Below are 228,040 nucleotides of genomic sequence, written 5' to 3'. Positions count from 1 at the left end.
CGCCCTGCTGCACGGGGGCGCGAAACGTTCCTCCCACCAGGACGGACAGACCCGCCCCGACCAGGAACGCGCCTACGCGCGCGTGCCCGGCGCGACCGCGCCACAGGAGGCCGCCGTCGCCGCGCGGCCGGACCGGCCCGCCCTGGCGGCCACGACTCCCGGCGCCCACGGCACCGCGCAGCCCCCGGTGTCCCATGGGCCCCGGCCGGTTCCTGAACCGGAGGACACCGACCAGGCTCCCGGCCCCCACGGCGCCGGCCCGCAACGCCCCGCCCCCGAACCCCCGCCCCCCGGAGTCACCACCTTGAGGCTGCACCGTCCGCCGGACGACTCCGAGCCCTCCGAGGACCTCCCGCGCCGAGTGCGCCAGGCGAGCCTCGCCCCGCAACTGCGCCACCAGCGCACCGAGGAACCGGCCGCGCAGCCCGCCCGGCACGGCGACGACCGGCGCACCCCCGAACTCGTACGGGACCGCATGGCGGCCTACCGCGACGGCTGGACGCGCGGCGGTGGCAGGCCGCCCGGCCGCGGCCCCGCCCCGCAACCCGGAACGGGCAGTCACAGCAGCGAAGGAGACCCGGCATGATCCAGGACCCGACCCCGAGAACCGGCCACCGATCCGGCGAACTGGACTGGCTGCTCGACGACCTGGTGATGCGCGTGACCGAGGTACGGCACGCCGTCGTGCTCTCCAACGACGGACTGGCGGTCGGCGCCTCCTCCGGCCTCGCCCGGGAGGACGCCGAGCACCTCGCCGCCGTGGCCTCCGGCTTCAACAGCCTCGCCAAGGGCGCCGGACGGCACTTCGCAGCGGGCGGAGTCCGCCAGACCATGGTCGAGATGGACGACGCGTTCCTCTTCGTCGCCGCCGCCGGCGACGGTTCCTGCCTCGCCCTGCTCACCGCGGTCACGGCCGACATCGGACTCGTCGCCTACGAGATGGCCCGCCTCGTCAAACGCGTCGGTGAGCACCTCCACACGGCGCCACGCGTCGCGGCCCGGCCGCCCGCCGCCGGATGATCCGGAAAGGCCGCACCGATGACCGACGACCCGACCGGCGGCCCCCGGGAGCCGGGCAGCCAGTGGTACGACGGCGAGGCAGGGCCCCTGGTCCGCCCGTACGCCATGACAGGCGGCCGTACCCAGCCCGGACCCACCGGCGTACGCTTCGACCTGATCGCGCTCGTCACACTCGACCCGGCCGCACCGGCACTCGACGACGACACCGCGCTCGGTCCCGAGCACCGGAGCCTGATCGACCTGTGCCGCGCGGAGACACAGTCGGTGGCCGAACTCGCCGCGGACGCGGACCTTCCGGTCGGCGTGATCAGGGTGCTCATCGGGGATCTCCTGGAACGGGGCTGCGTGACCATCAGCCGCCCCGTCCCCCCGGCGCACCTCCCCGACGAACGGATCCTGCGCGAGGTCATCGAGGGACTGCGAGCGCTGTAGATGAGCGATCGGAAACCGTCGTACCCCTCGCCGCTTCCGCATCTGTACGCCCGGCCGTGTCCCGGCCCGTCCGTTCCGGGCGCATTGCGGCGGCGAACGGGCGCAAGCCGGTCATGTCAGGGCCACTTCGGTCCCCTCGCCCCGGCGGACAACCCCCTTGTCATGATGCTGACTTCACCCCCGGAGCACGCGGACGCCGGCCGCAACCGGCCCTCCCGAGAGAAGTGATCATGGTCTCCGAGCATTCCGACGCCACCGGCGACACCACTGCCCTGGCGCTGAAGATACTGGTCGCCGGTGGCTTCGGCGTCGGCAAGACGACCCTGGTCGGGGCCGTCAGCGAGATCCGGCCGCTGCGCACCGAGGAACTGCTCAGCGAAGCCGGCCAACTGGTGGACGACACCGACGGCGTGGACCACAAGGTCACCACGACCGTGGCCATGGACTTCGGCCGCATCACCATCCGCTCCGGTCTGTCGCTCTACCTCTTCGGCACACCGGGGCAGGACCGCTTCTGGTTCCTGTGGGACGAGCTGGCCCAGGGCGCCCTCGGTGCCGTGGTCCTCGCGGACACCCGGCGCCTGGAGGACTGCTTCCCCGCCGTCGACTACTTCGAGCACCGGAGGATCCCGTTCGTGGTCGCCGTCAACTGCTTCACCGGAGCCCGCGGCTACGGCGCCCACGACGTCTCCCGTGCGCTCGACCTCGACCGCGGTACGCCCGTGGTGCTGTGCGACGCGCGGGATCGCGACTCCGGCAAGGAGGTGCTCATCCGGCTCGTCGAGTACGCCGGGCGGATGCACACCGCCCGGCTCCTGGACTCGGTCGGCTGAGACCGCCGCTCAGGCCGCGACGTCCCGCATGGCCAGCACGGTGCCGATCGCGACGCGGACGAGGAGCTCTCCCGGTACGCCGTTGCGGGCGCCGTACTCCTCGGCGCGCTCCTCGCCCATGTACCGGGCGGCGATCCGGGTGGCCCAGTGACGCACCTCGTCCAGATCCTCCGACAGTTGGGCACGGCCGTTCAGCACCACGAAATGGAACGGCGGACGGTCGTCGTCCACACACAGGGCAACCCGTCCGTCCCGGGCCAGGTTGCGCCCCTTCACCGTGTCCTTGCCGGTGTTGAACACCACCTCGTCCCCGTCCAGGAGAAACCAGATCGGAGCCACGTGCGGGCTCCCGTCGGCGCGGACGGTGGACAGCTTGCCGGTGCGGGTGCCGTCCGAGACGAACGCCCGCCATTCCTCATCGGTCATCTTCTCTGCCATGGGCCCATCCTGCTTGCCCGTACGCCGGTCGTGGGGAAGGCTGGCGGGAGTTCCTCCAGCCAGGGGGAGACATCACACGGGGAGACGGACATGGCGCAGAACCAGGGTCTCGGATGGCTCCTGGACGATCTGACCGAGCGGGTGGACCATGTGCGTCACGCACTGGTCCTGTCGAACGACGGGTTGGTCACCGCGGCGAGCACGGGCCTGCGTCGCGAGGACGCCGAGCACCTCGCCGCCGTGGCGTCCGGGCTGCACAGCCTGGCCAAGGGCTCGGGACGCCACTTCGGCGCGGGCCGGGTGCGACAGACGATGATCGAGTACGACGACGCCGTGCTGTTCGTGACCGCGGCCGGCACCGGTAGCTGTCTGTGTCTGCTCAGCGGGGCCGAGGCCGACATCGGTCAGATCGCCTACGAGATGACCCTGCTCGTCAACCGGGTGGGCGAACACCTCGGAGTCGACGCAAGGCAACCCGAGCGAACCCGCATAGCAGACGCCTGACCAGCGTTTTCGCTGACAGCCGCGGAGTTTTCCACAGGCTCGCCACGGGGGGCGACGGTCCGGCTACGGTGGGTGCACGGCGAACGCGCAGGGCGTGAGCCACGGACTCCACGGGGGAGCGCGACATGTCGGCAAGCACCTTCGGCCCACCCGGCTCCAGTAGCTGTACGCCGAGCCGGGCGGCTCGTGAACTGGGTCTCAAACGAAGCGAGTTCGACCTGGCCGTGCGGCTCGGTCGCATCCGGACCGTGCCCCACGAGGGCAGGGGAGGGGACCGGCGGGTGGAACATGCGGAGATCGACCGTCTCCGCGCACAGAGCGGCTTCCCGGACTCCGTCCGCGAGCGTGTCCGGACCGTGGGCACGGCCGAGGGAGCGGCTCTCATGGAGATCCCGGCCGGCCGGTTCACCCGGCTCGCCCGCCTGGGCCTGCTCGTGCCGGTCACGTACTACCTGAACCGCTACCGGACCGTGATCTGGCTCTATCTGGCCGAGGAACTGCGTCAGTTCGCGGCGGGCGCCGAGAACGCGCACCTGCTCAAGGGGCGTACGCCCGAGACCTTGCGGAGCCAGCTGGCGGCGGGAGTGGATCTGCGGGCCCGGAACTGGCGGGGGCGTCATCTGGGGTTCCTGCTGCGGCAGGCCGACGACCCGTGGGCCCGTGCCGGTGCGGTGGCCGCGTTCCTCGCGCCCGTCGAGGTCGCCGATGTCGTCAGGGACCCTTACGAGCGTGCCTTTCTCCACCGGTTCCGGCCCGCGCCACCAGGACACGGCGTGCCCGGGTCGCCCTCCGCCCACCTCGCCGAGCGGATCATGACGGCGCAGGACGCGGACGAGGTCGCCTGGCTGCGCAGCGACCTGGCGCGCTCGATGGGGGAGGCGCGTGAAGTCTCGCCCGCGCCGCGGCCGACGGCCCGCCGCGTCCCCTCGACGGGCCGAGCCGTGGCCCGGCCCATCCCGCCGATGGCACGGACGGTCACCCGGCCGACGGAAGAGACGACGACGCTCCTGGGGGCCGAGGCCGCGGGACGCTCACCGGAGCCGGCGGTGCGGACGGCGGCGTCGCTCGCCCTCCGGCGCCACGAACCGGAACGGCCCGCCAGGTCACGGTCCTCTCGGGGTCTTCGAGCCTGGCTACGGCGGAGAAGCACACGGCCCGCCCGGCCCGCCGGTCCCGCGCGGGTCTGAAGCACCCGGCCAGCAGTCCTGCCGGCGGGCTACAGGGCCCGGAACAGGCCTTCCTGGACGACCGAGACGAGCAGTCGTCCCTCCAGGTCGTAGATGCGCCCGCGGGCCAGCCCGCGCCCGCCGACGGCGATCGGCGACTCCTGGTCGTACAGGAACCACTCGTCCGCACGGAACGGCCGGTGGAACCACATGGCGTGGTCCAGCGAGGCCAGATCGAAGTTCCGCGGGCCCCACAGGGGTTCGACAGGGATGCGGACCGCGTCCAGCAGCGTCATGTCGCTGGCGTAGGTCAGCGCGCACGTGTGGACCAACGGGTCGTCACCGAGAGGTCCGACGGCGCGCATCCAGACGGCACTGCGCGGCTCGGCGCCGTCGATCTCCTCGGCGTTCCAGCGCAGCCGGTCGACGTACCGGATGTCGAACGGCTGGCGGCGCGCCATCCGCTCCAACTGCTCCGGCAGCACGCCGAGCTGCTTGCGGATCTCCTCGGCCACCGTCGGCAGGGAGTCCGGGTGCGGCACCTCGCGGGCCGGCGGCAGCTGGTGCTCGAACGGTCCTTCCTCCGGCTTGTGAAAGGAGGCGGTCAGATTGAAGATCGTGCGGCCCTGCTGCACGGCCGTGACCCGCCGTGTTGTGAAGGAGCGTCCGTCGCGGACCCGCTCCACCTGGTACACGATCGGCACACCCGGCCGGCCAGGGCGCAGGAAGTACGCGTGGAGCGAGTGCACCGGGCGATCACCGTCCGTGGTGCGGCCGGCCGCGACCAGCGCCTGGCCCGCCACCTGGCCGCCGAAGACCCGCTGCAGGGACTCCTGGGGGCTGCGGCCACGGAAGATGTTGACCTCGATCTGCTCCAGGTCGAGCAGGTCGACCAGTCTCTCGGCCGGATTCGTCATCGGTGGGCTTCTCCTTGGCTTGCCACGGGGCGCGAGCGGGTCACAGCTGGCCGACGTCGGTGACGCGGACGACCGCCCGGCCCTCGGCGTCGGAGGCCACGAGGTCGATCTCCGCGCTGATGCCCCAGTCGTGGTCGCCGTTCGGATCGTCGAAGATCTGGCGGACGCGCCAGAGGCTGTTCTCCGGCTCCTCCTTGATCACGAGCAGCTTGGGACCGCGTGCGTCGGGGCCGGTGCCGAGGTCCTCGTACTCGTCCCAGTACTTGTCCATCGCCTCGCCCCACGCGTCGGCGTTCCAGCCGGACTCGGCGTCCATCTCGCCGAGTTCCTCGACCTGGTCCAGGGCGGCCAGCTCCACGCGCCGGAACATGGCGTTGCGGACCAGGACGCGGAAGGCACGGGCGTTGGCGGTGACCGGCTTGACCTCGTCGGCCTTCTCCTGGGCCTCCTCGGCGGTCATCTCCTCCGGGTTGGCGAGCTGCTCCCACTCGTCCAGCAGGCTGGAGTCCACCTGGCGCACCATCTCGCCCAGCCACTCGATCAGGTCCTGCAGGTCCTCGGACTTCAGGTCGTCCGGGATGGTGTGGTCCAGGGTCTTGTAGGCGCCGGCGAGGTAGCGCAGCACGATGCCCTCGGTGCGGGCCAGCTCGTAGAAGGACACCAGCTCCGTGAAGGACATCGCCCTCTCGTACATGTCCCGGATCACCGACTTCGGCGACAGCGGGTGGTCACCGACCCACGGGTGGCTCTTGCGGTAGGTGTTGTACGCGTGGAAGAGCAGCTCTTCCAGCGGCTTCGGGTACGTGACGTCCTGGAGGCGCTCCATGCGCTCCTCGTACTCGACGCCGTCCGCCTTCATCGCGGCCACGGCCTCCCCGCGCGCCTTGTTCTGCTGGGCGACGAGGATCTGCCGCGGGTCGTCCAGAGTGGACTCGACGACGGACACCATGTCGAGCGCGTAGGACGGCGACTCGGGGTCGAGGAGTTCGAAGGAGGCGAGCGCGAACGTGGACAGCGGCTGGTTCAGCGCGAAGTCCTGCTGGAGATCGACCGTGAGCCGGACGATGCGGCCCTCGGCGTCCGGCTTGTCGAGCTTCTCCACGATTCCGCCGTCCAGCAGGGAACGGTAGATCGCGATCGCCCGGCGGATGTGGCGGAGCTGCTGCCTGCGCGGCTCATGGTTGTCCTCCAGGAGGTGGCGCATCGCCTCGAAGGCGTTGCCCGGACGGGCGATCACCGACAGCAGCATCGTGTGCGTCACCCGGAATCGCGAGGTCAGCGGCTCCGGCTCCGACTCGATCAGCTTCTGGAAGGTGTTCTCCGTCCAGCCGACAAAACCCTCCGGTGCCTTCTTGCGCACCACCTTGCGCCGCTTCTTCGGGTCGTCGCCCGCCTTCGCCAGCGCCTTCTCGTTCTCGATGACGTGCTCCGGCGCCTGCGCGACCACGAGCCCCGCGGTGTCGAAACCGGCCCGGCCGGCCCGGCCCGCGATCTGGTGGAACTCGCGGGCCCGCAGAGTCCGCACCCGGCTGCCGTCGTACTTGGTCAGCGCCGTGAACAGCACCGTGCGGATCGGCACGTTGACGCCCACGCCGAGCGTGTCCGTGCCGCAGATGACCTTCAGCAGACCGGCCTGGGCGAGCTTCTCCACCAGGCGCCGGTACTTGGGCAGCATGCCGGCGTGGTGCACACCGATGCCGTGCCGTACGTAACGGGAAAGGTTGCGGCCGAACTTGGTGGTGAAACGGAAGTTGCCGATCAGCTCGGCGATCTGGTCCTTCTCCTCGCGCGAGCACATGTTGATGCTCATCAGCGCCTGCGCCCGCTCCACGGCCTGCGCCTGGGTGAAGTGCACGATGTACACCGGTGCCTGCTTGCTCTCCAGCAGGTCCGTGAGCGTCTCGGTGAGGGGGGTGAGCTTGTACTCGTAGGAGAGGGGCACCGGGCGGGTCGCCGAGCGGACCACCGACGTGGGGCGGCCGGTGCGGCGGGCGAGGTCCTTCTCGAAGAAGGACACATCACCCAAAGTGGCCGACATCAGGATGAACTGCGCCTGAGGCAGTTCCAGCAGCGGGATCTGCCAGGCCCAGCCGCGGTCACCCTCGGCGTAGAAATGGAACTCGTCCATGACGACCTGGCCGACGTCGGCGTTCTTGCCGTCGCGCAGTGCGATCGACGCCAGCACCTCGGCGGTGCAGCAGATCACCGGCGCGTCGGCGTTCACGGAGGCGTCACCGGTGAGCATGCCGACGTTCTCGGTGCCGAAGAGCTTGCACAGCTCGAAGAACTTCTCCGACACCAGAGCCTTGATCGGTGCCGTGTAGAAGGTGACCTCGTCCCGGGCCAGCGCGGCGAAGTGCGCCCCCGCGGCGATCATGCTCTTGCCGGAGCCGGTGGGCGTCGAGACGATCACGTTCGCCCCGGAGACCACCTCGATCAGCGCCTCCTCCTGGTGGGGGTAGAGGGTGAGGCCGCGCTCCTGCGCCCACGACTCGAAGGCTTCGTACAGGGCGTCGGGGTCGGCGGTCGGCGGCAGCTGATCGATGAGGGTCACGCCCCCATCTTGCCTGGCCCACCGCCCGAGCGGGGAATCGGCTGCGGATGCGAAGATCACGGCGGCTACGCTGTGTCGCCGACGCAGCGTCAGCGCACCGGGTCAACTGGACAGCGGCACACGAGGAATGGGGCGGGAAGCGGCCATGATGGGACCAGCACACTCACTGTCGGGGGCCGCGGCCTGGCTGGGCGTCGGGGCGGCCGCCGCGGCGGCCGGACACGCGATGCCCTGGCCGGTCCTCCTGGTGGGCGCCCTGATCTGCGCCGGCGCCGCGCTCGCCCCGGACCTCGATCACAAGGCCGCCACCATCTCCCGGGCCTTCGGGCCGATCTCCCGCTGGATCTGCGAGATCGTGGACAAGCTGTCGTACGCCGTCTACAAGGCGACCAGGAAGCAGGGCGACCCGCGGCGCTCCGGCGGTCACCGTACGCTGACGCACACCTGGGTATGGGCGGTCCTGATCGGCGCCGGCTGCTCCGCCGCGGCGATCACGGGAGGCCGCTGGGCGGTGCTGGCGATCCTGTTCGTGCACATGGTGCTCGCGATCGAGGGTCTGCTGTGGCGGGCGGCGCGCGGTTCCAGCAGCGACGTCCTGGTCTGGCTGCTGGCGGCGACCAGCGCGTGGATCCTCGCGGGAGTGCTGGACAAGCCGGGCAACGGCTCCGACTGGCTGTTCACCGCACCCGGGCAGGAGTACCTGTGGCTGGGGCTCCCGATCGTGCTGGGTGCGCTGGTGCACGACATCGGGGACGCGCTGACCGTGTCCGGCTGCCCGATCCTGTGGCCGATCCCGGTGGGGCGCAAGCGCTGGTACCCGCTGGGGCCGCCGAAGGCGATGCGGTTCCGGGCGGGCAGCTGGGTCGAGCTGAAGGTGCTGATGCCGGTGTTCATGCTGCTCGGGGGAGTGGGCTGCGCCGCGGCCCTCAATGTGATCTGAGGGAGCCCTCGCCGTCAGGACTCGGTCCGGCGAAGCTCCGGGAATCAGGTCGTCTCGCCCGCGTCCGCCCCGCCGTACCGGCGCTCGAAGCGTGCGATCCGGCCCTCGGCGTCGACCGTGCGGGCCGTGCCCGTGGAGAAGGGGTGGCTCTCCGAGGAGATCTCCACGTCGACCACCGGATAGGTCCGGCCGTCGTCCCACTCGATGGTCTGGTCGCTCCGCGCGGTGGACCGGGTCAGGAACGCGTAGCCGGCGGCGCGGTCGCGGAAGACCACGGGACGGTAGTCGGGGTGCTTGTCCTGCTGCATGGCGGCTCCTCGTGCGGGACGGCCGGGACGGCGCCGTCCGGACGGTCCTGCTCAGCCGGGGAGGGAGTCCTCGTCGACGATGTGCATCGCGGCCTCCTCGGCGGAGGCGGCGGCCCCGTCGATGCCGACGTCGGTGGCCACGAGCGCGGCCTCCTCGTCCTCGTGCGCGCCCTCGTCGGGTGCCACCAGCCGGCCCGAGCGGAAGTTGCCGACCTCGTTGTCCAGCAGCTCTCCGTCCGTGCCCGCACAGTCGCCGATGCCGTCGCCGTCGGGCGTGGTGGGGTCGGGCAGCTCCTCGGCCAGCCGCTGGTCGAGCGTCTCGCCCGCCTGGCGTTCGGCCGCCGTGACGCCGATGTGTTCGACCGCCCACGGCCGCTCGGGAGGGGACCAGCCGCGGTCGAGAGGTTCGGCGACGCCGTCGAAGTCAAGTGTGTCCTCGACGTCGAGCACCCCCGTATCCTCCGGGATCTCCGAGGAATCGGGCTGGTAGACGTCGTCCCCCCAGCCGTCGGCGCTGTCCACGACTACCTCCAGATGGTGAGGACGGCCGGGTGCCGCCCCAGCGGGCGGCGGGCCGTCGGGACACACGGCACGGGAGTCGCACGCCGTGAACCGCGCGGTTCCCGGGCGCGCCCGAGCCGGTGCCGCCGCTCTCCAGCCTTCCACCCCTGCTCGGCACCGCGCAACGCCACGCGCCCCGGCGGGTGCGCACGGCCCTGCGCGGAAGCAGGACGACGCGGACGCACCCGCCCCCCCGCAGGCGCGGTCACTCCCGGCAGCGCTCACCCGTGCCAGGACCGCCACAGCGCCGCGTACGCTCCCTCCGCCGCGACCAGCTCGTCATGGCTGCCCAGCTCGCTGATGCGGCCGTTCTCCACGACGGCGATCACGTCGGCGTCATGGGCGGTGTGCAGACGGTGAGCGATGGCCACCACGGTGCGCCCGTCGAGCACACGCGCCAGGGAGCGTTCCAGGTGGCGGGCCGCCCGCGGATCGAGGAGCGAGGTCGCCTCGTCCAGGACCAGCGTGTGCGGGTCGGCCAGCACCAACCGGGCCAGCGCGATCTGCTGCGCCTGCGCCGGAGTGAGGGAGAGGCTGCCGGATCCCACCTCGGTGTCCAGGCCGTCGTCCAGCGCCCGCGCCCACTCGTCCGCGTCGACCGCGCCCAGGGCGGCCCACAGCTCGGCGTCGTGGCTGCCGACGGGACTGTCCCCGCTCGGGTCGTGCCGGGAGTGGGGGAGGGCCAGCAGCAGGTTGTCGCGCAGGGAGCCCACGAAGACATGGTGCTCCTGGTTGACGAGGGCGACGTGCGAGCGGACGCGTTCCGCGGGCATCCGGGACAGCTCCGCCCCGCCCAGGGTGACCCTGCCGTCCCGGGGCGCGTAGATCCCGGCGAGGAGCCGGCCCAGGGTGGACTTGCCGGCGCCGGAGGGGCCGACCAGGGCGAGCCGGGTGCCCGGCGCCACCTCCAGGGAGACCTTGCGCAGCACGTCGACGCCCTCGCGGTAGCCGAAGTGCACCCGGTCGGCCTGCACGGCCCGTCCGTCGGGGGCCAGCGAGGCGTCCCCGGCGTCCGGCTCGATGTCCCGCACACCGACCAGGCGGGCCAGCGACACCTGGGCGACCTGCACCTCGTCGTACCAGCGCAGGATCAGGTTCACCGGATCGACGAGCATCTGCGCGATCAGCGCGCCGGTGGTCAGCCGGCCCACGCTGATCCACCCCTGCAGGACGAACACACCGCCGACCATCAGGACCGAGCCGAGCACGAGGAGGTGGACGGTGTTGATGACCGGGAAGAGCACGGAGCGGAGCCAGAGCGTGTAGCGCTCCCAGGCCGTCCATTCCTTGATGCGCCGCTCCGACAGGGCCACACGGCGGGCGCCGAGACGGTGTGCCTCGATGGTGTGGCCCGCGTCCACGGTCTCGGCGAGCGCGGCGGCGACGGCGGCGTACCCGGCGGACTCCGAGCGGTAGCCGGCCGGCGCCCGCTTGAAGTACCAGCGGCAGCCGATCACCAGGACAGGGACGGCGAGCAGTACCGCGGCGGCCAGCGGCGGAGCGGTCACGACCAGCCCGCCGAGCAGCAGCAGGGCCCACACGACACCGATGGCCAGCTGGGGCACGGCCTCACGCATGGCGTTGGCCAGGCGGTCGATGTCGGTGGTGATGCGCGAGAGCAGGTCGCCGGTGCCCGCCCGTTCCAGCACGCCCGGCGGCAGTCCGACGGACCGGACGAGGAAGTCCTCGCGCAGATCGGCCAGCATCCGCTCGCCCAGCATCGCGCCCCGCAGCCGTACCTGGCGGACGAACACGGCCTGCACGGCCAGCGCGAGCACGAACAGTCCGGCGGTCAGACCCAGATGCAGTTCCTCGGTCCGGTCCGTCACCCGCTCGACCAGGCCGCCGAGCAGGTACGGGCCCACCATGGAGGCGATCACGGCCACCGTGTTGACGACGATGAGCAGCAGGAAGGCCCGGCGGTGCCGGCGGAACAGTTCGGTGACGTAGGCGCGCACGGTCGCGGCGGCGCCGACGGGCAGAGTGGTGGCGGTCGTCGGGGCCGCCGGGTCGTACGCCGGTGGCGCAACGCCGATCATGCGCTCTCCTCGATCTCTTCCAGCTCCTGGAGCGCGTCCAGCAGCATGCCTTCACCGGCCACGGCCAGTTCCTCGTCGGTCTCCCGGGTCACCACGGCCCGGTATCGCGGCTCGCCGTCGACCAGCTCGTGGTGCACGCCGACCGCCACGACCTCGCCGTCGTGCACCAGGGCGACCCGGTCCGCGCGGTCGAGAAGCAGCGGTGAGGAGGTGAACACCACGGTCGTGCGCCCCGACCGCAGCCGGCGCAGCCCGTCCGCGATCCGGGCCTCGGTGTGGGAGTCGACCGCGGAGGTCGGCTCGTCCAGCACCAGCACCTCCGGGTCGGTGATCAGCGACCTGGCGAGGGCGAGCCGCTGGCGCTGGCCGCCGGACAGCGACCGTCCGCGCTCGGTGATGCGGGCGTCCATCGGGTCGCCCGCGTCCAGCGAGCCCTGCACGAGCGCGTCCAGCACGTCCTCGCACTGCGCGGCCGTCAGCGCGTCCGCCGCCCGTACGGCGCCGGAGGCGGGTACGTCGAACAGCTCGCGCAGCGTGCCGGACAGCAGCACCGGGTCCTTGTCCTGGACCAGGACGGCGGTCCGGGCGCTGTCGAGCGGAAGCTCGTCCAGGGGCACCCCGCCCAGCAGCACCGACCGGCCCGGCTCCGCGGGATGGCCGCCCAGCCGCTCGGCGAGCCTGCCCGCCGCGTCCGGGTCACCGCACACCACGGCGGTGAACCGGCCGGCGGGAGCGAGGAGACCGGTCGCCGGGTCGTACAGATCGCCGGCCGGTACCTCGGCCTCGCGCGTGCCGTCGGTGGCCGTGAGCCGCTCCAACGACAGCACCCGCGCCGCGCGCTTGGCCGAGGGCCGGGAGAAGGAGTACGCCATCGCGATCTCCTCGAAGTGCCGCAGGGGGTAATTGAGGACCATGACGGCGCTGTAGACGGTGACGAGTTCGCCGACCGTGATCCGGCCCTGGCGGGCCAGGCCGACGCCGTGCCAGACGACGGCGATCAGCAGCAGTCCGGGCAGGAGCACCTGGACGGCGGAGATCAGCGACCACATCCGGGCGCTGCGCACGGCGGCGTGCCGTACCTCCTGCGAGGCCCGGCGGTAGCGGTCGAGAAACAGCTCCTCGCCGCCGATGCCGCGCAGCACCCGCAGCCCGGCGACGGTGTCCGAGGCCAGCTCGGTGGCCCGGCCCGCCTTCTCGCGCTGCACGTCGGCGCGGCGCGTCGCCCGAGGCAGCAGCGGCAGCACCGCCAGCGCCACCACGGGCAGCCCCACGGCCACGACGACACCGAGGGCGGGCTGGTACACGACCAGGCCGACGCAGACGACCACGACCGTCAGCGCGGCGGCGGTGAACCGGGAGACGGCCTCGACGAACCAGCCGATCTTCTCCACGTCACCGGTGGAGACGGACACCACCTCACCGGCGGCCACCCGCCGGGTCAGGGCGGAGCCGAGCTGGGCCGCCTTGCGGGCCAGCAGCTGCTGGACGCGGGCGGCGGCGGTGATCCAGTTGGTGACGGCGGTGCGGTGCAGGAAGGTGTCACCGAGGGCGATGGCGATTCCGCACAGCAGCATCAGACCACCCGTCAGGGCGAGCCGGGAGCCGGAGCGGTCGACGGCCGCCTGTACGGCGAGACCGACGCAGAAGGGCAGGGCGGAGACGCCCACGAAGTGGAGCAGGCCCCAGGCGAGCGACTTCAGCTGCCCGCCCAGCTGGTTGCGCCAGAGCCACCACAGGAATCGGGGACCCGAGCGTGCGTCGGGCACGCCCGGATCGGGATACGGAAGGTCTTGAATCTGCATGACGTCCCAGTGGCTCGTGTCAGAGGGAGGGATAGGAGCGGAGCGCCACGGTGAGCGGCGACAAGCCGTGAAAGGTTCGCGTCGCAGAGTGGTGAATTTCAAACAGTTTTTCTTGACGGCCCGCGAAATCCACCGACTTCCGGCCAAGCCCCCTCGTTCCGCCCGTCAAGCATCGGGGAGGCACGGTCACCCGGCACGGTGACGATCCGGCAGACCGCCCCATCGGCCGGTTCGCGATGACAGCCTGGACGAATGCGGATCGACAGCGCGCGGCGCAGGACGATCGCGACGGCGGCCCTCGGTGTCCTCCTCGCGACGCTCGCCGCATGCGCCACCGCATCCCCCGGTCCGGCCCGCACCCCGGGCGCGCGCGGCGCTCACGGCCGCTCCGCACCGGCATCCACCGTGGCATCCGCCCCCACGGCCGACCCGACCCGCATCCCGGGCGTGGGCGACCGCCTGTACCGACGGATCCCCGCCGGCTCCCGACAGGTCGTGGCCGTGTACGGCGAGGACGAGGACTCGGCCGACTCCAGGGTCGTGCTGTACATCCGGCGGGGAGCGGAGTGGCGGGCGGTGGGCGGCTGGCCCGCGCACAACGGGCGCCGCGGCTGGACCACGGACCATCACGAGGGCGACCAACGCACCCCGGTCGGCGTGTTCACCCTCACGCAGGCGGGCGGTGTGCTCGCCGATCCGGGCACCAGGCTGCCCTACGACCAGGACGCGGACGCCTACGCACCCCCGCGAGGGTGGGACGCGGCCCATCAGCACGACTTCGACTACGTCATCGCCATCGACTACAACCGGCTCGACGGCACGCCACCGCGCGACGCGAGCCGCCCCTGGGGCGCGGACAGGGGCGGCGGCATCTGGTTGCACATGGACCACGGCAGTGGCACGTCGGCCTGCGTCAGCGTCTCCGGGCAGGCCATGGAGTTCCTGCTGCGCACGCTGGACCCGGCGCGCCGGCCGGTCGTGGTGATGGGGGACAGGGCGACGCTGACGGCGTAGCGGAGGATGCGTGCCGCGGCCTCCCTCTCGTGTCCCGTCCAGCGTCCCGTGTCAGGTTCCCGGCTTCCCGGCGTCACCGCCCTGCCGAGGGAGCGATCTATCCCTGCGGTTCCTCCTGGATTTCTTCCTGTGCCTCGTCCTGTGGTTCATCCTGCGGCTCGTCCTGTGGTTCGTCCTGCGGTTGATCCCGTCGTTCTCCCTGTGGTTCTCCCTGCGGTTCATCCTGGGGTTCTGCCAGGGGCCCTCCCAGAGGCTCCCCTTGCGGCACTCCCGCAGGCGCTCCCTGCGGTGCCCCCTGAAGCGATGCCTGTGGTTGTCCCTGAGGTGCCCCCTGAAGCGCTCCTTGCGGTTGTCCCTGAGCCGCTCCCGCAGGTGCTCCCTGCGGTTGTCCCTGTGGCTGTCCCTGTGGCCCCGCCGTCGCGGCGGACGAGTCCACCAGGTCCACGTCGCTGGCCCGGACGTAGGCCAGCCGGTGGCCGAACTGGATCTCGTAGTACCGCTCCTGGCCCCACACCACCGGGTTGGGCGTCTCGCTGAACGTCTTGGAGGTGTAGGAACTGCCGACGCCGGACTGCGTCACATAGCGCTGGCCCGCCAGGAAGCTGTAGGGGAGCGGGGAGTCGGTCGGCTCTTCCACGTCCTCCGGGTAGGCGTCCTCCTCCGGGAGGGCGCGTCCGTACACCGGGATCTCGTCCAGGCCGTCCTTCGGCGTGACCATGCGCCCGGACGCACCGACGGCGGTCGGGTTCTCCTTGGGGTTCTTGAACCACGCCTTCCGGCCCTGGTACCAGATCGCCGTCCAGTCGCCGTTGCGGTCGGCGACGGCGAAGGTCTGACCGGTCGAGACGCGTGATCCCAGGTCGTTGATGTCCTCCGTGGAGTTGTCGCCCTCCGGTCTGCGGCCCGGGTCCTGGATCAGTTGGGCATGCTCGTTCGGCTCGGTGTACAGGCGGACCGCGCTGGAACCATGCGGCCGACAGAGTGCACCACTGCCGGTGCACCCCGTGAATCGCGGCTTGTTCTTGCCGTAGTCCGGCAGGATGGTCACGACGTCGCTGTCCGGTCCTGCGGTCGCCCGCAGCGGTGCGCCGAGGAGGTCGAAGTAGTGCCGCCAGTCCCAGAAGGGGCCCGGGTCGTCGTGCATGTCGGGAATGGAGTCCGCGGTCGGGGCCGGCACGTTGTCGTGGCCGAAGATGTGCTGCCGGTCCAGCGGAATGCCGTACTTCTTCGTGAGGTACCGCACCAGGTGCGCCGAGGCCTGGTACATCCGCTCCGTGTACCAGGTTCCGGGCTGCGTGAGGAAGCCCTCGTGCTCGATGCCGATCGAGCGGGCGTTCACGAACTGGCTGCCGGAGTGCCAGGCCTCGTCCTTGGTCTTGACGTGCTGCGTGACGTGGCCGTCGCTGGAGCGGATCGAGTAGTGCCACGAGGACTCCGTCGGAGTCTGCACCGTCTGGAACATGCTCGGCAGCTCCGCCTCGGTGTCGTGGATGACGATGTACTCGATCGGCTGGTCCCTGGGGCGGTCGCCCAGGTCGTGGTTGCCGTAGTCGGTGTCGCTGTCCTCGGTCTCGATCTCCACGTACGGCGCGCCGAGCCAGTCGCAGGCCAGCTCGGCGGGGCACTCGACCTCCTTCGACCGCTGCGGGCCCTGCAGGCGCGGGGTGCGGTGGTGCTGCTGCACTCCGGGGGTGGCGGGGAGGGTGACCTCCTGCCCTTCGGCGGTGGTGCGGTGCGCGCCCTTGCGGATCAGGGCGAAGACGTCGTCGGCGTACGCCGCCGCTGACGTGACGTCACGTGTGCCCGGGTAGCGCGCCACCGTCTCCCACCAGTCCGCGGGGTTGGCGCTGAGAGGTTTGCCGAGCTGTCGCTGAGTGGCCGCCAGCAGGGCGGCGCCGCCGCGCACGTTGGCGACGGCGTCCGTCCGCAGACGCTCGGTGGGGGCCTGGATGAGCCGTGCCGCGTGCTGGAGGTCCGCCGGCTGCACGGCGTGCCGGGCCGAGGGACCCGTCTGCTCCGCGGTGAGCGACCCCGCCGCCCCCGTCTGCGGCCGGGCGCCGCCCTTGTCCGGCGGCTGCGTGCCGGTCGCGGGGGCCCTGGCCGGGACGCGCTCGGTGTCCACCAGGTGCATCGGTCCGAAGCCGCCCGCGACGCTGGGTGCGCCCGGATGGGAGTCCCAGCGTGTCTGCATGTAGGACACGCTCATGAGCACACTGCGCGGTACCTGGAACTCGCGCGCGGCGTCCGTGAAGGCGTCCTGCAGACGCCGGTCCGCCACGTCGTCGGCGCCGGACGTCGGGAGGATCAGCAGAGGCGGCAGCAGCGCCGCCCCCGCGATCACACAGGCCGTGAGGCGGCACCTCCGGATGGCCCCGGGGGCATGTGCAGAAACAATTCTTCTCATCGCAGAGGCTCTCCCAACCACGCTCGTTCGCAACCAGGACAAAGGAGTTGCCCGTCACGCCACCCCTTGTACGTTTCCGTGCCCGGCGCGCCGTGTCGTGGCGAGCGTCACCGGGGTGGACCAGCGGTCCGGCAGAGGCCACCCGGTCGGCGGCAAGGACTCGGCTGCCTGGGGCAACCACGCGGGACCGCGGGCGGGCTCAGTCCTCGACCGGGTCCACCTGCCAGTCGGGGTGGCCCGGCATGGGTGGGGTGTGCGCGCCGTACAGCCACGGGGTCAGGAACGGTTCCAGGTCCTCGCCCGCGACCCGGGACGCGAGCGCGACGAAGTCCCGGGTGCCGGCCGTGCGTCCCCGATAGGTGGTCACCCAGGCTCGCTCGATGCGGTCGAACGCCTCCTCGCCGACCTTCTCCCGCAGCGCGAACAGCACCAGGGCCGAGCCGTCGTAGCGCATCACCTTGAACAGCGTCGCCTCGGTCGGCTCGGCGGGCGCCCCGTCGTCGTGCCGCCACTGGTCGTGCTGCTCGTACGCCGCCCGCATCGCGGACCGGAGGCTCACACCGCCGTGCTCGTCGGAGTACAGGCGTTCGTAGAAACGGGCGTGACCCTCGCTCAGCCAGAGGTCGGACCAGCGCCGGATGGCGACGCTGTCCCCCGTCCAATGGTGTGTCAGCTCGTGGACGAGATTGCGTTCCGCGTCGACGCGGTCGCCCAGCAGGTCGTCCCGCGGAACGACGGAGAGGGACTGGGTCTCCAGGGCCACCGGCAGGTCGGTGTCGCCGACCAGCACACCGTAGCGGCGGAACGGGTACGGGCCGAGCCGCCGCTCCAGCCAGGCGAGGTGCTGGGGGGTCAGGGAGCGGTACGTCTCGGTGTCCGTGACCAGGTCGTCCGGGACGACGTCCCGCACGGGCAGCCCGCGCGGGCCCCGGCTGTCGACGAACGTGAACCTCCCGATCGCCAGCTGGACCAGTTGGGCCGCGATCGGCTGCTCCGAGTCGTACGTCCACCGGACGCGGCCGTCCGGCTGCCGGTGGCTGCCGACGAGCCGGCCGTTGGCCACCGCGCTGAGCCCCGCGGGGGTGGTGATCCGGAACGTGATCGGCGCCCGCAGGCTCGGGTGGTCGTTCGCCGGGAAGATCATTTTGGCGCCGTCCGGCTGGGCGCAGATCACGGTGCCGTCGGCGGTGGGCACCCACCCGTAATCCTGGATCGCGTCGTCGCGGTGACGTCCCTGCGTGGGGTCGGCGGTGTAGGCGACGCGGACGGTGAACGCGCTGCCGCGGGGGATCGGCTTGGCGGGGGTGACGACGAGTTCGTCGCCGTCGCGCCGGGCGGCGGCCGGAGTGCCGTCGACGGTGACGTGGTGCAGCGCGTTGCCCGCGAAGTCGAGGTCGAAGCGGGACAGGGGCTGCGTGGCGGTGGCGCTGATGGTGGCGCCGGCCTCGAAGGGCGTGCGTGGTGCACGCCAGTCGAAGTCGAGCGTGTACCGGCGGACGGTGTAGCCGCCGTTGCCGGCGAGCGGCATGAGCGGGTCGCCGATGCCCCGCGCGCCGGGGGACGGGGCCGGGTCGGCGGGGGCGGCCGAGGCGCCGGGGGAGCCGTGGTCCGCGGGCGGGACGCCGCCGGTGAACAGGACGGTGAACGTGACGGCTCCCGCGAGGGCGACGGTTCCGGTGGCGGCGAGGACGAGGGTCGCGCGACGCGGCCGGAGGGCGGGGCCGTGACGCCGGGGCGGGGACTCCGGGCGCATGGACGGAACCCTCACCGGACGGATCCGGGGGTGTCGCGGGGGAGGGGAGCCGGGCTCGCGGCCGTGCGTCTCGCCGGACCGCCGGCGGTCGTGATCTCCATGATCGCACTATGCCAGCAAGGTGTGCTTATATCACTAAATGTCCGTCCGGTGGGTGCTCGCGCGTGGTGCGTGACGACCGTCCTCATCGCGCCGATCTGCCCCAGGCGTCATTGCGGGGCGATCCGTCTCCCCGTAGAACACCGGGCATGAGAAGACGGATAGTCATGTCCATGCTCGCCGGGGCGACCCTCCTGGCGGGCACGCTCTTCGGCGCCGGAACCTCGACCGCCCAAGCAGCCGACGTGCCCGCCGAGTTCGGCACCGACTGGCACGACCCGGTGACCGCGGCCCCACCCGTCGACCGGCCGCACACCCGCTCCTGCCAGGTCACCCTCGCCGACGCCCGGTTCCGCGACTTCACCCCCTACCGTGGCACGTACGCCCCTCCCCAGGGGTGCGGTGACCGCTGGAGCAAGGTCGTCCTGCGTCTCGACGGCAAGGTGAAGGGCCGTCAGTACGACCGGCTCGGCTATCTGCGCGTCGGCGGGGTCGAGATCCTGCGGACCTCCACCCCCGAGCCCTCGCCCGACGGCGTCGAGTGGCACGTCGAGAAGGACGTCACCCGCTACGGCGACACCCTCCGCGGCGCCCGGGACGTCGAGATGCTGATCGGCAACGTGGTCGACGACACCTACACCGGTGTCATCGACGTGCACGTCACCCTGACCTTCTACACGGGGCGTCCCGCGACGGCCGCCCCCGACCGGGTCCTCACCCTCGCCGACACGTCCGCCGGCACGACCCTCACCACCCCGCGCAACAGCGAACGGATCGTCGCCGAGGTCTACGCGACCGGTTCGGGCGGCGGCTGCGAGGAGTTCTGGTACCTGACCGTGGCCGACCCGGCGTCGTACTCGTGCAAGGCCGACCGCGGCCCGTACCGCGAGGTGCAGATCAGCGTCGACGGCCGGCTCGCCGGTATCGCGGCGCCGTTCCCGAACGTGTGGACGGGCGGCTGGTCCAACCCCTTCCTCTGGTACGTCCTCCCGGCCCCGCGCGCCTTCGACGTCCGGCCCGTCGAGTACGACCTCACGCCCTTCGCCGGTCTCCTCAACGACGGCCGTCCGCACCGCGTCGAGGTGTCCGTCGCCGGTGTGCCCGCGGGGCAGTCGGGCTGGAGCACCCCGGTGAACGTCCTGGTCTGGCAGGACGAGCACCGCGCCCACGTCCCGGGCGCCCTCGTCGAGGACAAGGCCACCGACCTCGCCAACTCCTCCGTCTACACGCCCGGTGCGGTGAACCGGGTGGACACCCAGGCCGGACACCGGCTCACCGTCTCCGGCTACCTGGACACCTCGCACGGGCGCGTGACCACCACCGTCACCCGGACGCTCGCCAACACCTCCGCCCACCACTGGACCGACGGCGAGAACACGGACGGACTCGACGCGACCTGGACCGACGACGAGACGGTGCGTGTCGCCGGCCACGGCCCCGCGCGGACGACGCGCACGCACCGCACGTACACCGCGAACGGTGCCACCACGGTCGCCCCGGACGATCGGCTGCGGACCGTGCTGACCCTCGGCGACCGGGCGTCCGTGGTGACACGGGAAGGCGGCCGGCGCACCACGTGGTCGCGGCTGGACGACACCTACAGCGGCGACGCCGCCTACACGCTCGGCGTCCCCCGTGAGCAGCGGCACGCGGTCGGCACGTCGACCGAGCGCTACCGCCTGCGCGGTTCGGACGGCTGCTACGACCGTTCCCTGACCACGGCCCAGGGGGTGCTGACGGAGGACCGCAGCCGATGCTGAGACCGGCGGCAGGGCCGGTGCAGGCCGCGGTGTGACGCGGCCGGTCCGTGATCCGGATTCCTACGAGGGGTCGGCGAGGCCTCGGGGGTGAGCGCCGGGTCCCGGTCGCGCGAGGCCCCTGCTCCTCCGTTCGGGGGCGGGGGCCTCGGCCGTTCTCGGTCAGCAGCGCTGGGCGGCGTCGCCGTCGATCAGGGTGTCCAGCAGGACGCCGAGGACCTGGCGCTCCTTCTCCGTCAGCGGCGCCAGTATCTCCTCGGCCGCCGAGTGGCGGGCGCCGCGCAGTTCGCGCAGGGTCGCGCGGCCCTCGTCCGTCAGCTCGATCCGGGTCACGCGCCGGTTCGCCGGGTCCGGCGCCCGCCGTACCTTGCCGCTCGCCTCCAGCCCGTCGACCAGCGTCGTCACGGCGCGCGGCACGACCTCCAGGCGCTCGGCGAGGTCGGCCATGCGCGGCGGCGAGGCGTAGTGCGCGAGGGTGCGCAGCAGTCGGGACTGGGCGGGTGTGACCCCCAGCTCGCGCAGCTCCAGATGGCGTTTCTGGATGCGGTGCACCCGGCGGGTGAGCCGTAGCAACTGCTCGGCGAGCAGGCCGTCGGGATCTGGGGTGGTCATGCGGGAACAATATCAGGATGCCGTTCATTGTGAGTATAGGTAACAATGAGCTACGATCCGTAAGGCATCGTCGGCCGCTTGCCGGCCGGCGCCCGTTCACCTCCGTAGGAGCCCATGCATCCCGACCGTGAACCATCCTGGACCCCGCCTGCCGACGCGGGCGAGCAGCCCCGGCAGGTGCGCCGCATCCTGCGGCTCTTCCATCCCTACCGCGGGCGGCTCGCCGTCGTCGGCGTGCTCGTCGGCGCCTCCTCGCTGGTCTCGGTGGCCACGCCGTTCCTGCTGAAGGAGACGCTCGACGTCGCGATCCCGCAGGGCCGCACCGGCCTGCTGAGCCTGCTCGCGCTCGGCATGATCCTCAGCGCCGTCCTGTCCAGCGTCTTCGGCGTGCTGCAGACGCTGATCTCCACCACCGTCGGCCAGCGGGTCATGCACGACCTGCGCACCGCGGTCTACGGCCGCCTGCAGCGCATGTCGCTCGCCTTCTTCACCCGCACCCGCACCGGCGAGGTCCAGTCCCGCATCGCCAACGACATCGGCGGTATGCAGGCCACCGTCACCTCCACGGCCACCTCCCTGGTGTCCAACGCCACCAGCGTGGTCGCCACGATCGTCGCGATGATCGCCCTGGACTGGCGGCTGACGATCGTCTCGCTGCTCCTGCTGCCGGTGTTCGTGTGGATCAGCCGCCGCGTGGGCAACGAACGCAAGAAGATCACCACGCAGCGGCAGAAACAGATGGCCGCGATGGCGGCCACGGTCACCGAGTCGCTCTCGGTCAGCGGCATCCTGCTCGGCCGCACCATGGGCCGCTCCGACTCCCTGACCGCCTCCTTCGCCGCGGAGTCCGAGCGCCTGGTCGACCTGGAGGTCAGGTCGAACATGGCCGGACGCTGGCGCATGGCCGTGATCACCATCGTCATGGCCGCGATGCCCGCCGTCATCTACTGGACCGCCGGCCTCGCCCTCCGGTCCGGCGGCCCCGAGGTCTCCCTCGGCACCATCGTCGCCTTCGTCTCCCTCCAGCAGGGCCTGTTCCGCCCGGCCGTGAGCCTGCTCGCGACCGGCGTCCAGATCCAGACCTCGCTGGCGCTCTTCCAGCGCATCTTCGAATATCTGGACCTGCCGATCGACATCACCGAGCGAGAGCGGCCGGTCCGCCTCGACCAGATCAAGGGCGAAGTCCGCTTCGAAGAGGTCGAGTTCCGCTACGACGGCAAGGGTGGCCCCGTCCTCGACGGCGTCGACGTCACCGTCCCGGCCGGCGGCAGCCTCGCCGTCGTCGGCCCGACCGGCGCCGGCAAGTCCACGCTCGGCTATCTGGTGCCCCGCCTGTACGACGTCACCGGCGGCCGCGTCACGCTGGACGGGGTGGACGTCCGCGACCTCGACTTCGACACCCTCGCCCGCGCGGTCGGCGTCGTCTCGCAGGAGACGTACCTCTTCCACGCCTCGGTCGCCGACAACCTGCGCTTCGCCAAGCCGGACGCCACCGACGAGGAACTGCACGCGGCGGCCGAGGCGGCGCAGATACACGACCACATCGCGGCGCTGCCCGACGGCTACGACACGGTCGTCGGTGAACGCGGCCACCGCTTCTCCGGCGGTGAGAAGCAGCGTCTGGCGATAGCCCGCACCATCCTGCGCGACCCACCGGTCCTCATCCTGGACGAGGCCACCAGCGCGCTCGACACCCGCACGGAGGCCGCCGTCCAGCGGGCCATCGACGCGCTGTCGGCCGACCGTACGACGATCACCATCGCCCACCGCCTGTCCACGGTCCGCGGTGCCGATCAGATCGTGGTGCTGGACTCCGGCCGGGTCGCCGAACGCGGCACCCACGAGGAACTGCTGGAGCGGGACGGCCGGTACGCGGCGCTGGTGCGCCGGGACGCGCAACTGCAGCCGACAAGCTGAACATATGCCGGGTTTGTGACGATATGCGTATTACCGTGCCCGCATGCAGACGAACACTCCGTCACGGAGAACGACCCGACTGACACGCCGGGGCAGACTCATCGTCCTCGTGGCCGGCGCCGTCATGGCCGGCACCGCCGTGGCGGTGCCGCTGCTGATGCTGGAGAGCAGCCGCGAGCAGGCGCAGACCGCCACGCTGGTCATCCCGGAGGGCTGGCGCGCCGGCCAGGTGTACGACGCGATCGACAAGGCCCTGAAACTGCCCCCGGGCAGCACCCGCAAGTCCCTCGACAAGACCACCCTGAAGCTGCCGGGCGAGGCCGCGGGCAACCCCGAGGGCTATCTCTTCCCGGCGACGTATCCCCTCCAGAAAGGGGCGACCCCCGAGTCGCTGCTCCAGTTCATGGTCGACACGGCCAACAAGAAGTACACCGCCGCACCGGTCGCGGCCGGGGCGCAGCGCAGCGCGATGAACACCTACCAGGCCGTCACCATCGCCAGCATCGTCCAGGCCGAGGCCGCCACGAAGGCGGACATGGGCAAGGTCGCCCGGGTCGTCTTCAACCGGCTGGAGCGCGGGATGCCGCTGCAGATGGACTCGACCATCCATTACGCACTGAACCGCAACACCCTCCGCACCAGCCAGAGCGACACGCAGATCGAGAGCCCGTACAACTCCTACCAGCGCGTGGGGCTGCCGCCGACGCCGATCGACAGCCCCGGCGAGGACGCGATGCACGCGGCCCTCAACCCGACGCCGGGCGACTGGCTGTACTTCGTCACGGTCAAGCCCGGGGACACCCGCTTCACCGCGGACTACAACACGCACCTGCAGAACGTGGCCGACTTCAACGCCCTCCACCAGGCCACGGCGCCGTCCACGAGCGGCAGCCCGTCGGGGTCCCCGGCCGTCCCGTCCTCCGCGTCCCCTCCGGTCACCTGACCGGGCGGGACGTCACGCGGCGACCGCCTGTTCGGCCGACAGCCGCCTGATGTCCCGGACGGCGGCGCGCCCGGCCCGGTTGGCCCCGACGGTGCTGGCCGAGGGGCCGTAACCGACGAGGTGGATCCGTGGATCGGCGACCGCGCGGGTGCCCTCCACACGGATGCCGCCGCCCGGCTCGCGCAGCCGCAGCGGCGCGAGATGGTCCAGTGCGGCCCGGAAGCCGGTCGCCCACAGGATCACGTCGGCGGCCACCTGCCGGCCGTCCCGCCACTCCACGCCGTCCGGGACGATCCGGTCGAACATCGGCTGCCGGTCCAGGACCCCGTCCGCGAGGCCCTGCCGGACGGCGTCGTTCAGGGGCAGTCCGGTGACCGAGACCACACTGCGCGGCGGCAGGCCCTGACGCACCCGCTCGTCCACCAGCGCGACGGCCGCGCGGCCCGCCTCCTGGTCGAAGGGCCCCTCGCGGAAGACCGGGGGCCGCCGGGTGACCCAGGTGGTCGCGGCGGCGTACGGGGCGAGTTCCAGCAGGTGCTGGGTGCCGGAGGCGCCACCGCCCACGACCACGACCCGCCGCCCGGCGAACTCTTCGGGCCCGGTGTACTGCGCGGTGTGCAACTGCCGCCCGCGGAAGGTCTCCTGGCCGGGGTAGCGCGGCCAGAACGGCCGGTCCCAGGTGCCGGTCGCGTTGATCAGTGCCCGTGTCGACCAGCTGCCGTCGGAGGTCTCCACGAGCAGCCGCCCGCCGATGCCCTCGCGCACCGCGCGCACGTCCACGGGCCGCCGTACCCGCAGGTCGAAGGTGCGCTCGTACTGGTCGAAGTACTCCGCGACGACCTCCGCCGAGGGGCGAGCCGGGTCGGCGTCCGTCAGCTCCATGCCGGGCAGCGCGTGCATTCCGTGCACCTTGCCGAACGTCAGCGAAGGCCACCGGAACTGCCAGGCACCGCCCGGCCCGGGGGAGTGGTCGAGGACCACGAAGTCGCGGTCCGGCTCGAAGCCGGTGCGCCGCAGATGATAGGCGGCGGCCAGACCGGCCTGACCCGCGCCGATGACGACGACCTCGACCTCGCGTGCTGCGTTCACGCCTCTCCCAACAGGGACCCGTCCGCAGATCTTCCCGGCTTACCGGCTGCCCCGCTGCCTCGCTGCCTCGCTGTCCGGCTGCCCGGCGACCGCTCGCCGCGAGCGGCGGCGCTCGTAGGGGCGTCCGACGGGGTGCGGCCCGTCGCCGCCGCTCGGCAGGGACCGGCGCGGTCGTACGGCCGTGTCGGCGTCTCCCTTCGTCAGCCCTTGGCCGGGGTCGTCGACGGCGGCAGGTCGCCGTTGTACCGCGGGTCCACGAAGTCGGCGAAGCGCACCTTCCGCGGGATGAGCTTCAACGCGGTGAACGCGTCGGCGATCTGCTGCTCGGAGGCGACGAGCGGCTTGTCGACGGCGACCGAGATGCGGGTGGAGTTCGTGCGCCGCACGGATGCCAGCGCCACCTCGTACGGCAATCCGGTGTCCTTCGACCACACCTTGGCCCACTCCTCCTGGTGGTCGCGCACCCAGGCCGTGGCCCGCCGCAGCCGAGCGAGATAGTCCTTGATGGCGGCGGCCTTCTTCGGGTCCCGCAGTGCGGCGGGCGCGGCGACCTGGAAGGTGAGGCCGTTGGTGATGCCGTCGCCGGTGGTGAGCACCCGGCCCTGCTCGGCCTGGAGGATCTGCGAGGTGTACGGGTCCCAGACGGCCCATGCGTCGACCTTGCCGGAGGTGAACGCGGCGAGCGCGTCGGCCGGCTGCAGGTACTTGACCTCGACGTCGGACAGGCTGAGCCCGGCCGCCTTGAGCGAGGCGACCAGCTGGTAGTGCGCGGAGGAACCCTGCGCGACGGCGACGGACCTGCCCTTGAGCTGCTGAGGCCGGGTCAGCTTCGAGCCGTTCGGCACGAGGATGGTGTCGCCCTTGGAGGTGCCGTGCCAGGCGGCCACGACGGAGATCTTCGAGCCGGCGCCGGCCGCGAAGACGGGTGGGGTGTTACCGACACCGCCGATGTCGACGGCCTTCGCGTTCACGGCCTCCAGCAGCGGCGGGCCGGAGGTGAAGGTCGACCACTTGATCTTGTAGTGCAGGTTCTTCAGCTCTCCGGCGGCGCGCAGGATGGCCTCCGAACCGCCCTTCTGGTCACCCACGTCGAGAGTGACGGAGCCCTTCCCGTCGATGGAGCCGCCGGTGTCGGCGGACGAGTTCCCGCCGCAGGCGGTGAGCAGGAGGGCGAAGGGGAGGAGTGCGGCGGGGAGGTGTCGTCGTCGCATGACGGTTCCGTTCGTGTGCGGGAGCTTCGGGGTTCTACGGGGTGTTCAGGCGGCTTCGGCGGCGGTGTCCACGCCGAGCCGTTCGAGCAGCCGGGCGCGGAGCGCGGCGAACCGGGGGTCGGTGATCTCGCGCGGCCGGTCCAGGTCGATGCGCTGCTCGTGGGCGATCCGGCCGCCGTCCATCACCAGGACGCGGTCGGCGAGCAGCACCGCTTCCTCCACGTCGTGCGTCACCAGCAGCACCGCACAGCCCCGGCGCTGCCACAGCTCCGCGACCAGGCGCTGGGCCTTGATACGGGTGAGGGCGTCGAGGGCACCGAACGGCTCGTCGAGCAGCAGCAGATCGGGCTCGCGGACCAGGGCGCGGGCCAGGGAGGCGCGCTGGGCCTCGCCGCCGGAGAGGGTCTTGGGCCAGGCACCGACGCGATGAGCGAGGCCCACCTCGTCCAGTGCCCGCTCGGCGACGGCGCGTTCGGGCCTGCCGGGCAGCCCGAGCAGCACGTTGCGCCACACCTTCTTCCACGGCATCAGCCGGGGTGCCTGGAAGGCGACGGCCCGGCGGCGCGGGACCAGGGCCGTGCCCTCGATGTCCCGGTCCAGGCCCGCCAGGATCCGCAGCAGAGTCGACTTGCCGCAGCCGCTGCGGCCGAGCAGGGCGACGAACTCGCCGGGCGCGATGTCGAGTCGGAGATCGTCGATGACCGCGCGGCCGTCGAAGGAGCGGGTCAGCCCCTCGACATGCACCGCTTGTCCGGTCACCGTCCGGTGAACGTCGGTCGCCATTGCAGCAGCAGCCTTTCGAGAGAGCGGACGACGAAGTCGGCGAGCAGGCCGAGGAAGGCGTAGACGATCAGGCAGACCACGATCACGTCGGTCCGCAGGAAGTCCCGTGCCTGCACCATCAGGAAGCCGATGCCGGCGTCGGCGTTGACCTGCTCGGCGAAGACGAGCGCGAGCCAGGCGATGCCGAGCGAGTAGCGCAGTCCGGTCAGCGCCCCGGGCAGCGCGCCCGGCAGCACCACATGCCGTACCAGCCCCCAGCGGGACAGTCCCAACGATTCACCGGCCTCGATGAGTTGGGCGTCCACACCGCGGATGCCGGCGTAGACGTTGAGGTAGAGCGGGAAGGTCACGCCGAGTGTGATGATCGCGATCTTCGGGACCTCGCCGATCCCGAACCAGATGATGAACAGCGGGATGAGACCGACGAACGGCACCGTCCGCAGCATCTGCACCGGCGCGTCCACCAGGTCCTCGCCGATCCGGAACAGCCCGGAGACCAGGGCGAGTCCGGTGCCGATCACCGTGCCGAACACCAGCCCGAACGCGACGCGCTGAAGGGAGGTCGTCATGGCCGACGGCAGCGAGCCGTCGTCGACCAGATCCCAGCCGACCTGTGCGATCCGGCCGGGCGAGGCGAGGACGTCGGACGCCAGCGCACCGGTTCCGCTGAGGAGTTGCCACAGGGCCAGCAGCAGGAGCGGGCCGGCGGTGCGGCGCAGCCAGCGGGGGATCCGGGTGCGGCGGGCGGAGACGGGGACGACGGGTTGGAGGTCCGGGGACGTGTGTCGGGGGGAAGGGTTTCCGGAAGCGCCGGCGCCGGGGGCCTCCCGCTTGGATATGCCGGAAATATCGGGTTCCGGAGAGTTGGGTGGGGCATGACTGATGCTCATGGGTGCTCCGCGGGAAGGAGAGCCGGGGTGGGGGAGTGCGGCTCGGCGCCGCCGCGTCATGTCCCGGTCAGTGACGGATCGGGGACGGCGCGCGGGTGGGGCGGCGGCGGGAACCGGCGGCGACGCGGGGGAAGACTTCGAGAAAAAAGGGCGTCAGCAGCCGCGGCGACAGGCGGCGGAGGCCACCCGCAGCAGGTCGATGTGACCGCGCGTGGTGAGCAGTGCTGAACGCAACATGCGGCTGAACGTAGTCAGATGGCTGCGCGCAGGTCAACGGTGTCTCGTCTGATGGACCTCGCGTATCAGAATTCGGTGATGCGGTGGGGCGTGAAAACCGGCGTATGGGTCAGGATGGGGGCATGTCCGATGCCTTCACCACGCGCATGCTGCACGTCTCCACCGGGACCCGGGAGCGAGTCGTCGACCTCACCGCCGACTGCGAGGAATTCCTCCGGGAGGCGGCGGCCGGCCGGGACGGCCTGCTCAACATCTTCGTCCCGCACGCCACCGCCGGGATCGCCGTCATCGAAACGGGCGCCGGCAGCGACGACGACCTCCTCACGGCCCTGCACACCCTGCTGCCCGCCGACGACCGCTGGCAGCACCGCCACGGCAGCCCGGGCCACGGCCGCGACCACGTCCTGCCCGCCATCGTCCCGCCCCACGCGACCCTCCCGGTGATCGGCGGTCGCCTGGAACTGGGCACCTGGCAGTCGGTGTGCCTGGTGGACACCAACAAGGACAACCCTGACCGCCGGGTACGGCTGAGCTTCCTCGGCTGAGCTTCTCCGGCCGAGCCGCACGGGCCGCGCCTTCTCGGCCGGGCTGCCGCTGCCGAGTCCACCCAGTCCACCCAGTCCACCGAGTCCACCGAGTCCCGAAGTCCTCTGATCTCCCCGAGTCCGTCGGTCGGTTCCTCGGCCGGGCCGGTCAGGCGCCGGTCCGGCCGGGCGTCGGTATCAGGCCGAGGTGCTGGGCGCGCAGAACCGTGGTGACGCGGTCGCGGGTGCCCAGCTTGCGGTAGATGTTCTCGACGTGCTTGTGCACCGTACGGACCGAGATGCCGAGGCGGCGGCCGATGGCGTCGGCGGTGAGCGCCTCGGTGAGCAGGAGGAGCACCGCGGTCTCGCGCGGGGTCAGCGCGGAGTCCGCCGCCCGCTGGTCCGGCGCGCCGACCGGGCCGAGTGCCCGCCGCCACTCGGCCAGCAGCTGCCGTTGCCGTTCGACCGCCGCCAGCAGCGGCTGGGCGCGCTCGGCCATGGCCAGGTGGTCGTCGGTGAAGTCCGTACCGGCGCGGTACACGAGGCACCCGGTGATCGGCACCCTGCTCCCGGGAAGCGGCACGCCCAGCACGTGGTCGGCGTCCAGGACCTCGCCGAGCAGGCGTGCCGTCGGGCTGCCCGGCCAGGTGCGCCCCGCCGCCCGCAGCGCGGAGACCGGCGTCCGGTCCGGGCCGGCGGCGTAGTGGCCGGCGAAGGGGTAGCCCGCCCGCAGCAGGCTCAGATCGGCGTCCCCGAGCCGGGCCAGTTCCGCGGCGGCAGCGTCGGGCACCGTGCCGATCGTGCCCTTGTTCTCGCTCCAGTCGTCCAGCTTGTGGATGACCGTCTCACCGCCGCACATCTCCGCCAGCGTGCCGGCCAGCATCGGCCACAGCCGCTCGGGCTCCCGTTCGTGCAACGCCGCCACGGCGACGGCCGTCATGCGCTCGTAGGACCTGTCCAGCCGCACGGGTTCCTCTCCGGTTGCCTTGCGTACCCCTCCCCCTCGTCGGCGTACGTACTTGTACGCATACCCCTGCGGTCCCCGGCTGTCGCACACTTCATCCCGGCGACACCGGCTGCTCGGACGTCATGTCCGAGGGGCCGCCGGCACGGGGGAACGGCGGCCCGTCCGGTGTCGCCGGTCCGCGTGCCCCGAGCCCTCTTGCCGACCGGATGGCCGGTGCCGCGGGGCGGAGAACCGACGACGCCCCCCGGCGGAGCCGGAGGGCGTCGGGACGGGCGGGAGGATCAGCCGCGCTCGGCGCCGCTCTCCTTCTCCTTCTTCAGGTTCTTGATCCGCACGGCTTCCTTGCGGACGTCGGCCTGGGTGGCGCGCTCCTTCTGCAGCCACTCGGGCTGTTCCTGCTTGAGCGCCTCGATCTGCTCGGTGGTCAGCGGCTCGGTGACCCCGCCCCGGGCGAGGCCCGCGATGGAGACGCCCAGCTTGGCAGCCACCACCGGACGCGGGTGGGGGCCGTTGAGCCGCAGCTCGCGCAGCCACTCCGGCGGGTTGGCCTGCAGCTCGTTCAGCTCGGCACGCGAAACCGCACCCTCCTGGAACGAGGCGGGGGTGGCGGGGAGGTACACACCCAGCTTCTTCGCCGCGGTCGCGGGCTTCATCGTCTGGGTGTTCTGCTGCGACTTCATGGTGTCAAGGGTATCGGCCGTGTGCGAGAGGACCGACCACGGCCGGTGAAGGGGCCGGGCACGAGCGGCGCGGGAACCGAGCCGGGCGCAGTGAGGACCGGTCACGGACGGTGCGGCACGGCGACCACCGGCAGTGAGCGGGGCCGGTGACGGCCGGTGTCGGAGGCGACCGGAGGGCGACCGGTGTCGGCCCGTGGCGGCCCGTGGCGGAGGGGACCGGCGGCGGCCGGTAATCTGGCCTGGTGACAGGCTCGGAGGAATCACCGTCGTTCCGGCTCGCGTACGTTCCCGGAGTGACGCCCGCCAAGTGGGTGAAGGTCTGGAACGAACGCCTGCCCGGCGTCCCGCTCACCCTCGTCCAGGTCCCGGCCGCCGAGGCGCCCGAGGTGCTGCGCGGGGGCGAGGCCGACGCGGGCCTGGTCCGGCTGCCGGTCGACCGTACGTTCTTCAGCGCGATCCCGCTCTACACCGAGACCACGGTGGTCATCGTCCCGAAGGACCACCTGCTCACGGCCGCGGACGAGGTGACCCTGGCCGATCTTGCCGACGAGGTGCTCTTCCACCCCCTGGACGACGTCTTCGACTGGGACGCCCCGCCGGGTGAACCGGCCTTCGAGCGGCCCGCCACGACCCCGGACGCCATCGAGCTGGTGGCGGCCAACGTCGGCCTTCTGCTCGTCCCGCAGTCCCTGGCCCGCCTGTACCACCGCCGCGATCTCACCTACCGTCCGGTCGTCGACGCGCCCCAGTCGAGCGTCGCCCTCTCCTGGCCGGAGGAGGTCACCACCGACCTGGTGGAGGACTTCATCGGCATCGTCCGCGGGCGCACGGTCAACAGCACGCGCGGCCGGACGGCGGCGAAGGCGGCCACCGGCGAGCAGGGCCGGCGCTCCGATCAGAGCGGCGGCACCCGGCCGGCGCAGGGGGCGAAGTCCCAGGCCAAGTCGTCGGCGAAGGCCTCGGGCAAGTCGTCGGGCAAGTCGTCGGCGAACCCTTCGGGCCGTACGGCGCGCGCCCGCACCGGTGGTGGCAAGCCGGCGGCCAAGCGAGGCAGGCCGCGCAAGCGGTCGTGAGCGGCCCCGGGCAGCACGCCTCGTCGGGCCGGTGTAGCGGTATGTCGCATCCCCTCGTCGGGCCGGTGTAGCGGTATGTCGCATCCCCTCGTCGGGCCGGTGTAGCGGTATGTCGCATCCCCTCGTCGGGCCGCTGTCGCGGTACGTCGCATCCCCCCGTCGGGCCGCTGTAGCGGTACGTCGTCTCCCCCTCGGCGGTCGCCGAACCGCTATGACCCTTGCTGCGCCGTCGCTTCCTCCTCCAGCCGCTCCACCTCCGGACCGATCTGCCGTTCCCGCAGGTCCGCACAGGCCAGGAGCAGGGCCAGCAGGACGATCCCGACGGAGCTGAGCAGGGCGAGCTGGAGGGCCGCGCGGGGGCTGCCGCGGTTGGCGAGGTGGGCGAAGAACACCGAGCCGACCGCCGCGATACCGGCCGCCGAGCCGATGCGCTGAGCCGTCTGGAGCACCCCGCTGGCCGCCCCGGCGCGCTGCACCGGGACGAGGGAGAGGGCCAGCGTCGTGTTCGGTGAGACGATCAGGCCCGAGCCGATGCCGGCGACGAGCAGCGGGAGCGCGGCGGCCCAGCCGATGGCCGGTCCCGGTACCCACTGAACGATCAGGACGACGCCGAGCAGGCCCGCCGACACCCCGCACAGCCCGGTGATGACCAGCCGGCGGCCGTGCCGCACGACCAGTCGGCCGCTGGCGGTCGCCATCGCGGCCGACCCCACGGCGAAAGGCATCGACGCCACCCCCGCCGCGAGCGCGCTGTAGCCCATGTTGTTCTGGAGGAACAGGGTGTAGACGAAGAACAGTGTGGTGAAGCCCCCGAAATAGACCAGGCTCAGCAGGGTGCCCAGCGAGTAGGAGCGCAGCGAGAACAGTCGCAGGTCGATCAGGGGAGCGCGACCGCGCCGGGTCTGCCGCCGCTCCCACGCCCAGAAGGCGGCCAGCAGCAGGGCGGCGAGCGGCAGCAGCGCCCATTTCCGCCGTCCGGGCCACTGTTGCTCCTGTACGAACGGCAGCATGACGGCGAGCACGCTCGCCCCGAGCAGGAGGACGCCCGGCAGATCGAGGCCCTCGTGCCGGTCCGCCGTCGCCGGGTGCCGGGGGAAGAGCCGCAGCGCCGCGGCGAACGCGGCCACGCCGATCGGCACGTTGACGTAGAACACCCATCGCCAGCCGTCCTCGGCGCCGGCGGCATGGAGCAGCAGGCCGCCGGTGAGCGGGCCGACCGCCGTGGAGGTCGCGATGACGCTGGCCATCATGCCGAACGCCCGGGCCCGCTCCTCGCCCTTGAACAGCTGCTGGATCAGCCCCGAGGTCTGCGGTGCGACCATGCCGCCCGCCGCGCCCTGGAGCAGCCGGAACAGCACCAGATAGGCCCCGTTCGGAGCCAGCCCGCACGCGGCCGAGGTGAGAGTGAACAGGGCGAGTCCCAGCAGGAAGACCTCGCGCCGGCCACGCACGTCGCCGAGTCGGCCGGCCGGCACGAGCGCCAGCCCGAAGGTGAGGGCGTAGCCGGACACCACCCAGGACAGCTCGGCCTCGTCGGCGTGCAGCCCGTGTTCCATCGAGGGCAGCGCCACGTTCACGATCGAGGTGTCCAGAAGTGTCATGAAGCCCGCGGTCAACGACACCGCGAGCGCCCTCCACCGCCGGTCGTCGGGGGCCGGACCGGCCTGCTCTGTGGTCATGGGGTCACGCTAAGCAACCGCGGGCCGACGCGCCCGGAAGGCGCCCGCGCGCGTCGGCCGCGCCGCCCCGCCGAGAAGCGGGTCTCTCCCACGCGGGGCCGGCCCCTGCCGCGCTCGTCACCGGGCGTGGGACGCCTTCCGGGCCGTACGCCCGGTCGCGTTCGTGACGGGACGTAGGACGCCTTGCGGGCCGTACGCCCGGTCGCGTTCGTCACGGGACGTAGGAGGCCTTGCGGGCCGTACGCACCACCGCTTCCCCGTCCGCCCGCCCGAGCAGCCCCTCGGCCACCCAGTCGGACACGATCTCCCGCACCCGTGCCACCAGCGCGCTCTTGTTCCGGAAGGGCGCCCCGGCCCACACCGCGTCGAGCAGGGTGGTCCCGTCGGGGCGGACGGGGCCGGCGACGCCGGAGTCGAGGCCGCCGAACACGATGCGGGGTTCGGCGCGGCGGACGTAGGCGTGTGTCGGGTCCTCGGTCCCTTCCGAGAAGGGGGCGAACTCCATGCCGGCCTGGGTGAAGTGGAGCGGGACGCCGGGGACCGGGGTCAGGGACGGCAGCAGATCGCCGGAGAGGGCCGCGCCGCCGTACAGGCTCACGTCCGGGTAGGTGGTGGCGGGGCCGCGGCCGACCAGGTTGACCGGCCCGTAGAACAGGGCTTGCAAGGACGGGTCGTCCGGGGTCGGCTCGGCCCGCAGCCGGAACGGCATGGTCACCCGGACCGTGTCCCCGGGGCGCCAGGTCCGGGACAGGGTGAAGTAGCTGCCGGGCACCGGTGTGCCACGGACGGGACGCCCGTTGACGGTCACATGGAACCCCGCGGTCGCCCACGCGGGCACCCGCAGTCGCAGCGCGAAGGAGCCCGCGCCCCCGTCGATGGTGAGCGTGCTGCCCTGTTCCTCGGGGAAGGCGGTGTGCTGGGCGACGGTGACGCCCCGCTCGGCCCAGGTCACGGTGGAGGGGCTGTACAGGTTCACGTACAGCGCGCTGCCGTCGGCCGCCGCGAAGTACACCGAGTCCTGGTACTTCGTGGCGCTCTCCATGCCGGTGCCCTCGCAGCAGGTCGTGCCCTGCTTGGGCGTGTAGTCCCGCACATGGCCGGGCGTCAGTCCGATGAAGTAGGTGACCAGCGGCTTCTCCGCGTCCGGCTTGTCCTGCTTGCTGCCGAGCACCTGGTTGTACAGGGTCCGCTCGTAGTAGTCCATGTAGGCCGGATCCCGCTCGTGCAGGAACAGCGCCCGGCTCAGCTTCAGCATGTTGTAGGCGCAGCAGGTCTCCGCGGTCGTCGCGCCGATCGTCCCCGCGACGACGTCCCGGGCCCGCCAGAACTCGCCGGTGCTGGTGCCGCCGATGCCGTACATGCGGTGCGGTACGACCATCCGCCAGAAGTTCTTCGCGGCGGTCAGGTAGCGCTGCTCGCCGGTCGCGTCGTACAGCCGGACCAGACCGGTGAAGATCGGGATGTGCTGGTTGGCGTGCAGCCCGTCGAGGACGTCGGTGTCCGCGGCACACGCGTCGATCAGCCGGTCCAGGTCGAAGAGCCGGGCGAGGGCGAGGTGCTCGGACTTGCCGCCGCGGTCGTGCAGATCGCAGATCGCCTCGACGATCCCGCCGTACTCGCCGCTGGAGAAGATCCCCCACATGCGCTGCAAGGTGGCCGCGGGCAGCCGGGACAGCCGTGCGTACATCCAGTCGCCCATGCCCGAGGCGAGGTCCAGCGCCCGCGTGTCACCCGTGGCGAGGTGGGCGTCCAGCAGCCCGCGGAGGATCTTGTGCGCGGTGTAGTACGGCGCCCAGACCTTGGTGTAGTCACTGCTGGTCATCGACTCCAGCAGGATGAACTGCGTCTCCGGGCAGGCGGCGAGGAAACCGGGATGGCTGGGGCCGCCCCAGGTGCGGCGCAGGGTGGCGTCCCGGCCGCGGCCGGAGGAGTCGGCGAGGCGCGAGCCGGTCGTCTCGTCGAGCCGGTACGACGCCAGGTCGCCGGGGCCGGCGGAGGTGTCGGCCGCGCGGGAGTTCCGGAGTGCGGCGATCTCCTCGGCGCTCAGCGCCCGCGACCAGATCTGGACCTCCGCCAGTCCGCCCGCGAAGAGCGGGTCGGCGGGGTAGTGCGAGCGGCCCAGCCAGTGGTCGGCGAGGCTGCCGAGTGCCGCCGGGGTGAGCGTCATGGCGGTGTCGCGGGCCACGGCGGTGCCGTCGACGTAGAGGGTGCCGGTGCCGTCGCCGATCGTCACGGCCAGGTGGCTCCACCGGCCGAGGGGCAGCGGGGCCGTCCCGTTCAGCCCCTGCTCGCCGCCCGCGCCGGAGGCGGTGACGGCGAACCTCGGCACTCCGGCGGCATTGCGCACGGCGAGATAGAGATACCGGGTGGTGTCGTCGCCGAAGTCCAGCACGCGCGCCCAGTTCGCGTCGTGCTCGGGCCTCACCCAGGCGGACAGTGTGACCGCCGGCGCGGTACCCAGCACCCCCGCGGGCAGGTCGGCGTACCGGTAGGAGCCGCGCACCTGCTCGACGGCCGGGCCGAACGGGCCGTCCGCCGGCAGGACGACCGGGTCCCGGCGCAGTGCCTCCCGCACCTCGGTCAGCGCACCGAGCACGGCCCGGATACGGTCGCCGAACAGCTTCTCGCCCGTGCTCGCGTACGCCTGCGCCAGCATGGTGAGGAAGTGCCCGGTGTAATGCCCGCGCAGATTCCCGTTGGCCTCTCCGTCCAGTCCCTCCCAGCCGCCGGGCGCGACCGCTCCGCCCGTGTCCAGCCCCGCGTTGGCCCGGAAGACCTGAAGCAGTCGGTTCACGTCGTAGCCGCGGGCGTGATCGAGCATGAGGTCCCGCTTGTCGGCGAAGAGGCCCGGAGCGAGGCTGACGTCTCCCAGGGCGAACGGCCGCAGGACGCCGGCCGGCTCGGCCGCGCCGCCGACGGCAGCGAGGGCGAGGGTGAAGGGAGGAGCGGGGGCGCCGGTGGAGGCGGTGAGGGCCGGGCCGGCCGACGCGGCGGTCAGGGCGGTCGCTCGGAGGAGGGTGCGTCGCGACAGGGGCGGGGCCATGTGCTCCTCGTTTCCGGTGCGCTGCGGGGTGCGATGCGGGGTTCGATTCAGATTCGATCTTGAGTCGATCTCGGTTCGATATATCGAACTCTGTTCGGGAAGTCGTCCAGAAGATAGGAAAGGGGCGAAGGGGCGTCAACGGTACTGACGGGTAGCGGAGTCGTTCAGCGCGCCGCGTCCCGCAGCCATGCGTACGCCGCCCGCGCCGTGAACTCCGGCTGGCCGCCCCGCACCAGCAGGGCCGCCGTGGCGAACTCGGGGGCGTCCGCCTGTGCGGGGACGTACGGGACGGCGACGCAGCGCATGCCGGCCGCGTGGGCGGCGGCCGCGCCGGGAGCCGCGTCCTCCAGGACCACGCAGTCGGCGGGGTTCGCGCCGAGCCGGCGGGCGGCCTCCAGGAAGACGTCGGGGGCGGGCTTGCCGTGGGGTACGTCGTCGGACGAGACGACCGTGGGCAGCAGGGCGGCCAGGCCGGTGCCCGCCAGGATCGCCTCGATGGCCTGCGGAGAGGATCCCGAGGCCACCGCCATCGGTATGTGCTCGGCGGCCAGCAGCTCCACGAACGTGCGCATCTCCGGGTACGCGCGCGTGCGGGCGCGGGCCAGCTCCAGATACCGGCGGTTCATCGCGGCCAGCAGCTGAGCGGCCGAGGCCCGCAGGCCGTAGCGCTCCCGCCAGATCGCCACCGTCTCCTGGGTGCTGATCCCGACGTAGCTCTCGTGCTCCGCCCAGGTGAAGCCGGGGACGCCGTGCTCGGCCAGAACGTGCCGGCTCGCCTCGAAGTAGTTCGGCTCGCTGTCCACCAGCGTTCCGTCGAGATCGAAGATGACCGCGAGAGTACCGAGATCGCTCATGACGTCCAGGATGCCAAGCGTCGGACGGGCGTCGAGGGTGCCGAGCGTCGGGTGGTGCGGGCGGTCCAGGGCGCCGAGAGGGTACGGGGTCCAGGGTGCCGGGCGTCAGGCGCGGGCCGCCCGGCCGACCGACTCCACCAGCGGCAGCAGCCGGTGCGGGACCCGCTCGCGCAGCGCCACCTCGGTACGGGTGCGCACCACTCCCGGGAGGCTGATCAGCTTCTGGATCACGTCCTCCAGGTGCGCGTTGTCCCGGCCCACCACCCGGGCGAGCAGATCCCCGCCACCGGTGATCGAGAACGCCTCCACGATCTCCGGTACGGCCGCCAGCGCGTCCCCCACGTCGTCCAGATGACCCTGGGTGACCTCGATGTGCACGAACGCCAGGACCGGGTGTCCCAGGGCGGCGGGGGAGAGGGAGGGGCCCGTGCCGGTGATCACCCCCTCCCGTTCCATCCGGTCCAGCCGGGCCTGGAGCGTGCCGCGCGCCACGCCGAGAATGCGGGCGTACTCGCGCACGCTGGTGCGCGGCTGCTCCAGGAGCAGCCGCAGGATGCGGGTGTCGAGTTCGTCCACGGCCATGATGTCCGACTGTACCAATGGCTCAGGCCCCCCGCCGCCCCGTGTACCGTCCGACCTGGGCCGTTGGCTTTTCGGTGGACTGGGAGGTCCGGCCGGGGCTGGGCCGATGGTCCAGTGATTCGGGCAACACTTGAGCCAGTGACCACAGTGATGCTCTCATGGACGTGTCGATGGCGCTGCGGATCCCCGCGGCGCCTTTTCTGTGCCGGCGTTCCCAGGGGAGGGCAGCAGTGCTGAAGAGGGTGTTCGTGGCTCCGGATCCGGGCCGGGGGCGGTTGCGCTTCGCCGCGCGGGCCGTCCTGGGCATCGGGCTGGCGGTCGCGGTCTGCGGACTGGCCGGGCACTCCCTCGCCGGTGCGGTCACCGGCGGTCTCGCCGCGCTGCTCGCCCTGTTCACCGTCGCCGACCCGACCGTGCGTGGGCAGGCGGTCACCACCGCGCTGCTGCCCGCCGTGGGCGTGCCGGTGCTCGCCGCCGCGGCCGAGCTGCACGACTTCCCCGTCGCCCGCGACCTCGCCTTCCTGGCCGTGGTCGGCGCGGGCGTGTACGCCCGACGGTGGGGCCCGCGCGGGCACAGCCTCGGCGTGTTCGCCTTCATGACCTTCTTCGTCGCCCAGTTCCTGCACGCCACCCCGGACCGGCTGCCCGAGCTGTACGCCGCCGTCCTGCTCTCCGTGCTCACCGCCGCCGTCGTACGGTTCGGCGCGTGGTGCTACGAGCGCCGGCTCCCCCCGGCCGCCGTACCCGCCCCGCCCGCCGGGACCGGACTGGCCCGGGTGACCACTCGGCAGGCCGTCCAGGCGACCGCGGGCGCCGGATTCGCGCTCCTCGTGGGCCAGCTGGTGTCGGGAGAGCGCTGGTACTGGGCCGTCGGCGCCACCTGGTGGATCTTCGTCAACACCGCCTCGCGCGGCGAGACGCTGGTCCGCGGCTTCCGCCGGGTCCTCGGCACGGTGATCGGCATCTGCCTGGGCTTCCTCGTCGCCGTCCCCGTGCACGGGGCACCCGTCCCGACGGCCGTCCTCGTCGCGATCGCCGTCTTCGGCATCTTCTACACGGCCGCCGTCTCCTACACCTGGATGATGCTCTGGGTGACCCTCCTCGCCGAGCTGCTCTACGGCCTGCTGGGCGTCCTCAGCCCCCACCTGCTCGCGCTGCGGCTCACCGAGACCGGGGTCGGCGCGCTCGGTGCCGCGCTCGCGGTCCTGCTCGTCCTGCCGGTCACCACGCACGCCACCACCGACGCCTGGATCCAGCGGGCCCTGCGCTGCGTGCACACCTGCACCGAAGAGGCCGCGGCCCGGCTGGCCGGCTCCGCCACGGCCGACCCCGCGCCGCGCGTGGCCGAACTGGAGCAGCTGCTCGGCCGGGTCCGGCTCTCGGTGGCCCCGCTGGTGCACCCGCTGAACCCGATGCCGGCGCGCAAGGCGCGGGCCCGCCGCGTCCTGACGCTGCTCGACGACTGCGCCCGCGAGATCCGCGGCCTGGTCGCGGTCGCCGCGGACCCCGAGGCCTCCCACGACGCCCGCCTCGCCGCCGCCTGCTGGCGGGTGGAGGCCGCCGTCGAGGCGCTCACCGCGGGCCGCGCCGAACCGGTCCCGCACCCCGCCGAAGCGCCCGCCGAACCCGCCCTGGCCCACCTGCACGGCCTGGAGCGCGCCCTCTCCGAGCTGGCCGAGCCCTTGCGGACGCCGTCGGGCTCCCGGCTGGTCGGGGCCTGAACGGCCGCCGGGAGCCGACGGCCACCCACGGCCGCGGCCGGGATCTCCGGCCCTCGGCCATCCTGCGGAAACGGGGAGGGCTCCGCGAGGAACCGCCCGGCCACCCCGCCCCCTTGGTCTAGACCGCGAGGGATCGACTGCTACCGTCGGCCCCGGACCGGCTCTACGGGCTCGACCGAGAGGGGACAGCGGTGGCACAGGACGGCAGGGCGGGCAGGCGCCGGGCGTTCATCGGATCGTTCACGGCGGCCGGCGGTCCCGGCCTGGTGACCGCGGAGGTCACGCCGCGCAACGGGGCCCTCACCCTCGTCTCCGCCGTGCGGGACCTCCCCGACCCCTCCTACCTGGCCCTGTCCCCGGACAGGGCCACGCTCTACGCGGTCAGTGAGACGGCCGAGGGCGCCGTCGCCGCCTACCACGTCACCGGAGACCGGCCCCGGCCCGCCGGAGTGCCGGTACGCGTGGACGGCAGCGGCCCCACCCATCTCAGCCTGTACGCCGGGCACGTGCTGACCGCCAACTACGGTTGCGGCAGCGTCACCGCCGTGCCTGTGCGATCGGACGGCACGCTCGCCGGCGCGCCTTCGGGACGGCTTCAGCACACCGGCTCCGGCCCGCACGACCGACGTCAGCGCGGCCCGCACGCCCACCAGGTGCAGCCCGATCCCAGCGGCCGGTGGGCCGTCACCGTCGATCTGGGGACGGATTCGGTCCGGGTGTGCACCCTCGCGGACGGCAGCCTCACCGTGCACCGCGAGTTCGCCCTGCGCCCGGGCTCCGGCCCGCGCCATCTGGCCTTCCATCCGGACGGCGAGCACGCCTACGTGGTCAACGAGCTGACTCCCACGGTCACCGTGTGCCGCTGGGACGCCGCGGACGGCTCGCTGAAGCCGCTGACGGAGGTCCCCGTGCTGCGGGACGCACCGGCCGGCGACGCCTACCCCTCGGGCATCGTCGTCTCGCCCGACGGCCGCTTCGTGTGGACCGCGACCCGCGGCGAGGACGTCCTGTCGGTCCTGGCCGTCCAGGCGGACGGGCTCCGGCTGACCGGCACGGTGCCCTGCGGCGGGCGCTGGCCCCGCGCGCTGGCGGAACTCGACGGCTTCCTCTACTCGGCCAACGAACGCTCCGGCGACGTCACCTGGTTCGCCGTGGACGAGGCGACGGGCATGCCCCGCTACGACGGCTCCGTACGGGTCGACGCGGCCTCCTGCGTCGTCTTCGGCTGAACCCTGCCGGAGGACGGCAGGGGAGCCCGGGGCAGGGCAGGGCGAAGGGCCCGCCCCTGGCCGGGAGCGGGCCCTCGTGTCGTGCGGAATGCCTGGTGGCAGCGGCCGGACGCGTCAGCGCACCGGTGCGCTCTGCGCCTGCTGCGGGGAGATGCCCAGCGCCGTCGTGTACTTGGCGAGCGCGAGCTTGCCGATCGCCGGGTACGCGCCGAGCGCCTCGGCCGTGGCACAGCCCACCTCCGCCGCGGCGGCGGCCAGCAGCCCCGGGTCGATCTCCGGGCCGACCAGGTACGGCGCCAGCGCCAGCTGCTGCGAGCCGGAGGAACGCAGCTGCTCGGCCACGGAGGAGATGGAGCCCTCCTGGTCCAGGGCCGCCGCCATCACCGGCACGGCCAGGCGCGCGGCGAGCAGCATGCCGGTGATCCCGGCCGCCTGTACGGCCTCCTCGCCGCCCACGGAGGCCAGGATGATGCCGTCCGCGGCGGTGGCCACGGTGAACAGCCGGGCGCGGTCGGCACGGGCCAGGCCCGCCTCCGACAGCCGCACGTGCAGCGCCTCGGCGAGCAGCGGGTGCGGACCGAGGACGTCGGTCAGGTCGGCGGCGACCCGGCTGTCCATCACGGACTGCCGGATCTGACGCAGCAGCGAGCTGTCCGGACCGGCCAGCAGCGGGACGACGACGGCGACCGGGCCGTCGGGCTCCCTGATTCCCTCGACTCCGGCGGCGACGGCCTGCTCGTAGCGGGCAGTGCGCTCCTCGGCGGTGCGGGCCAGCACGGAACGAAGCGTGGGGAAATCGGTGTCGTCCCCGTCCAGGTACCCGATCCGGGCGTCCAGGCCGGGCAGCTCGGAGCGGGCGATGCTCACGACCTCCTCGGCGAGGCTGCGCGTGGCGGCGCTGGGCGCGCCGGGCACCGCGAGGACGAGCGCGGGCGCGCCCTCGGGAGCCACCAGCGGCTCCGGACGGCGGTGCCGTCCGGGCTGGCGGGGTCGCGGCATTCGTACGGGCAGGCCGGACGCGGGTCCAGTGGGGGAACTCATGGCGCCGCATGTTACTGGCTTACTGGGCTCCTCCGTTCAGGGAGGGTGCAGGTGAGCGGTATCCGTCCTGTTTTGTCTGATGAGTTACGCGTGGAGGACATACGTTTAAGGCACATGCCGGACGCATGAGCCGACATCGGGGCAGAACTGCCCTTGCCGGGCCCTCAATCGGCCGCGCCGTGGATGACGTACAGCATCGACGGCTCACCCGGCAGCGTCAGCCGGCCCGTGGCCAGATCCGTCGCGATCCGTACCGAGCCGTGCAGCGGATCCCCCTCGGCCGGCACCTGCCGGGCATGCGGCAGCCTGCGCGCCAGCTCCTCGCGCAGCGGGACGAGAAGTGGGGCGCCCATCTTCAACAGGCCCCCGGTGAGAGCCACTTCCGATGCGTCGTCCGCCGGGCACACGGCCGCCGCCGAGTCGGCGATGTGCCGGGCCGCGGTGCGCAGGATGTCCGCGGCGACCGGGTCGTGCGCGGCGCACGCGGCCACGCGCGGTGCGAAGGAGGCCAGGACGGCGGCCCGGTCGGGGCGCGGGTACAGCAGGCCGGGAAGGCCCCGCACGGGCCCGAACTGCTCCTCGGCGCAGGTCAGAAGCGGTGCCGATGCCCCGTCGCGGCCGTCGTGGGCGCGCAGCGCCGCCTCCAGACCGGCCCGGCCGATCCACGCACCGCTCCCGCAGTCGCCCAGCAGATGGCCCCAGCCGTCGGCCCGCCGCCAGGCCGCCAGGTCCGTGCCGATCGCGATCAGGCCGGTGCCCGCGGCGACGACAGCGCCCGGACGGGGCCCGAGCGCGCCGACGTACGCGGTGACGGCGTCGGCGGCGAGCGCCACGGTCCGTACGCCCAGCTCCCGGGTGAGCGCGCCGGGCAGTTCGGCGCGCAGGGCATCGCCCAGGGTGGCGAAGCCGGCGGCGCCGACGACGGCCGTGCCCAGCTCGTCCACCCCCGCCCGGTCGGCCAGGGCGCGGGCCGCCGGGACGAGATGGGACATCAGGTGGCCGGGGTCGATGCCCCGCGCACCCGTGCGGACCGGTTCCCGGGTCTCCCGCCGGGCCGTGGGCTCCCGCCCGGGGACGCCGACGGCGATCCGGAGGCCGGAACCGCCGGAGTCCACGGCGAGATACCCGGAAACGGTCACGGCAGACGCCAGTCCACCGGCTGCCCGCCCTGTTGGATCAGCAGGTCGTTGGCCCGGCTGAACGGGCGCGAGCCGAAGAAGCCGCGGTCGGCCGACATGGGCGAGGGGTGCGCGGACTCGACCGCAGGCAGAGTGCCCAGCAGCGGACGGAGATTGCGGGCGTCACGGCCCCACAGGATCGACACCAGCGGCTTGCCGCGGGCGGCCAGCGACCGTATCGCCTGCTCGGTGACCTCCTCCCAGCCCTTGCCGCGGTGTGCGCCCGGGCTGCGCGGCGCGGTGGTGAGCGCCCTGTTGAGCAGCAGCACGCCCTGCTGCGTCCACGGCGTGAGGTCGCCGGTGGACGGCTGGGGCAGCCCGAGGTCGGTGTTCAGCTCGCGGAAGATGTTGATCAGGCTGGGCGGCAGCGGGCGTACCTCCGGGGCCACGGAGAACGACAGGCCCACCGCGTGCCCCGGGGTCGGGTACGGGTCCTGACCGACGATCAGAACCCTTACCTCGTCGAAGGGTTGCTGGAAGGCCCGCAGGACGTTCGATCCGGCCGGGAGGTAGGTGCGTCCCGCGGCGATCTCCGTGCGCAGGAAGTCGCCCATCTCGGCGATCCGTCCGGCGACGGGTTCCAGGGCCTTCGCCCAGCCCGGTTCGACGATTTCATGCAAGGGTCGTGGTGCCACGGGCGTCACCCTACTGCCGTGCACCCGTCGGCGATCAACCGATGGCCGAAGCGCGACCTCGGACGCCGCGCACCTGCTTCCGCGCGGGAGCGTGCTGCTCTCTTGTGCGCACTGCACGCCGGTGCGCGCCGGCCACCCGAGCGTGCTGCCGCCTGCCGCCTGCCGCCTGCCGCCTGCCGCCTGCCGCCCGCCTGTGCCTGTCGCTCGCCCGTGTGCCGTCAGCCGACCACCGCCGCCCGCACGCACAGCACGTCCGGCAGGTGCGAGGCCAGCATCCGCCAGCTGTCCCCGTCGTCGGCGGAGGCGAACACCTCGCCGTTGCGGTTGCCGAAGTACACCCCGGCCGGGTCGGCGTCGTCCGTGCACAGCGCGTCCCGCAGGACCGTGCCGTAGTGGTCCTCCTGCGGCAGCCCCGCGGCCAGCGGCTCCCAGGTCAACCCCGCGTCCTCGGTACGGAAGACCCGGCAGCGGCGTTCGGCGGGCACCCGGTCGGCGTCGGCGTTGATCGGGAAGACGTACGCCGTGCCGCCCCGGTGCGGATGCGCGGCCATCGCGAAGCCGAACGTGGTCGGCAGATCCGCGCCGATGTCGGTCCACCGCCCGCCCGCGTCGTCGCTGCGGTACACCCCCCAGTGGTTCTGCAGATACAGCCGGTCCGGGTCGCCCGCGTCCCTGGCGACCTTGTGCACGCACTGGCCGAACTCCGGGTTCGGATCGGGCAGGAACACCGCGGACACACCCGAGTTGGACGGCGCCCAGCTGGCCCCGCCGTCGGTCGTGCGGAACACGCCCGCCGCGGAGACGGCCACTGTCACCGCGGCCGGATCGCGTGCGTCGGTGAGCACGGTGTGCAGGCCCTCACCGCCGCCGCCCGGCACCCACCGCGCACGGGTCGGGTGCTCCCACAGCGGCCGGATCATGGTGAAGCTCTCGCCGCGGTCCTCCGAGCGGTACAGCGCGGCCGGTTCCGTGCCCGCGTACACCACGTCCTGTTCGGCGGCGGCCGGGTGCAGCTGCCAGACCCGCTCCAGCGAAGCACCGGTGTCCTGGGGGAACTTCACGGCGGGCCGGGCCGGTTCGGCCCAGGTGCGCCCGAGGTCGTCGGAGTGGAACACCGACGGGCCCCAGTGCGCGCTGTCGCCGCCCGCCAGCAGCCGAGGACGGGTGCCCCGGGTGTCGATCGCGACCGAGTAGATCGCCTGCGCGTTGAAATACGGACTCTCGTCGAACTCCCAGGGGCCGCCGCCCCTTCGCCGCCCGATGAACAGGCCTTTACGGGTGCCTACCGCGAGCAGTACCTCGGTCATGCCGATCACCTCCGGGACGCCGTTGTCCAGGTAGTCGTCGTCAGATATCGGCCAGTCTGCACCCCACCACTGACACTCTCCCCCAGAGCGCGCATCCGCCCAGGTCAGACCCTGTGTCGTGGGGGCTGTGGCGAAGATCGACCAGAGCCGTTCCGGCATGCGCCTGCGCGAGAGGGGTGTCTCGTGCGACCGTCGGGGTGACGGCTCGTCGTGAGCAACGGAGCGATCTCTCCCGTATGGGAGGGCGTCCCGGCCGGTCGGTGCGCTCGTGAGGAGGATGCCCTTGAAGGCGTTCCGTGGTCCGAAGGTGTGGCTGTGGCGCTGGCGGCGCAACCCGCTCAAACGCCGGGCCGACGTGGTGGAGGCCTGGGTCGTGCTCGGCGCCTGTCTGCTGACGGTCCTGGCCGGAGTGCTGGCCGGCGTCGCCGCGGCCGACTCGGTGGAAGACGGGCTCGCCCGTGAGCGGGCCGTCTGGCGCCCCGCCGTGGCCCGGGTCGTCACCCAGGTCCCGGGGTCGTCCCCCGCGAGCAGCAGCCACGCCTCCCCCGGGGAACGGGTCTGGGCCAAGGTCCGCTGGACGGCGGCCGACGGCTCCGCCCACACCGGTCAGATCCGGGTGGAGCCCGGCAGCAGGCCCGACACGCCGGTGACGGTCTGGACCGACCCGCAGGGCCACCTGGTCACCCGCCCCACCACCGCCTCCGAGGCAGCTTTCCGCTCCACCCTCATCGGCCTCCTCGTCGGCCTGAGCGCCGCCGCCGTCCCCTTCGTCGGCGGCCTGGCCGTACGGGGCCGTCTGGAACGCCACCGGATGGACGTCTGGGACACGGAGTGGGCCCGCCTGGGCCCGCAGTGGGGGCGGACGGTCTGACCACCGGCGTCCTGCCGGCCGCGCGACCGGCGGTGCCCGGCTCACCGGCCGGCCCGGCGCGGCCCCGGCCGTCCGCATGGCCGTCAGACCCCTTGCCCGCGGCCCCCATGGGCACGCCGCCTCACCTTTCGGCGCGGCCCCCAACGTCGCGACGCCGTCCGGCCTTTCGGCCGCAATCCCCATTGTCACGATCGAATGACGGTCTCCGGGCCGAGGCAACCTCCCGGATCCTTCACCGGTCACACACGCGCCAGACACAGGGGTGCGGCCGGTGAGCCCGCCGGCCACCCCTGCCCGTTCGTCCGAAGGAAACGGAAGACTGCGTGAGCACTGCCGGCTCTCCGGAACGCGTCCAGCCGCCCCGTCCCGGTGACCCTTCCCGTATCGGCCCGTACCGGATCGTCGGCCGTCTCGGGGCCGGCGGCATGGGGACCGTGTACGCCGGTCTCACCGCCGAGGACCTGCGGGTAGCGGTCAAGGTGATCCACCCCGCACAGGCCGAGGACCCGGAGTTCCGTGCCCGGTTCCGGCGCGAGGTACAGCTGTCCGCGCGGGTGCAGGGCCCCTGCCTCGTGCCCCTGCTGGCGGCCGATCCGGAAGCCGCCTCGCCCTGGCTGGCCACCGCCTACGCCCCGGGACTCACCCTCAACCAGCACCTGGCCGAGCACGGGCGCCTCACCGGTGGCACCCTGTACGCCTTCGCCACCGGCACCGCACAGGCACTGGCCGCCATCCACGCGGCCGGTGTCGTGCACCGTGACGTGAAACCGCAGAACGTCATCCTCACCCCGGCCGGCCCGCACGTCCTGGACTTCGGTATCGCCCGGGCCGCGGACGGCACCAGCGTGACCCGCACCGGCGTACTGACCGGCACCCCGGGCTGGATCAGCCCCGAGTACTACCGCACCAGCACGGCCGGCCCCCAGGGCGACGTCTTCGCCTGGGGCGCGTTGGTCGCCTACGCGGCCACCGGGCGCCTCCCCTTCGGCGGCGGCGCCCCGGACGCCGTCGCGTTCCGCGTCATGTCCGGCGAACCCGACCTGGACGGTGTCCCCGAGACGCTGCTGGACACCGTCGTGCAGGCCCTCGCCAAGGACCCCGCGGAGCGCCCGGCCGCGGCCACCGTGGCGGAGCGGTGCTCCCGGCTCCTCGCCGCCCAGGCGACCCAGGTCCTCGGCGCCGACGCCGTACGGGAACCCACGCGGGTCGGCGCACTCGTCACCTCCGAGTGGCACATACCCACTGCGGACGATCCCGCCTGGCACGCCCCGGCGCCCGCCTCCCGTGGGCGCACCCTGCTCGCCGTCCTCGTCGCAGCCGCCGTCCTCGGCGCGGCCACGGGCGGTGTCCTGGCCTTCCGCGGCGGCGGTCACGACACTCAGTCCGGCCGCCGCGGCGGCGCGGCGCACGCCACCGGGGACACGGTCGGCGCCTCCGCCGCTCCGCGCGCCGACCGCACCGCACCCGGCACGTCCCCCGCCGCGACACCGGTCGGTGAGGTGCCGTCACCCTCCGACCCGCGCCGGATCACGGTGCCGGTCGATCCGCTGGCCGGAGTGTCCGACCCGGCCTTCACCCGCGCCGGTGACGAGTCCGAACCGACGTCCGACGAATGGCGGACCAGTGTCAGCGCGAGCACGGCCGAGGAGACGGCCGTCGGCCGGGCGGTCCGCGCCGACGTGACGTCCATGCTCGCGACCAAGGACCTGGACTTCATGACGCCGACCGTCACCTTCGGCAAGCGGGCGCAGACGGTGTTCGTGACCGGCGGCCCCGTCTCCCAACTTCCCGACGAGGACCGGGAGATCTTCGTCCGAGCCGGCAAGATGGCAGCCTGCACGGCTCTCGCCCACAGACTCCAGGAGGACCCGACCGCCTGGTCCTACGGCCGTTACGCCGTCGTCTGGAAGGGCTACGAGGGTGACACCGAGGCCGGCGTGCTCGGCTTCGGCGAGGCCACCGACGGATGCCTCACCCGGGTCGCCGGACAGTGGCAGGGCGACCAGGAGGGTCTCGCGACCGCCGGGACACCGAGCAGCGACAAGGCCGAGATCCGCGTCGCCGACACCACGGACAAGGCCGTCACCGCCGAGTGGAACGCACGGATCGCCCAGGGCGACGGTCTGGCGCCGTTCGGCGGCGACGACCCCATCAGCCTCGGCTTCGACCCGGCCGAGAAGGCCGCCTACATATGGGCTCGGGACACGAACGAGGTACTCGTGGGCCGCGCGCAGCGGGCGAACTTCCAGGACGCGGTGTCCACGACCGTCTGCTCGAAGCTGACGGCCGAGTACCGCGCCGACAAGACCTGGAACTACACCCGCTGGAGCGTGGCCGTCATGGAGGCGAACAGCCGCATTCCCGAGATCATCGCTTCCGGTGAATGCCCCGTGTGAATGCCCCGGGTGACCTCGTGGCGCCCACGCCCTCACCCCCCTCGCAGTCCAGCCAGCACCTTCCCGCACAGCCTCAGCAGCTGCTCGTCGTCCGGGATGTCGCGGTGTCCGTACGCGCCCACGCGGGATCTGTGGCGGCGGGGGCGGGTCAGTTCCGTCGCGAGCAGGTCGCGCAGGGGCGCGGCGGCGGGGCCCATCGTGGTCAGGCAGCGGGCGATGGGGACACGGGTGCGCGGGTCCGCGGTCCAGGCGGCCCGGAAGACGGGCCGGGCCGGCTCGGGATCCCCGGCGATGCGCCAGAGCGCGCACGCGGCCGGTATCCGCTCCCGCACCGGCCCCGACCGGACGAGCCGGTGCAGCTCGGGCAGCGCGGCGCGCGCGGCCGGGCCCAGCCTGCCGAGTTGCCGGGCGGCGTCGCGCCGGACCGCCGGCTCGGGCCGGGCCAACTCGCGCAGCAGGACGGGGAGTACGGCGGAGGCGTCGCCGTCCGCCGCCCACAGCGCGCCCGCCGCGGCGGACGCGTGCCGGGTGCACAGCAGTGCGTGCAGAAGGGGGGCCGCCCGCGCGGCGGCGCCCAGGTCGGTCAACGTCCCGATCACCTGGCCGGCTATCGCGTCCCGCGCACCCAGGCCGTCGGGGGAGCCCGAGAGCAGCCGGAGCAGTTCCGGGACCGCGTCGCGGTCGCCGACGGCACCGACCGCCGTCACCAGCGGGGCGGCGAGCCGGGCCGCTGCGGGGGAGGCCAGCGCGACGCGGCCGAGCCGGTCACGCAGGGCGGGGGCCAGCGGGGCCGCGGCCCGGCCGAGGTGGGCGAGTTCGCAGCCCAGTCCGGCGGGTGCCGACGGGCCGGCCAGCAACTGGGCCAGGGCCGGGACCGCGCGGGGGTCACCGCTCCTGGCCAGCGCCTTGAGCGGGCCGCCCAGCGTGGGCGGACATCGCTCCCAGCGGTGCGTCCACAGGTCGGGCCGGGCCGTCACCAGTGCGTGCAGTTCGTCCGCCGCGGGCGCGGCCAGGGCGTACAGCTCCGCCAGCACCGAGACGGCCGCGTCCCGTAACCGGTCCTGCTCGGTGCCCAGCTGGGCACCGAGCAGCCGTACGGGCTCGTCGTACGCGCCGCGCCAGCCGCGGAACAGCCCCGCCGACATCCATGCGGCATTGCACCGGTCCACCGGGTCCGGACTGGCCAACTGGCCCGTGAGCAGGGCGATCCGGTCGGCCACGCGGTCACCGAGCGCGCCGTGCAGGGTACGCAGCAGCACGGCGCCCTGCTCGTCCGAGGGCCGCAGCCGCCGTATCCGGCGCACCAGGGTGTCCGTGCCGGAGTGCTCCTCGAACGGGCGGCGCTGCGCGGACCGCTCCTGCAGCAGCCGGACCGCCGCAGGCACGGTGTCGGCGGGGAGCCGGGCCGGTGCGCGCAGCGCCAGCTGGCCGAGCGCCGCCAGCCGCAGCCCCGGCGGATGGGGCGGCGCGCTCTGTTCGGCCAGGAGGTCCACCGCGCCGCCGGCGAGCGCGGGGTACCGGTGCGCGAACAGGCCGAGCGCCTCCGTGAGCGCGAGGAGCACGCAGTCGTCCCGCTCGGCCCGCAGCCGCCGCCGCAGCAGCTCCAGGACCCGCGGCGGATCATGCAGGAAGCGCACCAGGGCCCCGGCCGCCGTGCGGCGCACCGCGGGGTCCGGGTCCCCGGCGAGCGCGGTGAAGACCTCGGCGCCCGCGCACACCGCCTCCCGCGCCCTGCGGTCCCGCTCCGCGCCCTCGGCACTCTCGGCACCGATGCTGATCAGCAGCTCCACGATGCAGCCCCGGTCCGGCACCTCCTCGCGGGCCGCGAGCGCGAACAGGAACGGGACGCAGGCGAGCGTCGAGTCGTACACCCTTCCCCGGTGGTGCACCGCGCCGTACATCCGGTCGAGCGCGGTCGCCCGCTCGGCGGCGTCCGCGGACGCCAGCGCCCGTAACCATCCGGGCACGTCCTCCGCGCTGCCGTGCCCGTGCCGCAGCGAGGTCCAGTCGACCTCGTCGATCCCCGTGACCACGTTGTCCTCCCCAGGCGAATGCCACCTGATCGCGAGTGTGCACCACGGCACTGACAACGGCCCGGAGTCACCTGCTGACTGTGTGCGATCCGTCGGCGGTCACCGGCCACCGAACGACTCCGCGCGTCCCCGCGCGTGGAGGGGTCAGTTCAGGCCGGGCAGGGCGCGTTCCAGGATGGCGCCGAGGTCGGTTCCGGCGGACAGGGTGCCGAACGCGTGGCCCCAGTCGCCGCCCAGCCGGCTCGCGCAGAACGCGTCCGCGACCGGGTGCGGGGCGTACCTGACGAGCAGGGAGGCCTGGAGCGCGAGCGCCATCCGCTCGACCAGCCGGCGGGCACCCACCTGATCGGTTTCGGCCAATTGGGCCTTGAGTGCGGCCACGGCCGTGTCGAGGCGGGCATCCGCCCCGCGCGCGAGGTCGATCTCGGCGAACAGCGCCTGCGCGGTGTCCGTCTCACGGCCGAGGGCGCGCAGCACGTCGAGCGCGTTGACGTTCCCGGAGCCCTCCCAGATCGACAGCAGGGGAGCCTCCCGGTAGTGCCGGGGCATGCCGGAGTCCTCGACGTACCCGTTGCCGCCCAGGCATTCCAGGGCCTCGGCGGTGAAGGCCGGGCCCCGCTTGGTGACCCAGTACTTGCCGACGGCGGTGGCGATGCGCCGGAAGGCCCGCTCCCCGGCGTCCCCGCGCACCGCGCGGTCCGCCGCGCCGGCCAGTCGCAGCGTGAGCGTCGTCGCCGCCTCCGACTCCAGCGCGAGATCGGCCAGGACGTTGCGCATCAACGGCTGGTCGACGAGCCGCGCGCCGAACGCGCTGCGGTGCCGGGCGTGGTGCCCCGCCTCGACCAGCGTCTTGCGCATCAGGGTCGCCGAGGACATCACGCAGTCCAGCCGAGTGCAGTTGACCATCTCGATGATGGTCTTCACCCCTCGGCCCTCCGGCCCCACCAGCCAGGCCACGGTCCGGTCGAACTCCGGTTCCGAGGACGCGTTGGACCGGTTGCCCAGCTTGTCCTTGAGCCGCTGGATGCGGAAGGTGTTGCGGCTGCCGTCCGGCAGGATCCGCGGCACCAGGAAGCACGACAGTCCGCCCGGGGCCTGGGCGAGCACGAGGAAGACGTCACACATCGGCGCCGAGGTGAACCACTTGTGGCCGCGCAGCGTGTACACGCCCGCCTCGCCGGTCGGCGTGGCCGTGGTGGTGTTCGTCCGGACGTCGGAACCGCCCTGCTTCTCGGTCATGCCCATGCCGGCGAGCAGCCCCGGCTTCTCGGTGGGGACGCGCAGTCCGGGTGCGTACTCCCGGCTGGTGAGCAGCGGCTCGTACATCTTGGCGAGATCCGGCTGGGCGCGCAGTGCGGGCACCGCGGCGTAGGTCATCGACGTCGGGCAGCCGTGTCCCGCCTCCGTGTGCCCCCACACCAGTCCGCCCGCGGTCCGGGCCACGTGCGCGCCCGGCCGGTCGTCGGCCCAGGGGGCACCGGCCAGGCCCTCGGCGACCGCCGTCCGCATCAGATGGTGCCAGCTGGGGTGGAACTCCACCTCGTCGACGCGGTGGCCGTAGCGGTCGTGGGTGCGCAGCACCGGCTCGTGCCGGTTCGCCTCCTCGCCCCACTCCTGGGCCTCCGCGCTGCCGGCGCGCGCCCCCAGCCGCCGGATCCCGTCCTCGGCCCACTCCGCGCCCTCCCGGCGCAGCCCCTCCAGCAGGGCCGGATCGGCGGAGGCGTCGTACGGGGCCAGTGGCGGGGGCTGGTTGGTGACGTCGTGCGTGGCGTACTGCTGCCGGGACTGTGCCGGCACCTGCGACTGCTCCGGAATCGAGACCATGGGCAGCATGTTGCACTCTTCCTGCGGCTGTAGCAATGATGCAACAAGGAGCCGCACGTACAGTACGTGTCCATGCGCGTGAACGTCTCAGCGGAGCCGGACGCGGCCGGCCTGCGACCGCTGTCCGCCCGGTCGGTCGTGCTGAGCCTGCTCCTCGGTGTGCATCCGCCGGAGCTGCCGGTGAAGGACCTCGTCCGGCTCGTCGAGCCGTTCGGCGTCGGCGGCTCCACGCTGCGGGCGGCGCTGAGCCGGATGGTGGCCGCCGGGGACCTGCGGCGCGCGGACGCCGTCTACCGGCTCAGTGACCGGCTGCTGGCCCGGCAGCGCCGCCAGGACGACGCCGTGCGCCCGCGCACGCGCTCGTGGGACGGCGACTGGGAGATGGTGGTGATCACGGCGACCGGCCGCGGCCCCGCCGAACGCGCCGATCTACGTACCCGGTTGACCGCCCTGCGCCTGGCCGAACTCCGCGAGGGCGTGTGGCTGCGCCCGGCCAATCTCGACCGCCCCCTGCCGACGGGGCTGCGCCGGCTCGCCCTGACCTCGATCGCCCGCCCCGACGAGCCCGCGCGCGACCTGGCCGGCCGGCTCTGGCCGCTGGACGGGTGGGCCGCCGCCGCCCGCTCCCTGCTCGCCCACGCGACCCGGGCCGACCACCCGGCCGACCGGCTCACCGCGTACGCGGCGGCGGTCCGTCATCTGCTGACCGACCCGGTCCTGCCGTCCGGACTGCTGCCCGCCGACTGGCCGGGAGAGGACCTGCGGACGGCCTACGCCGGCTACCGGACCGAACTGGCCGCGGCACTGGGTGCGCAGGAAAGACGGTCTTGACCGCCCCGTGAGCCCGGCCCGGACACCAACACCGCGGGGCGAAACGGCCCTTGGCAAGAATTTGCTTGTCATGGAAGTCGCGTCATGTCAGAGTGGCGTCATCGCGACGAATGACTGGGGGATACAGCGATACACGGGGGACGGGGGAAAGAAGTCCCTTCTGCGTAGCGTGCGCTGAATGTTGCGCACCGGCCGACAAGCCCGATGGGTACCAGCTGCTACGGCGTTGACCACGCCGCGCGTGCCCAGTTCTACGGTTTGGATTCTGGTGATAGCGGAAGAAGTGTACGACCTTGTGCTGGACGACTTGTTCATCCAGCTCCATCAACTGGTTCCGGGAAGTTCCGTCTTCCTGAAGATCGAGGGGCTCAATCCCGCGGGCTCGGTGAAGCTCAAGACCGCGGTGGCCCTTGTCGAAGAAGCCGAGGCATCGGGACACCGCTTTCCGCGGACCCGGCTCATCGAATCGACCTCGGGAAACCTGGGCGTCGCCCTGGCGATGGTCTGCGCCGCCAAGGGCTACTCCCTCACCTGTGTCACCGACCCCAACGCCAACCCGCAGACGGTCCGCCTGATGGAGACCCTCGGCGCCGAGGTCGTGGTGGTGACCGTCCGGGACGGCAACGGCGGTTATCTGCAGTCCCGCATCGACTACATCCAGGAGCGCCTGCGCCGGGAGCCCGACCTGCACTGGCTCAACCAGTACGCCAACCCCGCAGGTCCGCAGGCCCACCGGCAGCGGACGGGCCGGTCCATCTCCGAGGCGCTGGGCCGGGTGGACTACGTCTTCGTCGGCGCCGGCACCACGGGGACGCTGATGGGGTGCGCGGAGTTCTTCCGTCGCCACAGCCCCGCGACCCGGATCATCGCCGTCGACAGCCTGGGGTCGGTGACTTTCGGGGGACCGGCCGCCCGCCGTCACATTCCCGGTCTCGGCACCAGCAGGCGGCCGGAAATCCTCACCGAGGCCCTGGTCGACGAAGTGGTGCTGGTATCCGAGGCGGAAGCCGTGGACATGTGCCGCGCCCTCGCCAGGGAACGCGGACTGCTGCTCGGCGGATCGACGGGAACGGTACTCAGCGCGGTGCAGAGCACGGCCAAGAAGATTCCGGACGGCAGTGTCGTCGTGGCGATCTCGCCGGACTTCGGCGACCGGTACCTCGACACCGTCTACAACGATTCCTGGGTGGCCGAGCGCTGGCCCGGACACCTCTGAAAGACCGTCACCGAACCAAAATGCTCGGGCGGCGTCCCGAGCCGGGGGAAAAGAAAAGTGTTCAATTTTGAAATAGTCGCCGGCGGCACCGTACGCACCGTGCTCCAGACCAGGCGGCGCGAAGTCCTGGACCTGGTGAGCCGCACCTACCGCATTCACGAGGCCGGCCAGACCGTCAATCCCGACAGCTACTTCCTGCGCTTCCCCGAGAAGCCGGATTCCCGCATCATCGCCCTGCCCGCCTTCCTCGGCCCCGAGGCCGGCGTCGCCGGCATCAAGTGGATCGCGAGCTTCCCCAAGAACACGGAGTCGGGCGCACCCCGCGCCTCCGCGGTGCTCGTCCTCAACGACTACGCGACGGGCTATCCCGTGGCCTGCCTGGAAGCCGCCTCGATCAGCTCCGCCCGCACCGCCGCCTCCGCGGCCGTCGCCGCCGCCGCGCTGCGCCCCGAGGGACACCAGGGCAAGACGATCGCGGTCGTGGGAGCCGGGGTCATCGCCCGCAACATCTGCGACTATCTGCACGCCGCGGACTGCGTCCCCGACTCCTACCTCGTCCATGACCTGCACGAGCCCTCCGGCCAGGCGCTGGTCGAGCACCTGCGCGGCACCCAGGACGTGCCCGCCGCCTTCACCACGGACCTCGACGAAGCCCTCGCGGCCGACACCGTCGTGTTCGCGACCACGGCTCTCAAGCCCTACGTCACCACGCCGTTCAAGCCCGGCCAGCTCGTCCTGCACATCTCGCTGCGCGACCTGGCTCCCGAAGTGATCCTGCAGGCCCAGAACGTACTGGACGACGTCGACCACTGCCTGAAGGCCGACACCTCGCCGCACCTCGCCGAACAGGCCACCGGATCCCGCGACTTCGTCACCGGCACCCTCGCCGGCGTACTGAACGGCGACGTGACACTCGACGACGGACGACCGGTGGTCTTCTCGCCCTTCGGCCTCGGTGTGCTGGACCTCGCGGTCGGCGCCTTCGTCCTCGAAGAGGCCCGCCGCGACGGCACGGCCGTCGAGATACCCGACTTCTTCGGGGAGACGCGCCGGTGGTGACCCCGATACGACCTTCCGCGGCGACCGTGGCGATCGTCGGCATGGGCTCCCGGGGCCTCGGGCTCCTGGAGCGCCTGGTCGCCCACTGCCTCACCCGCCCCGCGCCGGTGACCGTACATCTGGTGGACCCGCAGCCCGCCGGACCCGGCTTCCACCTGGCAGGCCAGCCCGACCACCTGCTGCTCAACACCGTCTGCTCCCAGCTGACGGCGTTCGCCGACGAGCAGATGGTCGAGGGCCCCGCACCGCTGCCCGGCCCCTCGCTCGCCGAGTGGTGCCAGGAGCGGGACCTGCGCCTCGCGGACGACGGGTACACCGTCCGCACGGGCGAGGGCCGCCCGATCCGGCCGAACGACTTCCTGCCCCGCAGGCTGCTCAGCGAGTACCTCGCCTGGGCCGCCGCCGAGATCGTCGCGGCCGCACCCGACTGCCTGACGGTCGTCCACCACCGCTGCGAGGCGGTCGACGTACGGCCCGGCCCCGACGGCCGTGAGGCGGTGGAACTCGCCGACGGCACCCTGCTCGACGCCGACGCCGTGTTCGTCACCGTCGGCCACCACTCCCTGTACCGACCGGCCGCACCGGCCACCGAACCGCGCCTGGTCACCCGCCCGTACCCGCTGCCCGAGGCGCTCGACGGCATCGCACCGGGCGACCGCGTGGCCGTGCTCGGCATGGGCCTCACCGCCATGGACGTCCTCGCGACCCTGACCCTGGGACGCGGCGGCCGGCACGAGGCGCACGCGTCCGGGCTGCGCTACGTACCGAGCGGGCGCGAGCCCGCCATCGTCCTCGCCAACCGCTCCGGCCTGCCCTCGCGCAGCCGGCCGTACCTCGCCCCCGACCGGGTGCGGAACGCACCGCTCGCCCTGACGGCGGACCGCGTCGCAGAGCTGCGCCGGCAGCGCCCCGACGGCCGCCTGTACTTCGGCGCGGACGTCCTGCCGCTGATCGAGGCGGAGATGGAACTCGCCTACTACCGCACCCTGCGGGCCCGCGAACGCGGGGACGCGGCGGCCGCGGGACGCGAGTTCGCCGACCGCGACCGGCAGGCCGGGTACCGGACGCTGCTCCAGGAGTGCCGTGAACGCTGGGGGCCGAGCCCGCTGAGCGGCGTCCTCGCCCCGGCCGGCGGGCACCAGTGGGCCGACCACGAGGCGTACACCCGCTGGTTCACCGGCGAGGTGGCGGCGGACCTGGCGGAGGCCCGCGCCGGACTCGGCGTCAGCCCCCTGAAGGAGGCGCTGGAAGTCCTGCGCGACCACCGGGACGTGCTGCGGACGGCCGTCGACGCGCCCGGCCTGGACGACGCGTCCCTGGCCGAGTTCTTCGGCGAGTTCAACGCCACCGTCAACCGGCTGGTCATCGGACCGCAGCTGGACCGCTCGGCCGAACTGCTGGCCCTCGTCGAGGCGGGCGTCGTCCGGCTCGGCCCCGGCCCGCGGCCCAAGGTCATCGCCCCGGCGGGGCAGGGCCCCTGGATCCTCGAATCCACCGCCCTGCGGCGGCCCGTGTCCTGCGAGGTCGACCACGTGGTGCACGCGCACGTCCGCGAGCCCGCCCCCGACCGCGTGCCCGGGTCCCTGCTCGGCACGCTCGTCGGCGCCGGCCGGGTCCGCACACTCGGTCCCCGCGGCGGCCCCGCGCACGGCCTGGAGGTCACCCGCGAGGGCCGGGGCGTCGGCACCGCCGGGGACGTCCAGCCCCGCCTGTTCTTCCTGGGCCCGCACACCGAGGGCTCCAGCTACTACAACCACTACGTCCCCTCTCCGGGCATGCCGTCCCGCGCACTGATGGACGCGGAACTCGCCCTGAGCACCTCCCTGCCGTCAGTGATCACGAGGAAGCGATGACCAACAGCGAGAAGTTCACGCCCTGGACGACGGAGTACCGGGCCGAGACACGGGCCGCGCAGGGCGACGGCTGGCGCGGCCCGGCCACGGGTGCCGTACCGCCGCCCGTCAGCCTCGCAGCGACCTTCGCCCGGGACGCCGAGTACCAGCTGCCCGGCGGGCTCGCGTATCTGCGGGACCAGGGCAGCCCCGGCTACGAGCAGGTCGAGAACGTGGTCGCGGGCCTGGAGGGCGGCTCCGAGGCCCTGGTGTTCTCCTCCGGCATGGCGGCGGCCACCGCGGTGTTCCAGGTGCTGCCCGGCGGCTCCCGGGTCGTCGTGCCCAGGACGATGTACTTCGGTCTGACCAAGTGGCTGACGGAGTTCGGGCCGCAGCGCGGCCTGGAGGTCGTCCAGGTGCCCATGGACGACCTGGACGCCGTGTCCGCGGCCGTCGCCGCCGCCCCCACCGCCCTGGTGTGGGTGGAGAGCCCGGCCAATCCCACCTGGACGGTCACCGACGTGGCGGCCGTCGGCGAGATCGCCCACCGCGCCGGCGCGCTCTTCGGCGTCGACAACACCGTGCCCACCCCCGTGCACAGCCGCCCGTTCGACCTCGGCGCCGACCTGATCATGCACTCGGGCACCAAGTACCTCAACGGGCACACCGATGTCGTCGCGGGCTTCCTCGTGCTGGCACCGGAGCGGACCGAGGCCCGCGAGACCGTCTGGGAGCGGCTGCGCCTCCACCGCAGGCTGACCGGCCCGCTCCTCGGCCCGCTGGAGACGTACCTGCTGATGCGCGGCATACGCACGCTGTTCCCGCGTATGCGGCAGATATCGGCCACCGCGCTCGCGCTCGCCGAGCACTTCGCCGAGCACCCGCTGGTCGGCCGGGTCGCCTATCCCGGCCTGCCCACGGACCCCGGGCACGAGATCGCCGCCCGCCAGATGACCGGCGGATTCAGCGGCATGCTCTCCCTGCACGTCGCCGGGGACTGGCAGCGCTCGCTGCGCGTCGCCCAGAACTGCCAACTCTTCATCCGGGCAACTTCCTTGGGCGGCGTGGAAAGTCTCATCGAACACCGCTATACCTTCGAGGGGCCGGGCAGCACCGCACCGAAGGACATGATCCGCCTCTCCATCGGCCTGGAGAGCCCGGCCGATCTCGTCGCCGATCTGGAACAGGCCCTGGAAAGGGCTGCGAAGGAAGACAGTTGAGCCCCGAGTCCCCCGACACAGACACCACCCCAGGCGCGGCGCACACCGCCGCGCCGGCCTCACCTCCCGGCCGCTCCGCACCGGAGCGGCCCGGGGGGCCGGAGCCGGCCGGCGAACCGGGGCCGGCGGGCCGGCCCCGGCTGCTGCGCGACGCGTCGCTGTCCGCCGTGCTGGCGGGCTTCGTGGCCGTCGTCGTGTCCTACTCCGGACCGCTGGTCATCGTGCTGTCGGCGGCCTCGGCCGGACACCTCGACACCGCGCAGACCAGTTCCTGGGTATGGGCCATCTCCATCGGCAGCGGCCTGACCTGCATCGCGCTGAGCCTGCGCACCCGGATGCCCGTCATCACGGCCTGGTCGACGCCGGGAGCGGCGCTCCTGGTCACGAGCCTCGGCGCGTACTCCTACGCCGAGGCCATCGGCGCGTTCCTCATCACGGGCGCCGTCATCACACTGGTCGGGCTGACCGGGGTGTTCGGATGGCTGATGCGGCAGGTGCCGACGGCGGTCGTCTCGGCGATGCTGGCGGGCATCCTGTTCAGCTTCGGCACCCACGTCTTCACCTCGCTGAAGACGGCACCGGTGATCGCCGGAGCCGTGCTGGTGGCCTACCTCGTGGGCAAGCGGCTGCTGCCCCGGTACGCGGTGCTGATCGCGCTGGCCGTGGGGGTCGTGGGCAGCGCGGCCACCTCGAAGCTGCACGTCCACGTGGACAAGATCGAGCTGGCCCGGCCGGTGCTCACCACCCCGGCGTTCTCCGTCGCGTCGCTCGTCGGTATCGCGGTGCCGATGATCCTGGCCACCCTCGCCTCGCAGAACGCCCCCGGCATGGCGGTGCTCTCCGCCTCCGGCTACGAGGCCGAGGACCGTCTGCTCATCGGCAGCACCGGACTGGTGTCCACCGCGCTCGCCCCCTTCGGCTCGCACGCGATCAACCTGGCCGCGATCACCGCCGCGATCTGCACCGGCCCGGAGTCGCACCCGGATCCGCGCCGCCGCTATGTGGCCGGTGTGTCGTGCGGCGCGTTCTACCTGCTGATCGGGGCCTTCGGATCCACGCTGGTGGCCTTCTTCGCCGGGCTGCCCAAGGAGCTGGTCGCCGCCATCGCGGGGGTCGCCCTGCTCGGGGCGCTCGCCGGTGGCATCACCGGAGCGGTCAAGGAGGAGAAGGACCGTGAGGCCGCGCTGATCACGTTCCTGGCCACCGCGTCCGGCGTCACCCTCTTCGGCATCGGCTCCGCCTTCTGGGGCCTGGTCTTCGGCGTCGCCGCCCATCTCGTGCTGTCCGGGCGGTGGCGCGGCAGGACCGCCGCCGCGTGACCACGGCCGGGCCGCCGCGGCGGCCCGGCCGAGGTGACCCGGCCCGCACGCCGGGCCGGGGTCACTTGTAGGTGATGTCCGAGGCGGCGTACTTGCAGTACGTCCCGTCCGGGCCCGAGCCGTTCGTGGTCGGTTCCTTGCCCGTGTTGTTGCCGAGGTACTTCTGGCACGGAACGATCTTCTTGCTGCTGTCCCCGACGACGGTGATGTTCTTCAGGGTCGCGCTGTCACCGTAGTTGGTGTTGATCCCGACGAGCTTGCTGCCCTTGTACGTCGCCTCGATGCCGTTGAGGTTGATCGTCCGCTTGTACTGCGTCTTGCAGTTGCCGCAGGAGCGGGCGAACGTGCCGAAGTTCCGCACGGCGAAGCCGGAGACGTTCAGCGTGCCGGCGCCGTTGAACTGGAACACCTTGTCGTCGGCCTCCTTCGCCCCGCCGCCGCTGACGGTGTAGACGTCGGACGACGAGGAGCCGAGGAAGGTGGCCGCGTCCTCGCCGACGTCCTCCCACCACACGTTCTGCAGTGTGCAGCTGCCGAGGCAGTGGATGCCGTCCGCGGCGGGGGAGCCGATGACGACGTTCTTGAGGACCGCCCCGGGGGCGAGTTCCAGGATCGGCCCCTGGTCCTCGTCCTGGCTGCCGCTGCCGAGGTCGCCGGAGCCGTAGAGCCGCTTCATCCCGTAGTCCTTGGTACCGGACACCGAGATGGTGGCGGAGACCGCCTGGCTGCCGCTGGGGGTCGGCCAGGTGGCCGCGCCCGCCGGCGTCGGGGATGTCATGATCATGCCAAAAGAGAGGCCGAGGGTCGCGATGCCGCCCAGCAGGGCGCGCGACGGTACGCGTGAGGTCATGTCCCGGATGCCTTCTTCCGAGTGGGGGTCGGTCGGACATGGATGTGAAGCGCTTGCATCAGTGTGCACGGCAGGGCGTGCCTGCCTGCGCCTACTGGTCGCATGAGCCAACCATGTCGACTCGTCGGTCATGCTGATGAACGGACCGTAGAGGGTAAGCGCTTTCTGGTCAACGCCTCGAGCGGAGTGCGTTGCGGTGGTCGCCCCCTCCGTGGGAGCGCTTTTCGGCGCCGAGCAGTGTCGTCCTTTCTGCCTCCTTTTGCCCTGAAAAGTCTGGGATGGCCGGCGTGGTTGAGGGCACTCGGGGGACACCTGAGATGGATCCCACCCGAGGAGAGTCATGGCTGAGCAGAAGTCGTCGGCCCTCACGGCGCCCCTGCGCGGCGCGGCCTCGGTACTGCGCAGGGTGCCCGGCGCCGGAACGGTGAGCAGAGCCGCCGAGGAAACACTGGACAAGATCGGCGCCGTCTCGCCGCGAGGACGGCGCATGGCGGTGTACACGGGGGCCGGAGTGCTGGGCGTCGCGGGCGTGGTGGAGTGGCCGGTGGCCCTCACCGGCGCGGCCGTGGCCTGGCTCACCCAGCCCCGGCCGGCGGAGGGCGAGGGCGCGCGGGGCCCCGAACCCCCGCACGATCTCGGCACCGCGGCCCTCAGGTCCGGCGCCGGCAAGGGGACGCACGGGCACGGCGGGACGGCCGGGCCGGCGGGCACCGGACGAGCGAAGGAAGCCGGCCGCGCCGCGGCCACCAGCCCGCCCGAGGCCGCCCAGGGAGTCAGGGCGTCCGCGGCCAAGACGTCCTCGGGCCCGCTCGGCCCGGCCGCGCGGCCGGACCGTACGACGCTGTGAGGAGGCCGTGGCGAGCGGGCCAGATGCTCTCCGGTCCTCTCGGGCCGGCCGTTACGACGCTGTGAGGAGGTCATGGTGCTCGGTCTGCTGACGGCACCCTCGGCCGTCGTTCGCCTCCTGCCCGCGGCGCCTCGGCTGCTCGCGCGGGCTGCGGCACCGGCGGTCGGAGCGGCCGCCGGTGCCGCAGCCCGAACGGCGCGCGCCGGCGTGCGCGGCGCCGACGCCACCGTGCGGGTCGCGCGGGTGGCCCGCAACGCGCTGCCCGGAGCCGGCGACCACTGGCGGGCCGGCGCCCGCGCCCATCTGGCCGTCCGCCCGCTGGAGCCGGACCAGGCGCGGCACGCGGGAGGTACGGCGCAGTTGGCGCGCCGGGTGGCCGACGTGCTGGCCGACCACCCCGACGTGCTCTTCGCCTACTGGGACCAGGGGCTGGCCCGCCTGGTGGTGGCCGCGACCGAGGAGCGGGTCGCCGACCGGGTCATGGACCACGCGGCCGACGTGGCCGCGCGCCACGGCCTCGTCCTGGCGGGCGGCGACGTCGAGGAGACCACGCACCCGGCCGACCCGGCCGGCGTGCGCGCCGCGGTGGCCACGCTCGTCGCCGACGGCGTGGGGATCGCCATCGGCGTGACCGCGTACACGCTGCGGCTGCCGCCCTCGCCCCGGGTGGTGACCGCGGTGGTGACCCTGCTGCGGGAGAACCCCCGGTTCCGTGCCCGGCTGCGCGCCCGGATCGGCGACGCTCCGATGGACATCCTGCTGGCCTGTGCGAACGCCGCCGCGCACGGCGTCGGTCAGACGCCTGCCTCCCTGCTGCTCGACGGCGTCCTGCGCGCCTGCCAGCTGGCCGAGACGGTGGCCCGCGCGGCCGCCTTCGACTCCGTGCACGACCGGCTGTGCTCGCCCGACCGGGTCAGCCTCGCCGCGGCGGGTGCGCCACGCCCGCCAGTGCGCCGGTCCCCGGCCGAGGAGTACGCGACCCACGCCTCCGCGGGCAGCGTCCTCGGCGCGGCGGCCACCCTGCTGGTCAAGCACGACGGCACCGAGGCGGCCGAGGCGGTGCTGGCCGGCTCGCCGAAGGCCGCCCGCTACGGTCCCGCCGCCTTCCACGCCGTGCTCAGCGCCGCACTGGCCCGGACGGGCGTGCTGGTCCGCGCCCCGGAGCGGCTGCGCCAGCTGGAGTTGACCGGCACGGTCGTCCTGCACCACGGCGCGCTGCGCACCGAGGACGGCGAGGCCGACCCGTGGGCCGAACCGCTGCTGGACGCGGCCCGCCGGGCCGGGCTCCGGGTCGTCCTGGTGGACGATCCGGCCCTGGAGGACTTCACCGGTCTCGCCGACTCGGTCGTCGACGCCCGCCGGCCGCTGGACGACGTGGTGTACGAGGCGCGCGGCGACGGGGGTGCCGTACTGGTGGTCGCCCGGGTGCGGGACGGTGACGGGGACGACGTGCCGGCCGCACTGCGTGCCGCCGATGTCGCCGTCGCCCTGGCCGACCGGGACGGCGCGGTCGTCTGGGGCGCGGACATCCTCGCTCTGCACGGTCTGCCCGACGCGTGGCGGGTGCTGACCGCGATCCCGGTCGCCCGCAAGGTGGGCCACCGGGCCCAGACCCTGGCGCGCTCCGGAGCCGCGCTGTCCGGGCTGCTGGTCGCCGTCGGCGAGTCCGGCGGCGGAAGCGGTCGCCGGGCCCTGCTGCCGGGGCTGCGGCACGCCCCCGTCGACATCGGCGCCGCTACGGCGCTGCTGTCCGGGGTGCGGGGAGCGCTCGGCGTGGCGGCGGCGCGTGCCCCCCACCCGCGCCCCCGGGTGCACTGGCACGAACTGGACCCCGATCAGGCCCGGGAACGCCTGGAACACGAACCGGCCGCCGACACCGGTCCGTTCGACGAGCTGACCGGCCGGGTACGCAGGGCGGCCGAGGGCGTCGCCCACCATCCGGCCGCCGCGCCCGCCCGCTGGTCCTACCGGCTGGGCCGGGCCGTCCGGGGGGAACTCCAGGACCCCCTCACCCCGGTGCTGGCGGTCGGTTCGGCGGCGTCGGCGATCCTCGGCTCGGTCGTGGACGCGCTGCTCGTGGTCGGTGCCCTCGATCTGAACGCCCTGGTCGGCGGCTTCCAGCGGCTGCGGGCCGAGCGGGCGTTGTCCGGTCTGGTCGAGGAACAGCAGCAGCAGGCGCGGCTCGTGCCCCCGGAGGACGAGGCACCGGCCGGCGGGATCCGCACCGTGACGGCCGGCCGGCTCCGGCCGGGCCATGTGATCCAGCTGAAGGCGGACGACGTGGTGCCCGCCGACGCCCGGCTGCTGTGGCAGGACGGTCTGGAGGTGGACGAGTCCGCGCTCACCGGCGAGTCGCTGCCGGTGGAGAAGCAGACGGACCCCACTCCGCATGCCCCGGTGGCCGACCGGCGGTGCATGGTCTTCGAGGGGACGATCGTGGTGGCGGGGCAGGCGCGGGCCGTCGTGGTGGACACCGGCGACCGTACCGAGGCCGCCCGTGCCGTCCACCTCGCCGCCCGCACGCCTCCGGCCGGCGGGGTGCAGGCCAGGCTCCAGGAACTCACCCGCAAGGCGCTGCCCCTGACGCTGGCGGGCGGCGCCGCGGTGACCGGCCTGGCACTGGTGCGCGGCACCCCGATCCACGAGGCGGTCAGCGGCGGGGTGGCGGTGGCCGTGGCGGCCGTGCCGGAAGGGCTGCCGCTGGTGGCGACGGTCGCGCAGCTGGCGGCCGCCCGGCGGCTGAGCCGGGGCGGTGTCCTGGTCCGCACTCCGCGCTCGCTGGAGGCGCTGGGCCGCATGGACACCGTCTGCTTCGACAAGACCGGCACGCTCACCGAGAACCGGCTGCGGCTGGTGCGCGCTTCCGACGCGGAGGGCACGGTCCATGCCGTGGACGATCCCGGTTCCGCGGCGACGATCCGGGCCGCCGCGCGGGCCTGTCCGCAGCTGAACGGCGACTCCGGTCAGCCGGTGCACGCCACCGACGAGGCGGTGCTGACCGCGGCGGAGCCCGATCCGGACTGGACACAGCTCGCCGGTCTGGCGTTCGAGGCCGCCCGCGGGTACGCCGCCGCCGTCGGCCGCGGCGAGGACGGCTCGGTCGTGCTGGTGGTCAAGGGCGCCCCGGAAACCGTGCTGCCCGCCTGCTCCGGCCTGCCGGCCCACGCCTCCGACGCCGCGCAGGCGCTGGCCGGGGGCGGCCTGCGGGTGCTGGCGGTGGCCGGGCGCCGGCTCGGCGCGGACGAGCGGGAGTCCGAGGTCCTGGAACGGCCGCTGGAGCGGCTGGAGTTCACCGGCCTGCTGGCCCTGTCCGACGTACCGCGCGAGACCTCCACGGCGCTCGTGAGCGGGCTGAACGGGGCAGGCGTACGACCGGTCATGCTCACCGGCGACCATCCGCAGACCGCGCGGGCGATCGCCGCCGATCTGGGCTGGCCCGAGGACACCGTGGTGGTCACTGGTGACGAGCTGGCCGCGGCGGACCGTGCGGCCCGGGCCCGGATGCTGCGCGACGCGGGCGTGGTGGCCCGGGTGGCGCCCGAGCAGAAGCTCCATGTCGTGGAGGCGCTGCGGGACGCGGGCCGGGTGGTCGGCATGGTCGGCGACGGCGCCAACGACGCCGCGGCGATCCGGGCCGCGGACATCGGCGTCGGCATCAGCGCGCGGGGCTCGGCCGCGGCGCGCAACGCCGCGGACATCGTGCTGACCGACGACGACCTGACGGTGCTGATCGACGCGGTCGGCGAGGGCCGCGCCCTGTGGCACAGCGTGGCCGACGCCATCGCCATCCTGATCGGCGGCAACGCGGGCGAGATCGGCTTCGGCATCCTCGGGACGCTGCTGTCCGGGCGGGCGCCGCTGTCCACCCGGCAGATGCTCATGGTGAACCTGTTCACCGACCTGTTCCCGTCGATGGCGGTGGCGGTGACCGAGAAGGAGGGTGAGGCGGACCTCGCCAACGTGGAGGAGGCCGCCGGCGTGCTGGGCGAGCCCCTGCTGCGGCAGATCCGGCACCGGGCTCTGACCACCTGCCTGGGCGCGCTCACGGCCTGGCTGATCGGCCGGTTCACGCCGGGCACCGCCCGCCGCTCCAGCACCATGGCGCTGTGCGGGGTGGTCGGCACCCAGCTCGTGCAGACCCTGCTGGACCGGCGGGACAGCCGGCTGGTGCAGATCACGTCGCTGGGCTCCGCCCTGGCCCTGGTCGCCGCGGTGCAGATCCCGGGTGTCAGCCGGGCGTTCGGCTGCACGCCGCTCGGCCCGGTCGCCTGGGCCGGTGTCGTGGCCGCGATCGCGCTGGCGCTGGCGGGCCAGCGGACCCTGCCCCGCCTGGAGGGAACCATCAGCCGCCTGCTGCCGACGTGACCGGGGGCCGTCGCCCGGCGAGAGCCCGCCCGGCACGGTCAGCTCGGCAACGGCCCTCCCGGCGACGGCCCGCCGCCCGTGGGCGCAGCCCGGCCGGTGAGGCCCGGCGGGTGAGGCCCATGGCCGTGGTCCGGCGGGTGAGGCCGGCGGGCGTGGGCCGGCGGTTCCGGGCCGGGCTCAGACGGAACGGTGGTACTGGTCCGGCACCCGGACCGGCGCCCCCAGCTCGCGTGCGGCGTGCCGGGCCCAGGACGGGTTGCGCAGCAGCTCACGGCCGAGCAGCACCGCGTCGGCCTCGCCGTTCGACAGGATCTTCTGGGCCTGTCCGGCCTCGGTGATCAGACCCACGGCGGCGACCGGCAGCGGGGTCTCGGTCTTCACCCGGGAGGCGAACGGGACCTGGTAGCCGGGTCCGGTCGGGATGCTGACACCGGCCGCGTTGCCGCCGGTGGAGACGTCCAGCAGGTCGACGCCGTGGGCGTGCAGGTCGCGGGCGAAGCGGACCGTGTCGTCCGGCGTCCAGCCGGCCTCCTCCAGCCAGTCGGTCGCGGAGATGCGGAAGAACACCGGCTTGTCGGCGGGCCACACCTCCCGTACGGCGTCCACGGCCTCCAGGGCGAACCGGGTGCGGTTCTCGTACGAGCCGCCGTAGGCGTCGGTGCGGCGGTTGGAGTGCGGGGAGAGGAACTCGTTGATCAGATAGCCGTGGGCGCCGTGGATCTCCACGACCTCGAAGCCCGCGGCGTGCGCCCGGCGGGCCGCGGCGGCGAACTGACCGACGATCTCCTCGATCCGCTCCACCGTCAGCTCGGTGGGTGTCCGGTGGCGTTCGTCGAACGGCACCGCGCTGGGGCCGAGCGGCTGCCAGCCGTGCGCCTCCGGTCCGACGGGCGCGCCGCCCTTCCAGGGCTGGTCGGTGGACGCCTTGCGGCCGCCGTGACCGATCTGGATCCCCGGCACGGTGCCCTGGGCCACGAGGAAGCGGGTGATCCGGCGGAAGGCCTCCACCTGGGTGTCGTTCCACAGCCCGAGGTCGTACGGGGAGATCCGGCCCTCGGGCGAGACCGCGGTGGCCTCGACCAGGATCAGACCGGTGCCGCCGGTGGCCCGCGCCGCGTAGTGCGCGAAGTGCCAGTCGTGCGGGGCGCCCACGAGCGGGCCCTCCGGCTCGGCCGAGTACTGGCACATCGGGGCCATCCACACCCGGTTCGGGATGGTCACTTCGCGCAGGGTGAGGGGCTCGAAGAGGGCACTCACGACGGACTCCATTCGTCACGGACCGCTGGTGGCTTCGTACGGTACCCCTCGTACTACGAGAGATGTCAAACTACGACGTCTCTCGTACAATGCTGAAGACGGGGATTCCGCGACGTGAGGGGCAGCCGCCGTGACCGACACCGCCACCACCGGCCGCACCCTGCCGCACCCGGAGCGGGAGCAGATCCGGCTGGAGTCCGTGCTGCACGCGCTCTCGGACCCGATGCGGTTGCAGATCGTGCGGGAACTCGCGGCCGAGGAAGCGGAGTTGACCTGCTCGCAGTTCGACCTGCCGGTGACCAAGTCCACCACCACGCACCACTTCCGGGTGCTGCGGGAGAGCGGGGTCGTCCGGCAGGTCTACCGGGGCACGGCCAAGATGAACGGCCTGCGCCGCGACGACCTAGACGGCCTCTTCCCGGGACTGCTCGACAGCCTTCTCGCCGCCGCCGACCGGCAGGCCGGCCGCCTCGGTGACGCCGGCTGAGCCCCCCTCGGCCGCCGCCGCACCACCCTTCCGCGGAAGGTGGTTGAAGAGCAGGTTCAGCAGGATCGCGGCCAGGCAGCCCGCGCTGATACCGCTGTTCATCACCGTCTGGAACCAGTCCGGGAACTTCTCGTACACCGTGGGCACGCCCACCGGCAGCATGCCGATCGCCACCGAGACGGCCACCACGGTCAGGTTGTCGTTGCCCTTGAAGCCGACCCGGGCCAGTGTCCGCAGCCCGCTCGCCGCGACGGTCCCGAACATCACCAGACCGGCCCCGCCGAGCACCGGCGCCGGGACCGCCGCCACCACCGCGCCCAGCTTCGGCAGCAGACCGAGCAGCACCAGCATCCCGCCGGCCGTCGCCACCACCCAGCGGCTGCGCACCCGGGTCATGCCGACCAGGCCCACGTTCTGCGCGTAGGCCGTGTACGGGAAGGTGTTGAAGACCCCGCCCAGCACGGTCGACAGGCCGTCCGCGCGCAGCCCGTCGGCCAGCGAGCGCGGCTCCACCCGGCGCCCGGTCAGCTCACCCACGGCGATCAGATCACCGGTCGTCTCGGTCATCGTCACCAGAGCCACCACGAGCATCGACACGATCGCGGACGCCCGGAACTCCGGCGCCCCGAAGTGGAACGGCGTGCTGATGCCCACCCAGTCGGCGTCCGCGACCCCGCCGAAGTCGGTGAACCCGAACGGCACCGCGACGGCCAGGCCGGCCGCGATGCCGAGGAGCACGGCGATCCGGGAGAGGAAGGCGGGCGCGAACCGCTGGACGCCCAGCACCACCACGAGGACGAAGCCCGCCAGCGCCAGGTTCTTCGGCTCCCCGAAGTCCTTCGCGCCGGCGCCGCCCGCCGCCCAGTTGCCCGCGACCGGCAGCAGCGAGACCCCGATGATCAGGATCACGGTGCCGGTCACCAGGGGCGGGAAGAAGCGCAGCAGCCGGCCGAAGACCGGTGCGAGCAGCATGATCGCCAGCCCCCCGACGATCACGGAGCCGTAGATCGCGGGCAGCCCGCCCTGCGTCGTGCCGATCAGCACCATCGGCGAGACGGCGGCGAACGTGCAGCCCTGCATGATCGGCAGCCGCACCCCGAACCGCCAGAAGCCGACGCACTGGATCAGCGTGGCGATCCCGCACACCAGCAGATCCGCGGTGATCAGATACGCCAGGTCGGCGGGCGACAGCTGCATCGCGCCGCCCACGATCAGCGGCACCGCCACGGCGCCCGCATACATGGCGAGCACATGCTGGAGACCGAACGCGGTCAGCTGCCGTACCGGTGGGATCTCGTCGACGGGGTGCACGTCTGTGGTCGTGGCCATGGGAACTCCATCAGCGGCGGGTGGGGAGGGGGATCCGGACAGGACGAGACCGTAAGGGCCTTGAACAGTTTGTTGATTTCCGGACTGTTGCCGCTGTGTGTCCTGCCCGGCCGCGCCCCGCTACGGCACCCGCGCCGCTCCGAGCAGCGCGTCCCAGTCGGACAGCTTGACCACGCTCCGCCCCAGCCGCGCCCCCAGCTCGGCCTCGGCCCGCTCGATCGACAGCCAGCCGTCCCACGGCACGGGGTCGATGCCCGCCGTCCGGAGCGCCGCGACCGGGTCCGCCGGCACGTCCGCGCGGACGAGGGCCGGAGCGTCCGCGAGCAGGGAGATCGCGGTCTCCTTGGCGCACGGTCGGTTGGTGCCGATGACCCCGGTCGGGCCGCGCTTGATCCACCCGGCGACGTACTCGCCCGGGGAGGGCACGCCGTCGCGCAGGACGCGGCCCTCCAGGTGCGGGACCGTGCCGTTCGCCGGGTCGAACGGCAGCCCCTCCAGCGGCACTCCGCGATAGCCCACCGAACGCAGCACCAGCTGCGCGGGCACGTCCTCGTAGCGGCCCGTGCCGGTCACACCGCCCGTGCCGTCCGGCTCCGTCCGCTCGAAGCGGACGGCACCCACCCGGCCGTCGACCGCGAGCAGCTCCACCGGGCGCAGGAAGAACCGCAGCCGGATCCGGCGCGCGGCTGCCGCCGAGGGCTGTGCCGCCCAGCCGCGCAGCACCTCCACATTGCGCCGCTGCACGGCCGGCAGTGCGTCGGGATCGCCGGTGTCGAGCGCCAGGTCTCCCTTGTCCACGGTCACTTCGGTGCCGGGCAGCCCGCCCAGCTCGCGCAGCTCCTTGGTGGTGAAACGGGCCTGTGCGGGGCCGCGCCGGCCCACCATGTGCACCTCGGTGAGCCCGCTCGCCGCGAGCGTGTCCAGGGCGGCCTGGGGGATGTCCGTGGGGCGCAGTTCGGCCACACCCCGGACCAGGATCCGGGTGACGTCCACCGCGACGTTGCCCACCCCGATGACCACCGCCGACCGCACCCCGCGCAGGAAGCCCGCGTCGGCCGCGTCCGGGTGCGCGCTGTACCAGGAGACGAACTCGGTGGCCGACCAGCTGCCCGGCAGCTCCTCGCCCGGGACGCCGAGCCGCCGGTCGGTGGCGGCGCCCACGCAGTACACCACCGCGTGGTACAGCTTCCGCAGCCGCTCCACCGGCAGGCCGCCGGGGCCGCCCACCCGGACCCCGCCGAGGAACCGCACCCGCTCGTCCTCCAGCACCGTCCGCAGGCTGCCCTGGAGGGACTTGATCTTCTCGTGATCGGGTGCGACGCCGTAGCGGACCAGTCCGTAGGGGCACGGCAGCCGGTCCAGGACGTCCACGCGGACCTCGGGGTCACGCTGGATCAGGCTCTGGGCGGTGTAGCACCCGCTCGGCCCGGAACCGACGACAGCGACACGCAGCACAGCGGTACTCCTCGCCCGAAGGAGGGTGTGCGGACACTTCCAGCATGGCACCCCCGGTGGCCGCGCGGCAGGGGCCGGTGGGGTGATCCGGAAGCCCTCCGGTCGTGTCCGTTCCTAATGGAATGTGATCACGAGGTTACGTTGCGTGTGTGCTGGAAGCGCCTTTTCTAAATCTTTCTGATCGGGACGCGGAGGACGGCGCGGTCTCCGTGTGGCCTGCGTGGGAGGTGCGGGAGCATGACGGTGTCACGACCTGGTTCCATGTCCGGCTGGCCTTCCCCGACGGGGCGCGCGTCGACGCCCTGGCCGTGGTGAACGGGGGACGCGTCTCCATCGAGGACGTCAACGCCGAGCCGGCCCTGTCCCTCGCCGACCTCACCGTGCTCGCCGGATGGATCGCGGGACCGCTGTCCGAGACGTGCGGCGTGGCACCGACGGGGGCCGGCTGCGCGGACCGGGTCGCCGGCGGGGCCGGTCGCGCGGAACGGGTCGCGGGTGAGGTCGGTCGCCCGGTCGAGAAGGTGGGTGAGCCCGGTCGCCCGGTCGAGAAGGTGGGTGAGGCCGGTTCCGTGGACGAGGGCGTCGGCGAGGTCGTGGACGACGAGGTCGGCCGTGCGGGCGGGCCCGTGGGCGAGGGCCGTGGCTGCTCGGCGGTGGGCGGTCCCGGTCCCGGCGCGGGCCCCCTGGTTCCGCGCCGGGCCCGGCCCCGGCCGGCCTGGCCCCGGGGCGTCGAGGGTCGCCGGCTCGTCGCGCAGCAGTACCGCGCGGCACAGGGCGAGGGCGCCGATCCGGTGCTCGCCGTGATGGACGCGACCGGACACAGCCGCCGACGCGCCCTCCGGCTCATCGCCCGGGCACGGGACGCCGGCTTCCTGGCGCCACGTCACGCCCGGCGCTGACCCGGCGCCTTGCGGCCGTCTCCCCTCAGGAGTCCTGCGGACGCTCCTCCGTGGCGAAGAACCGCGACAGATCCTCGTCCATCGCGCCCGCGTCGGGCTCGCTCTCCGGGGGTGCGCCCATCCCCGCATCGAGCCCGTACCGCTGGAACAGCTCGGCCCGCAGCACCGGGACGGGCATCGGCACCCCCGGCACCAGCGCCGCGTACACGGCACCCATCAACAGGGCCCGCAGCATCGGGTAGTCGGCCGAGACGTTCTGCGCGCCGTAGCGGGCGACGGTGTCGCTGAGCAACTCCGCCAGCCGGCGCTGCTCCGGGCACTGCACGAAGCCCTCCGCCTGGAGCAGGCCCGCCATGTGCTGGCGCATCAGCACCGGCCGGTCCCGGGCCAGTCCCAGGATCGCGTCGATGGCCCGGGCCAGCCGCTCCCGGCCGTCGTCGGTGCGCGGCTCCCGCTCCAGCGCCTCCTCCAGTGTGCGGTGCATCAGCCGGTGCACGGCGGACTGCACCAACTGGCGCTTGCCCGGGAAGTAGTACGACACCAGCCCGCGCGCCGAACCGGCCCGATCGGCGATGTCGCTCAGCGTCGTGGCCTCAAAGCCGTGCTCGCCGACCAACTCCACGGCGGCCTGCAACAACCGCTCCCGGGAGCGCCGCCGCAATTCTTCATTGACCGAGGCGCTGCGCGGGGACATCCTGTAACTCCTGCGTTGACTGGCTGCCAGCCAACTATACTCAACGCAGCGGGACACCCCTGTGCTCGGGGGTCGGCCCGGAGCAGCCGTCCGTCTGGGGCGACGCGGGGGATCGTCTCAGACGGACGGCGTCGAGCTGTGCGGATTCAGCCGCCGGCGCACGCCCGGCGCGTCGCGCGGCGAGGGCGGCCCGGTGCCCGGCGGATCCCGTACCGGCAGATGAGCCAGGAAGCCGATCCCGCAGCTCAGCGCGGTGGTGCCGCCGTATGCCGTCCCGTCGCCATCCACCGTCGGCTCCCGCCCGGGCCGGAGCCGAGTGCCTCGCAGTCGACCGAGAACAGCCGTCGAGACGGCTTTCGCTCGCCGTGTGCGCGGTACGGCGCGGACGCGTCCGCGGAGGCGTCGAAGCGTCGAGGCGTCGAGGCGTCGAGGCGTCGAGGCGTCGAGGCGTCGAGGCGTCGAGGCGTCGAGCCCGCGCCAAGAGACCGGAGCGTGTCGACGGCCGCGCCCGTCCCGGAGCCGCTGTCCGTCGACCGGCGACGCCGGAGCGGACGCGGTCGTGTTCAGCGGGGGACGACCCAGTCCGGCGTCCAGGTCCCGGCGGTGTCGTGGCCGGCCGCTGCGGCGGCGAGGTGGGCGCGCAGGGCCGCCAGGGCGGGGTGGGGGTTGTCGCGGTGCCAGAGGAGCGAGTGCGGGTAGACGGGCGTCGGGTCGGTCACCGGGATGCGGCGCAGGCCGTGTCCGGCGGGCCAGACGAGGCGGGTCAGCTCGCCCATGAAGGTGGCCAGGGCCGGAGTGTCGGCGATGGTGTCGAGGAGCGCGTCGGAGCCGAAGTTGGGGCCGGTCGCCTCGATGGTGAGGCCGAACTCGGCGACGAGATCGTCGTAGTAGGCGGTCCACTCGGTGCCGGGGACGACGCCCGGCATCCAGATCCGGTGCCCGACGAGCTGAGCGACGGTCACCGACCGGGCATCCGCCAGCGCGTGGGCGGGGCCGGTGAGGAGCTGGAGCGGTTCGTCGAGCACCCGGACGGCCTCGATGTCCTCGGGAAGGGGGCGGCCGGGCGCGGCGACGGCGCGGAAGGAGGCGTCGATCGCGCCGGAGCGGATGGCGGCGACGGCCGCGTCGATGTCCGCGAGCATGAGTACGTCGAGGTCGATCTCGGGGTGCGCGCGATGGAAGCCGCGCATCAGGCCCGACGGCGCGACACGCGAGGCGATCACGTCGACGCGCAGCGGACGGCGGCCGGTGCGCACGGACGCGACCGCGCGCTCGGCCGCCCGCAGCAGCTCGCGGGCGTGGGGCAGGAACGCCTGCCCGTCGATGGTGAGCCGGGCGCCGCGCGCGGTGCGGGTGAACAGCCGCACGCCGAGGTGCCGCTCCAGCGCGGCGATGCGCTTGGAGACGGCCTGCTGGGTGACCGCCAGCTCGGCGGCGGCTTCCTGGAACTGCCCCGCGTCGGCGGCGGTGACGAAGGTCCGGACGGCGTCGAGGTCCATAGCGAACACCCTAGGGACACAACCGCTGGTTGTGTGCGACGGCCCTGTGGTTGTTTGCCTCCTGGCCATGGGCCTCGCTTTGATGCCTCTGATCGCGGATCGGTTGTGCGGGCGGGTGGCGAGGGGCGTCGGGCATGAGGAGCGGGCACCGGCTGGGACGGCGGTTCGGGTGGTTCTGGGGAGCGTACGGGACGAGCGCGCTCGGCACATGGCTCGCCTTCGGCGCGTTCCCGCTGATCGCCGTCCGGGTGCTGCACGCCGGACCGGCCGAGGTCGCGGCGCTCTCCTCCGCGGGAGCCGCGGTGGGCGCGGCCGTGGCGGTGCCGCTCGGCCCGTGGGTGGAGTTCCGCCGCAAGCGGCCCGTGCTGATCACGATGGACCTGGTGCGGTGCGCGGCGCTGCTGACGATTCCGGCCGCGTTCGCGCTCGGCGTGCTCACCTTCCTCCAGCTCCTGCTGGTCTCGGTCGTCGTCGCGGCGGCCGACATCTCCTTCCGCGCCGCCTCCGGCGCGTACCTGAAGACGTTGCTGCCGGGCGCGGACCTGCTCGTCGCCAACGCCCGCTTCGAGTCCACGGCCTGGACGACCACGATCATCGGACCGCCGCTGGGCGGCGCGGCGATCGGGTTCCTCGGCCCGGTGGCGACGGTGGTGGCCGACGCGGTGAGCTACCTGCTCTCGGCCCTGGGGATCCGCGCGACGGGCGGACACGAGCCGCGGCCCGAGCGCCGGGAGGCCGCGCGCATGCGGGCGGGGGATCTGCTGGACGGCTGGCGGTACATCCTCGCCGACCCGACGCTGCGTCCGCTGTTCTTCAACACCGCCCTGTTCAACGGCCTGGTGATGGCGGCCGAGCCGCTGCTGGCCGTCCTGATGCTCGGCCGGCTCGGCTTCGCACCGTGGCAGTACGGCCTCGCCTTCGCCGTGCCCTCGATCGGCGGGCTGCTCGGTGCGCGGCTGGCCCGACCGCTCGTCACCCGGTTCGGGCAGCACCGGGTCCTGATCGCCTCCGGGGCGCTGCGCGCGCTCTGGCCCGTCGGCCTGGCCTTCCTGGGGCCGGGCGGCGGAGGACTGCTGCTGGTGATGGGCGTCGAACTCGGGCTCATCTTCTGCTGCGGGGTCTTCAACCCCGTCTCCACCACCTACCGCCTGGAGCGGACCGCGACCGACCGGGTCGCCCGTACGCTGTCCGCCTGGGCGGTGACGACCAAGGCGTCGACCGCGCTGCTGACGGCCGTCTGGGGCGTGCTGGGCGGCCTGCTCGGCCCGCGTACGGCCATCGGACTGGCCGGTGTGCTCCTGCTGGCGACCCCGCTGCTGCTCCCTCGCCGCGCGGCCGTGCCGCCCTCCGAGCCGGAGCCGGAGCCGGAGCCGGTACCGAGCCGCGCCTGACGCCACCGCGGCCGAGTGCGTCCCGCCCCGGCCCGTACCCGCACGTGGCCGGGGCTCGGCGGTCCCGGCACGGGACGGCGACCGGAGCGGCCGAGCAGCACGGCGGCCGTGCCCGGGCGCCTATCCGCCTCGGCGCACCGGCGGCTCGGGCGGTCCGTTCCGCGGCCACTCGTACACCATCACGGCCAGTGCCACGAGCAGCGCCCCGAACAGCCAGCCGCCGAGCACGTCCGAGGGCCAGTGGACGCCCAGCCACACGCGGGTCACGCCGACGCCGACGACCGAGACGAGCGCCGCGGCCACGGCCGTACGCCACAGGGCACGGCCCGGTCGGTGGCGGTGCAGCAGCCACAGCAGCAGACCGCACACCACGGTGGCGGTCATGGCGTGCCCGGACGGGAAGGCCGCGTAGTGGGCGGAGTCGACGGGGTCCGGCCAGACCGGGCGGGGGCGGTCGACGGCGGCCTTCGTCGACTGCTGCACGAGAGTGGCCACCGCGCAGGTGATCGCCAGCCACAGCGCCGTCCACCAGGCCGCGCGGCGCCAGACCAGCCACACCGCCGCCGCCCCGCACACCAGGCGCATCGTCAGCGGGTCCCACAGCCAGTCCGTCAGCACCCGGAACGTCCGCGTCAGCGCGCGGTCGTCGACCGCCCAGCGGTGAGTGGTGCGGGAGATGTCGCCGTCCAGACCGGTCAGCGGGTGCCAGCGCACCGCGACGAGGACGAGCAGCAGCACCGAGCAGACGCCGAGGACGGCGGCCGCACGGGCGGCGGTGCGGTACGGCCGCGGCGGGTCGGTGGCGGGCGGGGACGGCGGAGCGGTGGAGCGATGGTGCATGCCGTGATCCTTGTGCATGGAACGGCCGACGCCAAGACCGGCATGCCCCGAATCGGACGGCGGGCCACCCGGGCCCGGCGATCACCCGTGCCTGCCGGGCACGGTTCCAGGAGACGACAGCGCGACCCGGGCGGGGGAGGGGGCGGCCAACCCCCTCGCCGACCGTCTCGTACCGCTTCGGCGTCAGCCCAGCGCCCGAAGCCCCGGCACCAGCGCCACCAGTACGGGAATCACGGGGGCCAGCGCGGCGGTCGCCGTCAGGCCCAGGCGGCGCAGTGCCGGGAGCCGGTCGGGGGCGGTCAGCAGCCGGTGCACGCGCTGCGGCACGTGCGCCTGCGGAGTCGGCGAGGGCCCGAACACGCCCCGCTCCTCGTTGAGTTCCACCAGGGCCAGAGCCGTGGTCAGCCGGCCGAAGCGGCGGGACGCCGTGTCGTCGGCGGCCAGCTCGACCAGCCGGTGCATCTCGTCGCGGAACGCGGCGAACACCGGGACCTGCGGGAAGCCGCCCGCCAGCGCGGCCGAACAGTGCAGCAGCCAGTCGTGCCGGGCCTGCGCGTGCCCCTGTTCGTGGGCGAGGAGCGGGTCCAGCCGGCGGCCCTTCAGGCGGCGCAGCGCGGCCGTGGTGATGACCAGCCGGGGCACGGTCCCGGGCAGCCACCAGGCGTCGGGGCGGTCGCCCTCCAGCACGACCAGCCGGCGGCTCGTCGCCTCCTCGCCCGGCAACAGCGGCGCGCGCACGAGCAGTCGGGACCGTCGCCCGCGCCGCCGCGCCCTGGCCCGTACGACCTCGCGGACCAGCATCGCCAGACTCCACAGGCCACCGCAGGCGAGCAGCACGGCGGTGGGCGCGGCCCAGGGACCGGCGGTGCCGAGGGCGTACGCGTCCACGACCGCGCGCGGGGCGGAGGCGAACACGGGCCCGCGCACCGCCTGCCAGGCCGCCGCCGCACTGAGCGTCATCGACAGGGCGCAGCACGCCAGGACGGCGGCCACGACGCACTGCCACACCCAGAGGGCGACGACCGGCTCGCGGTCCGGCCAGTCCGCCCGGGCGAGCAGCCGCGGGGCGACGACGGCGGTCAGGGCGCCGAGCAGCAGCAGGGCCACGGGGACCATCATGGTCAGCACCCTATGAGCGCGAAGCCGCCGGGCGGTACGGTCCCCGGCACCGAAGTGACGTACACAACGCGTGCGTTCCCCGGGCCCATGCACGTTCGCGCGTCCGCGGTGTTCCCGGTGTTCCCGGGTCATGTGTGCGTCCCCGCGTCCCGATCGATCGCTCACATCGACAGCAGCATCGCCACCATCCCGATCCCCATCGACAGCCGGCACGCCCGCGCCAGCTCCGGGCGGTCGCCCCAACCGGCCGGTCCGCGTCCGCTCGCCGGCCCGGTCCGGCCCGCCGGTGCGGCGGCGGGCACCAGACGGGCGCCGGAGAGCAGCACATAGCCCGTGAAGTAGAGCAGAAGCGCTCCGGTGAGCAGCGGTACGCCGGTGCCGCCGTGCGTGTGAGGGGCGGCGGAGGGGGCCGCGGCCATCGCCACCGCCATGTAGACCATCGCGGCACTGCCCACCAGATGGTGCACATGGTGCGGGCCGCCGCGCGCGGTCCACAGCGCGCGCAGGGCCGCCGCGCCGAACACGGCCGCGTACACCGGCCAGGCCCACGGCGGTGGCGTGAACACCGCCGCCGGCACGGCCATCGCGGCCATGCCGAACCCCATCAGCGCCTCGCCGCCCGCGGCCCGCCGCTGCTCCTCGACGCTGCTGCGCATCCGCAGCAGGCAGTAGGCCCCGGTCACCGCGCACAGCGCGACCAGCAGCCAGGCTGTCGACACCGGTCCGTGCACGCGCACCTCCCCGCTCGACGGTCGGTCCAGGGATGCGATGCCCAGGGGCGGCGGAGCGCACGCAAGCGCAAGGGTGTACGCGGGGAGCATCCGGGGGAGCACGGGCGGTCACCGCCGTCCCTCGCGACGGCTCCCGGCAACTGTTTCACGAGTAAAACACATGCTAAATTGATGGCATGAGCAGTACCTCCCCCCACCGTCTCCCCCTCGCCGCGGCGCTCCGCCTGGGGCGCCCCTCCGACATCTGGTTCAAGCCCGCGCTGAGCGTCGTCGCCGCCGTCGCCCCGCCCAACCTCACGCTGCTCGCGCTCGGCCGCCTCGATCTCGCGATGTACACGATGGCCGGCTCCCTGTGCGCGCTCTACGGCCACAACCGGCCCTATGCCGCCCGCGCCCGTGCCCTCGCCTGGGTGGTGCTCGGCATGGTCGGCGGCCTCGCCCTCGCCCTGCTCGCCGCGGCGCTCACCACGAACACCGTCGTCCTCGTCACCGTCGGCGCCGTCCTCGCGGCGCTCCAGAAGACGGTGTGCGACGCCACCCGGATCGGGCCGCCCGGCAATGTGGTCCTCACTTTCATCAGCTCCGCCTCGCTGTTCGCGCCACAGACCCCCGGTCAGCTCCCCGGGCACGTCGGGTTGGCCCTGGCCGCCGGCGCCTGGGCCTGGCTGGTCGGCATGGCACCCGGCCTGCTGCGCCCGCACGGCCCCGAGCGCCGCGCCACCGCCCAGGCCCTGAACGCCGCCGCCGCGTACGCCGACACGCGCGGCACCGCCGACGGCCACGCCCGGGCCCGCGCCGCGAGCGCCGCCGCGATCCACGCCGCCTGGCAGTCGCTGCTCGCCGCCGGCACCCGCCCCGACCGCACCCGACGCGCCCTCGAACAGCTCCTCGTCCGCGCCGAGGTCGCCCTGGCCGCACCGGCCGACACCGACCCCGCCCGGCTGCGCGCCTGGGCCCGCGCACTGCGCGGCACCGGCCGGATCCCGCACGTCGAGCAGCCGCGCGCGACCGCCGACGAACTCCTCGGCGTCGCCGTCGAACGCGCCCTGCCGCCCCGGCCCCCGTGGCACCGTCTCGCCCCCCTCGCGCCGCTCGCCGCACGCACCGCCCTCGGCTGCGCCCTCGCCGGATACGCGGCCCTCGCGCTCGGCGTCGGCCGCCCCTACTGGGCGCTGGTGACCGCCGCTTCCCTCTACCAGGCCAACGTCACCCTCACCTGGAGCCGGGGCGTCCAGCGGGTCGTGGGCAACCTCGTGGGCGTCCTCGCCTTCGCCGCCCTCGCCCCGCTCGCCCATCTGCACCCCGCCGCCCTGGTGCTGTGCTGCCTCGCCCTCAACTTCGGCGCGGAGGCGCTCATCGGCCGCAACTACTGGCTGGGCAGCGTCTGCGTCACCCCCATGGCCCTGCTCATCACCGAGTTCGCCCGCACCCAGGACCCGGCCGAGCTGATCACCGACCGGGTCGTGGACACCGTCGTCGGCGCGCTGGTGGGCTTCGTCGCCGCCGTCGCCGTCACCAACCGGCGCGCGGGCGACCGTCTGGAGCACGCGCTGACCGCGGCCGAACGCGCCCGTGAGAACGCCGCCCGCCTGCTCGCCGAGCCGCGCCCGGCACCCGGCGCCCTGGAGTCCGCCCGCCGCACCCTCGCCGCCGCCCTGGTCGACCTGCGCGCCACCGCCGACGCCGCCTCCGGCGAGTGGTGGCAGCGCGCCCTGCCCGAGGAGCGGGTCGTGCTCACCGAGCAGTCCGGACACCGTACGCTCGCGGCGACGGTACGGCGTCAGGGGCTCGTACCGCGCGACCGGGGCCAGGACCAGGACCCGGGCAGGACGACGGAGGACATACGGCCATGACGGCGACGAACGGCGGACCGACGTTCGACAGCGACGCGAACGGTGCCCGGCCGGAGGCCGGTGCCGAGCCCGTGCGGAGCGACACCGTCTCCGCCGTCGTCCGCCAGTGGCAGGCCGTCCATCCGCAGCTGGACACCGGGCCCATGGAGATCATCGGCCGGATCAACCGCTGCGCCGCCCTGCTCCAGCAGGCCGAGGACGCGCCGCTGCGCCGGGCCGGTCTGAGCCGCCCCGAGTTCGACCTGCTCGGCGCCCTGCGCCGCACCGGCCACGAGCTGACCCCGGGCGAACTGGCCCGGGAGACCTTCTCCTCCGGGGCCGCCGTCACCAAGCGGCTCAAGCAGCTGACCGAGCGCGGCCTGGTGGAACGGCGCGGCGACACCCGCGACCGTCGCGTCGCCCACCTCCGTCTCACCGACTCCGGCCGCGACCTGGTCGACGGCATCCTCCCCGAGCAACTCGCCTACGAGACGGCCGTCCTGTCCGTGCTGCCGGCCGAGGGGCAGGGCGAGCTGGCCGGACTGCTCGCCGAGTTGCTCGGCCGGCTGGAGGGCCGGATGGACGCGCTGCGGGCGTGAGGGGCCGGCGGGGCGCCGGATGCCGTGGCGCGCACGCCCCCCGGCGCCCGGCCGGCTAGATCCCGGGCCGGTAGCGCAGGGGATGGTCCGCCGGGATCTCCACCAGGACGACGGGGGTGCCGTCCGGGTCGGCGATCCACATCTCGATCAGACCCCACGGCTCCCGCAGCGGCGGCCGGACGATCTCGACGTCCCGTGCCCGCAGCTCCGCGCAGGCGGCCGTGGCGTCCTCGACCTGCAACCACAGGCGTGGCCCGGGCGCGGAGGGGGCCTCGGAACGGCCGGACAGTTCCAGGAAGCCGCCGCCCAGGAAATAGACCGTGCCCCGTTCGGGGCCGGTACCGAACTCGCGGTGGACGGCCAGTCCGAGCTGCTCGCCGTAGAACGTGCGGGAGCGCTCGGGGTCGGTGGGCCGGAGCAGGATCCGGCTGCTGAGTACATGCACCATGCGGGCGGAGCCTAGTGGCAGCGTTACTCTCGTCGCTGGCTCAGCCACGCCCGAGATCGGAGACCGCCGTCATGGAACACCCTGCCACCGGACTCACCTTCCGCGACGCCACCGACGCCGACGTCGACGTCCTCGTCGCACTGATCGAGTCGGCGTACCGGGGCGACAGCAGCCGGGCCGGGTGGACCACCGAGGCGGACATCCTGGAGGGGCAGCGGACCGACCCCCAGGGCGTGCTGGAGGTGATCAAGTCACCACGGAGCCGGCTGCTGGCCGTGGAGCAGGACGGCCGCGTCGTCGCCTGCTGCCAGGTGGAACACCGCGGCGACCACGCCTACTTCGGCATGTTCGCGGTCACCCCCACGCTGCAGGGCGCGGGTGTCGGCAGGATCGTCATGGCGGAGGCGGAGCGCCTGGCCCGGGAGACCTGGGGGGCCACCGAGATGCAGATGGCGGTGATCTCCGTGCGGAACGACCTGATCGCCTGGTACGAGCGCCGCGGCTACCGCCGCACGGGACGGACGAGGCCGTTCCCGTACGGCGATGAGCGCTACGGCATTCCGCAGCGCGCCGACCTGCGGTTCGAGCTGCTGGTCAAGCCGCTGGTGTGACGTTCGTGCGCGGAGGGCCGGCACCGGGTCACGCGGTGAAGCGGCCCGTGCGCTTGATCTCCGGATAGTCGGTGGTCGCCCCGTCCAGCTCCAGCGCGCGGACCAGCCGCAGGTGATCCTGGGTGTTGACCACCCAGCCGATGATCCGCAGCCCGGACGCGCGCGCGTGCTGGACGATCTCCAGCGTGAGCCGGCGGATGTTGAGACACACGGTCGCGGCGCCCACGGCGACCGCGCGCTCCACCACGTCGGTGCCGTAGCGGCTGGCGATCAGCGCGGTGCGCACGCCCGGCACCAGGCGGGCGATCTCGGCGACCGCCTCGTCGTGGAACGAGGACACCTCCACCCGCGTGGTCAGGTCCCGCGCGTGCATCACCTCGGCCAGCGCCCGTGCCGCCGCCACGTCCTTGATCTCCGCCTGCAGCGGCGTGCGCACCGCCTCCAGAACCTCCTCGAACACCGGTACCCGCTCCCCGCGGCCGGCGTCCAGCGCGCGCAGCTCCGCGAGGGTCTTGTCGGCGATCGGTCCGGAGCCGTCGGTCGTACGGTCCACGTCCGCGTCGTGCATGACGACCAGGGCGCCGTCCTTGCTCAGGTGCAGATCGAGTTCGATCAGGTCGAGGCCGGCCTGCTGCGCGGCGACGAAGGAACGGAGGGTGTTCTCGGGCTCGACGCCCATGACCCCGCGGTGACCGATGGTAAGGAAGTTCAAGGTTCGACTCGCTTCCGTCGACGGCGGCTCGGCGACGCGCGACCGACGGCCCCCGTACCGGACCCTCGTCGTCCACGCGGCAAGGCCGCAGCCTAGTGGCCCGGCCGCGCGTTGAACCCGCAGCTGCGCCGGGCATTCGGGGTGCGGGTCGGGCGCCAGTTGGCCGGTACCCGCCCTGGCCGTCACTCTCCCGTGGGCGAGTCCCCGTGCCCTTGACCGACGGGACGGCCGCCCGTCCACGTCCGGATGCCGACGGGCGGAAGTGAGCGTCGTCACGGTTTACGACAGGAAAAACATCGGTGACCAAGCGGCTGGACAGAATAATTTTCTGATCAGGCTCTTGCTGGGAGAAACAGGGTATGCATACGGTGTCCATACGCGAGGTTCTCCCGTGGAGGATGGGACATGACGGAAATTCTTGTGCAGGCGGGTGCGGAGGGACAGGTTCCTTCGCTGACCAGGGTGGTTGAGCACCCGGCTTGGCCTGTGCTCAAGAATGCCGTGGAGCAGATTCGGCCATGGCAGTCGAAGGACGGGTCGATCGACTTCGACGCCGAGGGCGCCCCGCAACGGGCCGACGCCGTGGCCGCCGTCGAGCGGGTCGCCGGCGCGGTCGAGCAGCTCTCCGCGCTGGTCCCGCACGACGCCGCCTACCACCAGGCCCTCGTGAAGGACCTGCGTCGCTGGGCCGAGGGCGGCTTCGAGGTCCCGGACTTCCTGGACTCCCTGCTGGCCTTCCAGCCCGCCGCGAACCGCACGGACGGCCTCCAGCACCTGGTCGTCTTCCCGATGTACACGCAGAACGGCAACCTGGACCGCAACCTGGAGGCGGTCGTGCTGCGCATGGTCTGGCCGGACTGGCTGGCCGAGCTGGAGCGCACCCGCTACGACAACCCGCTGTTCTGCGGCATCACCTTCGAGGACTTCACCTCGGGCTACGACACCAACTCCGCGGTGCTCTTCCCGGAGACCATCGCCGTCCGTGAGGCGCCGGAACGTTTCTCCTGGGGTGGCATCTTCTGCGACCGCGAGGCCGCGCGCTTCCGCCGCGTGACCGACGCCGCCGTCGACATCCTGGGCCTCCGGCTGCCCGAGGACATCGCCGCGATGGTCCACGACCAGAAGCGCTGCGAAGAGGCCTTCGTGCTCTGGGACATGGTCCACGACCGCACCCACAGCCACGGCGACCTGCCGTTCGACCCGTTCATGATCAAGCAGCGCCAGCCGTTCTGGATGTACGGCCTGGAGGAGCTGCGCTGCGACCTGACGGCCTTCAAGGAGGCCGTGAAGCTCGAGGCGGACGGCGTCCCGCAGGCCCGTGACGTGCAGTACGCGGTGCTCTTCGACCGGATGTTCCGCTTCCCGGTCACCGGCGACCGCAACCGCAACTACGACGGCCTCGGCGGCCAGCTCCTCTTCGCCTACCTGCACAAGCACGACGTCGTCCGCTGGACCGACAACAAGCTCGCCATCGACTGGGAGCGCGCCCCGCAGGTCACCAACCAGCTGTGCGCCGAGATCGAGAAGCTCTACAAGGACGGCATCGACCGCCCGAAGCTGGTGCACTGGTTCGCTGGCTACGAGCTGGTCTCCACCTACCTCGCCCCGCACCCCGGCTCCAAGTGGGCCAAGGGTCCGGACGCCCTGGACCTGAGCCTGCCGCCGCGCAAGCTCGTGGACGACGTGCTTCCGGACGAGTTTCCGCTGAGCATGTTCTATGAGGCGCTGTCCAAGAAGCTGAAGAACGTGATCGCCTCCACCAAGGGCATCACGGCGGACACCGCCGAGCGGATCGCCGCGTGAGCGACCGCCTCCGGAACACAGCTCAAGAGGGGAAGAACATGGTGGGGAACGGGTCTCTCAGTGGTGCGGTGATCGCGGTGGCCGGCGCGGGCGGGCCGGCCGGGCATGCGGCGCTGGTCCGGCTCGCGGAGGCGGGCGCGGTCGTCGTCGGCGCGGACAACAACCCCGAACGCCTCGCGGAGGCCGTGGACGCGGCGCGCTACGCCCGCGGCGGCGCCACGGTCACCGGCGAGACCGTCGACCTGCTCGACCTGCGGTCCACCCGGGACTGGGCCGCCCGCATCGAGAAGGACCACGGCCGCGTCGACGGCCTGGTCCACCTCGTCGGCGGCTGGCGCGGCAGCGCGACCTTCGCCGAGACCGACCTGGCCGACTGGGACCTGCTGGAGAAGCTGCTCGTCCGCACCGTCCAGCACACGTCCCTCGCCTTCTACGACGCCCTGCAGCGCAGCGACCGCGGCCGGTACGTGCTCATCAGCGCCGCCGGCGCGTCGCAGCCGACGGCGGGCAACGCGGCGTACTCCGCCGCCAAGGCCGCGGCCGAGGCGTGGACGCTCGCGATGGCCGACGGCTTCCGCAAGGCCGGGATCGCCGAGGGCGCCGAGGGGCCGCGCTCGGCGGCTGCCATCCTGGTGGTGAAGGCGTTGGTGCACGACGCGATGCGCGCCGAGCGCCCCAACGCGAAGTTCGCGGGTTTCACGGACGTCAAGGACCTGGCCGAGGCCGTCGAGGGCGTCTGGAGCAAGCCCCCCGCCGAAGTGAACGGAAACCGTCTGTGGCTGACCGAGAAGCCGTGAATCCTCCCAAGACCGACGCGCGTCGCCATCACGACCCGCAGGTCCGCGGTTTCGCCAGTGACAACTACGCCGGAGTCCACCCGGAGATCCTGGCCGCCGTCGCGCTCGCGAACGGCGGCCACCAGGTGGCCTACGGCGAGGACGACTACACCGAGAATCTCCAGCGGATCGTCCGCGGCCACTTCGGTGCCACCGCGGAGGCCTTCCCGGTCTTCAACGGCACCGGGGCGAACGTGGTCGCGCTCCAGGCGGTCACCGACCGCTGGGGCGCGGTGATCTGTGCCGAGAGCGCGCACATCAACGTGGACGAGGGCGGCGCGCCCGAGCGCATGGGCGGGTTGAAGCTGCTCACCGTGCCCACGCCCGACGGCAAGCTCACGCCCGAGCTGATCGACCGGCAGGCCTGGGGGTGGGAGGACGAGCACCGCGCGATGCCGCAGGTCGTCTCGATCACCCAGAGCACGGAGCTGGGCACGCTCTACACGCCCGAGGAGATCCGCGCGATCTGCGAGCACGCCCACGCGCGCGGCATGAAGGTGCACCTGGACGGCTCCCGGATAGCCAACGCCGCCGCCTCCCTGGACGTGCCCATGCGGACGTTCACCAACGCGGTCGGCGTCGACATCCTCTCGCTGGGCGGGACGAAGAACGGCGCGCTGTTCGGCGAGGCGGTCGTCGTCATCAACCAGGACGCGGTGCGGCAGATGAAGCACCTGCGCAAGATGTCGATGCAGCTGGCCTCCAAGATGCGCTTCGTCTCCGTGCAGCTGGAGGCCCTCCTCGCCAAGGACCTGTGGCTGCGCAACGCCCGCCACGCCAACGAGATGGCCCAGCGGCTCGCCGAGGGCGTCCGCGCGGTGCACGGCGTGGAGATCCTCTACCCGGTGCAGGCCAACGGCGTCTTCGCCAAGCTCCCGCACGACGTGAGCGAGCGGCTGCAGAAGCGGTTCCGGTTCTACTTCTGGGACGAGGCCGCCGGAGTGGTGCGCTGGATGTGCTCCTTCGACACGACCGAGGACGACGTCGACACGTTCGTGGCGGCCCTGAAGGAGGAGATGGCCCGGTAGCGGGCCCTCCCCTCTTGATGCATAGATATGCGGTCACCTGAAAAGTCATTGACTCTCGGGTGATCGCATTTCTATGCTCTGCGGGCATGGAGCTGATCCAGAACACTGCCGACCTGTCCGCCTATCTGGCCGCCGACGAGGTCATCGACCACCATCATCCAGTGGTCCGGCGGACGGCCGCGCGCCTCGCGGCGGAGGCCGCCGACTCGTATGAGTATGCGCGGGTCGCCTATGAGTTCGTACGGGACACCATCCCGCACTCCCAGGACTCCGGGGATCTCCGCGTCACCTGGCGCGCCTCGGACGTGCTCGCCCTGGGCACCGGTATCTGCTACGCCAAGTCCCACGCCCTGGCCGCCCTGCTGCGGGCCGAGGACATCCCGACCGCCCTGTGCTATCAACGCCTGGCCGACGGCGAGGGCGGCCACGCGGTGCACGGTCTGGTCGCCGTCCGCTTCCGCGGGGCCTGGCACCGTCAGGACCCCCGCGGCAACAAACCGGGTGTCGACGCCCGGTTCTCCCTGGACGGCGAGCGACTGGCCTGGACCCCGGACCCGGCCTCCCAGGAACTGGATCATCCGGTCCTGTACGCGGAACCGCATCCGGCCGTCATGGCCGCCCTCCGGGCAGCCCCCGACCGCCCGTCCCTGTGGCGGACGCTCCCCGACACCCTCTGAGAAGGCTTGCTCCCCCCGCGACGGGGGCGGGGTCACCGGCGGCGCGTCGCGGTCTCAGTGGGCCTCGGCCGCGCGCAGCTGCTCCGTCGTGGGTGCCGTGCCGCCCAGGTGCGCCGGCAGCCACCAGGAGTCCTCCGGGTCCCTGGGGCGGCCCGGGTACGCCCGCTGGGCGGCTTCCAGCAGCTCCTGGACGCGCTCGCGCAGGCGGCGGGTGATGGCACCGGCGTACTGGTCGCGGGGCGCCTCCACCGCCTCGCCGACACGGATCGTGACGGGCAGGTGGCTGCGCTTGAAGTTGCGGGGCTGCCCCTTCGTCCACAGCCGCTGCGTGCCCCACACCGTCATCGGGATCAGCGGGACGCCCGCCTCCTGGGCCAGCCGGGCCGCGCCCGACTTGAAGCTCTTCAGCGTGAAGGACTGCGAGATGGTCGCCTCCGGGAACACCCCGATGATCTCGCCGGAGCGCAGCGAGTCCAGCGCGTGGGCGTACGCCGCCTCGCCCTGCGCGCGGTCCACCGGGATGTGCTTCATCCCGCGCATCAGCGGCCCGGACACCTTGTGGCGGAAGACGGACTCCTTCGCCATGAAACGCACCAGGCGCTTCTGCGGCAGGGCGGCCAGGCCGTTGAAGACGAAGTCCAGATAGCTGATGTGATTGCTCACCAGCACGGCGCCGCCCGCGCGCGGGATGTTCTCCGAACCCTGGCAATCGATCTTCAGGTCCCAGACCTTGAACAACGTCTTGGCGAAACCGATGACGGGACGGTAGACCAGCTCTGCCATGGGCGGGGCGGACCCTTTCTGCTCTGCTCGGGAAAGGGGCTTCCCGGCGGGAAGTTACGCAGCCGTAGGTTTACGGTGTCTCGCAGATCGTGCCCGAAGAACGGACGGGGAGCCAGTCCTGGTGCCCCCCTGTGGCGAGATCCTCGTCACGTCGGCCTAACCCCCACCTCGGATCTGCGAGTCCGCCTCACTCCGCCCGTGCCGCCGCTCTCCGTAGAAGCAGGAACATTTCGCACCCCAGGCAGTAGCCGAACAGCGCGTTCAGGAAGGCGGCGGCGAGCGCGGCCCCGGTCGCCGCGAGCCCGAGCCACTCCGGCCCCGCGGTGAACCCGGCGAGACCGAGCGCGGCGCACACCAGGCCGACGGTCTGCGCGAACCGCGGCGGCTGCGGCGGCTCGAACTCCCTCGGCGGTCCGAGCCGCGGGCGTATCACCGTCCGGAACACCCAGCCGTACGGCGAGCGGTCGACGCCCCCGGCCGCGCCCAGTGCGAAGACCAGCGTCTGCCAGCCCAGCACCCAGGGGTTCTCCGTGCTCAGCGCCACCGCCAGTACGGCCGTGGTGACGGCCGCCGCGAACCGCGGCCCCCGTGCGTCGATGTCCATGAATCAAGCATTCCGCAGGGGGAACCCTCCCGGGAGCCGGGAATCTTTGCAGTCTCGTGAATGCTTGTGCGGAAGATGAGTGGACTGGTGATGTGCTTGGCGGTGCTCGCGGCGGCGAGCGCCTACGGAGTGCTGCACAGGCGACGGAACGGGAGAGTACGGGTGCGCGGGCGTGACGAGGGCAAGCGGTTCGCAGCGGCCGGACTCGGCGGTGAACTGGGCGAGCGTGCCACGCTCGTACAGTTCTCCAGCGCCTTCTGCGCGCCCTGCCGGGCCACCCGGCGCGTCCTCGGTGAAGTCGCGAGCATGGTCCCGGGCGTGACCCACGTCGAGATCGACGCGGAGGCCCGGCTGGACCTCGTGCGCGAGTGGGGGATCCTCAAGACGCCCACCGTCCTGGTCCTGGACGCCGGCGGACGAGTGGTGCGGCGCGCCACCGGACAGCCCCGCAAGGCCGACGTCATCGCGGCCCTGGGGGAGACCGTGTGAGGGGACGTCAGGGAATGGTGAGACACCTTCCAGATCGCGGAACCCACTTGACTGTGCCCGTCGGCTATCGTCAGCCTGACCGTATGCCGATCGAACTCCTTCTCTACGGGCGGGTCCACGTCGACCTCGCCCGCACCGCGAGCGCGCGCTGTCCCGGCTGCTGAGCAGCCACGGACCCGCTCCTCACTTCTCGCAGAAGGACGACAACTCCATGACGGCCACGCCCGACCTCGGCACCCCCCAGCTCGCCTCCCCCGATCTGCTGCGCAACACCTTCCGCCGGCATGCCGCCGGCGTCGCGGTGATCACCGCGGCCGGCGCCTCCGGCCCGGTCGGTTTCACCGCCACCTCCCTCACCTCCGTCTCCGCCCAGCCGCCGCTCGTCTCCTTCGGCATCGGCGTCGGCGCCTCCAGCTGGCCCGCGATAGCCGAGGCCGACCATGTCGGCGTGCACATACTGGGCGAGCACCAGGACGAGCTGGCCGCCACCTTCGCCCGCAGCGGCGCCGACCGCTTCGGGGCGCCCACCGCCTGGCGGGAGGGACCGGAAGGGGTACCGGTGCTGGACGACGTGCTCGCCTGGCTGGTCTGCCGCATCGTCGGCCGGGTCCCGGCCGGTGATCACCGGATCGTGCTCGCCGAGGTGGTCCTGGGCGACCCCTCGGGCGCCGGCCGCCCCCTCTTGTACCACCAGGGCCGGTTCAACGGCCTGCGGGATTGATCACGTCGCCGTCTCCTGCGGAGCCGTCGAGTTCCGGTTACGCTGCGTTGCGAAGGTCACAGTTCAAAGCGCTTGCTTAGCGGGCAGGAACTGGGTGTACTGACGAGTAATATTTCGGTCGGAGCGCGCGGACGCCCCGACCGGGATCGGCCGCTTGAGGCGCCTATGCTGCCTGCAAGAGGCAGCCCGGAAATGACGATGCAGTAGGAGAGCCGGCGTGAGCTTGAGGATCGTTGTCACTGTGAAGTACGTGCCCGACGCCACTGGCGACCGGCACTTCGCCGATGACCTGACCGTCGACCGCGACGACGTGGACGGTCTGCTCTCCGAACTGGACGAGTACGCGGTCGAGCAGGCCCTCCAGATCGCGGAGAACGCGGACGACGCCGAGGTCACCGTCCTGACGGTCGGCCCCGAGGACGCCAAGGACGCGCTCCGCAAGGCCCTGTCGATGGGTGCCGACAAGGCCATCCACGTCGAGGACGACGACCTGCACGGCACCGACGCCATCGGCACCTCGCTGGTGCTGGCCAAGGCCATCGAGAAGGCCGGCTTCGACCTGGTCGTCTCCGGCATGGCCTCCACCGACGGCACCATGGGTGTCGTCCCCGCGCTGGTCGCCGAGCGCCTGGGCGTCCCGCAGGTCACCCTGCTCTCCGAGGTCTCCGTCGAGGACGGCGTGGTCACGGGCCGTCGTGACGGCGACGCCGCCTCGGAGCAGCTTCAGGCCCAGCTCCCGGCGATCGTCTCGGTGACCGACCAGTCCGGCGAGGCCCGCTACCCGTCCTTCAAGGGCATCATGGCGGCCAAGAAGAAGCCGGTGGAGTCCTGGGACCTGTCCGACCTGGACATCGAGGCCGAGGAGGTCGGCCTGGACGGCGCGTTCACCAAGGTCGAGGTCGCGAACGAGCGTCCGGCCCGTACGGCCGGCACCATCGTCAAGGACGAGGGCGAGGGCGGCAAGCAGCTCGCCGAGTTCCTCGCGGGCCAGAAGTTCATCTAAGGCCCGCCCCGCCGACCGCCCCTCAACTTCGTTTCGCAGGAGAGCAATCCCATGGCTGAAGTCCTCGTCTACGTCGACCACGTGGACGGCGCCGTCCGCAAGCCCACCCTGGAGCTGCTGACCCTGGCCCGCCGCATCGGCGAGCCCGTCGCCGTCGCGCTGGGCAACGGCGCCGCCGACACCGCCGCCACCCTCGCCGAGCACGGCGCGGTGAAGGTCCTCACCCACGACGCGTCCGAGTACGCCGACTACCTGGTCGTGCCGAAGGTGGACGCCCTGCAGGCCGCCCACGAGGCCGTCTCCCCGGCCGCCGTGCTGGTCCCGTCCTCCGCCGAGGGCAAGGAGATCGCCGCCCGCCTGGCGCTGCGCATCGGCTCCGGCATCATCACCGACGCCGTCGACCTGGAGGCCGGCGACGAGGGCCCGGTGGCCACCCAGTCGGTGTTCGCCGCGTCCTTCTCGACCAAGTCCCGTGTCATCAAGGGCACCCCGGTCATCACGGTCAAGCCGAACTCGGCCGCCGTGGAGGCCGCGCCGGCCGCCGGCGCGGTCGAGGCGCTCGCCGTGACCTTCTCCGACCAGGCCACCGGCACCAAGGTCACCGGTCGCACGCCGCGTGAGTCGACGGGCCGCCCGGAGCTGACCGAGGCCGCGATCGTGGTCTCCGGCGGCCGCGGTGTCAACGGCGCCGAGAACTTCTCGATCATCGAGGCGCTCGCCGATTCCCTGGGTGCGGCCGTCGGCGCCTCGCGTGCCGCGGTGGACGCCGGCTGGTACCCGCACACCAACCAGGTCGGCCAGACCGGCAAGTCCGTCTCGCCGCAGCTGTACATCGCCAACGGCATCTCCGGCGCCATCCAGCACCGTGCCGGCATGCAGACCTCGAAGACCATCGTGGCCGTCAACAAGGACGCCGAGGCCCCGATCTTCGAGCTGGTCGACTTCGGCGTGGTCGGCGACCTCTTCGACGTCGTCCCGCAGCTGACCGACGAGATCAAGACCCGCAAGGGCTGAGCTCCGCCTGCGCCGTACGAGGCCCCCGTGACCGCACAGACGGTCACGGGGGCCTCGCTTCGTTCCGGCGTCAGGGACCCTGCGCGGGCAGGTGATCGCCGGGAACCGGCCGAGCGGCGAGATGGTGGCGGCCGAGGTTCGGTGGGCCGTGACGCCGGCTCGGCGATGGGGTCCGGTGGTAAGTGCTGTACTGGACAGGGGTACGGCCACCATGGCCGCGGGCGCGGTCCGCAGGCCCGTACGGCGCGTGACCCGGCCGGGGACCGGCACGGGTACTCCTTCCGCGGCGGCCGGCCGGACGAGTCCTCGCTGGTGCGCGGTGCGCCGGGAGCATGCGGCCAGGGCGCCGACCGGACGGACGTGAACATGCCGGGATCGTGGAAGGGGAGCGCGCGGAATGCGGTGTTGACCAGCGGAAGGTTGGCAGATAACTTCGCTATACGGATTGTTGATTCCATAAAGCGGAAATACTGGAGGGTGTGGGATGGGTCAGCAGGAGAAGGTGGCGACGAGCCTCGCGGGCGCCGTCAGCGAGGAGATCAGCGCCTCCCTCGCCCCGGTCGACGCGGAGCTGGAGCGCCACTACCCCGGGGACCCCGGCACCCGGCAGCCCGTCCACACCGTGTACGTCCCCGGTGACGTCTTCGCCGCCGACACCCTCCGCTCCTGGGGCGACCAGGCCCTCGCCGCCCTCGACGAACACGCCCCCGACGCCGCCTCCTTCGCGGCTGTCCTCGGCCTCGCCGACGATCTGGCCGAGCCGGTCTACTCCCGCGTCCGCGCCAAGCTGGAGCGCGAGCCCATCGAGGACCTGCGCGTCGACTTCGAGGACGGCTACGGCCCCCGGCCCGACGCCGAGGAGGACGAGACGGCCGCCCGGGCCGCCCGTCTGATCGCCGAGGCGTACCGGAGCGGCACGGCGGCGCCGTACATGGGCATCCGCATGAAGTGCATGGAAGCCGCCGTACGCGACCGCGGCATCCGCACCCTCGACGTCTTCCTCACCGGCCTGATGGAGGCCGGCGGCCTGCCCGAGGGGCTGGTCCTGACCCTGCCCAAGGTGACGTACCCCGAGCAGGTGAGCGCCTTCGTCCGGCTCCTGGAAGCCTTCGAGAAGGCGCACGGCCTGGACGCCGGCCGGCTGGGCTTCGAGATCCAGGTCGAGACCAGCCAGGCCATCCTGGCCACCGACGGCACCGCCACCGTCGCCCGTCTGATCCAGGCCGCCGAGGGCCGCGCCACCGGACTGCACTACGGCACCTTCGACTACAGCGCCTGCCTCGGCGTCTCCGCCGCCTACCAGGCCAGCGACCACCCGGCCGCCGACCACGCCAAGGCGATCATGCAGGTCGCCGCCGCCGGTACCGGCGTCCGCGTCTCCGACGGCTCCACCAACGTCCTCCCCGTCGGCCCGACCGCCAAGGTCCACGACGCCTGGCGCCTGCACTACGGCCTCACCCGCCGTGCCCTCGCCCGCGCCTACTACCAGGGCTGGGACATGCATCCCGGCCACATCCCCACCCGCTACGCGGCCGTCTTCGCCTTCTACCGCGAGGGCTTCGAGCAGGCGGCGGCCCGTCTCGCCCGGTACGTCAACCGGGCCGGCGGCGACGTCATGGACGAGCCCGCCACCGCCAAGGCCCTCAGCGGCTATCTGCTGCGCGGCCTGGACTGCGGCGCCCTGGACATCGCCGAGGTCGCCCGGCTCGCCGGCCTGACCCGCGCCGACCTGGAGGGCTTCGCGGCGCCCCGGCGCGGCGACCTGACGGCCTCCGCGCAGTAGGGGCCACCGCCCCGGCCGAGCCGGGGACCGTCCCCCCGCCCCGCGGCGAAGCGGCGGGACCGGCCCCGAGGCCCGGCTCCCGCCGCGCGGCCGGACTCAGTCCGCCGGCGGCAGCTCGCCCGAGCCGCGGGTGATCAGCCGGGTCGGCAGCTCGATCCGCTCGGGTGCCACGAGGGAGCCGTCGAGCTGGCGGAAGAGGCGCTCGGCCGCGGTACGGCCCAGGGCCGCCGCGTCCTGGGCGACGACCGTGACGCCCGGCTGGAGCAGATCGGCCAGCTCGATGTCGTCGAAGCCCACGAAGGCGACCGGGCGGGACCGCTCTGCCAGGACCCGGACCACGGTGACGGTCACCCGGTTGTTGCCGGCGAAGATCGCGGTCACGGGGTCCGGGCCGGACAGCATCTCCTCCGCAGCCCGGCGCACCCGCTCCGGGTTCGTCGCCCCGAGGGACATCCAGTGCTCGTCGACGGCTATGCCGGCGTCCTCCATGGCCGCCCGGTACCCCCGCAGCCGCTCGGCCGCGGTGTGGATGCGGGGCATGTCGCCGATGAACCCGATCCGGCGGTGGCCGTGCGCGATGAGGTGGGCGACACCGTCGCGGGCACCGCCGAAGTTGTCGGACAGGACCACGTCGGCGTCGATGCGGCCGGCCGGGCGGTCCACGAACACCGTCGCCACGCCGGCCCGGATCTCCGGCTCCAGATAGCGGTGGTCGTCCCCGGCCGGGATCACCACGAGACCGTCCACCCGGCGCGCGCACAGGGCCAGCGCCAGCTCCTGCTCGCGCTCGGGGTCCTCGGCGCTGGAGCCGTTGATCAGCAGGGCGCCATGGGCGCGGGCCACTTCCTCGACGGCGCGGCTGAGCGGGCCGTAGAACGGGTCCGCGAGATCCTCCAGGACCAGGCCGATGCTCGCCGTACGGCCCTTGCGCAGCACCCGGGCGCTGTCGTTGCGGCGGAAGCCGAGCGCGTCGATCGCCTCCTGCACCCGGCGCTCGGTGTCCGGGGTGACCCCGGGCTCGCCGTTGACCACCCGGGAGACCGTCTTCAGTCCCACCCCGGCGCGCGCCGCCACGTCCTTCATCGTCGGGCGGTTGCCGTACCGGTTCCCGGGAAGGCGGTCTGCGCGGCGGGTGGTCTCGGGCACGATGCGCTGTCCTGTCTCTCGTACGTCTCTTCCCACGGGTGCGTGACCCGTGGGCTTGTATGAGGATGTGGCGTCGAGCATAGAGCCTGGACAACGTTGTCAGATGCGAGAGAGACTGTCCACCGCTGTCTCCGGCCTGCGCCCCCACCGCCTGACCGGCCTGCCTCTCTTTGGTTCTCGAGTTTCAACGGGGAGATCTGACTCTGATGCACACCGACCTCGTGGCGGCCCTGGACATCGGCGGCACCAAGATCGCCGGCGCACTGGTGGACGACGACGGACGGATCCTGGCCCGGGCCCAGCGCGCCACGCCCGCCCAGCAGGACGGAGAAACGGTCATGCGGGCCGTCGAGGAGGTGCTCGGCGACCTCGCCGGGTCGCCCCTGTGGGGACGCGCCGGCTCGGTCGGAATCGGCAGCGCCGGTCCGGTGGACGCCTCCGCGGGCACCGTCAGCCCGGTGAACGTGCCGGGCTGGCGCGAGTTCCCGCTGGTCGACCGGGTGCGCACGGCGACCGGGGGCCTGCCGGTCGAGCTGATCGGCGACGGCGTCGCGATCACGGCGGCCGAGCACTGGCAGGGCGCCGCCCGCGGCCACGACAACGCGCTGTGCATGGTGGTCTCCACCGGTGTCGGCGGCGGCCTGGTGCTCGGCGGGCGGCTGCACCCCGGACCGACGGGCAACGCCGGGCACATCGGCCACATCAGCGTCGACCTCGACGGCGATCCCTGTCCGTGCGGCGCGCGCGGCTGTGTGGAGCGCATCGCCAGCGGCCCCAACATCGCCCGTCGGGCGCTGGAGCAGGGCTGGCGCCCCGGACCCGACGGCGACACCTCGGCCGCCGCGGTGGCCGCCGCGGCCCGCGCGGGCGATCCGGTCGCCGTGGCCTCCTTCGAGCGGGCGGCGCAGGCGCTGGCCGCCGGTATCGCGGCCACCGCGACCCTGGTCGAGATCGACATCGCGGTGATCGGCGGGGGAGTGGGCAAGGCGGGCGAGGTCCTGTTCACGCCGCTGCGCAAGGCCCTCACCGACTACGCCACCCTGTCCTTCGTGCGGCGGCTCACCGTGGTGCCCGCGCAGATGGGCACCGACGCGGGCCTGGTCGGCGCCGCCGCGGCAGCGCTGACCCGCAGGCCGGACGCGGCCGCGGCGAGCCGCTAGGGACTGTCACTGCCTTCCCGGACCTGGCCGGGACCGGCCGGGACGCGTGGGTGTGCGCGGCCCGCCCGGTCCGGGCGCGCAGACCCCGTGTACCCGGCGGCCGGGAGGCTCCCGGCCGCCGGCGGGAGCCCGGGGGTTCAGCAGCTGAGGCGGGCGTCCGCCCAGTCCGCGTGGTCCGAGTCGATGCCGTCCCCGCCGTCGGTGACGACGAGCCGGACCACCCGGGCGCCGGTGACGTCGGCCGTGACCGGCTGGGCGGGCATCGTGTTGGTGAGCACGCCCGTGGCGGCTGCCTTGGTGCCGTCCGCCCAGATCTCGAAGGCGACCGAGCCCTTCGTGCCCTTCTCGTCGTCCACGCCGACGTCCGCGGTGACCTTCTCGCAGGCCCTGCCGGTGTAGAAGGAGATGTCGCTGAGCGCGTGCACGCCGAGCCCCTTGGCGTACACCGTCCCGCCGATGCTGAGCGGACGTCCGTCGCCGGCCTCGCTCTCCCCGTTGCTGCGGTCGCGCTCCACCGGCCCCCAGCCGCTGGTGGCCGACAGCCAGGGCAGGGAGCCGAGAGAGGAGGTCCCGGAGGGCGGCGGCACGACGACGGCCGCGGTCAGCGGGAGCGCGCCGGTGACCGGCGTCCCGGACGGCGAGCGGTGACTCGTCCGCAGCGTGAGGCCGTAGGTGCCGGCCGGGGTGCCGGCCGGAGCGGTCACCCGCCAGCCGGTGCGCAGCGCCTTGCCGGTGGGCAGGGCGGCGGCCGATGTCGCCGAGGTGGCCCGTACCGTCCAGCCGGCGGGGCCGGTGAGCGACACGGACACCTGGCGCGCGGGTGTACGGCCGAGATCCGTGACGGTGCTGGTCAGCGCGGCCGGCGTGCCCGCCTCCAGCAACGGGTCGTCGTCCAGACCGAGTTCGACGGCGGGCGGCTGGTCGGCCCAGTCCGGGTCGGCCGTCACCCGCAGCAGGACCGTGCCGTGGGCCGGGACGGTGGCCGCGATGGTGCCGGCGGTGTTGTAGCCGCGGTGCTGCCACAGGTCCCGCAGGGTGTAGGCGTCGGCGTCCGGGAGGCCGACGGCACGCGCGCTGGTGGCGATCCGCTGGGCGGTGCCGGATTCGTTGAAGAGGGCCACCGCACGGCTGCCGTCCTTCATCTCCTTGGCGACGACCCAGCGTCCGCCCGCGGAGGAGACGACCGTGCCCTGCTTGCCGAGCGGGTCCTGGTCGACGGCGATGACCTCTTTGTTGCCCAGGATGTCGAAGGTCGCCTGGGAGGCCTTGCGCAGGTCGGTGCCGATGAGCAGCGGGGCGGCCATGACCGACCAGAGCGAGAAGTGCGAGCGGTACTCGGTGTCCGTCATGCCGCCGTTGCCCACCTCCAGCATGTCGGGGTCGTTCCAGTGGCCGGGGCCGGCGTACGGCGCGAGCGGGAGGTTCTGCTTCAGGATCGACAGCATCGAGCTCCAGCTGTCGCTGATGTCACCGGTGGTCCGCCACAGCTGGCCGACGTCCGAGGCCCACTCCCAGGGCTTGTTCTCGCCCCATTCGCAGATGCTGTAGACGATGGGCCGCCCGGTCGCCGCCAGCGCGTCCCGCATGGTCCGGTAGCGCTGCCGGGCGTCGACGCCCTGGTTGTTGCAGTTGTCGTACTTCAGGTAGTCCACGCCCCAGTCGGCGAACTGCCGCGCGTCGCTGTACTCGTGGCCGAGGGCGCCGGGAAAGCCCGCGCTGTTGCAGGTCTTGGTGCCCGCGCTGGTGTAGATACCGAGCTTGAGCCCCTTGGCGTGGACGTAGTCGGCGACCGCCTTGATGCCGCCCGGGAAGCGCACGGGGTCGGGCACCAGCTTGCCGTTCGTGTCGCGGTTCGGCAGGGCCCAGCAGTCGTCCAGGTTGACGTACTGGTAACCGGCGTCCTTCAGGCCCTTCTCCACGAAGAGGTCCGCGATGCCCTTGACCATCGCCTCGTCGAACTCGGCGCGGCAGTGCGTGGAGTTCCAGTTGTTGAAGCCCATGGGCGGGGTGAGGGCGAGGCCGGCGGCCGGTGCCGCGGCGGTCGGGGCCGTGGGGGCCGCGACGGCGGGGGCGGCGAGGCCCGCCGTGCACAGCAGGCCCGCGGTGAGGGCTCCGGCCAGTCTGCGGCGGGTGGTGCGGCTGTGAGGGTGACGCATCGTCGACGTTCCTCCAACTCGCGAGAGGCGGGATGACGGCATGCGGCGGTCCGGCCGGGCACGCCGGGACGAAGGAGGCATGTACGCGTCATCAGTGCGCGTTTACGGTAGGACGTGTCGGAGTCTGTTGGAAGAGGGGCGTACCGGATGGCCGACAACGCGTCAGAACCCTTGACATCGCGGTGTTTTCGCCCCGGTGCAACCATCGAGGCGTTCGGATGTGTTCGCTTCGGCCGGTACGGCTGGGCTCACGGCGACGGGGTTCGAGGAGCCGCGCGGGGCGCTGTCACCGGGTTCCGCGTGACTCCTGGCCGTCCGCGCAGTTGGTCAGCGCATGAAGAAGCGCAGCATGCTCGCCCTCGCCACCCTCGCCACCGGCTTCGTCGTGGCCGCCGTCACCCCGTCCCACGCGGCGGACCAGGACCCCGTCAAGGACCTGAACGTCTCCGGCACCCTCGACACGGCCGATCACCTCGTCAGCGACGACACCCTGACCGTCGACGAGAACCCTCTCGGCCGGAAGTAGAGCCACTCTCGTACGGCGTACGTGCCGGTGCCCCCGCCGCGGGGGCACCGGCACCGCCGTGTGCGGGCGGGCAGGCGCCCTCAACGGGAGGGGGTTTCCGTGGCAGGGTGGAGCGGGCAAGCCACAGGGGGCCAAACAGAAGAGGGGGAGTCCGTGACCGTCGTCTGGATCAACGGCGCGTTCGGTGCGGGGAAGACCACGACCGCACGCGAACTGATCGAGCTGATCCCGAACAGCGCGCTCTTCGACCCCGAGGTCATCGGCGGGGCGCTCACGCACCTGCTGCCGCCCAAGCACCTCGCCGAGGTCGGCGACTTCCAGGACCTGCCGGCCTGGCGCCGACTGGTGGTGGACACCGCCGCCGCGATCCTCGCCGAACTGGGCGGCACGCTCGTGGTGCCCATGACCCTGCTCCGCCAGGAGTACCGCGACGAGATCTTCGGCGGCCTCGCGGCCCGCCGGATCCCCGTGCACCATCTGCTCCTCGCCCCGGCCGAAACGATCCTGCGCGAGCGGATAGCCGGGCGGGAGGTCCCGCCGGACCTCCCCGACGGCGAGATGCGGGTACGGCAGTGGTCGTACGACCACATCGAGCCCTACCGCGCCGCCCTCGCGGCCTGGCTCACCGCCGACGCCCACCCGGTCGACTCCAGCGCCCTCTCCCCGTACGAGACCGCCGTCCGCATCGCCGAGGCCGTGGGCAGCGGCGCCGTACCCGCCTGCGACATCGTGCAGACCCCCGAGCCGACGGCGGAGACGCTCGCCGCCGGCGTGCTGCTCTTCGACGAGCAGGACCGGGTGCTGCTCGTCGACCCCACCTACAAGCCGGGCTGGGAGTTCCCCGGTGGCGTGGTGGAGCGGGGGGAGGCCCCGGCCCGCGCCGGGATGCGCGAGGTCGCGGAGGAGACCGGGATACGGCTGCGGGAGGTGCCCCGGCTGCTCGTCGTGGACTGGGAACGGCCCGCCCCGCCCGGCTTCGGCGGGCTGCGGCTGCTGTTCGACGGCGGCCGGCTGGAGTCCGGCGAGGCGTCCCGGGTCCTGCTGCCCGGCCCGGAGCTGCGCGCGTGGCGGTTCGCCACGGAGCAGGAGGCCGCCGCGATGCTGCCGCCGGTCCGCTACGAGCGGCTGCGCTGGGCGCTGCGCGCGCGCGAGCGGGGCGCCGCGCTCTATCTGGAGGCGGGCGTGCCGGTCGGCTGACCGCCGCCTGGCGCGGGGGGCGGCTTCGGGAGCCTTTCGCGCCGTCGTCCACGCGCCGCCCACGGCCGAGGGCCCCCGCCCGGTGGCGAGGGCCCTCGGCCGTGGGCGGACGGGGTCAGTCCGCCGCGTAGTTGCGCAGGAACAGCGCCTCGGCGACCGAAAGCCGCTCCAGTTCCTCGGGGGACACGCTCTCGTTGACCGCGTGGATCTGCGCCTCGGGCTCGCTCAGCCCGATGAGCAGGATCTCCGCCTCCGGGTAGAGCCCGGCGAGGGTGTTGCACAGCGGGATGGAGCCGCCCTGGCCGGCGTAGCTCATGGTCTCGCCCGGGTAGGCCACGGCCATCGCGTCGGCCATCGCCTGGTAGGCGGGACTGGTGGTGTCGGCGCGGAACGCCTGGCCCTGGCCGATCTGCTCGGTGGTGACCCGGGCGCCCCACGGCGTGTGCGCCTCGACGTGCGCCTGGAGCAGCTTGCTGGCCTCCGCCGCGTCCGTGCCCGGCGGCACCCGCAGGCTGATCAGGGCGCGGGCGCTCGACTGCACCGAGGGGGTCGCGCCGACGACCGGCGGGCAGTCGATGCCGAGCACGGTGACGGCCGGGCGGGCCCAGATACGGTCGGCGACCGATCCGTCACCGATCAGCTCCACGCCGTCCAGCACCCTGGCGTCCGAGCGGAACTGCTCCTCGGTGTACTCCAGGCCGTCCCACCGCGCCGCGGTGTCCAGGCCGTCGACCGTGGTCGAGCCGTCCTCGGCGCGCAGCGAGTCCAGGACCCGGATCAGCGCGGCCAGCGCGTCGGGGGCGGCACCGCCGAACTGGCCCGAGTGCAGGTTGCCGGCCAGGGTGTCGATCCGCACCCGGACCAGCGTCATGCCGCGCAGGGTGGTGGTGACCGTCGGCAGGCCGACCCGGAAGTTGCCCGCGTCGCCGATGACGATGGTGTCCGCCGCCAGCAGCTCGGGGTGCTGCTCGGCGTACCGCTCCAGGCCGCCCGTGCCCTGCTCCTCGGAGCCCTCGGCGATCACCTTCACGTGCACCGGGACGCCGCCGTTGGCCTTGAGGGCGCGCAGCGCGAGCAGATGCATGATGAAGCCGCCCTTGCAGTCGGCGGTCCCGCGGCCGTACCAGCGGCCGTCGCGCTCGGTCAGCTCGAACGGCGGGGTGACCCAGCCGGCCTCGTCCAGCGGGGGCTGTACGTCGTAGTGCGCATAGAGGAGAACCGTTTTGGCACCCTCCGGGCCCGGCAGGTAGCCGTACACCGACTGCGTGCCGTCCGGGGTGTCCAGCAGGGCCACGTCCGTGAAGCCCTCGTCGCGCAGCGCGTCGGCGACCCAGTTGGCCGCGGCCTCGCTCTCGCTCTTCGGGAACTGCGTGAAGTCCGCCACCGACTTGAAGGCGACCAGCTCGGTCAGCTCCGCCTTGGCCCGGGGCAGCAGCGAGGCGACGGTCTCGGCGACCGGATTCGACGGCATGGGCACGCTCCTCGTGGGTGCGACGTTGTACGGGGTGAGTACACCGATCCTCCCACAGCGGCCTGCGCGGACCATCGCCGTAGGATGCGAGAGGACACTTGGCAGCGGCTTTGATCGGAGCGGTAGACCATCGTGAGCGGCGAGAACTCTTCGGCGGACGACGTGCAGCGGGTGTGGGACGTCGTCGTGGTGGGCGCGGGCCCGGCGGGCGCCTCGGCCGCCTATGCGGCAGCGGTCGCCGGACGGCGCGTGCTGTTGCTGGAGAAGGCCGAGTTGCCCCGCTACAAAACGTGCGGCGGCGGCATCATCGGCCCCTCGCGCGACTCCCTGCCACCCGGCTTCGAGCTGCCCTTCCGGGATCGGGTGCACGCGGTCACCTTCTCCAACAACGGCCGTTTCACCCGCACCCGCCGCTCCAAGCAGATGCTGTTCGGGCTGATCAACCGCCCCGAGTTCGACCAGCAGCTGGTCGAGCACGCCCAGAAGGCGGGCGCCGAACTGCGGACGGGCGTCACGGTGCAGCGGGTCGAGCAGCACGGCTCGGCGGTGCCGGACCGGCGCACGGTCGCCGTCGTCCTCCAGGGCGGGGAGACGGTGCTGGCCCGCGCGGTCGTCGGAGCCGACGGCAGCGCCAGCCGGATAGGGGCCCACGTCGGCGTGAAGCTCGACCAGGTCGACCTCGGACTGGAGGCGGAGATCCCGGTGCCGGAGACGGTCGCCGAGGACTGGAAGGGGCGGGTCCTCATCGACTGGGGCCCGATGCCGGGCAGTTACGGCTGGGTCTTCCCGAAGGGCGACACGCTGACGGTCGGGGTGATCTCCGCGCGCGGCGAAGGCGCGGCAACCAAGCGGTACTTGGAGGACTTCATCGCCCGGCTGGGGCTCGCCGGGTTCGAACCGGCCATCTCCTCCGGGCACCTGACCCGCTGCCGCGCCGACGACTCGCCGCTGTCCCGGGGCCGTGTGCTGGTCTGCGGTGACGCGGCGGGCCTGCTGGAGCCGTGGACCCGCGAGGGCATCTCCTTCGCGCTGCGCTCGGGCCGGCTGGCGGGGGAGTGGGCGGTCCGTATCGCCGAGGCGCACGACGCGGTGGACACCCGGCGCCAGGCCCTGAACTACGCGTTCGCGATCAAGGCGGGCCTGGGTGTGGAGATGAGTGTCGGCAAGCGCATGCTGGCCGCGTTCGAACGCCGTCCCGGCATCTTCCACGCGGCCCTCACCGGCTTCCGCCCCGCCTGGCGGGCCTTCCGGGACATCACGCAGGGTTCGACCTCGCTGGGCGAGCTGGTCCGTTCCCACCCGCTCGCCCAGCGTGCCCTGACCGCGCTGGACCGGGGGCCGGCCGTCCCGGCCGCGGAGGAACCCGTCAGTTCGTGACGGTGATCCGGAAGACCGGGTGGTCCTGGGCGCAGGCGATGATCTCCTCGTCCGAGGAGCGGGCGGTCACCCCGTCGAAGTACTGGTTGACCTCCCACCCCCACTTCTCCAGATAGGTCCGCAGGATCGGGAGCTTCTCGGCATCGGGAAGCTCCACCGCGGTGAAGGCGCGCACCTTGCGGCCGACCCGCAGTTCGCCGCCGCCGGCCGCGCGCATGTTCCGCACCCACTGGGAGTGGCCGCGCGCGGAGACCAGATACTGCCCGCCGTCACAGACGTGCGGGTTGACCGGGATGCGCTGCATCTTGCCGCTCTTGCGGCCCGGTACGGACATCTCGGCGGTGCCGGCGAGGCTGAGCCCGTGCCGGGCGAGCCAGCCGATCACGCTGTTCAGGCGGACGTTGAGCGGGCTGCCCTGGAGGTAGTACGGCGACGACGAAGACATGGTGACCCCCCACGATCGAAGTGCGAGAGCGGTGCTCTCGCTCTCCTCCACTGTGGAGCAGACAGGCGCTCCAGGGCAAGAGCAGTGCTCTCTTTTCGGTTTGCCGCTCTCTTTTGTGTGCACTGCTCTCTTTCGTGGGAGACTGCCGGTATGAGCACCGCACAGGGCGCCCGCGCACGGGCCAGGCAGGAAGTCACCGCGGCCATCAAGGAGGCGGCGCGCAGACAGCTCGCGGCGGAGGGCGCGGCCAAGCTCTCCCTGCGGGCCGTCGCCCGCGAGCTGGGCATGGTGTCCTCGGCCGTGTACCGGTACTTCCCCAGCCGGGACGAGCTGCTCACCGCGCTGATCATCGACGCCTACGACTCCCTCGGCGAGGCGGCGGAGCGGACCCGGGACGCCGCCTCCGACGTCCCGCCGCCGGCTCGCTGGGTCGCCGTGTGCGAGGCGGTGCGCGGCTGGGGGCTCGCGCATCCGCACGAGTACGCGCTGATCTACGGTTCGCCCGTGCCCGGCTACTCGGCCCCGCAGACCACCGTCCGGGCCGCGGCGCGCGTCGGGCTGGTCCTCGTCGGCATCGTCCGGGACGCCCACCAGGGCCTCGGTGCGGCCGCCCCGCCCCTCCCGGCCGACCTGGGCCCCGAGGCCGCGCGCATGGCCGCCGACCTCGCCCCCGACCTGCCGCCCGAGGCCGCGGTGGCCCTGGTGGCGGCCTGGGCCCAGCTGTTCGGGCTGGTCGGGTTCGAGGTGTTCGGCCAGTTCGACAACGTCGTGGCGGACCGGGAGACGTTCTTCCGGCACGCGGCGGCGCGGCTCGCGGAGGGCGTCGGGCTGCGCTGAGCGCGCCGTACTTCCCCGGGAGTACGTGTGATCACCACGCTCGGCTGACGCCGACGCGGCCCCTCGGCGTCTAGCGTGGCCGCATGGACGAGCAGCACGGAGGCGGCCCCTCGCACTGGTGGCGTTACGGCCCCCCGTGGTGGAACCGCCTGGACGACCCCGAGGCGCACCGCGCCCGCCTGCCCTGGCGCTCCACCGTGCTGTTCACCGCGTTCGTGCTGATCGGTACCGGCTTCGCCGCGCACGGCCAGCCGGACCGCGTCCCGCTCGACGCCTCCGCGCGCGTGCTGCTCGTCGTCGCGTCGGCCCTGCTGCTGTGGCGCCACCGGTACCCCGTACTCGTCGCGTTCGGCACGGCGGCGGCGGCCCTGGCCTATCTGGTCCTGGGCTTCCCGTACGGCCCGGTCTTCCTGACCGTCGCGGTCGGCTGCTTCAGCGCCGTCGTCGCCGGTCACCGGCGGGCCGCCTGGGCGGCCGTCGGACTGCTGTGGGCCGGACACCTCCTCGTCGCGCTCGGCCTCCACCGATGGCTCCCGCCCGCCGGGGACCGCGGCGCGGGCCTGGGCCAGGAGATCGTCATCGCCACCTGGGTGCTGGCCGTCGTCGCTCTGTCCGAACTGGCCCGGGTGCGGCGCGAGCAGTGGATGCGCGAGCGAGCGGACCGGGCCGAGGCGGCGCGGCGGCGCGCGGACGAGGAGCGGCTGCGCATCGCCCGTGAGCTGCACGACGTCCTCGCGCACAGCATCTCCGTCATCAACGTCCAGGCGAGCATGGGACTCGCCCTGCTCGACAGCGACCCCGAGCAGGCCCGAGCCGCGCTCACGACCATCAAGGCCGCCAGCAAGGAGGCGCTCGGCGAGGTGCGCCAGGTCCTCGGCACCCTGCGCGCCCCGGGTGCCGCCCCACGCGCTCCCGCGCCCGGCCTGGACCGGCTGCCGGAACTGGTGGAACAGGCCGCGGCGGCCGGCCTGGCCGTGGAGACCGACGGCGAGCCGCCACGGCTGCCGCCCGGCGCCGATCTGGCGGCCTTCCGCATCCTGCAGGAGGCCCTCACCAACGTCGTACGGCACTCCGGTTCGCGGCACGCGCGCGTGCACTTCGGTTACGGCGAGGGCGTCCTGCGGCTGCGTATCGACGACGACGGACCGGCGACCGGCGCCGACGCCGGGGGCAGCGGGCACGGACTGGCGGGCATGCGGGAGCGGGCCGCCGCGCTGGGTGGCACCATCGAGGCGGGCACGCGCCCCGACGGCGGCTTCCGGGTGCTCGCCGTCCTGCCGTCGCACCTCAGGGAGGACCGGTGATCCGGGTACTGCTCGCCGACGACCAGTCGCTGGTGCGGGCCGGTTTCAGGGCGCTGCTCGACGCGCAGCCGGACATCGAGGTGGTCGGCGAGGCGGCCGACGGCGAGGAGGCGCTGCGCCGGGTGCGCGAACTACGCCCGGACGTCGTCCTCATGGACATCCGCATGCCGCTGCTGGACGGCCTGGCCGCGACCCGGCGCGTCACCTCCGACGCGGAGCTGGCGGACGTGAAGGTGGTCATGCTCACCACCTTCGAACTGGACGAGTACGTCTTCGAGGCGATCCGCGCGGGCGCCTCCGGCTTCCTGGTGAAGGACACCGAGCCGGACGAGCTCCTGCGGGCGGTCCGGGCGGTGGTGGAGGGTGACGCGCTGCTGTCGCCGGGCGTCACCCGTCGGCTGATCGCCGAGTTCGCGGCCCGCTCGAAGGAGCCCGCGGCGGCCGGCGCCCTGGCCCGGCTCACCGAGCGGGAGCGGGAGGTGATGGCGCTGGTCGGTATCGGCCTGACCAACGAGGAGATCGCCCGCAGGCTGGTGGTCAGCCCGCTCACGGCCAAGACGCACGTGAGTCGGACGATGGTGAAGCTGGGCGCCCGGGACCGCGCCCAACTCGTCGTCCTCGCCTACGAGTCGGGGTTGGTACGGCCGGGCTGGCTGGGCTGAGCCGGGGGCCGCAGGCGCACCAGCACGCTGATCACCCGAGCCGCGAAGACGACCGCCGCGACCATCGTGCCGAGCCGCAGCAGGCCCTTCGACAGAAGGCCGGGCAGATCGAAGAGCAACGCGGGCCCGGCCACGGCACCGAACAGCACCACCGCCGCGAACGCGGCGCTGAACAGCGCGTATCCGATCTCGACCGTCACCGCGTCCCGCTCCGCCTGGGTCCGGCGGCCCCCGTGTGCGTGCATCCGGCCAGTTTCACACGCGTGCGCCCGGCGGAGCAATCAACTCCGGCCGGGCGCACACGCGGAGGCGTTCCCCCCTCTTCGGAGCGGCGGCTCGCCGTCAGTCGCGAACCGGCACGCGCTCCTCGTCCGCCTCCCGCACGGTGGACTGGGCGACCACGACGGAGCGTCCCGTACGGGGCGAGCGGCGCAGTCCGGTGAGGGACAGCAGCAGGCCCGCCACGGCGATGAACGTGACGACGACCAGGCCGGGGCGGTAGCTGTCCAGGACGCCCTGCGGGGTGGCCTTCCCGGGTGCGTGCGCGGTGATCACGGCCGTCACGACGGCCAGGAAGATCGCGCCGCCGACCTGCACCGAGGTGTTGAGCAGGCCGGAGACCATGCCCTGCTCGTGCTCGTCCACGCCGTTGGTGGCCTGGACGTTGAGGGACGGGAAGGTCAGGGCGAAGCCCGAGCCGACGAGCAGCATGGTCGGCAGGATCACGGCCGCGTAGACCGGGTTCAGGTCGATGCGCAGGAACAAGGCGTATCCGGCCGCCATCAGGATGAAACCGAGCACGATCAGCCGCGCCGTGCCGAACCGGTCGATGACGGCGCCGACCTTGGTCGCGGAGAGCGCCACCAGTGCGCCCGCCGGCAGGAACGCCAGCGCGGTGTGCAGGGCCGACCAGCCCAGTACCTCCTGCATGTACAGGGTGACCAGGAACTGGAAGCCCATGTAGCTGCCGACGAACGTCAGCGCGCCCAGCTGTGCCCGGACCTGGGGACCGGAGCGCAGCACCCCGAGCCGGATCAGCGGGCTCGGGCTGCGCCGCTCGACGAGGACGAAGACGGTCAGCATGACGGCGACGGCGACGAAGGACAGGATCGTGCGGGCCGAGGCCCAGCCCACCTCGGAGGCCTGGACGAGGGTGAAGACCAGCAGCAGCATCGAGGCGGTGCCGAGGACGGCGCCCGGGACGTCGTAGCCGCCGTGGCCGCGTTCGCGCTCGCTGCGCGGCAGCAGCTTGAGGCCCACCAGCAGGGCGAGCAGCGCGACCGGTGCGGGCAGCAGCATCGTGAAGCGCCAGCTGGCCTCGGTGAGCAGGCCGGAGAAGACCAGGCCCATGGAGTAGCCGGTGGCGCCGCAGGTGGTGTAGATCGACAGGGCCCGGTTGCGCAGGGGGCCCTCGGGGAACGTCGTGGTGATGATCGACAGGCCCGCCGGTGCGGTGAAGGCCGCGCTCAGGCCCTTGATGAAGCGGCTGGCGATCAGCAGCGGACCCGAGTCCACGAGCCCGCCGAGGAGCGAGGCCAGCGCGAAGACGGCGAGTGCCACCAGGAACACCTGGCGCCGGCCGAGCAGGTCGGCGGTCCGACCGCCGAGGAGGAGCAGGCCGCCGTAGCCGAGGATGTAGCCGCTGACGACCCATTGCAGGGTCGAGGTGGACAGGTGGAGGTCGGACCCGATGGACGGCAGTGCGACGCCGACCATCGACACGTCCAATGCGTCCAGGAACATCGCGGCGCACAGCACCAGCAGGGTGCCCCACAGCCGAGGGGTCCAGCGCCCCTCGGTTGCGGAGGTGGTGAGCGGAGAGGTCATGGCGACGACACTACATGCGTATGCATCGAATGCAAGTGCACTTAATTCCGATGCAACAAACTGGGTTCTCTGCTACCGTGCGGTCATGGCGGCGAAGAAGGCCGAGCAGGCGCTCGTGGAGGAGTGGCGGGGCATCCTGGCCCTGCACGCCCGCACCCAGTGCGAACTTGACCGGGCACTGCACGGGCACGGCCTGTGCGCCAGCGACTTCGAGGTGCTCGACCTGTTGGCCGAGGGCACCGCGGCGGACGGCGGCTGCGCCTACCGCGTCCAGGAGATCTCCGACCGCGTCCATCTCAGCCAGAGCGCGCTGTCCCGGCTCATCGGCCGCCTGGAGAAGGACGGCCTCGTCGACCGGGCCATGTGTCCGGAGGACCGGCGCGGGGTGCGGGTGGCGCTCACGGCGAAGGGGCGCGCGCTGCACGGCGAGGTGCAGCCGGTGCAGCGCGCGGTGCTCGTCAGGATGCTGGCCGAAGCCGGCTGACCGGACCTCAGATCCCGGACCGCTCCCGCCACAGACCGGCGAGCGCCGGGTCGCCGGTGATCCGCGGCACGGCCGTCCGGTTCCACAGCGCCAGGTACAACTGATCGGCCGGCCCCGACAGTTCGCCCTCGGCCTGCCCGTCCTCGGCGCGCACGGTCACGGAGGGCTCGGCGGTGATCCGCACGGTCCACACGGCGTCCGTCCCCGCCCCGGTCGCCCGCACCCGCAGGACGCGCGGCTCCTCGCTGCGCAGACGGCTCCGGGAGCGGGCGTGGAAGCCGCGCAGCAGTTCGTCGATGCCGTCCACCGCGAAGTCCGGCGCGATGGCGGAGGGCGATCCGCCGCGTGCCGCCTCGGCGTCGTAGCGGTGCACGGTCGTCTCGTGCGCCTGCCGCCGGGTCCAGAACGCCAGCGGCGACGGGTTCGGGGCGGGGTGGAAAATCCAGCAGTCCAGGTCGGCGGGGGCGGCGGCCAGGGTGTCCACCAGCAGACGGTGGCTGTCCCGGTACCAGGCCACCAGCTCGGCGCCGTCCAGGTCCGGCGGGCCGTCGATGGGCCGGGGCGCGGTGTGCCCCTCGGCGACGATGCCGGCGGCCCAGCGGTGGACCGTGCCGGTGTGCCGCAACAGATCGCGCATCTGCCACTCCGGGCACGTCGGCACCTTGGCATCGGTCCCCGCCACCTCGCCGGCCGCCGCCAGCAGCCGGCCCTCCCGGTCCAGGGTCTCGAGAAACTCGGCAGTCTCCATGGAGCCGAGTCTGCCGCACGCGGCGCCGCCCGGTCCCCGGATGCGCTCGATGAGCGCCGGATCGGTGAAGCCGGCCACGACGAGCTCGCGGGGCCTGCCCGCCACCGCCTCCGCGGCCCGCTCAGTCGGCGAGTGCGCCCATGGGGTCCCAGGCGGGCAGGACGATCGGCGGCCGGTCGAGAGCCGCGGCCAGCTCCGGCGGCAGCGCGGAGCGCCGGACCGCGATCTCGAAGACGTGCTCGCCGAACCAGGAGTCGTTCATGGTCCAGAAGCCGTTGTCGGCCTTCTCCGTGCCCCAGCTGTTCTCCACCCGCCAGCGACGCGGGCTCCCGTCCACCACGTCGACGCCGGTGAACAGCATCGCGTGGGTCATCTGCGTGTCGTGGTGCAGCAGCCGCGCCGCCTTGTCCAGGGTGAAGGGGGCGTCGTACACGGACGCGTAGTCGAAGAGCCCGGCGTCCCAGACACCGACGTCCGCCCGCATCATCTTGGCCACGTCGCAGCCGAACCACACCGGCTCGCCGTCGACGATCGCCTCCATGGCCAGCCGCTTCAACAGCTCGATCGGCGCGTTGAGATAGACCACCGGCGGGGCGTCCACGACGTTGCCCAGGTACTCGACGGTGAAGGTGCGGCCGACCGGACTCGACTCCCGAGGGTCGTGCACCAGGCAGACGTAGTCGTCCAGCGGCAGCTGCACGTACGAGGCCGCGAACTCCGCCGGGGTGAGCCAGCCGTCGCGATGGAACTTCTTGTCCTTGTCCTCCCACTGCCACAGGAACCGCCGCGGAGGCGTGCCGAGATGAATGCTCAGCACCCGGTGCACGGCGGCCAGCACCTCCCGCTTGTGCTCCCGCTGCGCCGCGACTCCCTCGGCGGCCCGTCCGCGCAGATCACGGGCGCCCTGACGGAGCAGCGTCCGCAGGGCCCGGTTCATCGCCCGGGTCGCGGAGGAGCTGTCGGTCTCCGGCATGGCCGACTTGGGCACCAGTCCGTGCTTGGCGACCAGCGCCACGAACATGTTCCACTGTCCGCCGTCACCGATCGGGTCCGTCAGCAGGTGTGCCACGGTCCGGTCGTCCAGGTCGCGGTCCGACGTCTCGACGACCGCCTCGAGGAAATGGTTCGCCCGCTCGAACTTGTCCCACCACAGAAGGTAGTTCTGGGAGAACTCGAAGTCCCGCACGCCCAGCTTCCGCGCGGCGCCGACCCGCAGCAGATTGAGCCCGGCGAACATCCAGCAGCGCCCGCTCTGCTTCTGGTTGGTGGCCTTCCAGTCGTCCAGGTGGTGGGAGACCGAGTGGTCGATGGCGGTGAGCACCCGCCGGTCCAGGGCGACGTCGTCCACGGGTGTCTGGGTGACCGCGTTCTGCATCAGCCGGTTCGCCGGACGGGCGGCGAACTCCTTCTCGAAGAAGTCGACCTGATCAGCGGTCAGACCACGCGGCACGGCCTGTCCGGAGTCATCGTTTCCGAAGGTCACAGCGGGTCTGCCTCCACTTCCCAGGGGGTTCTCGGGAGAAGCGCCTTTCACCGTCGCATGCCTGTTCGGCCGCCGTCAACGGAGTATCGGCGAACCGGTCAGGGGATACGGCTGGGGATGACACAGTTCTTCGGCTGTTCCCGGCCGATCGGCCAGCCGAGACCGACGAACTTCAGTTTGCCCCGGCCCTGCCGCCCCGGGTCCAGCTCGACCACCGCCACCGGCTTGTCGTACGCGTTGCCGCCGCTCGTCAGGCAGATCAGTCCGCTCGTGCCGCGCACCCGGTGCCGGGACTGGAGCTGCGGCCACTCCCGGCCGACGTCCTCCAGGCCGGGCGTCGCCCCGGCGTCACCGCTCTGCATCTGGTGCAGCGCGGTGCCGATGGTGACGAGGCCGTCGTAGACGAGCATCGTCCGGGAGTCCTCCAGGTCCGGGCCGGAGCCGAGGTCGGTCCCGTCGTGGGTCGTGGTGTCGATCAGCTTCTTCAGGTGGTCCAGGGCCGCCTTGGGCTCGGTGAGGTACTGGGGGAGTTCGGCCCCGGTGGGTCTGCGGTGATGGGCCGCGTACCACTTCCTGTTCCAGGCGGCCAGCGCGGTGCTCCAGGACTCCGGGTGCGCGGGGGCGGCGTACTGCACCGTCACCTTCGCGCGGCCGTCCGTGCCGCGCAGCCGCTCCCAGTCCTTCTCCGTCATGTCCTGCCGCAGCGAGGCGGCGTCGGAACCGCTGATGATGGTGTAGTGCCGGCCCTCGCAGCCCACCTGAGCGAGTTTCAGGGCGAAGATCCGCAGGTGCAGGGTGCGCCCGGCGAAGTAGACGGTGTCGGCCTCGGAGTCGCAGATGTTGTTGGCTATCTGGGTGAACTGGTTGCCGGTGGATCCCGCCTCGTCGATGGCCGGGGACTCGAAGGGCATCGCGGCGGGGCCGGCCGGGCCCTTCTCCTCGATCCCGCCGAACGCCTTCGCCAGCGACTGCGCGTAGCTGTCCGGACGTCTGTCGTGGACCAGTACCGTCCGGCGGTTCTCCCGTCCCCGCTCCCCGTTGAAGTTGGCCAGTGCCTGCGCCGCGTCGCGGTTGGTGGGGATGATCCGGGCCAGGCCGGGGAACCGCTGCTTCGCCATCCCGTCCGTCCCGTCCTCGTTCGCGATCTGATCACCGCTGATCCGGGAGGCGAGCACCGGTACCTTGTGCTCCGTCAGACGCCCGACGGCCTCCCGCGTGGCGTCGAGGCTGAGATTGAAGCCCGTGACGGCACGCAGCCGGTCCTCGTCGGAGTCGGCCATGCGCAGCAGGGTGTCCACGACCTTCGCCTGCTGTCCGTAGTCCCGCCCGGGGTTGGCCAGCACCAGCCGGATCTTCGGCGGCTCACCCTCCCCCTCGTTGGCCTCCAGCTGCCCCAGGTACGCGCCCTGGAGGTCGCTGCGCATCTGCCGCCGCAGCGCCGCCTTGTCCGACTGGAGCGGCAGCATCATCGCCACCGTCACATGGGGCCGGCCCTCGACCTTCCTGTTCTCCCGGGCGATGGCCCGCGCCACGGCACGGATCTCCGGTGTGCCGAAGTCGTAGCCCTCGCCGTTGACGCCGATGCACTCGCCGCCGATCCGCTCGACCCCCTGGCTACAGGTGTCCGGCCGGTGAAGGAGGGACCAGCCGAACCAGCTCGCTGCCACGGCCGCCGCCGCGACCAGCACGCTGTAGAGGATCTTCTTCCACCTGGGCATCCCCGCTACCTCCTTCGCCCGAGCTGTTCGGTGCAGGCGCAGCGCAGCAACGGCTGCTCGTTCTCCGCCAGGCCGCTCCACTCGGTGGCCGTCCTGCCGAGCCGGCCGGCCCCGTCGAACTCCATGATCGAGAGCAGGTTCAGCAGCTTGGCCAGGGTGCGGGCCGTCTCCCTCCCGGTCGGCCTGGTGCGCTCCTCGCACAGCCACACGGCGTGCAGCAACTGGTCGACCGTGCGCCGCAGCGCCGGCCCGGCCACCGCCACCAGGCCCTCGGCACGGGCCCGGCGGGCGTCCGCTCCGCCCGGATTCGGTGCCTGGGCGATCTCCAGCAGCTCCGCGCACCACTCCTGGGGACGGCCGGGCAGCGTGGCGGTCAGATGACGGACCACGTCGTCCACGCCTCCGGACACCAGGTGGTGGTTCATCCGGTGCGCCACGACCGACCGGAACGCCCCGCCGACCGGCGCCGCCTGCTCCGCCGTGCGTACGGTGTAGTGGTCCCGCAGCAGGTGGTGGTCGGCGTACCAGGCGGCGCCGTCGGGGCGCAGCCCGTACAGCCGGTGCACCAGCAGCTGGCGCAGCCCGAAGTCCCCGATGAAGTGCCGTTCGCAGCGGGGCCATCCGGTGTCCGTGAGCAGCTGCGTGACGTGGTGCGCCGTCAAGCGGTGGAGGCGGCCCGACTGATGGTGGCGCAGCAGGACGTCCGCGCACTCCTCGTCGTGCGCCACCGACAGGTGGGTGAGCAGATCGAGCCACTGGTCCTGATGTTCGGCCGGCAGCCGTACCGGCAGCTGGTCCAGCACCAGCTCCTGGAGCAGCACGTCCGCCACGGGCCGCTCGGGGGCGTTGTCGCCCGAGAGCCGCAGCGGGGCCTGGAGTATGTCCCGGTCGTTGGCGTCCGCCCGCATCCGGAACGTCGAGACGGCGGCGGCCAGCCGGATCACGGTGTGCGGCCGTCCCCCGCTCAGCCGTGCCACGGCGGTGTCGACGCGGCGGCGGTTCGTGCCGCCCTCCGGCTCCGCGCGCCGCTGTCTTCGCTCGGTCTCCAGCCGGAGCTGGTCGCCGGTGAGGAAGGGCATCCGCAGCAGGAGCACTCCGCCGGCCAGGGGGGTGCGGTCCGCCGCCGACTCCGTGGCCCGGGACCATGCGGGCGGCGCACCGTCGGCGATCCGGAACTCCACCGGGGACGGCACCTGCTGCGGCGACAGCCCCTCGTACAGGAAGGCCCCGCCGTCCGCCCGGCGAGCCGTGCCCACGATCACCACACGGTCGCGCTGTCCGTCCCGGCGGTCGGTGAGCACGGCGCGCAACAGCTGCTCGCCGAGCGGCGAGTCGGCATGGTCCAGCAGCAGCGCCGGGCGGCCGACACGCCGGAGCCAGCCGGACGCCGACGCGTAGGCCGCCTCCAGGTCCTCGCGCAGGGCCCGGAAGAGAAAGCTCTCCGCCAGCTCCCGGTCCTCGCCGCCGGCCCGGAAGTCGGTGGCGAGATCGCGTAACCCGTGTTCGGGCTGGCCAGCCGCGCCGGGATAGGCGCCGTAGATCCGGGCCAGTTCCGCCTTGCCGCGGGGCGCCAGACTCGCGAAGAGGGTGTCCAGCAGCGCGGTGCTGACCGAGGCCGCGTACGGGTCGAGTGTCTGCCCGGACAGGGTCGTCAGCAGGTTGCGCACGGCCCCGCGGAGCACGCCCCGCCAGAAGTCACCGGTGCCCAGGCCGCGCAGGCGCTGCTTCTGGGGCAACTCCTCGTATCGTTCGACCTCGGTCGCCACCGCCTCGGCGGTGCCCTCGGTGACTCCGGTCGCGATCATCGCGAGGCCCGCGAAGAGCCGCGGGAAGGCGAACGAGCCGCCCGTCCCCTGCCAGGTGCACAGCCGCCGTGCCGCCTCGACCAGGGCCTCGGTCGTGGCCGAGCGGGCGTCCGGCTCCGGCTCCGCCCGGTCCGCGTACACCGGCGAGCCGCAGTCCAGATGGATCACCGGCACCTTGGGGGCGAAGCGATCCCGCACCGCCCGCAGCAGCCGCGCCTTCCCCATGCCGGGGCCGCCGGTGAGCAGCACCACGGGAAGGTCGGGGCCGTACAGCGTGTCGCGTCCGCCGCCCGACGGCGACCGCCCGAGCAGGCGCGCGAAGAAGCCTTCCTCACTGAGGAGTTTTTCGAACCCCAGGTCGTCACACACGTATCCCTCATGGATGCCCTCCCGCGCGGGGGCGGGTGATCGATGTGGCGGAAGGACATTAGTGGAACACGAAGCCGTAGGTTCGGACAATGCTCCCTACACGCAAGGAAGTTGGCGCTAGCGGACGCGGCGGCGCTCGGAGTGCGGGCGTCGGCGTCGGCATCGGTGCCGGCGTCAGCGGCCCAGTGCCCGCCGCGTCGTCACCCCGATGACCGCGGCCACGGCGGCCAGCGCGGCCACGCTGGTGAGGGCGGTGGGCAGGGAGAACCAGTCGGCCATGAAGCCGATCGCGGGCGGCCCGAGGAGCATCCCGCCGTAGCCCAGGGTGGAGGCGACGGCGACTCCGGACGGGCCGGCCAGCGCTCCCGCCCGCTCCACGGCGACCGGGAACAGGTTGGCGAGTCCGAGCCCCGTGACCGCGAAGCCGGTGAGTGCCGCCCCCACGGTGGGCGCGAGCGAGCCGAGCAGCATCCCGGCCGCCGCGACCGTGCCGCCGGCCATCACGGTACGGGCCCGGCCCAGGCGGGCCAGCAGGGCGGTTCCGGTCAGCCGGCCGAGGGTCATGGCGAGCGCGAAGCACGCGTACCCCACGGCCGCGGTACCGGCGGAGGCCGCCAGGTCCTGCTGGAGGTGGAGTGCGCCCCAGTCGGCCATGGCGCCTTCCCCGTAGGCCGTGCACAGCGCGACGAGCCCCAGGACGACGACCGGTCCGCGCCCGGCCGGGCCGTCGTGCGCGCCGCCGTCCGTGTGTGCCGCCGACGACGGTGTGCGCTCCGGCGGGGCGGGCGGTTCCTGCCGCAGCAGGGCGCGTCCGGCCACGGCCGTCACGAGCAGTCCGGTCACGGCGAGGCCGAGGAGGTGGCGGGTGGGGGAGAGGGTGCCGGCGACCAGGCCGCCCAGGCCCGCGCCGGCCATGCCGCCCAGGCTGAAGGCGGCGTGGAAGCTGGGCATGACCGGCCTGCGCAGCGCGGCGACGAGGTCGACCGCCGCGCTGTTGAAGGCCACGTTCACCCCGCCGTAGGCGGCGCCGAACAGCAGCAGGACGGCGCCCAGCGCCGGCGCCGAGTGGGTGAGCGGGGGCAGCGCGACACTGAGCGCGAGCACCACCATGCAGACCACCGTCACCGGATGGCTGCCGTAGCGACGGCACAGCCGGCCGGTCAGCGTCATGGTGAGCACGGCTCCCGCGGAGACACCGAGGAGCGCGAGTCCGAGGGCGCCGGCGGAGGCGTGCGTCTGCTGCTTGATGTCGGGGATGCGGACGACCCACCCCGCGAAGATGAAGCCGTCCAGCGCGAAGAAGGCGGTGATCGCCGCACGCAGCGCCGTGAGGCTTCGGCCCGGCACGACGCTGTGCGTTCGGGTTTTGTTTATTTGCGGCACAAACTCAGGGTAGGGGTGGGCCGGGGAGGTCGGCAAGGGGCGTCGCACCGCTCCCGGTATCGCGCCGGGCATCGTGGACGCGGCCTGGACGCACGGGACCGGCCGGGGCGGAAGTGACGCCGAGGGGGCTGAGGTCTTCGGCGGCGTGTGCTGTCATGGCAGGTGGCTCGGACGTACGTGCCGGTGACCCACGGAACGGGCGTACGAGTGCGGCGGGGGACGAGGGGCCGGGAGCCGGAACGGCGGTCGTCCTCTCCGCGCCGACCTGCGGTTTCCGCGGGGCGCGGGGGGTGCCGCCGGGGGACCGGGGAAGGGGTCGGTCTGTTCGATGGCTGGAAACGCGTGCGGGTTGGGCAACGCGGGGCGGATACAGGTCGGTTAATGCTTGCTCACGAGCTGGTTGCCGGCGGGTGAGCGCGCCATGATGGGCCCATGACGTTGGCCTCCCGCGCGCTGGCGCAACTGGCGACCTGGCCGGACCTGGGACAGACCGTTCCGAGCTGTGGGCTGGGAGAGGCGGTGAGTTCGGTCCTCGGCGAGGTCGTCCACTTCCACTCCGAGCGGGACGTCGACCTACGGCTCACCGACCGGGCGATCCGGCGGTTCGCCAAGGACCTCAGGGACTCCGGAGCGATCAGGATCGTGCCCGGCTCGCCCTGGGTGACCCTGCGCATGGACGCCGCGAGCGACGTCGACCTGCTGCTGACGCTCGTCAGCGTGGCGCTCCAGGCCCAGCAGCGGGGCCCCGACCCGGCCGACCGGCTGGTGACCGGCTGCAACGACCAGCGGGGCGCGGGTTTCGTGAAGGCCGACCTCGGCGGTTTCTGAAGCGGCCGAGGTGCACCCGCCTCACACCGCCAGCACCCGCACCCCCGCCTCCTCGAACCTCCGTACCGTCTCCTGCTCCACCGCCGAGTCCGTCACCAGCGTGTCGACCAGCTCCGCCCCGCAGATCCGGGCGAAGGCCCGGCGGCCCAGCTTGCTGGAGTCGGCGGCGACCACCACCCGTTCGGCGCGTTCGCACAGCAGCCGGTTGATCGCGGCCTCCGCCTCGTCGTGCGCCGCCGCGCCGTGCGTGACATCGAAGCCGACGACACCGAGGACGGCCATGTCGAGCGTGATCTGGCTCAGCACCCCGTCCGCGAGCGGCCCGATGAGTTCGTACGACTGCGCCCGCGCCACTCCGCCCGTCACCACGATCTTGAACTGGGGGCGTACGGCCAGCTCGTTCGCGATGTTCAACGCGTTGGTGACGACGGTCAGGGCCGGGGAGCCGGTGGCGAGGTCGCCGCGTACGGCCAGCGCGCGGGCCACCTCCGTGGTGGTCGTACCGCCGGTCAGTCCCACCGCCTCGCCCGGAGCGACGAGTTCGGCCACCGCCTTGGCGATGCGCTGCTTCTCCGAGGCGCGCCGGGCCGTCTTGTAGCGCAGCGGGAGTTCGTACGACACTCCGTGCACCACCGCTCCGCCGCGGGTGCGCACCAGCATCTGCTGTTCGGCGAGCTGGTCGAAGTCCCGGCGGATCGTCGCCGCCGACACCGCCAGCTCGGCCGCCGCCTCCTCGACCTCCAGCCGGCCGCGCTCGACGAGCAGTTCCAGCAGCGCCTTCCAGCGGGCGTCCCGGGACATCCGCAGCCTCCGTTCCCTTGGCCGGCCGATCCACCGATCGCTGCCGACCGCTCTCCCGATCGTCCTCCGAGGCGCTCTTCCGACAGCTCTCCGGTCGGTCTTCCGGTCTCTTTCCGATCGTCTCCGGTCTTCCGGCGACCCTAGCGCACCCCACCCCACCCCCGAATGCTTGATTGTGCTCGAAAGCTCGCTATATCTTGCAGGAACAATCAGCAAGGGGAGGGTGTGGGCCATGACCCATGTCGAGAACGAGCTGAACAGCCAGCCGGAGTGCTGGATACGGGCCGCCGAGCAGGCGGGGCGGCAACGGGGGGCACTGCCGGAGGCGGGGGAGCGGGTCGCCGTCGTCGGGTGCGGAACCTCCTACTTCATGGCCCAGGCGGTGGCCGCCCTGCGCGAGGGGGCCGGGCAGGGGGAGACCGACGCGTTCGCCGCGTCCGAGTTCCCGTCCGGGCGGTCGTACGACCGGGTCGTCGCCCTCACCCGGTCCGGTACCACCACCGAAGTGCTGGAGCTGCTGGGGGAGTTGCACGGCCGGACCCGTACCACCGCCGTCACCGCCGACCCCGGCACCCCGGTCGCCGACGCCGCCGACGACCTCGTCGTCCTCGACTTCGCCGACGAACGCTCCGTCGTCCAGACCCGGTTCGCCACCAGCGCGCTCACCCTCCTGCGCGCCCATCTCGGCCTGCACACCGACGCCGTCGTCGCCGACGCGCGCACCGCCCTCCTCGACCCCCTGCCCGAGGGACTCGCGCGGTGCACGCAGTTCACCTTCCTCGGACGCGGCTGGACCGTGGGACTCGCCAACGAGGCCGGGCTGAAGATGCGCGAGGCCTCCCTCTCCTGGACCGAGTCCTACCCGGCGATGGAGTACCGGCACGGCCCGATCAGCGTCACCACCGAGGGCACCGCCACCTGGATGCTCGGCACGGCGCCCGACGGGCTCGCCGCACAGGTCCGCGCCACCGGCGGACGGTGGATCGAGGGGGACCTGGACCCGCTGGCCGAACTGGTCCGCGCGCAGCGGCTCGCGGTCGCCGTCGCCGCCGCCCGGGGACTCGACCCCGACCGGCCGCGGCACCTGACCCGCTCGGTGATCCTCGCCCCCTGAGCCCGCCGGCCCCGTCCCGGAAGGACACCTCACGTGCCCCTCGTCCCCACCGGCGAACTGGTCAGCCGGGCCGCCACGGCCCGCTCCGCCGTCGCCGCGTTCAACGTCATCACCCTGGAACACATCGAGGCCGTCATCGCCGGTGCCGAGTCGGCCGGCTCACCCGTCGTCCTCCAGGTCAGCGAGAACGCCGTCAAGTTCCGCTACGGCCGGCTCCTGCCGCTGGCCCGCGCCGCCGTCGCCGCCGCCGAACGGGCCGCCGTCCCCGTCGCGTTGCATCTGGACCATGTGCAGAGCGACGACCTGCTGCGGCAGGCGCCCGGCGCCGGGTTCGGCTCGGTCATGTACGACGCGGCCCGCCTGTCGTACACCGACAACCTCGCCGCGACCCGCGCCGCCGCCGACTGGGCGCACACCCAGGGGCTGTGGATCGAGGCGGAGCTGGGCCAGATCGGGGGCAAGGACGGCCGCCCCCCGCTGGACGCCCACGCGCCCGGCGCCCGCACCGATCCCGGACGGGCGCGGGACTTCGTCGCCCGCACCGGCGTCGACGCCCTGGCCGTCGCCATCGGCAGCGCGCACGCCATGACCACGCGTACCGCCGTCCTCGACCAGGGCCTGCTCGAGCGGCTGTCCGCCGCGCTGGCCGTGCCGCTCGTCCTGCACGGCTCCTCCGGCGTGCCGGACGAGGGACTGGTCGCGGCGGTCGGTCGTGGCATCGCCAAGGTCAACGTCGGCACCGCCCTCAACATCGCCATGACCGGCGCCATCCGCCGGTTCCTCGCCGCCCACCCGGAGGCCGTCGACACCCGGAAGTACCTCGGCGTCGGCCGCGAGGCGATGACCCACGAGGTGGCCCGGATCATCGGCGTGCTCACCCGTGCCCCCGCCTGACCGCTCCCCGCGCGACGGCGGAACACCGAGTTGAGGGGCAAGCGGCCCCTGCCTATGGTGAGGGGCACGGCGGAGGACGTCTTCGCGGCGCCGGCCGGCCCCCCGCCCGCCGGCCTGGACACCGAGCCCTTCGATCCCGGTGCGACCCGGTGACTCGGGCCCGACAGACCGGAGAGCACCCCATGAGGATCCACCTGTCCAGCGTCTTCGTCGACGACCAGGAAAGAGCCCTGCGCTTCTACACCGACGTACTGGGCTTCGTGAAGAAGCACGACGTGCCGCTGGGGCAGGACCGGTGGCTGACCGTGGTCTCGCCGGAAGACCCCGAAGGCACCGAACTGCTGCTCGAACCCTCCGGGCATCCCGCTGTGCGCCCGTACCGGACGGCACTCGTCCAGGACGGCATTCCGGCCACGTCCTTCGCCGTGGACGACGTACGGGCGGAGTTCGGCCGGCTGCGCGACCGCGGGGTCCGCTTCACCCAGGAGCCGCTGGAGACGGGCACGGTCACCACCGCGGTGCTGGACGACACCTGCGGCAACCTGATCCAGCTCGTGCACAGCGCGCAGGCCGCCGGCGAGGACGCCCGCTAGCCGTTCCTGACGGACTTCAGCACGACGAACTTCGGGTCGCTCGCGACGAGCCGGCAGTTTCCGAACAGCCGCTTCAGGGTCACGTGATAGCCGAGGTGGCGGTTGCCGATCACCCACAGCTCGCCGCCCGGCCGCAGCGCGCGCTTCGCCCCGGTGAACATCCGCCGGGCCGTCGCGTCCGTGGTGGCCTGGTGGGAGTGGAACGGCGGGTTGTTCAGCACCAGATCGACACTGCCCGGCGCCACCCCGGCCAGCCCGTCCCCCACCCGGAACTCGGCGTGCCCCGGCACTCCGTTCGCCTTGTACGTCGCCTCCGCCGAGGCCACCGCCTGGAACGACTCGTCCACGAACAGCACCTCGGCCTTCGGATCGGCCAGCGCCACCGCCGTACCGACCACGCCGTTGCCGCAGCCGAGGTCCACCACCCGGCCGGCGCCCGGGGCGGGCAGGTGCCGGAGGAAGAAGCGGGTGCCGATGTCCAGCCGGTCGGCGCAGAAGACGCCCGCGTGGTTGATCACCGTGCGCCCCGACACCGCGCCGACCCCGTCCGGCACGGCGTAGCCGTACGGCCACGGGTTCACCGGCCGCTCCAGTTCCGGATCCGGGGCGCAGAAGATCAGCCGGGCCTTCTGGCGCGCCAGCGAGGTCCGGGTCGGCCCGAGGATCCGCTCGAACAGCCGGAGCGTCGAGGTGTGGATCTCCTTCACCATCCCGGCGCCGACCACGACCGTGTCCGCGTGCACGGCGGGCGCCAGCCGCAGCAGCTGGTCCTCCAGCAGCGCCAGGCTCTTCGGCACCCGTACCAGCAGCACGTCCACCCGCTCCGGTGGCGCGTCCTGCGTGGTGAGCAGCCGTACGGCGCCCGGCTCCACACCGGCCCGCGCCAGGTTCGCCCGGGTCGCCTCCTGGCTGAGGAAGGAGTCGGTGATCTGGGTCGGCCGGTGCTCCGCCAACGCGGTGACCAGCGCGCCCCAGCGGTCGCCGACCACCACGACCGTGCCCGTGAGCGGCACCTTCTCCTCGGCGAGGTGGCGCAACAGGTACGCGTCGGACGCGTCCCAGGCGCGCAGCCGGTCGCGGGGATCTTCGGGGAAGCGGGTCAGCTCGACCTCGCCCCACGGTGTCGTCATACGGTCGCTCATCGTGCGTCCAGGCTAGCGGAGCCGCAGATCAGAGGCCGTGGGGCAGGATGGGGGGCATGGAGGACGAGCTGTTCCCCCGGGAGCGCGCGGAGGTCGCGCCGGGCGCCGTGCACGTCCCGGACTGGCTGGACATCGACCGGCAGCGCGCCCTGCTGGCCGCCTGCCGGGCATGGGCGCGGCCCCCCGCAGGGCTGCGGACGGTCCGCACCCCGGGCGGCGGCACGATGACGGCGCGCCAGGTCTGCCTGGGCTGGCACTGGTACCCGTACGCCTACGCCCGCACGGTCGTCGACGGCGACGGCGCCCCCGTGAAACCCTTCCCGGACTGGCTCGGCGACCTGGGCCGCCGCGCCGTGACGGACGCGCTCGGCCCGCACGCCGTACCGGACGGGCCGTACGACATCGCGCTGATCAACTTCTACGACGGCGACGCCCGCATGGGCATGCACCGCGACGGCGACGAGCAGGCGGACGCGCCCGTGGTCTCGCTGAGCCTCGGCGACACCTGCGTGTTCCGGTTCGGGAACACCGAGACGCGGGCGAGGCCGTACACCGACGTGGACCTGCGCAGCGGCGACCTGTTCGTCTTCGGCGGACCGTCGCGGCTCGCCTACCACGGCGTGCCGCGCGTCCGCCCGGGTACCGCGCCGGACCGGCTCGGCCTCGCCGGCCGGCTCAACATCACCCTGCGGGTCAGTGGCCTGTAGCCGCCGGCGCAGGCCACCCGGGGTGCGGATCATGGGAGACTCGCCCTCATGAGCGGCAAGGCGGATCCCCGGACAGCGGGGGAGAGGACCACCTCGAGGGCGCGGCTGGACCGGGGGCGCGGTGCGCTCGGGCCCGCGCTGGAGCTGGTGCACACCGGACGGGCGCCCACCCGGGCCGTGCTCACCGCCGAACTCGGCGTCACCCGCGCGACGGCCGGTGCGGTGGCCGCCGAACTGGAGGCGCTGGGCCTGATCCGGGTGGACGCCCGCCCCGGCTCGGCGGCCGGCTCCCAGGGGCGCCCCTCACACCGGCTGGAGGTCGCCGAGGACGGGCCGGTGGCCCTCGCGGCGCAGATCCACGCCGACGGCTTCCGGGCCGCGCTGGTCGGACTCGGCGGACGGATCGTGGCGACCGCGCCCGGCTGCGAGACCGTGGACGCCGACCCGGCGAAGGTGCTCGGCTCGGTGGTCGAGGCGGGCGCGGAGCTGCTGCGCTCGACCGGCCGGCGCTGCGTGGGCGCCGGACTCGCCGTGCCGTCGGCCGTCGCCGAGCCCGCCGGGCTCGCCCTCAACCCGCTGCACCTGGCCTGGCCGGTCGGCGCCCCCGTACGGCAGATCTTCGCCGAGTGCGTGCGCGCGGCCGGCATCGGCGGCCCCGCGTTCGCCGGCAACGACGTGAACCTCGCGGCGCTCGCCGAACTCCGGCACGGCGCCGGCCGGGGCGCGCGGGACCTGCTGTGCGTGGCCACCGGGCACCGGGGCGTCGGCGGCGCGCTGGTCCTGGACGGCCGGCTGCACACCGGCAGTTCCGGCCTGGCGCTGGAGGTCGGTCACCTCACGGTCAACCCGGAGGGCCGCCCCTGCCACTGCGGCAGCCGGGGCTGTCTGGACGTCGAGGCGGACACGCTGGCCCTGCTGATGGAGGCGGGCCGCGAGCCCGGCCCCGAGGTGTCGCTGCTCCAGCAGGCCAACGACCTGCTGCGCACCCAGTACGACGACCCGGCCGTGCGCAGGGCCGCCGAAACCCTCATCGACCGCCTCGGGCTCGGTCTGGCCGGCCTGGTCAACATCCTCAACCCGGACCGCATCATCCTCGGCGGCCTCCACCGCACCCTGCTGGACGCGGATCCCGGCCGGTTGCGCGCGGTGGTCGCCGACCGCAGCCTGTGGGGCCAGAGCGGCGGCGTCCCCATCCTGCCGTGCACCCTGGACCACAACAGCCTGGTCGGCGCGGCGGAACTGGCCTGGCAGCCGGTGCTGGACGATCCGCTGGAGGCGCTCGCCGGGGGCGGCTGAGGGCCTCGGCGCCCGTTCCGCCGGCCGGTACCGGGGGCCCGCCGCCTCTGGACGGCGGGGGGCGTTCATGATCGGATCTGCGGCATGAGTTCCTTGATCCGGCACATCACCGTCGACTCCGCCGATCCCTACGCGCTCGCGAGCTTCTGGGCCCAGGCGCTGGACGGTTCGCTCGCCGACGACGACTTCCCCGGGGATCCGGAGGCCCTGGTGACGGCTTCGGCGGCCACCCTGCTGTTCGTCAGGGTCGATGACCCCAAGTCCGCGAAGAACCGCGTTCATCTGGATCTCCAGCCGCAGGACCGCACCCGGGACGAGGAGGCCGAGCGCCTGCTCTCCCTCGGCGCCACGCTGCACGAGGACCACCGACGGCCGGACGGCACGGGGTGGGTGACGCTGCGTGACCCCGAGGGCAACGAGTTCTGCGTGGAACGCAGCGCCGCGGAGCGGGCGCAGCGCTGACCGGCCCGGCGCCGGCGGGTGCCGCCGGGCCGGTCGGCCGAGATCGGCGAGGAGAGCGTCGAGCGCCTCGGTCCACGAGGGCGCGTGCGATCTCGCCCACGCCGATGATTCCGATGCGTTCCACTGTGTCTCCCTTTTCTTTCTCCGGGCGGCGGTCCGTCAGTACGTCACCGTGATGCGCCGTGCCGGGCCGTCCACGACGACCGATCCGCCGTACGGGATCACCAGTTGGGGATCGGTGTGCCCGAAGTCGACGTCGAAGACCGCCATGGTGTCCGGGGCGTACACGGCCAGCGCGCGGAGCACCGCCTCGCGCTGCTCGGCGGCGTAACGCCGCTTGGCGTCCGGGTCGTTCGGCCGCTGGAAGGACCACGCCTTGGCACGGGCCATCAGCAGGGCCGGGAAGCGCGCCAGCAGGCCCCGCTCACCCATGTTCCGCAGGATCCGGAAGACCTCCCGCGCGCTCGGCATGTCCTCCGACGTCTCCAGGAACAGCACGCCGCCGTCGTAGGCCGCGGGGTCGCGTGCGATCTCGCGGTCCGCCATCAACAGCCATGACAGGATCTCGACGTTGCCGCCCCAGGAGCGTCCCTCGACACGCCGGTGGGGCTGGTGCCAGATCCAGTCGCCGGCGGGCTGCGACTCCGGTTCCGTCTCGAAGGTGGCCGGATCGGCCCAGTCGCGGTCGGTGTCGCGGTAGCGCTCGGCCGGGCGGAGTTCGTAGGGGCCCGAGGTGAACAGGGCCGCGCGCACCGAGTCCGCGGTCAGGGGGTCGAGTGCGTACGGGCGCCCGATCTCGGTCATCACGCAGGCGCCGTGGTAGCCGACGACGCCCAGGTTGTACAGGAAGGCCAGCAGATTGGTGTTGTCGCTGTAGCCGAAGAACGGCTTGGGGTGGGCACGGATCAGTTCACGGTCGAGATACGGCAGCACGGTGATCTGGTCGTCGCCGCCGATGCTGGCCATCACCGCTTTGATCGTGGGGTCGGCGAACGCGGCGTGGATGTCGTCGGCGCGTTCCCGGGGAGTGGCGCCCATCATGCGGGTGGTGGGGTACTCCACGGGTTCCAGGCCGAAGTCCGCACGCAGCCGTTCGAGCCCCAGCTCGTGCGGAAGGGGGAGCACACCCGGCAGTCCGGACGCGGGCGACAGGACCGCCATCCGGTCGCCGGGTACGGGCTTGGGGGGATACACGGGTGTGGTCATGCCGGTCAGGCTAGGGGCCGGATCGGCTGGTGATCATCCGCATTTCACAGGCTCCGGACGACCGGGCCCGGTGGCCGCCGCCGCACCCCCGACCGGAACCCACCGCACCCCCGATCGGCGAGCACCGCACCCCCGATCGGCGAGCACCGCCCTCTGGATCGGCGACCCCCTCACCCCTCCGCGTCGGCTCAAGGCCAGTCCGCCGCGAACGCCCGCCCGGGATGCGTGACGAGCATGCGGTCCACCAGCTCCGCGCCCACCTCTTCCACCAGCCGCCGCCGCACCCGGCGCAGCAGGTACGGCATGCCGGGCCCGCCGTCGACCGAGCGAGCCCCGGCCGTCACGGTGTCCCCGCCGAGCAGCAGCCGGTCGCCGAACCCCGCCTCCGCCAGAGCCCGTACCGCCTCCGGCATCCGCCAGTCGGTGGCGTGATGGGCGCGGGACGGTCCGTCGAAGGCCAGCCAGCACCCCGACGCGGCGGCCTGCCGGTGCACCACCGGATCGGGGGAGCGGTTCAGGTGCCCCAGGATCACCCGCTCGCCGGGGACGCCCGCCGCACCGCACAGCAGGTCCAGTACGTCCAGCGCGCCGGTGCCCAGCTCCAGGTGCACGGCGATCGGCGCACCGGTGGCGTGGTGCGCCTCGGCCGCCGCCGCCATGGTCCAGCGGGCGTGTGCGTCGAGCCCGTGGAAGCCGCCCGCCACCTTGATCAGGCCGGCGCGCACCCCGCTCGTACCGATGCCCTCGGTGAGTTCGGAGACGAACAGCCCGGCCAGTCCGCCGTCGCGCAGCCGGCCGGGCACCTCCGGCGCGTAGTGCGCGGCCTGGTGCAGGCCGGTGGCGCAGACGATCCGCACCCCGGTGGCCCGGGACAGCGCCGGCAGCTCCGCCGCCCGCCGGCCCATGCCGTACGGCGTCCACTGCACCACGGCAGCACCGCCCGCCGCGCGGAACGCCGCCAGCTCGGCCCGCGCGGCCCGGACGTCGGCCAGCTCCTGTCCCGGCAACCGCGGGCTGCGCAGGAAGAGATGGTCGTGCGCGTCGCACACGCCCAGCTCCGCGGGCCGGATGTCACCGAGGACCGTACGGACGTGTGTCACCACTGCCGTCCGCGAGGCAGCCGGTCCCGGCCGGGCGCGGACAGGTGCAGCACCTGGAAGAGGTCCCCGTCGGCCTTGGGTGCGTCGTGCTCCCAGAGGGAGAAGTGCACCAGCTCCCATGCGTGCGTGTCCACGGCCGCCGCCGCGAGCACCGCGCCGTCCTGCGCCGCCAGCCGCCCGGTCTCGGCCACGGCGTCCGCCATGAACGCGGCCAGCTCCACGCCCTCCGGCACCGGCAGGCGGCGGCGCACGGCGAACGCCGGCGCCGAGGCGGTCGCGCCGCCCTCCTCGTACGCCAGGCCCGTCCACTGCCGTATCGCCGGACGCCCGAAGTCGTTCACGGGCCCCTGGAAGGCGCCGCCCCACAGGAAGCTGTTCATGCCCTCCACGGTGTCCCAGAGGTAGAACGGCCCGTACTGGTTCACGGGCGAGCCGTTCACCCCGCGCTCGCGCATCACGTACGTCTTGATCCCGAGGCCGTTCCAGTCGTCCAGCAGATGCGCCACCCGGGCGACACGGGAGCGGATGATCCCCATGTCGTAGTCGGCGGGCAGGGTGAACTCGTACTGCATGGCGTGCATCCTGCGGTTCCCTTCTCAGGCGGGGTAGTCGTCGACGTGCGTGTGCCACTCGGTCGTCGTGCCGTCCGCGGCGGCCTCGACGACCGCAAGGTGGGTCATGAAGGTGTGGGGCCCGGCGCCGTGCCAGTGCCATTCGTCCGGCTCGATCCACACGGTGTCGCCCGCGCGGATCTCCTGGACCTCACCGCCCCTGCGCTGCACCAGTCCCTCGCCCGTCAGGACGTGCAGCACCTGCCCGTGCGGATGCCGGTGCCAGGCCGTGTGCGCGCCGGGCGCGAAGTGGACGTTGAACATGCGCAGCCGGGACGGGGCGGCGGGCGCGGCCACCTCGTCCAGCCAGACCGTTCCGGTGAAGTTCTCCGCAGGGCCCTGCCGGGTGTCGGGGCGCCGTCTCGTGATGTGCACCTGAATCAGTTCTCCTGTCCGGGAGTCGGCGGTGTCAGCAGCGAGAGCAGACCGCGCACGCCCGCGTCGAAGGCGGCGGGCGAGCCGGAGGCGCGCGCCAGGACGTAGCCGCCCTGGACGGTCGCGAGGACGGCGGCCGCGATCTCCCGGCCGTCCAGCACGGGCGCGAACTGCCCCTGCGCCTTGCCCTCTTCGACGATCTCGGCGATCCGCTCGCGGATGGCGCCGATCGTCTCGTCGACCGGCGCCCGCAGCTCCTCGCTCGCGATCACATCCGGGTCCATGGTCAGCCGGCCCACCGGGCAGCCCCGCAGCACGTCACGCTCGCGCAGCAGGTACGCCTCGATGCGCTCGTACGGTGTGCCCGGCCCGCTCAGCACGGCCTCGGCGGTGGCGCGCAGTTCCTCGGCGGTGCGCCGGATCGCGGCCAGGGCGAGGTCGGGCTTGCCCTTGAAGTGGTGGTACATGCTGCCCTGGCCGGCCCCCGCGCGCTCCAGGATCGCCTTGGGGCTGGTGCCCACGTACCCGCGCTCCCACAGCAGTTCGCGGGTGGACTCGATCAGTCGTTCCGGGGTGCTCATGCGCTCACTGTACATACTAGTAGTTACAATTCGCCAGTCCGTCGGCGTGGGGCGTCCGCCGGGAGCAGCCGCGCCGCGCCGTCGTACTCCCCGCGAGGTACGTGCACTGCCGCCGGCCGCACGACGACCCGGACGCCCTGCCGGAGGGAGTCTCGGGACATCACCCCGAGACCCGAACGACGAGGGAGACGACCCGAGATGCAGACCCTGGCGCACGGCGACGGCGGGCCCGGCCCGTGGATCCTGTTCCTCCCGCTGATCTGGGCGGCCGTCGTGATCGGCGCCGTCACCGTCCTGCGCCGCACCGCCTGGCGCGGGCGCGGCGCCCCGTGGCGGTCGGACGAGGCCGGACGTCCGGCGGGCGATTCCCCGCTCGCGGTCCTCGGCCGCCGCTTCGCCACCGGCGAGATCGACGAGGACGAGTACCGGCGCAGGCTGTCCGTCCTGGAGGAGCGGTCCGGCCGTGCCGGCAAGGGCGGTGCGGCATGACCACGACGACGCGGCGCCCCGGTCCCCGTGAGGGGGCCGGGGCGGCACGCTGCCGTCGACCGCCTGCGCACCCGGTCTCCGCCCGGCGTCGTACGCCACGGACACAGGGGAGGACACCGCAGGCGGTACGGCACCGTCAGCCGGGGACGGCCGACGGTGCGGGAGCCGGTGCCGGCGCTCCTGACGTGACGGCGGAGGGCCCCCGGGCGGGCGTGGCCGCCGCGGCCGGGGGAGCGGCGGCGACGGGCGCCGCACTCCCCACCGGAGCCGGACTCCCGAGGGACGCGGTACCGACACCGGCGGCCGTACTTCCGACGGCGGTGATCCCTGCGCCGGCGGCCGTGCCGCCGCCGACGGCGCCACCTCCGACGGCGGCCGCGCTCCCGGCGGAGGCGGTACCGGCGGCAGCGGGCGTACCCACGGCTGTTCCGACGGCAGCGGGCGTACCCACGGCGGAGGCCGTACTCCCGACCGAGGGCGTACCCCCGAGGGAAGCCGCAGCCCGCGCGGCCACCGGGGCACCGGCCGGCACGGCGGCCCGCGCCGGGACGGACGCCCCGGAGGCCACGGAGGCCACGGACACACCGGACGGGACGGGGTCACCGGAGGGAACGGGGGTGGGGGCGACAGCGGGCGCGGGCCGGGCCGCTCCCTTCGGTGCCCCTGCCGGACGGCTGCGGGCCGCGGCCGTGGCCGGCAGCGTGAACCACACGACCTTGCCGTTCTCGCCGTCCGGCCGCGCACCCCAGCTCTCGCTCACCGCGGCCACCATCGCCAGGCCCCGCCCGCACGTGGCCAGCGGAGTGGCGTCCACCGCGTCCGGGAGGTCGGCCGGCACCGGAAGACGCGGATCGTGGTCGCGCACCGAGACCGTGAGCCGGTCCGGCAGCAGCTCCAGCTCCACGGTGCACGACTTGTCGGGCCTGGCGTGACGGTGGACGTTGCTCAACAGCTCCGTCACACCGAGCGCGGCCCGGTCTATCAACGGGTCGAGATGCCAGTAACGCAACTGTGCAGATACGATTCTGCGGACCTGTCCGATCCGCGACGGCAGGGCTTGGAGCTCCACCGTGCAGTGCCTGCTTGGGTGACTGATCACGGCTGCGACTCCCCGATGTGAGGTCCGGAGGAACCGGAAGAACACGGAGAACAACGGATCCAGCAGGGTGCTTGCGTCCAAACGTCCGCCTGCTGTCGTGGCCGGCGGGCTGGTTCGCAGCGTTATCGCCGGTAAACCCAGAGTGACGTGAGACCAGCGTGACGCAGCGGATGCGCTCCCGCAACTCGCCGCGACGGTGCGCCGCTCAGCCGCCGCGTCCCGCCGCCCGGCGGACCGCCTCGACGAACCGCCGGGCCGCGGGCGGTCCCGGCCGGCCCGGCGCGGGATCGCGCTCGCCCAGCGTCAGCAGATACCGCGTGCCGTTGACGTCGGCCAGCGCTCGGTCGTCCGGGACGAACCACGGCTTCGACGCGCGCACCGCCTGCACCGGCGCGCTGTCTATCTCGCTGCCGTAGCTGGTGAGCAACTGCAGCCTGCCGTCGCTGATCCGGACCTGTCCGGCCCGGGTGAGCGAACGCAGGCGTTTGCCGATTCGCACGCCTGTGGCCGTGAACTCCGGCTCCGCCATGTCTCGCCGCCCCCTTGCGGTGTTCCCGTGGTTGCGTGTGCGCCCCCGTTCGGGACGATCGTCCCTCGGCGTGCAGTCTGCCTCGGCGCGGCGTGGAGCACCAGTACGCGCGGGGCGCGTGCGGCAGCCGCCCGGAGCACTTCCGCCCGTGCGCCCCCGGCGGGCTCGCACGCCTGTGCCCCAGGCCGGCTTTGGGCGGCTCAAAGATGCGTTTATGCAGGTGGGAAGCCGTGTGAAAGGTGCCTATGCTCGACTTGCCGGCCCGCGCGAGGCGCCGTCGGCGATCAGCGTAAGGAGCCCCGCCGTGAGCACCACCCCCCAGATCAGGACAGGCGCCACCCTCGACGTCGACCGCAGCGACACCGCCTACCGTGACTGGCTGAAAGAGGCCGTCCGGAAGGTGCAGGCCGACGCCAACCGATCGGCGGACACGCACCTGCTGCGCTTCCCGCTGCCCGAGCGGTGGGGTATCGACCTCTACCTGAAGGACGAGTCCACGCACCCCACCGGCAGCCTCAAGCACCGGCTCGCGCGCTCCCTGTTCCTCTACGGCCTGTGCAACGGCTGGATCCGGCCGGGCCGCCCGGTGATCGAGGCGTCCAGCGGCTCGACGGCCGTCTCCGAGGCCTACTTCGCCAAGCTGATCGGTGTGCCGTTCGTCGCGGTCATGCCGCGCACGACGAGCGCCGAGAAGTGCCGTCTCATCGAGTTCCACGGCGGACGGTGCCACTTCGTGGACGACTCCCGGAAGATGTACGAGGAGTCGGCCCGCCTGGCGGCGGAGACCGGCGGTCACTACATGGACCAGTTCACCTACGCCGAGCGGGCCACGGACTGGCGCGGGAACAACAACATCGCCGAGTCCATCTTCCGCCAGCTGCAGCTGGAGCGGTTCCCGGAGCCGGCCTGGATCGTCGCCACGGCGGGCACCGGCGGCACCTCGGCGACCCTCGCGCGCTATGTCCACTACATGCAGTACGACACCCGCATCTGTGTCGCCGATCCGGACAACTCCTGTTTCTTCGAGGGCTGGACCTCCGGTGATCCGGACATCACCTGTGACTGCGGCTCCCGGATCGAGGGCATCGGCCGGCCGCGCATGGAGCCGAGCTTCGTGCCCGGGGCGATCGACCGGATGATGAAGGTCCCGGACGCGGCCAGCGTGGCCGCCGTGCGGGCGCTGGAGGCGGCCATCGGCCGCAAGGCGGGCGGCTCCACCGGCACCGGTCTGTGGAGCGCGCTGAAGATCGTCGCCGAGATGGTGGCCGAGGGGCGTAGGGGCAGCGTGGTCACCCTGCTGTGCGACCCGGGCGACCGGTACCTCGACAAGTACTACTCGGACGCCTGGCTGGCGCAGCAGGATCTGGACATCGCGCCGTACACGGAAGCGATCGACGCATTCCTCGCGACGGGTGTGTGGCGGGACTGATCCGGCCATCCCGCGGCGTGCCGTCGTGCGACGGGCGGGTTGCAGGACTGTGTGGGTTTGGTGACGTCTCAATCGGCTTCCTGGGTAAGCCGGTTGAAGCCTATGTGACTGATAAGATCATCCTACTTTTCAGTGGGCTGATGGCGTGTCATGAATGCGTCTGGGGGGACAGTCTCAAAGGCACCATCGCGCTGCTCACACATCTGGCGCGATGCGACTTGAAGAGAGTCTCATGACGTCATTGACCCAGGATCCACTGCTGTGGATCTTGCTGGTGGTGCTCATCGCTGCGGTCGTCGCGGTGATGCGAGCCCGGAGGACCAACATGGCTCTCCGAAGAACGAAGAAAGACCTGGAGACAGGACTGGGGGAGGCCCGCGGCGACGTCGGCCAGCTCCACGCCCACGTCACCGCGCTGAACGCGCAGCATCAGCGCGACCTCGCGGACGTGCGGGCGGATGCGGAGGCGGCGACCAAAGCGGTGCTGAAGTCCGCGATGGGAACGCTCCAGTCGCTCGCCGAGGAGCAGCAGGTACTCCTCGACGACCTCCTGAAGAAATACGGCGACACCACGGACGTGCTGGGCGACCTGATGGCGGTCGACCACACCGGCAGCCAGTTCGGCCGCCGCGCCAAGGGCATCTCCGTGCTGTGCGGCGGCTGGCTGGGCAGGCGCGAGGGCCTCGCCACGGTCTACGACGTCGCCCGCAGTGCCCAGGGCAGGATCAAGGACTTCAACCGGGTCAGCGTCCACTCGCAGGTCAACGTCTCGCTCGTCGGCAAGGCGGTCGAGCCGGTGGCGGTCGTGCTGGCCGAACTGCTGGACAACGCGACGAACTACAGCGCGCCCGGAACGCCGGTCGAGGTCAACATCCAGACGGTGCCGAGCGGTGTGTGCTTCATCGTGGACGACGCCGGCCTGGGCATGGACCAGGAGACCAAGGACCGGGCGGCGACTCTGCTGTCCGTCGACGGTCCCGTCGACATCACCGGTCTCGGCGATCCGCCGCGGTTCGGCTTCGCCGTGTGCGGCATGCTCGCCGCCCGCTACGGCTTCGCCGTCTCCGTCGGCTCGGTTTCCCCCTACGGCGGAGTGCGTGCAGTGATTCGTGTGCCCGAAAGCCTTCTCGCAGCAGACGCACCCGCCCCCGTGGCCGACGCCCGGGACACCGCGGTCCCGGAGGCCGCGCCCCAGCGCCTGGCGCCGGTTCCCGTCGTGGGTCCCTCGCACGTGGTGGGAACGACCACGGGAGGTCTGCCCAAGCGCCGGCGGCGCAGCGGCCCCGTCACCGTGGTGCCGGCCCTGGACAGCGCGGACGGCAAGGGGACGCCCGAACCCGCCAGCGAGGTGACGGCGTCGCGCCTCGGGGCGTTCGCGCGCGGCACACAACTCGGACGCACCACGAAGACCACGGAAGGATCTGACGACCAGTGAAGATCGACCTGTCCTGGGTGCTGAACGACGTGCTCGAGGTGCGTGGTGCCCGGCACGCGATCCTCGTCTCGGGCGACGGCCTGCTGCTCCAGCGCTCGGACGACATCGGGCGGGACGACGCCGAGACGAACGCGGCCGCCATGAGCTCCATGCAGTCGCTGAGCCGCGCCGTCGCGGGCTTCGTGGGAGCGGGACACGGCATCTGGAAGCAGACGCTGCTGGAGTACGACGGCGGCTGGATCTTCCTGATCGCCGCGGGCCAGGGCTCGTACCTCGCCGTCTCGGCCGCGCTGGACGTCGACATGGAGGCGGTGTCCTTCCGCATGCAGAAGACGGTGGCCGCGCTCAGCAAGGCGATGAGTGTGGCGCCGCGCTCGGACAACGGCGCCGGCGCATGACGACGCCCGGCGGGGAAGCCCCGGTCACCAGCGACTTCGTCCGCTCCTACGTCATCACCGGCGGCCGGACGCTGCCGGACGCGGACGACCTGGCGCTGCACACCCTGGTCACGCTGGCTCCCGAGCGGAAGCCCCCGCTGGGAGCCGGCCCCGAGGTCATGGCGATCTGGAACCTGTGCGCGGGCGGCTACTTGTCGGTCGCCGAGGTGGCCGGTCACGTGGGGCTGCCGGTAGGAGTGGCACGGCTGCTGCTGACCGACTTATTCGAGCAGGGCCACCTGCTGCGCCGCGCCGAGCCACCCCGGGCTCAGAACGTTGACAGAGCGACCCTGGAGAAGGTTCTGAATGGACTCCAATCCCTCATCGGCTGAGACGGCCCCTGGATCCATCTACGTCTCCAGCGCGGTGACCAACGCTGCCAAGATCCTGGTCGTCGGGCATTTCGCCGTGGGCAAGACGACCCTCATCGGCTCCCTGTCGGAGATCACCCCGCTGCGCACCGAGGAGAAGATGACCCAGGCGTCCCTCCACGTGGACGACCTCAGGGGAGTGACGGACAAGTCCACCACCACCGTGGCCCTGGACTTCGGCCGTCTGACGCTCAGCGACGACCTCGTGCTGTACCTGTTCGGCACGCCCGGACAGCAGCGCTTCATGCAGCTGTGGGAGGACATGGCCCGCGGTGCGCTCGGAGCGCTGCTCCTGGTCGATCCCGCCCGGCTGGAGGAGACCTTCCCCGTCATCGACCTCGTCGAGAGCTACGGCCTGGAGTACGCCATCGCGGTCAACGGCTTCCAGGCGGGCACGGTGTACGAGGAGGCGGAGGTGCGGGAGGCCCTCGACCTGCTCCCGGACACCCCGGTCGTCTACTGCGACGCCCGTGACCGGCAGTCCTCCGCCCATGCGCTGATCGCGCTCGTGCGCCACCTGCTCACCCGAGCCGCCTGACTCTCCCATCCGTCCGGACCTACGGCCCGGAGCCAGCAGAAGGAACTTCATGGACCGCCAGTCCTCCGCCGGGGCGAGATGCCCCATGCACGACGCCGCGTTCGCGGCCGATCCCCACCAGACGTACGACCGGCTGCGCGCCCAGGGTCCGGCCGGGCCGGTCGAACTCGCGCCCGGCGTCGACGCCACCCTGGTCGTCGGCCACGAGACGGCGCTGCGCGTGCTGCAGAACTCCACGCTCTTCGCCCGCGACGCCCGCCGCTGGAAGGCGTTGAACGAAGGGCGGATCGGGCTGGACAACCCGGTGCTGCCGATGATGGCGTACCGGCCCAACTGCCTGTTCACCGACGGCGCCGTGCACCTGCGGCTGCGCAAGGCCGTCACGGACAGTCTGGCCCGGCTCAACATCACCCGCATCCGCCGTGACGTCGAGCCGATCGCCGACTACCTCATCGACCAGTTCAGCGAGCGGGGCCGCGCCGACCTCCTCAACGACTACGCCAAACTGCTGCCGCTGCTGCTGTTCAACAAGCTCTTCGGCTGCCCGGCGGACATCGGCGACACCCTCACCAGCGCCATGTCGGCGATCTTCGACGGCAAGGACGCCCAGCGCGCCAACGAGGACCTCACCGCCTGCCTCATGGAGCTGATCGCCCTCAAGCGGCGCCGGCCCGGTGACGACGTCACGTCCTGGCTGATCCAGCACCCCGCCGGACTGACCGACGAGGAGCTGAAGGACCAGCTGGTCATGCTGATGGGCGCCGGTGTGGAACCCGAGCGCAACCTCATCGGCAACGCGCTGCTCCTGCTGCTGGCGCCCGGCGCGAGCGGACGGGACTCCGGCCTGCTGATCGAGGAGGCGATCGATCACGTCCTGTGGGAGCAGACGCCCATCGCCAACTACGCCACCCACTACCCGGTCCAGGACGTGGACCTCGGGGGAGTGGTGGCCGAGGCGGGTACGCCGGTCGTGATCAGCTTCGCCGCGGCCAACAGCGATCCCGCGCTGGCCGAAGCGCGCGGGATGCACAGCAAGGGCGCCCACCTGGCGTGGGGAGCCGGTCCGCACGCGTGCCCGGCCAAGGACCCGGCCCAGGTCATCGCCGTCACCGCGATCGAGAAGATCCTCAACGCCCTGCCCGACCTGACCCTGGCCGTCCACGAGAAGGAGCTGGAGTGGCGGCCGGGGCCGTTCCACCGGGCACTGGTCACGCTGCCCGTGGCCTTCAGCCCGACCCCGGCCACCCGGATGGCCTCCGCGTTGCAGGGCCGGAACGTCCCCGCCGCCGCGGAGCAGCCGCTGCCCACGGCACCGGCGTCCGCCGCCCGTCAGGAACCGGCCAGGAAGAAGGGATTCTGGAGCAGTTTCCTGGATATTTTCCGGGTCTGATGTGCAGCATGTGACAGGAGCAACACTGTCAGGCGCATGACGGAGGAGAGGGGAAGGGTAGGTTCCGGCGGTATCGGTAGCGCCCAGCCACCAAAGGAGCTTCGCGTGACCGCCGTTGGCGTCATACGCGGTACCACCACCGACCGCCGAGTCGTCATCCCCCTCCTCCGTCGTCTCCGCTCCCACGAGGGACAGGCCAACCCTCTTCCCGTCTGGGACGAGCTGCGCGCACTGGGTGATGTCGTTCCCGCTCCCTGGGGCGGGTATTTCGTGACCGGCTTCGAGGCCTGCAACCAGGTCCTGCGAGGCAGGAACTGGCTCGTACCGGACTTCGCCTGGCAGGAGCGCCAGCCCGACCCGGCACGCTGGCAGGACCCGGCGACGCGGGAGATGACGCGGACGCTCTCCCGTCTCAACCCGCCGGTCCACACCGCCCAGCGCCGCGCGCTGGGCAACCTCTTCGACCGCGGCACCCTGGAGGAGCTGCGGCCCCGGGTGGCCGCCCACGTCACCCGGCTCCTGGACCGCCTCGCCCTCCAGCTCCGCGTCCACGGCGAGGCCGACTTCGTCACCGCCGTCGGCGACCAGCTGCCGATCCACACCGTCGGCCACTGGCTCGGCATCCCGGAAGGGCACTACCCGCACATCCTGGACTTCACCCACCGGCAGGTGCACGCCCAGGAACTGGTCCCCACCAAGAGCGAACTGGCGATCTCGGCCCAGGCCACACGGGAGATGAGGGCCTACTTCACCGGCCTGGTCGCCTACCGGCGCGCCTACCCCGGTGACGACGTCCTCAGCGGCTGGATCCGCTTCTGGGACGCTCAGTACCCCGACGACCGCGCGGCGGCGGACCAGACGCTGTACGACCTGACGATGTTCATCACCATCGCCTCCCTGGAGACCACCGCGACGCTGCTGACCAACGCCGCGTGGTTCCTGACCCGGGACCCCGCCCGGGCCGACTGGCTGCGCCGGCACCCCGAGCACGTCGACGACGCGATCGACGAGGTACTGCGCTACGACCCGCCGATCCACCTCAACTCCCGCTTCGCCGCCGCCGACACCGTCCTCGCCGGCGTGCCCATCGCGAAGGACACCACCGTCCACGTCCTCTACGGCGCCGCCAACCACGACCCGCGCCGCAACCCGGCCTCCCATGTCTTCGACATCCGCCGCAAGGGCGGCCACCTCACCTTCGGCGGCGGCCTCCACTACTGCCTGGGCTCGGTCCTGGCCCGCATGGAGGCCCGCCTGCTGCTCACCGAACTGCTGGAACGATTCCCCACCCTGCGGCCGGCCGCGGCGCCGACGTACGCGAACCGGATGGTGTTCCGGCGCATCACCTCCCTGAAAGTGACGACATGACCGCCCTCCCCCTGAGATCCCTCCCGGCCGGTTCCGTACGGCAGACCCTGCGGACCCGGCGGGAAGGGCCCGTCCTCACCGTCGAGCTGAACACCCCGGAGCAGGGCAACACCGTCACCGACGCCCTGCTGGACGACCTTCTGGCGGTCCTGCACGACCAGGACCCGGCGGTCCGGGTGCTCGTGCTCACCGGGAGCGGTGACGACTTCTGTCTCGGCGGGGACCGCGGCGAGTTCACCCGGCATCTCGCCCACGACCCGACAGGCGGCGGCATCCGCATGTCGGGCACCAAGGCCCGGCTCGTCTGCGACGCCCTGACGTCGAACCCGGCCGTCACCATCGCCCGCGTCCACGGCAAGGCCATCGGGGCGGGGCTCGCGCTGGCGCTCGCCTGCGATCTGCGGGTCGGATCCGAGGACGCGACCTTCCGGCTGCCCGAACTCGCCCTCGGGCTGCCCACGGCCTGGGGCGGCTTGCTGCCCCGCCTGATCAACGAGGTCGGCGCCGCCCGCGTCCGCGAACTCGTCCTCACCGGACGCGCGTTCACCGCGGCGGAGGCCCAGTCCCTGTCCATCCTGCAAAGGGTCGTGCCCGCCCACGCGCTGGACGCGGCCGTCGCCGACTGGGCCAGGCCCGTCGTCCGCCGCCCGCAGGCGGCGCTGCGGGTCACCAAGACCCTGCTCAACTCACTGTCCGCCGCCTCCCGGCTGGCCGACGTCTCCGCGCTGGACGCGGAACTCATGGCAGCGGTCCTGGCCGAGTCGCGGCACGCCCACGGCGCCGGCTGACCAGCCCCGAGCGAGGCGCCGGCCGGTCAGCCCCGCGCCAGGCGCCGGTCCAACGACGTCACCGCGTCCCGGAAGGCCCGTCCCAGGCTCGGACGGGCCAGCCCGAGGACGAACCGGAACGGCGCGGTTCCGTCGGCGGCGAAGGTCCACTGCACACGGGTGCCGGTGCCGCGAGGAGCGAGCCGCCATTCTTCGACCAGAGCGCGGGCGCCCGGTGCGTTGGTGCTGTCGACGCGGTACGCGTACGCCTCGGCCGGCTTCGCCATGAGGACCGTCTCCGCGAAGCGCGTCCCGCCCCTGAGCCGGATCTCCCGCCCGGCGCCGCCGTCGGTGGCCCGGGCGTGCGTCACCGCCGAGAACCACTGCGTCCAGCCGGGCACGTCCTCCGCCAGCGCATGGAAGACCCGGTCGGGGGACGCCGCGACCTCCCGCGCGAAGACCAGGCGTACGGGCGCGGACCCGACGAAGCCGATATCCACCGTGCGCAGCTGTCGAGCCATGGACGAGACCCCCCTAGTGCCGCTCCCGCGGCGCGGTCCACCGGGCAGGATCACTTTAGCTGACGGGTCCTCAGATGTCTGCGCCGTCTTCCCCGGGCTCGCCCGCGACGATCACCCGCAGGTGTTCGGAGATCTCCGTGCGCGCCTCGGCGGGCAGGCCGGCGTCGGTCACCAGCGTGTCCACCTGCTCCAGCGTGGCGAACGAACTCAGGCCCACCGTGCCCCACTTGGTGTGGTCGGCGACCACCACGACCCGGCGCGCGGAGTGCACCAGCCGCCGGTTCGTCTCGGCCTCGGCGAGGTTCGGCGTGGACAGGCCCGCCTCCAGCGATATGCCGTGCACACCCAGGAAGAGCAGATCGAAGTGGAGCGTGGCGATCGCCTGGTCGGCGACCGGCCCCACCAGCGAGTCCGACGGGGTGCGCACCCCGCCGGTCAGCACCACCGTGGCCGACCCCTGCCGCTGGCCCGCGGTGCGCTGCGCCGCATGGAAGACATCGGCGACCCGCACCGAGTTCGTCACCACGGTCAGGTCGGGCACCTCCAGCAGCTGCTGGGCGAGCGCGTACGTCGTCGTGCCACCGGACAGGGCGATCGCCGCTCCCGGAGCGACCAGCCGGGCCGCGGCGCGCGCGATGTCCTCCTTGGCCGTCAGCTCCAGTCCCGACTTCGCCTCGAACCCCGGCTCGTGCGTGCTCGCCTCGACCACCGGCACCGCGCCGCCGTGCACCTTCTCCAGCATTCCCTGGCGGGCGAGCGCGTCCAGGTCGCGGCGCACGGTCATGTCCGAGACGCCGAGCTTGCGGGTCAGTTCGTTGACCCGTACCCCGCCCCGGCGCCGGACCTCGTCCAGGATCAGGGCGCGGCGCTGCTCCGCGAGGAGGTTCTGATTCTCACTCACGTACGCTCCGGTCCTTTCGCCGCCAAACCGTCCGACACGCCCGGCGCACCGGCTCCGACCAGGAATTTCCATCCGTCCGGCAGTGCGCGGGCGTCCCATCTTTTCACGGGTCGGCACCGGCTGCGCCACCGCCTGCCGGCTCGCGCCGCCGCCACGCGTCCGCAGTGTGCCCGCCTCGTGTCGCACGTATCGGGGAGATTCCGTGACGAGAGGTGTACGCGGGCGCCGGACCGGAGATCCTGTAGCCCGCACGACACAGACGTCAGGGCGTCACGGGGGAAGTGCGAGAACAGTGGAACGTGCGCAGGACCGGCTCGCGGGACAGCGGGCGGAACATACCGCCGGGCGGCACGAGGACCGATCCGCCGGGTGGGACGAGGACCGATCCGTCGGGTGGCCCGGGCGCCGGTCGGCGGAGCCGGAGGCCGATCTGGAACTGCTGGTGCACGGGGTCGGCGGCACCACGCCCGAGAAGATGCTCGGCGATCCGCGCACGGTCCGGGTCACCGGCGACGACACGGCCGCCGTCTTCCGGCGCGCCGAGGACGTCGAAACCGCCCCGGTCCGGGAAGGCCCGGGAGCATGTCCCGGAGGGGATCCCGAACGGGGCCGCGAGGGAGAGCCCGGCCGGGACCTAGGGGGAGATCCCGGGGGAGAGCCAGGGCGGGATTGCGGGGAAGAGGCCGGGCGGGGCCGCGAGGGAGATTCCGGGGGAGATCCCGGGTGGGCCCCCGGGGGACAGGCCGGGCGGGGCCGTGGGCGCGGTCCGGTCCGGGAGGCGTACGTCTGGTGCAACCTCACCTCCGGCGACGCCGGCCGCGCCCTGTGGCTGTTGCTGCTGCCGTTCATGGTGGTCAACCTGGCCCACTGGATGCGCCCCGCCGCCCCCGGCCGGCCGCGCGCCGTCCGGCTCTACGGCCTCCTCGTCCGGCTGGCCGCGCTCACCCTGACCGTGCTGCTGGTGGCCGCGGCCTGCGAGGTCGCCCTGGACCTCATGGCCTGGCAGTGCGCGGGTAGCCATGCCTGCGTCCGCCGCCACTCCTGGCTGGGCTTCCTCGCGCCCGCGACCCCGGCGGCGTCCGCCGGATCCGGCGGCTGGTGGAGCGAGCCGGGCCGCCGGCTCGCTCTCGCCGCGGCGCTGCCGGCCGCGCTGACCGGCCTGCTCTGGTACCTCTCGCACCGCACCTGGAACGCCTACGAGTCCCACCGACCGCTGGCCCTCCCCCCGGACACCGACGCCTCAGCCCCGGCCACCGACGACCTTGCTTCGGGCGCCGGTGGCCTGGCTCCGGGCATCGATGGCCTCGCTTCGGTCGCCGGCGACCCCGCCCCGGGCACCGGCGGCCCGGGGGCGGACGCCCACGGCAGCGCGCTGGCCCGTCCCGGCTTCTGGTACGGGCGCCGCCTGGTCGCCCGGCTGCGCGCGGCGCACACCGCGGCGGGCCTGCTCACGGTGGCCGCCGCCGTCACCACCCCCGCGGTCCGCTTCGACCACCGGCCCGGCGGCCCCGCGGCCCTGGACACCTTCGGCCGGCTGCTGGCCGTGGCCCTGCTCGTCTGCGGGGCGACGGTCGTGGGCGTGGTCTGCCGCCGAGGCCGTAGCGAGGACCGCCTCGACCGGCGGCTCGACCGGCACCTCGTACGGGCCCTGCCGCTGGCCGCGCTCGCGCTGCTGGTGCTCGGCCTGGTGTACGCCGGCTGGTCCCGGCCCGGCTGGCGGTCCACCGGGCGGCTGCCCGGCGACCCGGCCTTCGGCGCCCTCATGACGGTCCAGGGGCTGCTCGTGATCGCCCTCGGCATCGTGGCCCGAGAGCTGTACCGGCGCCGCCCCGACCCGCGCGCCGGCATGCGGGGTCTCGGCGGACCCGCCGTCGCGCTGCTCGCCTGCGCACTGGGCGGAGTGATGTCCGGCGGGGTCGCCCAACGGGTCGCCGACTGGCTCGACGGCACCCGCGCCGGGCTTCCCGGACCGCCCGTCCTGCTGACCTGGCAGGCGTCCGCCATCCCTCCCGTCCTCGCCGTCCTGCTGGTCCTGATCGCGCTGCTCGCGGTCCGTACGGCCCGGCTCGCGCGCGCCGAACGCGACCGGGTGCGCCACGAACACCCCGGTGAGCCCGAGGATCCGTCCCGCACCCGCGCCATCGCCCACGCCCGGGCCATGGCCACCCTCACCGACCGGGTGCCGCTCGTCGTCGCCGTGCTCACCGCCGCCACCCTGCTGCTGGGCACCGCGGCCCTGGCCGGGGCCCTGGCCACCGGGAAGACCCCCGACGGGGCGGCCCGGCGCAGCCACCACGTCGTCCAGGCCGTGGCCGAGACCTCCCAGGCGCTGGGCTCCTGGCTGGTAGGGCTCGGCTTCCTGCTGTTCGTCACCTGGGGCAGGCGCGCCTACAAGGACGCCTCGGCCCGGCGCACCATCGGCATCCTCTGGGACGTCGGCACCTTCTGGCCGCGCGCCGCCCACCCCTTCGCACCCCCCTGCTACGCCGAGCGCGCGGTACCGGACCTGACCTGGCGGATGGCGGGCTGGACCCGGCGCACCGGCGGCCGGCTCGTCCTGTCCGGCCACTCCCAGGGAAGCGTCCTCGCCGCCGCGGCGGCCTGGCAGCTGCCCCCGTCCGTGCGGAGGCGGGTCGCCCTGCTCACCTACGGATCCCCGTTGGAGCGGCTGTACGGCCGCTGGTTCCCGGCCCACTTCGGCCCCCCGGCGCTCGCGGCGCTGCACCACGACATCGCCTGCTGGCGCAATCTCTACCGCCGCACCGACCCCATCGGCGGGCCCGTCCGCGTCCCCGGCGACAGCACCCCGGAAGTCGACCACGAGCCCCTGCCGGACCCCCTCGCCTACGGACGTACCGCGGAGCACCCGCTTCCGGCCCCGATCCTCGGCCACTCCGACTACCAGTCGGACCCCGTCTTCACCCGTGAACGAGCCCGCCTCCTGGCCCGCCTGCGCCCGGACCTGCCGGGCCAGCGCCCGGAGCGGGACTGACGCCGGTCCGCGGCGGGCGAGGCCGTTTCGTCCCGGGTCCGCGTCCCGCGTGGCTCCCCCCCCCGCATCGAGGCGGGCGCCGGATCTGAGCGGACGGCCGCCTCCCCCGGTCGCGGGCCGGGTTCCGGCGGCCGGGGTGTGGCGGAGCCGGTCACAGCTCCGGCAGATCCTCCGCGAACAGCAGCGTCAGGTCGTCGGTGGTCGGGTCGGCGACCTGGGCGACCCGGCTCGCATGACGCTCCACCATCGCCTCGAAGGTCTGCCGGGCGGTGCGGCCGTTGCCGAACGCCGGACCCTTGGGGATCGCCGTGAAGTACTTCAGCAGTGCCTCGGACGCGCCCGGCGCCAGCCGGTACTCGTGCTCGTCGGCCTGTTGCTCCACGATCCGCAGCAACTCCTCGGGGCCGTAGTCGCCGAAGGTGATGGTGCGGGAGAAGCGGGAGGCCACGCCCGGGTTGACGGAGAGGAAGCGCTCCATCTCCGCGGTGTACCCGGCGACGATCACCACGACGGCGTCCCGGTGGTCCTCCATCAGCTTCACCAGCGTGTCGATGGCCTCCTTGCCGAAGTCCCGGCCGGCGTCCTCCGGCGACAGCGCGTACGCCTCGTCGATGAACAGCACTCCGCCGCGCGCCCGTTCGAACGCCTCCTGGGTGCGGATCGCCGTGGAACCGATGTGCTCGCCGACCAGGTCGACCCGGGACACCTCCACCAGGTGGCCCTTCTCCAGCACGTCCAGCGAGGCGAGGATCTCGCCGTAGAGCCGGGCGACCGTCGTCTTGCCGGTGCCGGGGGAGCCGGTGAAGACCAGATGCCGCTTGACGGAGGCCGCCTTCAGCCCCGCACGCTGCCGGCGCCGGCCCACCTCGATCATGTCCGTCAGCGCCCGTACCTCGCGTTTGACACTCTCCAGGCCCACCAGCGCGTCGAGTTCCCCGAGTACGTCCTTCGGCGTCCGCAGCGGGTGCTCCGGCTCCGCCACGGCGACGAGCGGCTCCCGCTCCGTCGTCTGCTGCCCCGGGATCGCGCCCAGCAGGCCTGCGGACCGGGGCACCGTCTGCACGGCCGCCTCCCGGGCCGCGGGCGCCCGCGGGCCGCCGCTCTCGTCGCTGGTGCAGTCCTCCACGATCGGACCCGTCCCGGCTCCCGCGTCCGGACCGCCGTCGGCGAACTCGTATCCACCGCGCGCACACCGCTCGGTGCGGCACTTGCGCAGCGTCGTACGGCAGCCGTCGATCACGTGGAAGCCGTAGCCGCCGCTGCCGCTGACCCGGCAGTTCAGGAAGCTGCCCCGGCCGCCCGCGGAGACGTAGAAACCGGCCTCGGAGGGGGAGTCGACCGTGCAGCGCTCGATGGTCGGATCGGCGCCCTTGGTGACGATCACACCGGTCTGGGTGCCGTCCAGCGTGCAGTTGCTGAGGGTGCCGCCGCTGCCGTGGTCGCGGAACCAGGCGCCGGTGGCCGCCTCCCTGATCCGGCAGTCGTCCAGCTGTGCCGTCGCCCCGTCGCTCACCGACACGGCCGTGTTGCGCACCTGCGACAGGTCGCTGTCCACGACGTCCGCGCGGGAACCGCGGTCGAGCACGAACAGCGCGTCCGGCACGTCGTGCACCCGGCAGGAGTCGAGCACGGCGGTGGCCCCGTCGCTCACCCACACCGCCGGGTAGTCGCCGGTGCTGTCGAAGATCTCGCATTGGTTGGCGTCCACCCGGGTGCCCGGGTCCCACACCGACAGGCCGTTGCGACCGAACTGACGGACCGTCGTGCGGGTCAGCGTGAGCACCGAACGGGAACGCAGGTCGACCGCGTTCTCCGGGATGTCGTGGATGCGGCAGTCGGCGAGCGTCAGCACCGCGTCGGTGTCCAGTGTGATGCCGTCGGCGGTGGTGCGGTGCACATCGCAGTCGGTCAGGTGCGCGGTGGCCCGCTGGGTGACCTGCACACCGGAGCCGCGCACCTCGTAGATCTCGCAGCCGACCGCTTCCAGCGCGGAGTTCTCTCCGGTCACGGTCATCCCCGTGCCGGAGGCGTGGTGCACCCGGCAGCGGTCCAGACGGGGATGGGCACCGCCGTGCACCGCCACGCCCGCCTGCCCGGCCGCGACGACCTCGCACTCCTCGAAGACCCCGCTCCCGCCGTCGAGTACGGCGATGCCGATGCCGGCCGGGTTGTCGACGGTGCACCGGCGCACGGTCGGGCGCGCGCTGCCGCGCACCTCGATGCCGGCGGCGGACCGGGTGACGATCCGCACGTCCATCACCTCGGGCGTGCCCTCCTCGACCAGCAGTGCGGGCGCCGCCACGTCCTGGCCCTCCACGTGCAGGTCCTGCACCACGGCGGAGGCCCGCACGATGAGCGGCACCCCGTCCACGGGCGCGATCCGCACCGAGCCGGGCGAGCCCTCCGGCCCACGGAGCGTCACCGCCCGCTGGACGACGAGGTTCTCCCGGTAGGTTCCGGGGGCGATCGTGAGGACGTCGCCGTCGGCGGCGGCCTCCAGGGCGGCGGCGAGCGAAGCGTACTCACCCGTGCGGCGCCGCCACCGCGAAGTACCGGTGTGCGTCACCTGGACCGTGCCCTGTGCCATGGCGTTGCTGTGCCCCCACCTAGTCGTACTGATGGCTCGCTGCCCGTAGGGGCGCAGCGGCCGGTGCCCGGACCGCGATCCTGCTCGGCCCTCGGGGCACGAGCGCGTTCGCGCTCGTGGACACCTGAGCGCCCCCGGGGGTCCACGCACCCGCGGGTCGTCGCCGAAAGCGCTTCGGCCGGTCCACGGTAGCGTGTGCGCGCACGCCGAGTTGACCAGAGCCGGAAGGCCGTCAGCAGCCGGTGCCCGCCTTGCCCCAGTCCGGGCCCGCGCGGTCCCATGCCTGGTCCCAGCGCGCGTACCGCCTGCGGACCAGACGCCAGACGGCCAGGCGCCGGCCGGTCTCGACGAGGGCCGCGGTCAGCAGGGCCGCGCCGAAGCCGGCGAGCACGGCGTGCGTCGTCGCCGTGGCGGAGTCCAGCGGGCGGGTCGTTATTCGGCCGTGCGGGTCGGTCCAGAGTCTGAAGTGCTCGCCCCCGTGCGGGGACCTGAGGTCCGAGAGGACCGGGCCGTGCTGCGCGGTGCCGTCCGGTGCGGTCCAGCTCGCGAGGACACGGCTGTGGGCGTCACGCGCGGAGGTGGTGTCGGGGTCGCTCTCCGGCAGGGTCCCGCCCAGATCGCGCACCACGGTGGCGGTGACGAGATGGCGCGCGTGCTGCTGCTGCCGCGCGGAGCGCTGGAGCGAGTCCTGGGCGGCGGCGCCGACCACACAGCCCGTCACGGGTGCGACCACGGCGATCAGCACCAGTGCCACGAGGGCCACCCATGCCTCGGCCATGTCGGTCGCGCGGCGCAGCGGATTGTGCCGCCAGCGCCACAGCCCACTGAGTGCCCGCATCTCCCCACCCCCTTCGGTCCGTCACCACCCCCGGCGACGGCGCTCGCTCCCGGCGCGGTCCGGGAGAGAGCGACCGCGCGTCCGCCGCGGTGTCCGACACCGGCGGCCTCTCACGAATTTCTCACGCTCTCTCAACGACCGGGACACGCCCCCCGGTTCCCGACCGTCGGATCTTCGCCGGGCCGCCGCCCCCGTGCCGTTCGTGGGCCGGCCCCCGCTAGTCCAGCACCCGCACCGGGTCGCCGACTCTGATCGTGCCGGGGGAGAGGGGCACGAGGTTCATCCCGAACAGCAGCTTGCCGCCGATCCTGCGGTGGCGGGCGAGGGTGTGCAGCGGCTCCCGGCCGCGGACGGCGGTGCTCTGGTCGGTGGTGGTCACGACACACCGTCCGCTGGGCTTGGGGGCGCGGAGGAGAACCTCGCCGACGGAGATCCGCGTCCAGTGGTCCTCGGCCCAGGGCTCGGTGCCGGCGACGACGACGTTGGGCCGGAACCGGTTCATCGGCAGCGGGCCCTCGTCCGCGTTGCGGCCCTCCGCCACGAGTGCGTTCAGGGCGTCGAGCGAGGCCGCCGAGGTGACGAGCAGGGGGTAGCCGTCGGCGAAGCTCACCGTCTCGCCGGGCAGAGCGTAGTCGGGGTCGACCGGGCGGCGGGTGGCCGGATCGTCCATGTGGACCAGGCGGACCCCGGCCTCCAGATAGGCGCTGCACCAGGCGTGCGCGGCGGCCGCGGCCGGGACCCCCTCCACCTTCGTGCCGAACACGCTCATCGGCACGGTCGCCGCCGCCTGCGGCACCTCGACCGTCAGCGGTGCCCGGCCGGGCGCGGACAGACGAACGCCGCCGCCGGCCAGAGGCTCGGCGGCGGCCAGCGCGAGGCGCGGCTCCTCACGCTGTGTGACGACCTTTCCCCCGTCGTCGATCAGTGCCCAGCGTCGGTCCCCGGCCAGGCCCCAGGGCTCCACCACGGCCTCCCCGAGCGACACGCCTCGGAACGCCTTGACCGGATGGACATGGATCGACTGCACTTCGGCGGTTCCCATACCGACCATCGTGCCAGGTGGCACCGACAGCCGGGGGAGCGCCGGTCAGTAGCCGCGGTACTGCTGCTGGTTGTTGTACGGGTCCTGGTAGGGAGCCGGCGCGGGCCGCGGCGCGGCCGGGCGCATGGCCTCGTACCCGGCGCCCGCCGCCATCGGCCGCTGCGGCTGCGGAGCCTGCGGGCCGGGATAGCCGCGCGGGGCGCTCGCCTGCTGCGGGATGTAGGCCGTGGGCGCGTGATGCAGCGGTGCGGGCTGCTGCGTCTGCGGGTATCCGTAGGCGGGGGGCTGCGCGGACGGGGCCGCCGGGAGGGCGGGGAGCGCCGACGGCAGGGCGGGGAGGCTGCTGCCCGTGTCGTAGGCGGCGGGGACCCGGATCGGGGCGATCTGCGGGGTGCCCCGCTCGGCCACGAGCGAGTCGTAGATCGGGGTGTCCGGGAAGGAGGCGGAGTAGTAGCCGCCACCATAAGTGGAGCGGGGGGAGGTCATGGCACATAAGTTAAGCCCACGATGTGCTGGTTGGGGAGACCGATAAGAGGGTTGTTTTCCGTGTCGGCAGTAGCCTGGGATCCTCAATCCGAGCGAACTCGGCAAAAAGGGACGCCAATCGACGTTTGGATCGTGTAAAGGCGGAGTTCCTCGCGGGTTACCGGCGGTTGACCGGCGATCTTCCCGTGCCGGTCGTGGGCGTGCGCCGCGCCCGGGAATAGGTTGTGCGGGTAGGGATGACAGGGCCGGGACGACGCGGGCCGAGATCACGCGGACCGAGGGGCGAAACCCGGAAGCCGACACGCGATGGGGGCGGACATGTCAATGCCGAAAGGATCGAACACGCCGGTGCCGACCACGGCCCTGCGCGTCGAATTGGGCTGGCGCTCCGGCCCCGGAGTGCCGGACGCCGACGCCTCGGCGCTGCTGCTCGCCGCCGGGAAGGTCCGGTCCGACGGGGACTTCGTCTTCTACAACCAGCCCGCCCACTCCTCCGGCGCGGTGCGGCACGAGGGCAAGCGGACGTCCGGCGGACGTGTCACCGACACCCTGCTGGCCGACCTCGCGCGCGTGGAAGGCGCCGTCGAGCGGATCGTGCTCGCCGCCTCCGCGGACGGCGGAACGTTCGGGCAGGTCCCGGATCTCCACATCGAGGTGACCGACGCCGCTTCCGGCCAGGTGGTCGCCCGCTTCGACAGCCCCGGCGCGACCGTGGAGACGGCCTTCGTGCTCGGCGAGTTCTACCGCCGCCAGGGCGGCTGGAAGTTCCGTGCGGTCGGCCAGGGCTACAGCAGCGGACTGGAAGGTCTGGCAACGGACTTCGGCATCACCGTCGACGAACCGCAGCACGCCGCACCGCCCACGGTGACGGCCCCGGGCACCGTACCCCCGCCGCCCACCACCGCTCCGGCGGTCACCCCGCCGCCGCCCACCGCGCCCCCGGCGAGCACCTCGCCGCCGCCCGTCGCGGCGCCCGCCCCGCCGCCCGTGGCCCCGCCCGTACCCGCCGCCCAGCCGGTCCGCCTCACCAAGGTCACCCTCACGAAGGCGGCCCCCTCCGTCTCGCTGGCCAAACAGGGCGGTACCTCCGGCGCCATGCGCGTGAACCTCAACTGGCAGATGCGCAAGCAGCTCCCGGGCTGGGGCGGCCGGTGGGGCGGCCGCGGCGACCTCGACCTCGACCTGTGCGCGCTGTACGAACTCGCCGACGGCCGCAAGGGAGTCGTACAGGCCCTCGGCAACGCGTTCGGCTCGCTCCACCGCCCGCCGTACATCCAGCTCGACGGCGACGACCGCACCGGCGGCACGACGAGCGGCGAGAACCTCACCATCAACCTCGACCACAGACAGGACTTCCGGCGCATCCTCGTCTTCGTCACCGTCTACGAGGGCGCGAGTTCCTTCGCCGACCTGCACGCCACCGTCACGCTCCAGCCGCAGCACGGCGCCCCCGTCGACTTCTCGCTGGACGAGTGCACCGTCGCCTCCCCGGTGTGCGCGCTCGCGCTGATCACCAACACCGGCGGCGACCTCGTCGTGCAGCGCGAGGCGCGGTACCTGGTGCCGGAGCGCGGATCCAGTCCGCAGCGAGCCGTGGACCGCGCCTACGGCTGGGGCATGAACTGGACCCCCGGCCGCAAGTGACCGGCCTCAGCCCTCGTCGGGCACGGCGTCCGGGCGGGCGTAGGTGCGGCCCTTCCAGGCGGCCCCGCGCCCGCGGTAGTGCTGCACCGCGGAGTCGACCGTCATCAGCAGGTACAGGAACGCGGTGAACGGCAGCAGCGGGGCGAGCCACGGCGGCTGCCGGTAGTAGCGGAGCATCGGCAGGTACGTTCCCGCCATCACCGCCCACGCCGCCGCCCCGACGAGCGCGGTCGCCGTACCGCCGCCGGCCGCGCCCGCCGCCACGGCGGCCGGCGGCACCAGATACACGAGCGCGAGCCCGGCGACCGTACCGAGGAGCAGCAGCGGGTCGTGCCGTAGCTGGGCGTAGGCGCTGCGCGAGACCATCCGCCACAGGTCGTGCAGCCGCGGATAGGGGCGCACGCTGTCGACCCGGTCGGCCAGCCCCAGCCAGACGTGCCCACCCGCCCCCTTCACCGCGCGCGCGAGCGCCACGTCGTCGATGACGGCGTGCCGGATGGCGTCCGGGACGCGTGCCTTCTCCGCCATGTCCGCGCGGATCAGGACACAGCCGCCCGCCGCCGCGGCCGTGCGCGAGCCCCTCCGGCCGATCCGGCGGAACGGATACAGCTGCGCGAAGAAGTACACGAACGCCGGGACCACGAGCCGCTCCCACACACTCGCCACCCGCAGCCGCGCCATCTGCGACACGACGTCGAAGCCCCCGGTACGGGCCGCCGCCACCAGCTCCCGGAGGCTGTCCGGCGCGTGCGCGATGTCCGCGTCCGTCAGCAGCAGATATTCGGGATCACGCGCGCGTGCCAGTGCGATGCCGTGCCGCACCGCCCACAGCTTCCCCGTCCAGCCCGCCGGCGGCTCACCGGGCGAGGCCACCGTGAGCGGCAGCCCGCCGTGCCGCCGGGACAGCTCGCGGGCCAGCTCCCCGGTGCCGTCCGTGCTGCCGTCGTCCACCAGGAAGACCTCGGCCCGCCCGGGATAGTCCTGCGCGAGCAGCGACGGCAGGCCGGCCGGCAGTACGGCGGCCTCGTCGCGGGCCGGTACGACCACACACACCGACGGCCACTCCTCCGGTTCCCGGCGCCGCGGCAGCCGGACGTCCGTGCGCCAGAAGAAGCCCTGGCCCAGCAGCAGCCAGCACCAGGCGGCCAGTGATACGACGGTGATCCACAGGAAGGCGCTCACGGCCGCAGTCTGCACCACCCGATCGGCTTCCAAGGGCGGATCGTCTATCGTGGCCGGGTGAAGATCGCGCTCATGGACTCCGGAATCGGCCTGCTTCCCGCCGCTGCCGCGGTACGCCGGCTGCGACCCGACGCGGACCTCGTGCTGTCGTGGGACCCGGACGGGATGCCCTGGGGACCGCGCACCCCGGAGGACATCACCGAGCGTGCCATCGCCGTCGCCGCGGCCGCCGCAGCCCATGAGCCCGATGTCCTGATCGTCGCGTGCAACACCGCGTCGGTGCACTCCCTGCCGGCGATGCGGGCCCGCTTCGAGCCGCAACTCCCGATCATCGGCACCGTTCCGGCGATCAAGCCCGCGGCCGCGGGTGGTGGTCCCGTCGCGATCTGGGCGACCCCCGCCACCACGGGAAGTGCCTATCAGCGCGGGCTGATCGAGCAGTTCGCCGACGGCGTGACCGTGACGGAGGTGGCGTGCCCGGGCCTCGCCGACGCCGTGCACCACGCGGACGAGACGGCGATCGACGCCGCGATCGCCTCGGCTGCCGCGCGCACCCCGGACGACGTGACCACGCTCGTCCTGGGCTGCACCAACTACGAACTGGTCGCCGAGCGCATCCGGGCGGCCGTCCAGCAGCCCGGCCGCCCGCCCCTCGTCCTGCACGGCACCGCGGGAGCGGTGGCCGCCCAGGCCCTGCGCCGGATCGGAGCGGAGCCGGTCCCGGCCCCTGTCGCGGACACCTCCCTCACGGTGCTGCTGAGCGGCCGTGCCGCGACGCTCCCGGACACGGCGCTGTCCTACGCGGAAGGCCGCTTCCTCCAGGCCGTCGCCCCCGTCCGCTGACCTGCGCGGAACGGCCCGGCACGGCGGCCCGCCGGGCCCCTCCCGGGCCGGTCACCGTCCGCCACGCCCTACCCGCGCAGCGAAACCTGAGTAACCTCGTAGACATGAGGGACCACCCCGACACCGACGGCACCCCGCTCCCGGATGTCTGGACGGGACGTGCCACGAACCGGGTCCAGTGGCTGCTCGCGCTCGTCGGTGCCGCCTGCCTGGCGCTCGGCATCGAGCTGGCCGTCGACTCGGCCTGGACCTCCGGCATCGCCCCCCTGGTGATGTCCGTCGTCGGCTGTATCGCGGCCGGTCTGCTGGTCCTCTTCGGCACGCTCGCCTTCGTGCACGTCGACCTCAAGCTCGACAAGGAGTGCGTGGAAGTGCGCTGCGGGCACATCGGGCTGCCCCGCCGCCGTATTCCGCTCTCCCACGTGGCCGGGGCCGATTTCACCGCCCATGTCACGCCCCGGCAGTGGGGCGGCTGGGGCTATCGCTGGCGCCCCGAGAAGGGCACCGCCGTCGTCGTGCGCCGTGGCGAGGGGATCGTGCTGCGCCTGTGGGACGGCCACATGTTCACGATCACCGTGGACAACGCGGAGGGGGCGGTACGGGCCATCAAGGACCGCCTGCGCACGATCACCCCGGGTACGGCCGGCTGAGACGACCTGCCGGGGCGCGCCGCCCACCGGGCCGCCGGGAGGGCTGCCGCACGGGCGCCTCACGACTGCCGGCGCCCGCTCCCTCAGCCGCCCGGTGTCGTGGCGTCGCCCGACCACGGGCGGGCCGTGGCCCAGCCGGCCAGAAGGCCCGCTCCCGCCGTCACCGTCGTGAAGCTCAGGGCGTTGCTCACCGACGCGAGGGCGGCAAGCGTCGCGAGGGCCGCGCCCGCGGTGAGGGCGACCGGCGTGGGACGGGGGGTGCGCCACAGCGCGTACAGCAGCCAGCAGAAGACGGCGGCCAGCAGGAACACCCCGACCAGGCCCTGCTCGGCCGCCTGCTGGAGCGGAGCCGAGTGCGGTCTGCCGTCGGCCGGCAGCGTCTGCGACGCGACCCGGCTCAGCTCGCCGAACCGGCCGGGGCCGGCCCCCAGCCCGCCGTGCCGGCCCGCCAGCCGCAGGGCGTCCTGCCATTGCAGCACCCGGTGCGCGGTGAACCGGCCTTCGAGCCTCCCGGCGAGGCCGTCCGGCAGCGCGCCCGCGCCGATCGCCCAGACCGTGCCCGCCACCAGACTCGCCACCACGGCCGACCCGGCCAGCCACGCGCCCCGGCGGCGCACCGAGCCCGCGGCCAGGGAGCACAGCAGCACGGCCGCACTGGCCACGCTCCCGGCCACCGACCCCAGCGCGACCCCGGCCGGCACGACGGCGCAGGCCAGCGCCGCCAGTCCGCGCCGCAGCGCCGGTACGGTCGCCGCCCAGGCGGCGCAGCACGCGGCCCCGGCGGCCAGTGCCAGCAGGGCGGCGGTGGCACCCGCGTGCCCGGGCGGGGCGGCGTACCAGGGACCGGGGGAGAGCCCGGGGAGCGTCACGGCCAGCGCGAGCCCCGCCGCGGCACCGGCGCCGGGCGCGGTCACCGGCAGCAGCGCACCGGAGACCCGGCCCGCTGCGTAGCCGGCGGCCACGGCGAGCACCGCGAGCAGCATGCCCTCGGGCCGTCCGTCGCGGGCCGCCGCGGTGATCAGCGACCACCCGGCGCAGGCCCCCAACAGGATCATGCCCGTCCCGTCGGAAACGTTTCTTCGCGTGCTGTGGATGTCCGCACCGTATGCACCGGTCGCGGACCCCGTCCCCGTCGACCCCACCCGTCGCCCCTCGTACCCGGTCCCCCGACCTGTGGCAGGCCACGGCCGCGTGCCGGGTCCGGCCGCGCCGCCGAGGCTGGGCACACGGTAGCGGCTCATGACCCGTTTGGGGACGAGGCGCGGAGAATCACCACGATTCCGCCGGGTACCGCCGGCCGGACCGGCCGGGCCCCGCGCGACGGGGCCGGTCCGTACCCCCCTGCGGAGGCCCCCACCGGGCAGCCGCCCCACCGGGGCCGGGAACCGGCGCCCACCAGCGACAACCCCGGTGCACCGGCCCCGACCGCACTGTCGGCGGCGGCGTGGGCCGCCGTACACTCACCCGGGTGACCGTCACCGCAACTTCCGTGGACCAGCCGGATCAGCTCCAGCCGTCCCCCGCACCCGGCGTGCGCGGCGGCCGGATGCTGCGCCTGGTCCCGGCCGCCGCCTCCGCGCTCTGCGGAGTGCTGCTCTACGTCAGCTTCCCGCCGCGCACCCTGTGGTGGCTGGCCCTGCCCGCCTTCGCCGGCTTCGGCTGGGTGCTGCGCGGCCGGAGCTGGAAGGCCGCTCTCGGCCTCGGCTACCTCTTCGGGCTGGGCTTCCTGCTGCCGCTGCTGGTGTGGACCAGCGTCGAGGTCGGTCCGCTGCCGTGGGTGGCGCTGGTCGTCATCGAGGCGATCTTCGTGGCCCTCGTCGGCGTGGGGGTCGCCGCGGTCTCCAAGCTGCCCGCCTGGCCGGTGTGGGCCGCGGCGCTGTGGACGGCGGGCGAGGCGGTACGGGCGCGTGTGCCCTTCAGCGGCTTCCCCTGGGGCAAGGTCGCGTTCGGTCAGGCGGACGGCGTCTTCCTGCCGCTCGCCGCGGTGGGCGGCACTCCGGTGCTCGGCTTCGCGGTCGTCCTGTGCGGATTCGGCCTGTACGAGGCGGGGCGGCTGATCGTCGAGCGGCGCCGGAACAGGGACGTGCGGCGTGCCGCGGCGGCCGCCGCGCTGCTCGCCGTCGCCGTACCGGTGGTGGGCGCGGTCGCGGCCCGCGGGCTGGTGAGCGACAAGGCGGAGGACGGCACCGCGACCGTGGCGCTGATCCAGGGCAACGTGCCGCGCGCCGGACTGGAGTTCAACGCCCAGCGCCGGGCCGTGCTCGACTACCACGCGCGCGAGACGCACAAGCTCGCCGCCGATGTCAGGGCGGGCAAGGTCGCCAAGCCGGACTACGTCCTGTGGCCGGAGAACTCCTCCGACATCGACCCCTTCGAATACCCCGACGGCGCCGCCGTCATCGAGCAGGCGGCCAAGGACATCGGCGTGCCCGTCTCCGTCGGCAGCGTGGTCGAGAGGGACGGCAAGCTCCTCAACGAGCAGATCCTCTGGGACCCGGTGAAGGGCCCGACGCAGACCTACGACAAGCGGCAGATCCAGCCCTTCGGCGAGTACCTTCCGCTGCGCTCGCTCGTCGGGGCCATCAACAAGAGCTGGACCGAGATGGCCCGGCAGGACTTCAGCCGGGGCGGCAAGCCGGGCGTCTTCGACATAGGCGGCGCGAAGGTGGGCCTGGCCACCTGCTACGAGGCCGCCTTCGACTGGGCCGTGCGGGACACGGTGACGCACGGCGCCGAGATGATCTCCGTGCCGAGCAACAACGCCACCTTCGACCGCAGCGAGATGACGTACCAGCAGCTCGCCATGTCCCGCATCCGCGCCGTCGAGCACAGCCGCACCGTGACCGTGCCGGTGACCAGCGGTGTGAGCGCGGTCATCATGCCGGACGGGCGGATCACCCAGAAGACCGGCATGTTCGTGCCCGCCTATCTCGTCCAGAAGGTGCCGCTGCGCACGTCCTCCACCCCCGCCACCGAGCTGGGCATCCTCCCGGAGGTCGCACTCGTGCTGGTCGCCGCGGGCGGGATCGGCTGGGCGATCGGGTCCGGTCTGCGCGCCCGGCGCCCCGGTGACGCGTAGCCGGACGAGCGCCGTACGCCGGTCGTGGGACCGGCGTACGGCACCTGAACCGGCCGGGACGCCGCGCACGGCCCGTTAGGGTCGGATCGTGGCTACCCCCGAATTCATCCGCGCGCTCAGAGTCTCCGCCGGACAGCAGTTGCTCTGGCTCCCCGGAGTCACCGCGATCGTCTTCGACGACGAGGGCAGAGTGCTGCTCGGCCGGCGTACCGACACACGCAAGTGGTCGGTGATCGGGGGCATCCCCGAACCGGGCGAGCAGCCCGCGGCCTGCGCGGTGCGGGAGGTCTACGAGGAGACGGCGGTGCACTGCGTCGCCGAGCGCGTCGTCCTGGTCCAGGCGTTGGAGCCGGTGACCTACCCCAACGGCGACACCTGCCAGTACATGGACATCACCATCCGCTGCCGGGCCGTGGGCGGCGAGGCCCGGGTCAACGACGACGAGTCGCTGGAGGTCGGGTGGTTCGCGGTGGACGCGCTGCCCGAACTGCACGAGTTCGGTCTCTTCCGGATCAAGCAGGCCCTGTCCGAGGCACCCACATGGTTTGACCCTACGACTGTCGGCTGAAGTATGGGTGGTCACCACATGTGGTGACCACCGGGCTCCGCTTAGGGTCGGCACATGACCTCGCCCACCCCCCTGCCCGGTCCCGGCCTCCCGTTCCAGCCCCTCACCCTCGATCTCGCCGGCCGCACCGCCCTCGTCACCGGCGCCGCCAGTGGTATCGGCCGCGCCTGCGCGCTGCGGCTGGCCGCCGCCGGAGCCGAGGTACGGGCCGTCGACCGGGACGCGGCCGGGCTGGCCGAGCTGGCCCAGCAGGCGGAGTCGGCCGGCCGGCTCGCGGGCAGCGTCGTACCGCGGGTCGTGGACCTCACCGACCTGGACGCCGCCGAACGCGCCGCCGACGGCACCGATGTGCTGGTCAACAACGCCGGACTGCAACTCGTGCGGCCCATCGAGGAGTTCCCGCCCGAGGTGTTCCACACGGTGCTGACGGTGATGCTGGAGGCACCGTTCCGTCTGATCCGTGGAGCCCTCCCGCACATGTACGCGCAAGGCTGGGGCCGGATCGTGAACGTGTCCTCCGTCCATGGACTGCGCGCCTCGGCCTTCAAGTCCGCCTATGTGGCCGCCAAACATGGCCTCGAAGGCCTGTCCAAGACGGCCGCACTCGAAGGCGCCGCCCACGGCGTGACCTCCAACTGCGTCAACCCGGCCTATGTGCGCACCCCCCTGGTCGAGAAGCAGATCACCGACCAGGCCCAGGCCCACGGCATTCCCGAGGAACGTGTCCTGTCCGAGGTCCTGCTGAAGGACAGCGCGCTGCGGCGGCTCATCGAACCCGAGGAGGTCGCCGAGGCCGTCGCCTACCTCTGCAGCCCGCAGGCGTCCTTCGTCACCGGCACCTCGCTCGTCCTGGACGGCGGGTGGACGGCCCACTGACCAGGCCGGCAGCACCCGCTCCGGGAGTTTTCCACAGGCCTGCCGGGCCGGGTGCCCGATACGGAATCCTGTGACCATGTCCCGCGATCACCTGCAGCCGGCACCCAGCGGCAGCGCCGAGGCCACCTACCTCGACCTGCTGGCCCGCGACGCCTCCGTGGAGGCCTACGAGCAGCCCGTGCTGCTCGCCCGAGCCGAGGGCGCGCCGGCCGACCGGATCGCCGCGCTGGAAGAGGCCAGACTGCTCGCCCTGCGCGTACGCGCGGAGCTGGAGGGGCGCCGACGGCGCGAGGCGGAGCTGTCGGCGCTCTTCGAAACGGCCCACGACCTCGCCGGACTGCGCGATCTGGACGCCGTCCTCCAGGCCATCGTGCAGCGCGCCCGCTCCCTGCTCGGCACGGACGTCGCCTACCTCAGCCTCAACGATCCGGCACGCGGCGACACCTACATGCGGGTCACGGAGGGCTCCGTCGCCGCCCGCTTCCAGCAGCTGCGCCTCGGCATGGGGGAGGGGCTCGGCGGGCTCGTCGCCCAGACCGCGCGGCCGTACGTCACCGACGACTACTTCCGTGACGCCCGGTTCCAGCACACGCGGGCCATCGACGCAGGCGTCCGCGACGAGGGGCTGGTCGCGATCCTGGGCGTCCCCCTGATGCTGGGGCCGCACGTGATCGGGGTCCTCTTCGCGGCAGACCGCCGGGCACGGGTCTTCGAACGCGCGCAGATCGCCCTGCTCGGCTCCTTCGCCGCGCTCGCCGCGGCGGCCATCGACACCGCCAACCTGCTCACCGAGACCCGCTCCGCCCTGGCCGGCCTGGAGCGGGCCAACGAGATCATCCGGGACCGCAGCGCCGTCATCGAGCGGGCGTCCGAGGTCCACGACCGGCTCGCCGAACTCGTCCTGCGCGGCGGCGGAGTCCACGACGTGGCCGCCGCCGTCTCCCAAGTGCTCGCCGGGACGGTGGAGTTCGCCGAGGCCGCGGCGGCACCGGCGCAGGCGCTGGAGGCGTCCCGCGCGGAAGGCCACGCCGTACGGCACGGCGGGGACTGGATCGCCGCGGTGGCCGCCGGCGGCGAACTCCTCGGCGCGCTGGTCCTGCGCGGCCATCCGGGCCTGGACCCGGTCGACCAGCGCACCCTGGAGCGCGCGGCGATGGTCACCTCCCTGCTGCTGCTCGCCCGCCGCTCCGCCGCCGAGGCCGAGCAGCGGGTGCGCGGTGAGCTGCTGGACGACCTGCTGGACGCGCGCGACAGGGACCCGCGCCTGCTGCGCGAGCGCGCCGGCCGCCTCCAGGCGGACCTGGACGCCACCCATGTCGTCCTCGCCGCCCGCCTCGACGGCCCGGCGGCCGACGCCGACGAGGAGGCCGCGGCCCGCCGCCGGCTGTGGTCCGCGGCATCCCACCTCGCGGCCACCCGGCAGGGCCTGGCCGCGGCCCGCGACGGCGGCACCGTCCTGCTGCTGCCGCTCGGCATCGGTGACACCGCCGCGGAGGTGGCCCGCCGCACCGCCCGCCACCTGGGCACGGCCGTCCACCAGCCGGTCACGGTCGGCGCGTCCGCACCCGTCACCGACCTCGCCGGGCGCCCCGAGGCCGTGGCCGCCGCCTATGCCGAGGGCCGCCGCTGCCTGGACGCGCTCCAGCTGCTCGGGCGGGCGGGGGACGGCGCGGCGGCCGAGGACTTCGGCTTCCTCGGTCTGCTCCTCGCGGGCGAACGGGACATCGCCGGCTTCGTCGAGCGGACCATCGGCGCGGTGGTGTCGTACGACGAGCGGCGCGGCACGGAACTGCTGCGCACCCTGGACGCCTACTTCGAGGGCGGGATGAGCCCGGCCCGCACCAAGGACGCGCTGCACGTGCACGTGAACACGGTGGCGCAGCGGCTGGAGCGGGTGGGCCGCCTGCTGGGTGAGGACTGGCAGACCCCGGCCCGCGCCCTGGAGATCCAACTGGCCTTGAGACTGCACCGGTTGTCGACACCGGGACGGCGCTGACCGGCCTCGCGCGGAGGCCGGTCGGCGCGGACGGGGCGCGGCGGCTCAGACGGTTCGCGCCTCGGTGGCCGGAACGGTCCCGGCGGCTTCCCCGCTCTCGCCCTCCACCTGGGCGAGATCCCGGTGCCGCGTCTCGCGCGCCAGAGCCACGGCGACCAGGGTCAGCACGGCGGCGGCGATCACGTACAGCGCGATCGGAGTGGAGCTGTCGTAGTCGGACAGCAGCGCGGTGGCGATGAGCGGAGCGGGCGCACCGGCCGCCACGGAGGCGAACTGGGCGCCGATGGAGGCGCCGGAGTACCGCATCCGGGTCGCGAACATCTCGGCGAAGAACGCGGCCTGCGGCGCGTACATGGCGCCGTGCAGCACGAGTCCGACGGTCACGGCCAGGATCAGGTAGCCGAACGACCCGGTGTCCACCAGCGCGAAGAACGGGAACATCCACAGCCCGACCCCGGCCGCGCCGAGCAGGTAGACCGGCCGTCGGCCGACCCGGTCCGACAGTGCGCCCCAGGCCGGGATGACGGCGAAGTGCACGGCGGAGGCGATGAGGACGGCGTTGAGCGCGGTCTGCTTGGAGACACCGGCCGAGGTGGTGGCGTAGACGAGGATGAACGCGGTGATGACGTAGTAGCTGATGTTCTCCGCCATCCGGGCGCCCATCGCGACGAGCACGTCGCGCCAGTGGTGCCGCAGCACCGCGACCAGCGGCAGCTTCTCCTCCTCGCCGCCCCGCCGTGCCTCGGCGCGCTCCAGCGCCTCCTTGAAGACGGGCGATTCATCGACGGACAGACGTATCCACAAACCGACGAGCACGAGCACCCCGGAGAGCAGGAACGGAATCCGCCAGCCCCAGGTGCCGAAGGCGTCGTCGGACAGGACGGCGGTGAGCAGCGAGAGCACACCGGTCGCGAGCAGCTGGCCGGCCGGCGCGCCGGTCTGCGGCCACGAGGCCCAGAAGCCGCGCCGCCGGGCGTCCCCGTGCTCCGACACCAGCAGGACGGCACCGCCCCACTCGCCCCCGAGCGCGAAGCCCTGCACCAGCCGCAGCACGGTGAGGAGCACGGGCGCGGCGGCCCCGACGGTGGCGTGCGTGGGCAGCAGCCCGATGGCAAAGGTCGCCCCGCCCATCAGCACGAGGCTCAGCACCAACAGCTTCTTCCGCCCCAGCCGGTCGCCGTAGTGCCCGAACACGAGCGCGCCCAGCGGCCGGGCCGCGAACCCCACGGCATACGTCAGGAACGACAACAGGGTCCCGACGAGCGGGTCGGAGTCCGGAAAGAACAACTTGTTGAACACCAGGGCCGCTGCCGAGCCGTAGAGGAAGAAGTCGTACCACTCGATGGTGGTCCCGATGAGGCTGGCGGCGACGATGCGGGGGAGGCTGGCGGGGGGTGGGGGAGCGGTTGCTGCTTCGGGTGCCATGTGCGCCACTTCCTCGTGTGCGGTGGGGACGGGTACGTGTCGGCACACGGTAGGAAGACGCAGGTCAGGGGCACATGTGGTGGGGCACCATAGTTCTGGGGGCGGCTATGCGTGCGGCCACCATGCCGGGCCGGGGACGGGCGGTTCAGGAGCGCGGAGGCGGTCGAGACCAGTGCTGTCCTGGACGCGTGATTCGGGGTGATTTGACGGTGCGGTGCTGACTCCCTTGCTGGTTTGGTGCTGACCAAAAGGCCACGTCATCACCCGTCTTCTCCTCTCCCGTGCTGACTTGCTGACTACGCTGCGTTGGACTCGGACATCTCGGTTGATCGGCACAGAGTCCTTTCGTGGTAGGTGACCGGACTGAGAGACCGAGCCCGACCTCGCTGCTCAGCCCCTGCGGACCATGACGCACTTCCCGTGCGGTATGCCCCGTCAACGCACATTCCTGCACTCTGTGCCGGATAGACGGTTTGCCCGGCGCGTATTCGGCGCGCATTCCCGCTCTCCGGCCGGCCGCCCTACGGGCCGTCTTGAATGGCCTACCGAGCGTGGCGCTGTGGCCGTCGCCTTTGAGACGACCGTCGCGGACGCCCGCCCGCATCATGGCCCTTGGTCATCAGTAACCGGCCACGCAGGCTAGCCCCTTCGTGGGACCGGGTTCTCTGTCATGCCCGCGGCGGCCTTCACAACGCCGGTCGCTGCTGCCGCCCCTCGCTCGAGATGCCGTGCAGTGCAAGCGGGACTAGGCTCCTTGAGCGGAAGGCCGCCGTGGATGACACGCCCTGTGCCTCTCTCGCACAGGCTTTTCGGGCCTCCCGGTCACAGGACCGATCAAGCGAATGACACGCAGGCGGCCTTGAGGACACCGGTGAAGAGAGTTCCTTCACTCTTGCTGCGGTGACACCTGAAGAGGGCGCCGCACCCTGCTTGGCGGGACCGGCGACGACCATCCACCTCGCGCCTCCCCTTACGGAACCGCGAAAGACGATGGAGACGGAAGGTATGCCCATGCGATCACAGCGCACTTGGTGTCTCGTCGCGTTGTCCGCTTCGGGCCTGCTGCTGACCGGTGCAGCGACAATCGGCACCGTCGGCAGCGCCTTCGCCACGGAACACGCCGGCGCGCGACGACGCGCGGCCCATCACGGCGCCGCACGTCGCGGGCGCCTGATCTTGCGAGAAGCGCGCCTGCCCTCTTCACCCGGCCCTGCCCTCGCGTGACGCCAGACCGGTGGCGCACCGTGGAGCGAAGGAGTCTGACCATGCGGATCGTCGTGGACCTGAATCGGTGCCAGGGATACGCCCAATGCGTGTATCTGGCGCACGAGGTCTTCAGGTTGAACGGTCAGGAGGCGCTCACCTACGAGCCGAACCCCGACGACGAGCGGCGCCTGGACGTCGAGCGAGCGGCTGCGGCGTGCCCGGTGCAGGCGATCGTGATCGACCGCTTGGACGGCGCGGAACGGGGCGAGCCGTCATGACCTTGCGGGCAACGGTCGCGGAGCTGGTGCGCGAGTTCCGGGCCAGCGGCCGAATCGTCATCGTGGGTGCCTCCCTGGCCGGGCTGCGGGCCGCTGAAACCCTGCGGGAGGAGGGCTTCACCGGTTCCCTGACCATCATCGGGGACGAACCGTACGAGCCCTACGACCGTCCCCCGCTGTCCAAGCAGGTGCTCAAGGGCTGGGTGCCGGCGGACCACACGAAGTTGCCCCGCATGCGAGAAGTGGATGCCGACTGGCGGCTCGGGGTGGCCGCCGTCGGGCTGGACCGGGGCGCCAAGCAGGTGCGTCTGGCCGACGGGGAGCAGGTGCCGTACGACCGGTTGCTGATCGCCACGGGCACCCGCGCGCGACAGTGGCCGAACCCTGCCGAGGCCGCGCTGCAGGGGGTGCACACGATCCGCTCGCGTGATGACGCGGAGCAGCTGCAGAAGGCGCTGGCCGAGCCGCCGTCGCGGGTCCTGGTGATCGGCGCCGGGTTCATCGGCTCGGAAGTGGCCTCCGTCTGCCGGGAGCTCGACATCCCGGTGACCGTCGTCGAGCGGGGTTCGGCGCCGCTGGTCGGCGCGCTCGGCGGGGTGATCGGGGAGATCGCCGCACGGATGCACCGCGATCATGGCGTGGACCTGCGCTGCGGGCTGGGCGTGTCGTCACTGGAGGGCGACTCCGGCGGACACGTGCGCCGTGCGCAGCTGTCCGACGGAACCACCGTCGACGCCGACGTGGTGGTGGCCTCCCTGGGGTCGATCCGCAACGTGGAATGGCTGGAGGGCTCGGGGCTGGCGGCCGGTTTCTGGGGTGTCGGGTGCGATGCCGGTGGCCGGGCCTTCGACATCAACGGTGTGGTCACCGACAGCGTCTACGTGGCGGGTGACGTGGCGCGTGCGCCGCATGTGCTGTACGAGTACCAGTTCCTTGCGATGGAGCACTGGGACAACGCCGTCTTCGGCGCCGAGGTCGCGGCGCACAACATGGTGAACCTGGAGCCCCACTATCGCCCGCATCTGCTGCTGCCCGGCTTCTGGTCCGGTCAGTTCGGCGTGAACATCAAGTCCGTCGGCGTACCGCCTTTCGGCGACGAGATCGTCTTCACCCAGGGGTCGGTCGAGGAGCGCCACTTCGCCGCCGCCTACGGTCACCGGGGCCGCATCGTCGCCGCCGTCACCTTCGATCACAGCAAGTGGCTGGAGTACTACGGGAACCTGATCCAGCAATCCGGCCCGTTCCCGCCACCGCCACCAGGCTGGGACCAGCCGGCCGACACGAAGCCGATGCCGGCCGAATTCCCGGACCCACGGGTCCCGACGGCGGTCCCCGACGTCGTCCTGACCGGCCACGCCCCGAGCGAACGGACGGCCGAGTTCCGGCCGCGCCGTCACTGACGCGCTCGTCCGGGCAGGCCCGTAGGCACGGCAGGGACGGGAAGCCCGTAGGCGGACAGCAACGACAGGAAGAAGGAGGGGAGCCTCGTGGTCGAGGAAACCCCCTGGCAGCAGGCCCTCCGCTACGCCAACCGCGCCAACCCCTACCCGTTCTACGAGCAACTGCGCAAGACGCCCGTGGCGCGGCAGCCGGACGGAACCTACGTCGTCAGCACCTACCGGGAAATCGTCACGCTGCTGCACGACCCACGGGTCAGTTCGGATCCATGGAAATGTCCCGCCCCGGCCGCGGCCCAGGCGGTGGGCTCTGCGGAGCCGGCGGCCGAACCGATCCGGGAAGCGCTGACCGAGCCGAACATCATCACCTGCGATCCCCCCGAGCACGACCGGGACCGCCGGACGATGATGGCGCACTTCGTCGGCCCGCCCCACGCGCCTCACCTGATCTCCGACCTGGAGCCCGACATCCGGCGCATCGTCGGCGGCCTCCTGGACGCCATGAAGGGCAAGACCCGCATCGACGCCGTCGACGACTTCGCCTACCCCCTGCCGGTGACGGTGATCTGCAAGGTCCTGGGCGTCCCGCTGGAGGACGAGCCACGCTTCCACCACTGGATCGAAACGGCCCTGGACGCCTTGGACTTCGGTCCAGAGGCCGCCTCCGAGGAGATCCAGAGCCGGCAGGCCGGGGGCCGGGATGCCGTGCGGGAGTTCGGGCAGTTCGCCGGTGAGCTGCTCGACCGGTACGCCCGGCAGCCCGGCCCGGGCATGCTCTCGGCGCTGGTGAACGAGGACGGCCCGGAGGGACCGATGTCCAAGGGTGTGCTCGCGAGCAACGCCCTGCTCCTGATCTTCGCGGGACACGAAACCACGGTCAACCTCATCGCCCACAGCGTGCTCACCCTGCTGCGCCACCCGGACGCGCTGGAGACGCTGCGCCGCCGGCCCGACCTGATCGTGCCCGGGGTGGAGGAACTGCTGCGCTACGAGTCGTCGGTGCAGTTCTGGCACACCCGCTCCGCCGTCGAGGACATCGACATCGCCGGCACGACCATCCCGAAGGGGGCGCCGATCTTCCTGGCGTACGGCTCGGCGAACCGCGACCCGGAACGGTTCACCGACCCCGACGAACTCGACCTTCAACGCCCCGACAACCAGCATCTCGGATTCAGCCAGGGCATCCACTTCTGCTTCGGCGCCCCGCTCGCGCGGCTCGAGGTCCAGATCGCGGTCGGCGAGTTCGTCCGCCGGGTGCGGAACCCCCGGCTCGTCGAGGACCCGCCGCCCTACCGGCACAACCAGATCTTCCGCGGCCCGCGCCACGTCCTCGTCGACATCGACGGCGTCCACGACTGACTGCGTGGGTGAAGGATCGCCATGCGGGCCCTTCGACTCGTCGATTGGCGGCAGCCTCCCGAGCTGCGCGAGGTGCCGGTGCCCGAGCCGGGGCCGGGGCAGGTCCTCGTGAAGGTCGCAGGTGCCGGTGCCTGCCACTCCGACCTGCACATCATGCAGTCACCCGCACCGCTGCCCGGCTTCACGAAGCTGCCCCTCACGCTCGGCCATGAGAACGCGGGATGGGTGGAACGGCTCGGACCGGGCGTCACACGGGTTCGAGCCCGGTCACCCTGTGATCGTCTACGGCTGCTGGGGCTGCGGCAGCTGCGCCAACTGCCGTCAGGGCCGGGAGAACTACTGCCAGCAGCGCGCTGGTCAGGGACCTGGCCTCGGAGGTGGCCACGACGGCGGCATGGCCGAGTACCTGCTGGTCCCGGCGGCGCGCTACCTGATTCCGCTGGGCGTCCTCGCGGCGACCACCGTCGTCGCCGTGGACACCGACGCCGGCAAGCTGGAGACGGCCAGGCGCATGGGCGCCGACGAGGCTCTGCTCCCGGGCGACGAGGCGGTCGCGTGCATCAGGGACATGAGGGCGGGGCCGGGCGCCCAGCTCGTGCTGGACATGGTCGGCGTGGACCCGACGCTGCGGATGGCTGCTCAGGTGGCCAGGGTGCTCGGCCACCTGACCATTGTCGGGCTCGGCGGCGGAGCCCTGCCCGTCGATTTCTCCAGCCCGCCGCACGAGTGCTCGGTCGCCTCGCCCCTACCGGGGGCTCCCTCACCGAACTGATGGATGTGATCACGCTCGCCCAGCAGGAGAAGATCGAGGTGCTGGTCGAGCACTTCCCCCTGCAACGCGCGAACGAGGCGTACCAGCTCCTGCACGACGGCAGGTTCCAGGGACGTGCCGTGATCACCCCCCACCCGTTAATGCCGTCGCCGACCCGGACGGGACACCCGGCACCCCGCACGGGCCACGGGCCCCCACACGTCCTTCCTGCTGAGCGGCATGCGGCTGATCGGGTGACGATGGACAGGTACGGGCATGACCACGCTACCGACAGCAGGAGGCAGGTGCCATGACATCTCCTTCCGATTCTCCCGGCCCCGTTCCGCCGCGCGTCACCGAACCACAGGAGGACCGCCTGACCGACGGTTTGTCGGCCGTGGCAAACCTGGGCTGGCAGATCCTGCTCACCATGGGCCTCGCCACCATCGCGTTGGGCGTCATCGCCCTGGTCTGGCCGGGCGAGACGCTCCGCGTGGTCGGGGTGCTCTTCGGGGTCTACCTGCTGGCCACCGGTGTCTTCGAACTCGCCGCCGCCTTCGGCACCCACGTCCCCCGGCATCTTCGCGTACTGCACTTCGTCACCGGCGCGGTCTCCGTCCTGCTGGGACTGATCTGCTTCCGGGGCCCCCTGGAGTCGATTTTCCTGCTCGCCCTGTGGATCGGCTTCAGCTGGCTGATGCGAGGCACCCTGGAGACGGTCGCGGCGGCCTCCGATCAGGCCATGCCGGCCCGCGGTTGGCACGTTGCCTTCGGCATCATCGGCACCATGGCCGGCATCGTGATGATCATCATGCCGTTCACCTCCCTCGCGACACTCACCCTGGTGGTGGGCGTCATGGCCATAGTCCTGGGCCTGACCGAGGTGGTACGCGCCATCATGACGCGTGTCGAGATCGGCCGTCTGGTTGCCGGCACGCCCACCGAGCGGCGCCCCCTCTTCCACGCACGTCCGCACCCCCAGCACTGATCAGCTGTTTCCATGCGGCGGTCATTCGGGATCGTCGGGCCGGTCGGCCTTCTCGGGGCTGTTGTCTGCCCGCGACGGCAGCCTCAGCGGCCGGCCGTCGCGATGATTCCAGATGTCTTTGAGGACGATCTGGATGATGCCGGTGACGGGAATCGCCAGCAAAGCACCGAGAATTCCAGCGACTTCGGCGGCGACCAGGATGGCCAGCAGCACGGTGAGGGGGTTGAGTCTCACCGTCCGGGACAGGATGACCGGTTGCAGGAGGTGGTTTTCGGCCTGCTGGTAGACGATGAAGAAGACGATGGCTCCGATGCCGGCCGGCAGGGAGTGGACGAACGCCACCGTGGAGGCGGCGACAGCCCCGATGGTGGCCCCCACCAGGGGAATGAGGTCGGTCAGGGCCACGAAGAGGGCCAGCAGGCCGGCGAACGGCACCCCGGAAACCAGCAGCACGACGTAGGTCAGTAGCCCGCAGATGACGCTGATCAGCAAGTTTCCGGTCAGGTAGCCGTTGACGGTACGGGCGCACGCGGCTCCGACGCGGCGTATCCGGGCCGCGTGCGCCTCGTCCACGAGAGCCAGGGACCGATCTATCGCCTTGGGGCCTTCCAGGACCATCAGATAGGCCAGGACGAAAATGGTGAGAGCGCCTGCCGTGGTGCTCGCGGCACCGCGGACGAACTTCAGAGCGGGCGTGCTCAGTCCGGTGGCGAACGCACGGATCTGTGCCTGATGCTGTTGGACGTACTGCAGGGCGTGTGTCCGTTCCAGCAGGTTACCGACCGGCCCGTGGCCGGCCCGGGTGTCCTTGATCATCGCGGGCAGACGACCGGCGAACCGGCTTCCCTCCTGGGCCAGGGGGATCACGAACAGGGCGATCACCGCGCCGACGGCGGCGGCCGCAGCCAGGAAGACCAGCAAGGTGGCCACCGACCGTCGGCACCGTGGCACCCGTCGCCGCAGCGCTTCGACCGCCGGATGCAGTGAGACGGCCAAGAAGGCCGCGATGACCGTCCAGACCAGGACCCGGCGAGCCTGGACCACCAGCTCGAGAACGACGATGGTGGCGAGCACCAGACCGATGGTGGCGAGAATGGTGCGCACCGGGACCGGACGCGTCGCCATGCGCACCGGGTGCCCAGCCCCAGTCACCGGGAAACGCCTGCTGGTCCCGCGCTCACGCACCAGACGGCCTCCGAAGCGGGCTGCAGCGGGTCGCCTCGAGCCGCCGGGTAAGTGGACGAAGAGAGCCAGCGGATGCCTCGGCCGTCCCCAAGGGGAACGCCCTCAAGGCAGCCATGTCCGGCTACGGCGGTGGCTGCGCCGGGTGCGGATGCCGTGACATGGCCGCAGGATGCCGTAGGTCGTCACTGCCAAGGAAGTGCCATGAAGGTGGTGGCCGCAGGTGAAATCGCCGGACCGTTGGCCCGGCGAGGGGCGGCGCTGTCGGCCGCAGGCGTGATCGCGGCTGTCCCGTTGCCGCCCGTGGTGTGGGCCGGGCTGACGCATGCGGCTTTCGGGGACGCACCGTGACCGAGAAGGCGTCGCGGCTGACGACCGGCGCACGACGGCCCTGTCTGATCGTGAATCCGCGTTCGGGAGGAGATAAGGCAAGCCGGTTCCACATCGCGGAACGAGCGCGTGCGCTCGGAGTTCAGGTTTTCCTGATCGATTGTTCCCTGACCCAGGACCTGGCGGCTGTCGCCCGACGTGCCGTGGATGACGGTGCGGACCTGCTGGGGGTGGCCGGCGGAGACGGTACGCAAGCGCTGGTCGCCGACGTGGCCGCGGAGAGCGGCCTGCCCTTCGTGGTCGTTCCGGCGGGTACCCGCAACCACTTCGCGATGGATCTCGGTCTGGACCGTGAGGACCCCTCGGCCGCTCTGGAGGCCCTCACGGATGGCGTCGAGCTGTACGTGGACCTGGGGTATGCGGGCCGGCGCGTTTCCGTCAACAACGTGTCATTCGGTGCCTGTGCCGCTCTGGTGCAGGACCCCGCCTACCGGGACGACGAACTCGGCACGGCAGTGCGCATCCTTCCGGAATTCCTGGCCCGCCACGAGGGCCCGGAGCTGGTGGTGCGCGCAGGTCCGCTCACCATGGAAACGCCGGATGCCGTGCTGGTGAGCAACAACCCCTACCAAGTGGATGACCCCGCCGGGCTCGGCAGGCGTGCACACCTCGACTCCGGCCTCCTGGGAGTACTGGCCGCCAGGGCGGAGACGCCGGCTGAGACGGCCGCCAGGCTTCGCAGCGGGCAACCGCACGGCCTCACCCGTCTCGCCACGCCCGACGACGTCGTCGTGCACGCCGACGTCTCCTTCCTCCCCGCCGGACTGGACGGCGAAGCCGTCAGCCTGCCGACCCCCGTGCGGTGCCGCATCAGTCCTCGGGCGCTGCGGGTATAAGTCCCCCGGCATCGTCCCGGCACCGGGACCTCCGGGCGACTGCGAGGTCGGCCGGCCGTCCGGCGGGTGGTCTGACCCGCCCGCGTCCCGGCGGCGGACGTCGGCGTCGACAGCCCCGACCAGCAGTCTGACTGTTTCATCCCGTATGGGGCTCTTGACCTTCAGGGGAGCAAACCTGACTATTTCATCAGAACTGGACAGATTGTTCAGATCGACAGATACCGCATCGTGTGCCGCTCACCGGGACATCGCCGTTCACCACGGCTGCACACAGGGCCGTCGGCCGCATACCGACGCTCTCGCTTCTCCGTACCGATGGGACAGACCGCGATGACCAACACCGAGCACACCCACCTCACCGAACCGGTGGACCTCCCTGAGGTGCCCGATGCAGCGATAGCAATGCTCGATGCCGAGGGCATCGTCGTGGGGTGGACGCACGCCGCCCAGCAGCTCGTCGGCTATGCGGCCGGGGAGGTGGTGGGCCGCTCCGCCGCACACGTGCTGCCCCCTCCCGGGGACGCCCGTAAGGCTTCGGCCTTCTCCGATCGGTGCCGTGCGCGGGACGGCTGGTCCGGCACCGCGGCGATACGCCACCGTGACGGCCACACGCTCAGGATGACGCTGCGGGTCTCGCTGCTGCGAGGGCAGGACACCGCCACCCGGTGGCTGGTGTCGGTGACGGACATAGGTTCCCTGTCCCCGGCGGCGATGGGGGGACCGGTGCGCGAGTCGCTCCTTGCCCGGGCCCCGATCGGCATCGTCGTACATGACGCACAGCTGCGCTGCGCCTGGGTGAATGACGACATGGAGCGGCACGACGGCATTGCTCGCCACCGGCGCTTCGGGCGAGGTCTGAAGGACTCACTGCCCGCCGTCGAGGCCCAGGCGCTCGAAGTGGTGATGCGGCAGGTGCTGGAGAGCGGCAAGACCACCGTGCACGAGTACCGTGCGTGGCCACCTGTGGACCGGCCCCATGAGCACGCCTTCTCGGCCTCGTTCTTCTGTCTCCAGGGCGCGGACGGCACACCGCTGGGCGTGTGCTCCATGACCGTGGACGTCACCGGCAACCGGCGGGCGCGCGAGCGCCTCGCCATCCTCAGCGAGGCCGGCACGCACATCGGGAGCACCCTCGACGTGATGCAGACCGGACAGGAACTGGCGCAGCTCGCCGTGCCCCTGCTGGCCGACCACGCCCTCGTCGATCTCGTGGAGTCCATTCCCTTCGGCGTCGAGCCGTCGGCACGGAAGGGCACGACGAGTGACCGCCCGCCGCTGCTGCGCCGTGCCGGTGTGGCCTCCGTCGACCTGGGCGTCCTGGAGTTGCCGTGGGTCCGTGAGGAAGTGGTTCACGCCCACCCGGACTCGTTGTTCTCCACCGCCATGCGCACCGGCCTGTCATACCTGGAACCGGTGCTGGACACTCATTCCGGCCCCTGGGTCGACCACGACCCGGTTCGGGCGCAGAAGGTACGCGACAGCGGCGTCCACTCCTTGATGGTCGTACCCATTCGTGCCCGGCGCTGCGTGCTGGGACTGGCGCTGTTCGGCCGTTCCCTGGAACAGACGCCGTTCCAGGAGGACGACCTGCTGCTGGCCGAGGAACTGGTGACCCGGGCCGCGCTCTCCCTGGACAATGCGCTCCAGTACGCGCGCGAGCGCACCGCCGCCGTGACGCTGCAACGCGACCTGCTCCCGCACCGTGTGCAGGGCGGTGCCGCCGTCGAGGTCGCCTCGCGCTACGTGCCGGCCGACATGGACCACGGCGTGGGGGGCGACTGGTTCGACGTGATCGAGCTGTCCGGTGCCCGGGTGGCCCTGGTCGTCGGCGACGTCGTCGGACACGGCATCAACGCCGCGGCGACCATGGGCAGGCTCCGCACCGCCGTGCGCACCCTCGCGGACCTCGACCTGCCCCCGGACGAACTGCTGACACACCTCGACGACACGGTCCGGCGACTGAACGACGAGGACGCCGACGCCTCCGACCAGGTCGCCGCGGTAGTGGGTGCCACCTGCCTGTACGCCGTCTACGACCCGGTCACCCGAGGGTGCACGCTGGCGCGGGCCGGGCATCCACCGCCCCTGATCGTCGATGCCCAGAGCCGGGTCACCATCCCCGACCTGCCCGCCGGAGCCCCGCTCGGCCTCGGTCTCGGCCTGGTGCCTTTCGAGTCCGTGGAACTGGACCTGCCCGAAGGAAGTGTGCTCGCCTTCTACTCCGACGGCCTGGTGGAGTCCCGCGACGAGGACATCGACGTCGGCCTGCAGCGCCTGGGCGCCGCCCTGACACAGCCCGGTGCCTCCCTGGAGGACCTGTGCTCGCGGGCGATGAAGACGTCGCCGGCTCAGGCACCGGCCGATGACGTCACCTTGCTCCTTGCACGGACCCGCGCACTGAAACCCGCCCAAGTCGCCTCATGGGACCTGCCGAACGAACTCGCCACCATCCGGACGGCCCGCCACCTGGCCGTCCGCCAGCTCAGGCAATGGGGTCTGGAGCCGCTGGTGACGCCCGTGGAGTCGATCGTCAGTGAACTGGTCACCAATGCGATCCGTCACGGTGGTGGCCCGAGCCGCCTGCGGCTCATCCAGCACCGGGTGCTGACGTGTGAGGTCTCCGACACCAACACCGGCCACCCGCGCCCCCGTCAACCCCGCACTCTCGACGAGCACGGCCGCGGCCTGAACCTGGTCGCGCGACTGTCACGCAGGTGGGGTTCCCGCTCAGCAGCCGACGGCAAGGTCGTCTGGGCCGAACGAGACCTGCCGTCCACAGCCGGCGCCTTCTGAGCGCCGACAGCCGCCACGGATCCCCTACTCCCGTAGCCGCGGACGCTCGTGATGGAAGCCAGAGACTTGGACACATCGAATGTCGAAAACGTCGACCCGGCAGGCGCCTTCCAAGGAGCGACGAGCGTCTCCGGCGCCGGCCCCGGCGGCCAGCCGCCCGCCCGGTCTGGCCGCCGCGGTGCTCGACGATCGAGACACGGTCCTGTTCCGCCTGCGCTGAAGCGCCCCGAGAGCACCATCGTCCGGGCGGACCGCGCATCTGTCGGCAATCTCGTGACCTGGGCCAAACGCCAGCTCAACCTCACGGCCGTGCCTCACCCACGCAGCTCACTTCTTGAGGAACTCCAGAAGATCCTTGTTGAAGCGTTCCTTGTCGCCCGGCACCAGGGCGATGCCATGCGAGCCGCCCTCGTAGACCTTCAGCTCGGCGCCCGCGATGAGTCTGGCGGACTTGCGGGCGGTGGCGTCGATCGGCACGACCTGGTCGTCGTCGCCGTGCACGACGAGCGTCGGGACGTCGAACTGCTTGAGGTCCTCGTGGAAGTCCGTGGTGCCGAAGGCGTCGACACAGTCGACGCCGCCTTCGAGGGTCTGCGCCATGGCCATGTACCAGAAGGCGTCCTTGTTGCCCTGGGTGACCTTGCTGCCCTCGCGGTTGGCGGAGAAGAAGCCGACCGTGGTGTCCTTCCAGAATTGCGACCGCTCCCGGAGGATGCCCGCCTTCATGTCGTCGAAGACAGACCCCGGGACGCCTTCGGGGTTGTCCGGACCCTGGAGCATCAGCGGTGGGATCGCGGACAGCAGGACCGCGGAGCGGATCCGCCCGGTGCCGTGGCGGCCGATGTAGCGGGCGAGTTCGCCACCGCCCATCGAGTGCGCCACGAGCGTCACGTCCTGCAGGTCGAGGCTGGTGATCAGATCGTTCAGGTCGTCGGCGAAGGTGTCGAAGTCGTAACCGTCGTACACCGGCGTCGAACGGCCGTGACCGCGCCGGTCGTGCGCGATCCCGCGGTAGCCGGCGTCAGCGACCGCCTTCAGCTGGTCCTGCCACGCGTCACCGTTGAGCGGCCAGCCGTGGCTGAACACCACCGGACGGCCGCGTCCCCAGTCCTTGTAGAAGATCTCGACACCGTCTCGCGTCGTGCAGACCGGCATAGCGGGTCCTCTCGGTTCAGCGAACAAGCCCTACCCGAGCATCACCCCCGCCGCCGTCGAAAGCCATTCGAAGCTTCACCGAGGGTGGAGCTTCCCTCGGAAGCGATCACAGGACACACCCGTCTGGGTCGTAGTCCCACTCCCATCGCTCCATGTGTCCGGTGCCGCGGTAGAGGTGCTGGCCGGGCCCGCCCCCTCCGAGGTTTTTTGGTCGCCGACCGCGTCGGGGCGGGGCGACTTCCTCCGACGACCGTGCATTCGTCGTGGTGGGCGCCAGCGGCAGGGATTCGCGTAACGCTGCACCGTAGGCTCACCCGACTCTGGTGCGCTTCCTGACAAGAGAAGGCCCGGAGCCTGACGCCGGTACCGGCATCGTCTTTTCCGAAACGCCCGTCGAGCTCGTCGGGTGCAGAGAGACGAAAGGTCACTCATGCCTCGCTCCATGCGCGCGCTCGTGGCCGGAGAGGTGGGCGAGCCTGCCGATGTCCTGCGGCTGGAGTCCCGGCCTGTCCCGACGCCGGAAGCCGGTCAGGCGCTGATCCGTGTGAAGGCAACTCCGGTTCACGCCAGTGATCTGCACGTGCTGCGTGGCCGCTACGGTTTCTCCCCCGAGTTTCCCGCTGTCGGGGGCCACATGGAATGCGTGGGCCGTATTGCGGCACTGGGTCCGCATACCGAGGGACTGAGGGGCGGCGAGCGTGTGGTGGTCGCTGCCGTACCGGCGGTGCCCGGGCCTGATGTGGCCGGAACTTGGCAGGAATACCTTGTTGTCGATGCGCGACGGCTCTTGCCGGTCCCGGACGAACTGAGTGACTACAGCGCCTGTCAACTCGCTGTCAACCCCTTGACCGCGCTGCTCTTGATGACGCGTGAACTCGACGTACAGCCCGGTGAGTGGTTGTTGCAGACGGCGGCGGGTTCCACCGTCGGCCGACTCGTCATTCAGCTGGCCAGGCATCTGGGTATCCGCACGATCAATGTCGTACGGCGACGTGCTGCCGTCGAGGAGATCAAAGGGCTGGGTGGTGACGAGGTCATCTCCCAGGTCCGCGGTCTCGTCACCGATGAAGTGCTGAGCATCCCCCAGGGCCAGCCGTTCCCGCTCGAACGCTTCCCTGAAGCCGTCGCGCTCGCCGAAGCACCCGCACGCGACGCCAAGCCACTCTTCGTCTTCGAAGACGGGCGGGACGAAGACGACAGGGAGGAAGCGGCCCTGCCAGCACCGGACGCAAAAGATTGAGACGGCGCGAATGCCTTGCCGCAGGGTGCACCGCGAAGATGTCCGATGGGCCTGCTCTACGGCCGCCGACAGCGCGCCTCGGTCCAATGCCGTTCGTTCGGTCCTTGGTTTCAGGCGTGGTCGAGTGACTCCGAGGTATCACTACAGGCGTCTGCGATGCGCCCGTCGAGCGCAGCGTGCACTGTGGGGAAGACCGGGAGCAGCGTGTCGAGGCCGAGGAGGCGCCACACCTGCTGATAGTGGTCGCTGAGGGCGGCGAGGCGCAGGGTACCGGCACGGTTGTCGAGCGCGCGGGACAGCGTGATGATCATGCTGACGCCCGAGGAGTCGAGGTACTGCACTTCGGAGGCGTCGAGTACGAGCGTGTCGCAGCCTTCCTTGATCAGGTCTTCGCACCGGGCGCCGATGTCGGAAGCGTTGCCGTAGTCCACCTCGGTCGGCAGCCGCAGAACCGTCGTGGCCGCGTGCTGTACACGCACCCTCAGCATCGAGAATCGACTCCCATCCAGATCGTTTATGCCCGTGCCACCGGCGCCTTTCTGTTTGTCGCCGCCCGGCGACACCACGCGCCTACCCTGGGGCGACGTCGGTCACGCGTGTCTTCAAGCGCTGGGCCGGTGAGCAGACCGTTGTCACCAGCGGGCTTAGCCGGGCAGCTCGGTATGCAGGCGGATGGTGGTCCCTTCGTCCGGTGTGGACCGGATCTCGACGAGATCGCACAGCTGGTGGACGAGCCGCAACCCGCGTCCACCCACCTGCCTCGCGGTCGGCATGGTCCGGCCGGCCAGTGGGTCGTCCAGGTAGCCGGCGTCGCGGAACTCACAGATAAGCCGTCGTTCCTCGCTCCAGGTGCGCAGCACGCCTTGTCCGCCGCCGTGGCGGATGCTGTTGGTGGCCACCTCTGTCGCCGCCAGGTGCAGTTCGCGCAGGCGCCGACCGGTCAGTCCGTGCTGTTCGGCGCAGGCAGCGATCTTCTCTCGCAGGGCGGGCAGGTCGCCGCTGGTGTAGAGGAACTCGTCGTACGGGTCACAGGGGTCGGTGAGGGCGACGAACGCATACGGTGCCCGCGCGTCGTAGTCGTCGCACGGCACCGTCCGGCCGTCCCTGCGGATCTGGGGGTGGCAGCGTGCCATCCGGGTCAGGGCGGCCTGGTCGCGTGCGACGTCGTAGGGGCACAGCAGCCACCAGGCCGGGCCCTGGGCGAACGCCCTGTTGAGCAGCCACTCGTGGTAGCGCAGTTCCTCGGCCTCGGCAGTACTGCGGACCTGGTCCCAGGGGGATTCGCCGATCCCGCGGACGGGCCGCCCCTCCGAGACGTGTTCCTTGATCCATTCTTGCCAGGCAGCGATGAGCCGCCCGGGATGACGCGCGACCCGGCTGGTGTCGACATAGCGCACGGTGTCGTTCTCACGGATCTCTGCACGCAGCAAAGACGCCTTTTCCTGCGGCACCGCCACGACGACGGCCTCGTCACCGTCAAGCGCTTCCTGGATGAAGCCCAAAGCGCCCGCGACGAATTCATCGCTGCCCGAGTACGGATACAGCTCATGCCGGTATCCAGTGCCGTCGAGGGGAGTGGACGAAGAGAAGGTCACGGCACCATCACCACCGGAACGTCGGGGACCGCGAAGCCGGACAGCTCCCAGGCGAGCCGCACGGTCTCGTTGGTGCCTTCCAGGATGACCTTGCGATCCGGAAGGTGCCTGGCGGCATCGGCCAGCGCGCTCATCCCGGCGGCATCGAAGAACTCCAGGGTCTGGCAGAGCAGACGCACCGTCGGCGTATGAGCGACAAGGGTGCACAGAATGGTGCCGAAGGCCACCGCGCCGTCGCTGTCGACGGTGCCGGTCACCGTCCAGCCTTCCTGCTCGGTTCGGTACACCCGGAACGCGGGGGAGACCGGACGGCTGCCCAGATGATGCGGATGTACACAACCGATCTGCTGCAGAGCCGGCAGGTCCCAGTCAGCACCGCTGTAGGCGCAGACCACCATGGCTCCGGTGTCGGCGGCGAACTCCTCAAGATCGAGCTCGCTGCGCAGCCACTCCCCGTTCCGGTCCGCGCGAGGGCCGGGCACGACATGGTGCAGCACGCGAAGGGAGCGGAACCCCTCCCGGTGGGCAGCGGCCGCCTCCCGACGCACCGCGGAGAGAAGAGAACCCTGCAACCGCGCAGGGTCCAGGACATGCGGTGCGAACTCACTTTCCGCCCGCGGGGCGGGGCCGACGATCACCACCTTGTCGCCGTGCAACGCACCGTCCGCGACGAAAGCCCGGCTGCGGTCGATGACGTCATCGGTACGATCCAACAGGTGGCAGACGTGATCGCCAGTGTCGACCTCGTCCAGCGTTGGCAGCACGCGCGGCGCTCTCACTACTCCTCCCTCGCTCCTTTCCTACCCTACTGCTCCTGTCATCTCCTCCCGCATGGTCCCCAAGGCCGGGAACTGCGCTCGCCACCTTGTCCGGCTGCCGTCGCCCCGGTGACCAGACGCCTGCCTCGGAAGGTCTCCCGCAGCCGGCCGAGGAGAACGGCTGAGCGCGGCCGGCGCCGAGTTGCGTGCCTGCCACGGCGATCAGGACGACGGCGCTCGACGGTCCATCGCTCATCCGGCCAGGCAGCTCACTGGAGGTCTCGGCCCCGTCGGCTCGCGCAGGGCGGAAACCAGCGCCGCACACCTGACCATCGACTCCAAGGGCCGACGCCTACGCGGTGGGCGGATCGGCGCCGTCGCTGTCGTGGGTAGAGGGGGCCATGATGGCCTCGGGCGCGGCGGCGACGTCTTCGGACGGTGCTTGGATGATCTCAACCTGCGACGGGCTCGAGTATGTCAAGGTCGGCACCGCTTACACGACGGTCGGTCCGACAGGCCGTCGGGCGACCACGATGAACGGACCGGCCGACTCGATCACCAAAGAAGCCCACGACAAACAGGCTGCGCGGAAGTGGGTGTCGAAGGTGCGCAAGGTGAAGCCGGACGCGGCGTCGGGGTTGGACCAGGTGGCCGGCGGATGCGCCGTGCCGGAGGAGTCCAGCACGGCGGCGGTCATCGTGTCGTAGGCGACGGCTTGCGTCTCCGCGGTGTCGATGTGCAGGTAGAAGGCCAGGTCGGCGTGGGTGCAGTCGGCCGGGATCGTCACCTTCTGCGCGAGCGTGTCGGTGTGCGTGGTGCCGAAGCCATCGATCCAGGCGAACCATTTGCCGCTGTGCGGCACTTCCCGCGGGTTGTGGGACACGAGTCATCCCCCGTCCACGGCGACGCGGTCCCGGTCTCGAAGCCGCCGTTGCCGAGCAGCTGGCCGGCCGCGCACGTCCCGCCGCCCCCGCCGGTGGCGGGCAGCTTGTACGCCTGCGCGGCCGCCGCCGACCAGCCGAACTCGTCGTTGTCGCTGAAGTAGTAGTACGTGGCGCCGTTGGGCAGCATCGCCGCGGTGATGCCGCCGAAGCCGGACATGAACGGCACGTACACCGGGCTGGTGAACACCGGGTTGTCCGCCGAGGTGAACCGCCGGGCCCACAGGCCGTCCTGGTAGTGGTAGGTCTTGCCGGTCGTGTCTGCGGTCGTGGTGATACCGCGGTTCGCCGGGTTCTTCTGCATCGCGTCGGCGAGCAGCGTCGGGTCGAGCTTCTGCACGCCGCCGATCTTCCCGCCGTCGGCGTTCAGGAACCGGCTGACCTTGGCGATGTCGTCCTGCGTGTAGAACAGGCCGTACCCGCCGAACGGCTGCCCGGTGGCACTGTTGTCGGTGCGCTCGGTGGTGAGCACGTCCGGGCTCAGGTGCAGCGGGACCAGCACCTGGTCGCGGATCCAGCGGTAGAGTTCGCTGCCGGCGCCGGCCTTGGACACCAGGTAGTTCTGCATCGCCCGGGCCAGCACGAAGGTGTCGGAGGAGTGGTAGACCCACTGCGTGCCGGGCGCGGCGGAGTGCGGGAAGGCCAGCGCGGCGGTCATCTTCGGCCCGTACGCCTCGGCGTCGAAGAACGCCGTCATGCCGCTGCCGGACTCGTCGGACTCGAAGGCGCTGGAGGAGTAGTTGCCGGTGGCCATGTTCGCGGTGTCCTGGAACGTGACGCCGGTCCAGGCGGAGGTGTCCGCCTCGCTGACCCAGTCGCGGATCAGCTGCGATGGCACGGACGAACCGTAGACCTGCGTCAGCCGCATCAGCACGATGCCGGCGAACATCGTCTTGGCCAGCGAGAACGACGGCAGCACCATCTGGTTGCAGTACGGGTACGCGCCCTGCCGGGTCCGACACGCGCCGACGTAGTTCACCCCGGCGTAGGACACGCCGTACGTACTCAGCGCCGAGGCGGTGATGCCGCTGCCGAACGCGCTGGTGTCGATGCCGGCGTTCGGGTGGTCGGTGCTCAGCGCGCTGATCGGCTTGGTCGGGATGCGGTCGGCGACCTCGGCGGCGTACGCGTTCTCCAGGTCGGTGTCACCGGTCACGGTGTGCCGGGAGTAGGTCGCGCCGACCTGGCCCCACATGTCGAACTGGAAGTACTGACACGTCTCGTGCGTGATCTGGTAGCGGACCCGGGAGATCTTGCTGTCGTCGAAGAGGAAGGTCAGCAGGCCGTTGTGCACGCAGTTGGCGTTGCGCTCGACCAGCGTGAAGGGCAGCGAGCCAGTACGAGGACGGTCAACAAGGCCCAGCGGCGCCGGGCGTACAAGAGGGACACGGTGAACTCCTCGGGAATGCGAAGGGGCGGTGCCCGCATTCTGGGGACGCGCGGTGCTGCCGTCGAAGACCAGTCGGGGTTCGACGGCATGCCTCGAAGGCATCGGCGGGGGGCAGAGGTCGGCCGGACCGACGGCCGCCGGGGGCAGAAGTCATGGTGCGAACAGCGACTGTCGGTGATTATTGGTTCATGCCGGCGGCGGCCCGCTGCGCCTACTGAGCGCGGTGAGAGCGGCGCGTGCCAAGTCTCTTGCGCTTTCCGCTACGTCAACTCCTATGCGTCGGTGCGGCCGGAGGGACTGGCCCGGCGATGAAAGGCACGGCTGTGGCCTGGTCCCTCGCGGACGTGGCCCGGATGCCCACGGTGGCGTCCCGAACGCTGCGGCACTACGACGAGATCCGGCTGCTTGTTCCTGCGTACCTCGGGAGCAACGGCCACCGCTACTTACAAGGAGGCCGAGCTGCCGCGGATGAACTTCCCTGATGGCGGGCGGTGGGGCCCAGGCGGCCTTTCGTCGCCGCGCCCGCCGGGGGCGGATCTGGCCGCTGACGGGGCACAGGATGTCGTCGCCAGACGCACATGCCAGCCCTGAGTCATCCCTCGGACCGTGCAGAAGCAGAACTGGTCAGACTCTCCCGCAGCCAGTCATGGCGGAACTGGTACGCCGGTCCCGCCGCCCGCAGAAGGTTGCGGCGCCGGGCGTCCTCGAGAAAGGACATCAGACGCACCGGGGTGCCTTCACTGATGGTGAGCTGGACGGCGGAGAGGGCAGCGGCAACGCCCAGATTTCCGACCGGGCCGGCAAAGAGGCAGGCCCATAGCCCAGCTGTGGCACCGACCAGGACGCCGTTCCTGAGGCCGAACTCGTGGGCTGCGAGCGAGCCGCAGAACACTGCGACTGCGACTCCCGTCAGGAGACCGAGGACCAGCCTCAGCCCGATGTGGTGCCGCCAGACGTCCCGCGGGCTGACCGCCCGGGTTTCCGTCACGGGGCGCTGACTGAGACGGTCCCTGAGCTCGTTGTACTGGGGTCCTGAGCCAGTGCCGAGGATGGTCCCGCCCACCAGTTTGTAGCCGCGGCTGCTCACCATCGTCGTGCCGAATCCGAGTGGAAGCGCGGCGAGGTAGGCGAGCCAGGCAGGCAACGGGTCGATCCCCGGCAGTCGGAAGACAAGCCAGGACGTGGTTCCCGAGAGGAGCCAGATGAAGGTGCCCAAGGCGACGGCGCCGGGCGGGAAAATGTCGCGCCACCCAGCGCTGGGGAGCGGCTGCTCGTCGCTGAGCTCCGCATGGTGGTGGGCGGCCACGATTCCCCCGACGAGTGCGCAGAGGGGCCCGAGCACGCATGCCAACACCGGGCCGGTCGTCCCCCACAGTGCGAAGAGACCGACCACCCCGTACAGCAGACCGGTGACGGCCCCGACGACGATCATCCTGGGGCGGCGGTCCGTCCAGGTGGGGATGTGCCACCAGCGCAGGTCACGGTCGGCTTGGGTCCGGGTGACTTGCGTGGCGAGGTAGCGCAGCGTCCGTTCGGCGGTCTCGGGCGAGTAGCGCGGGCGCGGGCGTCTCGGTTTCGGGGTGTAGGCGGCGGTGACCAACTGGTCCAGGAGGTGGTTCTGAAGGGATCGGGTGCTGGGGAAGCGGGCGGCGTCCAACAGCTCGTCCACGGGGCGTCCATCGGTGTCGGCATAGATGTCGCGGAGCAGGCCGATCGCCAGCGGACTGGTTAACGTCTCGGCCACTGCGCTGTCGGGTTCGTCCAGGAGCCTGCGGTTGAGCTCCTGCCAGCCGGACGGGGCCGGATCCGGCAGGGGATTCATCAGGTAGGCGCTGGCGTCCTCCGGGCAGACCGGCTGGATCTCCAGTGCTGCCGCTCCGCTCAGCCGCTGCCGCCTGCTGGTGAGAGCCCTGGCCCGGGAGACAACCACCACACGGAAGCTGGCCTCCTCCAGCGCGCTCAGCATGGCGGCGCGTTGCTTCGCACCAACCTCGTCGAGCCCGTCCAGGAACAGCGCAATCCGCCCTTCCTCCAGGAGTTGCCTCGCCCGCGCGACCCCTCCTTTGCTCCGGAAAAGGGTGTACTCGCGGGAGAGCCGGCCTGCCGCCCAGTCGGTCGCGCTCTCCTGATCGGGGTCCCAGCCGAATGGCGTGAGCATCACCGGCACGGGGATGTGGGTCCTTACGTCCGGCGCCGCCTCCGCGCGATGCTTGAGTGCCTCCCGGAGTAGCAGCACCACGGCAGACGTCTTGCCCACCGCTGGCTCGCCCACGAGTAGCAGACGGCCCGAGGCCAGCCCGCCGTAGACCGCGTGCAATTCGGGGAGAGTTCCGCCCCGGCGCAGAACGTCGCGGGTGACTGCAGCCAACCCGGGCAGCGGAGCAAAACGGGCGCGGCCGTCCTCGGCGATCGCCCCGTCGATCCGGCCCGCCACTCGGCGTTTGGTCACCTGCCATCGCACCGGAAGGGGCGCAGGCTCCAAGAGCCGCCGCAGCTTGGCCTCCTTCTCCCACTCATCGCGCACGGCCTTGGCCAGTGCATCGGCCGCAACGTCCAGAGGGGGGCGCGGGACGGCGGCCTGTTGCACCTGGATGAACTTGCGGATCAACATGTACCCGGTGTTGGCCGGGCCGCCGTCATGGGCAGTGGCGTTCCCGGTACGACTCACATGCACCGCGCCCGCGGGCCCTGAGTCAGGCCCGGTGTAGCCGGATGCCGCGGTGGCGCCGTCGCGGGCGGTGGCCTCACCCGTTTCCGTGGCGGCTACCTTTGCCCCCGGCGTTGCGACTGCGGCCTCGGGGCTGACGCCAGGGTCGCCGTCCGGGGCGGGGCGGCGCCGGGGCCATCTCACCATCGGCCAGGCCTCTCCCGCATGCTGTGACCTCCCGGGCCCGGTCAGCTGAAGTCGATACCCGTATTTGCACTGCTGCCGGAGCCGTCCGAGGTGGCGTCGCCGGTTCGCTCCACCCGAATGGACACATTCCCGGCTTGCTGCGGGCCTCGCACGCCGGTTGACGCCCGGCCTCCACTGGTCGCCGTGGCCCTCCCCGTGTCGGCTACCACAAACGAGGGTTGTGGGTTGGAGGTGGGGGACTGCATCAAAGCCCAAACCAGGGCGGCAATACCAGTGGCGCCCTGGACCGACGCGGCAACCAACTGCCCGGTATCCGGATTGTCCAGCAGCCAGAAGAACGGCGTTGATGCCATCAGTACGACCGCGACCACGATGACCGTGATCTTCCTGCTTCGCGACATACTCACTCGCCCCTCCCAGCAGCCAACGAACGCCTGCCTTCAGCAGCATCGGATGAACTTCGCTGGTACGCAAGGACGCCTCTGCGCGGCCACCGGTTCCCACCACATGCAGAGCCGAACCCAAGAACTTGACAGGGAAGGCAGCCCCCTCTACGACGTCGTCGCCGACCAGGACGTGGTCGTCACACCCGGCGGCACCACCCGCCTGGCCATCGTCGCTCCGTTCAAGCCCGCCCACGTCCTGCTGCAGGCCAAGGACGACAAGACTGGCAAGCTCCTGCCCGGCGCCACCGTGAACATCGGCAGCGGCGATACGACCCGGCTCACCCTCACCACCGGGCCGAGGGGGGGAGGGGGTGGTTCACGGGCTCGGGAGTGGTCGAGACCCGAGCTGTCCGGGACGCGTAGTCGGGGGTGATGTGACGGGGCGGTGCTGTCTTCCGTGCTGGTTCGGTGCTGACTGAAAGCCCCTGTCACCACCCCACTTCCACCCTCCCGTGCTGACTGACTGCGTTGCGCCGTCGTGCGGCCGGTGCTCGGCACAGAGGGCGCTCGTTCACGACGGAGGTCCAGTCCCTCGCGATCGTGGACGATCTCGTTCGTCGACGCCGCGAGGGTGGTTCGTGACCGTGAGCGGGCGATCACCGGGGTGATCCAGGGAACGGCTGAGGCGACTCGTCCGGCCCGGGACGCTCGACCCTGACTTGGCCGCCGTGATCCGAGGCCGAGGGGGCTGCTCCGCGCCGGATGTGCCGCGGTAGTCCTCAGGCCGGGGGGAGCGTGGCGGCCGCGGCGCGGATGAACGCCATGGCCGTCTCCAGGTCGCCGGGCTCGGACCGGTGCGTCAGTTCGCCGATCACACTCGCCACCGTGGCTGCCAGGACGCGGGGTGCGAAGTCGTCGGGGCGCCACCCCTGTTCCTCGGCGAGGAGCCGGGCGCCGTCCTGGATCACCTCGGTCAGTCGCCCCCTGCACAGGCCCTTGAGCTGAGGATTGGCCTGGAGCATACGGTCATGGAGCTGGTCGAAGTCGCCCTGGGCCCCTTGCTGTGCGCGCAGCCACTGCTCCACGGTGTCGAGGATTCCCTGCCCCTGGGGCCGTGCGTGCAGAGCCCCCGCCAACTGGTCGACGAACGCGTTGAAGTGTGCCATCGCCAACTCGAGCTTCGACGGGAAGTAGAGCGTGACGGTGCGGGGTGACACCTCTGCCGCCTCGGCGATGTCGGCAATGCTCGTCGCGTCGAAGCCTCGCTGCGCGAACAGTTCGTAGGCCGCGGTAAGGATCGCTTCTCTGCGCCGCGCCTTGCTGCGTTCCCTGAGGCTGTCACCCATGCCAGCAGGTTACCACCCATAGTTATTTTACAGCGGGTGGTAAAAATGCGTTACGCTGCAAATCGGCGGGCGTGCCGTCCGTTCTGGCCCGCCGCTGTGCACTTCTGCACCCTCTTCTCCCCTTGATCAGGGTCTCGACCAGATCTGTTAGGAACGCATCGATGGCCTCACGCCTGTACACCTGGGCGCGCTGGGTGGTTCGCCGCCGCCGCTGGGTGATAGCCGCCTGGATCCTCCTGCTCGCCGTCGTCGGCGGCCTCGGAGCGACCCTGCACGGAAAGACGTCCACCGAGTTCACGGTCCCGGGCGTGGAAGCGCAGCGGGCGCAGGACCTGCTCAAGGAGAAGTTCCCGCCCGCCGCCGGCGGCGTCGTCCGGATCGTCGTCGCCGCCCCGAAGGGGAGTGCCGTCACGGATCCGGGGGAGCGGAAGGCCCTCGGCGCAGCCCTGCGCAAGGCCGCGGAGGTGCCCGGTGTGGTCGCCGTGTCCCAGCCGGTCTCCAGCGGCACGATCTCGGCCGACGGGCGGATCGCGTACTCCGATGTCCGCTTCCGGCAGGAAGCCGCCGAAGTGCCGCAGACGGCCAAGGACGACCTGTCCACCGTGATGGAGCCCGTGCGAGAGGCCGGTCTGCAGGTCGAGCTGGGCGGCTCGGCCATGCTCCCGCAGACCAAGGCGGGCGGGCCCGCCGAGCTGGCCGGCGTCGCGATCGCCTTCGCGATCCTCGCCGTTGCCCTGGGTTCCCTCGTGGCGGCCGGACTGCCGCTGGTCACCGCCCTGGTGGGCGTCGGAGTGGGTGTGCTCGGCACGATGTTCGTCTCCCGCTTCGTGACGATGACCGGCACCGCGACCACGCTGGCGCTGATGATCGGTCTCGCGGTCGGCATCGACTACGCCCTGTTCGTCATCTCGCGCCATCGCGAACAGCTCCAGGACGCCGAAGCCGACTGGGAGGAGTCGATCGCGCGGGCCACCGCCACGGCGGGCGGCGCGGTCGTCTTCGCCGGCGCGACCGTGGTCATCGCGCTGGCGGCCCTGGCCATCACCGGCATTCCCTTCCTGACCGTCATGGGCCTCGCGGGTGCCGCGACCGTGCTCGTCTCCGTCCTCGTCGCCATCAGCCTGCTTCCGGCCGCCCTCGGCGTGTTCGGTGAGCGGCTGCGCCCGCGCCGGCGGGAGCGGGCAGGGAAGCGCCGTCAGGGCTCTCCCGGCGCCTGGGGGCTGGCCTGGGCGCGAACGGTGACCCGCGCACCGATCGCGGTCCTGCTCGTCGGCGTCGTGGGCCTGCTGGCCGTCGCCCTGCCGGCCCGCGACCTGCGCCTGGGCTTGCCCAGCTACGCTTCGCAGCCCGACACGAGCACCCAGCACCGTAGCTACGAACTGCTCACCGAGGGATTCGGTCCCGGTTTCAACGCCACCCTGATGACCGTGGTCGACACCGGCGGAATCCCGAAGGGCCAGCGCCAGGCCACCGTGTCCGCACTGCGCGGCAAGCTGTCCGCGGACAAGGACGTGACCGTCGTCTCGGATCCGGTGCCCAGTCCGGCCGGCGATCTGACGGTCATGGCCGTCGTCCCCAAGTCGAGCCCGGACGCCCAGGCGACCACCGACCTGGTGCACCGTCTGCGCGGGAACGCGGCGATGGTCGCCGACGCGGGCGGCACGCTCTACGTCACCGGCCAAACGGCCATGGCCATCGATGTCGCCGGCAAGCTCGCCGACGCCCTGCCGCTGTTCATCGCCGTCATCGTCATCCTGGCCCTGATTCTGCTGACCATCGCCTTCCGGTCCGTGCTGGTGCCCATCAAGGCCGCACTGGGCTTCCTGCTCTCGGTCGGCGCCGGCCTGGGCGCCTCGGTCTGGGTCTTCCAGCAGGGGCACCTGAACGGCCTGCTCGATGTGGCCGCGACCGGGCCGGTCCCCAGCTTCCTGCCCGTGCTCCTGATCGGCGTGCTCTTCGGACTCGCCATGGACTACGAGGTGTTCCTCGTCAGCCGGATGCGTGAACACCATGAACACTTCGGGGATCCGGCCGAGGCCATCGCCCAGGGCGTCTCCCGTAGCGCACGGGTCGTGGTGGCCGCCGCGCTCATCATGGTCGCGGTCTTCGGCGGGTTCGTCTTCAACGAGGACCCGATCATCAAGGCCATCGGCTTCGCTCTGGCCTTCGGCGTGTTCGTCGACGCCTTCCTCGTCCGTATGACGCTGGTGCCGGCCGTCATGGCGCTCCTCGGTCGGCACGCCTGGCGGATGCCCCGATGGCTCGGCCGGCTGGTGCCGGATGTCGACATCGAGGGCGCACGGCTGCCGAGCGCCTCCTCGGTCTCGAAGTCCGAAGCGGGCACGGGGCAGCCGGACGAGAAGGCGGCACTGCGCGTCTGACACCTTCAGAGATCACGAACGAGCCGGGGTCGGCCACCCGCACGGGTGTGGCCGACCCCGGCTCGTTCGTGTCGGCGCACGGCGTGTCGCACGCGCGGACCGGTCTCGGTCGGAGGGGTCACAGCGGGCAATGTTGACACTGCACACTCTTCTTGCCTAATGTGTGTAGAGTAAACATTGCCCCCTGGGTAATCGGGCAAAAGCCGTCATTCGATTCCTGTCTCGGTATCGTGTGCACCCTGCCGTTACGCGCGGCGGAAACGCTGTGCGCCTGTCCGGGATGCCTGTGGGGCCATGCAGCTCAGTCATGTGATCGGAGTGCCATGAAGGCCGTATCCATCAAAGAACCCGGCGGTCCCGAAGTCCTGGAGTGGACCGAGGTCGCAGATCCGACGCCCGCCGCCGGCGAGGTGGTCATCGACGTGGTGGCCAGTGCCCTCAACCGGGCGGACGTGATGCAGCGTTGGGGGCTCTACCCGCTGGCGCCGGGTACGTCCCCCTATCCGGGGCTCGAGGTGTCCGGCCGTATCAGTGCCCTCGGTGATGGAGTGACCGGATGGCAGGTGGGCGACGAGGTGTGCGCACTGCTGACCGGTGGCGGCTACGCCCAGAAGGTCGCCGTACCGGCGGGCCAGTTGCTCACGATCCCCAAGGGGATCGACCTCGTCGAGGCGGCGGCCCTTCCCGAGGTGACCGCGACCGTCTGGTCGAACATCGTCATGACCGCGCAGCTGAAGAAGGGCGAGACGCTGCTCGTCCACGGCGGGCTCGGCGGCGTCGGCACCTTCGCCGTCCAGATCGCCAAGGCTCTCGGCGCCCGCGTCGTCACCACGGTCGGCGGCCCCGAGAAGGTCGCACGAGCCCTGGAGCTCGGCGCAGATGTGGCCATCGACTACCGCACTCAGGACTTCACCGAGTTCGGCCCCTACGACGTCATCCTTGACGTGATCGGCGGCGACTACCTGGAGCGGAACATCCGCTCCCTCGGCCCGGACGGCCGCCTGGTCGTCATCGGTCTGCAGAACGGCCTCGAGGGTCAGCTCAACCTGGCCGAGATCGTCTTCAAGCGCGTCTCCGTTTTCGGTACCACGCTGCGTACCCGGTCGAAGGAGCAGAAGGCCGAGATCGTCGCCGAGGTGCAGGACAAGGTCTGGCCGATGATCGAGAGCGGGGCCGTCCACCTGCTCATCGACAAGACCGTGCCCATGTCCGAGGCGGCCGAAGGCCACAGGCTGATGGAAGCCGGCGGCCACGTCGGCAAGATCCTGCTCGTGAACGAGTAGCACGCCTCGGGGGAGACCGCCTCCGAGAAGTCCCAACGAAATGATCTCCACGGTGGTCGGATCACTCCGGGACCGATGATCCGGGGGTGCTTGGTGGCTCGGCCGAAGCCACGGCACGTCGAGGACGAGCTGTGGGCGGTGTTCGAGCCACTGCTGCCCAGAGGCGAGCGTCGAACGCGGCATCCGGGGCGCAAGCGGCCTCCGGACCGGCTGGTGCTCCTGGGCGTCCTGTTCGTGCTGCACACCGGGATCGCCCGGGAGTGTCTGCCGCAGGAATGCGGCTGCGGCTCGGGCGCGACCTGCCGGCGCCGCCTGGCCGAGTGGACCGAAGCCGGTGGGCGGCCCCGGCTGCGCGAGGTCCTCCTCGCCAAGCTCCGCAGCGCGAATGCCCTGGACTTCTCCCGTGCGGCCGTCGACGGCTCCCCCATCCGGGCGTTCAAGGGGGACCCAGGGCTGGACGAAGCCCCGTCGACCGGGGCAGGACGGGCAGCAAACACCCTCCGATCACCGACGCCACCGGCATCCCACTCGCTGCCACCCTGACCGGCGGCAACCGTGACGACGTCACCCAGCTGATCCCACCGCTCCAGGCGGTACCGCCCGTGCGGGGCAAGCGCGGCCGGCCCAGGCGCCGCCCAGACGTGGTGCTCGGCGGCCGCGGCTACGACCACAACAAGTACCGTCGGATGGTCCGGGATCTCGGCGTGAAGCCACGGATCGCTCGCCGGGGCACCGAACACGGCTCCGGACTGGGCACCCGACGCTGGGTCGTCGAGCGTGCGTTCGCCCACCCGCACCGTTTCCGCCGCCTGCGGATCCGCTGGGCGATACGCGACGACATCCACGAAGCCTTCCTCATCCTCGGATGCGCACTGATCTGCTGGCGACGCCTGAACTCAGTTGTCGCCCGCTAGTTCTTCTGCAGGGTACGGGTGACACCCGCGATGACGGCGGTCGTCAGCACCCAGCCGAAGGCGATCAGCAGGTAGGCCAGCCACTGGAGGCTGTCGTTCGACCAGTACCAGGCCGTGCGCTGACCCAGACCACCGATGGGGATCAAGAGGTCGAGCGTGTAGACGAGGGGCTGGAACGGGGCGCCTTCGCCCGTTTTCACCGGGATGGGAGAGTGCGCGCCGAAGACCAGGGCGCCCAGCAGGGTCAGTGTCAGGAGCCAGACGCCTGCCAGCCATGGCCGGTAGCCATAGCCAACGGTCGCGTCGAGCAGGTGCCCCCAGGCGCGCGCGGGCAGGGGCAACGCGCGGCGCCGGTGACGCTGTTTCGCCAGGAGCACCCGGCGGGCGTCGTCGTCGTGGCCGGCCTTCCGGTACCAGCTCGCCAACTGCTCATACGGCTGCGGGCTGTAGCCCGGGCTGCGCCGTATCCACGCCACACGGCGGGCCACGGAGTCCCGCTGCCCCACCGCCTCCCGCCGCTCGCCGGCCTCTGCCACCTTGATGGAGCCGTAGACGAAGCCGTCCAGCTCGACCACGTCCGGCCAGCTGTGCTCGCTGTCGTGGAGGTAGGACACCTGCGCACCCCGCAGGTCCACGGTGCCGGCCGGTAGCCGGGCGAGTGTGAAGTCGAAGTCGACGGCCTGCATCAGCAGGGCGGTGAAAGAGGGGCCGCGGCCGTCGGGCGGCCCGTTCAGGACGGCTCCTTCAAAGGTCAGGTTGTCCGAGATCCGGGCGCCCCGCAGCCGTACGGTCCCGTTCGCGGTGAACCCGTCGGAGAAGTCGATCGTGGAGGCCACGGCGTTGTCCAGGGCGAGCGCCACCCCACGCCGGCCGGGGCGTTCCAGTCGTGCGCCCCGCATGTGCAATCCGCCGGGCAGCTGTGCCCCCATGAGACGGACTTCACCATGCGCCACGAATCCGTCCACGCAGTAGACACCGCCCGCCGCGACCAGTCCGCCAGCGGACACCGCCCATTCCTCGGGTGCGGTGATGTCGGCGCCGCTGAGGTTCACGGCGCCGCTCACGTGGGCGTTGATGAGCGACAAGGCGGTGACCCTGCGGTGCAAGGGCGAGGCAGAGCCGCTTTCCAGGCGCGAGCGCCGCAGGTCGAGGCGCCCCTCGATACGGATCAAGCCGGCTTCCACGCCTGGCACTCGGCTGCCCACGATCGCGATCGACTGGGTCGACGCACCGGAGAGGTCCACGCCCTCCTCGAACCAGCAGTCCTCGAGCCAGAGGGCGTGAGCGATCTGCGCGCCGGCCAGGTCGAGGTGCCCGGATATCCGCGCCCCGGCGAGCCTCAGGCACGCGACGGCGCCCGGCTGCGCGGTGTTCGCGCCCAGCAGGAGCGCCGTGATCACGACGGCCCGGACCGTCCGCCCCGGGCCCCACCCCCCACCCTCGGCGACACGGTCGTCCTCGGGCACGCCCCTGCGCAGGTCCACGCCGCGTCCCTCGGGGAACGCGTCCCACAGCTCACGCTCCGGTGAAGTCAACTCGTCGTATGAGAGCACTCATGCAGAGTAGTGATCTTCCTTCGCGCTCGCCTTACCCCACCGCGCACGGATCGGAGGGCAGCCCCTTCCGTCAGGAGTTCCAGGTCCGTGAACCGACGCTCCGGTGTCGCAGAGGGAAGGCAGGCTCATGGCCGGCCTCCCTCCAGGCACGCGAACGACTGACAGGTCCTGAACGCGCCGCTCGCGCGCGTCGACGGCGACCATGCGGATCATGAAAACGGTCGGTTCTCGGCACTCCGGTCGTTCTCACCGAAGGAGGCGCGAACGGCCAGGAGCGCCACGCTGATGTCGGCTGCCGTGCGCGGATCGGAGAGGGACCGGCCTGTCAGTTCTTCGACACGGCGCAACCGATAGCGGACTGTGTTGGGGTGGACGAAGAGGCTCTGCGCGGCGCCCCCGGCCGAGCCGGAAGCGGCGAACCAGTGTTCCAGAGTCCGCAGTAGCCGGGAGCGTTCCGCGGCGGGAAGCTCGAGCACCGGCTGCAGGACGGTCCTCATCAAGTGCGCGGACTCGGCGGGCGCGGCGGCGACCACCATGGCCAGCGGATTGTCATCGAAGCGGGCCACCCCGGGGCCCGCACTCGGTGCGGGCAGGGCCAGACTGGCGAAGCGCAGCGCCTGGGGTGTGTCCCGCAGGGTGCGGAAGCGCGGACTGAGACCCATGCGTGCGCCGGACCGCCGCAGGATCCGCAGGCACGCCTTCTCCGAGGAGTCGGCCGGCAGCGCGATCAGTGCGTGCTGTCGGCCGGGCGACGGTCTCCAGGCGGCCGGGAGCCTCGCCTCGAGCAGCGCGGACTCGATCCCGGCGAGCCACTCCCGGTCCGGCTCCTCGGCCTCGGCGACGGCCACCACGTAGGGCCCTTGCTCCGGCAGGCCCAGCTCGCGGGCCGCCTCCCACCGCATGCTGTCGGTGACGACGCCCGAGAACAGCGCCTCCACCAGAGCGGAGCGCCGCGCCTGCACACGGGAGGTCAGATGTGCGGCCGTCTGCCGGTAGGCCGCCACCACCGCTTCGGCCAGCAGTCCGAAGAGGGACCAGAACTCCGCCGACTCCGACACCAGTTGATCGTCTGACACCTCGGGATGCAGGCGAGCCTCCGCGAGGATCTCCGTCCACAGCAACTCGGTGCCGATCCGGTACGCGTGCAGTGTGTCCGCGAGCGGAACGCCCTGCTCGGCGCGGACCCGGCCGGTCTCCCGCGCCGAACTCGCGTTCAGGGCGCCCCCATGGCGGAGACGGCTCAGGACGAGGTCCGCGTTGGTGGCGCAGGAGCGGCCCAGCGAATCGAGAGTGATCAGTGACTCGTTGTGGTAAGGCACCACGTTCGAGCGGATCCGCAGCGCCATGCGCTCGGCCAGTTCCGGAAGCCTCGTCTGGAGAACCGCTGCCACGCCTGGAAGTGCCATTCCTGCAGCTTAATGGCACAGGATTGTGGTCAGGAACAAAAGGAAGGGCTGAATGCTGTCACGTAGTCCATAGGGCGCGGCCCGCACGCGGCGGCAAGATGTCGGCGATGTAAACATCTCGCGGCATCATGTAACGGAGGCGGGTCATGGCCAATCTGGCAGCGTTCCTCGAAGAGACGGCGCAGCGGCACCCCAACCATCCCGCGCTGCGCCTGGGGGAGCAGCTCATCACCTACAGGGAGCTGGACGAACGCAGCGCCCGCGCCGCCACCCTGCTCAGGTCCGCGGGAGTCCGGCCGGGCGACCGGGTCGCCCTGATGCTGCCCAACGTCCCGGAGTTCGTCGTCCTCTACTACGGAGCCCTGCGCGCCGGCGCGGTCGTGGTTCCGATGAACCCCCTTCTGAAGACCAGGGAGGTGGAGTTTCACCTTGCCGACTCCGGCGCCGTCCGGCTCTTCGAGTGGTACCAGGCACCGGGTGAGGGGAAGCAGGGGGCAGCCGCTGCCGGCGTGGAGCACACGTCCGTGGAGCCCGCCTCGTTCGCCGCGGCACTGGCCGGGCACGAGCCGCTGCCGGAGGTCGTCGACACCGACGGCGAGGACATGGCCGTCCTGCTGTACACCTCCGGAACCACCGGTCGCCCCAAGGGAGCCGTCCTCACCCACGCCGGACTGCGGCACAACACCGAGGTCAACGGCGTCCATGTGCAGCGGCTGACCCCCGAGGACGTGGTGGTGGGCTGTCTGCCGCTGTTCCACATCTTCGGGCAGATCTGCACCATGAGCGCCGCCGTCCGCAGCGGGGCCTCCCTTGTCATGATTCCCCGTTTCGACCCCCAGGCCGTTCTGGAGGCCGTCGCCCGCGAGCGAGCCACTGTCTTCGAAGGCGTGCCGACGATGTACGCGGCGCTTCTGCAGACCCCGTCCAGCGCGGACGTGTCCACCCTGCGCATGTGCATCTCCGGCGGCGCGTCACTGCCCGTGGACATCCTCCAGCGCTTCGAGCAGCGTTTCGGCTGTCAGGTGCTCGAGGGCTTCGGCATGTCCGAGACCAGCCCCGTGGTCACGTTCAACCACCCCGACCGACCGCGCAAGGCCGGGTCCATCGGCACTCCGATCCAGGATGTGGAGGTGAGGCTCGTGGACGCCAAGGGGAACGACGTGGCCGCCGGAGAGATCGGCGAACTGGCCGTCCGGGGGCCCAATGTGATGAAGGGGTACTGGAACCGGCCCGCGGAGACCGAGGCGGCCATCCCCGACGGCTGGCTCCGCAGCGGCGACCTCGCCCGGGCGGACGAGGACGGCTATCTGTACATCGTCGACCGCAAGAAGGACATGATCATCCGCGGCGGCTACAACGTCTACCCGCGAGAGATCGAGGAAGTGCTCCACGAACACCCCGCAGTGGGAATGGCCGCGGTGCTCGGCGTTCCACACGCAGAACTGGGGGAGGAGGTCACCGCGGTGGTCGTGCTCCGCCCCGGTGCGGAGGCCATGCCCGACGAACTGAAGGGGTACGTCAAGGAGCGCGTGGCGGCCTACAAGTACCCGCGCCAGGTGTGGATCGTGGACGCGCTTCCGATGGGGCCGAGCGGCAAGATCCTCAAGCGCGAGATCACTGTGCCGGTGCGCTGACATCGCATCTGACGCGCCGCGCACTGCGCGCGTTCACGGTCGTCTCCGCGTGCGGCCGCCCCCCCCCGCATGGCCCGGGCCGCGATGCGGGCGCCGGCTGCCACGGCCAGGATGGGTCCACGGTGGACCGCTGGGGGCCGGGAGGCGGAGAGGGCAGGACTGTCCGGCAAGGTCTGCGTCATCGACGGTGCTGCCTGCCCGACGGCGGGGCGGTCGCGGACCGGCCGTGGCCGGCCGAGCACGAGGAGGAGGGCGGGGGCGAAGCAGAGCGGTTTCGACCGGTCCGTTGGCGCCGGGTGGTGAGACGCCGGACCGCCGGACTGGTCGATGCCTGTGCGTGCCGGGCGATGGCCGCTCGAGCGATCCCCGTTCAGCGCACTCCGGCTGCCTTCATGATCCTGAGCGCGCTGGTCAGGAGGGTGGCCCAGGTTTCGGGAGAGATGCGGGCCGGCGGGTAGAAGCCTTGGAGGCGCTGGTGGGCGACGTTCTGGGCTTCGGTGTACTTGAGGATGCCGTCGGCGCCGTGGCGACGGCCGAGTCCGGAGTCGCCCATGCCGCCCATGGGGGCGTCGATGCTTCCCCAGGCCGCGGCGAAGGCTTCGTTGACATTGACGGTGCCTGCGTGGATGCGGGCGGCGACGGCCCGGCCGCGGGCGCCGTTGCGGGACCAGACGCTGGCGTTCAGTCCGTAGGGGGTGGAGTTGGCCAGCTGGATGGCTTCGTCGACGTCCTGGTAGGGGTAGATGGAGACGACGGGGCCGAAGGTCTCGTGGTCGTGGAGCGTCATGTCGGGGGTGACGTCGGTGAGGATGGTGGGTTCGTAGAAGAGCGGGCCGAGGTCGGGGCGGGCCGTGCCGCCGGCGAGGACGGTGGCGCCCTTGGCGACGGCGTCGTCGACGTGTGCGGTGACGGTCTTGAGCTGGGAAGGGGTGGTGAGGGAGCCGACGTCGACGCTGTAGTCGTACGATGCGCCGATCTTGAGCTTCTTGGTGCGTGCGACGAAGGCGGCTGTGAACTGGTCGCGGATCGACTCGGCCACGTAGAGGCGTTCGATGGAGACGCAGAGCTGGCCGGCGGAGGGGAAGCAGGCGTTGACGGCGCCCTCGGCGGCCTTCTCCACGTCGGCGTCGTCCAGGACGATCATGGCGTTCTTGCCGCCGAGCTCGAGGGAAGCGCCGATCAGGCGCTTGCCGGCGTCGCTCGCGATCTGGCGTCCGGTGGCGGTGGAGCCGGTGAACATCATGTAGTCGGCGTTGTCCATCAGGGTGCCGCCGATGGAGCTGCCGCGGCCGATCACGATCTGCCATACGCCTGCCGGGAGTCCGGCCTCGTGCATCAGGTCGAGGGACCACAGGGCCGTGAGCGCGGTCTGGGTGTCGGGCTTCTGGACCACGGCGTTGCCGGCCATCAGAGCCGCGATGGTGTCGCTGGCGGCCATGCTCAGCGGGTAGTTCCACGGGGAGACGACCGCGACGACGCCCTTGGGGTGGCGCAGTTCGGTGGTGTGGGTGAGCAGGGGGATGGCGCCGCGACGGCGCTTGGGGCCGAGGTACCTGGCGGCGTTGCGGGCGTAATAGCGGGAGACGACACCGATGTCGACGACTTCGAGGAACGCGTCGCGGCGGGTCTTGCCGTTCTCCGCCTGCATCAGGTCAAGGACCTCGTCCTGGCGGGCGAGGACCAGGTCGTGGAAGCGCAGCAGGATCTTCTTGCGCTCCGCGATCGGCGTGGCCGCCCAGGACTTCTGCGCGATCCGGGCCCGCCTGAAGGCGGCCTCGACATCATCAGGAGTGGAGACCGGCAGGTCGGCCAGGGGGACGCCGGTGTAGGGGGCGCTGGTGGTGACCCGCGCCGCGTCCGGCGCGGCCGAGACCCGCGCGGTCAGCTGCTTCAGCAGGGTCGGGGTGAGGGATAGGGGAAGGCCGAGGCCCCGCGTGGCAGTGGGGCGGGTGGCGTGGTCGGTGACCATGGCAGAACTCCTTGTCCGCTGCTACTTGTTCCTGCTCCGGACCGAGGTGGGTACGGGCATGTGGAGGGCAGCCTGGCCCTCGGTCATGACGTCGAACTGGATGGTCCGCTTCGGCTGGAGCGAACGCAGATCGTCGGACATCCGGCCCTCACCGAGCTGGAGGTTGATGCCGCTGGTGCTGCGCGTCGTGCCGGCGTTCAGCACGTGGGTCTGGTTCAGAGTGGAGTGCCAGGCGCCGTTGATCGAGGTGTACGAGGTGAGCGAGCTGACGCGCTCCCCGCTCAGGTGGGGCCGCTGGGCCGGGGTGTTCGCCCGGAGCGCCAGGTCGACTCCGCCGGCGTCGTTGGCCACCCGGGCCGTCGTCCGGTGCGCGTCGATGTCGACGTCCAGGCCGGTGACCCACTTCGGGAAGCCGTAGCCGTCGTGGCCCCGGACCTGCGCGATGTCCGTGCTCACGGGAAGGGACAGCACGTACGAGTCGAGGTGCTCGTTCTTCAGGCCGGAGACGAGGTCGAAGAAGCCGAGCTTTCCGTGCCGCGCGGGCTTGACCGCGATGCCGACGGCGGCCTCGGTGTAGAAGTCGATGTCGCACACGTCGTACCGGAAGAACATCACCGACACCAGGCCGAGGCCGGGCACGATCTCCAGCGGCGAGAGCTCCTCGGGGAGGCGGGCGCGGATCGCCCGGGACGGCGCGACCATGGTGAGGCGGGCGGTGGACATCGTGTAGTAGAAGTTCGGCGTGAGCGTCGAGCCGATCGGAGAGTCGACCTTGATCTTGGGCAGCCGGCGGAAGAAGTCCACGCTGCTGACGCGGGGGTCGCGGGCGATCTCGTCGAGATCGGGGTTCATCCGGTAGCGGTCGTACATGCCGCCCTTCGGGACCGCGACCTCGCGGCCGCCCAGGTCGACCTTGACGGTGTTCTCCTGCGTCGAAGACATGGCGGGGCTTCCTCACTCTCATGTAAGCGGTGTACACAAACCGTAGAGGGCGATGTGAGCACCGTCAACAATGGGGGGCGAGATTCTTGCGGGCGGATTTCGGTTGACGGCTCTATCGGCCTGGACTGAGCCGGCGGTACGCGGTGGAGAGGATGTGGGACCAGACCGTGTTCACGGTTCCTGGCTGCTCGTCCTCTGGCCCGGCGGGCGGTGGTGCGTCCGAAGCGCGGGGATCCGGCGCGCTCGTGATGTCCGGCCCGTCGCCCTCCGTGTGCCGGCCTCCGGGTGGGTGTGGACGTTCGGGCAGGGCGTCCATGGGATCCCCTGGAGCGGCCGGGTTCTGGATCGGTTCTGGCATCGTCGCGCTCTCGCGTCGGGGGGATGGTCGTTCGAGTTCTCCCGGTACGGTCTGTCGCCCGAGCGTCTTGCGGCCCGGGCGGCCACCGTCCAGTGTCGGTGCGGCGACGGCGGCTGCCCGTCCGGACGCTGACCGCCACGGGTCGTGTTCTCCTTCCTCGCCGCCTTCGCGATCCGATTCCTCGGCACCCGCCCCGAGCGCGGAGTCGGCGGCGAGAACAGCTCGCTCGTCATCCCGTTCCCCTCTTCCCTCTCGATCACCTACGATGTATGCACCATTCACATTAAGGCATTGATGTAATCGTCGTAAACATCGAGGGGTGTGGAGTGCGTCGCCGACGGGCGACGCGCCCTATGGGCGGCTCCGAGCGGAAACGGCTGGGCCCACCGGCGCCGTGAGGGTGTCGGTGGGCCCAGGCGTGTGCGCCACTTCCTCGTGTGCGGTGGGGACGGGTGCGTGTCGGCACACCGTAGGAAGATGCAGGTCAGGGGCACATGTGGTGAGGCACCATAGGTCGGGAGTCGCCTGTGCGCGCGGGCGCCATGCCGACTCGGGGGACGAGCGGTTCCGGGGCTCGCAAGTGATTGAATCCAGCGCTGCCGGGACGCGTGGTTCTGGGTGACGGGACAGTGTGGTGCTGACTCCCGTGCTGGTGAGGTGCTGACCAAAAGCCCACGTCATCGCCCGTGGTCGCGCCTCCCGTGCTGACTACGCGCGGAGTCTCCTGGGTACGCGGGCATCGGCGAAGAAGCCGTGCACAGCCTCCGAGTGCGTCAGCGGCGGAACCCGCGTTCGGGTGAGCGCGGGTTCACGTTGAGGAAATCCTCGAACCACTCGTCCGGTCGCAGGGCGGCTGGGATGGGGCAGGACCCCTGCAAGCACATCATCGCGTCCGGGTTGTCGCTGTGTCGGCGGTCGTACAGCCGCAGTACGTCGTGATCAGGGAAGAACAGCTCCGAGCAGGCGTCGAAGTCGTAGTCGTCGCGGTGCGTGGGCAGTGTCGTGCGGGACGGGGAGTCCTCTCCGAAATCCACGCCCTCGGGTGCGTCGTCGAGAGCGAGATGGAGAACCATCTCCTCGGCCGCGCACAGGGGCTGAGGCCACTTGCCGCGGGCGAGGTCGCCCGCCAGGTCGTCGCAGGCGCGGGCCACGCCGCGCCGCCACTGCCGGCCTTGGTGCCAGGTCACGCGCGGTAGACGGGAGAAGAAGCCCCAGGTGCCGTCATCCCCCTCGATGACGGGCCGGTCCTGCAGCTCTGCCACGTCGTCGTAGGCCGTGTCCGCCAGCCATACGAGCGCGCCGAAGAGCCGGTCGGCGGTGCGCGGGGTGAGCCACCAGCCGCACTTCTCGCAGTCCTCCTTCTCGCAGCCGCAGGCGGCAGGGCGGGGGAAGAGGGAGGCGAAGTCCGGCTGCGGCTCCTTGCGCGCGGGCGGTCCGTCGGCCATGCGCTGCGGTGCGGCGTGCGGGTTGGGGACCTGGCGAAGCCGCCAGCCCGCCCCGAAGGTGACGCGGATGGGCTCGGTGGACCAGTCGACGACTTCGTCGCCCCGTGCGGACAGCAGCAGGTGGCCCTCCTGCGCGTCCGTCAGGCAGTCCGTCCCGGGCAGCTCGCCGGTTGTCTCCACGGCGAACATGACGGCGCCCACCAGGTCGTCCGGATCGTCCTCGTCCAGCTCCTCGTCCGGCAGCGGCTCCCAGCCACAGGCTGTCGCGGCGTTGAGTGCCTTGGCCCGGTCGTACACGTGGAACTCGCGCAGCTGCACCATCCGGACCACCGGACCGGGCAGGTCGGCCAGCCGGGCATCGCTCGGCGAGCGGGTCGCAGAAATGGGCAGCTCCTCCTGGCCGTCCTCATGCACCCAGTCGAGGGGATCGTCGGCGGGCCAGGTGAATATCGTCGACGCGTTGGTGGGCCATACGCCTGCACGAGCCCGCTCAAGAGCCTGCCGGAAGGAAGCGGCGGGGGCATCCGGCAGCGCCGTGACGATCTTGTGTGCCGTGGCCTGCTGGCGCGGGGTGAGGGCGCCGTGGAGGGCGGAGAGGGAGAGCAGGAGCGCAGCATGCTGGGCCAAGAGCGCGTCGCGGCAGGTCAAGACGGTCTGCAGGCAGGTGGGCCCGGCCGGGTGCGCCAGCAGCACGAGTACTCGGCTCTTGCTGCTCGAGTGCTCGCACAAGAAGTCACGGGGCACGGCAGATGCGGATGCCTGGACGGCGGTCATAGCGAAGCTCCAACGGTGCGCGGTCAGCCGAAGTTGACGGCAGAGGAGGAGGGGAGCTGCTGGTGGGCGCGGTGCAATCGCATCTCCGGACAGCGTGGAAGTCTGATTCGACTGGTGTCATCGGTACGAGCGACGACCCGGGTCCGAACACTGACTCTAACGCGTGGATTCGTATGTGCGCAGGCGGTTTCGGCCAATCACTGGTGTCCGAGGTGCGGGTGTTCCGGCGACTCGCGAGCGCGCCGGCCGGCATGACTTGTCACATACTCACGGCCGGAGCGCGCAGGGCGTGGCAAGGGGGCGGCTCAGTCCGCGCCGCGGATGAGGGGCCCCGTCCCCGGGCGACCAGAGGCGGGGCTCGGCGCCTGTGCGGAACGGCGGGCGGGCGTCACCACCGGCTGCTGCGGTCGCCCCGGTGGGCGCGCCGGGCCGCGGGTCGGTTCCCGAGGTCGAGGGAGGTCTCGTAGGTGTCCGGAACGGTGGGCCGGTCTGTCGCTGCCAGGCCGGAGCAACTGTACGGACGACGGCAGCGTCGAAGAGCGCCTCCTTCCGTCTGGGCGGGTTGACCGTAGGTCAGGCGCGGTCTGCACATCTCATTCTGAAATGATCAGCAAGCGATTGAAAATTAGGCATCCCGGACCCCGAAATGCGTTGAAACGTTTCGGCGTTGACCGTCTCCTGGGAACTATTTTCCCATGATTCATTTCGTCGTCGGCTCCTCCATCCCGTGCGCCTTAGTCCGAAAACACCCTGTCAATCTCGTTGAAAAATGGAGCGCCATGGTGTCTCCGGGCGTCCGACCGGGGGCGGAGTGCGACGATCGGTGCAGCTGGGGCTCTCCTATGTGATCGTTGTGCGTACGAAATGCGTCACTATCGAAAAGGTAGTTGATCGGGTTAACGTGGCTCCTGGAACAGCGTGAACAGTCACTCAGGGAGATGCATGAACTCCTTATCCGTGATATCCGCTCCGGCGGTGCGGAATGCTGGCAGTTTGAATGTGACGCGGGAGGGGGCATGATGAAGGGGATGCCGCCGGTGGCCCCGCCTGCTGGTCCCGGTTCGTACGGAACGCGGCGAACCGTGCTGCTGGAACGCGAGGAACAACTCGACCGCGTCCGGGCGTGGTTGGCCGCCCCGCAGCCGACGGGGCAGGTGTTCCTGCTGGAGGGGACGGTGGGCGCGGGCAAGACGGAGTTCCTGCGCGAAGTCACGGAGAACGCCCAGTCCGTCGAGGTCATCCCGCTGAATGCCGTCTGCTCCTTCGAGGAGAGGGATCTGCCGTTCGGGGCCCTCAGCCAACTGTTCGGCAGCCCGGCGCTCCCCACGGAACTGCGCAGCCGCATCTCGCCGGTGCTGCGCCGGCTCATGAGGTCGACCCGGCCCGAGAGCATGCACGAGGCCGTGGAGCGCAACAGGGCCGACATCTGGTACGACCTCTTCCTGCCCGTCATCGAACTGGCCGCCACCACACCGGTCGTGGTGTGCGTGGATGATGTCGACCACATGGACGCCGCGTCGCAGCAGTGCTTGTTGTACCTGGTCCGCCGGCTGTCCTCGGCACCGCTCCTGATGGTGTTCACCGAGCGCGCCGAGCCGTGCGGGACCCACCGTCCGTTCCACGCCGAACTCTTGCGCCAGTCCTCCGTCCTGTCCGCCCGGCTCACACCGCTCTCCCCGGAGTCCGTGCGCACCCTGATCGGTCTGCGGCTCGGCGGGGAGGCGGCCCGCGAGCTGAGCGACACGTTCATCACCCACAGCGGCGGCAACCCCCTGCTGCTCGACGCCCTGATCCACGACGAGCAACTCGGCGCCGAAGCCGGCCCACAGGGTTTCAGGCGGGCGCTGTTGAACTGCCTGCACCGCAGCGGCCCCCCCACCCTGCGGGTGGCCCGCGCCATGGCGGTCTACGGCGACGACGCCTCACCGGAGGACCTCGGGGCACTGGTCGACACCGATGCGGTCACCGTCGAGCGGACGCAGCGCACCATGACCGAGGCCGGGCTGCTGTGGGCAGGCCGGTTCCGGCACGCGGAGGCCGCGCGCGCCGTGCTCGACGACCTGGCCCCCGCCGACCGGGAACAACTGCACCACCGGGCCGCTCGACTGCTCTACGACCAGGGTGCTCCGGCGGCCGACGCCGCGCATCATCTGGCCGAGGCCGGCCAGGTGTCGGAGCCCTGGGCGCTGCGCGTGCTGCTGGAGGCGTCTTCGGAGGCGCTGCTGCACGGCGAGGTGCAACGCACCCTGCGGTACCTGAACTCGGCACAACAGTCGTGCACGAACGAGAGGGACCGCTGGGAGGTCCGGGCCCGGCTCGCCCAGGCCGAATGGCAGCTCAGCCCCCCGGCATCGCTGCGGCACCTGATCGTGCTCACCGAGGCAGTCCGCAACGATCAACTGGATCCCCACGAGACGATGCTGCTCGTACGGCAACTGCTGTGGCTCCACCGTACGCAAGAGGCCGCCGAGATCCTTGCCCTGCTCCGCAACCGGGCGGCGCGTCCACCGTCCGCGGCAACCGCACTCAGGTCCGGCACGCCGAAGCCGCCGCTGGACATGAGCGACATGGAGATCTGGCTGGCCTGCACCTACCCGCCGCTCGCCGGACGGGTGCAGAGCGGGCCCGTGCCCACCGGCCCCGAGGGAGCGCCCACCACCCGGGGCCGGAGCTTCTGGCTGCAGTCGATCGGCGCGCTCTCCGGGGGCCTCGTCCGCAGGCGCACCGGCGAGACGCAGGAGTGGGCCTCGCACGTCCTCGGCCAGCTCGACCTCAACCACAACGCCCCCTGGGCCGAGGAAGCGACCCTCCTCGCGCTGATGTCTCTCGTCTACAGCGGCCGGCTGAGCGATGCCGCCAACCGGTGCCGGAGCCTGGACGAACGCCACAACGGGCGCCTCTCGCCGATGTGGCAAGGCGTCCTGGACGCAGCCGAGGCGGAGATCCGGCTGCGCCGAGGCGATCTCCGGGAGGCGGTCAAGCGCGGCACGTCGGCCCTGGAGCAGGTGTCCGTCCAGGGGTGGGGCACCGCCGTCGGCCTGCCGCTGGGCACACTGATCCTGGCTCACACCCGCATGGGGGAGTTCGACGAGGCCGCGGATCTCGTCAACCGGAGCATCCCCGACGAGATGTTCCAGAGCCGGTACGGACTGCACTACCTGTACGCCCGCGGGCACTACCACCTGGCCATGAACCGGACGCGCGCGGCGCTCGGGGACTTCCTCTCCTGCGGCGAACTCATGGGCAAGTGGGGACTGGACCTGCCCGGCATCGTGCCCTGGCGGAGCAGCGCGGCCGAGGCGTGGCTGCTGCAGGGCAACCGAGACCAGGCCAAGCGCCTGATGAAGGAACAGCTGACCCTTCAGGGGCCGGAGGACACCGTCAGCCGGGCGCTCGCCCTGCGCCTGATGGCCGTGTTCAGTTCGCTGGGGCAGCGCCCGCGCCTGCTGGGTGAGGCCGCGGACCTTCTGGAGGCGGACGGCTACACCTACGAACTGGGCAGGACCCTGTCCGACCTGGGCCGGGCCTACCACGCGCTGGGCAAACACCGCCGTGCGCGGGTGATCATCCGCCGTGCCTGGAGGGTGGCACACCTCTGCCAGGCGGAACCCCTGTGCAGGGAACTGCTGCCGGACACGAGCGCCGAGGCGGGCCTGACGGAGGACGAGGAGAGGACCACGGCCATCGCCTCGCTGACCAACTCCGAGCGCAGGATCGCCTCGATGGCGGTCATGGGGTACACCAACCGGGAGATCGCGGAGAAGCTGTTCATCACGCCCAGTACGGTCGAGCAGCACCTGACGCGGGTCTACCGCAAACTGGCCGTCAAGAACCGCCAGAGCCTGCCGGGCTACCTGCGCACCGACTCCGGCTGAACCGCCCGGCTCGACGACGCCACGCTCCGCATCGGCCGAGGACTCTCCGGATCCCCGCCCCCCGCTTCGGCCCTACCCCCGCGATGCGGTCCGCTCCACGATGCGGTGCGCGGCGCGCAACCCTTGCGCGGTGGCTCGTACGGCGTTCAGCGCCCGGGCGTCGGCGGCGCCACCGGCGATCTCGAAGGGGACCTCGGCCCGGTGGAGCAGGGCGACGACATCCCGTCGGCTCTCCTGACCCGTGGCGAGGACGACATGGTCGGCGGCGACCAACCGTCGTTCCCCCGCGGCTTCGACGACGACACCGTCCCGGGTGATCTCCTCGTACACGACGTCGGTGAGCAGGCGCACCCCGCCGGCGCGCAGTTCCTCCATGGCCACCCACCGGGTGGACGGTCCGATTCCGGTGCCGATCCTGTCGCCGCGCCGCATCACCGTGACCTGCCGCGGAGCACCTGCCGGGGCAGGTACGGTCCGTGACCCCGGAACCGCCCTCCGCGGCATGGTGATGCCGCGGGAGGAGAGGAACTCCTCCGGGGTGAGGGCGGCGGAGGAGCCGCTGGTGAGGAGGTGGGCCAGGTCGACGGCGATGCCACCGCCGCCGATGACGGCGACGCACGGGCCGAGCGCGTCGGGGTCCGCGAACACCTGGGCGTAGTCGAGTACATGCGGCAGTTCGACGCCGGGCAGGTCCGGCCGGCGGGGACGGACCCCGGTGGCGATGACCACTCCGTCCATGGCGCGCAGGAGAGGTACGTCCCGCGAACCGAAACGGTGCCCCAGGTACACGGGCACGTCCAGACCGTCGAGTTCCTGCACGCGCCGTCGTACGGTCGCGCCGAAGTCGGCTTTGCCCGGCACCCGGGCGGCCAGCCGGAACTGGCCGCCGGGCTCGTCCGCCGCCTCGTACACCTCGACCTCGTGCCCGAGCCTCGCCAGGGTGCGGGCCGCCTCAAGTCCCGCGACTCCCGCTCCGATGACGGCGTACCTGCCCCGGCGCGCGGGGGAGGGGCCGGCCGGGAAATCGCTCTCGTATCCCGCCCGCGGATTGACCAGGCAGGACACCCGCTCGGTGCCGAAGGACCGGTCGATGCACGCCTCGTTGCACGCGATGCAGAGGTCCACCGACGTGCTCGCCCCCGTACGGGACTTGCCGACGATGGCCGGGTCCGCGAGGAACGGGCGGGCCATGGCCACCAGGTCGACGTCGCCCGCGGCCAGCACCTCCTCGGCCTGCGCGAGCTGGTTGAAACGGTTCGAGGCGATGACGGGCACCGCGTCGTGCCCCGCCGTCCGCAGCACCCGCTTGATCTGCTGGGCGTACACGGCCCACGTCCCCGTCGGTACCTGCGCCTGCACGGTCGGCACCGAGGACTCGTGCCAGCCGACGCCCACCGCGAGCGCGTCGGCACCGGCGTCGGCGAGCGCGACGGCCAGCGCGGCCGTCTCCTCCCACGGGGTACCGTCGGTGACCAGGTCGGCGCCCGACATCCGGAAGAGCACCGGGAAGCCCGGTCCCACCGCGCCCCGTACGGCCCGCAGCACCTCGACCGGGAAGCGCCGCCGCCGCTCGGCGTCACCGCCCCAGGCGTCGTCGCGGCGGTTGGTGAGGGGCGCGGTGAACTGGTTGATCAGATACCCCTCGGAGCCCATCACCTCGACGGCGTCGAAGCCCAGGTCGTACGCCGCCCTGGCACCCCGGGCGAAGGCGGCGGTGGTCTCGCTGATCTGTTGCGCGGTCATCGCCTGCGGTGTGGTGCGGGAGAACCGGCTGTACACGGCGGACGGGGCGAGTGGCGCGGCACCGTCCGCACCGCGGGTGCCGGGCAGCGCGTACCGCCCGGCGTGGAAGAGCTGGAGGGCGATGAGACCTCCGCCGTCGTGCACCGCACGGGCGGCCCGGCGCAGCGCCGACCTGTGCTCCTCGTCGTCGAGCACGCCGTAACCGGGACCCCCGGAACCCGCCGCGTTCACGGCGGAGCCACCCGTGACGATCAGGCCGGCGCCGCCCCGCACACGTTCCGAGTAGAACGCGGCCAGCGCCGCGCCACCGTCGTCCAGGGTCTCCAGATTCAGGTGCATGGCACCCATGACGATGCGGTGCGGCACTGTCAGGCCACCGATCGCGCAGGGCCTGAAGACGTGGTCCAACACCTGCCGTCTCCTCTTGTCGGCTCTTCCGGTCAGGCGTCCCGCGTCGGCCGGGGCGGCAGCTCCAGCGCCTCACCCGCGTCCGCGAAGAACGGCGGCGCGACGACGCTGAGCCCGCCGTCGACCACGAGGGTCTGCCCGGTGATGTAACCGGATCCCTCGCCGAGCAGGAAGTCGATGGTGTCGGCCATCTCCTGTACGGTGCCCGGACGGCGCGCGGGGATGCGGTCGAGGACGCCCTGCATGGGCGGCATGCCCTCGACGTTGTAGAAGAACTCCAGCGAATCGGAGTCGATCAGGCCGCCGTTGACCGCGTTGACGTTGATGCCGTAGGGAGCGAACTCCACCGCCATGTACCGCACCCATGACTCGATGGCGGCTTTCATGCCGCCGAGCATCGCGTAGGTGGGGTAGGCACGGATCGAGCCGTAGGAGGACAGCGCGACGATCCGCCCGCCGTTGTCCATCAGCTTCACGGCCTGCTGCGCCCCCAGCACGAAGGGCCGCAGGTTCATCGCGTACGAGCGGTCCAGGTGGTGCGGGCCGAGATCGACGATGTTCTTGAACGCGCTCGCCGCCGCGTTGGAGACGAAGTGATCGAGCCTCCCGCAGCGCTGCGCCACCTCGTCGAACAGCGCCGTGACACCCTCGGTGGTCTCGACGTCCGCCTGGACCGCGAAGCCCTGGCCACCGGCCTCCTCGACCTCGGCGACGGTCTTCTGTGCGAGGTCGGCGTTCTTCTTGTAGTTGACGACCACGGTGCCCCCCCGGCGGGCGAGGGTGAGGGCCAGGGTGCGGCCGATGCCGCGTGAGGCCCCGGTGATCAGGGAGACCCGCCGGCGGTCGGCCGTCTGCTGCTGGTGCGGGCTGTTCATCGGTTCGTTCCCTCTCCGTCCCGGGACGTGGCACGCTGGAGCAGCTCGCGGAAGACCACGGCCTTCTGCACCTCGTTGGTGCCCTCCTCGAAGCGCTGCGCACGCGCGTCGCGGTACACACGCTCGATCTTCTGCGACTTCCAGTATCCGAGTCCGCCGTGCACCTGGAGTGCCTTGTCGGTGACGGTCGTCAGCATCGTCACCGCGTGCATCTTCGCCATCGACGACTGCAGGGAAGCGTCGTCGGCGCCCTCCTCGAAGCGGCGAGCCGCGTGCAGGACCAGCTGCCGTGCGGCTTCGATGTCCGCCGCGTTCTCCGCCAGCATGAACTGGATGGCCTGGCGCTGGGTGAGCGTCTTGCCGAAGGTGACGCGGCTGCGGGCATACTCGACAGCCAGCTGCTGAGCGCGCTGCGCGAGCCCGACACAGCTCATCGCCACGGAGATCCGGGACGGGGTGAGGAAGCCGCCGAGGAACACCTCGAGGCCCTGGCCCTCCGCGCCCAGCCGGTGGTCCACCGGCACCGGGGTGCGGTCGAAGGTCAGCGACGCATGGTCGGTACCGGTGACACCCATGGTCTGGGAGGTGTCCTCGACCGTGACGCCCGGGGCGTGCCGCGGCACCAGCAGGGCCACCGTGCCCTCGTGCCCGGTGCTGCCCTCGACCCGGGCGGCCAGCAGGTAGTAGTCACAGCGCACCCCGAAGGTGATCAGGTGTTTGCGCCCCGAGAGGTAGTAGGTGTCGCCCTCGCGCACCACCGACGTGGTGATGTCCGCACCGGTGCCGTTGCCCGGCTCGGTGAGGGTGAAGGCGATCTTGATCTCGCCGGTGACCGAGGGGATGACGAAGCGCTTGCGCTGCTCGTCGTCGGCGTGGCCGTCCATCGACCGCCAGATGCCGTTGACCACGTGCACGATCATGCGCACGGAGCCGTGCGAGCGGGAGAAGATCTCCATCAGCTCCATCCAGCGCGCGAAGCCGAGCCCCAGGCCGCCGTACTCCTCGGGAGCGGCTATCCGCAGGAACCCCAGGCCGTTCAGCTCGGCCCACAGCTCCTCGGGCACCTGCCCGGTCTCCTCGATGCGTTCGGCCCACCGCTCACCAGGTCCCTCCACCCACTGTTCGACCCGGGTACGCAGCTCGTGGAACCGCTGGTCGTCCGTCATGTGCCGCCTCTGTTCTCGCTTCGTCGTGTTCCGGTCTGCTGTCCGACCCGCCACCGCGGACACCGCGGCGGGGACGGGCGGTGTCAGGTGGCGCACTCGTCGTGCGGCCGGAAACCACGGGCCAGCGCCCGCAGTTCGAACTTCTTCACCTTGCCGATCGGGTTGCGCGGCAGGGCGTCGATCCGCTCCAGGCGCTCCGGCCAGTACTGCTTGGCCACCTCGTGTCCGTCGAGGAACCGCCGCATCTCCTCGAAGGTCAGCTCCGCCCCCTCGGCCGGGACCACGAAGGCGCAAGCGCGTTCGCCGAGACGCTCGTCCGGCATGGCGACCACCGCGACGTCCTCCACCGCGGGGTGTCCGAACAGCAGTTGCTCGATCTCGGCGACGGGAATCTTCTCACCGCCGCGGTTGATCACGTCCTTCACCCGTCCGGTGATCCGCAGGAAGCCCTCGGCGTCGATCGTCGCCAGATCGCCCGTGCGGTACCAGCCGTCCTCGGTGAACGCCTGGGACGTCAGGTCGGGACGCCCGAGGTAGCCCTCGAAGACCGTGGGGGAACGCAACTCGAAGTTGCCCTCCTCGCCCGCGGGCAGCACCAGCCCCTCGTCGTCCGTGATCCGCAGTTCGATGCCGTCCAGTGCGCGGCCGTCGGAGCCCCAGCGCTGCCGGGGCTCGTCGCGGGGTGACGACAGTGCGCCCAGGCAGGTCTCCGTGGTGCCGAAGGCCCCGCACACGTCGGTGCCCAGCACCCGCCCGGCGCGCTCCGCGAGGCCGCGGGGCACCATGGCCCCCGTCGCCACGAACATCCGCAGGTGCTGCGGTGTCTCTCCGCTCTCCTCGACGGCTTTCACCAGGTCGGACAGGAACGGCGTCGCGGCCTGCACGAACGTCGCCCGGTGGTCGTTGAGCGACTGCAGGGCCCGCTTGGCGTCCCACTCCGGTTGCAGGATCTGCGGCACACCCAGCACCAGGGCGAGCACCATGCCGTACAGGAAGCCAGTCTGGTGGGCGAGCGGCGACGGCACCCAGATCGCGTCCCGCTTGCCGAGCCCGAGGTGCCCGATCTCCATCGCGACGGCCCTGACCAGGTTGCGCGTGGGCTGCGTGACGCCCTTGGGCTCGCTGGTGGTTCCCGAGGTGAACAGGAGCTGTGCCGTCATGTCCGGTGCCGGCGCGAGGGAGTCGAGCGCCGCGCGGTCGACCACTGTCGCCGACAGCGCCTGCTCCCAGTCGTACACGGCCGTCCCGCCCGCGGGAGACTCGGGCAGCTGGGCGGGGCCGCCCGCGGTGGCCAGGACCACCACGTGCTCCAGAGCCAGGTCCGATCCGTGCTCGGCGACCAGGTCCAGTGCCTCCTCGGCGGGCCGGCGCGAGCGGTGTCGGTCCGCCACGACCAGCACCCGTGCCGTGGAGCGCCTGAGGACGAAACCGACCTCGCGCTTGCGGAAGAAGGGGATGACCGGGCAGCACACGGCCCCGATGCGCAGTGCCGCCAGTGACAGCACCACGAACTCGACGCGGTTCGGGAGCTGGTACGCCACGTTCTCGCCCGGTCGCACACCGAGTCGCAGCAGCAGGGCCGCCGCGCGGTCCACCTGCTCGGCCAGTTCGCTCCAGGTGATCACCTCGTCACGGTCGGAGCGCACGTCCACGACGGCCGTGTCCTCGGGCCGGGCTTCGGCCCGTCGGCGCAGCCACTGCGGCAGCGTGACCCGCGAGGCCGGCTCGGGGCCGACGGACTCGGGCTCGGTCTCCGGGGCACGGTCCCCGGCGGGTCCCGCCGAGCCGTCCTGCACCGACATGGGCACAGTGAGGGTGTTCATCGACTCGAGGAACGCCGGATAGGAGATGCGGTGCGCGTTCGGATACGTCAGCGTCGAATGCCCCTGTGCCCGCGATGACGCCACCGCGAGCGACATCAGGATGCGGTGGTCGTTGAACGAGGACAGCCTGGCGCCGGTCAGGCCGTCCACGCCGTGCACCCGCAGCGCGTCGTCCGACAGCTCCAGGCGGCCGCCCATGGCATTGAGCTGGAGCATGGCGGCGGCGCGGTCGGACTCCTTGAGCCGGGTGTGCGCGATGTTGCGGAACACCGACTCGCCGCGTGCGAACGTGGCGAGGGCCGTCAGGATCGGCAGCATGTCGGGGATGTCGCGGCAGTCGACGTCGACCGCGGTGAGCCGCGGCGCGTCCTGCCGGATCCGGAGTCCGCCGGCCGTCTCGTCGATCTCCATCGGGATGCCCATGGAGCGTGCGACGTCGAGGAAGTGGAACTCGGGGTGGTCGGCCGGGCCGCCCTCCAGCGTGGTGATCCCGCACAGCAGCACGTCACTGGGGTGCAGCGCGGCCGTGGCGATGCCGAACGCCGCCGAGCCGATGTCCGGCGGCAGCGTCAGCTCGACGGTGTGCGCCCGCTGGCCGGGTTCGATGTCGAAGCGCCGCCAGTCCTCGGAGACGGTCACCTGGAGGCCGAACTGCCGCATCATGGCCACCGTCAGCTCCAGGTAGGGGCGCTCGTTGAGCTCACCCTCCACCTCGATGGTGGTGTGCCGCGTCGCGAACGGGGCCAGCAGGATCAGGCCGGAGATCCACTGGGACAGGGTTCCCGCGATGGTGACGTGACCGCCTGTGGGCCTGCGACCCTGCACATGGACGGGCGGGCAGTCGTCGGCCGACTCCAGTTGCACACCCATCTGTTCCAGGGCGCGCAGCAATGGGCCGACCGGGCGTCGCTTGAAGTACTTCTGCCCGGTCACCGACACGGCACGGTCCGACAGGGAGGCCAGACCGATCATGAAGTACAGCGTGGTGCCGGAGCTGCCGGCGGACACGGCCTCCCGGCGCGGTGCGTACCGCCCGCCGAGCCCGTGCACCACGAAGGTGTCACCCTCCCTGGTGATCTTCACGCCGAGGTCGCGCAGCAGCCGCACCGTGTACTCGACGTGCCGGGCGTCGGACTGACCACGGATGCGGCTGACGCCCTCGGCGAGCGAGGCCAGTATCAGCGCACGGTGCGCGTGGTATTTCGAGTTCGGGACAAGAATCTCACCGGTTACCCGGTGCTGAATTCCGCTGACGAGAAGGTGCATGGGTCCTACTACTCCCTGGCAATGGGCAGGAGGCCGGGACAGGAGACGGAAACGGTCCGCATCCTCACGGCACACCCGCGCCGAAACGTCGAGGCGGCCGAAGAGAGAATGAGCGCCGGCCTGTCACGGTCCGACGTTCGTCGCCCTAGGCTTGGTTGAGCCACACCTCTGCGTGGCTCCGGGTCCTGAACTCTCGGTATTCCGGCGCGGAGAGAACGTCCTGGTCGCCCGGGGCTCGCGGGCTTCCCTGCTTCTCCGGGGCCACCCGCGACCCGTCTCCGGGCGCAGTGGGCCGGATGTCCACGTCGGCCCAGACGGAGACCAGTGAAACCGCCTGCTCCTGGTTGAGCCGGGGGTCGCACAGGCTGGTGCGCCGGACGGTACCCCGCTCGAACACGGACACGTCCGTGGCACATTCGAGGACGTCGTCGGGGGTGGTCTCCAGGTGCAGTCCGCCCGCTGTGCCGCCGGCGTCGGTCACGGCCCGCAGGAACCCCCGGATCTCCCGTGCCATGGTCTCCAGCAGGCGGGTCTTGTGACCGTCCGGGCCGGTGACGGTGTTGCCGTGCATGGGGTCGCTGAGCCAGATCACCGGGTGGCCGGCCAGCCGGACCGCCTCCACGAGTGCGGGCAGCCTCTCGGAGACCGTATCGGCGCCCATGCGTGCGATCAGCGTGAGACGTCCCGGCTCCCGCAGCGGATCGAGATGCTCGCACAGGAGGGTGATCTCCTCCACCGTGGTCGTCGGACCGACCTTCACCGCGACCGGGTTGACGATGCCGGCGGCGAGGTCCAGGTGCGCGCCGTCCAGCTGACGGGTCCGTTCGCCGATCCACGGCCAGTGGGTCGAGCCGAGCCAGCGGCGTCCGTCACCCAGCTCACGGATCATGGGCAGCTCGTAGTCGAGGACGAGTGCCTCATGGCTCGTCCACATGCGGGGTTCGATCGGCGGCTGGTGACCGAAGACGGCGGGGCCGCGCCAGCCCAGGTGCTCCATGACGTCGCTGGCCGTCATGTACGAGGTCAGAAGGCGCAGCGGATCATGCCGGCGGTCTTCCGGGGTGGGCTCAGGACCGTTGACCATGTGGCCCCGGTAGACCGGCAGTTCCAGGTCCCCGATCCGTTCGAGGGGCCTGGAGCGCGGCTTGGCGAACTGGCCGGCGATGCGTCCCACCCGTACGACCGGCTTGTGGGTGGCCGTCCTCAGTGTCGCGGCGAGCATGTCGAGAAGCGCGGACTTGCGCGACACGTGCGCGGCGTCGCATTCCCCCGGGTGCTCGGCGCAGTCGCCGGCCTGCACGACAAGGGCGTTGCCGTCGGCCACCTGGGCCAGCAGAGTCCGCAGCGCGTGCACGTCCTCCGCCTTGACCAGCGGCGGACGTGCGGCCAGCACCTCCCGGATGCGCCGGACCTGTGACGGGTCGTCCCACTCGGGCTGTTGCAGGGCCGGCTTACGCATTTCCGTCACGGCTTTTCCCACGTCGAGTCTCCGGTGAAATATCGGTCGAGCTATGACTGAGAATGTTGGAGCGTGATGTGCACCCTCCGGCAGCCTCTGCTGGGTGCCGTGACAGGTCGGGACTCCAGGGGCGGTGATCCTCGGCAGCCGGATCCTTCTCATCGCGACGGCCCGACCGAGACGCCGGTGCCCGGTGACCGAGCCCGTCCGGGTCTTCCGTCGACGGGCCCTCACCCCCATCCCCTGGGGAACCCCTACGCCCCCTCACCGCCGGTCTCCGAGTGCGCGGGATCAAGGCGTTCGGGCACTGCCGAGGCACACGTCGAGCAGCTCCGCCGGTGTCCGCAGTACGACATCGGGTTTCTCCGCGAGCAGGGTCTCCTCGTCGGTCTCGCCCCACAGGGCGGCGACGGCGGCGACCCCGGCGTCCCGGGCGCTGGCGAGGTCGGTGACCGCGTCGCCGACCATGACGGTCCGCGAGGGGTCGGAGCCGAGCACCCCCAGCGCCTTGAGCACGATGTCGGGGGCCGGCTTGGGGCGCCGCACCTCGTCGGAGCCGATCACGACGGTGAACAGGTGCAGCAGGCCGAGCCGTTCGAGGAGTGAACGCGCCCGCGGTCCGCTCTTGCCGGTGGCGACGGCGAGCCCGATACCGCGCGCCCGCAGTTGCCCGAGCATCTCCGGTACGCCGTCGAAGACCGGGACGAGGTGGGCGAGCCGATAGCTCTCCCGGACGAAGGGGGCCTCCATCTCCGGCGGCAACCCCATGATCCGCATGATGTCGGGGAAGTAGCGGCCCAGATGCCGCTCGTACTCCTCGAAGGGCGCATCGCCGTCCCCCACCACCTCGGCGTAGGCGGTGGTGAACGCCTGGCGCATCACGGCGAAGCTGTTGACGAGTACTCCGTCGAGGTCGAAGACGACCGCGCTGATCGGCTCCGCACGGTTGTCGTGGGGGGTGAGGCCTTGGCTGGTTCCAAGACTGTCCATGGCGCTGTGCTGCTCTCCTTCGTGGGGCGGCGGCTACCGGCGGGGACCGCTGCCGTCCGGCAGGGACGGCAGTCCGGGCCGACCCGGCGGTCGGCCGTGCCGGTCACGGCCGGCGCTGCTCGGGCTTCTCCTGTGCGGCGCGGGCCGAGGAGTAGATCCGCTCGATGGCGTCGATGGTGCGGCGTGCTTCCTCGATGGCCCGGCGCGGACCGGCCGGGCCCCTCAGCTGGGCGAGCAGCTCGTCGAGCTGCCGGTCGTACTCCGTGCCGACGGGCTCCGCGGGCACCGTGACGGCACGGGTCCGCCCGTCGTGGGTGCGGGTCAGCTCCGGGCGCTCCAGGCGGTTGGGGCTGAAGCCGAACGTACAGCGCAGGGTCGTGCTGCCCGCGCTGCCGTCGACCCGGATCCGGGTGATGTCGCGCTCCTCGTGCGAGGCCCAGCTCGCGTGCAGTGACAGGGAGACACCGTTGTCGGTGGCGAGGAACGCGCGGGCGGTGTCCTCGACGTCGATGACCCCGCCGGCCGCCCGCTCGGTCCCCCGGTCCTGCTCGGCCCCTTCCGCGCGCCAGGAGACCCGTGCGGTGTCCCGCGCGATGAAGTCGCCCGAGACCGCGCCGGCGACCTGCGTGAACTCCGCCGGGCCCAGCAGGGGGGCGGCGATGTCGAACAGATGCCATCCCAGGTCCACCAGCGCCCCGCCGCCGGACAACTGACGCCGGGTGAACCAGCCGCCCGCGTCCGGCACGCCCCGGGCACGCACCCAGGACAGCTCGATGTGGCGGACGGTGCCCACGTCGTCGGCGTTCGCGAGCAGGGCCCGGACGTCGGCGCGGTGGCGGGCGGCGCTGCCCGCCAGGAGCCGTGCGCCGCCGGCACGTTCGGCCTCGGCCAGCCGTTCCGCCTCCGCCGTTGTCAGGCATACCGGCTTCTCCAGGAAAACCGGAACGCCCTTGCGCAGCAGTTCACCGGCGATCTCGCAGTGCAGGTGGTTGGGGACTGCCACGATGGCCAGGTCGGCCTCCGAGGGGTCCACGTCGTGCAGGGCCGTCAGGACCGGGGTCTCAGGGGCGTCAGCGGTGACGGCCGCGCGCGAGGCCGGGTCGGGGTCCACCGCGGCGCTCACGGCGAAGCCGGGGTGGCGGCGCAGCCGCGGTAGCCAGATGGACCGAGCCGCCCAGCCGAGCCCCACGACGGCGGTGCGGAGCGGCCTGCCGTCGAGGGTGGCCGCGGTCATGAGCCGAGGACATCGGCTATGACGGCGGCGACCTCGTGCATCTGCTCCTCGGTGCCGAGCAGCGTCCGGTGGTGCAGCCACAGGCAGTCGGTCGTCAGCGCCTCGGAGTGGGGACAGCGGCGGGCCAGTTCGTCCACCGACAGGTCCGGGGCGCCCATCTCCCAGAAGGCGTCCGTGCGGTAGACCGAGCGGAACGCGACGAACGCCGGGACACCGCGCTCGACGAGGGTGTCGACGACCCGCGCGCGCCGTTCCTCGGTGATGCCGGGCACCCGGAACATGGCCATGTAGTGCGGGTTGCGGTCGGCCCGGCGGTCCAGTCGCTGAGGTACCACGCCGGGGATCTCGGCGAGCAGCGAGGACAGCAGCGGCCAGCGTTCCTCGCGCGTCCGGATCTGCCCGTCCAGGCGCGCGAGCTGGGCGCGCAGCACCGAGGCGGAGAACTCGTTGAGCCGGAAGTTGGAGCCCGACGTGCGGTGGAAGTAGCCGCGGTCGTCTCGCGGGCGTCCGCAGCTGTGCCGCACGAAGGCGTGCTCCGCCATCTCGGCGGTCGGGAACAGCACCGCACCGCCCTCGCCGGCCGTCATCAGCTTGCCGTTCTGGAAGGAGAACGCGGCGACCGAGCCCAGCTCGCCGAGCCGCCGGCCGTTCCAGGTGGCGCCCTGCGCATGTGCGGCGTCCTGGATCAGCGGCACGCCGGAGTCGGCCGCGACCTTGTCGAGGGAGTCCATGTCGGCGAGCTGGCCGGCCATGTGTACCGGCATGATGGCGCGGGTCCTCGGGGTGACGGCCTTCGCGGCCTCGGCCGGGTCGATGCAGTAGGTTTCCGGGTCCACGTCCACCGGTACCACGACCGCGCCGAGACGCTGAGCGGCCTGCGACGAGGAGATGAAGGTGAAGGCCGGCACGATCACCTCGGTGCCGGGGCCGACACCCATGACCTCCAGGGCGAGTTCGAGGGCGTGTGTGCCGTTCGTGACCGCCAGCGCGTGCTGGCCGCCGTGGTACTCGGCGAACTCCCGCTCGAACGCCTCGACCTCTCCGCCGCCCATGCGCCACCACTGGCCCTGCTCCAGCGCACGGATCAGGCCGATGCGCTCCGCGTCGTCGTACTGCGGCCACACCGGAAGGGCCGAGCCCAGTTGCACACCACTGCTCATGCTGTTCTTACTCCTTCGGTCTACGCGCATGCGAATGCTGCCGCAGCGATCGCCGCGGGGGGCACGACACGGAACAGCTCCTCAGGGACCGGGTGTCCACCCGGACGCCGGCACGGGAACACCACCTCGGCGCGGTCCGCGCGCCTGGCCGGGCAGGCCGAGCGACGACCACCCGGCGGGGCCGGTCGTCGCTGTCGGCACGCTAGCCCAGTGGTTGGCGGGGCGTCATTCCCCTGAGGGACCCCCCTAAGTCCCCCCTTGTGACTGCGGGCATACCGAATACCGGTGTCCGCCTGTCAGTGTGAGCGCTGGGAAAATCACTTCCGACGATGGATCCGTATAAGGCACGGTGCGCATGAGAAGGCTCCTGTTGATGAACGGACCGAATCTCGGCATACTCGGGAGGCGTCAGCCCGAGATCTACGGAACGGACACGCTCGCCGACATCGAAGGATGGGTCGCCGAAGAAGTGGCCGAACGCGGCTGGAAAGTCGAGGCGTTCCAGCACGACGGTGAGGCGGAGATGATCCGCACCCTTCAAGCCCACTACGACACCGTCGGCGCGATCATCAATCCCGCGGCCCTGATGATGGCCGGCTGGGGACTGAGGGACGCGCTGGCCGACTACCCGCGTCCGTGGATCGAGGTCCACCTCTCCAACGTCTGGGCGCGTGAGCAGTTCCGGCACCAGTCGGTGACCGGACCGCTCGCCGCCGGAGTCATCTTCGGCCTCGGTGCCGTGGGTTATCGGCTCGCGGCACGCGCACTGCTGGAGAAGGCCGCCGACCGCTGACGCGGTGCCACCGCCGCGACGCACCACCCTGTTCCCGCCGGGCCGGCCCGCCATGGCCTCCGCACGGAGACGACCGGAATCCGCACGGACACGACCGAGAACCGAAAGCCGAGGACACGCCACGATGCTCCAGGGACAGACGGCGGAATCAGTGCTGGCCGCCCACCGCGACCGGCTGCGCCCCATCGACCGGATGATTCCGGAGGCCGAGGCGCTGCCGGACCCCTCCGACGGCGAAGAGCTTCTGGAGGTGAGCGGTGCGCAGGGCCTGCTGACGCACACGCGCGTCGACGCCGACGCGCTGGAGGCGGTGCTCGGCCCGCTGGACCGCTGGGAACTCACCCCCCGGGTCTCCGGGCCCGACGAGATGGCCGCTCTGCTCACACGCTGGCAGCAGTACATGGAGAGCCACCCGGAGCGCCCCGGCGCGGACTCCATGGCCGCCGTCGAGTGGCCCAGCCGCGACGTCGGCATGACCCGGGTCCTGCGCGCCTTCGGGTTCGTCCCCGAGTTCGTGATGATCGGCCGGCTCAAGGGCACCGAGCTGGTGCCGGAGTCCGGCAAGGTGCGCGTGCGCCGGGCCACCGTCGAGGACAGCGAGGCGGTGTTCGCGCTGCAGATGGTGGAGACCCGGTTCGACGCCGCCGTCAGCGGCGCCGTCGAGCGCGACACCACCGAGGCGCTGCTGCGCGAGGAGATCACCGCGTCCTTCAAGCGCGACGAACCGCTGATCTGGGTCGCCGAGTACGAGGACGAGATCGTCGGGATGCACCGGGGAGAGGACTTCTCGGAGCCGCAGCAGGCATGGCTCGCGACGAAGATCACGGCCACCCCGGTCGCGCACCTCGTCTGCCAGGCCGTCAAGGAGGGCTACCGCAGCCTCGGCATCGGCACCTCCCTCGCCCACCACGTCCACGCCGACCTGGATGCCATGGGCATCGGCGCGGCGGTCGGCTACCACGCGATGTTCAACCCGATCTCCACGCCGTTCTGGCACCGCCACGGCTGGCGGCCGTACTGGAGCCGCTGGATGCGCACCCCGGCCGTCTGATCGGCACCTCGGCGAGAATCCGTACCCCATCCTGTGGAGTGGAACATGCTGGTGAAGGCGCTGGAGGAGCGGGCCGACTCCGTGGCGGACCACACGGCCCTCGAATGCGAGGGCGTGGAGCTGACGTACCGGGAAGCCCACGGGCAGGCCAACCGGCTCGCCCGCCACCTGGTGGCCCGGGGAGTCGGGCCCGACAGTGTCGTCGCGGTGATGCTGCCCCGCTCCACCGACCTGCTGGTGACGCTGCTTGCGGTGCTCAAGGCCGGCGGGGCCTATCTCGCCCTCGACCCGGAGCACCCCGCCGAGCGCGTCGCCTTCCAGGTCCGCGACGCCGCCCCGGTCGCCCTGGTGACGTCGACCCACATCGACGCCGACCGCACCGACGTGGGCGTTCCCCGCATCGTGCTGGACGACCCCGGCACGGCCGCGACGGTGGCAGCGCTGCCCGCCGGGCATCTGACGGACGCCGAACGGGCCGCCCCGCCGAGCCCGGAGGACCTCGCGTACATCATCTACACCTCGGGCTCCACCGGCACCCCCAAGGGCGTCGAGATCCCTGTGCGCGCCCTGCACAACCTGCTGGAGGCGATGCAGGAGCGGCTGTCCCTGGGACCCGGCGACCGCATGCTGTCGGTCACCACCGCCACCTTCGACATGTCGGTGCCCGAGCTGTTCCTGCCGTACTACACCGGTGCCCGCGCGGTCGTCGCCCCCCGTGCCACCGGGCAGGATCCGCAGGCGCTGGGCGACCTGATCGCCCGAAGGCGGATCGGCACCGCCCAGGCCACCCCCACCCACTGGCACATGCTGGCCACCGTCACCCCCGAGGTGCTGCGCGGTCTGCGCATCCTCATCGGCGGCGAGGCGCTGTCGGAGAAGCTTGCCGCGACACTGCTCGACCTCGGCGCCGAGGTCGTCCAGTGGTACGGGCCCACGGAGACCACCGTGTGGTCCACGACGCACCCGGTCACCCGGCCCGAGGACGCGGCCGTCATCGGCAGGCCCCTGCGCAACACCCAGCTGTACGTCCTCGACGAGGAACTGGCGCCCGTCGAGCCCGGCACCGAGGGCGAGCTGTTCATCGCCGGCGCGGGCGTGGCCCGTGGCTACCTCAACCGGCCGGAGCTGACCGCCGAGCGCTTCCTGCCCCATCGTTCCGGTGACGACAGCGCTCTCATGTACCGCACGGGCGATGTGGTGCGGCAGCGCGCGGACGGCGCCCTGGAGTACGTCGGCCGCGCCGACCACCAGGTGAAGCTCCACGGCTTCCGGGTGGAACTCGGAGAGATCGAGGCCGCCCTGGAGCGGTCCGAGGACGTCGACCAGGCGGCCGCGACGGTCAGGGAGGACCGGCCCGGCGACCGGCGCCTCGTGGCCTACGTGACGGCCGCCCCAGGTCGTGCGCCCGACGCCAAGGAGCTGCGGAACTCCGTGGCGGACACCGTGCCCCTGTACATGGTGCCGTCCGCCGTGGTGCTCCTGGAGGAGTTTCCGCTCACCCCCAACGGCAAGCTCGACCGCAAGGCGCTGCCGGCACCCGTCGTCGAGCAGACCGCCATGGTCGAAGTGCACCTCACACAGTCGGCGTTGCTGCTCAGCCGGCTCTTCGCCGAGGTGCTCGGTGTGGAGCAGGTCGGCCCGGGTGACAGTTTCTTCGACCTCGGTGGCTCCTCGGTGCTCGCGGCACGCCTCCTTGCCCGGGTGCGCTCCGAGATGGACCTGGAGCTGTCGATCCGGATGCTCGTGGAGTCCCCGACGCCGGCCGAGCTGTCCCGGCGGCTGACCGGTGACGAGCCGCAGGACTCCTTCGACGTCCTGCTGCCGCTGATGACCAAGGGCTCCGCACGGCCGCTGTTCTGCATGCGCCACCTCGGGGGCACCGCCTGGTGCTACGGAGTGCTCGCCCAGCACTTCAGCCTGGAGTATCCGATCTACGGCCTCCAGTCGCACACGTTCCAGGAGTTCGACAGCCCCGTCGACACCATCGCGGCCATGGCGGCGGACTACGCGGACCGCATCAGGGGCGTCCAGCCCGAGGGGCCGTACCGCATCCTGGGCTGGTCCTTCGGGGGCATCCTGGCCCACGCCGTCGCCGCCGAGTTCCAAAAGCGCGGTGAGGAGATCGAGTTCCTCGGCGTGTTCAACACCAACCCGCACATCACGGACAAGGAAGACCGTGACGAACAGGGCCTGATCGAACTGATCCTGCTGATCAACGGCAAGGACCTCACCGCGTACGAACGCCCGCTCAGGTACGAGGACATCGCCGAGTTCGCCGACATGGCGACCAACTACGCCTGGCACGGCAGGAAGAGCGCGGCCGAGACCTTCGTCGAGACCATGATGACCGACCTCGGGGCCTGGAAGGCCCACAGGCCGGAGAAGTACAGCGGCACGATGCACCTGTTCGCGGCCGAACCCAGCCCGGTGGCCGAAGCGGCCTCCAGCGAGGCCTGGGCGCCGTACGTCGCGGGCGAGATCGTGCGCCACGAACTGGGCTGCGGCCACGAGGAGATGCTCAGCAGCCCGCGCGTGCTCCGCCGGGTCGCCGAGATCGTCACCGGCCACCTCAGGGACTGACCCGACCAGGAGACGGTCACGCGGCAGAGGACCTGGATCCGCTCGTCCGGCAGGGCCGGGAGCTGTGCGGCGGCGCCCCGGCCGGGTCGGCGGGCGTCGGAGTGGCGATGTCCGCCACCCTGGACGCGGCGGGCGTCGTCACCGCCCGGCCCAGCCGACCGGGGTGGACCGGCACCGACCTCGGCAGCGCTCCGCGCGGGATCCTCGGCAGTGCTCCCGTCCACTGCCGGAAGCGGCGGTCCCGGCCGGCTGCCGGAAGCGACGTGGTCCGCGCCGGTCCGGAAGAATCCTCGTCCGGACCGGCGCGGACCACCTGTCGTGTGCGATCCCTCTCAGGCCGCCGCGCGCGGCATCTCCGCCAGCACCCGCGCGACGACGTCCTCCGGCAGATCCGGCACCAGCTCGACGCCGTCCTCGCCGTCCAGCACGAAGGTCAGTCCCGACGTCGCCTTCTTGTCCAGCCGCATCAGATCGATCAGCCGGCCCGGTGCCACGCCCTCGGGCAGCTCGTGGGGCAGCCCGTAGTGGCGCACCACCTCCAGGTGCTCCACCGCCCGCGGTTCGTCGATCCGGTCCACGGCCCGTGCGAGCCGCCCGGCGAACACCGTGCCGATCGCCACCGCCTCGCCGTGCCGCAGCCGGAAGTCCGTGGCCCGCTCCAGCGCATGGCCCAGGGTGTGGCCGTAGTTGAGCAGGTGGCGCAGGCCGGTGTCGCGCTCGTCGGCGGACACGATCTGCGCCTTGCGCGCCACACTCGCCGCGATCTGCTCCGCCGGCGTCAGCTCCCGCAGGTCGCCGGCGCCGATGAAGTGGCAGCGGGCGATCTCCCCGTAGCCGTTGAGCAGCTCCCGCCGCGGCAGGGTCTCCAGGTAGTCGGTGTCGCACAGCACCGCGCTGGGCTGCCAGTAGGCGCCGATGAGGTTCTTGCCCTCGGGTGTGTTCACGGCGGTCTTGCCGCCGACGCTGGCGTCCACCTGCGCGAGCAGCGTGGTCGGCAGGTGCACCACGGGCACCCCGCGGTGGAAGAGCGCGGCCGCGAGCCCCACGACGTCCGTCGTGGTCCCGCCGCCGACGGAGACGACCACGTCGTCACGGGTCAGCCCGAAGCGCACGAACTCCCGGCACAGCGCCTCGACCGTGGCGAGCGTCTTGTCCGTCTCGCCGTCGCGGGCCCGTATCACCAGCGAGGGCACGCCGGGGTCGGGTATCCAGGCGTCCGGCCGGGCGGAGACCACCGCAGCGCGCCGCGCTCCCAGCCGCCCCACGATCCCGGACAGCGAGTGGCGCACCCCGGGTCCGATGTCGACGGGGTAGGCGCGGTCGCCGAGTTCCACCCGGATACGGGTGTGCTGGGGCGAGGAATCTGTCATGTTCGGGTGTTCCTTTCCCTGCCACCCCGCCGCCGAGGGAAGACCGTCGGGAAAAGAAATCCCGCTCCCCGGGCGCTCGCGGTGGGGCCGCCTATCACGGATGTATTTCGGCCGTCAGTCGATGACGCGATGACATTCCGTACGGCGAGGGAGCCTAATGCCGTCCGCCCGCGGCTCCAAACACGTGACGATTAAATCCTCGTCACTCTGCAAGTTAGGGATGCCTAGGGGGGTGTTGAGGGGGGTGCGGAGAAGCAACGGATGACAAGACTGTCCCGGGCAGGGCGAACCGTTTGCCAAGACGGGCTGCCCGTCCGCTGTCGCCCTGGAGGGATGACGACACATGTTGCGCACGGAGTTGATCCGACCGCTCCCCGAGCTGCTGATCCACCAGGCTCGGCACTTCGGTGGCAAGGTCGCCTACCGGGACGCCCGCCGGAGCGTGACCTACGGCGACCTGGAGCTGCGGACCCGGAGACTGGCCGGGCACCTGGCGGAGTTGCGGCTGCAACCGGGCGACCGTGCGGCCATCTGCCTGGGCAACCGCGTCGAGATCGTCGAGAGCTACTACGCCATCACCCGGGCCAGTGCCATCGGCGTCCCGGTCAACCCGCAGAGCAGCGACGCGGAACTCGCGCACATCCTCGACGACAGCGGCGCCCGGATCGTCATCACCGATCACCCGCACGTGGAACAGCTGCGGCGCCTGCTGCCGGACCGCCCGCACCTGACGGTCGTCCTGGTGGGCGACGAGCCGATGCCGTCGGGCTTCCTGCGCTACGAGTCGTTCGCGACGCAGGAACCAGCAAGCCCGGCCCGTGACGACCTCGGCCTGGACGACCTGGCGTGGATGCTCTACACCTCGGGCACCACCGGCAGGCCAAAGGGTGTGCTCTCCACCCAGCGCAACTGCCTGTGGTCGGTGGCCGCCTGCTATGTGCCGGTGCCCGGGCTCGGCCCCGAGGACCGCGTCGTCTGGCCGCTGCCCCTCTTCCACAGCCTCTCGCACATCGCCTGCGTGCTCTCCGTGGTGGCCGTGGGCGCCAGCGCCCGCATCGTCGACGGCCTGTCGGCCGAGGACGTGCTGACCGCACTGGACGAGGAGCGCGCCACCTTCCTGGCCGGCGTCCCCACCCTCCTGCACTACCTCCTCGATGCGGCACGCGACCGCGGCTTCACCGCTCCCCGGCTGCGCGTGGCCCTGGTCGGTGGTGCGGTCACCTCCGCCTCACTGCGCCGGTCGTTCGAGCGCGTCTTCGGCGTTCCCCTCATCGACGCCTACGGCTCCACCGAGACCTGCGGCTCCATCACCGTCAACTGGCCCACGGGCGCCCGCGTCGAGGGCTCCTGCGGCCTGCCGGTGGTGGGTCTGGGCGTACGCCTGGTGGACACCGCGACCGGGGAGGACGCCGCCGACGGCCAGGAGGGCGAGGTGTGGGTGCGCGGGCCGAGTGTCATGGCCGGCTACCACAACCAGCCCGAGGCCACCGCGGCCGCCTTCCACGACGGCTGGTACCGCACCGGTGACCTGGCCCGCCGTGACGCGGCCGGCTACTTCACGATCACCGGCCGCAAGAAGGAACTCATCATCCGCGCCGGGGAGAACATCCACCCCGGCGAGGTGGAGGAGGTCCTGCGTGCCGTCCCCGGCGTCGCCGACGTCGCGGTGGTCGGCAAGCCGCACGACGTACTGGGTGAGGTACCGGTCGCGTTCATCGTCCCCGGCCCCCGGGGACCGGACACGGAGCAGCTGTTCGCCGAGTGCCGTGACACGCTCTCCTACTTCAAGGTGCCCGAGGAGCTGTACGAGATCGAGTCGATCCCGCGCACCGCCTCCGGCAAGATCATCCGGCACCGGCTGCTGGAGACGCCCGCCCGGCTGCGCGCCACCAGCAGTGGCCTGTACGACTCGCTGTTCCGCGTCGACTGGATACCCAGCTCCCCGCTCTCCCTGGGCACGGCCCCGGGCGAGCGGGACGACTGGGTGCTGGCGGGCTCCGACGCGCTCGGCCTGGCCGCCGCCCTGGAGGGCGTCGGCATGGCGTGCGAGGTCCACACCGACCCGGCCGCCGCCCACACGGCGGCCCGCACCGCGTCCCACGGCGGCACCGGCGTCCTCCTCGTGGACCGGACCTCCTACGACTCCGCGGCGGGCATCGAGGAATGCATCTCGTCCCTCGCGGACTGGCTGGCCGACGACCGCAACGAGAACGTCACGCTCGTGGTCCTCACCCGGCGGGCCGTGGCCGCCGGCGACGGCGAGGATGTCAGGGACCCCGCGCACGCCCCGCTGTGGGGACTGGTCCGCGCGCTGCAGACCGAGCACCCGGGCCGGCTCGTCCTCGCCGACCTCGACACCGACGGGCTCGGTGAGGACGGGGCCCGGCCCCTGGTCGCCGCCGTGAACGCGGGTGAACCCCAGTTCGCCATCCGCTCCGGCGTCGCCCTGCTGCCGCGCCTCGGCCGTGTCTCCACGGACCGGGAGGAGCAGCCGCTCCCGCTGTTCGATCCCGACGGGACGGTCCTGGTCACCGGCGCCGCCACCGCCCAGGGCGCCGCGCTCGCCCGCCACCTCGTGACCGCGCACGACGCCCGCCACCTGCTGCTGGCCCACGGCTCCGAGCACGGCGACGCGAGCGTGCGGGCCCTGTGCGCCGAACTCGCCGGGGCCGGCGCCCACGCAACCGCCGTCGTCTGCGAACCGGGCGACCGCGACGTCCTCACCGAGCTGCTGGCGGACGGCGACCGCCCACCGCTGACGGCCGTGGTGCACGCGGAGGAGATCACCGGGACCGGTGCCGCGTCCGCCGCGGCACACACCCTGCACGACCTGACCGCCGACCGGGACCTGACCGCGTTCGTCCTGTGCTCCTCGCCCCTCGGCGTCCTCGGCGCCCCCGGCGCCGGCGCGCTCGCGGCCGAGAGCGCCGCACTCGAGGCACTGGCCCATCACCGGCGTGCCCACGGTCTGCCGGCGCTGTCCCTGGCCTGGGGGCCCTGGCAGTGCGGAGCGGCTGAGAGCGCTCTCCCCTTCGCGGCGGGCGAACTCACCGAACAGCAGGCCCTGGTGATGTTCGACGCCGCGCACGCCGCCGGCGAGGCCGCGTTCATCGCGATGCGCCTCGACAACGCCGCCCTGCTCGGCGGCCCGGTCCCCGCACCGTTGCGCGGACTGATCGACACCGCGGCCCGGCAGACCCCTGCCGAGACCGCGCGGCTGCGCGGCCGACTGGAGAGCGTGCCCGCCGAGGAGCGGGCGAAGATCCTGCTGCGGCTCGTACGCGCCGAGGCCGCCGCGGTCCTCGGCCGCACCGGCACCGAGGGAATCCCGGCCGACCGGGCCTTCAAGGAGCTGGGCTTCACCTCCGTGATGGTCGTCGGCCTGCGCGACCGGCTCGCCACCGCCACCGGACTGCGGCTCCCCGCCACCAGCGCTTTCGACTACCCCACCCCCGAAGCCCTGGCGCACCGGCTGCTGGGAGAGGTCTGCGGCGAGTCGGCCGACGTCCCGGCCCTGCCCGTCCCTGGCGCCACGGCCTCCGACGAGCCGATCGCGATCGTCTCGATGAGCTGCCGGCTGCCGGGTGGCGTCACCTCGCCCGAGGAGCTGTGGCGGCTGGTCGCCGACGGCGCCGACGGCCTCTCCCCGTTCCCGTCCGACCGGGGCTGGAACCTGGCGGAACTGTACGACCCCGACCCGGGCGCCGCCGGCAAGTCCTATGTCCGTGAGGGCGGCTTCCTCGACGACGTGGCCGGCTTCGACGCCGAGTTCTTCGGGATCTCCCCGCGCGAGGCGCTGGCGATGGACCCGCAGCAGCGGCTGCTCCTGGAGACCTCCTGGGAGGTCTTCGAACGCGCCGGCCTGGACGTGACCGCGCTGCGCGGCGCGGACGTCGGTGTCTTCGCCGGGGTCATGTACCACGACTACACCACCCGGGCGGTGCGGCCCGCCAAGGAGATCGAGGGCTACCTCGGCGTCGGCGGCGCGGGCAGCGTGGTCTCCGGCCGGGTGTCGTACACCTTCGGCTTCGAGGGACCCGCGGTGACGGTGGACACGGCGTGCTCGTCCTCTCTGGTCGCCCTGCACCTGGCCGCCCAGGCGCTGCGCGCGGGGGAGTGCTCCCTGGCGTTGGCCGGCGGTGTCGCGGTGATGGCGACCCCGGGCAGCTTCGTGGAGTTCTCGCGGCAGCGCGGACTCGCCGCCGACGGACGCTGCAAAGCGTTCGCCGCCGCGGCGGACGGCACCGGCTGGTCCGAGGGCGTGGGTCTGCTCCTGCTGGAGCGGCTGTCGGACGCCCGCCGCAACGGCCACGAGGTCCTCGCGGTCGTCCGCGGCACCGCCGTGAACCAGGACGGCGCCTCCAACGGACTGACCGCGCCCAACGGCCCCTCCCAGCAACGCGTCATACGGCAGGCCCTCGCCCACGCCGGCCTGACCCCCGCCGACGTCGACGCCGTCGAGGCGCACGGCACCGGCACCTCCCTCGGCGATCCGATCGAGGCGCAGGCCCTCCTCGCCACCTACGGTCGGGAACGTCCAGGCGACGGCCACCCGCTGTGGCTCGGCTCCCTGAAGTCCAACATCGGGCACACGCAGGCCGCCGCGGGTGTGGCGGGTGTGATCAAGATGGTGCAGGCGATGCGGCACGGTGTGCTGCCGAAGACGCTGCACGTGGACGCTCCGACACCCCAGGTGGACTGGTCGGCCGGCGCCGTCGAGCTGCTCACCGAGGCCAGGGACTGGCCGGAGACCGGGCGCCCCCGCCGTGCCGGTGTGTCCTCCTTCGGCATCAGCGGCACCAACGCCCACGTCGTCCTCGAACAGCCCGCCGAGGAACCCGCCGGGACGCCCGCCGACGAACAGGACCCGGCGGAGGCGCCGGAACGCGCCCTGCCCGACGGGCTCGTCCCGCTCGTCCTCTCCGCCAAGACCCAGGAGGCCCTGCGCGCCCAGGCCGGACGCGTCGCCGCCCTCCTCGACACGGAGCCCGCGCCGGCCCTGGCCGACGTCGCCCTCACGCTCAGCGGCCGCTCCGCCTTCGAGCACCGCGCGGTCGTGGTCGCCGGTTCCCCCGAGGAGGCCCGCGACGACCTGGCCGCCCTCGCCGCCGGCGACGACACGAACGGCACCGCCACCGACGGCAGGCTCGCCGTCGTCTTCTCCGGCCAAGGCGCACAGCGTCCCGGGACGGGGCGCGAACTGTACGCGTCGTTCCCGGTGTACGCCCGCGCCTTCGACGAGGTCTGCGCCGCCCTGGACCGCTGGCTCGACCGCCCGCTGCGCGACATCGTCCTCGCCGGACCCGGCACCCCGGACGCGGACCTGCTCGACCGGACCGCCTACACCCAGGCCGCCCTGTTCGCCGTGGGGGTGGCCCTCTACCGGCTGGTCGAGTCCTGGGGTGTGCGCCCCGACCTGGTCGCCGGGCACTCCATCGGCGAACTCGCCGCCGCCCACGTCGCCGGGGTGTGGTCCCTGGAGGACGCCGCGGCCCTGGTCGCCGCCCGCGGCGCGATGATGCAGCGCCTGCCCGAGGGCGGTGCCATGATCGCCGTCCAGGCCGCCGAGGACGAGGTCCTCGCCGAGCTCACCGAGGGAGTCGCCGTCGCGGCGGTCAACGGTCCCGAGGCCGTGGTCCTCTCCGGTGACGCGCCGGCCGTCGAGGCCGTGGCCGCCGTGTTCGCCGCCCGCGGCCGCAAGACCAAGCGGCTGCGCGTCTCGCACGCCTTCCACTCGCCGCGCATGGAGCCGATGCTCGACGCGTTCCGGGAGGTCGCCGCCGGACTGAGATGCCACACCCCCGTCCTGCCCGTCGTCTCCAACCTGACCGGCGCCCTCGCGGACCCCGCGGAGCTGTGCGCCCCCGAGTACTGGGTACGCCACGTCCGCGACACGGTCCGCTTCGCCGACGGCCTGCGCACCCTGAGCGAGCAGGGCACCACCACCGTGCTCGAACTCGGGCCGGGCGGTGTGCTGACCGCCATGGCGCGGGACTGCCTGCCCGAGGACGTCGACTGCGTGCCCGCACTGCGCGACGGAAGGCCGGAACCCAGGACGCTGCTCGCGGCCGTCGCCCGCGCCCACACCCGGGGTGCCCGCGTCGACTGGCCCTCCCTGTTCGCCGGCAGCGACGCCCGCGGCACCGCCGTACCGACGTACGCCTTCCAGCACCGGCGTTACTGGCTCGACGCCGCCGACCCCGGCGACCTGGCAGCCGCGGGCATCACGGCGGCCGGCCACCCGCTGCTGACCGCGGCGGTGGACCTGCCCGAGACCGACGCCGTCACCCTCACCGGACGCCTGTCCCCGGCCGACCGGCCCTGGCTCGCCGACCACACGGTCGGCGGCACGGTCCTGCTGGCCGGCACCGCCCTGGTCGAGATGGCCATCCGGGCCGGCGACGAGGTCGGGCACGGCGCCGTCCGCGAACTCGTCCTGGCCGCGCCCCTGGTCCTGCCCGCCGACGGCGCTGTGCACCTCCGCGTGCAGGTCGGTGCCCCCGACGAGACCGGCGACCGCCCCGTCGCCGTCCACTCCCGCCCCGACGGCGACGACACAGCGTGGACACGCCACGCGAGCGGCACCCTGACGCGCACCAACCCCGACGACCTTCCCCCCGCCGACGCCGGCCCGTGGCCCCCGCCGAACGCCACGGCCGTGCCCGTCACGGACTTCTACCGGGAACGCGCCGAGGCCGGCTACGCGTACGGCCCCGCCTTCCAGGGACTGCGCGCCGCGTGGACCCTCGGCGAGGAGGTCTTCGCCGACATCACCCTCGACGACGAACAGCACGACGACGCCGACCGGTTCGGCCTGCACCCCGCCCTCTTCGATGCCGCGCTGCACCCCAGCGCCCTGAGCGGCATCGCCGAGCCCGGTGACGGAAGCCGTCTGCTGCCCTTCGCGTGGAACGGCGTACGGCTGCACGCCTCGGGTGCCAAGGCCCTGCGTGTCCGGCTGACCCCCGCCGGAGAGAACGCGATGTCCCTGCGCATCACCGACGCCACCGGCGCCCCGGTCGCCGACGTCGACTCCCTCGTCCTGCGGCCCGTGGCCGCCGAACAACTGCACCCGGCCGCCGAAGCGGGCCCCGAATCCCTGTTCCGTACCACCTGGACGGCTCTGCCGGTGACGGCGCGCGCCAACGGACTCGACGGCGTCCGCGTTCTCGACGCCACCGGTCACGGTGCCTCTGCCGACGACGTGCACGCACTCACCTCCCGCGTGCTGGAGAACCTCCAGGCGCTGCCGGCCGACACCGCCGACACCGCGCGGCTGCTCGTCGTCACCAGGGGCGCCGTCGCCGTCCGCGACGGCGAGCACGTCACCGACCCGGCGGGCGCCGCGGTCTGGGGACTGGTGCGCTCCGCCCAGTCCGAGAACCCCGACCGCTTCCTCCTCGCCGACATCGACGGACACGGAGCCTCCCGCGACGCGCTCACCGGGATCCCGGCGGTGGCCGCGGCCCTGGAAGAGTCGCAGTTCGCGGTGCGGGACGGCGAGGTGTCCGTGCCCCGCCTCGTCCACGCCTCCCCCGCGGGCCTGACGGTCCCCGACGGTGCCACCGCCTGGCACCTGGACACCACAGGGCCCGGCACGCTGGAGAGCCTGGCCCTCGTACCGGACGCCGACCCCGGCCCGCCGGGCCCCGGCCAGGTCCGCGTGGCCGTCCGCGCCGTCGGCATCAACTTCCGCGACGTCATGATCGCCCTCGACATGTATCCCGGCCGGGCCGCGATCGGAGGAGAGGCCGCGGGCATCGTCCTGGAGACCGGCCCCGGCGTGACCGGCCTGTCACCCGGCGACCGGGTCATGGGCCTGTTCTCCGGCGGGGCGTTCGCCCCCGAGGCCGTGACCGACCACCGCCGGCTGGTCCGCGTCCCCGCCGGATGGACCTTCGCGCAGGCCGCCGCCACCCCCATCGCGTTCCTCACCGCCCTCTACGGCCTGCGCGACCTGGCCGGCGTCACAGCCGGCGAGACGGTCCTCGTCCACGCCGCGGCCGGCGGCGTCGGCATGGCCGCCGTCCAGATCGCCCGTCACCTGGGCGCCGACGTCTACGGCACCGCAAGTCCCGGCAAGTGGGACACCCTGCGTGCCCAAGGACTGGACGACGCGCACATCGCCAACTCCCGCACCACCGACTTCGAGCAGCACTTCCTCGACGCCACCGGCGGCCACGGCGTGGACGTCGTCCTCGATGCTCTGGCCGGCGAGTTCGTGGATGCGTCCCTGCGCCTGCTCCCGCGCGGCGGCCGTTTCCTGGAGATGGGCAAGACCGACATCCGCGACGCCACCGAGGTCGCCGAACGCTTCCCCGGAGTGGAATACCGGGCCTACGACCTCGCGGAGGCGGACGACGACCGGGTACGGGAGCTGCTCGACGAGCTCGTCCACCTCATCGACCGAGGGGCCCTCACCCCGCTGCCGGTGACGGCATGGGACGTACGGCAGGCCCCGGACGCCTTCCGGCACCTCAGCCGGGCCCGCCACGTCGGCAAGGTCGTGCTGACCCTGCCACGCCGGCCCGACCCCGACGGCACCGTCCTCATCACCGGCGGCACCGGCTCCCTCGGCGCACTCGTCGCCCGCCACCTCGTCACCGGACACGGCGCCCGCAACCTGCTCCTCACCAGCCGGCGCGGCCCCGACGCGCCCGGCGCGCGGGAACTCACCGCCGAACTCACCGCCCTCGGCGCGACCGTACGCGTCGCGGCCTGCGACGCCGCCGACCGCGACGCCCTGGCCCGGCTGCTGGAGTCCGTCCCGGCGACGGCGCCCCTGACCGCCGTGGTGCACACCGCGGGCGTCGTCGACGACGGCGTGCTCGCCGCGCTCACCCCCGAGCGGATGGCCGCCGTCCTGCGCCCCAAAGCCGACGCCGCCCTGAACCTGCACGAGCTGACCCGGGACCTCGACCTCGCCGCCTGGGTGCTGTTCTCCTCGGCCGCCGGTGTCCTCGGCAACCCCGGACAGGCCAACTACGCGGCGGCCAACTCCTTCCTCGACGGACTCGCCCGCGTCCGCCGTGCCGAGGGCCTGCCCGCGGTCTCGCTCGCCTGGGGCCTCTGGTCGCATGCGAGCGGCATGACCAGCGCCCTCACCGAGGCAGACCTGCGGCGCACCGAACGTGACGGCATGCTCGGGCTGGCGGCCGAGGACGGCCTGGCCCTCTTCGACGCCGCCCTCACCGCCGTCGAACCGGCCCTCGTGCCGACCCGGCTCGACCTGAGCGTGCTGCGGGGCCGGGCGGCCTCCGGCGCACTCCCCCCGATGCTGCGCGCACTCGTCCGGGCCCCGCGCCGCACCGCTGCCACCACCACGGCACCCCGGCGGACCCTCGCCGAACGGCTTGCGGGACTCCCCGCGAACGAGAAGGCCGCCCTCGTCCTGGACCTGGTCCGCAAGGAGGCCGCGATCGTCCTCGGCCACTCCGACGCCTCACTGGTCGCACCGGACCGCGCCTTCAAGGAAGCCGGGTTCGACTCGCTGACCGCGGTCGAGCTGCGCAACCGGCTCGGCAAGGCCGCGGGTACGGGACTGCCCGCGACGGCCGTGTTCGACTACCCGGCGCCCAGCGTCCTCGCCGGCTACCTGCTCAAGGCCCTCGACCAGCAGTCCGACCCGGTCGCGGCCAAACTCGACGCCCTGGAAGCGGCACTCGACGCCCTGCTGGCGGAGGAACTGGAGCACTCGGGCATCCACTCCCGCCTGAAATTCCTCGGATCGCGCCTCGAAGAGGCCGCCCTGAGCGGCGGCTCCACCGGGACCACCGACCGGGCCGGCCAACTCGAAGCCGCCACCGCCGACGACGTCTACGCCTTCATCGACAACGAGCTCGGGCTCGGCTGACCCGCCGGCCACCCGGAAGAGGAGATCAGTTTCCATGACCACCGACGAGAAGGCACTCACCTACCTCAAGCGGGTCTCGGCCGAGCTGCAGCAGACGCGGGAGAAGCTGCGCGAGGAACAGACCCGGCGCACCGAACCCATCGCCATCGTCGGGATGGGCTGCCGGCTGCCGGGCGGGGTGACCTCACCCGAGGACCTCTGGCGACTGGTGTCCGAGGGCACCGACGCCGTCGGCGCCTTCCCGGCGGACCGCGGCTGGGACCTCGACACCCTCTACGACCCCGACCCGGACGCCTCCGGCAAGTCCTATGTCCGTGAGGGCGGCTTCCTCGACGACGTGGCCGGCTTCGACGCCGAGTTCTTCGGGATCTCCCCGCGCGAGGCGCTGGCGATGGACCCGCAGCAGCGGCTGCTCCTGGAGACCTCCTGGGAGACCCTGGAACGCGCCGGGATCAACCCCTCCGCCCTCAAGGGCGAGAGCGTCGGCGTCTTCACCGGCGCCGCCGGACAGGAGTACGCACCCCGCATGGGCACCGGCTCCCAGGAGATCGAGGGCTACGTCCTCACGGGCGGCGCGGGCAGCATCGTGTCCGGCCGAGTGGCGTACACCCTCGGCGTGGAGGGCCCCGCGGTGACCGTGGACACCGCCTGCTCCTCGTCCCTGGTGGCGATCCACCTCGCCGCACAGGCACTGCGCTCCGGCGAGTGCTCACTGGCGCTCGCCGGCGGCGTGGCCGTGCTGTCGACGCCGGGCGCGTTCGTGGAGTTCTCGCGGCAGCGCGGACTCGCCGCCGACGGACGCTGCAAAGCGTTCGCCGCCGCGGCGGACGGCACCGGCTGGTCCGAGGGCGTGGGTCTGCTCCTGCTGGAGCGGCTGTCGGACGCCCGCCGCAACGGCCACGAGGTCCTCGCGGTCGTCCGCGGTACCGCCGTGAACCAGGACGGCGCCTCCAACGGGCTGACCGCGCCCAACGGCCCCTCCCAGCAACGCGTCATCCGGCAGGCGCTGGAGAGCGCCCGGCTGTCCGCCGCGGACGTCGACGTCGTCGAGGCGCACGGCACCGGCACCTCCCTCGGTGACCCGATCGAGGCGCAGGCCCTGCTGGCCACCTATGGCCGTTCCCGTCCTGAGGGCTCGCCGCTGTGGCTGGGGTCGCTGAAGTCCAACATCGGGCACACGCAGGCCGCCGCGGGTGTGGCGGGTGTGATCAAGATGGTGCAGGCGATGCGGCACGGTGTGCTGCCGAAGACGCTGCACGTGGACGCCCCGACACCCCAGGTGGACTGGTCGGCCGGCGCCGTCGAGCTGCTCACCGAGGCCAGGGAGTGGCCGGAGACCGGGCGCCCCCGCCGTGCCGGTGTGTCCTCCTTCGGCATCAGCGGCACCAACGCCCACGTCATCCTGGAGCAGGCCCGGCCCACGGAGCCCTCCGACACCCTCGCGTCGGCGCCCACGGTTCCCCGTGGTGTGGTGCCGTTGGCGTTGTCGGGGAGGTCTGCGGGGGCGTTGCGTGAGCAGGCGCGGCGGCTTGCGGTGTTCTTGGAGGGGCGGCC

185 protein-coding genes and 4 pseudogenes (1 of these 189 cut by a window edge) are annotated in these 228,040 nt (G+C 72.3%); 95 read left to right on the top strand and 94 right to left on the bottom strand.

Annotation, left to right across the window (positions count from 1 at the left end; translation table 11 throughout):
- The 4 genes from ACZ7KF_RS20865 to ACZ7KF_RS20850 form a co-directional block, all read left to right on the top strand.
- Positions 1-586, top strand: partial view of a sensor histidine kinase gene (locus ACZ7KF_RS20865; protein ID WP_471076850.1) — the end only. It extends 2,024 nt beyond the left edge of the window; the window shows 586 of its 2,610 coding nt (coding positions 2,025-2,610); its start codon lies beyond the left edge, outside the window; its stop codon occupies positions 584-586.
- Positions 583-1,020, top strand: a complete 438-nt coding sequence (locus tag ACZ7KF_RS20860) for a roadblock/LC7 domain-containing protein (RefSeq protein WP_471076847.1) — start codon at positions 583-585, stop codon at positions 1,018-1,020. The genes ACZ7KF_RS20865 and ACZ7KF_RS20860 overlap by 4 nt, the downstream gene beginning before the upstream one ends.
- A gap of 18 nt (positions 1,021-1,038) precedes the next feature.
- Entirely contained in the window at positions 1,039-1,452 is a 414-nt protein-coding gene (locus tag ACZ7KF_RS20855; RefSeq protein WP_471076844.1) for a DUF742 domain-containing protein, read from the top strand.
- A gap of 230 nt (positions 1,453-1,682) precedes the next feature.
- A complete protein-coding gene (locus tag ACZ7KF_RS20850; RefSeq protein WP_471076842.1) occupies positions 1,683-2,285 on the top strand; it encodes a GTP-binding protein in 603 nt (200 codons plus the stop codon).
- Positions 2,286-2,294: 9 nt separating this feature from the next.
- On the opposite strand, the gene ACZ7KF_RS20845 is transcribed toward ACZ7KF_RS20850, so the two are convergent.
- Positions 2,295-2,723, bottom strand: coding sequence for a PPOX class F420-dependent oxidoreductase (locus ACZ7KF_RS20845; protein WP_471076839.1), 429 nt, complete (start codon positions 2,721-2,723; stop codon positions 2,295-2,297).
- A 90-nt stretch (positions 2,724-2,813) separates the two neighbouring features.
- Here ACZ7KF_RS20845 and ACZ7KF_RS20840 point away from each other — a divergent pair, with 90 nt between their 5' ends.
- Complete coding sequence (locus tag ACZ7KF_RS20840) at positions 2,814-3,227, top strand: roadblock/LC7 domain-containing protein (protein WP_471076836.1); 414 nt, start codon at positions 2,814-2,816, stop codon at positions 3,225-3,227.
- 125 nt (positions 3,228-3,352) lie between these two features.
- On the top strand, positions 3,353-4,414 hold the full coding sequence (locus ACZ7KF_RS20835) for a DUF6397 family protein (RefSeq protein ID WP_471076833.1): 1,062 nt from the start codon (positions 3,353-3,355) through the stop codon (positions 4,412-4,414).
- A gap of 29 nt (positions 4,415-4,443) precedes the next feature.
- On the opposite strand, the gene ACZ7KF_RS20830 is transcribed toward ACZ7KF_RS20835, so the two are convergent.
- Together ACZ7KF_RS20830 and ACZ7KF_RS20825 are read right to left on the bottom strand one after the other, a co-directional pair.
- Positions 4,444-5,310 carry an acyl-CoA thioesterase gene (locus ACZ7KF_RS20830; RefSeq protein WP_225821516.1) on the bottom strand — a complete coding sequence of 289 codons (867 nt, stop codon included), beginning with the start codon at positions 5,308-5,310 and terminating at the stop codon, positions 4,444-4,446.
- Between the two features lie 40 nt (positions 5,311-5,350).
- Positions 5,351-7,864 (bottom strand): DEAD/DEAH box helicase, encoded by a 2,514-nt coding sequence (locus ACZ7KF_RS20825; protein WP_471076830.1) that lies wholly within the window; start codon positions 7,862-7,864, stop codon positions 5,351-5,353.
- A gap of 145 nt (positions 7,865-8,009) precedes the next feature.
- Here ACZ7KF_RS20825 and ACZ7KF_RS20820 point away from each other — a divergent pair, with 145 nt between their 5' ends.
- Positions 8,010-8,804, top strand: coding sequence for a metal-dependent hydrolase (locus tag ACZ7KF_RS20820; RefSeq protein ID WP_471076827.1), 795 nt, complete (start codon positions 8,010-8,012; stop codon positions 8,802-8,804).
- Positions 8,805-8,848: 44 nt separating this feature from the next.
- On the opposite strand, the gene ACZ7KF_RS20815 is transcribed toward ACZ7KF_RS20820, so the two are convergent.
- The 4 genes from ACZ7KF_RS20815 to ACZ7KF_RS20800 all read right to left on the bottom strand — a co-directional run bounded on the left by ACZ7KF_RS20815 (position 8,849) and on the right by ACZ7KF_RS20800 (position 13,514).
- Positions 8,849-9,112 carry a type B 50S ribosomal protein L31 gene (locus ACZ7KF_RS20815; RefSeq protein ID WP_471076824.1) on the bottom strand — a complete coding sequence of 88 codons (264 nt, stop codon included), beginning with the start codon at positions 9,110-9,112 and terminating at the stop codon, positions 8,849-8,851.
- A 51-nt stretch (positions 9,113-9,163) separates the two neighbouring features.
- Positions 9,164-9,634, bottom strand: a complete 471-nt coding sequence (locus ACZ7KF_RS20810) for a DUF5709 domain-containing protein (protein ID WP_471076821.1) — start codon at positions 9,632-9,634, stop codon at positions 9,164-9,166.
- Positions 9,635-9,894: 260 nt separating this feature from the next.
- A complete protein-coding gene (locus ACZ7KF_RS20805; protein WP_471076819.1) occupies positions 9,895-11,712 on the bottom strand; it encodes an ABC transporter ATP-binding protein in 1,818 nt (605 codons plus the stop codon).
- On the bottom strand, positions 11,709-13,514 hold the full coding sequence (locus tag ACZ7KF_RS20800) for an ABC transporter transmembrane domain-containing protein (protein ID WP_471076816.1): 1,806 nt from the start codon (positions 13,512-13,514) through the stop codon (positions 11,709-11,711). Before ACZ7KF_RS20800 ends, ACZ7KF_RS20805 begins: the two co-directional genes overlap by 4 nt.
- Before the next feature lie 252 nt (positions 13,515-13,766).
- Between ACZ7KF_RS20800 and ACZ7KF_RS20795 the strand changes: the two genes are divergently transcribed.
- Positions 13,767-14,528 (top strand): L,D-transpeptidase family protein, encoded by a 762-nt coding sequence (locus ACZ7KF_RS20795; protein ID WP_471076813.1) that lies wholly within the window; start codon positions 13,767-13,769, stop codon positions 14,526-14,528.
- Positions 14,529-14,625: 97 nt separating this feature from the next.
- On the opposite strand, the gene ACZ7KF_RS20790 is transcribed toward ACZ7KF_RS20795, so the two are convergent.
- Complete coding sequence (locus ACZ7KF_RS20790) at positions 14,626-16,869, bottom strand: N-acetylmuramoyl-L-alanine amidase (protein ID WP_471076810.1); 2,244 nt, start codon at positions 16,867-16,869, stop codon at positions 14,626-14,628.
- 262 nt (positions 16,870-17,131) lie between these two features.
- Positions 17,132-18,685 (bottom strand): M1 family metallopeptidase, encoded by a 1,554-nt coding sequence (locus ACZ7KF_RS20785; protein ID WP_471076807.1) that lies wholly within the window; start codon positions 18,683-18,685, stop codon positions 17,132-17,134.
- Positions 18,686-18,933: 248 nt separating this feature from the next.
- Between ACZ7KF_RS20785 and ACZ7KF_RS20780 the strand changes: the two genes are divergently transcribed.
- Entirely contained in the window at positions 18,934-20,544 is a 1,611-nt protein-coding gene (locus ACZ7KF_RS20780; protein WP_471076804.1) for a peptide-N4-asparagine amidase, read from the top strand.
- Between the two features lie 159 nt (positions 20,545-20,703).
- On the opposite strand, the gene ACZ7KF_RS20775 is transcribed toward ACZ7KF_RS20780, so the two are convergent.
- A complete protein-coding gene (locus ACZ7KF_RS20775) occupies positions 20,704-21,153 on the bottom strand; it encodes a MarR family winged helix-turn-helix transcriptional regulator (RefSeq protein ID WP_471076801.1) in 450 nt (149 codons plus the stop codon).
- A 114-nt stretch (positions 21,154-21,267) separates the two neighbouring features.
- Here ACZ7KF_RS20775 and ACZ7KF_RS20770 point away from each other — a divergent pair, with 114 nt between their 5' ends.
- Both ACZ7KF_RS20770 and mltG read left to right on the top strand, forming a co-directional pair.
- Entirely contained in the window at positions 21,268-23,070 is a 1,803-nt protein-coding gene (locus ACZ7KF_RS20770; protein ID WP_471076798.1) for an ABC transporter ATP-binding protein, read from the top strand.
- 43 nt (positions 23,071-23,113) lie between these two features.
- Entirely contained in the window at positions 23,114-24,013 is a 900-nt protein-coding gene (gene mltG / locus ACZ7KF_RS20765) for an endolytic transglycosylase MltG (RefSeq protein ID WP_471076795.1), read from the top strand.
- 12 nt (positions 24,014-24,025) lie between these two features.
- Here the strand turns inward: mltG and ACZ7KF_RS20760 are convergent, their stop codons facing one another.
- The 5 genes from ACZ7KF_RS20760 to ACZ7KF_RS20740 form a co-directional block, all read right to left on the bottom strand.
- Positions 24,026-25,102, bottom strand: coding sequence for an NAD(P)-binding domain-containing protein (locus ACZ7KF_RS20760; RefSeq protein ID WP_471076792.1), 1,077 nt, complete (start codon positions 25,100-25,102; stop codon positions 24,026-24,028).
- 200 nt (positions 25,103-25,302) lie between these two features.
- Positions 25,303-26,313: an ABC transporter substrate-binding protein gene (locus tag ACZ7KF_RS20755; protein WP_471076789.1), complete on the bottom strand. Its 1,011-nt coding sequence runs from the start codon at positions 26,311-26,313 to the stop codon at positions 25,303-25,305.
- Between the two features lie 45 nt (positions 26,314-26,358).
- Positions 26,359-27,096, bottom strand: coding sequence for an ABC transporter ATP-binding protein (locus ACZ7KF_RS20750; protein WP_471076787.1), 738 nt, complete (start codon positions 27,094-27,096; stop codon positions 26,359-26,361).
- The gene (locus ACZ7KF_RS20745) at positions 27,069-27,986 is read right to left on the bottom strand and encodes an ABC transporter permease (RefSeq protein WP_471076784.1); all 918 of its coding nucleotides are present in this window, start codon (positions 27,984-27,986) and stop codon (positions 27,069-27,071) included. Before ACZ7KF_RS20745 ends, ACZ7KF_RS20750 begins: the two co-directional genes overlap by 28 nt.
- A gap of 153 nt (positions 27,987-28,139) precedes the next feature.
- Positions 28,140-28,223: a putative leader peptide gene (locus tag ACZ7KF_RS20740; RefSeq protein ID WP_349817350.1), complete on the bottom strand. Its 84-nt coding sequence runs from the start codon at positions 28,221-28,223 to the stop codon at positions 28,140-28,142.
- A 122-nt stretch (positions 28,224-28,345) separates the two neighbouring features.
- Here ACZ7KF_RS20740 and ACZ7KF_RS20735 point away from each other — a divergent pair, with 122 nt between their 5' ends.
- Positions 28,346-28,768 carry a secondary thiamine-phosphate synthase enzyme YjbQ gene (locus ACZ7KF_RS20735; protein ID WP_225821532.1) on the top strand — a complete coding sequence of 141 codons (423 nt, stop codon included), beginning with the start codon at positions 28,346-28,348 and terminating at the stop codon, positions 28,766-28,768.
- A gap of 148 nt (positions 28,769-28,916) precedes the next feature.
- Here ACZ7KF_RS20735 and ACZ7KF_RS20730 read toward each other — a convergent pair whose 3' ends face one another.
- Positions 28,917-29,714, bottom strand: a complete 798-nt coding sequence (locus ACZ7KF_RS20730; protein ID WP_471076781.1) for a helix-turn-helix transcriptional regulator — start codon at positions 29,712-29,714, stop codon at positions 28,917-28,919.
- A 281-nt stretch (positions 29,715-29,995) separates the two neighbouring features.
- A complete protein-coding gene (locus ACZ7KF_RS20725) occupies positions 29,996-30,394 on the bottom strand; it encodes a DUF5997 family protein (protein ID WP_471076778.1) in 399 nt (132 codons plus the stop codon).
- Positions 30,395-30,636: 242 nt separating this feature from the next.
- Between ACZ7KF_RS20725 and ACZ7KF_RS20720 the strand changes: the two genes are divergently transcribed.
- Positions 30,637-31,467: a LysR family substrate-binding domain-containing protein gene (locus ACZ7KF_RS20720; RefSeq protein ID WP_471076775.1), complete on the top strand. Its 831-nt coding sequence runs from the start codon at positions 30,637-30,639 to the stop codon at positions 31,465-31,467.
- A gap of 209 nt (positions 31,468-31,676) precedes the next feature.
- Here ACZ7KF_RS20720 and ACZ7KF_RS20715 read toward each other — a convergent pair whose 3' ends face one another.
- The 4 genes from ACZ7KF_RS20715 to ACZ7KF_RS20700 form a co-directional block, all read right to left on the bottom strand.
- Positions 31,677-33,146 (bottom strand): MFS transporter, encoded by a 1,470-nt coding sequence (locus ACZ7KF_RS20715; protein WP_471076772.1) that lies wholly within the window; start codon positions 33,144-33,146, stop codon positions 31,677-31,679.
- A gap of 211 nt (positions 33,147-33,357) precedes the next feature.
- Complete coding sequence (locus ACZ7KF_RS20710; protein ID WP_471076769.1) at positions 33,358-36,189, bottom strand: beta-L-arabinofuranosidase domain-containing protein; 2,832 nt, start codon at positions 36,187-36,189, stop codon at positions 33,358-33,360.
- A 164-nt stretch (positions 36,190-36,353) separates the two neighbouring features.
- A complete protein-coding gene (locus tag ACZ7KF_RS20705; protein WP_471076766.1) occupies positions 36,354-37,043 on the bottom strand; it encodes an HAD family hydrolase in 690 nt (229 codons plus the stop codon).
- A 105-nt stretch (positions 37,044-37,148) separates the two neighbouring features.
- Positions 37,149-37,625 carry an Lrp/AsnC family transcriptional regulator gene (locus tag ACZ7KF_RS20700; protein ID WP_225821538.1) on the bottom strand — a complete coding sequence of 159 codons (477 nt, stop codon included), beginning with the start codon at positions 37,623-37,625 and terminating at the stop codon, positions 37,149-37,151.
- 230 nt (positions 37,626-37,855) lie between these two features.
- Between ACZ7KF_RS20700 and ACZ7KF_RS20695 the strand changes: the two genes are divergently transcribed.
- Positions 37,856-39,346, top strand: coding sequence for an FUSC family protein (locus ACZ7KF_RS20695; RefSeq protein WP_471076763.1), 1,491 nt, complete (start codon positions 37,856-37,858; stop codon positions 39,344-39,346).
- 191 nt (positions 39,347-39,537) lie between these two features.
- Positions 39,538-40,575: a lactonase family protein gene (locus tag ACZ7KF_RS20690; protein WP_471076760.1), complete on the top strand. Its 1,038-nt coding sequence runs from the start codon at positions 39,538-39,540 to the stop codon at positions 40,573-40,575.
- A 114-nt stretch (positions 40,576-40,689) separates the two neighbouring features.
- Here the strand turns inward: ACZ7KF_RS20690 and ACZ7KF_RS20685 are convergent, their stop codons facing one another.
- The 4 genes from ACZ7KF_RS20685 to ACZ7KF_RS20670 form a co-directional block, all read right to left on the bottom strand.
- Positions 40,690-41,616, bottom strand: coding sequence for a sirohydrochlorin chelatase (locus tag ACZ7KF_RS20685; RefSeq protein WP_471076757.1), 927 nt, complete (start codon positions 41,614-41,616; stop codon positions 40,690-40,692).
- A gap of 164 nt (positions 41,617-41,780) precedes the next feature.
- On the bottom strand, positions 41,781-42,755 hold the full coding sequence (locus ACZ7KF_RS20680) for an N-acetylglucosamine kinase (RefSeq protein ID WP_471076754.1): 975 nt from the start codon (positions 42,753-42,755) through the stop codon (positions 41,781-41,783).
- A complete protein-coding gene (locus ACZ7KF_RS20675) occupies positions 42,752-43,429 on the bottom strand; it encodes a uracil-DNA glycosylase (protein WP_471076751.1) in 678 nt (225 codons plus the stop codon). The genes ACZ7KF_RS20680 and ACZ7KF_RS20675 overlap by 4 nt, the downstream gene beginning before the upstream one ends.
- A 218-nt stretch (positions 43,430-43,647) precedes the next feature.
- Entirely contained in the window at positions 43,648-44,736 is a 1,089-nt protein-coding gene (locus ACZ7KF_RS20670; RefSeq protein WP_471076748.1) for a WD40/YVTN/BNR-like repeat-containing protein, read from the bottom strand.
- A gap of 283 nt (positions 44,737-45,019) precedes the next feature.
- Here ACZ7KF_RS20670 and ACZ7KF_RS20665 point away from each other — a divergent pair, with 283 nt between their 5' ends.
- Positions 45,020-45,607, top strand: a complete 588-nt coding sequence (locus ACZ7KF_RS20665) for an Rv1733c family protein (RefSeq protein WP_471076745.1) — start codon at positions 45,020-45,022, stop codon at positions 45,605-45,607.
- A gap of 323 nt (positions 45,608-45,930) precedes the next feature.
- Complete coding sequence (locus ACZ7KF_RS20660) at positions 45,931-48,003, top strand: serine/threonine-protein kinase (RefSeq protein WP_471076742.1); 2,073 nt, start codon at positions 45,931-45,933, stop codon at positions 48,001-48,003.
- A gap of 32 nt (positions 48,004-48,035) precedes the next feature.
- Here ACZ7KF_RS20660 and ACZ7KF_RS20655 read toward each other — a convergent pair whose 3' ends face one another.
- Positions 48,036-50,036 carry a HEAT repeat domain-containing protein gene (locus tag ACZ7KF_RS20655; protein WP_471076739.1) on the bottom strand — a complete coding sequence of 667 codons (2,001 nt, stop codon included), beginning with the start codon at positions 50,034-50,036 and terminating at the stop codon, positions 48,036-48,038.
- A gap of 144 nt (positions 50,037-50,180) precedes the next feature.
- Complete coding sequence (locus ACZ7KF_RS20650; protein WP_471076736.1) at positions 50,181-51,860, bottom strand: acyl-CoA dehydrogenase family protein; 1,680 nt, start codon at positions 51,858-51,860, stop codon at positions 50,181-50,183.
- Between the two features lie 72 nt (positions 51,861-51,932).
- Between ACZ7KF_RS20650 and ACZ7KF_RS20645 the strand changes: the two genes are divergently transcribed.
- The 6 genes from ACZ7KF_RS20645 (at position 51,933) to ACZ7KF_RS20620 (ending at position 59,337) form a co-directional block, all read left to right on the top strand.
- Positions 51,933-52,691 (top strand): PaaX family transcriptional regulator C-terminal domain-containing protein, encoded by a 759-nt coding sequence (locus ACZ7KF_RS20645; RefSeq protein ID WP_471076733.1) that lies wholly within the window; start codon positions 51,933-51,935, stop codon positions 52,689-52,691.
- Between the two features lie 295 nt (positions 52,692-52,986).
- Positions 52,987-53,907: a 2,3-diaminopropionate biosynthesis protein SbnA gene (sbnA, locus tag ACZ7KF_RS20640; protein ID WP_471076730.1), complete on the top strand. Its 921-nt coding sequence runs from the start codon at positions 52,987-52,989 to the stop codon at positions 53,905-53,907.
- A 57-nt stretch (positions 53,908-53,964) separates the two neighbouring features.
- Positions 53,965-54,966: a 2,3-diaminopropionate biosynthesis protein SbnB gene (gene sbnB / locus ACZ7KF_RS20635; RefSeq protein ID WP_471076727.1), complete on the top strand. Its 1,002-nt coding sequence runs from the start codon at positions 53,965-53,967 to the stop codon at positions 54,964-54,966.
- Entirely contained in the window at positions 54,963-56,819 is a 1,857-nt protein-coding gene (locus tag ACZ7KF_RS20630; protein ID WP_471076724.1) for an FAD/NAD(P)-binding protein, read from the top strand. The genes sbnB and ACZ7KF_RS20630 overlap by 4 nt, the downstream gene beginning before the upstream one ends.
- On the top strand, positions 56,816-58,018 hold the full coding sequence (locus tag ACZ7KF_RS20625) for a trans-sulfuration enzyme family protein (RefSeq protein ID WP_471076721.1): 1,203 nt from the start codon (positions 56,816-56,818) through the stop codon (positions 58,016-58,018). The genes ACZ7KF_RS20630 and ACZ7KF_RS20625 overlap by 4 nt, the downstream gene beginning before the upstream one ends.
- Positions 58,015-59,337 carry a benzoate/H(+) symporter BenE family transporter gene (locus tag ACZ7KF_RS20620; protein WP_471076718.1) on the top strand — a complete coding sequence of 441 codons (1,323 nt, stop codon included), beginning with the start codon at positions 58,015-58,017 and terminating at the stop codon, positions 59,335-59,337. Before ACZ7KF_RS20625 ends, ACZ7KF_RS20620 begins: the two co-directional genes overlap by 4 nt.
- Positions 59,338-59,398: 61 nt before the next feature.
- Here ACZ7KF_RS20620 and ACZ7KF_RS20615 read toward each other — a convergent pair whose 3' ends face one another.
- Positions 59,399-60,187 carry a pectate lyase gene (locus ACZ7KF_RS20615; protein ID WP_471076715.1) on the bottom strand — a complete coding sequence of 263 codons (789 nt, stop codon included), beginning with the start codon at positions 60,185-60,187 and terminating at the stop codon, positions 59,399-59,401.
- Between the two features lie 340 nt (positions 60,188-60,527).
- Between ACZ7KF_RS20615 and ACZ7KF_RS20610 the strand changes: the two genes are divergently transcribed.
- Together ACZ7KF_RS20610 and ACZ7KF_RS20605 are read left to right on the top strand one after the other, a co-directional pair.
- Positions 60,528-61,034 carry a hypothetical protein gene (locus tag ACZ7KF_RS20610; RefSeq protein WP_471076713.1) on the top strand — a complete coding sequence of 169 codons (507 nt, stop codon included), beginning with the start codon at positions 60,528-60,530 and terminating at the stop codon, positions 61,032-61,034.
- 72 nt (positions 61,035-61,106) lie between these two features.
- Positions 61,107-65,399, top strand: coding sequence for an HAD-IC family P-type ATPase (locus ACZ7KF_RS20605; protein ID WP_471076710.1), 4,293 nt, complete (start codon positions 61,107-61,109; stop codon positions 65,397-65,399).
- 177 nt (positions 65,400-65,576) lie between these two features.
- Here the strand turns inward: ACZ7KF_RS20605 and ACZ7KF_RS20600 are convergent, their stop codons facing one another.
- Positions 65,577-66,656, bottom strand: coding sequence for an NADH:flavin oxidoreductase/NADH oxidase (locus tag ACZ7KF_RS20600; protein WP_471076707.1), 1,080 nt, complete (start codon positions 66,654-66,656; stop codon positions 65,577-65,579).
- A gap of 130 nt (positions 66,657-66,786) precedes the next feature.
- Here ACZ7KF_RS20600 and ACZ7KF_RS20595 point away from each other — a divergent pair, with 130 nt between their 5' ends.
- A complete protein-coding gene (locus ACZ7KF_RS20595) occupies positions 66,787-67,143 on the top strand; it encodes an ArsR/SmtB family transcription factor (protein ID WP_471076704.1) in 357 nt (118 codons plus the stop codon).
- On the opposite strand, the gene ACZ7KF_RS20590 is transcribed toward ACZ7KF_RS20595, so the two are convergent.
- Positions 67,060-68,472 carry a nucleobase:cation symporter-2 family protein gene (locus ACZ7KF_RS20590; protein WP_471076701.1) on the bottom strand — a complete coding sequence of 471 codons (1,413 nt, stop codon included), beginning with the start codon at positions 68,470-68,472 and terminating at the stop codon, positions 67,060-67,062. The genes ACZ7KF_RS20595 and ACZ7KF_RS20590 overlap by 84 nt on opposite strands.
- Positions 68,473-68,592: 120 nt before the next feature.
- Positions 68,593-69,927, bottom strand: a complete 1,335-nt coding sequence (locus ACZ7KF_RS20585; RefSeq protein ID WP_471076698.1) for an FAD-dependent oxidoreductase — start codon at positions 69,925-69,927, stop codon at positions 68,593-68,595.
- 149 nt (positions 69,928-70,076) lie between these two features.
- On the opposite strand from ACZ7KF_RS20585, the gene ACZ7KF_RS20580 reads away from it, so the two are divergent.
- The gene (locus ACZ7KF_RS20580) at positions 70,077-70,826 is read left to right on the top strand and encodes a DUF6214 family protein (protein WP_471076695.1); all 750 of its coding nucleotides are present in this window, start codon (positions 70,077-70,079) and stop codon (positions 70,824-70,826) included.
- A 25-nt stretch (positions 70,827-70,851) separates the two neighbouring features.
- Here ACZ7KF_RS20580 and ACZ7KF_RS20575 read toward each other — a convergent pair whose 3' ends face one another.
- From ACZ7KF_RS20575 to ACZ7KF_RS20565, 3 genes are all read right to left on the bottom strand, one after another.
- Positions 70,852-71,520, bottom strand: a complete 669-nt coding sequence (locus tag ACZ7KF_RS20575) for a TetR/AcrR family transcriptional regulator (protein ID WP_471076692.1) — start codon at positions 71,518-71,520, stop codon at positions 70,852-70,854.
- A gap of 117 nt (positions 71,521-71,637) precedes the next feature.
- Complete coding sequence (locus ACZ7KF_RS20570) at positions 71,638-71,808, bottom strand: hypothetical protein (RefSeq protein ID WP_471076689.1); 171 nt, start codon at positions 71,806-71,808, stop codon at positions 71,638-71,640.
- A gap of 275 nt (positions 71,809-72,083) precedes the next feature.
- On the bottom strand, positions 72,084-73,019 hold the full coding sequence (locus ACZ7KF_RS20565; RefSeq protein ID WP_471076686.1) for a LysR family transcriptional regulator: 936 nt from the start codon (positions 73,017-73,019) through the stop codon (positions 72,084-72,086).
- A 134-nt stretch (positions 73,020-73,153) separates the two neighbouring features.
- Between ACZ7KF_RS20565 and ACZ7KF_RS20560 the strand changes: the two genes are divergently transcribed.
- The gene (locus tag ACZ7KF_RS20560; RefSeq protein WP_471076684.1) at positions 73,154-74,410 is read left to right on the top strand and encodes an MFS transporter; all 1,257 of its coding nucleotides are present in this window, start codon (positions 73,154-73,156) and stop codon (positions 74,408-74,410) included.
- A gap of 120 nt (positions 74,411-74,530) precedes the next feature.
- On the opposite strand, the gene ACZ7KF_RS20555 is transcribed toward ACZ7KF_RS20560, so the two are convergent.
- From ACZ7KF_RS20555 to ACZ7KF_RS20545, 3 genes are all read right to left on the bottom strand, one after another.
- A complete protein-coding gene (locus tag ACZ7KF_RS20555; protein WP_471076681.1) occupies positions 74,531-75,250 on the bottom strand; it encodes a phosphatase PAP2 family protein in 720 nt (239 codons plus the stop codon).
- 183 nt (positions 75,251-75,433) lie between these two features.
- Positions 75,434-76,369, bottom strand: a complete 936-nt coding sequence (locus ACZ7KF_RS20550) for a M56 family metallopeptidase (RefSeq protein ID WP_471076678.1) — start codon at positions 76,367-76,369, stop codon at positions 75,434-75,436.
- 161 nt (positions 76,370-76,530) lie between these two features.
- Entirely contained in the window at positions 76,531-77,100 is a 570-nt protein-coding gene (locus ACZ7KF_RS20545; RefSeq protein ID WP_471076675.1) for a DUF5134 domain-containing protein, read from the bottom strand.
- A 176-nt stretch (positions 77,101-77,276) separates the two neighbouring features.
- On the opposite strand from ACZ7KF_RS20545, the gene ACZ7KF_RS20540 reads away from it, so the two are divergent.
- Together ACZ7KF_RS20540 and ACZ7KF_RS20535 are read left to right on the top strand one after the other, a co-directional pair.
- Positions 77,277-78,953, top strand: a complete 1,677-nt coding sequence (locus ACZ7KF_RS20540; RefSeq protein ID WP_471076672.1) for an FUSC family protein — start codon at positions 77,277-77,279, stop codon at positions 78,951-78,953.
- On the top strand, positions 78,950-79,531 hold the full coding sequence (locus ACZ7KF_RS20535; protein ID WP_471076669.1) for a MarR family winged helix-turn-helix transcriptional regulator: 582 nt from the start codon (positions 78,950-78,952) through the stop codon (positions 79,529-79,531). Before ACZ7KF_RS20540 ends, ACZ7KF_RS20535 begins: the two co-directional genes overlap by 4 nt.
- Before the next feature lie 55 nt (positions 79,532-79,586).
- Here ACZ7KF_RS20535 and ACZ7KF_RS20530 read toward each other — a convergent pair whose 3' ends face one another.
- Complete coding sequence (locus tag ACZ7KF_RS20530; RefSeq protein ID WP_471076666.1) at positions 79,587-79,979, bottom strand: VOC family protein; 393 nt, start codon at positions 79,977-79,979, stop codon at positions 79,587-79,589.
- A 71-nt stretch (positions 79,980-80,050) separates the two neighbouring features.
- Between ACZ7KF_RS20530 and ACZ7KF_RS20525 the strand changes: the two genes are divergently transcribed.
- Positions 80,051-80,590 (top strand): GNAT family N-acetyltransferase, encoded by a 540-nt coding sequence (locus ACZ7KF_RS20525; RefSeq protein ID WP_471076663.1) that lies wholly within the window; start codon positions 80,051-80,053, stop codon positions 80,588-80,590.
- 28 nt (positions 80,591-80,618) lie between these two features.
- On the opposite strand, the gene ACZ7KF_RS20520 is transcribed toward ACZ7KF_RS20525, so the two are convergent.
- Positions 80,619-81,302, bottom strand: coding sequence for a glycerophosphodiester phosphodiesterase (locus ACZ7KF_RS20520; protein ID WP_471076660.1), 684 nt, complete (start codon positions 81,300-81,302; stop codon positions 80,619-80,621).
- Positions 81,303-81,707: 405 nt separating this feature from the next.
- On the opposite strand from ACZ7KF_RS20520, the gene ACZ7KF_RS20515 reads away from it, so the two are divergent.
- From ACZ7KF_RS20515 to ACZ7KF_RS20500, 4 genes are all read left to right on the top strand, one after another.
- On the top strand, positions 81,708-83,105 hold the full coding sequence (locus ACZ7KF_RS20515) for a DUF6421 family protein (protein WP_471076656.1): 1,398 nt from the start codon (positions 81,708-81,710) through the stop codon (positions 83,103-83,105).
- Between the two features lie 38 nt (positions 83,106-83,143).
- Positions 83,144-83,902: an SDR family NAD(P)-dependent oxidoreductase gene (locus ACZ7KF_RS20510; RefSeq protein ID WP_471076653.1), complete on the top strand. Its 759-nt coding sequence runs from the start codon at positions 83,144-83,146 to the stop codon at positions 83,900-83,902.
- Entirely contained in the window at positions 83,899-84,969 is a 1,071-nt protein-coding gene (locus ACZ7KF_RS20505; RefSeq protein WP_471076650.1) for a threonine aldolase family protein, read from the top strand. The genes ACZ7KF_RS20510 and ACZ7KF_RS20505 overlap by 4 nt, the downstream gene beginning before the upstream one ends.
- An 86-nt stretch (positions 84,970-85,055) precedes the next feature.
- Positions 85,056-85,646, top strand: a complete 591-nt coding sequence (locus ACZ7KF_RS20500; RefSeq protein ID WP_471076647.1) for a transglutaminase-like domain-containing protein — start codon at positions 85,056-85,058, stop codon at positions 85,644-85,646.
- Positions 85,647-85,700: 54 nt separating this feature from the next.
- On the opposite strand, the gene ACZ7KF_RS20495 is transcribed toward ACZ7KF_RS20500, so the two are convergent.
- Together ACZ7KF_RS20495 and ACZ7KF_RS20490 are read right to left on the bottom strand one after the other, a co-directional pair.
- Positions 85,701-86,429, bottom strand: a complete 729-nt coding sequence (locus ACZ7KF_RS20495; protein ID WP_471076644.1) for a lysophospholipid acyltransferase family protein — start codon at positions 86,427-86,429, stop codon at positions 85,701-85,703.
- 187 nt (positions 86,430-86,616) lie between these two features.
- On the bottom strand, positions 86,617-87,033 hold the full coding sequence (locus ACZ7KF_RS20490; protein WP_471076641.1) for a DUF4395 domain-containing protein: 417 nt from the start codon (positions 87,031-87,033) through the stop codon (positions 86,617-86,619).
- Between the two features lie 75 nt (positions 87,034-87,108).
- Here ACZ7KF_RS20490 and ACZ7KF_RS20485 point away from each other — a divergent pair, with 75 nt between their 5' ends.
- The 5 genes from ACZ7KF_RS20485 to ACZ7KF_RS20465 all read left to right on the top strand — a co-directional run bounded on the left by ACZ7KF_RS20485 (position 87,109) and on the right by ACZ7KF_RS20465 (position 92,043).
- Positions 87,109-87,522, top strand: coding sequence for a TlpA family protein disulfide reductase (locus ACZ7KF_RS20485; RefSeq protein ID WP_471076639.1), 414 nt, complete (start codon positions 87,109-87,111; stop codon positions 87,520-87,522).
- A gap of 211 nt (positions 87,523-87,733) precedes the next feature.
- Complete coding sequence (locus tag ACZ7KF_RS20480; RefSeq protein WP_471076636.1) at positions 87,734-88,243, top strand: flavin reductase family protein; 510 nt, start codon at positions 87,734-87,736, stop codon at positions 88,241-88,243.
- Positions 88,244-88,460: 217 nt separating this feature from the next.
- Positions 88,461-89,246, top strand: a complete 786-nt coding sequence (locus ACZ7KF_RS20475) for an electron transfer flavoprotein subunit beta/FixA family protein (protein ID WP_471076633.1) — start codon at positions 88,461-88,463, stop codon at positions 89,244-89,246.
- Between the two features lie 51 nt (positions 89,247-89,297).
- The gene (locus ACZ7KF_RS20470) at positions 89,298-90,260 is read left to right on the top strand and encodes an electron transfer flavoprotein subunit alpha/FixB family protein (protein ID WP_471076630.1); all 963 of its coding nucleotides are present in this window, start codon (positions 89,298-89,300) and stop codon (positions 90,258-90,260) included.
- Between the two features lie 484 nt (positions 90,261-90,744).
- Entirely contained in the window at positions 90,745-92,043 is a 1,299-nt protein-coding gene (locus ACZ7KF_RS20465; protein WP_471076627.1) for a DUF6986 family protein, read from the top strand.
- 96 nt (positions 92,044-92,139) lie between these two features.
- On the opposite strand, the gene ACZ7KF_RS20460 is transcribed toward ACZ7KF_RS20465, so the two are convergent.
- Positions 92,140-93,189 carry a LacI family DNA-binding transcriptional regulator gene (locus ACZ7KF_RS20460; RefSeq protein ID WP_471076623.1) on the bottom strand — a complete coding sequence of 350 codons (1,050 nt, stop codon included), beginning with the start codon at positions 93,187-93,189 and terminating at the stop codon, positions 92,140-92,142.
- A gap of 206 nt (positions 93,190-93,395) precedes the next feature.
- On the opposite strand from ACZ7KF_RS20460, the gene ACZ7KF_RS20455 reads away from it, so the two are divergent.
- A complete protein-coding gene (locus ACZ7KF_RS20455) occupies positions 93,396-94,349 on the top strand; it encodes an ROK family protein (protein ID WP_471076620.1) in 954 nt (317 codons plus the stop codon).
- 137 nt (positions 94,350-94,486) lie between these two features.
- Here the strand turns inward: ACZ7KF_RS20455 and ACZ7KF_RS20450 are convergent, their stop codons facing one another.
- Positions 94,487-96,505 carry an NPCBM/NEW2 domain-containing protein gene (locus tag ACZ7KF_RS20450; protein WP_471076616.1) on the bottom strand — a complete coding sequence of 673 codons (2,019 nt, stop codon included), beginning with the start codon at positions 96,503-96,505 and terminating at the stop codon, positions 94,487-94,489.
- A gap of 334 nt (positions 96,506-96,839) precedes the next feature.
- Between ACZ7KF_RS20450 and ACZ7KF_RS20445 the strand changes: the two genes are divergently transcribed.
- Both ACZ7KF_RS20445 and ACZ7KF_RS20440 read left to right on the top strand, forming a co-directional pair.
- Positions 96,840-97,031, top strand: a complete 192-nt coding sequence (locus tag ACZ7KF_RS20445; protein ID WP_471076613.1) for a hypothetical protein — start codon at positions 96,840-96,842, stop codon at positions 97,029-97,031.
- Positions 97,032-97,184: 153 nt separating this feature from the next.
- Entirely contained in the window at positions 97,185-98,228 is a 1,044-nt protein-coding gene (locus ACZ7KF_RS20440; RefSeq protein WP_471076610.1) for an NUDIX hydrolase, read from the top strand.
- A gap of 115 nt (positions 98,229-98,343) precedes the next feature.
- Here the strand turns inward: ACZ7KF_RS20440 and ACZ7KF_RS20435 are convergent, their stop codons facing one another.
- Positions 98,344-99,699 (bottom strand): M20/M25/M40 family metallo-hydrolase, encoded by a 1,356-nt coding sequence (locus ACZ7KF_RS20435; RefSeq protein WP_471076607.1) that lies wholly within the window; start codon positions 99,697-99,699, stop codon positions 98,344-98,346.
- A gap of 132 nt (positions 99,700-99,831) precedes the next feature.
- Here ACZ7KF_RS20435 and ACZ7KF_RS20430 point away from each other — a divergent pair, with 132 nt between their 5' ends.
- A complete protein-coding gene (locus ACZ7KF_RS20430) occupies positions 99,832-101,076 on the top strand; it encodes a geranylgeranyl reductase family protein (RefSeq protein WP_471076604.1) in 1,245 nt (414 codons plus the stop codon).
- Here the strand turns inward: ACZ7KF_RS20430 and ACZ7KF_RS20425 are convergent.
- Complete coding sequence (locus ACZ7KF_RS20425; protein WP_471076601.1) at positions 101,066-101,521, bottom strand: nitroreductase family deazaflavin-dependent oxidoreductase; 456 nt, start codon at positions 101,519-101,521, stop codon at positions 101,066-101,068. The two genes, ACZ7KF_RS20430 and ACZ7KF_RS20425, sit on opposite strands and share 11 nt — an antisense overlap.
- Positions 101,522-101,671: 150 nt before the next feature.
- Between ACZ7KF_RS20425 and ACZ7KF_RS20420 the strand changes: the two genes are divergently transcribed.
- The 3 genes from ACZ7KF_RS20420 to ACZ7KF_RS20410 all read left to right on the top strand — a co-directional run bounded on the left by ACZ7KF_RS20420 (position 101,672) and on the right by ACZ7KF_RS20410 (position 104,324).
- Entirely contained in the window at positions 101,672-102,358 is a 687-nt protein-coding gene (locus ACZ7KF_RS20420; protein WP_471076598.1) for a TetR/AcrR family transcriptional regulator, read from the top strand.
- Positions 102,359-102,441: 83 nt separating this feature from the next.
- The gene (locus ACZ7KF_RS20415; RefSeq protein WP_471076594.1) at positions 102,442-103,662 is read left to right on the top strand and encodes a sensor histidine kinase; all 1,221 of its coding nucleotides are present in this window, start codon (positions 102,442-102,444) and stop codon (positions 103,660-103,662) included.
- A complete protein-coding gene (locus ACZ7KF_RS20410) occupies positions 103,659-104,324 on the top strand; it encodes a response regulator transcription factor (protein ID WP_471076591.1) in 666 nt (221 codons plus the stop codon). Before ACZ7KF_RS20415 ends, ACZ7KF_RS20410 begins: the two co-directional genes overlap by 4 nt.
- Here the strand turns inward: ACZ7KF_RS20410 and ACZ7KF_RS20405 are convergent.
- Entirely contained in the window at positions 104,285-104,569 is a 285-nt protein-coding gene (locus tag ACZ7KF_RS20405) for a DUF6332 family protein (protein ID WP_471076588.1), read from the bottom strand. The genes ACZ7KF_RS20410 and ACZ7KF_RS20405 overlap by 40 nt on opposite strands.
- Before the next feature lie 97 nt (positions 104,570-104,666).
- The gene (locus tag ACZ7KF_RS20400; protein WP_471076585.1) at positions 104,667-106,151 is read right to left on the bottom strand and encodes an MFS transporter; all 1,485 of its coding nucleotides are present in this window, start codon (positions 106,149-106,151) and stop codon (positions 104,667-104,669) included.
- Between the two features lie 85 nt (positions 106,152-106,236).
- Between ACZ7KF_RS20400 and ACZ7KF_RS20395 the strand changes: the two genes are divergently transcribed.
- Positions 106,237-106,635 (top strand): MarR family winged helix-turn-helix transcriptional regulator, encoded by a 399-nt coding sequence (locus tag ACZ7KF_RS20395; protein WP_471076583.1) that lies wholly within the window; start codon positions 106,237-106,239, stop codon positions 106,633-106,635.
- Positions 106,636-106,642: 7 nt separating this feature from the next.
- Here ACZ7KF_RS20395 and ACZ7KF_RS20390 read toward each other — a convergent pair whose 3' ends face one another.
- The 5 genes from ACZ7KF_RS20390 to ACZ7KF_RS20370 all read right to left on the bottom strand — a co-directional run bounded on the left by ACZ7KF_RS20390 (position 106,643) and on the right by ACZ7KF_RS20370 (position 114,105).
- A complete protein-coding gene (locus ACZ7KF_RS20390) occupies positions 106,643-107,383 on the bottom strand; it encodes a maleylpyruvate isomerase family mycothiol-dependent enzyme (RefSeq protein ID WP_471076580.1) in 741 nt (246 codons plus the stop codon).
- Between the two features lie 121 nt (positions 107,384-107,504).
- Positions 107,505-108,866: a C1 family peptidase gene (locus tag ACZ7KF_RS20385; RefSeq protein WP_471076578.1), complete on the bottom strand. Its 1,362-nt coding sequence runs from the start codon at positions 108,864-108,866 to the stop codon at positions 107,505-107,507.
- A 98-nt stretch (positions 108,867-108,964) separates the two neighbouring features.
- A complete protein-coding gene (locus ACZ7KF_RS20380) occupies positions 108,965-110,584 on the bottom strand; it encodes an ABC transporter substrate-binding protein (protein ID WP_471076575.1) in 1,620 nt (539 codons plus the stop codon).
- A 5-nt stretch (positions 110,585-110,589) separates the two neighbouring features.
- Positions 110,590-112,758 carry a hypothetical protein gene (locus tag ACZ7KF_RS20375; RefSeq protein WP_471076571.1) on the bottom strand — a complete coding sequence of 723 codons (2,169 nt, stop codon included), beginning with the start codon at positions 112,756-112,758 and terminating at the stop codon, positions 110,590-110,592.
- A gap of 174 nt (positions 112,759-112,932) precedes the next feature.
- Positions 112,933-114,105: an MFS transporter gene (locus tag ACZ7KF_RS20370; protein WP_471076567.1), complete on the bottom strand. Its 1,173-nt coding sequence runs from the start codon at positions 114,103-114,105 to the stop codon at positions 112,933-112,935.
- Between the two features lie 468 nt (positions 114,106-114,573).
- Between ACZ7KF_RS20370 and ACZ7KF_RS20365 the strand changes: the two genes are divergently transcribed.
- Positions 114,574-114,969 (top strand): luciferase domain-containing protein, encoded by a 396-nt coding sequence (locus ACZ7KF_RS20365; protein WP_471076564.1) that lies wholly within the window; start codon positions 114,574-114,576, stop codon positions 114,967-114,969.
- 21 nt (positions 114,970-114,990) lie between these two features.
- On the opposite strand, the gene ACZ7KF_RS20360 is transcribed toward ACZ7KF_RS20365, so the two are convergent.
- A complete protein-coding gene (locus tag ACZ7KF_RS20360) occupies positions 114,991-115,770 on the bottom strand; it encodes a DeoR/GlpR family DNA-binding transcription regulator (protein WP_471076561.1) in 780 nt (259 codons plus the stop codon).
- Between the two features lie 232 nt (positions 115,771-116,002).
- Between ACZ7KF_RS20360 and ACZ7KF_RS20355 the strand changes: the two genes are divergently transcribed.
- The 3 genes from ACZ7KF_RS20355 (at position 116,003) to ACZ7KF_RS20345 (ending at position 118,371) form a co-directional block, all read left to right on the top strand.
- The gene (locus tag ACZ7KF_RS20355) at positions 116,003-116,884 is read left to right on the top strand and encodes an SIS domain-containing protein (protein WP_471076558.1); all 882 of its coding nucleotides are present in this window, start codon (positions 116,003-116,005) and stop codon (positions 116,882-116,884) included.
- Between the two features lie 33 nt (positions 116,885-116,917).
- Entirely contained in the window at positions 116,918-117,778 is an 861-nt protein-coding gene (locus tag ACZ7KF_RS20350; RefSeq protein WP_471076555.1) for a class II fructose-bisphosphate aldolase, read from the top strand.
- Positions 117,779-117,960: 182 nt separating this feature from the next.
- The gene (locus tag ACZ7KF_RS20345; protein ID WP_471076552.1) at positions 117,961-118,371 is read left to right on the top strand and encodes a VOC family protein; all 411 of its coding nucleotides are present in this window, start codon (positions 117,961-117,963) and stop codon (positions 118,369-118,371) included.
- Here the strand turns inward: ACZ7KF_RS20345 and ACZ7KF_RS20340 are convergent.
- Positions 118,368-119,501 carry a methyltransferase gene (locus tag ACZ7KF_RS20340; RefSeq protein WP_471076550.1) on the bottom strand — a complete coding sequence of 378 codons (1,134 nt, stop codon included), beginning with the start codon at positions 119,499-119,501 and terminating at the stop codon, positions 118,368-118,370. The genes ACZ7KF_RS20345 and ACZ7KF_RS20340 overlap by 4 nt on opposite strands.
- A gap of 68 nt (positions 119,502-119,569) precedes the next feature.
- Between ACZ7KF_RS20340 and ACZ7KF_RS20335 the strand changes: the two genes are divergently transcribed.
- The 3 genes from ACZ7KF_RS20335 (at position 119,570) to ACZ7KF_RS20325 (ending at position 121,978) form a co-directional block, all read left to right on the top strand.
- The gene (locus ACZ7KF_RS20335) at positions 119,570-120,220 is read left to right on the top strand and encodes an alpha-ketoglutarate-dependent dioxygenase AlkB family protein (RefSeq protein ID WP_471076548.1); all 651 of its coding nucleotides are present in this window, start codon (positions 119,570-119,572) and stop codon (positions 120,218-120,220) included.
- Positions 120,221-120,268: 48 nt separating this feature from the next.
- Entirely contained in the window at positions 120,269-121,516 is a 1,248-nt protein-coding gene (locus ACZ7KF_RS20330) for an ROK family protein (RefSeq protein WP_471076546.1), read from the top strand.
- Between the two features lie 84 nt (positions 121,517-121,600).
- Complete coding sequence (locus ACZ7KF_RS20325; protein ID WP_471076544.1) at positions 121,601-121,978, top strand: VOC family protein; 378 nt, start codon at positions 121,601-121,603, stop codon at positions 121,976-121,978.
- Positions 121,979-122,137: 159 nt separating this feature from the next.
- Here the strand turns inward: ACZ7KF_RS20325 and ACZ7KF_RS20320 are convergent, their stop codons facing one another.
- From ACZ7KF_RS20320 to ACZ7KF_RS20300, 5 genes are all read right to left on the bottom strand, one after another.
- A complete protein-coding gene (locus tag ACZ7KF_RS20320; RefSeq protein ID WP_471076542.1) occupies positions 122,138-123,184 on the bottom strand; it encodes a S66 family peptidase in 1,047 nt (348 codons plus the stop codon).
- Positions 123,185-123,372: 188 nt separating this feature from the next.
- Positions 123,373-124,284 (bottom strand): phosphotriesterase family protein, encoded by a 912-nt coding sequence (locus ACZ7KF_RS20315; protein WP_471076540.1) that lies wholly within the window; start codon positions 124,282-124,284, stop codon positions 123,373-123,375.
- Positions 124,281-124,865: a DUF4865 family protein gene (locus tag ACZ7KF_RS20310; protein WP_471076538.1), complete on the bottom strand. Its 585-nt coding sequence runs from the start codon at positions 124,863-124,865 to the stop codon at positions 124,281-124,283. Before ACZ7KF_RS20310 ends, ACZ7KF_RS20315 begins: the two co-directional genes overlap by 4 nt.
- 15 nt (positions 124,866-124,880) lie before the next feature.
- Positions 124,881-125,270, bottom strand: a complete 390-nt coding sequence (locus tag ACZ7KF_RS20305) for a (R)-mandelonitrile lyase (RefSeq protein ID WP_471076536.1) — start codon at positions 125,268-125,270, stop codon at positions 124,881-124,883.
- A 5-nt stretch (positions 125,271-125,275) separates the two neighbouring features.
- Positions 125,276-125,851, bottom strand: coding sequence for a TetR/AcrR family transcriptional regulator (locus ACZ7KF_RS20300; RefSeq protein WP_471076533.1), 576 nt, complete (start codon positions 125,849-125,851; stop codon positions 125,276-125,278).
- A 198-nt stretch (positions 125,852-126,049) separates the two neighbouring features.
- Here ACZ7KF_RS20300 and ACZ7KF_RS20295 point away from each other — a divergent pair, with 198 nt between their 5' ends.
- Entirely contained in the window at positions 126,050-126,340 is a 291-nt protein-coding gene (locus tag ACZ7KF_RS20295) for an SHOCT domain-containing protein (RefSeq protein WP_471076530.1), read from the top strand.
- A gap of 607 nt (positions 126,341-126,947) precedes the next feature.
- Here the strand turns inward: ACZ7KF_RS20295 and ACZ7KF_RS20290 are convergent.
- Both ACZ7KF_RS20290 and ACZ7KF_RS20285 read right to left on the bottom strand, forming a co-directional pair.
- A pseudogene (locus ACZ7KF_RS20290) lies at positions 126,948-127,439 on the bottom strand (ATP-binding protein); the annotation flags it as partial.
- A gap of 205 nt (positions 127,440-127,644) precedes the next feature.
- Positions 127,645-127,968, bottom strand: coding sequence for a hypothetical protein (locus ACZ7KF_RS20285; protein WP_225821619.1), 324 nt, complete (start codon positions 127,966-127,968; stop codon positions 127,645-127,647).
- Between the two features lie 304 nt (positions 127,969-128,272).
- Between ACZ7KF_RS20285 and cds1 the strand changes: the two genes are divergently transcribed.
- The 8 genes from cds1 to ACZ7KF_RS20245 all read left to right on the top strand — a co-directional run bounded on the left by cds1 (position 128,273) and on the right by ACZ7KF_RS20245 (position 135,724).
- On the top strand, positions 128,273-129,397 hold the full coding sequence (gene cds1, locus ACZ7KF_RS20280; protein WP_471076526.1) for an L-cysteine desulfhydrase Cds1: 1,125 nt from the start codon (positions 128,273-128,275) through the stop codon (positions 129,395-129,397).
- A 232-nt stretch (positions 129,398-129,629) separates the two neighbouring features.
- Positions 129,630-130,832 (top strand): ATP-binding protein, encoded by a 1,203-nt coding sequence (locus ACZ7KF_RS20275; RefSeq protein ID WP_471076523.1) that lies wholly within the window; start codon positions 129,630-129,632, stop codon positions 130,830-130,832.
- Entirely contained in the window at positions 130,829-131,230 is a 402-nt protein-coding gene (locus tag ACZ7KF_RS20270; protein WP_471076520.1) for a roadblock/LC7 domain-containing protein, read from the top strand. Before ACZ7KF_RS20275 ends, ACZ7KF_RS20270 begins: the two co-directional genes overlap by 4 nt.
- Entirely contained in the window at positions 131,227-131,601 is a 375-nt protein-coding gene (locus tag ACZ7KF_RS20265) for a DUF742 domain-containing protein (protein ID WP_471076517.1), read from the top strand. Before ACZ7KF_RS20270 ends, ACZ7KF_RS20265 begins: the two co-directional genes overlap by 4 nt.
- Positions 131,576-132,178 (top strand): GTP-binding protein, encoded by a 603-nt coding sequence (locus ACZ7KF_RS20260; RefSeq protein WP_471076515.1) that lies wholly within the window; start codon positions 131,576-131,578, stop codon positions 132,176-132,178. Before ACZ7KF_RS20265 ends, ACZ7KF_RS20260 begins: the two co-directional genes overlap by 26 nt.
- A 49-nt stretch (positions 132,179-132,227) precedes the next feature.
- Positions 132,228-133,568: a cytochrome P450 family protein gene (locus ACZ7KF_RS20255; protein ID WP_471076511.1), complete on the top strand. Its 1,341-nt coding sequence runs from the start codon at positions 132,228-132,230 to the stop codon at positions 133,566-133,568.
- Positions 133,569-133,673: 105 nt separating this feature from the next.
- Positions 133,674-134,936, top strand: coding sequence for a cytochrome P450 (locus ACZ7KF_RS20250; RefSeq protein WP_471076508.1), 1,263 nt, complete (start codon positions 133,674-133,676; stop codon positions 134,934-134,936).
- The gene (locus ACZ7KF_RS20245; RefSeq protein ID WP_471076505.1) at positions 134,933-135,724 is read left to right on the top strand and encodes an enoyl-CoA hydratase/isomerase family protein; all 792 of its coding nucleotides are present in this window, start codon (positions 134,933-134,935) and stop codon (positions 135,722-135,724) included. Before ACZ7KF_RS20250 ends, ACZ7KF_RS20245 begins: the two co-directional genes overlap by 4 nt.
- 26 nt (positions 135,725-135,750) lie before the next feature.
- Here the strand turns inward: ACZ7KF_RS20245 and ACZ7KF_RS20240 are convergent, their stop codons facing one another.
- Both ACZ7KF_RS20240 and ACZ7KF_RS20235 read right to left on the bottom strand, forming a co-directional pair.
- Entirely contained in the window at positions 135,751-136,224 is a 474-nt protein-coding gene (locus ACZ7KF_RS20240; RefSeq protein ID WP_471076502.1) for an SRPBCC family protein, read from the bottom strand.
- A 70-nt stretch (positions 136,225-136,294) separates the two neighbouring features.
- Complete coding sequence (locus ACZ7KF_RS20235) at positions 136,295-137,125, bottom strand: DeoR/GlpR family DNA-binding transcription regulator (protein ID WP_471076499.1); 831 nt, start codon at positions 137,123-137,125, stop codon at positions 136,295-136,297.
- Between the two features lie 430 nt (positions 137,126-137,555).
- Here ACZ7KF_RS20235 and ACZ7KF_RS20230 point away from each other — a divergent pair, with 430 nt between their 5' ends.
- Positions 137,556-140,117: a hypothetical protein gene (locus ACZ7KF_RS20230; protein ID WP_471077091.1), complete on the top strand. Its 2,562-nt coding sequence runs from the start codon at positions 137,556-137,558 to the stop codon at positions 140,115-140,117.
- Between the two features lie 151 nt (positions 140,118-140,268).
- On the opposite strand, the gene ACZ7KF_RS20225 is transcribed toward ACZ7KF_RS20230, so the two are convergent.
- From ACZ7KF_RS20225 to ACZ7KF_RS20210, 4 genes are all read right to left on the bottom strand, one after another.
- Positions 140,269-142,704, bottom strand: a complete 2,436-nt coding sequence (locus tag ACZ7KF_RS20225; protein ID WP_471076496.1) for a right-handed parallel beta-helix repeat-containing protein — start codon at positions 142,702-142,704, stop codon at positions 140,269-140,271.
- Positions 142,705-142,936: 232 nt separating this feature from the next.
- A complete protein-coding gene (locus ACZ7KF_RS20220; protein WP_471076493.1) occupies positions 142,937-143,542 on the bottom strand; it encodes an Rv1733c family protein in 606 nt (201 codons plus the stop codon).
- Positions 143,543-143,759: 217 nt separating this feature from the next.
- Positions 143,760-144,584: an MOSC domain-containing protein gene (locus ACZ7KF_RS20215; protein ID WP_471076490.1), complete on the bottom strand. Its 825-nt coding sequence runs from the start codon at positions 144,582-144,584 to the stop codon at positions 143,760-143,762.
- Positions 144,585-144,629: 45 nt separating this feature from the next.
- Positions 144,630-145,070 carry a DUF6643 family protein gene (locus ACZ7KF_RS20210; RefSeq protein ID WP_471076487.1) on the bottom strand — a complete coding sequence of 147 codons (441 nt, stop codon included), beginning with the start codon at positions 145,068-145,070 and terminating at the stop codon, positions 144,630-144,632.
- A 324-nt stretch (positions 145,071-145,394) separates the two neighbouring features.
- Between ACZ7KF_RS20210 and ACZ7KF_RS20205 the strand changes: the two genes are divergently transcribed.
- Positions 145,395-146,714: a TerD family protein gene (locus tag ACZ7KF_RS20205; RefSeq protein WP_471077088.1), complete on the top strand. Its 1,320-nt coding sequence runs from the start codon at positions 145,395-145,397 to the stop codon at positions 146,712-146,714.
- A 6-nt stretch (positions 146,715-146,720) separates the two neighbouring features.
- On the opposite strand, the gene ACZ7KF_RS20200 is transcribed toward ACZ7KF_RS20205, so the two are convergent.
- On the bottom strand, positions 146,721-147,896 hold the full coding sequence (locus ACZ7KF_RS20200) for a glycosyltransferase (RefSeq protein WP_471076484.1): 1,176 nt from the start codon (positions 147,894-147,896) through the stop codon (positions 146,721-146,723).
- A gap of 57 nt (positions 147,897-147,953) precedes the next feature.
- Here ACZ7KF_RS20200 and ACZ7KF_RS20195 point away from each other — a divergent pair, with 57 nt between their 5' ends.
- Together ACZ7KF_RS20195 and ACZ7KF_RS20190 are read left to right on the top strand one after the other, a co-directional pair.
- Entirely contained in the window at positions 147,954-148,739 is a 786-nt protein-coding gene (locus tag ACZ7KF_RS20195) for a glutamate racemase (protein ID WP_471076481.1), read from the top strand.
- A gap of 104 nt (positions 148,740-148,843) precedes the next feature.
- Complete coding sequence (locus tag ACZ7KF_RS20190; protein WP_471076478.1) at positions 148,844-149,389, top strand: hypothetical protein; 546 nt, start codon at positions 148,844-148,846, stop codon at positions 149,387-149,389.
- An 83-nt stretch (positions 149,390-149,472) separates the two neighbouring features.
- On the opposite strand, the gene ACZ7KF_RS20185 is transcribed toward ACZ7KF_RS20190, so the two are convergent.
- Positions 149,473-150,444 carry an O-antigen ligase family protein gene (locus ACZ7KF_RS20185; RefSeq protein WP_471076475.1) on the bottom strand — a complete coding sequence of 324 codons (972 nt, stop codon included), beginning with the start codon at positions 150,442-150,444 and terminating at the stop codon, positions 149,473-149,475.
- 413 nt (positions 150,445-150,857) lie between these two features.
- On the opposite strand from ACZ7KF_RS20185, the gene lnt reads away from it, so the two are divergent.
- The 4 genes from lnt (at position 150,858) to ACZ7KF_RS20165 (ending at position 155,908) form a co-directional block, all read left to right on the top strand.
- Positions 150,858-152,468, top strand: a complete 1,611-nt coding sequence (gene lnt / locus ACZ7KF_RS20180; protein WP_471076472.1) for an apolipoprotein N-acyltransferase — start codon at positions 150,858-150,860, stop codon at positions 152,466-152,468.
- 88 nt (positions 152,469-152,556) lie between these two features.
- Positions 152,557-153,036: an NUDIX hydrolase gene (locus ACZ7KF_RS20175; protein WP_471076469.1), complete on the top strand. Its 480-nt coding sequence runs from the start codon at positions 152,557-152,559 to the stop codon at positions 153,034-153,036.
- A 54-nt stretch (positions 153,037-153,090) separates the two neighbouring features.
- Positions 153,091-153,912: a 3-hydroxybutyrate dehydrogenase gene (locus ACZ7KF_RS20170; RefSeq protein ID WP_471076466.1), complete on the top strand. Its 822-nt coding sequence runs from the start codon at positions 153,091-153,093 to the stop codon at positions 153,910-153,912.
- 76 nt (positions 153,913-153,988) lie between these two features.
- Positions 153,989-155,908 (top strand): helix-turn-helix domain-containing protein, encoded by a 1,920-nt coding sequence (locus ACZ7KF_RS20165; RefSeq protein ID WP_471076463.1) that lies wholly within the window; start codon positions 153,989-153,991, stop codon positions 155,906-155,908.
- 45 nt (positions 155,909-155,953) lie between these two features.
- Here ACZ7KF_RS20165 and ACZ7KF_RS20160 read toward each other — a convergent pair whose 3' ends face one another.
- Positions 155,954-157,333 carry an MFS transporter gene (locus ACZ7KF_RS20160; protein WP_471076460.1) on the bottom strand — a complete coding sequence of 460 codons (1,380 nt, stop codon included), beginning with the start codon at positions 157,331-157,333 and terminating at the stop codon, positions 155,954-155,956.
- Positions 157,334-158,598: 1,265 nt separating this feature from the next.
- On the opposite strand from ACZ7KF_RS20160, the gene ACZ7KF_RS20155 reads away from it, so the two are divergent.
- The 7 genes and pseudogenes from ACZ7KF_RS20155 to ACZ7KF_RS20125 all read left to right on the top strand — a co-directional run bounded on the left by ACZ7KF_RS20155 (position 158,599) and on the right by ACZ7KF_RS20125 (position 163,312).
- Positions 158,599-158,817, top strand: a complete 219-nt coding sequence (locus ACZ7KF_RS20155) for a ferredoxin (protein ID WP_471076457.1) — start codon at positions 158,599-158,601, stop codon at positions 158,815-158,817.
- Positions 158,814-160,217 carry an NAD(P)/FAD-dependent oxidoreductase gene (locus tag ACZ7KF_RS20150; protein ID WP_471076454.1) on the top strand — a complete coding sequence of 468 codons (1,404 nt, stop codon included), beginning with the start codon at positions 158,814-158,816 and terminating at the stop codon, positions 160,215-160,217. The genes ACZ7KF_RS20155 and ACZ7KF_RS20150 overlap by 4 nt, the downstream gene beginning before the upstream one ends.
- Before the next feature lie 87 nt (positions 160,218-160,304).
- Positions 160,305-161,573, top strand: coding sequence for a cytochrome P450 (locus tag ACZ7KF_RS20145; protein WP_471076451.1), 1,269 nt, complete (start codon positions 160,305-160,307; stop codon positions 161,571-161,573).
- A gap of 21 nt (positions 161,574-161,594) precedes the next feature.
- Positions 161,595-161,822: pseudogene (locus tag ACZ7KF_RS20140) on the top strand (alcohol dehydrogenase catalytic domain-containing protein); the annotation flags it as partial.
- Positions 161,782-161,952 (top strand): annotated as a pseudogene (locus ACZ7KF_RS20135) (alcohol dehydrogenase catalytic domain-containing protein); the annotation flags it as partial. The pseudogenes ACZ7KF_RS20140 and ACZ7KF_RS20135, both read left to right, overlap by 41 nt.
- Positions 161,953-161,967: 15 nt before the next feature.
- Positions 161,968-162,345 (top strand): zinc-binding dehydrogenase, encoded by a 378-nt coding sequence (locus ACZ7KF_RS20130; protein WP_471077085.1) that lies wholly within the window; start codon positions 161,968-161,970, stop codon positions 162,343-162,345.
- Between the two features lie 289 nt (positions 162,346-162,634).
- Positions 162,635-163,312, top strand: a complete 678-nt coding sequence (locus tag ACZ7KF_RS20125) for an HdeD family acid-resistance protein (protein ID WP_471076448.1) — start codon at positions 162,635-162,637, stop codon at positions 163,310-163,312.
- A gap of 21 nt (positions 163,313-163,333) precedes the next feature.
- Here ACZ7KF_RS20125 and ACZ7KF_RS20120 read toward each other — a convergent pair whose 3' ends face one another.
- Positions 163,334-164,437 carry an AI-2E family transporter gene (locus tag ACZ7KF_RS20120; protein WP_471076445.1) on the bottom strand — a complete coding sequence of 368 codons (1,104 nt, stop codon included), beginning with the start codon at positions 164,435-164,437 and terminating at the stop codon, positions 163,334-163,336.
- A gap of 261 nt (positions 164,438-164,698) precedes the next feature.
- On the opposite strand from ACZ7KF_RS20120, the gene ACZ7KF_RS20115 reads away from it, so the two are divergent.
- The 3 genes from ACZ7KF_RS20115 to ACZ7KF_RS20105 all read left to right on the top strand — a co-directional run bounded on the left by ACZ7KF_RS20115 (position 164,699) and on the right by ACZ7KF_RS20105 (position 168,513).
- Positions 164,699-164,845, top strand: a complete 147-nt coding sequence (locus ACZ7KF_RS20115; protein ID WP_471076442.1) for a hypothetical protein — start codon at positions 164,699-164,701, stop codon at positions 164,843-164,845.
- Positions 164,842-165,720 carry a diacylglycerol/lipid kinase family protein gene (locus tag ACZ7KF_RS20110; protein WP_471076439.1) on the top strand — a complete coding sequence of 293 codons (879 nt, stop codon included), beginning with the start codon at positions 164,842-164,844 and terminating at the stop codon, positions 165,718-165,720. The genes ACZ7KF_RS20115 and ACZ7KF_RS20110 overlap by 4 nt, the downstream gene beginning before the upstream one ends.
- A 330-nt stretch (positions 165,721-166,050) precedes the next feature.
- Positions 166,051-168,513 carry a SpoIIE family protein phosphatase gene (locus ACZ7KF_RS20105; RefSeq protein WP_471076436.1) on the top strand — a complete coding sequence of 821 codons (2,463 nt, stop codon included), beginning with the start codon at positions 166,051-166,053 and terminating at the stop codon, positions 168,511-168,513.
- 327 nt (positions 168,514-168,840) lie between these two features.
- Here ACZ7KF_RS20105 and ACZ7KF_RS20100 read toward each other — a convergent pair whose 3' ends face one another.
- Positions 168,841-169,668, bottom strand: a complete 828-nt coding sequence (locus tag ACZ7KF_RS20100) for an alpha/beta fold hydrolase (protein ID WP_471076433.1) — start codon at positions 169,666-169,668, stop codon at positions 168,841-168,843.
- 442 nt (positions 169,669-170,110) lie between these two features.
- Between ACZ7KF_RS20100 and ACZ7KF_RS20095 the strand changes: the two genes are divergently transcribed.
- Positions 170,111-170,908, top strand: coding sequence for an alcohol dehydrogenase catalytic domain-containing protein (locus ACZ7KF_RS20095; protein WP_471076431.1), 798 nt, complete (start codon positions 170,111-170,113; stop codon positions 170,906-170,908).
- 110 nt (positions 170,909-171,018) lie between these two features.
- Here the strand turns inward: ACZ7KF_RS20095 and ACZ7KF_RS20090 are convergent, their stop codons facing one another.
- The 5 genes from ACZ7KF_RS20090 to ACZ7KF_RS20070 all read right to left on the bottom strand — a co-directional run bounded on the left by ACZ7KF_RS20090 (position 171,019) and on the right by ACZ7KF_RS20070 (position 175,496).
- On the bottom strand, positions 171,019-171,474 hold the full coding sequence (locus tag ACZ7KF_RS20090) for an STAS domain-containing protein (RefSeq protein WP_471076428.1): 456 nt from the start codon (positions 171,472-171,474) through the stop codon (positions 171,019-171,021).
- A gap of 78 nt (positions 171,475-171,552) precedes the next feature.
- Positions 171,553-172,503: an anti-sigma factor RsbA family regulatory protein gene (locus ACZ7KF_RS20085; protein ID WP_471076425.1), complete on the bottom strand. Its 951-nt coding sequence runs from the start codon at positions 172,501-172,503 to the stop codon at positions 171,553-171,555.
- The gene (locus tag ACZ7KF_RS20080) at positions 172,500-173,282 is read right to left on the bottom strand and encodes an MEDS domain-containing protein (protein WP_471076422.1); all 783 of its coding nucleotides are present in this window, start codon (positions 173,280-173,282) and stop codon (positions 172,500-172,502) included. The genes ACZ7KF_RS20085 and ACZ7KF_RS20080 overlap by 4 nt, the downstream gene beginning before the upstream one ends.
- Before the next feature lie 472 nt (positions 173,283-173,754).
- Complete coding sequence (locus tag ACZ7KF_RS20075; protein WP_471076419.1) at positions 173,755-174,048, bottom strand: hypothetical protein; 294 nt, start codon at positions 174,046-174,048, stop codon at positions 173,755-173,757.
- Entirely contained in the window at positions 174,045-175,496 is a 1,452-nt protein-coding gene (locus ACZ7KF_RS20070) for a serine hydrolase domain-containing protein (RefSeq protein WP_471076416.1), read from the bottom strand. Before ACZ7KF_RS20070 ends, ACZ7KF_RS20075 begins: the two co-directional genes overlap by 4 nt.
- A 404-nt stretch (positions 175,497-175,900) precedes the next feature.
- On the opposite strand from ACZ7KF_RS20070, the gene ACZ7KF_RS20065 reads away from it, so the two are divergent.
- Entirely contained in the window at positions 175,901-176,074 is a 174-nt protein-coding gene (locus ACZ7KF_RS20065; RefSeq protein WP_471076413.1) for a MerR family DNA-binding transcriptional regulator, read from the top strand.
- A 110-nt stretch (positions 176,075-176,184) separates the two neighbouring features.
- Here the strand turns inward: ACZ7KF_RS20065 and ACZ7KF_RS20060 are convergent, their stop codons facing one another.
- Both ACZ7KF_RS20060 and ACZ7KF_RS20055 read right to left on the bottom strand, forming a co-directional pair.
- The gene (locus tag ACZ7KF_RS20060) at positions 176,185-178,203 is read right to left on the bottom strand and encodes a hypothetical protein (RefSeq protein ID WP_471076410.1); all 2,019 of its coding nucleotides are present in this window, start codon (positions 178,201-178,203) and stop codon (positions 176,185-176,187) included.
- A gap of 284 nt (positions 178,204-178,487) precedes the next feature.
- Entirely contained in the window at positions 178,488-178,847 is a 360-nt protein-coding gene (locus ACZ7KF_RS20055; RefSeq protein ID WP_471076407.1) for a hypothetical protein, read from the bottom strand.
- 139 nt (positions 178,848-178,986) lie between these two features.
- Here ACZ7KF_RS20055 and ACZ7KF_RS20050 point away from each other — a divergent pair.
- Positions 178,987-179,208 (top strand): annotated as a pseudogene (locus tag ACZ7KF_RS20050) (hypothetical protein); the annotation flags it as partial.
- 403 nt (positions 179,209-179,611) lie between these two features.
- Here the strand turns inward: ACZ7KF_RS20050 and ACZ7KF_RS20045 are convergent.
- Entirely contained in the window at positions 179,612-180,178 is a 567-nt protein-coding gene (locus ACZ7KF_RS20045; RefSeq protein WP_471076404.1) for a TetR/AcrR family transcriptional regulator, read from the bottom strand.
- A 161-nt stretch (positions 180,179-180,339) separates the two neighbouring features.
- Between ACZ7KF_RS20045 and ACZ7KF_RS20040 the strand changes: the two genes are divergently transcribed.
- The 3 genes from ACZ7KF_RS20040 to ACZ7KF_RS20030 all read left to right on the top strand — a co-directional run bounded on the left by ACZ7KF_RS20040 (position 180,340) and on the right by ACZ7KF_RS20030 (position 184,756).
- Positions 180,340-182,559: an MMPL family transporter gene (locus tag ACZ7KF_RS20040; protein ID WP_471076401.1), complete on the top strand. Its 2,220-nt coding sequence runs from the start codon at positions 180,340-180,342 to the stop codon at positions 182,557-182,559.
- A 323-nt stretch (positions 182,560-182,882) separates the two neighbouring features.
- On the top strand, positions 182,883-183,842 hold the full coding sequence (locus ACZ7KF_RS20035) for an NAD(P)H-quinone oxidoreductase (RefSeq protein ID WP_471076398.1): 960 nt from the start codon (positions 182,883-182,885) through the stop codon (positions 183,840-183,842).
- A 75-nt stretch (positions 183,843-183,917) separates the two neighbouring features.
- A protein-coding gene (locus tag ACZ7KF_RS20030) for an IS5 family transposase (RefSeq protein ID WP_471076396.1) occupies positions 183,918-184,756 on the top strand; the annotation gives its coding sequence in 2 pieces (ribosomal slippage) (positions 183,918-184,262 and positions 184,265-184,756; 837 coding nt in all).
- Here the strand turns inward: ACZ7KF_RS20030 and ACZ7KF_RS20025 are convergent.
- Positions 184,753-186,309 carry an oxidoreductase gene (locus ACZ7KF_RS20025; RefSeq protein WP_471076393.1) on the bottom strand — a complete coding sequence of 519 codons (1,557 nt, stop codon included), beginning with the start codon at positions 186,307-186,309 and terminating at the stop codon, positions 184,753-184,755. The genes ACZ7KF_RS20030 and ACZ7KF_RS20025 overlap by 4 nt on opposite strands.
- A 212-nt stretch (positions 186,310-186,521) precedes the next feature.
- Positions 186,522-187,718 carry a PucR family transcriptional regulator gene (locus ACZ7KF_RS20020; protein WP_471076390.1) on the bottom strand — a complete coding sequence of 399 codons (1,197 nt, stop codon included), beginning with the start codon at positions 187,716-187,718 and terminating at the stop codon, positions 186,522-186,524.
- A 146-nt stretch (positions 187,719-187,864) separates the two neighbouring features.
- Between ACZ7KF_RS20020 and ACZ7KF_RS20015 the strand changes: the two genes are divergently transcribed.
- Positions 187,865-189,352: a long-chain-fatty-acid--CoA ligase gene (locus tag ACZ7KF_RS20015; protein ID WP_471076387.1), complete on the top strand. Its 1,488-nt coding sequence runs from the start codon at positions 187,865-187,867 to the stop codon at positions 189,350-189,352.
- A 370-nt stretch (positions 189,353-189,722) separates the two neighbouring features.
- On the opposite strand, the gene ACZ7KF_RS20010 is transcribed toward ACZ7KF_RS20015, so the two are convergent.
- The 3 genes from ACZ7KF_RS20010 to ACZ7KF_RS20000 form a co-directional block, all read right to left on the bottom strand.
- Positions 189,723-191,321, bottom strand: a complete 1,599-nt coding sequence (locus ACZ7KF_RS20010; protein WP_471076384.1) for a succinic semialdehyde dehydrogenase — start codon at positions 191,319-191,321, stop codon at positions 189,723-189,725.
- Positions 191,322-191,342: 21 nt separating this feature from the next.
- Positions 191,343-192,263: an acetoacetate decarboxylase family protein gene (locus ACZ7KF_RS20005; RefSeq protein WP_471076381.1), complete on the bottom strand. Its 921-nt coding sequence runs from the start codon at positions 192,261-192,263 to the stop codon at positions 191,343-191,345.
- Positions 192,264-193,394: 1,131 nt separating this feature from the next.
- Positions 193,395-194,693, bottom strand: a complete 1,299-nt coding sequence (locus ACZ7KF_RS20000; protein WP_471076378.1) for a hypothetical protein — start codon at positions 194,691-194,693, stop codon at positions 193,395-193,397.
- Positions 194,694-195,922: 1,229 nt separating this feature from the next.
- On the opposite strand from ACZ7KF_RS20000, the gene ACZ7KF_RS19995 reads away from it, so the two are divergent.
- The gene (locus tag ACZ7KF_RS19995) at positions 195,923-198,715 is read left to right on the top strand and encodes a helix-turn-helix transcriptional regulator (protein ID WP_471076375.1); all 2,793 of its coding nucleotides are present in this window, start codon (positions 195,923-195,925) and stop codon (positions 198,713-198,715) included.
- Positions 198,716-198,787: 72 nt separating this feature from the next.
- Here the strand turns inward: ACZ7KF_RS19995 and ACZ7KF_RS19990 are convergent, their stop codons facing one another.
- From ACZ7KF_RS19990 to ACZ7KF_RS19955, 8 genes are all read right to left on the bottom strand, one after another.
- Positions 198,788-200,869 carry an oxidoreductase gene (locus ACZ7KF_RS19990; RefSeq protein WP_471076373.1) on the bottom strand — a complete coding sequence of 694 codons (2,082 nt, stop codon included), beginning with the start codon at positions 200,867-200,869 and terminating at the stop codon, positions 198,788-198,790.
- Positions 200,870-200,898: 29 nt separating this feature from the next.
- On the bottom strand, positions 200,899-201,741 hold the full coding sequence (gene chcA, locus ACZ7KF_RS19985; RefSeq protein WP_471076370.1) for a 1-cyclohexenylcarbonyl-CoA reductase: 843 nt from the start codon (positions 201,739-201,741) through the stop codon (positions 200,899-200,901).
- Positions 201,738-202,907: an acyl-CoA dehydrogenase family protein gene (locus ACZ7KF_RS19980; protein ID WP_471076367.1), complete on the bottom strand. Its 1,170-nt coding sequence runs from the start codon at positions 202,905-202,907 to the stop codon at positions 201,738-201,740. The genes chcA and ACZ7KF_RS19980 overlap by 4 nt, the downstream gene beginning before the upstream one ends.
- 83 nt (positions 202,908-202,990) lie before the next feature.
- Entirely contained in the window at positions 202,991-205,996 is a 3,006-nt protein-coding gene (aroA, locus tag ACZ7KF_RS19975; protein WP_471076364.1) for a 3-phosphoshikimate 1-carboxyvinyltransferase, read from the bottom strand.
- Positions 205,997-206,141: 145 nt separating this feature from the next.
- Positions 206,142-207,455: a 3-deoxy-7-phosphoheptulonate synthase gene (locus tag ACZ7KF_RS19970; RefSeq protein ID WP_471077082.1), complete on the bottom strand. Its 1,314-nt coding sequence runs from the start codon at positions 207,453-207,455 to the stop codon at positions 206,142-206,144.
- A 291-nt stretch (positions 207,456-207,746) separates the two neighbouring features.
- On the bottom strand, positions 207,747-208,445 hold the full coding sequence (locus ACZ7KF_RS19965; RefSeq protein ID WP_471076361.1) for an HAD-IA family hydrolase: 699 nt from the start codon (positions 208,443-208,445) through the stop codon (positions 207,747-207,749).
- A gap of 103 nt (positions 208,446-208,548) precedes the next feature.
- A complete protein-coding gene (locus ACZ7KF_RS19960; RefSeq protein WP_471076358.1) occupies positions 208,549-209,679 on the bottom strand; it encodes a Gfo/Idh/MocA family protein in 1,131 nt (376 codons plus the stop codon).
- Complete coding sequence (locus tag ACZ7KF_RS19955) at positions 209,676-210,839, bottom strand: DegT/DnrJ/EryC1/StrS family aminotransferase (protein ID WP_471076355.1); 1,164 nt, start codon at positions 210,837-210,839, stop codon at positions 209,676-209,678. The genes ACZ7KF_RS19960 and ACZ7KF_RS19955 overlap by 4 nt, the downstream gene beginning before the upstream one ends.
- 355 nt (positions 210,840-211,194) lie before the next feature.
- Between ACZ7KF_RS19955 and ACZ7KF_RS19950 the strand changes: the two genes are divergently transcribed.
- The 3 genes from ACZ7KF_RS19950 to ACZ7KF_RS19940 all read left to right on the top strand — a co-directional run bounded on the left by ACZ7KF_RS19950 (position 211,195) and on the right by ACZ7KF_RS19940 (position 215,263).
- Positions 211,195-211,632, top strand: a complete 438-nt coding sequence (locus ACZ7KF_RS19950) for a type II 3-dehydroquinate dehydratase (protein WP_471076352.1) — start codon at positions 211,195-211,197, stop codon at positions 211,630-211,632.
- A gap of 124 nt (positions 211,633-211,756) precedes the next feature.
- Positions 211,757-212,683: a GNAT family N-acetyltransferase gene (locus tag ACZ7KF_RS19945; protein ID WP_471076349.1), complete on the top strand. Its 927-nt coding sequence runs from the start codon at positions 211,757-211,759 to the stop codon at positions 212,681-212,683.
- 45 nt (positions 212,684-212,728) lie between these two features.
- Entirely contained in the window at positions 212,729-215,263 is a 2,535-nt protein-coding gene (locus tag ACZ7KF_RS19940; RefSeq protein WP_471076346.1) for a non-ribosomal peptide synthetase, read from the top strand.
- Between the two features lie 332 nt (positions 215,264-215,595).
- Here the strand turns inward: ACZ7KF_RS19940 and ACZ7KF_RS19935 are convergent, their stop codons facing one another.
- Positions 215,596-216,633 carry a 3-dehydroquinate synthase family protein gene (locus ACZ7KF_RS19935; RefSeq protein WP_471076343.1) on the bottom strand — a complete coding sequence of 346 codons (1,038 nt, stop codon included), beginning with the start codon at positions 216,631-216,633 and terminating at the stop codon, positions 215,596-215,598.
- A gap of 343 nt (positions 216,634-216,976) precedes the next feature.
- On the opposite strand from ACZ7KF_RS19935, the gene ACZ7KF_RS19930 reads away from it, so the two are divergent.
- Together ACZ7KF_RS19930 and ACZ7KF_RS19925 are read left to right on the top strand one after the other, a co-directional pair.
- Complete coding sequence (locus ACZ7KF_RS19930; RefSeq protein ID WP_471076340.1) at positions 216,977-226,486, top strand: SDR family NAD(P)-dependent oxidoreductase; 9,510 nt, start codon at positions 216,977-216,979, stop codon at positions 226,484-226,486.
- Between the two features lie 34 nt (positions 226,487-226,520).
- Positions 226,521-228,040, top strand: a 1,520-nt coding sequence (locus tag ACZ7KF_RS19925) for a type I polyketide synthase (RefSeq protein WP_471076337.1), incomplete at its 3' end; no start/stop codon positions are given.

The organism is Streptomyces sp. NPDC038200, assembly GCF_055600785.1.
This window is presented reverse-complemented; position numbering and strand designations above follow the sequence as displayed.

What these genes read in the sequence shown, in the direction of transcription:
- ACZ7KF_RS20860 (WP_471076847.1), top strand. Translation starts at nt 583, where the DNA reads ATGATCCAGGACCCGACCCCGAGAACCGGCCACCGATCCGGCGAACTG.
- ACZ7KF_RS20855 (WP_471076844.1), top strand. Translation starts at nt 1,039, where the DNA reads ATGACCGACGACCCGACCGGCGGCCCCCGGGAGCCGGGCAGCCAGTGG.
- ACZ7KF_RS20850 (WP_471076842.1), top strand. Translation starts at nt 1,683, where the DNA reads ATGGTCTCCGAGCATTCCGACGCCACCGGCGACACCACTGCCCTGGCG.
- ACZ7KF_RS20845 (WP_471076839.1), bottom strand. Translation starts at nt 2,723, where the DNA reads ATGGCAGAGAAGATGACCGATGAGGAATGGCGGGCGTTCGTCTCGGAC.
- ACZ7KF_RS20840 (WP_471076836.1), top strand. Translation starts at nt 2,814, where the DNA reads ATGGCGCAGAACCAGGGTCTCGGATGGCTCCTGGACGATCTGACCGAG.
- ACZ7KF_RS20835 (WP_471076833.1), top strand. Translation starts at nt 3,353, where the DNA reads ATGTCGGCAAGCACCTTCGGCCCACCCGGCTCCAGTAGCTGTACGCCG.
- ACZ7KF_RS20830 (WP_225821516.1), bottom strand. Translation starts at nt 5,310, where the DNA reads ATGACGAATCCGGCCGAGAGACTGGTCGACCTGCTCGACCTGGAGCAG.
- ACZ7KF_RS20820 (WP_471076827.1), top strand. Translation starts at nt 8,010, where the DNA reads ATGATGGGACCAGCACACTCACTGTCGGGGGCCGCGGCCTGGCTGGGC.
- ACZ7KF_RS20815 (WP_471076824.1), bottom strand. Translation starts at nt 9,112, where the DNA reads ATGCAGCAGGACAAGCACCCCGACTACCGTCCCGTGGTCTTCCGCGAC.
- ACZ7KF_RS20805 (WP_471076819.1), bottom strand. Translation starts at nt 11,712, where the DNA reads ATGATCGGCGTTGCGCCACCGGCGTACGACCCGGCGGCCCCGACGACC.
- ACZ7KF_RS20800 (WP_471076816.1), bottom strand. Translation starts at nt 13,514, where the DNA reads ATGCAGATTCAAGACCTTCCGTATCCCGATCCGGGCGTGCCCGACGCA.
- ACZ7KF_RS20795 (WP_471076813.1), top strand. Translation starts at nt 13,767, where the DNA reads ATGCGGATCGACAGCGCGCGGCGCAGGACGATCGCGACGGCGGCCCTC.
- ACZ7KF_RS20785 (WP_471076807.1), bottom strand. Translation starts at nt 18,685, where the DNA reads ATGCGCCCGGAGTCCCCGCCCCGGCGTCACGGCCCCGCCCTCCGGCCG.
- ACZ7KF_RS20780 (WP_471076804.1), top strand. Translation starts at nt 18,934, where the DNA reads ATGAGAAGACGGATAGTCATGTCCATGCTCGCCGGGGCGACCCTCCTG.
- ACZ7KF_RS20775 (WP_471076801.1), bottom strand. Translation starts at nt 21,153, where the DNA reads ATGACCACCCCAGATCCCGACGGCCTGCTCGCCGAGCAGTTGCTACGG.
- ACZ7KF_RS20770 (WP_471076798.1), top strand. Translation starts at nt 21,268, where the DNA reads ATGCATCCCGACCGTGAACCATCCTGGACCCCGCCTGCCGACGCGGGC.
- mltG (WP_471076795.1), top strand. Translation starts at nt 23,114, where the DNA reads ATGCAGACGAACACTCCGTCACGGAGAACGACCCGACTGACACGCCGG.
- ACZ7KF_RS20755 (WP_471076789.1), bottom strand. Translation starts at nt 26,313, where the DNA reads ATGCGACGACGACACCTCCCCGCCGCACTCCTCCCCTTCGCCCTCCTG.
- ACZ7KF_RS20750 (WP_471076787.1), bottom strand. Translation starts at nt 27,096, where the DNA reads ATGGCGACCGACGTTCACCGGACGGTGACCGGACAAGCGGTGCATGTC.
- ACZ7KF_RS20745 (WP_471076784.1), bottom strand. Translation starts at nt 27,986, where the DNA reads ATGAGCATCAGTCATGCCCCACCCAACTCTCCGGAACCCGATATTTCC.
- ACZ7KF_RS20740 (WP_349817350.1), bottom strand. Translation starts at nt 28,223, where the DNA reads ATGTTGCGTTCAGCACTGCTCACCACGCGCGGTCACATCGACCTGCTG.
- ACZ7KF_RS20735 (WP_225821532.1), top strand. Translation starts at nt 28,346, where the DNA reads ATGTCCGATGCCTTCACCACGCGCATGCTGCACGTCTCCACCGGGACC.
- ACZ7KF_RS20725 (WP_471076778.1), bottom strand. Translation starts at nt 30,394, where the DNA reads ATGAAGTCGCAGCAGAACACCCAGACGATGAAGCCCGCGACCGCGGCG.
- ACZ7KF_RS20715 (WP_471076772.1), bottom strand. Translation starts at nt 33,146, where the DNA reads ATGACCACAGAGCAGGCCGGTCCGGCCCCCGACGACCGGCGGTGGAGG.
- ACZ7KF_RS20710 (WP_471076769.1), bottom strand. Translation starts at nt 36,189, where the DNA reads ATGGCCCCGCCCCTGTCGCGACGCACCCTCCTCCGAGCGACCGCCCTG.
- ACZ7KF_RS20705 (WP_471076766.1), bottom strand. Translation starts at nt 37,043, where the DNA reads ATGAGCGATCTCGGTACTCTCGCGGTCATCTTCGATCTCGACGGAACG.
- ACZ7KF_RS20700 (WP_225821538.1), bottom strand. Translation starts at nt 37,625, where the DNA reads ATGGCCGTGGACGAACTCGACACCCGCATCCTGCGGCTGCTCCTGGAG.
- ACZ7KF_RS20685 (WP_471076757.1), bottom strand. Translation starts at nt 41,616, where the DNA reads ATGAGTTCCCCCACTGGACCCGCGTCCGGCCTGCCCGTACGAATGCCG.
- ACZ7KF_RS20670 (WP_471076748.1), bottom strand. Translation starts at nt 44,736, where the DNA reads ATGACCGAGGTACTGCTCGCGGTAGGCACCCGTAAAGGCCTGTTCATC.
- ACZ7KF_RS20650 (WP_471076736.1), bottom strand. Translation starts at nt 51,860, where the DNA reads ATGGTCTCGATTCCGGAGCAGTCGCAGGTGCCGGCACAGTCCCGGCAG.
- ACZ7KF_RS20645 (WP_471076733.1), top strand. Translation starts at nt 51,933, where the DNA reads ATGCGCGTGAACGTCTCAGCGGAGCCGGACGCGGCCGGCCTGCGACCG.
- ACZ7KF_RS20625 (WP_471076721.1), top strand. Translation starts at nt 56,816, where the DNA reads ATGACCAACAGCGAGAAGTTCACGCCCTGGACGACGGAGTACCGGGCC.
- ACZ7KF_RS20615 (WP_471076715.1), bottom strand. Translation starts at nt 60,187, where the DNA reads ATGACCTCACGCGTACCGTCGCGCGCCCTGCTGGGCGGCATCGCGACC.
- ACZ7KF_RS20610 (WP_471076713.1), top strand. Translation starts at nt 60,528, where the DNA reads ATGGCTGAGCAGAAGTCGTCGGCCCTCACGGCGCCCCTGCGCGGCGCG.
- ACZ7KF_RS20605 (WP_471076710.1), top strand. Translation starts at nt 61,107, where the DNA reads ATGGTGCTCGGTCTGCTGACGGCACCCTCGGCCGTCGTTCGCCTCCTG.
- ACZ7KF_RS20590 (WP_471076701.1), bottom strand. Translation starts at nt 68,472, where the DNA reads ATGGCCACGACCACAGACGTGCACCCCGTCGACGAGATCCCACCGGTA.
- ACZ7KF_RS20575 (WP_471076692.1), bottom strand. Translation starts at nt 71,520, where the DNA reads ATGTCCCCGCGCAGCGCCTCGGTCAATGAAGAATTGCGGCGGCGCTCC.
- ACZ7KF_RS20565 (WP_471076686.1), bottom strand. Translation starts at nt 73,019, where the DNA reads ATGGACCTCGACGCCGTCCGGACCTTCGTCACCGCCGCCGACGCGGGG.
- ACZ7KF_RS20560 (WP_471076684.1), top strand. Translation starts at nt 73,154, where the DNA reads ATGAGGAGCGGGCACCGGCTGGGACGGCGGTTCGGGTGGTTCTGGGGA.
- ACZ7KF_RS20555 (WP_471076681.1), bottom strand. Translation starts at nt 75,250, where the DNA reads ATGCACCATCGCTCCACCGCTCCGCCGTCCCCGCCCGCCACCGACCCG.
- ACZ7KF_RS20550 (WP_471076678.1), bottom strand. Translation starts at nt 76,369, where the DNA reads ATGATGGTCCCCGTGGCCCTGCTGCTGCTCGGCGCCCTGACCGCCGTC.
- ACZ7KF_RS20540 (WP_471076672.1), top strand. Translation starts at nt 77,277, where the DNA reads ATGAGCAGTACCTCCCCCCACCGTCTCCCCCTCGCCGCGGCGCTCCGC.
- ACZ7KF_RS20535 (WP_471076669.1), top strand. Translation starts at nt 78,950, where the DNA reads ATGACGGCGACGAACGGCGGACCGACGTTCGACAGCGACGCGAACGGT.
- ACZ7KF_RS20530 (WP_471076666.1), bottom strand. Translation starts at nt 79,979, where the DNA reads ATGGTGCATGTACTCAGCAGCCGGATCCTGCTCCGGCCCACCGACCCC.
- ACZ7KF_RS20525 (WP_471076663.1), top strand. Translation starts at nt 80,051, where the DNA reads ATGGAACACCCTGCCACCGGACTCACCTTCCGCGACGCCACCGACGCC.
- ACZ7KF_RS20515 (WP_471076656.1), top strand. Translation starts at nt 81,708, where the DNA reads ATGACGGAAATTCTTGTGCAGGCGGGTGCGGAGGGACAGGTTCCTTCG.
- ACZ7KF_RS20510 (WP_471076653.1), top strand. Translation starts at nt 83,144, where the DNA reads ATGGTGGGGAACGGGTCTCTCAGTGGTGCGGTGATCGCGGTGGCCGGC.
- ACZ7KF_RS20500 (WP_471076647.1), top strand. Translation starts at nt 85,056, where the DNA reads ATGGAGCTGATCCAGAACACTGCCGACCTGTCCGCCTATCTGGCCGCC.
- ACZ7KF_RS20495 (WP_471076644.1), bottom strand. Translation starts at nt 86,429, where the DNA reads ATGGCAGAGCTGGTCTACCGTCCCGTCATCGGTTTCGCCAAGACGTTG.
- ACZ7KF_RS20490 (WP_471076641.1), bottom strand. Translation starts at nt 87,033, where the DNA reads ATGGACATCGACGCACGGGGGCCGCGGTTCGCGGCGGCCGTCACCACG.
- ACZ7KF_RS20485 (WP_471076639.1), top strand. Translation starts at nt 87,109, where the DNA reads ATGAGTGGACTGGTGATGTGCTTGGCGGTGCTCGCGGCGGCGAGCGCC.
- ACZ7KF_RS20480 (WP_471076636.1), top strand. Translation starts at nt 87,734, where the DNA reads ATGACGGCCACGCCCGACCTCGGCACCCCCCAGCTCGCCTCCCCCGAT.
- ACZ7KF_RS20470 (WP_471076630.1), top strand. Translation starts at nt 89,298, where the DNA reads ATGGCTGAAGTCCTCGTCTACGTCGACCACGTGGACGGCGCCGTCCGC.
- ACZ7KF_RS20465 (WP_471076627.1), top strand. Translation starts at nt 90,745, where the DNA reads ATGGGTCAGCAGGAGAAGGTGGCGACGAGCCTCGCGGGCGCCGTCAGC.
- ACZ7KF_RS20455 (WP_471076620.1), top strand. Translation starts at nt 93,396, where the DNA reads ATGCACACCGACCTCGTGGCGGCCCTGGACATCGGCGGCACCAAGATC.
- ACZ7KF_RS20450 (WP_471076616.1), bottom strand. Translation starts at nt 96,505, where the DNA reads ATGCGTCACCCTCACAGCCGCACCACCCGCCGCAGACTGGCCGGAGCC.
- ACZ7KF_RS20445 (WP_471076613.1), top strand. Translation starts at nt 96,840, where the DNA reads ATGAAGAAGCGCAGCATGCTCGCCCTCGCCACCCTCGCCACCGGCTTC.
- ACZ7KF_RS20435 (WP_471076607.1), bottom strand. Translation starts at nt 99,699, where the DNA reads ATGCCGTCGAATCCGGTCGCCGAGACCGTCGCCTCGCTGCTGCCCCGG.
- ACZ7KF_RS20425 (WP_471076601.1), bottom strand. Translation starts at nt 101,521, where the DNA reads ATGTCTTCGTCGTCGCCGTACTACCTCCAGGGCAGCCCGCTCAACGTC.
- ACZ7KF_RS20420 (WP_471076598.1), top strand. Translation starts at nt 101,672, where the DNA reads ATGAGCACCGCACAGGGCGCCCGCGCACGGGCCAGGCAGGAAGTCACC.
- ACZ7KF_RS20415 (WP_471076594.1), top strand. Translation starts at nt 102,442, where the DNA reads ATGGACGAGCAGCACGGAGGCGGCCCCTCGCACTGGTGGCGTTACGGC.
- ACZ7KF_RS20405 (WP_471076588.1), bottom strand. Translation starts at nt 104,569, where the DNA reads ATGCACGCACACGGGGGCCGCCGGACCCAGGCGGAGCGGGACGCGGTG.
- ACZ7KF_RS20400 (WP_471076585.1), bottom strand. Translation starts at nt 106,151, where the DNA reads ATGACCTCTCCGCTCACCACCTCCGCAACCGAGGGGCGCTGGACCCCT.
- ACZ7KF_RS20395 (WP_471076583.1), top strand. Translation starts at nt 106,237, where the DNA reads ATGGCGGCGAAGAAGGCCGAGCAGGCGCTCGTGGAGGAGTGGCGGGGC.
- ACZ7KF_RS20390 (WP_471076580.1), bottom strand. Translation starts at nt 107,383, where the DNA reads ATGGAGACTGCCGAGTTTCTCGAGACCCTGGACCGGGAGGGCCGGCTG.
- ACZ7KF_RS20380 (WP_471076575.1), bottom strand. Translation starts at nt 110,584, where the DNA reads ATGCCCAGGTGGAAGAAGATCCTCTACAGCGTGCTGGTCGCGGCGGCG.
- ACZ7KF_RS20365 (WP_471076564.1), top strand. Translation starts at nt 114,574, where the DNA reads ATGACGTTGGCCTCCCGCGCGCTGGCGCAACTGGCGACCTGGCCGGAC.
- ACZ7KF_RS20360 (WP_471076561.1), bottom strand. Translation starts at nt 115,770, where the DNA reads ATGTCCCGGGACGCCCGCTGGAAGGCGCTGCTGGAACTGCTCGTCGAG.
- ACZ7KF_RS20355 (WP_471076558.1), top strand. Translation starts at nt 116,003, where the DNA reads ATGACCCATGTCGAGAACGAGCTGAACAGCCAGCCGGAGTGCTGGATA.
- ACZ7KF_RS20345 (WP_471076552.1), top strand. Translation starts at nt 117,961, where the DNA reads ATGAGGATCCACCTGTCCAGCGTCTTCGTCGACGACCAGGAAAGAGCC.
- ACZ7KF_RS20340 (WP_471076550.1), bottom strand. Translation starts at nt 119,501, where the DNA reads ATGACGACACCGTGGGGCGAGGTCGAGCTGACCCGCTTCCCCGAAGAT.
- ACZ7KF_RS20335 (WP_471076548.1), top strand. Translation starts at nt 119,570, where the DNA reads ATGGAGGACGAGCTGTTCCCCCGGGAGCGCGCGGAGGTCGCGCCGGGC.
- ACZ7KF_RS20330 (WP_471076546.1), top strand. Translation starts at nt 120,269, where the DNA reads ATGAGCGGCAAGGCGGATCCCCGGACAGCGGGGGAGAGGACCACCTCG.
- ACZ7KF_RS20325 (WP_471076544.1), top strand. Translation starts at nt 121,601, where the DNA reads ATGAGTTCCTTGATCCGGCACATCACCGTCGACTCCGCCGATCCCTAC.
- ACZ7KF_RS20320 (WP_471076542.1), bottom strand. Translation starts at nt 123,184, where the DNA reads ATGACCACACCCGTGTATCCCCCCAAGCCCGTACCCGGCGACCGGATG.
- ACZ7KF_RS20310 (WP_471076538.1), bottom strand. Translation starts at nt 124,865, where the DNA reads ATGCACGCCATGCAGTACGAGTTCACCCTGCCCGCCGACTACGACATG.
- ACZ7KF_RS20300 (WP_471076533.1), bottom strand. Translation starts at nt 125,851, where the DNA reads ATGAGCACCCCGGAACGACTGATCGAGTCCACCCGCGAACTGCTGTGG.
- ACZ7KF_RS20295 (WP_471076530.1), top strand. Translation starts at nt 126,050, where the DNA reads ATGCAGACCCTGGCGCACGGCGACGGCGGGCCCGGCCCGTGGATCCTG.
- ACZ7KF_RS20285 (WP_225821619.1), bottom strand. Translation starts at nt 127,968, where the DNA reads ATGGCGGAGCCGGAGTTCACGGCCACAGGCGTGCGAATCGGCAAACGC.
- ACZ7KF_RS20275 (WP_471076523.1), top strand. Translation starts at nt 129,630, where the DNA reads ATGACGTCATTGACCCAGGATCCACTGCTGTGGATCTTGCTGGTGGTG.
- ACZ7KF_RS20265 (WP_471076517.1), top strand. Translation starts at nt 131,227, where the DNA reads ATGACGACGCCCGGCGGGGAAGCCCCGGTCACCAGCGACTTCGTCCGC.
- ACZ7KF_RS20260 (WP_471076515.1), top strand. Translation starts at nt 131,576, where the DNA reads ATGGACTCCAATCCCTCATCGGCTGAGACGGCCCCTGGATCCATCTAC.
- ACZ7KF_RS20255 (WP_471076511.1), top strand. Translation starts at nt 132,228, where the DNA reads ATGGACCGCCAGTCCTCCGCCGGGGCGAGATGCCCCATGCACGACGCC.
- ACZ7KF_RS20245 (WP_471076505.1), top strand. Translation starts at nt 134,933, where the DNA reads ATGACCGCCCTCCCCCTGAGATCCCTCCCGGCCGGTTCCGTACGGCAG.
- ACZ7KF_RS20240 (WP_471076502.1), bottom strand. Translation starts at nt 136,224, where the DNA reads ATGGCTCGACAGCTGCGCACGGTGGATATCGGCTTCGTCGGGTCCGCG.
- ACZ7KF_RS20225 (WP_471076496.1), bottom strand. Translation starts at nt 142,704, where the DNA reads ATGGCACAGGGCACGGTCCAGGTGACGCACACCGGTACTTCGCGGTGG.
- ACZ7KF_RS20220 (WP_471076493.1), bottom strand. Translation starts at nt 143,542, where the DNA reads ATGCGGGCACTCAGTGGGCTGTGGCGCTGGCGGCACAATCCGCTGCGC.
- ACZ7KF_RS20215 (WP_471076490.1), bottom strand. Translation starts at nt 144,584, where the DNA reads ATGGGAACCGCCGAAGTGCAGTCGATCCATGTCCATCCGGTCAAGGCG.
- ACZ7KF_RS20210 (WP_471076487.1), bottom strand. Translation starts at nt 145,070, where the DNA reads ATGACCTCCCCCCGCTCCACTTATGGTGGCGGCTACTACTCCGCCTCC.
- ACZ7KF_RS20205 (WP_471077088.1), top strand. Translation starts at nt 145,395, where the DNA reads ATGCCGAAAGGATCGAACACGCCGGTGCCGACCACGGCCCTGCGCGTC.
- ACZ7KF_RS20190 (WP_471076478.1), top strand. Translation starts at nt 148,844, where the DNA reads ATGAGGGACCACCCCGACACCGACGGCACCCCGCTCCCGGATGTCTGG.
- ACZ7KF_RS20185 (WP_471076475.1), bottom strand. Translation starts at nt 150,444, where the DNA reads ATGATCCTGTTGGGGGCCTGCGCCGGGTGGTCGCTGATCACCGCGGCG.
- ACZ7KF_RS20170 (WP_471076466.1), top strand. Translation starts at nt 153,091, where the DNA reads ATGACCTCGCCCACCCCCCTGCCCGGTCCCGGCCTCCCGTTCCAGCCC.
- ACZ7KF_RS20165 (WP_471076463.1), top strand. Translation starts at nt 153,989, where the DNA reads ATGTCCCGCGATCACCTGCAGCCGGCACCCAGCGGCAGCGCCGAGGCC.
- ACZ7KF_RS20160 (WP_471076460.1), bottom strand. Translation starts at nt 157,333, where the DNA reads ATGGCACCCGAAGCAGCAACCGCTCCCCCACCCCCCGCCAGCCTCCCC.
- ACZ7KF_RS20155 (WP_471076457.1), top strand. Translation starts at nt 158,599, where the DNA reads ATGCGGATCGTCGTGGACCTGAATCGGTGCCAGGGATACGCCCAATGC.
- ACZ7KF_RS20150 (WP_471076454.1), top strand. Translation starts at nt 158,814, where the DNA reads ATGACCTTGCGGGCAACGGTCGCGGAGCTGGTGCGCGAGTTCCGGGCC.
- ACZ7KF_RS20130 (WP_471077085.1), top strand. Translation starts at nt 161,968, where the DNA reads ATGGCCGAGTACCTGCTGGTCCCGGCGGCGCGCTACCTGATTCCGCTG.
- ACZ7KF_RS20125 (WP_471076448.1), top strand. Translation starts at nt 162,635, where the DNA reads ATGACATCTCCTTCCGATTCTCCCGGCCCCGTTCCGCCGCGCGTCACC.
- ACZ7KF_RS20120 (WP_471076445.1), bottom strand. Translation starts at nt 164,437, where the DNA reads ATGGCGACGCGTCCGGTCCCGGTGCGCACCATTCTCGCCACCATCGGT.
- ACZ7KF_RS20115 (WP_471076442.1), top strand. Translation starts at nt 164,699, where the DNA reads ATGAAGGTGGTGGCCGCAGGTGAAATCGCCGGACCGTTGGCCCGGCGA.
- ACZ7KF_RS20105 (WP_471076436.1), top strand. Translation starts at nt 166,051, where the DNA reads ATGACCAACACCGAGCACACCCACCTCACCGAACCGGTGGACCTCCCT.
- ACZ7KF_RS20100 (WP_471076433.1), bottom strand. Translation starts at nt 169,668, where the DNA reads ATGCCGGTCTGCACGACGCGAGACGGTGTCGAGATCTTCTACAAGGAC.
- ACZ7KF_RS20095 (WP_471076431.1), top strand. Translation starts at nt 170,111, where the DNA reads ATGCGCGCGCTCGTGGCCGGAGAGGTGGGCGAGCCTGCCGATGTCCTG.
- ACZ7KF_RS20065 (WP_471076413.1), top strand. Translation starts at nt 175,901, where the DNA reads ATGAAAGGCACGGCTGTGGCCTGGTCCCTCGCGGACGTGGCCCGGATG.
- ACZ7KF_RS20060 (WP_471076410.1), bottom strand. Translation starts at nt 178,203, where the DNA reads ATGTTGATCCGCAAGTTCATCCAGGTGCAACAGGCCGCCGTCCCGCGC.
- ACZ7KF_RS20055 (WP_471076407.1), bottom strand. Translation starts at nt 178,847, where the DNA reads ATGTCGCGAAGCAGGAAGATCACGGTCATCGTGGTCGCGGTCGTACTG.
- ACZ7KF_RS20045 (WP_471076404.1), bottom strand. Translation starts at nt 180,178, where the DNA reads ATGGGTGACAGCCTCAGGGAACGCAGCAAGGCGCGGCGCAGAGAAGCG.
- ACZ7KF_RS20040 (WP_471076401.1), top strand. Translation starts at nt 180,340, where the DNA reads ATGGCCTCACGCCTGTACACCTGGGCGCGCTGGGTGGTTCGCCGCCGC.
- ACZ7KF_RS20035 (WP_471076398.1), top strand. Translation starts at nt 182,883, where the DNA reads ATGAAGGCCGTATCCATCAAAGAACCCGGCGGTCCCGAAGTCCTGGAG.
- ACZ7KF_RS20020 (WP_471076390.1), bottom strand. Translation starts at nt 187,718, where the DNA reads ATGGCACTTCCAGGCGTGGCAGCGGTTCTCCAGACGAGGCTTCCGGAA.
- ACZ7KF_RS20015 (WP_471076387.1), top strand. Translation starts at nt 187,865, where the DNA reads ATGGCCAATCTGGCAGCGTTCCTCGAAGAGACGGCGCAGCGGCACCCC.
- ACZ7KF_RS20010 (WP_471076384.1), bottom strand. Translation starts at nt 191,321, where the DNA reads ATGGTCACCGACCACGCCACCCGCCCCACTGCCACGCGGGGCCTCGGC.
- ACZ7KF_RS20005 (WP_471076381.1), bottom strand. Translation starts at nt 192,263, where the DNA reads ATGTCTTCGACGCAGGAGAACACCGTCAAGGTCGACCTGGGCGGCCGC.
- chcA (WP_471076370.1), bottom strand. Translation starts at nt 201,741, where the DNA reads ATGAACAGCCCGCACCAGCAGCAGACGGCCGACCGCCGGCGGGTCTCC.
- ACZ7KF_RS19980 (WP_471076367.1), bottom strand. Translation starts at nt 202,907, where the DNA reads ATGACGGACGACCAGCGGTTCCACGAGCTGCGTACCCGGGTCGAACAG.
- aroA (WP_471076364.1), bottom strand. Translation starts at nt 205,996, where the DNA reads ATGCACCTTCTCGTCAGCGGAATTCAGCACCGGGTAACCGGTGAGATT.
- ACZ7KF_RS19970 (WP_471077082.1), bottom strand. Translation starts at nt 207,455, where the DNA reads ATGCGTAAGCCGGCCCTGCAACAGCCCGAGTGGGACGACCCGTCACAG.
- ACZ7KF_RS19965 (WP_471076361.1), bottom strand. Translation starts at nt 208,445, where the DNA reads ATGGACAGTCTTGGAACCAGCCAAGGCCTCACCCCCCACGACAACCGT.
- ACZ7KF_RS19960 (WP_471076358.1), bottom strand. Translation starts at nt 209,679, where the DNA reads ATGACCGCGGCCACCCTCGACGGCAGGCCGCTCCGCACCGCCGTCGTG.
- ACZ7KF_RS19955 (WP_471076355.1), bottom strand. Translation starts at nt 210,839, where the DNA reads ATGAGCAGTGGTGTGCAACTGGGCTCGGCCCTTCCGGTGTGGCCGCAG.
- ACZ7KF_RS19950 (WP_471076352.1), top strand. Translation starts at nt 211,195, where the DNA reads ATGAGAAGGCTCCTGTTGATGAACGGACCGAATCTCGGCATACTCGGG.
- ACZ7KF_RS19945 (WP_471076349.1), top strand. Translation starts at nt 211,757, where the DNA reads ATGCTCCAGGGACAGACGGCGGAATCAGTGCTGGCCGCCCACCGCGAC.
- ACZ7KF_RS19940 (WP_471076346.1), top strand. Translation starts at nt 212,729, where the DNA reads ATGCTGGTGAAGGCGCTGGAGGAGCGGGCCGACTCCGTGGCGGACCAC.
- ACZ7KF_RS19935 (WP_471076343.1), bottom strand. Translation starts at nt 216,633, where the DNA reads ATGACAGATTCCTCGCCCCAGCACACCCGTATCCGGGTGGAACTCGGC.
- ACZ7KF_RS19930 (WP_471076340.1), top strand. Translation starts at nt 216,977, where the DNA reads ATGTTGCGCACGGAGTTGATCCGACCGCTCCCCGAGCTGCTGATCCAC.